We start from the raw sequence: 228,258 nt of genomic DNA, 5'->3' as shown, positions 1-228,258 counted from the left end.
TCTGGAACATCAACCACTGGAGAACACGTGAACGAGCTTTGGTTTCTTGAGGCAGGAATTTCCCTGTCTTCTCTGCGAGATAGAGCAGAATCGCGCCAGACTCAAATACAGCGAAATCCTCATTCTCTCGATCGACGATCGCTGGAATACGTCCGTTCGGATTGATCGCCGTAAAAGCAGGCTGTTTTTGCTCATTGCTGGAAAGATTTAGCGCATGAGTTGTGTATTCCAACCCCATCTCTTCAAGAGCAATGGCAATTTTATGGCCATTCGGCGTTGCAGCAGTATAAAAGTCAATCATATAAAGATTCCTTATTGAAATGCTGGTCGTTGTGCAATCTGCTCATACCAGCGGGTGATGTGCGGATAGTGTTCAGCCACAGGCAATTCCAACGCCTTTTCGGCAAAGCCAATGAAAATGTAGGCGGTAATATCAACAATAGTGAAACGATCGCTAGCAATAAAAGTAGACTGCGCTAAACGCTGTTCGAGTTGAGGTAAAAATTCTGCCACACGAGCTTTGCTCTCTTCACCCCAAGCATAGACACAATTTTCACGATCTTTGTAAATACCACTCAAATTACGGAATGCTTGAAAACCAGCATACAACCCTTGGAATTCAACCACACGATGCCACATCTCAACTTGAGCTTTCTCTAAAGCCGTATTGCCAAATAGATGGTGTGAATTTGGGTATGCCTGATCAAAATAACGGCAAATCGCAACGCTCTCACAAAGTGTTGTACCATCTTCAAGCTCTAGCAATGGCACCTTGCCGTTTAGGCTTTTGCTTTTAAATGCATCGGATAAATTCTCTCCGCCTCGAACATCAACCTGTACACGCTCAACATCCAATCCTAATTCCTTAAGAAAGATCGAGACTCTGCGGCTGCTTGGGGTCATGGCGGTTTCATATAATTTCATTCTAATTTCCTTAATTTTCTTTTTCTGAACGATCGTTCTGGATATACTCTACTCAGTTTCTGAACGTTCAGTCAAGAATATATTTACCGCAGAGTTTCCGATGGCAAGAAAATCCAATTTTGATCGAGAAGAGAAATTGCGTGAGGCAATGGCACTGTTTTGGCAGAAAGGCTATGCCAATACGGCGATTTCAGATCTGGTCGATCACTTAAAAATCAACCGCTTCAGCCTGTACAATGCGTTTGGTGATAAACAAAAACTCTATTATGAAGCGCTGGATCGTTATCTCACATTGATCAGCTTCCCTGCTCTCACCGATTTAGAAGATGAGCAAGCTAGCTGGCCTGAGCTGAAGGCTTTTTTAGAAGATTTTGCCGTTTTGCAAAGAGAGGCAAAGAGTGGCTGCTTTATTCAAAATGCACTCGTCGAACATGCCGATACGGATAGCGAAGTACTCGCCAAAGGCCATGCATTGTTTGACCTGCTGCTGAATTTAATTACTCGCGCACTCAACAACGCCATGCAACAAGGTCAAATTCCATCTCGAGTTCCTGCTGATTTACTGGCTAAATTGGTGCTCACTCAAATGCAAGGAATGCGAGTGTTGGGCAAAGCTCAGCGCCATGCAGATCTTGAGCAAGGCTTAATCGCTTTAACGGGTTTAATTGAAGGGCAAGCATGATCAAACTGATTGCGGTGCGCTTAACTCAAGGTGACGATTTAAAACAACGGATTGCGCAGTTAGTTCAAAAGCATGAGATTCATGCGGGGTCGATTGCCTCATGTGTCGGTTGTCTGTCACAGCTCAACATCCGTCTTGCCGATAGTGTTTCGACCCTGCAAGTGGCGGCGCCGTTTGAAATTCTCTCTCTCAGCGGTACATTAACTAACGAACATTGTCATCTGCATATTGCGGTGGCAGATGCACAAGGCCAAGTTTGGGGCGGTCATTTGCTGGATGGCAACCTTATCAACACAACGGCTGAACTCATGATTCATCACTACCCACAACATCATTTCACTCGTCAGTATGATCCGAATACCGGATATAGCGAACTCATCGTGAAACCGTAGTGTTGTCTCAGTCACGAGACTAACAGTTAAACTAATGAATTAGGATTGACACATGTGACTGGGAAATAGAAAATCGCGCCCGTTTAATTTGTCGCCAGTCTCAGTTCCCACACTGCACTTGTCAGTGTCGCCTACCTCGATATCCGGGCTCTACCAAGCGGAACACGGAAGTTGTCTGCGATGAATGTAAACACATTCACGTTCTTGTGTGATCTTGGCATCCTATCGAGAGGATTTTGCATTGCATCCTTTAAAATCTGTTGTTCGTACTTTAAGTCTTACTTTGTGCTGTTCAAGCCTACTACTCGCCCCTGCTATTCAAGCTCAATCAGCTGATCAATGGTGGTTTGAGCGCAGCGATTTACAGCTTCCTCGCCAAACCTCTGCAGGGGTATTGGAAAATGGCTTGCACTACGTGCTTTTACCTATGCCGAATACACAACATAACGTTGCCATACGCATGGTAATGGGTGGCGGGCTTCTTCAGGAACAAGGCGGTCAATCTGGCAGTGCAATGTACACCGCCGCACAAATGCTGGGTCAACTCACTGTTCCAGCTCAAGCGCAGTTAGATCTCAACCAGACTGTGGTTAGCCTACACACCACAACGCAAGAGCAAATGTCCCAAGCATTCAGTGAGTTGTCGAATGCTCTGCGTAACGATGCCCTACCTGCACCAGATATGTTGAACAAATCTGTAGAACAGATTGCGGTTGATGGACGTTTGCTTGCTCCTGCTCTGAACTATGCCCAGCAGCAACAGGTTCAGCGTAGCTTTGATGCGCTACAGAGCCGATTGAGTCAAATCAATGGTGCGCAAGCGATGGAATTTAAACAGCGCTTTTATGCACCAAAAAACATGACATTGATTGTGGTTGGCGATTTTAACAAACGCCATTTAGAGCAGTTAATTGATCAGCAGTTTAGCGATTGGCACAAAAACTCTGCCACTCTTCAAAGCGCGATGGTGATACCAAACTTGCAAGCTCAAATGCAAGATGTGGCAAAACAGAACATCAGCTTGAACACTCTTGTACCGTCCCCTGTTAGCAATGATAGTAAGCAACAACGCCGCCAAACCATGTTGGTTCAAGTGGCGAACATTGCGTTGCAAAACCGGATCAACCAAGTCCTTCAGCCGTATAATTTGTCCGCTCAAACTCAAGTTGAGTGGATGATGAACCGCTCACTTTGGTCGAACCTTACCATTCCAGGCGTCTCACAAGAGGAGAGCCAGAAAGTTCAGCAACAAGTGAAAGCGGAAATTGAACGCGCTTTATCAAATGGCTTTAGCAAAGCAGAATTTGAGCTGGCGGTTGCTACTCAGCGCGCTCATTTACAAGCACAAACAGAACTAAACCAAGCTGACGACATTCGCAATCAGGCAGATCGTTTGGTTGCTGCTATGGCGCAGCGCAAAGTCTACGTTACGCCATCTTCCGAATTAGCACTGTTTGATCTCTTTATGGCACATGCTTATGAAGGCGATTTGACACCAGCGTTAAAACAGAGCTGGTCAAATACGCCAACACTGTATGTTACGCCATCAGCATCTTAAGCTGGTCAGTGCAGCCGCCCTCAACAAGAGGGCGGTTTGCTATCTGCAACATCGATTAACTCAGACGTATCAAATCAGTGATAGTCGGACCAACTCCTGTGTATAGGGGTGAGTTGGATTTTCAAACAGAGCCTGAGTTTCTCCTTGCTCCACGATCTCGCCGGCTTTCATGACGATGGTGTGATGACACAAAGCACGGATCACTGCCAAATCGTGGCTGATAAACAGATAAGTTAAGTGATATTTCTGCTGTAGATCTTTCAGTAAGTCCAAAACTTGTGCCTGAACAGTACGATCTAAAGAAGATGTCGGCTCATCCAACAAAATAAACTCGGGTTTTAGAACCAAAGCGCGCGCAATCGCGATACGTTGCCTTTGTCCACCGGAAAATTCATTGGGATAACGATGCCGCGTCGTGATATCCAACCCCACCTCTTCCATCACTTCACAAATCGCCTGATCAATTTGTTCATCATCCATTTGGCTATACACTCGTAACCCCTCACCGATAACTTGAGCAACGGACATTCGAGGATTGAGCGCAGAATAAGGATCTTGGAAGACCACTTGCATTTTGCTTCGGTATGGCAGCATGTCATGTCGTTTGAGCGTTTGCAGATCTTGCCCAGAGAAACGAATCACACCCTGCGAAGCTAAAAGCTTTAGAATCGCCATGCCAGTGGTGGATTTACCAGAACCACTCTCACCCACAAGGCCCAGTGACTGACCTTTAGCGAGACTGAAATTCATATCCGTTACAGCCTTGATATAGGCTTGAGTACGGCGAAATAGCCCGCCCTTGATAGGAAACCAGACCTTCAAATTTTCCGTTTGCAACAGAGTTGGAGCATTGGCCTCAATCGGCACAGGCAAACCGCGCGGATCGGCATTGATCAACTGTTGAGTGTAAGGATGTTGTGGTGCATTAAACAAAGCTTGGCATTCATTGGTTTCCACCAACCGCCCACGTTGCATCACGGCCACTCGGTCAGCAATTCGGCGTACTATGCTCAAATCATGAGTAATAAACAGCATGGTCATACCCAACTCTTGTTGCAGTGATTTGAGTAAATCGAGAATTTGTGCCTGAACGGACACATCCAGAGCCGTAGTAGGCTCATCGGCAATCAATAATTCGGGTTCATTCATCAATGCCATGGCAATCATTACCCTCTGGCGTTCACCACCAGAAAGTTCATGTGGATACGCGTTGATCTTCATTTCCGGATGGCGGATTCCGACTTTGCCTAGCCACTCTATGGCTTTCTGTTCTGCGACCGTTGAACGCAAACCACGGTGGATGGCCAAAGCCTCCACCAACTGTTTACCAATTTTATGGAGTGGGTTGAGCGACACCATCGGTTCTTGAAAAATCATCCCAATCCGTCCGCCTCGAATGCCACGTAACGCACGTTCCGAACAGCGCAGCGTATCTAAACCTGAAAATTGGATACTGCCATTCAAATAGTACGAAGAACCTTTAGGTAGCAGGCGTAAAATCGCATTGGCCGTCACCGATTTGCCCGAACCACTTTCCCCCACCAAGGCTAACGTTTCTCCTCGCGCTATTTGCAAGCTGACATCTTCAGTCACCGCCTGCGCACTTCCATTTACACCAAACCCGACGGATAGGTTATCTATCTTTAATACCCAATCGCTCATGAGCTTCTCCGTTGCAGATGAGGATCAAACGCATCACGAACTGCTTCACCAATAAACACCAACAAGGTCAACATGACCGAAAGCACCACAAAAGCTGAAATACCCAGCCAAGGAGCCTGTAAATTGGCTTTACCTTGCGCCAATAGTTCACCAAGTGAAGGTGACCCAGCAGGCAAACCAAACCCAAGAAAATCCAATGAGGTGAGAGTGGTGACTGAGCCAGAGAGGATGAATGGCATCATAGTTAACGAAGCGACCATGGCATTGGGCAGCATATGGCGGAGCATGATTCGCATATCACTGACCCCCATCGCCTGCGCCGCACGCACATAATCAAAATTTCGGCAGCGTAGAAACTCGGCGCGCACGACTCCCACCAAACTCATCCAGCTAAAGAGCACCATAATGCCAAGCAACCACCAAAAGTTAGGCTCAACAAAGCTAGAGAGAATGATCAGTAAGAACAATGTCGGCATTCCAGACCAAACTTCGATAAAACGCTGACCAAAGAGATCGAGCCAACCACCGTAGTAGCCTTGAGTTGCGCCCACCAGCACACCAATCAATGATGAGATTAGCGTTAACACAAACCCAAATAGCACTGAAATCCGAAAGCCATAGATAATCCGTGCAAGAACATCACGACCTTTATCATCCGTACCCAACCAATTCACTGAATCCGGTGGCGATGGCACACTGCCTGTTATACTGAAATTGATGGTGTCGTAATGAAAACGGATTAGCGGCCAGATAATCTGCCCTTTCTCTTCAATCAACCCGACAACGTACGGGTCGGTATAATCAGCTTCCGTATCAAATTCACCACCAAATTGTGTTTCGCTGTATCGCTGCACAATCGGCGTATACCAATTACCGTCATAGTGAATGAGTAGCGGTTTATCATTAGCAATCAGTTCTGCAAACAAACTGATCACAAACAGCAGTAGAAAAATCCAGAGTGACCAGAAGCCACGACGATTGGCTTTAAATCTTACCCAACGCGCCTCAGTTAAAGGATTCGGCGCGCGTTTTGTTCTTTGCAACAGCTTCATCAGCGAGCCTCAAAATCAATGCGGGGATCAACCCACATATAAGTCAAATCCGACACAATGCTCAGTAACAATCCCAATAACGTCATGATGTAGAGTGAACTAAAAACCAACGGATAATCGCGCTGGATCGTTGCTTCAAAGCCGAGTAGTCCTATCCCCTCCAATGAGAACATCACTTCAATCAGCATTGCTCCTGTGAAGAAGATACTGATAAAGGCGCTCGGGAATCCGGCAATGATGATCAACATGGCGTTTCGAAATACGTGTTTGTAGAGGATTCGACGCTCATCCAACCCTTTGGCACGCGCGGTAACGACATACTGTTTATTGATCTCGTCCAGAAACGAGTTTTTCGTCAACATACTTAATGTGGCGAATCCACCAATCACCATCGCTAGTGTTGGCAAAGTGAGATGCCAAAAGTAATCAAGAACTTGCTCATACCAAGGCAACGCTGAAAAGTTATCTGAAACCAGACCACGCAACGGGAACCAACTGAAATAGTTACCGCTGGCAAATAGGATGATCAAAATTATCGCAAACAAAAATCCGGGAATCGCATAACCGATAATGACTACCGCACTCGACCACACATCAAATCTCGAACCATGATGAATGGCTTTACTGATGCCTAATGGGATGGAAATCAGGTAAATCAGCAACGTGCTCCATAACCCAAGTGAAATGGAAACAGGTAACCGTTCGACAATCAGATCGATCACATTACCGCCGCGAAACAGGCTTTCACCAAAATTAAAGGTGGCGTAGTCTTTAAGCATTTGAAAATAACGCTCATGCAATGGCTTATCAAAACCAAAGCGACGAGTGATCTCTTCTACCACTTGAGGATCAAGCCCACGGGAACCTTTGTAGCCTGAGGTTGGCGCTTCCGTCGGTGCTGCAACTTCTTGACCACCACCAGAAAAACGCTCCATAAGTCCAGAAGTGTTGCCTTCCAGTTGCGCTATGGCCTGTTCAACCGGGCCACCCGGTGCAATCTGAATAATGAAAAAGTTAATGGTAATAATGGCCCACAAAGTGGGCACCACCAGTAACAAACGGCGCAAAATATAACTGAGCATTGCAACTCCTAACGCCGTTTTTCAGGGAGCCGAGCAGCTTTATCTTTGTCTACCCACCAAGTGTCTAATCCGAGAGAGTATTTAGGTAATACACTTGGGCGGCTGAATTTATCCCACATCGCAACGCGGTACATACTCAAATGCCATTGCGGAATGATGTAGAAATTCCATTGCAGTACACGATCTAACGCGCGGCCAAGAGCTTGTAGCTTTTCAGTATCCTGCTGGCTTTTGGCAATCTGCTCGGTAAGCGCATCAATAACAGGATCATTCGCCCCTGCGGAGTTGTACGTAGAATCCATATAGTGCGAATTCCACACAATTAACAGATTAGGGCTAGGATAAGGGTTTGCACTGTAACCGTGCGAAATCATATCAAAATCACGATCTCGCAGCCGTTTGGTGTATTGCGTGGTATCCACGGTACGGATCTTCATTTCAATCCCCATCAACTGCAGATTTTTTTGCAATGGAATAGCAATACGCTCCGTGGTTGGACTGTAGATCAAGAATTCAAAGCTGAACGACTCACCCGTTTTAACGTTGGTCATCACTTTATTCTTGAGCTCCCAGCCCGCCGCTTTCAATAAGGCAAAAGCTTCACGCATTTGGTTACGAATGCGCCCACTGCCATCGGTTACTGAAGGCTGATAAGACTCAGTGAAAACACGCTCTGGCAATTGGTCTTTGAATGGCGATAGCACCGCAAGTTCAGCAGCATCGGGCAACCCTTGTGCTTCATATTCGGTATTTTGAAAATAGCTGCGAGTACGCTTGTATTGATCGTAAAACAGGTTCTTATTCATCCATTCAAAATCCAGCGCATAGTTCAATGCCTCGCGTACACGGACATCCTGAAACACGGGACGTTGAGTATTAAAGATGAAACCTTGAGTCGTGGCAGGAGCCTGATGAGCAATCTCTTCTTTCTTAATAAAACCCTGATCAAAATTGCTGCCGGTGTAAGACGTCGCCCAGAATTTGGCTTGGTTCTCTTGGCGAATATCAAACTCCCCGGCTTTAAATGCCTCAAGCATGACGGTGTCATCCCGATAGTAATCGTATTGAACTTGCACAAAGTTATTTCGTCCGACGTTTACGGGTAAATCTTTGGCCCAGTAATCGGCATTCAATTTGTAAGTAACACTTTGACCGGGTTTAAAATCCGTAATCTGGTAAGCGCTGCTGCCAACAGGAGGTTGACTGAGTGGCTCTGCAAGGTTTTTGTCTTGCCAAAAGTGTTTAGGCAAAACTCGAGTTGACTGCGCGAGGCTAAACAATTGTTCACGATTAGGCTGTTTCATCTCGATACGCACAGTCAGATCAGAAATTGCTTTAACCGAACCTACATCTTTGTAGTAGACCCGATATTGCGGTACACCTTCTGCCATGAACTTGCCAAAAGTAAATTCAACATCGTGCGCGGTGATCGGCTTACCATCGTGAAAACGTGCTTTAGGATTGAGATCGATTTCAAGCCAAGTGTAGTCATCTGAATAACGGACTTTACTGGCAATCAACGGATAGTAGGAATCGATTTCATCGGCAGGTGAGAACATCAACGAGTCATAAAGTTCTTCTGTATTCGCTGCTGAAACGCCACGTGAAGCAAAGCGGTTAAAGTTGTCGTAAGTACCTAGTTCACCAAAAGTGACTTTTCCATATTTGGGGGCTTGAGGATTCACATAATCAAAATGGGTAAAGTTTTCCGGGTATTTAGCTTCGCCAAACCCGACTAAACGGGTAGTTTCAATTACGGCCCCCCAGCTTACCTGACTCGATAAAGCGAGCGTGATCCCCAATGCGATAGGCTTCCATCTGCGCATAGTTCTCTCCATTACTATTCTTACCATCAATGGTTTAACGCGTTAATCATTCCCCCTTTCTTGGGATGATGATCGAACAACACAAACTATTAGTAATTCAGTTACTTGGATAAGTATAGGTAAATTTGGAAAGTAGGGAGATTAGGGGAAGTAACTTCCCCCAAAGACGTGATCAATGAAGGGTTTTAGCGATTAAACGTAGCAAATAAGTTTCACGCTCAATGCTCATTCCTTTGCATGAATCATCACGTAGCGTTTGTTCGTTATGGGCAATAGCTTCATGAATATTGACCCAAACCGGTTTCATGCCATTACGCTGTTCATAACTTTCGAGTTGAGTTTGACCAAGCTGATCATCAACTTCACAGCGATAACAGTAGGAAACCATGTGGATCACATCGGCTTCCTGCTGTTTATGCCAAGGACGAAATTCTTGGTACAAACCAAACGGCTCAATATTGCGAATATTTTGCGCCCCAGTCTCTTCTTGAAGCTCACGGATCATGCCCATCAAGACATCTTCATTGGCTTCAAGTCCGCCACCAGGCAGTGAATAGTCATGGTAACGTTCGGTATAGAGCAGCAAAATACGCTCACCACGCATAGCAATCGCTCGTGCGGCTTTACGTTGCACAATACGCTGCTGATTCAATGGTTTAATATCAGGGTGTACAGCAATATGTAGAGGTTTCATCGGCTCTCCTTTTCCAACGGTTTTGGGCGATACTAACACATCAGAAAATAGAAGACCCTGATAAATCAGGGTCTATTTGCTCTGAATCAATTTTAACCATCTGCGGTGATCTGCGTGATCAATTCTTTTTCAACGCGATCCGCGTCTTCAACAGCAATCTGACAAGTCCCTGCAGCCGCATGGCCACCACCGCCATATTTGAGCATCAACTCACCAATATTGGTTTGAGAACTGCGATCAAAAATCGATTTTCCGGTTGCGAACACAATGTTCTGTTTTTGAAAGCCCCACATTTTATGAATGGAAATATTGCACTGCGGATAGAGCGCGTAAATGATAAAGCGATTACCCGCATAGATGATCTCTTCTTCCGTAAGATCGAGCAAAACCAAATTGTCATACACTTTGCCGCAACGTTGAATCTGTTCTTTGAACAGGGTTTCATGCTCACGGTACAGTTCTACCCGCTCTTTCACATCAGGGAGTTGTAAAATCTCGTCAATCGAAGCATGGCTGCAATGATCAATGAGCGCCATCATCAAGTTGTAATTGGAAATCCGGAAATTACGAAAACGCCCTAGCCCTGTACGGGCGTCCATTAAAAAATTCAGCAAGTTCCAGCCTGTAGAATCGAGTACTTCATCACGGCTAAATTGGGCCGCATCTCCTTTATCTACCGCCGCCATCATTTCTAGCCACTCGGAAGGAAATGTTTTTGCACCGCCATAATATTCCCACACCACCCGAGCTGCAGAAGGTGCATTGGGGTCAATGATATGGTTAGGACGTTCGCCTTTGTTTCTTAGTGTTTCTGATAGGTGATGGTCAAACACAAGGTGGGCATTCGCAACATAGGGCAAGTTGGTAACTATGTCGCGATCAGTAATCGGTATTTTGCCATCTTGCATGTCTTTAGGATGGACAAACTGAATGTCATCAATCAGCTCGATACTTTTGAGCAAGATCGCACACACCAAACCGTCAAAATCACTGCGTGTCACTAATCGATACTTAACTGATGACATGCTATCCCCCTTAACAGGCCAGACCCTAAAACTAGAAACAGACGAATATGTCGTTATTTGAGCATTTTCTTAATTGTAGACAGCATCAATCTTTTGACAAATCTGACATATACCAAAAAACAAATTTTGTAGAATACTGATATGCAACCCGTAACAAAAAATGGAGAGAGCATGAATAAAACAACCCTATTCCTCGCAAGCGCAGTTGGTGCAGTGATTCTCACTGGATGTGCTCGTCAAGAAAATGAGTACACCGTGAAGGAATACACTTCTATGGCTAACCCGGCATCGGTTTACTGTGTTGAACAAGGCGGTGAGTTGGAAATGGTGACGGAAGATGCGCAGCGTGTAACTTACTGTGTGACCAAACAAGGCGATAAAATTGAGCAGTGGGAATATTTTCGCCAAAACCACGATACTCAACAGTAATAGAGAAAGGCAGCTTAGCTGCCTTTCTGATTTCTATATGATTAACGCTTCCACCAACGACCCGTTCGCTCCAATTCAGGGTCACACAATCGATTGAGTAACGTAAGCTGAGTATCGAGTATCGCCAACTCTTCACGCACTTTTTCTTCATATTTCAGATAAGCCGACGACTCTACAATCGCTTCAATCAAGGCCAACATAGAGAGCATGACCGAATCTTGGTGCATGAGTTGGCGGAGTTGCGTCAGTGCGGTTTTCGCAATGTGATAAGGCTGATAGTGAACGTCCGGTAAAGGCCTTTGAAAAGTTCCTGCCACCACACCTTCCAAGAAAACTCGATAAGTAGTCAGCTCATCCACCCATAAAAATCGCATCCCTTGCTCGCAGCTATACGGGTATGACACACAAACATGAGCATTGAGATCGCGTGAAATGTCCAACTTTACACCGACTTGTAGAAAACGCTCATCGAGAGTACGCAAAAGGCCTTGTTCATCCATCAAATCTTGGATTTCAAAAATCCGTTTGAGGTGATAATCACTAGAAACTAAGGTCAGAGTGAGTATTTCACCGGCATGAAGTCGCTGACTAGCGAGTAAGACATGTGCTAGGTGCTCAATATTCTCTACCGTGCTGGTGGATTGTTGCTCCAACAAAACATCTACGTGTTGTAACACCAAACCTTTTTGCTGAACTTGCTGCTGAAAATATTCATGCATTCGCTGCGCTTCAGAAACTGTTTGTCCAGCCGTAACGCCACCACAGAAAACAATCAATGCTGATGAATTTTCATGACACTGTAACGCCGAAAGTAACCCATCGACTCGGCTTTTGCCTTCTACAGTGAGCGCATCGCTATTTAAACGTTTACCAAGTACAACCCATATCGGGCAAGCTGCTGACATCACACAATCCTCTTCATCCATCTCTAAGAGACTAACTCAAACAGAATTCCATACTTTTGAATGAGATGTAAAGCGAGCCTGAATTATGCACACATAGATTTTCTTCATGCAGGCAGAAAATGAGTGCATCGTTGGTTTTTTCTGCCATAATCGCGCCCTTATTTTATTAGATGCTGCTGCATTAGAAATATCTAGATATATGCACTAGCGATAAACACGATAGCAGACCGATATGTGGAATAAACTCAACAAATCAATGATGTTCTGCCAAATGATGTTTGGCCTTTCTTTCTACGGTGTCATGGTAATCCTGACCCGCTTCTTCCTTGAAGATCTTAATTACAGCGAAGCGGATACCATGATGGTCGTCGGCGCATTCTCTTCGATTGGCCCTCTCTTTGCTATTGCCGGGGGCTTTATTGCTGATAAATTTCTCGGTGCGTACCGTTCACTGGCAATTTCCTACCTGACGTTTGCCGTGGGCTATCTGCTGCTCGTGCTCGGTGCTTCATCCACTAACGTTCCTTTGAGCTTGGTTGGCATTGCACTGGCTAGCTACGCACGTGGTTTGATGTCTCCATCCTATCCAAGTCTGTACAAGCGTACTTTCGCCAGTGAAGAAGACTTTAATAATGGCTATCCGGTCAACTATTCGGTCAACAACGTAGGCGCACTTTTGGGGCAATATTTGTTCCCAATGCTGGTGTTACTTCTGGGTTTTCATGGCAGCTTTGCGCTTTCCGCATTAATGGCAACACTAGCTACGATCACCATAGTGGTAATGCGTCGTCCGTTGGTTGAAGTGGCGAGTCATAAAGATCAACAACCTGTCAGCGTAGGGAATTGGGTAGCGTTCGCTTTGCTTTCAATGGCGATGGTGGGACTGGTTTTCTTCATGTTCTCCAACATGGCAATTGGTCAAAACATTGTGTACGCCATTGGTTTGGCAGCGATTTTCTACTTCATCAGCTTGATGTTTAAAGCCAGCCGCGCGGAAGCGTTGAAGATGGGCACGATCTTAATTGTGACTGTGCTAACAACCTGTTTCTTTGTGTATTACGGGCAAATGATGACCTCGATGACCATGGTCACCATCAACACCATGCGCGGCGATCTCTTCGGCATCATCCCGATTGCACCAGAAGCTTCAATGGCAATGAACCCGCTGTGGTGTATTGTGGCTGGCCCAGCCATTTCTTACCTGTTTTCGAACTTGGAAAAGCGTGGCATTACCTTCTCTACTGCGACCAAAATTGCATTTGCGTTTGTACTGACCGCGATTTCATTCGGCATTCTGACGTTTGCGGTTTCGACTGTCGGTGAAGATGCGATTATCCGCCCTGAAGTATTCTTGGTGATCCACTTCTTCCAAGCCTTTGCTGAGGTTGTGGTGGGTAGCTTAGTGGTCGCGTTTATTTTGTCTGTCGCGCCAAAACAGATCGAGAACTTCTCAGTGAGTCTGTTCTATATTGCGATGGCGCTGAGTGGCATCATCGGTGCGGTATTCTCAACTTCAATCGCGTTGGAAAAAGGCCAAGCTATCACGCAACAAATTGTGCAGATCGTTTATGGCGATTACTTCAAACTGTTGACCATTCTGGCCGTCGTAATGGTTGGTGTGGCGTTATTCGCTTCCGTCGTGATCCGCAAAATGCTGGATGCGGCAGAGCAAAATACGCCAGTAGCGATGGAATCCAACGCTTAAACAGCATTCAATACCTTTATGAGAGATGGCCTACGGGCCATTTTTTATGCTTGGAGGAAACTAAGCAAACGCCACAATAAGTCCTGCGATAATCGCGCTAATCCCTAAAAGACGAGTGACATACCAGCGCTCTCCCAGAAAAGCGATGCCCATAAACAGCCCAAATACGATGCTAGTTTGGCGTAGCGCCACAATAAAGCTCACATTTTCCGTCAAAGTCATCGCATACAGCACCAAACTGTAGGTGCCTCCCATCATCAGGCCCGCAAGGATCGCGGTATAACGGATTCGCCACGCCTCAATGAAAGGGGCGCGTTGCCCAGTCAATAAGTACCAAATGGTCAGCGGCAAACACATCGCCCAAAACTGAATCCCTAAATAAAGTACGGCAGAGTAACTGGCTGGCATCAGTAAGCCCACGGTCTGTTCAATGATCGCAAGTGCTTCTTTATCTATGATGGAATACCCAGCGGTGCCCACCGCAGCCACTAACGCCCATACAATCCCGATGTTGGCATAATCCGTAAAGCGAAATTGGCGGAATTTTTGGAGCGGGATCATCAAGCAGCCAAGTGTGATCAATCCAAATCCCAGCCATTGATTAAGGTGCAAATCGTAGCCCAGCAATACCGTACCTGCCCCCACTAACAGCACGGGTAGCCCACGTGCTAAAGGATAAGCAATCCCGATATCCACTTTGCTGTAAGCAAGAGCGAGCCCAAGCATGTACACCATCTGGCTAATCCCACTGATGATCAGCAGCACCCAAAACTGGGTTGGCAATGTTGACCAGCCAATTTGCGCGAAGTACCACAAGATGTAAGGTGTGAGAAGCAATGATGTGGCTGCCGTCGCCGCCAAGAAGAAAGATGCCCCCGAGCTTTGGTAGCGTTTGCCGATGATGTTCCAACCGGCGTGCAGCAATGCAGAAAATAAGACGATGATGATAGGCACAAAAGACATACGACAACCTTGTCAAAAAGCCCTGTCATTCCGACAGGGCAAGCAATCTGCCTCTTTCGTGAGGAAGGGTTAACGTTTTAACTCTGCGATGGATTCAATGGTAATGGCATCGTGACGCCAGTATTCAATGTCACAATCAATCAGCTCGCCTTCTTGATTGTAATTAACTCGCTCTACCACCATAGCCGGCGTACCCGATGTAGCGCGTAACGCTTGTGCCATTTCACCCAGTAACGAGCTGGTTGAAATACGGTAGTGGATCGTCTGGTATTGTGTCGAATAATGCTCGCGATACAGATCGGTCAACGATTGCGACAAATCAAAATTGAGCAGGTTCGGAAACAGCTCTGGGCGAACGTAGTTGGTGACATACACCACAGGTCGATTGTCCAGATAACGCACGCGATCCACTCGGTAAACATCGGAAAACGGTTTGAGCTTGAGCAGACGTGTGGCCTGTTTGTTGGCGATCACCGCCTTGGCTGCAATCAGTTCCGTTTTTGGTTGGCGATTTTGTGACAGCGCCATATTGGTGAAATTGAGTGTTTGAGTGGGGTCATAGCGCAAAGGTGCCGGCGAAATAAACCAACCGCGGCGATCTTCGCGATAAATCTTCCCTTCCGCTTCAAGCAGTGAAAGCGCCTCACGCAAGGTGACTCGCGTAGTATCAAATGATTCGGCTAATTTGCGCTCCGCAGGCAGCTTTTGACGTGGCATCAGCATACCCGCATCAATCTGCTCTACGATGGCATCTTTAATTTTTACGTATTGCATTGCTATCCTATTGCTTCTTTCCACTAACGCTTGCGCCATGCTTGCATGCGACCAAACAATCCAAATTCCAACCCGACATGCAGCAGCTTCATCAAACCAGCCGTGAGCATAATCATCACAGCCATCGCCGCGGCCGAACCTGTCTGACCTGCGTCATCCATATTCAGTACCGCAACCGATGCGGGAATGGTATCCGTTGAGTAGAGGAATACTACCGCAGAAGTGGTGGTTAATGCATTAATAAACAGATAGCTAGCGATGTCTAATACCGCAGGCAAGGATACGGGTAATGTCACTTTCCACAGTAAGCGATATTGCGGCAGCTTGATGGAGGCCGCAGTGGCTTCCAGCTCAGGCGGTAACTGCTTGAGTGCGGTAACTGCTGTCATATGCCCTACAGTGTAGTAATGCACTACGGTGTTGATCACCAAAAGCAGCATGCCGCCATATAGGCCATTGAGCGGATTACTGGCGTGGTTGAAAAAGAAGATATACCCCAACCCCAGTACCAATCCCGGCACTGCCATCGGAATCATGCTCAGCATCTGCATCACCTGACGCAGCGGGGCTAAAATTCGCCCTTTTTCGATACTGTAAGCACCAAGGAAGATCAGCACAGTGCCACACAACGCCGTTAAGCTAGCCAAAGTCAATGAATTGAAATATGGACTCCAACCGTAAGTGCTGGTTTCAGCAAACTGATAGTTTTTGAGTGTCAGTGCCGTATTCCACGGCCAAAAAGTGACGAGCGAGCCATACACCGCCGTTGCCAATACTGCGATTATTGCCACGCAAACCAGTACACAGTAAAGCAAACACAGCCCATCACGCAGTTTATGCGGAGTGGGTTGGTAAACCACGGAACGGGTATCAAACAAGCTTTGCTGCTTTTTCTGCACCCAGCGATCCGCAACAAAGGCCAGTACCGCAGGCAGTAAAAGTACAATACTGGTCACCGCCCCCATGGCAAAGTTTTGCTGCCCAACCACTTGTTTGAAAATGTCGGTTGCTAACACGTTATAGCTGCCACCAATCACTTTCGGCACCCCGAAATCACACACCACCAAAGTAAATACAACGATCAAGGCGCTGATCAATCCGTACTTTGCGGCGGGAAGTGTCACGATAAAGAAGGTTTTGATTGGGGAAGTTTTCAGCGCCCTCGCCGCTTCATACAAACGAGCATCCGAAGTGCTGAGCGAGATGGTGAGAATCATCAACGCATGTGGGAACGTCCAAAAAACCAAACCCAGAGCAATGCCTAATCCTCCATAAATGGACTCTCCGCCTAACCACGTTTTGAGCATGCCTTGATTACCAAACAAAAAGATAAGACTGATAGCAGGTAACAGCGAAGGCGCCAAAATCGGTGCACTTCCTAGCACTCGGAACAAACTTTTCCCCGGCATGCAGGAACGCGTTAACGCATAGGCGTAACCAAAAGCCAGTAAACCAACCACAGCGGTCACACCGATGCCCAACACCAAGGTATTACGCATCGATTGCCAGAGCGCAGTGGAAGCAAAATATTGAGCGAAGTAAGTCAGCCCGACAAATTCACCCTGCGCGTTTTGCACGCTTTTCGCCAACATAGCGACTAAAGGCGCGACAATAAACACCAACATCAGCGATAACAGCACCAGCAAAGTGGCAAACAGAATCAGGCTATCACGGCTCCAGCGTGGCAACATTCGCACCGGAAGAGTACGGGTGAGATTCAGCATGTTCCTCTCCTTACGCGGCATACGCGCATGCTGTTGTGATAGCTTGCGTCGTAGACATGACCTTGCGACGGTACGCACGAAGCTGCCCTTCACGCAGTGCCAAATATCGAACATCGCCTGCTTTTAAATTCATGGCTTGCACCTGCGTGATCGGTAAATCGACATAAACGGGAGGAGCCAAACGCTCGTCTTGAAACACACATTCGACTCGATAAAACGCGCCAAGAAACTCCAAATGGCGAATGACGACTGGAATAGCATCGTTGTAGCGCGTGACCAGTTCTAGATTTTCTGGGCGAACGGCCAGATCAAATTGCTCACCTTGAGTAGGCGTCAAGTTTTCTATCTTAGGCAGCGCAATCAGTGATTCTGCAATGCGCAACTGATGGGAGGTTGCCATAGATACGGGAATGAAATTCATGGTGCCGACAAACTCCGCCACAAAACGACTCGCGGGTTTTTGGTAAATGTCTTGGGGCGTGCCGACTTGCTCAATGACGCCGTGATTCATGACCACGATACGATCCGCCATGGTCAATGCTTCTTCCTGATCGTGGGTCACCATGATGGTGGTTATTCCCAACTTACGCTGCAATTGGCAAATCTCATCACGCAAGTGAGTTCGCACTTTGGCATCCAATGCTGACAGTGGCTCATCAAGCAGCAATAGCCCAGGAGATAACGCCAAAGCGCGCGCTAATGCCACCCGCTGCTGTTGGCCGCCTGAAAGCTGGCTTGGGTATTTTTGTGCCGAAGTGGCGAGACCAATGAGTTCCAACCACTGTTCAACTTTTTCTAAGGCATCACGTACTGACATGCCTTGATTCCGCAGACCGATGGCGATGTTTTCTTCCACCGTTAAATTAGGAAATAGAGCATAGGATTGGAAAACAATGCCGAAATCGCGTTTCTCCGGCGGCAGAAAAGTAATGGCCTGTTGGTTTTGATGAATGGTGCCAGAGGTGGGCAGATCTAACCCCGCAATGGCGCGCAATAAAGTGGTTTTACCGCAACCCGACGGGCCAAGAAAGCAGACAAATTCGCCTTGTTCGATCGACAAGCTGATCTCTTTCAAAGCGGTAAATGCGCCAAACTGTTTCACGACATGACGAATATCTAGGTAGCTTTTCTCTGGAAACTGATGTCCAAGGTGTTGTTTTTCAGGGTATTGGGCTTCAAGGTTTTTCTGTTCACGAGGGTTCTGCGTGGTCATAAAAGTCATCCTTAAATTTGGTATAGTCCAAAAATAACGAAACTTTATTGCAGAGCAGTGACAGTTTTATCGCTAAAGTGTGACCATCTGATGACAGATGAGATACCTATAACAATGGTTGGCGGTGTAAGGGATGCTGAATTCAGAGGATGAATAAAAACAAAGGAGGCCGCCGCCTCCTCAGATGATTTGCTCTTAAGATTTCGGTTCAGATTTTGAATCAAACTTCTCAGACCACGCTTTCAACACACGGGCACGATCACTGCCCATCTGGTTGAAATCCATCTTCGCCATCACTTTTTCCACATTCGGATAGTTGGCGACTTGTTTGCTGACATCTTGATGGCCAACCACAGGATAGCTTTCAATGTAAAGTTCATTGGCGGCTTTAGAGACAGACCAATCCACCACGCGTTTCGCGGCGTCACTCTCTTTCACTAAACCCACAGCATCCGATTCCCAACCAATGCCATTAGGCACAATCACATCCAAAGGTGCGCCTTGGGTTTTGAGTTTAGCACCGCGAGTGGCCATAGAGATCCCAATCGCCACCTCTCCCATGCCCGCTTGTACACAAGGTTTCGAGCCGGAATGGGTATAGTGCGCCATGTTTTGATCAAGGCGCTGCATATAATCCCACGCTTGCTCTTCCCCCATATTTTGCAACCATGCGGAAACTTGCATGTAGCCAGTACCTGAAGAAGCAGGGTTTGGCATGGCAATATGCCCCTTATAAATCGGCTTGGTTAAATCTTCCCAGCTTTGGGGTTTGGGCAAGTTCAGCTGTTTGGCTACCGCTTCATTAAAACAGAGCGCATTAAAGAAGGCATAGTTACCATACCAAGCCGGTTGCGATTGCGGATCTTTCATATTGCTGCGTAGTTCATCGGCACCTTTAGGCGTATAGGGTTTGAGAATACCTTGCTCTTTAAGAAGCGCCATGGATGAACCGGCTAGCCCCCACACCACTTCTGCGCGTGGGTTATTCTTTTCGGCTAACAGCTTCGCCGTCATGATCCCCGTTGAGTCACGTACCCATTTGATCTCAATATCTGGGTTAGCTTTTTCAAATACGTTTTTGTATTTCGCCAACAGATCGGTTTCTAGTGCGGTATAAACCGTGACTTCCTGCGCAGCAAACGCATGAGTCGCCATCAACGTTGCGATTAGGGTAAGTGTTCCTTTCAACATGCCTTTGTTCATCATCATCTCCAATTTAGTTAATTTGGTATGTACCAGAATTATTATTTACCCTAGCGATCCTGTATGACGTTTCGATGAACAAAAATTGGCAATTTGACTAAGTTTGATTCCCTTCTATTACCTATTTTCTGCACGGCTAAGTTATGAAACTTTTGTGAAATTACTCGATGGAGGGTTTACCCGTGGCTTTTCTCGTTGTTAGATAATATCAATTTATTGGTATAGTCCAAATGGAGTAATAAATGAAGAACGCGTATCTGTTGCTTACCCCGGGTCCCCTTTCTACGTCTGAGTCGGTACGTGAAGCCATGCTGAAGGATTGGTGCACTTGGGATGATGATTACAATCTCGAAATTGTCGAAGTGATTCGCCGCAAACTCGTAACTCTTGCCACAACACAATCCGGATACACCTCAGTATTGATGCAAGGCAGCGGCACCGCTTCCGTAGAAGCAACGATTGGAACCGTGATGTTGCCGACGGATAAGCTGCTCGTGATCGATAATGGTGCTTATGGGGCGCGTATTGCGCAAATCGCGGAATATCTCAACATTGCTTGCCATGTCATTTCCCCCGGAGAAACCGCGCAGCCCAATCTTGAAGAGATCGCTCAAGTTCTAACCTCAGATTCCGCAATCACACACGTTGCCGTGGTGCACTGTGAAACCACCACCGGCATGCTCAATCCGATTGCGGAAATCGCCAAACTGGCTAAACAGCATGGTAAACGGGTGATTCTCGATGCCATGTCGAGCTTTGGCGGTATTCCGATGGATATTGGTGAAATGGACATCGATTTTATGATCAGCTCGGCCAACAAATGCATTCAAGGTGTGCCCGGCTTTGGCTTTGTGATTGCCAAACGTTCTGAACTTGAGCAATGCCAAGGTCGAGCACGCTCACTCACGCTTGATCTCTATGACCAATGGCAGTGTATGGAAAAAAATCGTGGCAAGTGGCGTTTTACCTCCCCAACCCATACGGTTCGTGCTTTCTACCAAGCCTTGTTGGAGTTGGAGAGCGAAGGTGGCATCGCGGCGCGCTATCAGCGTTATCACACCAATCAGCAAAAATTGGTTAACGGTATGCGCACACTCGGCTTTACTCCGCTGCTACCGGAACATCTGCACTCTCCCGTCATCACTTCTTTTTATTCACCCACGGATTCTGATTATCAGTTTGGTGAGTTTTATCAGCGCTTAAAACAGCAAGGCTTTGTGATTTATCCCGGCAAAGTAAGCAACGCAGACTGCTTTCGCATTGGCAACATTGGCGAAGTGTATCCGCAAGATATTGATCGCCTACTCAGCGCGATGCAGCAAGCCATGTACTGGAATCCAGCGTAACGGATCAGGAAAACGTAATGAAACCACTCGATAATCCGTCACCACACAACCCCACGCACTGGCGCAGTGAAGGCGATATCAACACTACCGAAGCACGACAAGCATGGTTGGCACAATTGGATGATGAAGCGACACAAAAGTTGTTACAACGTGACGCTGAAATATTCCTTCATCAAGCCATGTCCACACCTTGCCTAGATGCGTTAGTCAGTGCGGAAGGCTGTTATTTGCAAGATGTGTCAGGACAACGCTACCTCGATTTTCATGGCAATAATGTGCATCAACTCGGTCATGGTCATCCGCAGGTTATCGAAAAAATCACCGAACAAATGCAGATGCTACCTTTCGCACCGCGCCGCTTTACCCATGAAACCGCGGTTCGCTGCGCGGAGAAACTCACAGACATTGCCGGTGGCGAACTCAAACGCGTACTGTTTGCTCCCGGCGGTACTTCCGTCATTGGTATGGCGCTCAAATTAGCGCGCCATGTGACGCAGAATTTTAAAGTGGTCAGTCTGTGGGATGCCTTTCATGGCGCGTCTTTGGATGCCATTTCTGTCGGTGGCGAAGCCTGCTTTCGACAAGGAATGGGGCCACTTATGGCAGGCGTGGAGCGTATTCCTCCAGCCATTACCTACCGCGGTGCATTTCCCCGTGAAGACGGCAGCGATGTGCACTACGCCGATTACTTGGAGTACGTGATCGAAAAAGAAGGCGGTATCGGCGCATTCATCGCAGAAGCGGTCCGCAATACCGATGTACAAGTACCTAGCCGCACCTATTGGCAACGCGTAAGGGAAATCTGCGATAAACACAATGTGCTGTTGATTATTGATGACATTCCCAACGGCATGGGGCGCAGCGGCGAGTGGTTTACTCACCAAGCGTTTGGCATAGAGCCTGATATTTTGTGTATCGGCAAAGGTTTGGGGGCTGGACTTATCCCCATCGCGGCCCTCCTCACCAAAGAAAAATACAACACTGCCGCGCAGGTTTCTTTGGGTCACTACACCCATGAAAAAAGTCCACTCGGCTGCGCTGCGGCATTAGCCAGCATTGAAGTGATTGAGCAGCAAAATTTACTCGCCAAAGTTCAGGCAGATAGCGTTTATATGCGCCAACGTCTCAATCAAATGCAGCAGCAATTTTCACTGATTGGCGATGTACGCGGTATCGGTTTGCTTTGGGGGATCGAACTAGTAACCGATCGCCACACAAAACAGCGCGCTCACGATGAAGCCGAAGCTGTGCTCTACCACTGTTTACGTCATGGGCTGAGCTTTAAAGTCTCACAAGGCAATGTGATTCAACTCAGTCCGTCTCTAATTATTTCGCGCCAAGAACTGGATCAAGCACTCGATATTTTGCACTCCGCTTTGCTCGCCATCAGCCAGCAAATGGGTTACTCACATTAAGGAAAAGTTATGAATTCACCGATTCAAGCCGTTATTTTTGATTGGGCTGGCACCATTGTTGATTTTGGATCGTTCGCGCCGACCTCTATTTTTGTCGAAGCTTTCAAGCAAGGTTTTGATTTTGATATCAGTCTTGCCGAGGCTCGCGAGCCGATGGGACTGGGCAAATGGCAACACATTGAAGCCGTAGGTAAGCTTCCCAGTGTAGCGCAGCGTTGGCAGAAGCAATTTGGACGCCCGATGAAAGCCAGCGATATCGATGCGATTTACGCCGCCTTTATGCCGCTGCAAATCGCCAAAGTGGCCGATCACGCTGAGCCTATTCCACATGCGCTTGAAGTGGTTGAACAGATCCGTTCGCGCGGGATCAAAATCGGATCTTGCTCTGGTTATCCACGACAAGTCATGGATGTTTTGATCGCTGCTGCTGCAGATTACGGTTATCGTCCTGATTATGTGGTTGCTACTGATGATTTACCGAAAGGGGGTCGTCCAGCCCCATTTATGGCACTCAAAAATGTAATTGAACTTGGTGTGACCAATGTACGTGCTTGCGTGAAAGTGGATGACGCGCTTCCCGGTATCGAAGAAGGCCACAATGCCGGCATGTGGACGGTCGGTTTACTGCTGTCTGGCAACGAAGCGGGCTTAACGCTCGAAGAGTATCAGAATGCTGATGCAGCAACGCTACAAGCCGCACGCGAACACGCACAAGCCAAACTGCAACAGGGAAAACCACACTATTTGATCGATACAATTGCCGATCTCCCTGCTGTTCTGGCTGATATTGAGCATCGACTGTTAGCGGGTGAAAAGCCTTAACTGACTGATCCTTCATTCATTAGCGCTCGAGCACAAAACGAAAATCTGGCTGTACTATGGGGGTTGAAATCCGCTGCAGTGCAAGCTATGGTAAGGCCGACAATTTAACAAAACTGATTGATACCGCCCTGTTTTCAGGGCGGTATTTATTTTGGAGAAATATGATGTCTGAACTCAATACTATCGTGGTTTCAACACTCGATATGGACAGAATCAGCCAGTTGATGGATAACCTAGCCACCTTGTCGCCAGAGTTAGAAAAACTGGAAGAAGAATTGGATCGCGCGACTGTGCTCGAACCTGAAGAGATGCCAGAGAATGTTGTCACCATGAATTCTACGGTGCGCTTTAAATTCTCAGGCAGCGATGAAGTGATGGAAAAAACGTTGGTTTACCCAAACGATGTGAAAAGCAGCGCTGACGTATCGATTTTTGCCCCTGTGGGTAGCGCGTTACTTGGCCTTGCAGTGGGTCAACAACTGGCTTGGCCTATGCCGGGCGGCACATTGAAAACCCTCGAAATCATCGACATAGTCTATCAACCTGAACGCGCTGGCGAATTCCACCGTTAATCAGGTATCCGGTGCAAAGTGATTCACTTTGCACCAGGAGCGCCTTGCCTTCCTTCTCATGGCATTACGCCAATAAGATCTCTCTCAGCTCATGCAGTGAAGCCACTTCATAATGTGGAATGATCCCTTCAGGTTGCGGATGCTGATGTACGTTTAACCAGCAAGTCTCAATTCCAAAGTTCAAGCCACCTAAAATATCGGAATGTGGATTATCACCTACCATCAGTACTCGGCTCTTTGTCGGGTTCCCCATTCGCTCCAATGCATGGGCAAAAATGCCAGCATCAGGTTTAGCAATCCCGACTTCCTCGGAAATCACAATGTGATCAAAAAAGTCTGTCATGCCTGTTTTGGCCAATCTTACATCTTGTAGCTCAGTAAAACCGTTAGTGATAATGCCCAAGCGCGCTTTACCGTGTAGCGCCTGCATCAGCTCCATTGCTCCCGGTAGCAAGGTGCAAATATCCGCCATGGCTTGCAAAAATGCACTGTTGAGCTCTGCCGTTGTGGTATCCAGCTTTTCTGCCCAACCAGCAAAGCGCGTATGCTTCAACTGCGCGGCGGTAATATCGCCGTTTTGGTAATCCACCCACAGCGGTTTATTCACTTCTTGGTATTGGTGAAAATCTTGTTCGGTAAACTCCACGCCTTTGCGCGCGAACATCAGCTGCATCCCTTTAAAAGCATCGAAATGAAACAAGGTCTCGTCAGCGTCAAATAAGATCCAATCGTACTTCATGATGATCTCCTTAAAATCAGGCTGATAGTGTAGATTGTTTTTCAATTGATGATAATCTCCAGCCATGGAAACTTTTTGTTTATCTTGATTCAACAATACTGATGCTGACTACTTTTCCTTCTATTCCTGTGTTTGTTGCCGTTGTCGAATGTGGCAGCTTTTCGCTTGCTGCCAAGAAACTCAAGATCACTAAGTCCGCAGTCAGTAAACGGCTTTCTCAGCTTGAAGATGATTTAGGCATTCGATTGATCAACCGAACAACACGGAAACTAAGCTTAACGGAAGCAGGTGAACGTTATTACTACCATGTGTCACAAGCACTTAGTTATGCTCAACAAGGGATGGATGCAGTCACCGAATTACAAGGTGAACCGCAAGGCAAATTAAAAATTACCGCGCCTATGTCTTTTGGGGTGCTGCATATTGCGCCCATCATTGCCGATTTCATTTCTATTTACCCTAAAGTCGAGATTGATTTGCAACTAGAAGACCAAATGGTCGATCTGATTGAAGGTGGCTTTGATCTTGCCATTCGGATAGGACACCTCCCAACATCCAACCTTGTTGCGAAACGCCTTGTAACTTGCCAGAGCGTCCTTTGTGCTTCACCGGAATATCTAACCCGTCACGGAGAACCTGAGAAACCTGCGGATCTTCTTGAACACAACTGCCTTGTCTATTCCTATTTTCGCGGTGGCAGCGAATGGACCTTTCACAATCAACAACAAGAGGTCAAAGTCATCCCGAAAGGTAACCTGACGGTCAACAACAGTGAAGCGATTCGCCGAGCCTTGCTCGCTGGATTGGGTATCGCTCAACTGCCTACCTTTCTCGTCAGTAAAGATCTGGCTCGCGGAACGCTGAAATCGGTAATGACGCAATATTCTTTACCAGTCCACGCTGTCTATGCTGTTTTTCCAGAACGCAAACACCTGCCCTATAAAGTTCGAGCTTTCATCGATTTCTTGCAGCAGAAGTTAGGGAATGACCAACCGTATTGGGATCGCTTTGTGTGATGCTGAAGCCAAAATACCAAACTCGAACTATAAATAGATTGATTCGGTGACTTAGCGCAAAAAGTAATCCGACATTTCTTTTTATAAAGGGCCGTGAAGCGATACATTGAACGGCACAAGGAGTGGTTATGAAGCGTTTTTTTCCGTCGTCAGTCATGTTGATCCCATTTGTGGTAAAGCATTATCCCGATCAGGAAGAGTTTTCTTCTGATGAAGTGAAGGTTTCATCTCACGCTCAATCGCCGATGGTGCAAAACCATCTAACCGACACGCCGAAGGCGCAAGAGAAATCTGTGGAGGGATAACGTCATGAAAAAAGTCGCGGTCATTCTCAGTGGCTGTGGAGTATTCGATGGAGCAGAAATCCATGAATCGATACTCGCACTGCATGCCATTGAGAAACAAGGCGCAAGCTGGCACTGCTTTGCACCGAATGTGGAACAGATGCATGTGATTAACCACCTAACGGGTGAAGAGATGCCAGAAACACGTAATGTGTTGGTGGAATCCGCCCGCATTGCGCGCGGTAAAATCCAAGATGTCGCCACACTCGACGTAAATGAATTTGATGCTCTCCTATTACCGGGCGGTTTTGGCGCAGCGAAAAATCTCACCGACTTTGCGGTTAAAGGCGCCCAATGCAGTATCAACCCCGATGTCGAAGCTGCCTGTCTCGCTTTTGCCGATGCCCATAAGCCTGCCGGTTATATCTGTATTGCGCCCGCCATCATCCCCATGATTTATGGTGAAGCCGCTCAAGGCACGATTGGTAATGATCACCACACGGCGGCGGCATTTAATCAGCTTGGCGGACAGCATGTGGATTGCCCAGTGGAAGGCATCGTATTTGATGAAAGGCACAAAGTACTTTCCACCCCCGCCTACATGCTGGCGGAGAATATTTCCCAAGCCGCTTGCGGAATAGAAAAACTCGTTGAACGTCTGCTACAACTGGCTTAGCGTTTTGCTAATTCAATCGACAACAATGCCCACTTTAAGTGGGCATTTGTCTTTTCATCAGACCATGTTTTAGAAAACAGTGGGTTTATCGATTGCCTTCAAAAAACCAAAACCTTTCAATATTAATCAGTTACGTATTCGATGAATGAATTTGTTTGAGATTATGCACAGATTCAAAAACATAATCAACGTGCTTCAGTGAAGGTTGTTCTATATCAATATATGTGATTATTTTTTCCATCACCTTAATTGCGTTAAAACAATAACTCATGGAGTAAATTCAATGACGAGTGCATTTTTCATCCCTACTGTAAACCTAATGGGTGCTGGCTGCCTAAAGGACGCTGCCGATGCCATTCAATCCAAAGGATTTAAAAGAGGTCTCATCGTTACCGATGTCATCCTTAATAAAATTGGCGTGGTGAAAAAGGTTCAAACTCTGTTGAATCAAAGATCTGTCGAATCAGTCGTTTTTGATGGTACAAAACCCAATCCAACCATTCGCAATGTCAATGATGGTCTTGCATTACTGAAAGAACATGACTGTGACTTTGTGATCTCACTGGGTGGTGGCTCTCCTCACGATTGCGCGAAGGGCATTGCACTACTGGCCACCAACGGCGGTACAATTTCTGATTATGAAGGCGTTGATCGCTCAGCCAAATCTATGCTGCCACTGGTCGCGATTAACACTACGGCGGGTACCGCTTCTGAAATGACGCGTTTTTGCATCATCACTGATGAAGAACGTCATATCAAAATGGCGATTGTGGATAAACACACCACCCCACTCATTTCGGTCAATGACCCTGAACTGATGCTGGCCAAACCTGCTTCACTGACAGCTGCAACGGGAATGGATGCACTGACACACGCGGTTGAAGCTTATGTTTCCATTGCTGCAACACCAATTACTGATGCAGTGGCAATCAAAGCGATCGAGCTGATCCAAGCAAACTTACGCACTGCGGTCAGTAATGGCGATGATATTCACGCCCGTGAACAAATGGCCTACGCACAATTTATGGCGGGCATGGCGTTTAACAACGCCTCATTGGGTTATGTACACGCGATGGCTCACCAGCTCGGCGGTTTTTATGATCTGCCACACGGCGTATGTAATGCTGTGCTGCTGCCACATGTACAACGCTACAACGCACAAGTGTGCCCAGAGCGTTTACGCGATGTCGCTAAAGCGATGGGCGTGGATGTGTCAGCAATGACAGCGGAACAAGGCGCAGCGGCAGCCATTGAAGCGATTCAGCAACTCTCTAAAGATGTGGGTATTCCTGCTGGCTTACGTGAACTTGGCGCACAAGAGCAAGATATCCCAACACTGGCAGACAACGCTCTGAAAGATGCTTGTGGATTCACTAACCCGAAACAAGCAACACACGCTGAAATTTCTGCAATTTTTGCTGAAGCGATGTAGTTCACTCGTTAAGTAGCCATAGGCGCTCGATTGAGCGCCTTTTTCAATCATAACCAGCCAAATTTCCGCGTTCTTTATCCCCTTACTACTTGTAGCTGCAGCGGTATGGGCTGCAACTCCAAGGGGTATAGCGATTTGTCCAATAAATGAAACGGCCGCATCAATAATGCTAGGTATATAAAATTTCTGGATGACGAGATTGCGAACAACCAAACAGCGCTATACCCTTGGTAACGTAATCGGTAGCAGAAAACCGTTAGCTTCTCCTGATACCGCTGTCACCTTCAATTCAACAATTTATTCAGTTTGGAGAAAACCCAATGAGCTTACTCAAAGAGTTCAAGGCTTTTGCATCTCGTGGCAATGTGATCGACATGGCAGTCGGTATCATCATTGGTGCGGCGTTTGGCAAAATAGTGTCGTCATTTGTGGCCGATATCATTATGCCGCCAATCGGTATTATTTTAGGCGGTGTGAATTTTAGCGATCTGAGTTTCGTATTACTTGCAGCGCAAGGTGATGCCCCTGCCGTAGTGATTGCCTACGGTAAATTTATCCAAACCGTGGTCGATTTTATGATTATCGCATTCGCCATTTTCATGGGTTTAAAAGCGATCAATAGCTTAAAACGCAAGGAAGAAGAAGCGCCTAAAGCCCCACCTGCGCCAACCAAAGATCAAGAACTGCTTTCTGAAATCCGTGATTTGTTAAAAGCACAACAAGATAAATAACTCTGGATTATTCACCCTTCTAAGGCGCTCAAGTGAGCGCCTTTTTCAATCACAACGAGTCAAAATGCTGTGAAAACAGCGTGCTTCAATTGATCAAAATCAGCAATCCGCTAAAATTCCAATCGCTCGCAGAATTCACTCCATAAGAATCTTTACAAGCCACAATTTATCGCTATGATTTGCGCGCAAACGTTTGCCTCACCATTTTAACCACTTCCGATGAGGGTTTTATGCTGCCAGATATTGAAATTTGCCGCGCTACATCACTAGCGCCTATCGATGCCATTGCTCAGAAAGCAGGATTACACGCTGACGAGTATGAAAGCCACGGCCTGCATAAAGCCAAAGTGTCACTGCATTGCCTAGAGAGATTGGCCAGTAAGCCTAAAGGCAAATTCATTCTTGTCACCGCAATTACTCCAACACCACTGGGCGAAGGAAAAACCGTCACCACTATTGGCTTAGCGCAAGGATTAGCCAAACTTAATCACTCGGTCATGGCGTGTATTCGCCAGCCCTCTATGGGGCCTATTTTTGGTGTAAAAGGCGGCGCTGCAGGTGGTGGTTATTCGCAGGTCGCACCAATGGAAGAACTCAACCTGCATTTAACCGGTGATATTCATGCCGTCACTGCGGCGCATAACCTTGCTGCGGCAGCGATTGATGCGCGGATTTATCACGAACAACGCCTCGGATATGACGATTTTGAGCGCCGCACTGGCATGCAAGCGCTGCGCATTGACCCCAAACAGGTCGTTTGGAAACGAGTGATGGATCATAACGATCGCGCGCTGCGCATGGTGACTGTCGGCCGCAATGAACCCGGAAAAAATATTAATGGTTATGAGCGCGAAGATGGTTTTGATATCTCTGCCGCATCCGAATTGATGGCCATTCTTGCTCTCGCCTCAGATCTGCGTGATTTGCGTCGCCGCATCGGTAATGTGGTGCTGGCTTATGATTTGGACGGTAATCCGGTCACTACAGAAGATCTGAAAGTGGCAGGTGCAATGGCCGTGAGCATGAAGGAAGCGATTGAACCGACCTTGATGCAAACCTTGGAAGGCGTACCAACGCTGATTCATGCTGGTCCGTTTGCAAATATCGCGCACGGTAACTCATCGATTATTGCCGATGAAATCGCCACCCGTTTGGCTGACTACACCGTTACCGAAGGCGGTTTTGGCTCCGATATGGGGTTTGAGAAAGCCTGTAACATCAAAGCGAAAGCTTCTGGTAAAACGCCAGATTGTGCCGTGATTGTCGCAACCTTACGTGGCTTGAAAGCCAATTCCGGGCTTTATGATTTGCGCCCCGGTCAAGCCGTACCGGATGCCCTCTTCGCTCCTGACAGCGCCGCCTTGCAAGCCGGTTTTGAAAACCTGAAATGGCATATTGATAACGTAAACCAGTATGGTGTGCCTGCTGTGGTAGCGATCAACCGCTTCCCACAAGATTGCACCGAAGAGCTGGATCAACTGGTTAAGCTGATTGAATCCCTCCCCAACCGTGTATCCGTGGCAATTTCTGAAGGCTTTGCACAAGGTGGCGAAGGCACAAAATTGCTTGCAGAAAAAGTCGTTAAGCAGTGCCAAAACCATTCTCAGTTTACACCGCTCTACCATTCAGACATGCCATTGGATGAAAAACTCAAAGCGGTGGCCATGAAAGGCTATGGCGCGGCAGAGATTTCCCTGAGTGATAAAGCCGCGCAACAATTGGCAAAACTGCAAGCTCAAGGCTTTGATCATCTTGCAGTCTGTTTGGCCAAAACACCGCTTTCTATTTCCACCGATCCTGCGATTAAAGGGGCTCCACGAGATTTTATCGTACCGATCCGTGAACTGCGTTTATGTGCAGGTGCAGAATTTGTCTACGCCTTGTGTGGCAGCGTAATGACCATGCCAGGACTGCCTGAAAAGCCTTCTTTTATGTCACTCGATATCGATCAAGACGGCAATATTGTCGGCCTAAGTTAACCACGTTTGTTATCTACGCCGTGTTGTCACTTGATGCACGGCATTATCCTCAAGATAAAAAGTCCCCTCCAACGCTGAAATTTCTGATCCTGTTTGCCGTTCTTTTTCTATAACTTTGTAAAGAACCAAAAGGAAATGCTCATGAAACGACTCTTTGCTTGGGGAGCTCCACTATTCGCTTTGGTTGCGCTTACCCTCTCTCTGTTTAGTCAAGCCGATACAAAACCAGGTGCGATGCCACCAACTACAGACGGTTATCAACAAGCCACACTCGCTGGTGGCTGCTTCTGGTGTACAGAATCCGATATGGAGAAGCTGCCCGGTGTAGTGGACGTGGTTTCTGGCTACGCGGGTGGACACGTGGATAACCCTACTTACAAGCAAGTCTCTTCTGGTAAAACGGGACACATTGAAGTGATCCAAGTGACTTTTGACCCGAAGATCGTCAGTTATGAACAAGTGCTGGATCAGTTTTTCCGTCATATTGACCCAACCGATGACCAAGGCTCGTTTGTCGATCGCGGTTCACAATATCGCCCCGCTATTTTCTATCACAACGCAGAGCAACTTGACGTGGCTAAGCGCTTTATGATGGAAATTGACCAACTCGGTATTTTCAAGAAACCACTCAAAACTGAATTAATCGAGTTCAAAAAATTCTGGCCTGCCGAAGATTACCATCAGGACTATTACAAAAAGAGCAAAGTTCGCTACAACTACTATCGCTATGCTTCTGGCCGCGATCAGTATTTGGATGAAATTTTCGGTGCCGACCGAAATGAAAAACCGAAAACCCTTCGCCAGTTGATTGATGAAAAAAATGGGCAAGCTAACGTCAAAACTTATGTGCGTCCATCAGATGATCAGATCCGCGCTAAACTGACCAGCTTACAATACAAGGTGACTCAGCACGAAGGCACAGAACGTCCATTCGATAATGAATATTGGGACAATAAAGAAGAAGGCATTTACGTTGATATTGTGTCGGGTGAACCGCTGTTTTCTTCTACCGACAAATACAAATCAGGAACCGGTTGGCCGAGTTTCACCAAGCCAATCGATTCAAGTTACATTGTCACCAAAGATGACACTAAACTCTTTTACACCCGCACAGAAGTCCGTAGCCGCTTCGCCGATTCACACCTTGGACATGTGTTTGATGATGGCCCTGCCCCAACTGGCTTACGTTACTGCATGAACTCCGCCGCGATGCGTTTCATCCCTAAACAAGAGATGGCAGCGCAAGGCTACGGCGAATATCTAGCACTGTTCAAATAACGTCTTAATTAGTCCTATCCCCGAAAAGCAATCAGCCCTCAAATTGAGGGCTGATTAATATTCACTTTTAAGATAATGAATTAACGCAAACCATGTAGGAATTCGGCACGCGTCGCTGGGTTAGATTTGAAAATACCCCCCAACGCCGTTGTTGTGGTCACGCTAGTTGCATCCATCACACCGCGGGATTTTACGCAGTAATGCGTAGCATCAATCGTTACCGCCACATCATCGGACTCAAGCAGCGCTTGTAGCGCGACTAAGATTTGTTGCGTCATACGCTCTTGCACCTGCGGGCGTTGCGCAAAAAAGCGCACAATGCGGTTAATTTTCGATAAGCCGATAATTTTGCCGCGTGGAATATAGGCCACGGCGGCTGTCCCATCGATGGTGACTAAGTGGTGCTCACAAGTACTGGTCAGCGTGATGTCTTTGACTTTGACCATCTCGCTCACTTTCATTTTGTTTTCGATAACAGTGATCTTGGGGAAGTTGGCGTAATCCAATCCCGAGAAAATCTCATCCACATACATTTTTGCAATGCGTTGTGGTGTCTCTTCCAAACTGTCATCAGTAAGGTCCAGTCCGAGCAGGTTGAGGATCTCACGCATGTGATGTTCGATTTTATCCTTTTTCTCTGCTGGGCTCGCCAAGCTAGGTTGCATTGGAGTTTCCAACCCACGGCGCTCTAGCGCATCTTTCACCAACTTCGCGGATTCGCTAAGACCTGACATTCCTCTACCTCTTAAATACCCCTTTCGGATGGCTGACAAGAATACTCGGATTTAGCGACAATTACACCCCAAAATTCACGTGGATTCTGCATCGCAGAAGGATTCTGTGCTACAGTTTGCCGCAAAAGAACAACAACATAGGACATTCCCGATGGGCTGTTGCGATGCTCCCGGCTTAATGCCGATTGAAGATGCGCTTGAGAAAATGCTGTCACGTATTCAACCCGTGCAAACCACTTTACGTTTGCCTCTGCCTGAGGCGCTCGGCTATGTGCTCGCCGAGGCGATCTTATCGCCCATTCATGTGCCACCGTTTGATAACTCAGCGATGGATGGTTATGCCGTACGACGCGCAGAATTGGCACAACAAAAACCGCTGCCCGTAGCGGGAAAATCTTTTGCGGGTCAGCCTTTTGACGCTGAATGGCCACCGATGACTTGCGTGCGCATCATGACTGGGGCACAAATTCCCGCCGGTTGTGATGCCGTGATCATGCAAGAGCAAGCGACCATCACTGAAGAGGGTGTGGTGTTCTGCCAGCATGAGGTCAAACTCAATGACAACATCCGCCCGACGGGTGACGACATCCGCCAAAACGATGTGGTGCTGGAACGCGGCGCGCGCTTAACCGCACGTGATATTCCGATGATTGCGACTCTCGCATTAGCCATGTCACCGTCTATCGCAAACCGAAAGTCGCGTTTTTCTCCACCGGAGATGAGCTCAAACCACTCGGTGAACCGCTGCAAGCCGGACAAATTTACGACAGCAACCGCTACGGCATTAAACCGCTGATTGAAAACTTCGGCTGCGAAGCGATTGATCTCGGCATCGTGCCAGATTGCCCTGCAACTCTGAAAGCCACGTTTGAGCAAGCGCAAAGCTTGGCAGATGTGGTGGTCACCTCCGGCGGTGTCAGCGTGGGTGAAGCCGATTACACCAAAGATATTTTGGAAGAGCTGGGTGAAATCGGCTTTTGGAAACTGGCGATCAAACCAGGTAAACCTTTTGCATTTGGTGCATTGCAGGATGCATGGTTTTGCGGTTTACCGGGCAATCCTGTTTCTGCCGTACTGACCATGTACGTGCTCGTGCAACCTATGCTTGCCAAATTAGCGGGACACAGTGCTTGGCAAGCCCCAGAATCTATCCCGGCGATCACGCGCAGCCCCTTTAAAAAAGCACCGGGACGTACTGATTTCCAACGCGGCATTTACCGCATTGAAAATGGCCAATTCGTGGTGGAAAGCACAGGCAACCAAAGCTCTGGCGCATTCCGATCGATGAGCTTGGCTAACTGCTTTGTGGTGCTTGAGCGTGAACGTGGGCGCGTGGAAGTCGGCGAAACAGTTCAAATCCAACTGTTTAACCCAACCCTGTACTAGGAGTGATGGTGGATATTCTCAGCGATGCAGAAATGCTGCGTTACAACCGACAGATCATTCTCAAAGCGTTTGATTTTGAAGGACAAGAGAAGCTAAAGCAGAGCTCAATACTGATCCTCGGTGCGGGTGGTTTAGGCTGTGCGAGTAGCCAATACCTAGCAACGGCGGGTGTCGGTCACATCACTTTAATTGATGATGATGTGGTTGAACTCTCTAACCTCCAGCGTCAAGTGCTACACCATGATGCGGATATTGGCCGCGCGAAAGTCGATTCGGCCGCCGATTCGCTACATCTACTCAATCCGCATCTGCAGGTTGAAACGATCCAAGCACGTTTGAGTGATGACGAATTGGACGCGCTGATTGCACGCCACGATCTGGTGCTGGATGCTTGCGATAATGTCGACACACGCAATCAGCTCAATCGCCTCTGCTTTAAGCACAAAACACCGCTGGTTTCCGGTGCAGCAATTCGCATGGAAGGCCAAGTGAGCGTGTTTATGTATCAAGATCCCGCGCAGCCTTGCTATCAATGCTTAAGCGCCCTATTCGGCTCATCGGCACTCAGTTGCGTTGAAGCGGGTGTGATGGCTCCGGTGGTAGGCATTATTGGTGCAGTTCAAGCAATGGAAGCCATTAAGGTGCTGACTGAATTAGGTACACCTAAGCAAGGTAAGATCTTGATCCTTGATGCGATGAGCATGACATGGCGAGAAATGAACCTGATGAAACTTCCTCAGTGTCCTGTCTGTCATACATCAGAGTGACCGAGCTAAATGTTTGAGAACAGATAGAGTGTGGCAACACTCCAATTTTGGGGTGTTGCCATTCTTCTGCCGCCAAAACTGTGGGTGGCTCGCTGGTTCAGCATCATAAAGGTCGCTACAGTTACCTCAGTTGATGTGTTAAGGAGAGTCGCTATGCCCAATCTCGATGTGCTTGAAATCAAATCCTTTGTTCCTGCTCAGGACTTTACTGCCTCCAAACAGTTTTACTTATCCCTCGGTTTTGAACTGATTTCAGAATTTGGCGATGTGGCTTATTTGCGTTTAGGTCAATGCGCTTTTTTGCTGCAAAACACCCATCAGCGCCCACATCAAGGGAATACTATGATGCATCTGTTAGTGGAAGATGCGCAAAGCTGGTTCGATCACGTCAAAACTTTGCAACTCGAAGAGCGTTTTGAAAGCAAAGTGACCAATTTAGTCACTCAACCTTGGGGCATGCTGGAGTTTTGTTTGGTTGACCCGAGTGATGTTCTGTGGCGTATTGGTCAACGTATTGTGTAATCACAAAAATAAGGAATAACAATGACTTCCCCACTCGTCACGGCGCAATGGCTGCAACAACATCTGCACGACCCCAATTTGGTGATCCTCGATAGCAGCATCGAGTTTCAAATTCCAACCGAGTCTGAAAAAGATTGGGTCAACAAGATCCCTAATGCGCAGCGCTTTGATTACGACAAAGTCTTTTGCGACCCTGATTCGCCCTTGCCGCACATGATGCCTTCTGAGGAGCGCTTTAACACTCTCGCTCGCGAACTGGGTATCAACCAAGATTCCTTTATTGTGGTGTACGACAACAGCGGCACGTTTGCCTCTCCCCGAGCATGGTGGATGTTCAAAGCCATGGGACATCACAAGGTGTATATCCTCAATGGCGGATTAACCGAATGGAAGGCTCAGAGTTACAACGTCACTCAAAACTATCGTGAACCCACAACAAAAGGGAACTTTGACGGCAAACTCAACCCACAAGCCTTTGTTGATGCGAGTTATGTTCTCAAACAGATCGATAATCCACATAGCCAAACCATTGATGCTCGCGGATTAGCGCGCTTTTTCGGTGAAGTGCCAGAACCTCGCCCCGGCGTGCGCAGTGGGCATATTCCCGGCTCATCCTGCTTGCCTTTTGCAGAACTCATCACTGGTCACAAGCTAAAAGAGCAAGCCGAGCTACGCCCGCTACTGACTCATATGTTGCCCGACACCGCCCAAGAATATCTGTTTAGCTGTGGCTCAGGCGTGACCGCATGTATTGTGCTGCTCGCGGCGTATGTGTGCGGCTATCAAAACCTCTCGGTTTACGATGGTTCGTGGACAGAATGGGGACAACGGCAAGATCTGCCGATTGAGTAATGTCTAAACATACAAACATTAGAAATAATATACCCAAACTACTTGGAGTTGCAGGTAGGCGGCAAGTGAGTGACTCCCCATGAGCATAGACAAACTATGTGATTGGGGTGAGTGAACGCAGCCAACACCGCTGCAGCTTTAAGTAGGAAGGAGATAAAGGCCACTGAAGTGGCCTTTGTTTTGTGTACCCAACAATATTATTTGATCGATTCAAACATGGTTTGAGTCAGCTTGCCAGATGGATCGCCAGAGAGTTCCCAAGTGAAAATACCACCGAGCTTTTGCTCTTTCGCCCATTTGGCTTTCGCGGCTACCGAGCGTTCATCTTCAAAACTGATGAAGACTTTCTTCTCAGGGTTCCACAAGTACGGTGCGTGTGAGGCTTCGTCATAATGATATTGATAGCCTTGCTGCGCCGTGTAGTTATTCATCAAATCCCAATACATGAAGTAACCATTTTCGGTCGTGCCAAACTGCGCACCCTGCTCGGAGCTTAGCTCCGCAGTGGGCAAACCACCGTCATACTCTTTGGTACCTTGCCAGCCACGACCGTAATAAGCCGCACCAATCACCAATTTTTCACGTGGGATGCCCAGCTCGATCATCTGATTAATAAACACATCCGAGCCCATTCCCCACCAACTACGTTCGGTGGCGTGCAAATTAGTAACGTGACCCGTTTGTGGCCCCCATCCGCCAAGGTAATCGTAAGTCATGGCAAACATGTTGGTTAAATAAGGCGCTGCGGCTGGCCAATCAATTTGCGCCGCTTTTGCGCCAACACCGACCGCAGTGGAAAGCTCATATTCACGCTGTTTAGTTTTGCCTAACGCATCCAATTCCGCACGCAGAGTTTTCACTAAGTGGGTGAATGCGGCTTTTTCTGTGGCCATTTGCTCATCGCTAAGCTTGGTTTCAGGGTTCCAAGGTGAGGTGGTTAAGCCGCCGCCACCGGGGTATTCCCAATCGAGATCCACACCATCAAAGAAATCGTACTGCGCGATTAACTGAGCTGCCGTTTTGGCAAACTGCTCGATCGATTTAGGATCTTTCGCCATTGCGTGGAATGGCTCTGACATGGTCCAGCCACCAAAGGAAGGCAAAATTTTCAGTTGTGGATGATCCGCTTTCAACTGTGCTAACTGAGCAAAGTGGCCTTTGTAAGGAACATTCACTTTGACTGCGCCAAAGTCTTTCTCCAACGCCGCTTCTGTATCCACCACAATGGCGGTGAAATCTGGCTTGCCTTTACACTGCTCAGCGACCAGTTTTTGTACCGTTTCATTCGCGCCTTTGTGCGGGCCACACATGCTCAAAAACGCGTAGATCACATGAGTCAGGTTCTCGGCAGGAATATCTTTTACAACGTAGGGATTGGCTGAATTGGCGTATTGCCAATCGGCAAAATACCCCGCGACCACAGGTTGATTAGCGAGCACCGCATGGCTGCACAATGCAGTAAATAACGCGGTAGCAATGACTGTTTTTTTCATATTTAGAGCCTCCGTTTCACTGCCTCCAATACAGCAAATTTACGTAGACTTGACTAAAAAACATGCAGAACATGCGAGCCAGTGTTAAAAACTGACTCGCTTTTTCATCGATTTCATTCAACCTTATGAACTTAATGCCGTTTGCATCTGCTCATCTAAGTTGAGCACGGTCAAAGCGTTACTCACACTGGTCGCGATCACATCAATCGCACCGGTGCGCAGTGCGCCCAAAAGAGCAAGCGGTTTACTGTTTTCCGCCGCAATCGCGATCACTTCGGCAATTGGGCGGAACTCATCAATCCCCAAACCAATCACACGGTCATTCATCACGGTATTCGCGATGCGTCCGTGCACATCAAAAAAGTCATGCCCTGCGAAATCACCGACCACACCTTGACTTAAGCGTGATTGCACCACTTCTTCCGGCGTAAACCAGCCAAGGTCAACCATGTAGCTGTTTTCACTCATATCCCCAATCCCGACCAATGCAATGTCCGCTTTACGAGCAAGATCGAGCGTTTGCTTCACCGTGCTATTTTGCATGAACACCCGTTTCTGCTCCGGGTTTTCTGCGTAGGCCGGCGCGTACAAGGTTTCCGAACTGCCGCCGTATTTTTTGGCTAGCTGGCGGCAAATATGGTCGGCGTTAAACATGCCGCCGCGTGGGTGAATCCCCCCGATGCTGCACACAAATTTGCAATCTCGTGGAGTGATCACCCCAACATGGTGTGCTACGGCCGACACATTACGCCCCTGCCCAACGGTCACCACCATGCCGTTTTTTAGCGTACTGGTGAGATAGTTGGACACCAAACCCGCTACTTGTTGGCGCTGCGCTTCATCATTTGGCTGATCAAGCGCAATCAGGGCGCGGCGCACACCAAAACGCTCAATCAAACGTTGCTCGATTTTGGCGCTAAACACCGGATGGTACTTCACGGTAATTTCGACTATCCCTTCATCACGGGCTTGTTTGAGTAAACGACCCACTTTGGCCCGCGAGATCGCGTACTTTTTGGAAATCTCTTCCTGTGTTGCGCCATCTTGATAGTAAGAGACGGCGATTTCAGTCAGCAGATCGGTACTTTCAACCGAAATCTCTGGAATTTGACTCATGGTGCTATCCTTTCTGTAGCAGCGACTTTTTATCCGTCCCACAAACATGGTTTATAAACCAGCGTTGCGTTCTAAACACAGTTCGTGTTCAAAACAAGAATGCGCGCTATGTTACTCATCTTTCAGAAGTGAGCAAATGATCTTAGTCATAACATTTTCTCACTCAAGATAAGCAACCAAGATCGAGGTACTTCCGTTCACCTCAAATTTGAGCAAACGATTTAATGACAATAAGGGCTTCGCAGGGCGAAAAAAACTCCGTTCAACGCGTCATAAACTGGGTTGTTGAATTGACTTTCCCCACAGATAAGATAAATATGGCTCCATCATTTACTCAGCGAACGAGCAAATGTTCAGAGCAAAAGTTCGGGCGCTGAAAATTTTGCATTTACTGACTCGCACTCTTCTTCAATAGAGATATTGAGTCATTCAACTGCTTGCCCTATCTGACCTTCATCGGCAGATAAGCCCAACGAAATAGGACAATCGAAATGAGCAATAAATTAGCGCAACTTCGTAAACTGACCACAGTAGTGGCTGACACTGGTGAAATTGATGCAATCAAAAAATACCAGCCAGAAGACGCAACAACTAACCCTTCTCTGATTCTTAAAGCTGCGCAGATTGCTGAATACGCACCTCTGATTGATCAAGCTATCGCCTACGCAAAAACTCAAAGCAACGACAAAGCACAACAAGTACAAGACACTTGTGACATGCTGGCGGTTAACATCGGTAAAGAAATCCTAAAAACCATTCCGGGCCGTATCTCTACTGAAGTTGACGCACGTCTTTCTTACGATATGGAACGCAGCGTTGCTAAAGCACGTCAGCTAGTAAAAATGTACAACGATGCTGGCATCACCAACGATCGTATCCTGATCAAACTGGCTTCAACTTGGGAAGGCATCCGCGCTGCGGAAATTCTTGAGAAAGAAGGCATCAACTGTAACCTGACTCTGCTGTTCTCTTTCGCACAAGCGCGTGCGTGTGCTGAAGCAGGCGTGTTCCTGATCTCTCCTTTCGTTGGCCGCATCATGGACTGGTACAAAGCCAAAGAAGGCCGTGATTTCGCAGCAAATGAAGACCCAGGTGTGCTGTCAGTAACCAAGATCTACAACTACTACAAAGAGCATGGCTACAAAACTGTCGTAATGGGTGCAAGCTTCCGTAACATCGGCGAGATCCTAGAACTGGCTGGTTGTGACCGCCTGACTATCGCGCCTTCTCTACTGGCTGAACTTGAAGCCGCTGAAGGTGAAGTAGTTGAGAAACTGGTTGATTCACAAGGCACGAAAGCTCGCCCTGCGCCAATGACGCACAGCGAATTCCTGTGGGAACACAACCTAGACGCTATGGCCGTTGAGAAGCTGGCTGAAGGCATCCGTAACTTCGCGGTTGACCAAGGCAAACTGGAAGCGATGATCGCTGCTAAGCTGTAATCCTGATTTTGAAGCGAGCTCCGGCTCGCTTCTTTCTGCTTTTTATTTTTGTTGAACGCACTCTGTTCAACCTCCTTTATTGAAATGAGTAACACTATGAATCGCAAACAACTTGCCAATGCTATCCGTGCCCTGAGCATGGACGGCGTTCAAAAAGCTAACTCTGGCCACCCGGGAGCCCCAATGGGCATGGCGGATATCGCCGAAGTGCTGTGGCGTTCACACTTAAACCACAACCCACAAAACCCAAATTGGGCTGACCGCGACCGTTTCGTACTGTCTAACGGCCACGGCTCAATGCTGATTTACTCGCTGCTGCACCTGAGCGGCTACGAGCTGTCGATTGACGATTTGAAAAACTTCCGTCAACTGCACTCAAAAACGCCGGGTCACCCAGAATACGGTTATGCACCAGGCATCGAGACTACTACTGGCCCACTGGGTCAAGGCATCACCAATGCCGTAGGTATGGCGATTGCAGAGAAAGCACTGGCAGCGCAGTTCAACAAACCGGGTCACGACATCGTTGACCACTTCACTTATGTATTCATGGGTGACGGCTGTTTGATGGAAGGCATTTCGCATGAAGCCTGTTCACTGGCGGGTACGCTGGGTCTGGGCAAACTGATTGCGTTCTGGGATGACAACGGTATCTCTATCGACGGTCACGTGGAAGGCTGGTTCTCAGACGACACGCCAAAACGTTTTGAAGCCTACGGTTGGCATGTGATCCCTGCGGTTGACGGCCACGATGCAGATGCAATTAACGCTGCGATTGAAGCGGCGAAAGCAGAAACGTCTCGCCCAACGCTGATTTGTACCAAAACCATCATCGGTTTCGGCTCTCCAAACAAAGCGGGCTCGCACGATTGTCACGGTGCGCCTCTGGGCAACGATGAAATCAAAGCCGCCCGTGAATTCTTGGGTTGGGAATACGCTCCGTTTGAAATCCCGGCTGACATCTACGCCGAGTGGGATGCCAAAACAGCAGGTGCAAGCAAAGAAGCGGCTTGGGATGAGAAATTCGCGGCTTACGCGAAAGCTTACCCAGCCGAAGCTGCGGAATACAAGCGCCGTGTAGCCGGTGAACTGCCAGCCAACTGGGAAGCAGCCACCAGCGCAATCATCGCTGAACTGCAAGCCAACCCAGCCAACATCGCATCACGTAAAGCATCACAAAATGCGTTGGAAGCGTTCGGCAAATTGCTACCAGAATTTATGGGCGGTTCAGCCGACCTAGCGCCTTCTAACCTCACCATGTGGTCGGGTTCTAAGTCGTTAGAAGCAAGCGACTTCTCTGGTAACTACATCCACTACGGTGTGCGTGAGTTTGGTATGACCGCCATCATCAACGGTATCGCGCTGCACGGTGGTTTTGTGCCTTACGGTGCGACCTTCCTGATGTTCATGGAATACGCGCGTAACGCCATGCGTATGGCGGCACTGATGAAAGTGCAAAACATCCAAGTGTACACCCATGACTCGATTGGTCTGGGTGAAGATGGTCCAACCCACCAACCAGTTGAGCAAATCGCTTCCCTGCGTATGACGCCAAACATGAGCACATGGCGTCCATGTGACCAAGTAGAATCGGCAGTGGCTTGGAAACTGGCGATTGAGCGTAAAGACGCGCCATCAGCGCTGATTTTCTCGCGTCAAAACCTCGCGCAGCAACCACGCAGTGCTGAGCAAGTCGCGAACATCGCCAAAGGCGGTTACATCCTGAAAGATTGCGCAGGTCAACCTGAGCTTATCCTGATTGCGACAGGCTCTGAAGTGGAACTCGCGGTTGCCGCTTACGAGCAACTGAGCGCTGAAGGTAAAGCGGTTCGCGTGGTGTCTATGCCATCCACCGATGCATTTGATAAGCAAGATGCCGCTTACCGTGAAGCAGTTCTGCCAGCGGCAGTGACTAAGCGTATCGCGATTGAAGCGGGCATTGCCGACTTCTGGTACAAGTATGTCGGCTTTGGTGGTCGCATCATCGGTATGACCAGCTTTGGTGAATCAGCGCCAGCGGGTGAGCTGTTCAAACTGTTTGGCTTCACTACCGAGAACGTAGTGAAACAAGCCAAAGAACTGCTGGCGTAATTGAAAGGCATTCTTTGTGCAGCAAAGAAAAATAGACGATAAAAAATCCCGCTGCGGCGGGATTTTTTTGTTTTAAGGAACGCCTTATTACTCTCTTTTAAGAGGAGGAAATAGAATTTTACTTGCATTAACAGCCAAATATGAGTTGTGATTCATATTCACACTGAATCACTTATGGACAATTCTGAGTCAGTGACTTTGCTAAATTAGCTATTCAAGGATAACTTTTGGTATCTCAAAACGTAATCAGCCACCGCTTTTTGTGGTGGCTTAGATGCACAGTTTTGAACAATTCTAAGCATATTCGCTCCGTGGTATCAGGTTAATTTGATGCAGAATTTTCGGTAGAGCATTCAAAACACTCTCCCTGAAGCGCTTACGCCCTAAAGTTAGTTTCCAGTAGGAATATCCCCCTGCCGTAACTGAATTTTATTCTTCCCAATTTTACTGATGTGATTCATTCGGGATTAAATATCTTAACTTTGGATTGTGAAGTGCAATACATGGAAGCCTCTACTGCTCTTATAAAAGTTCCGCAGAATCTGTTTGAGAAATTTTAGATATCCCAGCCCCAAAACGTGTCACGCATAGTTACACGCTGTAAAGTATTTATACATCCGCAACTTGTTTCTTGTGTCTATGCGAACACTCCGTTATGTTTCAATACACATAAGGCGCTGATTGCATAGTAAAAGGATGAGAATGTAAATTATGCTGACAGAACTAATAGGAAAGAACATCAAAACATTTAGAGATGAACAAAAGCTGTCTCAAAAAGAACTTGCAGAACAACTTAACGTTGCTAGACCTGTGATATCAAATTGGGAAAACGGGAAAAATGAGCCATCTTCGTCCCAGTTGCTCAAACTATCGAAAATATTCAAAACTTCAACTGATGAGTTAGTCGGCAACACTTCAATCAAGAAGAAGGTTATCGTTGTAGATACTTCTGCATTGATCAAAAGACCCTCGATCATTGACGAACTTGAAGAGTTCTTCGAGGAAGTAGTGATACCAGAAGTAGTCATCTCAGAATTGAACAATTTGAAAGATAGGGGCAACCCTTCTACAAAACAAAAAGCTTGGTTGGTAATGAAATCTATTACTGAGAAGAAAGCCAATTTTCGTATTGAAAAAACCATCAAAACCGATGGAAACAATGATGAGAAGATCGCAGATGTAGCAATCAAGAGATCTAAAGCCTGCCCTTACGATGATGTGTATTTGTTAAGTGATGATATCTATTTTCAGTTCTTGACTAGAGAACCAAGAAATCTAGCAGCAATTACCCCCAATATGTACATAGAGAAGTTCCACACCAGAGACAACGATTATGATGTTGTACGCTCTATTGAGTTCGGCTCTTTAGTGAAAGGAAAGAAACTTCAACAAATTATGGATTTCGATATGCAAGGAGTTGATGTTAATTTTCATAGTCCTGATAGTGGCTTAACACCACTAATTTCTGCTGTACGAAATCGTGATCTCCCAATGATTAAATACCTTCTTACACTAAAAGAAATTAATCTTGATGTTAGGGACAAGCACAAGTACCGATTCTCAGCTATCCACCACGCCACACAGATAAAAAAAATTGAAGTGATAAAGCTATTGGTTGAAAACGGAGCGGATTTTGACTACGGGAGTGGAGGGAAAAATGCAGGTAATACACCATTAATGATTGCTGCATGGAGCGGCTTTCTACAAGCAGCAGATTACTTTTTATCTCACGACTCTTGTACGAACCAACAAGATAATAACGGTTACACTCCTTTAATGAAGGCTTGCATTAAGCACGATTTTAAAATGGTGGAAAAGCTAATTAACAGAACCGACTTAATGATTAGATGTAGAGATAACAAAACTGCAATTGACTATTTAGACGCTAACAATCCAAAAAGTAGTGCGATATTTGAATTATTCAAGGAAAAGTTAAAGTGATTGATCGAGCTTGTATTTCACTAGGAGAGAAATGTAACTTGAAGTGTGCTTACTGTCATTTTCATAATGAAGATAACGGAAAGTTAAGTGGAGTTCCACAGGAATTTACTACTGATGAGTTAATAAAAATAGCTAAAAACCTAAATGACTATGCAGTAATTAACAATCTGAACACGTTCAAAGTTGGGATAGTCGGTTCAGGTGAGCCAATATTACAATATAGAAAGATTGTTGGTCTTATCGAATATGTAAAAAATAACAATCTTGATCGGTTAGCGTTTTATACCATAACAAATGGAACAATATTAACTGATAAGATGATGAGTTTTTTCTTTGAGCACAAGGATTCGATAAAGATGTGCTTTTCATTAGATGGTTATGAAGAGCTTCATAACCTAGGTCGAGAAAAATATAACGTTGTTATTAAAGGTATCAAAAGGTATGAGTCTAAATTTGGTCATAAGCCGCCTATAAACTGTACTGTACATAATAGAACAATCTCAAATAAAACTAAACTTAAACGTTATCTTGAAGAAAATAACTTTAAAGATGTAACGTTCTCACGCCTTTTTGACTCTCACGATGAAACTATGACGGTATCAAAAGACGAATATCAATCATTACTTGAAGAATTTAAAGGTAGTCAGTTCGAGGTGCGCCAACTCGATGAAAATAACAAAAAGAAATATGACTGTACAATGTATGGCACACTATGTGGAGTAGGTCGAACCAATATCTTCGTCACTAAACGTGGTATCTATCCGTGTGGCAGGTTCTATGGGAATGAAGATTATAATTATGGTGCATTTGATATGGCTCTGGAAAATTTAGAGTTTCAAATGGGTAAGATGAAGCCTCTAGAGGACGGTGAATGTTACTACGATAAGTATGTTGAGGTTAAATGATGAAGTTAGCTATCTATGGTGTATCTAGGGCTGGTAAAGACTATTTAATCAAGAACGTAATAGCCCATTTACATGAAACTACTCTGTTGACTGCGATTCATATTGAAGGTTCAAAGACATTGAATGCTCTTGCTCAAGAAATGTTCCAAAAAACCTTTAAAAGTCTCGATGAATCAAACAAAAATACTTTACGAGAAAAATTCACTGAGATTGTGAATAAAAAAAATTCAGAATACGATCTCGTGTTAGTAGATGGCCATTATTCTTTTATAGATGGTGATTATTATAAGGTAGTATTTACTGAACAGGATGAAAATGTTTACGACCACTTTTTCTATTTGGACACGCCATCAGAATTGATTGTAGAATTTTCAAGAAAAAGCACAGGAGAAAAGAGAAACTTAGATATTACTGTAGAACAAGTACGAAATTGGAAAAAGTTTGAGAAATTCGAGTTAGATAAAATCTGCAATAATCACAACAAAGAGCTAGTTATCTTAGATGAAGAAACTGAATCTAGTGTTAAATTTATTTCTTTTTGGTTGGACTCATATTTATCAAAATTTTGTAATCAAACCTCCGCTCTTAGTTTTTATAAAGAAAATAAAGAGCTGCTAAATAAATCAACTCAGATTATCCTTGTTGACTGTGATAAGACCGTTTCAATTAATGATGGGACTTATGACTTTTGTAGGTATTTAGAAATAAAGAAAGAAGAGTTAAAGTCTATATTTAGAAATGATAGGTATACTTCATATCAATTTTTAAAGTTTGGAATCTATACAAAAGTAAAAATCCTATAAAAATAGGAGAATCAGTTACTCAAACTGTACAAAATATAAACCTTAGCCAGAGTGTATTCGACTATTTAATGAATCAGAAAGACTCTATTGTTATCGGTGTTACATCAGGTGTATTCGATATTTGGAATTTAATTAATGAAAAGTATAAAATTTTTGATGTGTTGTTAGGTAACACTTGTAAATCAGAATTTGAATACCTTGTTACTCCATTATTCAAGAAAGAAATAGCGAGTTTACTAAGAGAAAAAGGTAAACACGTAGTAGCGATTGGTGATTCTATGATTGACATTCCAATGTTAGAAGCAGCAGATCAAGGGTATTTGATTGCTCACGAAAAACTAAACAAAGCTGTAGAATCTTATTTAACTGGAGTGGAGTGTACAAATATTAAACAAATATTTGACATTGGGGTGTCTTATAACCTTGAAAATGCGGTGAACTAGAAGAAGTATAATCATGTATATATTAAATGAAAGCTGCCAAACGCATAGTGTTGAACAACTGATTAAGATTTGTAAAAGCAGTTCAATGTCGACGGGCTACAAACTCAGAAATGCACATTATCAATTAGGAGAGATCATTGCAGAGCCAATAGCAAAATCTTCAAATCAACAGCAGAACTATGCTGTATTGATTCTTATGCGAGCAGGTTTGTGTTTTGGTAACGGCATTGCAGACAAGCTTGAACAGCTTGGCTGCAATGTATCAATAATTTTCGTTAATGATGATAAGGTTTCTAGAGAAGATCTAGAACTTGTTCAAGGCAAAGAAATTATCATTGTTGATGCAGTAATAAATTCAGGGAAAAGCGTTTTTGGTCTGATGAAACAACTCCCAGATACTAACCCTGTAAAACTTGTTACAACGGTTATTCCAAGTTCTTCGACAGAATTACTTAAAAGCTACGATTTGTATACTGTACGAATATCAAACAACAAGTATGAGGGAGCTAAGGTTCAGGTCATTTCTGATGGTAAGGGCCCCGATACTGGCGACAGATTGTTTAGTACATACAAATAAGAAAAATTGTCTTGTTAAATGACTAAAGTAAGTAATTATCTCAATTTGTACTGTGACAAGATCTATTCTTGCTTGTCTCACCTTATCCGACATCGACGTTTTAGAGGCGACTTCTGAGACGTTAATTGTCCAGTCGCTAGATTTAGTAACCAGCGAAATTGCATAACAATTCAGACGAAAACTGCCAATTAAGAACGCCGTCTATGGCCACTTTGGGGATTTTCTGAGTACCGCCCCTCAACTGTCAGCTATAAGGAAAAGTACTGCGATTTCAGTGGCACGATCCGCCACTGAGTAAATGAGTTAACAAAGAAAGGGGCAGAAATGAGTCAGGTTGGACTTGTATCAATCTCTACGCTGACCAAACCTACCCTTTGTCATCTTGGTAAAACAGCTCCTATCCCACAAAAGCCCCCATCACCTCCGCCTCAACTCCTCTAACTGCTTTTTCAGCATGGCGGGAAGTGAATAGAGCAACAATAGACGCAGAGCGTGGTTGATCATCACAAACGCGGGCTCCATTCCGAGCAGTAAGGCCACGGCGGTCATGGCCTCTACACTGCCAGGAACCCAAGCGAGCAGTAGAACTACCCATGATTTATCGAGCAGAATGGAAAAGACGCCAGATACGCCAACTGCAACCAAGAGGCCAATCATAGTCACCATGAAACCAGCGCGTGAATACGCCATGGCTTCACGCAATGTGGTATCGGCAATCCGTGAACCAATCAAAATACCTAGCAAAGCGGTGGCGAATAGCACCATCCATTTAGGCAATTGCATTTCAATGCCAGTGGAGAAGCTGTTAAAGCTGGCGGTAACCAGTAGCGCCGCCAACATATAAGGTGCGGGAATGCCGAGTAAAGTGGATGCTTTACCAAGTAATAAGCTAACCAGCGCTAGAGTGAAGAAAATAAGCCAAGCATAAACGGTCAAGCTGCCGTCTACGGATGCGCTATCCGGCGCGCTGTTGGAGATCAACAGTGCCAGTAAAGTGAGGATCATCAAGCGCACAGAATGGGAATAAACCACTTTGGTGGAAGGTTTCTGGCTCGATTCGCTAATCACTAGAATCGCAGCCATCGCGCCCGGTACTGCACCGAGTAGAGATTCAAACGGCGTCCACCCTTCTCTTTTGGTCAGCCATAGATAGCTGCTGATGATCTGCAGCGTTAAACAGCACACCAAGCCAATAATCACTGGCACGGTTAATGTTGTGCCTAATTCGGTCAAACTGATGGTTGCACCGACACTAATACCGAGCACGATTTGCACAAACAGCAGCAGCCACTTGGGTGTATGAATGGTCAGAAAACGTTTTTTGTGCAGCACAATAATCAAACCCGCGGCAATAAACATTTCAGAAAGTGGAATGGAGAGTAGCGTCCCCGCCCCCGCAGCCACTGCGGCGATAATCAAGATTTGAATAAAGAGTGTAAAAGAAGCTCTTTCGAACATCATGCCTTCCTTTCTGGCAAAAAGCGGTACCTAAGGCACCGCTGAGTCGAATACTACGAGCGTATCGAAAATCTCGCTAGGCGAATTATTCAACGATCAAACTAACGTAGTTCGTCACGAATGGAGTGATAACCGCTTCGCCAGCAACATAATAATCACGGCCTGTTTTTTCGGTTTCCATCTTGAAGTAATACTTACCCGCTGCGAGTGAAATATCCTTCCATGAACCATCATCGAAGAAAATCGCTTTATCGACTAACCATCCTTCACTGGTCACTTCAAACAATGAACCTCTACACTCCACTGCACCAATCAGTGGATGAGTACAACTTTGCAGGACAAGCTCCGTTTGCGATTTAGGATTTTTCTCTGTCTTAGTAATAGTGATGGTCCCGTAATCTCGGCTCATTTTTTTAGCCGAACTGGTGTACATAACTTCACGTTCTACTTTGAAGCTCTTGTCATTTTTTACCACATCACCAACGCCTACCGAGCCGAGTACACCACTAATGGCACCATTAACACCATTATTTACCGCATCGCCAATATCATTACTTGCACAACCTGCAATAGCTAAAGAAGAGGCGATAGCCAAGACGATTTTTTTCATTGTTTTTCCCTTATCATTTATCAATGAATTTTCCGTTCCACTGCGGAAACCATAAGTAACAAAACATTAAGGGTGTCATTTATATCGAACTAATCAGAAATATCCATAATCAATGAGCACAAATTAGACATCAATTACAAACATACCATTCACAACTCAAATATGAGTCGAGCTTGCATCTTATTGTTACTTAAGCAACTCAATTTGTTGCGCATAACCAATAACATTCTCAAATGCAGCTTGAAAGTAGATCTCATAGCTGTTTTTCTCGACATAACCGAGATGCGGAGCACATAGCACATTTGGCAAGCTGAGTAATGGCTCATTGCTAGGTAACGCGGGCTCTCTTTCGTACACATCGACCGCGGCTTGGCGCGTTGGGTTAGCTTGCATTACTTGATACAACGCGCCCGACTCCACCAGTTCAGCCCGGCTGGTATTCACAAACAGCGAGTCGGTTTTCATGGAGAGCAGATCTTGCTTGGTCACAATGCCACGGGTGGAGTCATTCAAACGTAAATGCAGTGACAGTACGTCGACTTTAGCAAAAAACTCAGCTTTATCGGCGGCTGCTTGATAACCCAACTCAAGCGCTTTCTGCCGTGAGGCTTCACTACCCCACACCAAGATTTGCATACCAAATACTTGACCAAATTGAGCAATGCGCTGGCCAATTTTACCCAGCCCCCAAATACCCAGCGTACGGCCAGAAAGTGTTCTGCCCAATCCTAATCCACCGTTTTGTTGCCACTCACCCGCTTGCAGTTGTTGTACATAGCTTGGCAGATGGCGAGAAGCCGCAAGGATTAATCCCCAACAAAGCTCCGCCGGGGCGACGGGAGAGCCAATGCCTTCTAACACAGTCACGCCATAACGCTCGCACAGAGGCACATCAATATGGTTACTGACTTTTCCGGTCTGACTGATGAGTTTCAGGTTCGGCAGATTAGCCAAAAGATTTTCGGTGATTTGGGTACGCTCGCGGATCAGCACCAAAGCCTCAAAAGGTTTCAGTCGCTCAATCAATACAGCCTCATCGCTCACGCTGTCATTGAATACCTTAACGTCATGCTCTTGTAAGTATTGGAAGGCGTTTAGACCAATAACCACATTTTGGTAATCATCCAGAACAGCGATTTTCATTGTTTGCTCTCTTGTTTTGCTGTAGTTCAGTGTGCTTTTCAAACTTCAACCAACGGAATGAATGGCGCAGAAACTCTACGGCTTGCTCTTTTATCCATTCACCATGCGCTAGAACAATTTGCTTTGGTTCCCAACTCAGAATGGTCGACATATGTCGACTGGCTTCGGCCTTGTTGAAATAGAAAGTGAGTCGCCAATCGAGCGGAGTTTGTCCGTTTGGAGCCATAACACCGGCCCAACGGGCAATTCTTTGTCGCCAACCCGTAATCGCCGAGGGTGAAAAGTTTTCAATCAGATCGGTCAGGATCAAGGTGTGCGATAGGGGGTGAAAGAAAACGCTCTCTTGCATGACTTTCGAACCCGTAAAGAGTAGATAAGCGATTTCATCTCCCCAAGGGACTGCAAAATCCGAAGTTAACAAGCCATCAAAATGAAGATCTGGCCGTTTGTTTGCCACTTCTTGTGTGCCAAAGGCTTGAGCTTGCGGAAAGGCATCTTGCCAATCTTTGATAAACAGATGATGCAAATGATTTGGAGCGATCAGATAAGCGATGTCTCCCAAGGAATCGACTTCCGCTTTTAAAGTTTCCGTCAGTCGAATCGGGCTGTGTACCCATAACCGCCCATCATGCAGCTTAATAATGGTCATTCGTGTGGTGTACGGCATATTGAAAAATGGCACTGCCTCACCATCAAAAATCCAAATTCGCTCGCCGATCAATTGCATCCTGTCTCTCCTTATTGAGTTGTGAATGCTTCGTTCATTCTTTTAAATCAATCCAGTAACGCGCCAGTAAATTAGGGTAAAAATCCCCAGAGATGATGCTTTCCAACACTCCGCCATTGCGCTCAATAACAAGGCGTGAACCGCGGTTATCTTCATCAGCCACCAGCAGCACACGTTTTAATCCCAAGCGCTTGGCTTCAATCAGCCCTAAGCGCAGCATCTCTGTACCAATCCCTTTTTTACGTGCACTCGGCGTGACATCGTAACCAATGTGTCCCGCTTCTTGGGTGAGAAATGGCGTATCAATGTGGTGGCGTAAGCGAAGCGCACCTAGAATTTTCCCTTGCTCATCGTGATACCAAAGATGGCTGCATGGCACATAGCCACAAGGCAGATTCTGACCATGGGCGGTGTCATCCAGTAGTTGCACATAGTCGGCAAAGTTTTCATCGCCTTGGCGATAAAAATCACAGTTGATCGGATCGTTGCGCTGAAAATCTTGGAAGAACTCGGCAAAGGCCGTTTCATCCTGCAGAGTTAATCGGGTTAACGGCATAGTCTCTCCTTAACGTTTTGGCTGTTCAGCCAACAAGGATTGGGTAGTAATTGCAGTAATCGGTACACCAAAGCTCGACGTATGGCTGAGCGCATAAGTGTGATGGTGTCGGATCAGCTCTCCGCTTGCATAAGGAGTATCGTGCGTGGTGTGCCCATCGCTCACGATCTGAATGGAAAAGCCTTTACCCGCCGCGCTGCGAATGGTGGTATCCACACAAAAGTCAGAGGCGTAACCGGTCACGATTAAATGTTCGATGGCATTTTCTTCTAGCAACGCAGCCAGTTCGGTACGCAAAAAAGAATCGGGGGTGGTTTTGCGAATGAAATGATCACTCGCTGCGACGTTAAGTTGATGCTCGAGTTGCCAATCGGCGCTATCGGCTTCCAATCCAGGTTCTTGATGCTGAATAAACACCACGGGAAGCGAGTGTTGACGCGCCCAATGAGTCAGCAGATTGATATTATTGACCACCTCATCGGCAGCGTACGGTCTAGGTTTTGGAGCAAACAAACCATGTTGCACATCAATCACTAAGAGTGCGGTTTTCTTCATGTTTTCTTCCTTGAAAATACTGATTGGCTGTAAACAGCTGATGGTGCATAACAGCTCACAGCCTGTACTTACCATAACAATGTGCCAGACAATTTGGGCGGCTGACTTGCCAAAATAGTGATCCCCCGCCGAAAGATTCATTTTACGCTTTAAGTGCACCGCTTTGATAAAGACGTTGGAACTCTTGAATCGCGATTTTATCCGCGACAGTTTCCACTGCGCTTGGTGTCATTGGCGTCCAAAAAACTTCGTCAGCTTCATGGCAGACGATCTCACCTTGCCATTCATCCACCACGTAATAATGCAGCAATTGCAACTCTATCTCTGTCGGATGGTAAAGCGAGCAGAGATAAACGCTACTTGTCGCTTCCACACCTAACTCTTCTTGCACTTCACGCTGCAATGCTTGCGCTTGGCTTTCGCCCATTTCGATATGACCACCGGGGATCGCGATGATATTCGGATCGCTCGCTTTCATTACCGAGCGACGTTCGAGCAGGCAAGCACCCTCTTTGATCAGTAAGAAAGAGACACATTCGGCAATCGGCAGCTTTGAGGTTAGCCTGTTTTCTACAGACATAATTTTCTCCTTAAATCCATTTCCAACAATTAGGCCATACTCGGGTGTAAACGCGTCCAACCTATCAGCAAGAGTGCCGCAAACACCAGCCAGACCAAAGTGGCGGAAACCAGAGTCCAAGTCAGGCTAAATCGGTAGCTAAAGTAGTACACCGCCAGCAGATACGCCGCATACGGGATCAGCGAATACAGCCCAAAAAGCGCGGTGGTACGCAAATCTTCCATCGTGCGTTCGGTGCCAACAATGTAATGGGCGATTAAGGCAAAAGTGGGAAACAGCGGCACAAGGCCAGAAATGAAAAAGCTTTTGGTTTTGGATAACAGGGCAATGATCAAGACCGCAAGTGCTCCGAGTAAGCACTTGAAAAACAGAGCCGCCATGACATTTCCTTTTGTCAGAACAGGTTACAGGCAATCACTATAAATCACTCTCCCGTTAAGAAGAACAACTCATTGACTGGTTTGTTATTTTCTCTGCAACATTTTTCCGAACCTGAGTAAAATGACCGCCTCAGTTTTGATTCGGCGGCCGATAGCGGCGGCTTCTTTTAGTTACGGCATGTAGGTACTGCATGAAATTAGGAAAACGGCTGACTCAGTTAGTCCAACACGTAAAGCGCGACTACGACCATATTTGGGATTGCTGCTGCGACCACGGCTTACTCGGTGCGGCGTTACTCAAACAGCACCCTAGCACCACAGTGCATTTTGTCGATATCGTTCCCTCTTTGATTGAGAAGGTCACTCTCGATTTAACACGCTATTTTCCTGCAACGACCAACTCACCGCGCTGGCGCACTTACTGCCTAGATGTGCGCGATTTGCCACTCGAAGCAAACGCAGGATCGCATTTGGTGATCATCGCAGGTGTTGGCGGTGATTTGATGACGGAATTTATTGCTGAGCTCGCCAAGCGCCATCCGGCAACGCCCCTTGACCTGCTGCTCTGCCCTGTTCACCACACTTATACGTTGCGTGAGCAGTTAATCGCGCTTAATGCTGAGCTGAAATGCGAACTTCTAGTGGAAGAAAACCAACGCATTTATGAGCTGCTGCATGTGCAGATCAATCCAAACTCGCCTGCAGTACATGGTCTTTCTTGTGTTGGTGAAGCACTTTGGCATGTGACAAATGAAGATCAACAGAAGATCGCGCAGCGCTATCTACAGCAGTTACAGCAGCACTATCAGCGCAAAGCACAAGGCGGTGATGCTTGCGCACAGCAGCGTTGGCAAGCGTATCAAACAGTGGAGATCATTCAGCACATGGATCCCGCTCTAGAAATAGCTCAATAGGCTAAAAAGATGAAAGCACTCAATGATTTGAATTTGTTTGTCGAAACGGCGCGCAAGGCAGTTTTTCTAAAGCCGCCAACAGCTTATCCCTCACAACTGCCGCCGTGAGCGCCGCCATTCGCCGTTTGGAAGAGCAAGTGCAGTTTCCTCTGTTTGTGCGTTCAACGCGCAATATCCGTTTAACACACGAGGGGGAAATTTTCCTCGCCAAAACCCAAAGCGCGATTGCCACTCTACAAGAAGGTTTAGATCAAATCGCCTGTGCTCGTGGCCAATTAGCGGGTCAGTTGCACATTAGTGCACCTTCTGATTTAGGGCGCAATTTGCTGCTTGATTGGATTGAGGAGTTTATTGCCCTGCACCCAAACGTCACGGTGAAATTGGAGCTTTCCGACAGTTTGACCGACATGTACACCAATCCGGTCGATATCGCGATTCGTTATGGTAAACCTGCAGATTCGAATTTGGTGGCAATGCTGTTGTGTGATTCGAATGAGCGTGTGTTGTGTGCATCGCCAGATTACTTAGCGACTCACCCTCCCATTCTTCATCCCGACGATTTGCAACATCACAATTGCTTGTGCTTCATGATTGCTGATACGCTGCACAACAAGTGGATTTTAAGCCGTGATGGAGAAACACACAGCGTCGTTGTACAAGGCAACCCGACTTGTAATGATAGCGATGTGGTACACCGATTAGCAGTAAAAGGCAAAGGAATCGCCAATAAATCCTTGATGGATATTAGTCAGGACATTATTGACGGAAGATTAGTACGCATTTTACCAGAGTGGGAAAGTGGCCCAGTGCCAATTTACATGGTGTGCGCAGATCGACGTTTGATCACCCCGACCATTCGTGCATTTCAGGAATACATACGTGGCAAAGGCTGCCAGCAACGTCAAACGGTACTGACAGCCATAGAAGCACGAGAGCATTAAGGCCGTATTAGCCAACAAAACTCAGTGGGCGTAGTTGAAGGTATTCCAGCACTTCACGTTCACTGATTTGTTGCTGAAAATGCTGAAAATGTTCACTCTGCTGATGCTTTTGCAAGCTCTCTTCCGAGCACCAGATTTCCTGCATTAAAAACAGCCCTTCGATCGAGTTGTCGCGATACAGCTCGTATTGGCAACAACCCGTTTCGTTTCTGCTCGGTTCGAGTAGAGCCTCAAGCAGCGCTTGTACTTGCTCTACCGAATCGGGGAAAGCTTTGATTTCCGCTAACAGATGAATCATGGCTTACAGCTCGGTAAAGACCGCTTCCGCTGGCCAACGTGATTTTGGCAGTTTGGCATTGAAGTCGTCTTCACTGTGATAGCCCAGTGGAACGATCACGACACTGTTGAAGCCTTTTTCAGTCAAGCCGAACTCTTCGTTCAGAACCTGTGCATCAAAACCTTCAATCGGCACTGCATCAATGCCCATTGCCGAAGCGCCGAGAAGCAGTGTGCCTACGTTCAGGTAAACTTGTTTTTGAATCCAATGTTGTACGTCATTCAGCGCTTCACGGTGTAGACCTACGAAGTAGCTACGCGCACCATGCATGCCGGTTTTGGCTTCTTCGTTCGCGAAACGGCCATCTTTATCTTCACTTTCTAGCAGAGACAGCAAATAAGCTTCATCCATATCGGTTCTCGCGCAGAACACCATTACGTGTGACGCATCCAGAATTTTACGCTCGTTGAATGAGAACTGGCCTTGCGCGGCTTTCGCAATACGCGCTTTGCCTTCATCACTGCCAGCCAGAATAAAATGCCAAGGCTGAGAGTTCACGCTAGAGGCACTCATGCGTACTAGCTCTTTAATATCCGCAACTTGCTGTTCAGACAGCTTGCGGCTTGCGTCAAACGCTTTGGTGGAATAGCGAGACTGAGACGCTTGAACAATATTCATTTTTCACTCCTAAGGATGATGACTTTCGAGATGACGCTAAGATATCTGACTGACTCGAAACAAGAAACCACCCTCTGCTTAATTCATTTTCAAAAATTATTTGATAATGCAGCCTTGAAAATGAGGTTTGAAAACCCTTTAGCACTTTTCAATTGCCGTTTCTGGCTCATTAATCAAAAAAAGAGGCTGACCCTAATGGCCAGCCCCTATCCATAAATTTTCTCGTAACTCTGAGTTAATGTGCCGCGAAGCGTTTACGCATCACCACATAATAGAGTACAGGGATCACCAACAAGGTCAGTACGGTGGAGACGAAAATCCCGAAGATCAAGCTGATCGCCAAACCATTAAAGATAGGATCATCAAGGATGAATACCGCGCCAATCATGGCCGCCAACGCCGTCAGCATAATCGGTTTTGCCCGCACTGCCGCAGATTGAATGACCGCTTCTGAGAACTCAATGCCCTGCTCTACCTGTTGGTTAATAAAGTCCACCAGCAAGATTGAGTTACGCACAATGATCCCCGCCAACGCTATCATCCCAATCATGGAGGTGGCAGTAAATTGCGCCCCCAACAACGCATGGCCGGGCATGACACCAATAATGGTCAGCGGGATCGGAGCCATGATAATCAGCGGTACAAGGTAAGATTTGAACTGCGCAACTACCAACAGATAAATCAGCACCATCCCCACAGCGTAGGCAATGCCCATATCGCGGAAGGTTTCGTAAGTCACCGTCCATTCGCCATCCCATGCCACAGCAACACCGCTTAGGCCGTCCGGTTGATGGATGTAGTACTGATCCAACCCCATTTGCTCATCAAGCGCGAAACCAATCTCAAACATGCCATACAGTGGGCTATCCAAATTGCCGGACATATCACCGACCACCATCACCATAGGCACGAGGTTTTTGTGCACAATGTAATCATCCATACGGGTTTGGCGTACTTCAACCAGATCGGAAAGCGGATAAGCATAACCATTACTGCTACCCACTTTCATATTCAGCACCTGCTCTAAACGCACTTTGGCGGTTTCTGCAGCTTGAATCTGGATCGGAATCGGGTATTTGCTGTGCTCACTGTGCAGATACGTGATGGGTTTACCGCCCACCGCGGTCGCCAGCGCATCGACAATCGAGGCATAAGGCACTTGGAAATGCGCAGCTTTACTGCGATCAATCACCACTTGCCATTTTTCATGCATTTCCGGCAGGTACATGTCCACATCAACAATATCTTTCGTTTCACGGAAAATCTCACGCACTTGGCGTGCCGCTTCGTTACGGATTTCTTGGGTTGGACCATACACTTCCGCCAGAATCGGCGACCAAACTGGCGGCCCCGGCGGCACTTCCACCACTTTCACTTTGCCACCAAAGCGCTGCGCAATTTCATTCAGTTGCGGGCGTAGTTGGCTGGCAATCGTATGACTATCTCTGTCGCGCTCTTTGCGTCCCAGTAAGTTCACTTGAATATCGCCTTGGTTGGCTTGGTTACGCATAAAGTAATGGCGCACTAAGCCGTTGAAGTTAATTGGTGCGGCCGTTCCGGCATAGATTTGGTAATCACGAACCTCAGGAACGTCATTCAGCGCCGCGCCCATCTCAAACAGCACCCGTTGCGTTTTTTCTAGCGAACTGCCTTCGGGCATATCCAGCACAATCTGGAATTCCGATTTGTTATCAAACGGCAGCATTTTCAGCACGACCGCTTGGAACACTGGCAACAACACCGATCCCGCAATCAAAGCCAGAATGATCAGTAGCAAAAACAGTCGGTTACGCCCCTGTTTTGGTGCAGTGACAAAAGGCGACATAATTTTGTGGAAGATGCCATTCGCCGCTTTGCCTTCTTCCTGATGATGTCCCGCTTTAAGGAATTTACCCGCCAGCCAAGGGGAAAGCACAAAGGCCACCGCAAGGGAGATGAGCATCCCCATTGAAGCGTTAATTGGAATTGGGCTCATGTACGGCCCCATCAAACCTGACACGAATGCCATCGGCAGCAAGGCCGCAATAACGGTTAGGGTGGCAAGAATGGTTGGCCCACCGACTTCATCTACCGCAGGAGGGATCAGTTCCGATAACTTGCGTTTGCCCATCGCCATATGCCGATGAATGTTCTCCACCACCACAATGGCATCATCGACCAAGATACCAATGGAGAAAATCAGCGCGAACAGCGACACACGGTTGAGAGTAAAACCCCACGCCCAAGATGCAAATAGAGTAATCATCAGGGTAACGATGATTGCCATACCAACCACAATCGCTTCACGCCAGCCCATGGTCAGCAGCACCAAAATCACCACCGCCGTGGTGGCGAAGGCGAGTTTACCAATCAAGGTATTGCTTTTATCGGCGGCAGTTTGTCCGTAATCGCGAGTAATATCTACATCAATCCCTTGCGGGATCAGTTGGTTTTCAAGGCTGACTAAACGGGCTTCCACCGCTTTAGCCACATCGACCGCGTTTTCACCACCTTTTTTGGCCACCGCAATAGTGACCGCAGGATGAATGCCTTCGCGATCCCCCGTCCATACATTTTGAGTGGGCGTGTTGACACCAAAGGAAACGGTCGCAATATCTTCCAGATAAACGGGCGTGCCATTATGCAGCCCAACCACCAACTGTTTCACCTCTTCCACACGAGTTAAAAACTGACCGACTTGCACCGGAAACTCTTGGTTATCGTGGGTTAAACGCAACATAGGTGAACTTTGATTGGCGGCAGGCAAATGTTGATTCAACTGATCTAACGTAATGCCAAAGCTGTTCATTTTAGCGGGGTCAAGACGCACATCGACAATGGTATTTTGTCCGCCCACCGTGTAGATATCGCGCGTGCCCGGAATGCGTTTGAGCTCGGTTTCTAAACCGTGGGCGACTTGCGTCAGTTGCTGTTGATCGAAGCGATCACTCTTATCCGCCAAAGTAATGGTGACAATCGGCACATCTTCAATCCCTTTCGGTTTGATGATGGGTTCACCCACACCAACGCCTTGTGGCATCCAATCTTTGTTGGAATAGAGCTTGTTGTAGATACGTACTACCGCATCATTACGCGGTACGCCAACTTTGAAAATGGCAACAATCATTGCGCCATCCGGCTGAGAGAAAGAGTAGATCTTATCGATCCCTTCAATTTCGGAAATCACTTGCTCTGCCGGTGAGGTGACCAAACTTTCCACCTCCCGAGGGGAAGCGCCGGGAAACGGAATATAGACATCAGCAAAGGTCACATCAATCTGCGGTTCTTCTTCTTTCGGAGTCACCATGACCGCAAATAACCCCATCAACAAACCGACTAAGGCGAGCAGTGGCGTCATGGCTGAATTTTGAAAGGCCGCAGCGATGCGACCCGAAATACCGAGTCGACTGTCCATATCATTCACCTTTTGCTGTTACTGCCGGCGTTACGACCACGTCACCTTGTTCAAGACCAGAAAGGACTTCGACATAGTCACCATAAACTTGCCCCAAACGTACGGGGTTGAGTGCGCGTTGACCGTTATCGACTCGGTATACGGCGCTCAGTTCCGCACGGCGTAACACGGCGCTGTTGGGCACTACTAATACTTCACGTTGACCGTAATTGAATTCGGTTTTTACCCACATGCCGGGGACAAGTGCAGCCGTTTTTTCAGGCAGCTCAAGGCGAGTTTTGAAGGTATGTGATTGTGGATCGGCATAGCTAAACAAGCTGAATTCGGTCGGTTTGAGCAAAGTACCCTGCGCTGTACGCACAGTAAATTGATCCACTTGAGAAACGAATGGTTGATAGCGTTGCGGAATTTCAGTTTCCACTCGCAGTTCATCGAGCGAAAAACCACTGAGCAGTGGTGTTCCCGGGGCAACGGTTTCACCCAGCTCCACCATGCGCTTGGTAACAATTCCATCATAAGGAGCGGTGATATTGGTATAACCCAAAGACTCTTTGGCTTGTTCCACCGCAGCTTGTGCCGATTTCACTGCAGCATCCGCACTGCGTGCCCGAGCTTCAGCAGAGTCCATTTGATCTTTGGAAATCGCCCCTTTAGGGAAAAGTTGGCGATAGCGGTTTAACTGCGCTTGCGCTTCTCGGTTTTGGGCATTGGCACTCGCCAATTGGGCTTTAGCAGCATCTAGCGAGGCGGATTGTTGAACAGCGCTAATTTCTAGCAGAACTTGGCCCTTTTTGACGTAGTCATTAACATCCACATACAGCCCCACCACTCGCCCCGAGGTTTGTGCCGCCAAAGAACCTTGGTTGACAGGTTGCACAACACCATCCAGTTCGACCACCTGCGAGATCGACTCTTTTTTCACGGTAAACAGCTCGCTACTGTCTTGATTTTGAGCGTAAGCCGAAGAAGCCAAGATCAGTGCGATACTCCAAGTTAATGCTTTCATCATCTTCCCTCGCAGATTCTACCCTTCCCACTTAAGAACACTGCATCGTGAGCATGCCAAACGGGTTGGGTAGCGATTTCCTGAATGTTCGCCTAATACACTAGTTGCATTAGGCGATTTGTGTCTGAGTTTCTTTACGATTTCTAATACGGATCAACAAATTAGTGAGTCCTAAGCCAACCATCATGGCAGGAAAAAACACCCACGCGCCTATGTTGCCTAAAGCAAGGCTAGAGACAATCGGCCCCGGGCAAATCCCCACCTAACCCCAACCCAAACCAAAGATCACAGAGCCAGAGATCAACCGACGATCAATCTTGGTGTTATTTGCCAAGCAGAACACTTTGGCATTCACGGGTTTGGCTTGTGATTTGATCAGTAAAAAATAAGCAGGCATGAACACTGCTAAAGCACCACCCATAACAAACATCAAGCTTGGATCCCAAGCGCCTGCGACATCCAGAAACCCAATCACTTTGGCCGGATCAGCCATGCCTGATACCACCATACCTAAGCCAAATAAGAGGCCAGCGACCAGCGAAGTCGCACGAAACAAAACGTTATTCATACCAAGCCACTTACATCAGATGAAGACGAACGAAAACCGTGATTGCAGCAACCGTCATAAACACGCCTGTTGCCACCATGGAGCGCTTAGATAAGCGGCCAATACCGCAGATCCCGTGTCCACTGGTGCAGCCATTGGCCAATCGTGTACCCACGCCAACCAATAAACCCGCAGCTGCAAGCACAACACTACTCACACCAAAATCGGTAGGTACATGATGGCCAAACACCGTTGCCCCCATTACACCGCCGGCAACCATGCCAACCACAAACAGCAGTCGCCATGCAAAGTCCCGCGATTTTGGGGTCAACAAGCCAGCCAAAATTCCACTGATCCCGGCAATTTTTCCGTTCATTAGCAACATCAATGTCGCTGAAATCCCTAAAAACATTCCTCCAATTAACGAATCCCAAGGAATAGAAAACGTCATACTTTCCTCTACTTAATTATCGACAAAACACATTCTGTAAACTTTCGATCAATGCCGTGATCCGGCTGTCTGCCAAGCGGTAAAAAACCTGTTGCGATTCTTTACGCGCTTGAATAATGCCGTGCTTACGCAGCACTGTGAGATGCTGAGAAAACGCTGATTGACTTAACGTTGAACCTTGCTGTAGCTGCCCCACCCCCATCTCATGATGAGTTAATTGGCACAGCACCATTAGCCGTTCTGGATGAGCCATCACGCGTAATAACTCTGCAACTTCAACGGCATTTTTCTTCATTTCATCAATTTCAATGTTGACGTTGGCTTGTTCAGTCATGGCTTATCCTCTAACTAAAATTTAACGAGATCATACAAATATATTTATATTAGTCAATTCTTATTTAGACAAAATCAATTTAGTTTATTTTAAATTAGACACATCTAATTTATGGGCGTATAGTTTTGAACAAACAACAACGGAGGTTACCAACATGACGATTGAAAACGGTGTAAGAGTATTAGCTGGCAGTATGGTTCTGCTTTCAGTCATTCTCACTTGGTTTGTTCACCCTAATTTTCTGTGGCTAACAGTATTTGTGGGCGTAAACCTGATCCAAAGCGCATTCACGGGCTTTTGTCCTGCCGCATTCTTTCTCAAGAAACTAGGATTACGTTAATGACAACCCAACACTCTGTCTTATCGAGATGGTGTGTTGGGATCTAGCAACTGACTTGGAGTAACTCATGACGAAAATAGTGATTATTGGTGGTGTTGCAGGTGGTGCTTCCGCAGCGGCTCGTGCTCGTCGACTCAGCGAAGATGCTGAAATCATCATGTTTGAACGCGGCCCTTATGTCTCTTTTGCCAACTGTGGCTTGCCATATCACATCGGTGGTGACATCAAAGAGCGCAGCAATTTGCTGCTGCAAACGCCAGAGAGTTTTTTAGCGCGTTTTAATGTGGATGTCCGCACTATGAATGAAGTGTTGCGTATTAATCGTGCGGCAAAAACCATTACGGTACGTAATCTGCTCGACCAATCTGAGTATGATGAAAGCTATGATTTTCTGCTGCTCTCTCCCGGTGCAGGCCCTGTCGTTCCACCGATTCCGGGTATTCAAAACCCACTGACGCATTCACTGCGTAACATTCCAGACATGGATAAGATCATCCAGACTCTGCAAATGAATAAGCCAGAGCATGCCACTGTTGTGGGTGGTGGTTTTATCGGTCTGGAAATGATGGAAGCCTTTCATCAACTCGGTATCAAAACCACGCTGATTGAAATGGCCGATCAGGTGATGACACCAGTCGATCGTGAAATGGCGGGCTTTGCTCATGCTGAAATTCGCGCTAAAGGCATCGATCTACGTTTAGGCGTGGCTCTGAAATCGGTTGAGTTTAAACCGGCTGCAACTCTGCCAAGCACAGAATCTGGTGAATACCTTGAACATAAGCATGTGGAAGGCGAACTGGATTTGGTGCTCAGTAATGGTGAAACACTGACTACTGACATTCTGATCATGGCGATTGGTGTACGCCCAGAAACCAAACTGGCCGCTGAAGCGGGTTTGCAGCTTGGTGAACTCGGCGGCATTTGGGTCAACGAGCAGATGCAAACCAGCGATCCATCGATTTACGCGGTCGGTGATGCGGTTGAAGAGAAAGACTTTATCACAGGTAAACAAACGCTGGTTCCACTGGCAGGTCCTGCCAACCGTCAAGGTCGTATGGCTGCGGATAACATGCTTGGTCGCAACGAAAGCTACCAAGGCACACAAGGTACCGCGATTTGTAAGATCTTCGATTTGGCTGTAGCTTCGACCGGTAAAAACGAGAAGCAGCTAAAACGTGAAGGCATTGCTTACGAAAAAGTTTATGTGCACACCGCAAGCCATGCGAGCTATTACCCGGGCGCTGAAGTGGTTTCCTTCAAGATGCTGTTTGATCCGCAGACGGGTAAAATCTTCGGCGCACAAGCCGTGGGTAAAGATGGCATCGATAAACGTATCGACGTGATGGCGGTTGCACAACGTGCAGGCATGACGGTTGAGCAGTTACAGCACCTTGAACTGACCTACGCTCCACCGTTTGGTAGCGCGAAAGATGTGATTAACCAAGCGGCATTCGTGGCCACCAACCTAATCAAAGGCGATGCGAAAGCGATTCACTTTGATGAGATCGATAACCTCACTGCGGATCAAGTGTTACTCGATGTACGTAACCCAATGGAGCTACAAAACGTAGGCTACCTGCCCGGCGCAATCAACATTCCTGTTGACCAGTTGCGTCAGCGTATGAATGAGCTGCCGAAAGGCAAAGAGATCGTAATTTATTGTCAAGTTGGGTTACGCGGTAACGTAGCATATCGTCAGCTGGTCAATAACGGCTTTAAAGCGCGCAATCTGATTGGCGGTTATCGCACTTATAAGTTTGCTAAGGCATAACTGCTGTTGGTAGTAGTGAGCTCTTCAGCAATAAAATTGAAGAGTTAAGGTGAGAAACCCCGCCCACTACTGGCGGGGTGATCGCTAGGAAGATTTCGTAACCACTGGACTGATAGGAACAAGATTGAGGATCACCGTCGCAATAATTATTGCCACCAAAATCGAAGCTAATCGTGTTAGCTCAGCCATCAAAGCTTCACTACCTAGATATGAGATAATTTGGCTAACCAAAACAATAAAATTGATAAACAGTAGTTGATAAATACTCCGCCGACACTGCTTACGAATCGCATAACACGCCAATTGAAGCCCCAAAAAGCAGGTAATGCCCAACGTTGCCCACATCGGGAACCCGCCAGTGTGAACCAACATGATAGGTATGGTGCTCAAAATACCGACCGTTGTAGAAATTAACCGATTATTTCGGAAAATTCGCTGATCTCGAGAGATAGGAATTTTAATCATACTGCCGATCGTGATTACAATAAGGAGTGTTTGTGAACTGCCCGTCCCAATAAGCGCCATCAAGCTTACAAATAAAATCGTGGTTTTGAATGCGATCAACCCAAAATGAAGTTCTGCCCCTTGCATATCTTGCTCATCCGGCAAAATATCTTTCTCATCTCCAGGAAACAACAAGAAACTGATGTAGGTAACGGCCAAAGCTGTAACAAAAGTCTCCAACAACACCAAAGGGAGACTCGAGATGGATACCCCAAACTGTAGATTGATCACACTTGTGATAACCACAAACAGTAACAAAAAAGTAGCAAAAATATCTTTGGGATCTTTATGGCTTCGATAAAAGCTCCAAAACAGGGCAACCCAACAAAACAATCCAAAACCTGTCGGTGAATCAATTAGTACTTCACCGACAGCGATAATACCAACACCGACCAACAGCAAGACGACCAGCAATTTTAGCATCATGGACAAAGGTGGCCTTGATGACATGATCGTAAGAAAAATCACCACAAACATCGGAGCAAGCACTGGCATAAAAGCTCCCTGAACTGTTAAATAAAATAGCAGTAAAGTCGGAGCAAAAACCAAGCGAATTATGGGGTTAGCAGCGCTATGAAACATAAGTCCAAATACTCAAGATTCTCATCCAAAGACTCGCTAACCATTCACCTACCGAACTTTGTTCAGTAAAAAATGCGACTGTAGCTTGTGAACCATAGCGGATATTCGTGAGTTCATCTGTATTATCAAAAACAATGTTTATTGGATAGCGTTGTGGCGTGAAGCCTGTTGAACCTGCGTTAATAAATCCGGTAGTAGGATCAACATCATTACTGCCACCGGTTCCCCAACCAATGCTCTCAACGGTTCCTGTCAATACTCGGCCTGGCAGCGCATCTAATACAATTTTCACCTTCTGACCCGGTCGGATAAACTCTATTGAGTTTTCTCTCGCCAATGCAGAAATCCACACATTACGAGGGTCAATAAATGTCATTACTGGTGTACCAACAGTGGCTAATTGCCCAACAGTTAACTGCATGTTAGTAACAATTCCACGAGATGGGGATAAAACCTCTGTCTTCTTTAGATCGAGTTGAGCTTTCTCTAAATTAGCCATGGCAGCCAATATTTGTGGATTATTTGCTCCCGTTGGTCCCAGATTTTGTTTTGCCTGAACTAGAGAGGCTTGTGCCACTTCTAATCCGGCTTGAGTTCTGTCCTTCAACTCGATTGCATTGTCTAGATCTGCTTTGCTTGAAACTCCACGAGCAACCAAAGTCGCCGTTCGATTGGCTTGCTCTCTAGCATTATCACGAGCTGCAAGAGCATCAACCACACGCGCCTGAGCCACCTCAACTGCTGCAGTATTCGCACCAATGCTTTGTCCCGCAATAGCAAGATTTGCCTGAGCAACATCAACTGCAATCTTATAATTTCTCGGATCAATCTTAAAAAGAGGCTCACCCGCATCAACAATTTGATTATCTATCACACCGACTTCAACAATATTTCCGGAGACTTCTGGTGCAACTCTTACTAAATAGCTATGTACTTTTGCGTTACTGGTAATCGGTGTAACCCGATCAGACCATAGGCTATAAATCCATACGGCCAATATGGTAGCAAGAATATACACACTCAGTTTCCTAGACGTTTTTTCTGCTTCAGACATATTTGCTCACCGAACAATAATTTGACACATCTTATCAACGTTATACGTGCCGCTCTATATTTTCATCGTCTATCTAAATTTAGCATTAGTCATTGCAAACAGTGATGAATGGCGAGTTTATAAGCTCGCCATGATTTAAGGAATTAATATACAAGAGTGCACAAAACTACATCATCGAATGCAGACCAAACATATTGCCTTCGGTATCCACCGCTAAAGTAATGAAGCCAAATTGGCCGATCGACATTTTCGGCGTGTGGACTTGTCCTCCTGCGGCGACAATTCGCTCTTGTTCAACAGCACAATCATCACATGAGAAATAAATCAGTGTTCCGCCTCCACCAGCGCAAATGCCTTCCATTTTGACCAACGCGCCAGATGCGCCATATTTTTCCATATTGGCAGGGAAACTGAACATTTGTATAGGCATCGATGTTGGATTAGGCAGTTCTTCTAGGGAAACCTTCAAGACGGTTTCATAAAATTTCTTTGCGCGTTCCATATCATTGACATAAATTTCAAACCAACCGACTGGGTTATTTTGCATGGTGTCACCTCTGTTTGTTATGCCCCATACCACCAGAAATCTGTCACAGGTGAATCTATGGGGCTTGAATTACATCCTCAATCACCATAGTCAATCCCTGTCGGTTGTGCTGTCTTATGTTTGCTACTTAGCCTCGCCAAGGTAATTTTGCGCCGCTTCTTTACCCATGTATTTAGCCAACGTTTTCAGTGGTACTTGCTTCAAATTCACCACAATCAAGCCATCTAACGCATCGTTAAAAGCAGGATCAACATTAAAACAGACTAACTTGCCATTCATGCCGAGATACTGGCGCAATAACACAGGCAGCCCATTGCCCTGCTCCATACGTGCAACCACTTTAGAGAGCAAAGAGACACTGGCAAGTGCGGATAAAAGGCTTTTTTGCCAGAACACTTCTGCTCCGGCTCGCAAAGGGGTTGATGGACTGACCAACGCCGCTTTATTTCTGTCATAGTGATGGATGGATAAAGTCGCCGCCATCAGCTGTCGAGCGGCCGGACTGTAATCATTACTGATACTGACCGGGCCAAACAAATGGGTATAACGTGGGTTCAATTCCACGAAACGAGCAATGCCTTTCCAGAGCAAAAGCAACGAGTTGAGATTACGTTGATACTGCTCAGCCACCACCGAGCGCCCAAGCTCAATCGCATTATCCAAGGTTGCCAAGAAAGCTTGATCGTAATGAAACAGGCTACGGGAATAGAGACCTTGCAGCCCCTTTTCCGCCACAATCTTATCTACTAAGCCCATGCGATAAGCGCCAACCAGCTCGCTCTTTTCTCGATTCCAAACGAACAGTTGCCAATAATGCTGATCATACGCATCCACATCACAAGCATGACCACTGCCTTCGCCGACCGCACGGAAACTGATTTCACGCACGCGTCCAATCTCCTGCATCATGAGCGGGATTTGGGTTGAAGGTACGCAATACACTGTGAACTCGCCTTGCTCGAGCAAAGTCGCTTGCTTATCCAACTGCGCAAGCTCCGCGATTAACTCTGCTTTGGATAATGGGTCAATCACCGGAGTGGCAAAAGAAATTTTCGCAGGTTCTACTTGCCCATTAGGACTCATCAAATAGGTGTTGAGCCGCAAATAATTCACCACATCTTCATCTTGAGCGAATTCTTTTAATTCTGCATAAGGGATAGGCTGACCAATACAGAGTGAAATAGTGCTCGCACTCTTATTCAGCAGCTCTCTGCCTAACATGGCAGTACGCAGAAGTGGATGAATTCGCCCCGCGCGATAAAACCAAGAGCTGTTGCGACCGTTAATATAAATCGGCACACAGGTCGCCTGACTACGCTGAATAAACTTGGCGACTGACTGGCTCCAGTCGATATCGCTCAGCTGTCCGGTTTCTTTCTGCGGTGTTGATACTTCTCCGGCAGGAAACACGATCAATACACCACCTTCAGAAAGGTGACGATGTGCTTCACGGATCCCTCGAGCATTGGTTTTACTCGCTTGTGCGCTATTAAACACATCTACACCAATAAACAGCGGTTCGATTTCAGGTAAGCGTTTGAGCAGTTGATTGGCGAGCACTTTTACATCTTTGCGAACTTGCCCAACCAGATCCGCCAAAATCACCCCCTTCGATGGCACCAAGTGGATGATTAGCAACAATCACCACTGGCCCTTGTGCTGGGATCTGTTCAATGTTGCCCCTATCCACTTGGTAATGCACATTCAGCGCATCAAGGGTGTAACGCATAAATTCAAAACCATCGTGTGTAGCAGGTCGTTGCTGATAGTAACGCTCAAGTTTGCTTAGCCCAGTGGCTAGCTCCACTCCTTTTTCTATCACTCCAAACGGGGTATAGCGCGGTAAACGAAATGGGTGTGTTTGCATCATCAAACTCCTTTTGCGCCGAGCATTTTGTGTAAGCTGCTGTCCATTGAGCGCCAATCACGGATAGTTAAAAACGCCCCGCTGAGCCAAACCAAACAAGCCATGACGAATAACAATCCACCATCATTACCCACCATTTCGCCGACTTCGTTAAATTCCGGCATAACTACGCCCAACGGAGTAAAGAGGTGGAAAAAGATTGCACCACTCATAATGCCTACCGCCATCAGCGCACCTAAACCATGCCAACGCGTAAACAGAAGAATCGAAGCAACCAACTCAGCACTGCCAATCCAGTATGCTCCCCAATCGCCAAACCAAGTGAAACCAGACCATCCACCTAGCGTTTTAAAAATAAACTGGGTTTCGTAGGATCCGGAAAATTTGTAAAACAACGATTGTACAAACACAAAGGCAATAAATGCCGCTGGTAACGTTTTGCTGAGTTGGAATTTCATCGCTTATTCCTTACCGATCAACGTCGGCCAATTTTTGTCAGCTTGTTCGATATGATGAACTCGCTCTTTATCCCACAAACCTTTGACTTTCTTATCGTAGTTCAGGTAGAGCTTACCGTCTTCGATTGCCCAATATTGTGGATCTCCGGGCGCAAAATCATTCTTCTCAGAGATAGCCCAGGCACAGTAGCCACCGTATTGTGGTGCGTATTTTTCAGGGTCAGCCACAAACGTATCGAGGTTTTGCTGAGAAGCAAAAAACCACTCTGCGCCTTTGTATTCCGTTTTAAACAGTGGCAAACCTTTTACTGGTTTGTTTTCGGTGAAATAAGCCACAGTATCGTAACCATCGAGCGCTTTATTACTAAAGATCCCTGTATAAATCTGATCTTGAGCGACACTCAAAGCACTGAAAAACAACATGATTAAGCCAAACCAATATTTCATTACGAACTCCTTACGATACAAGTGAAATAAGTTGAGGGAATTGATATTGCGGATGCTGCAACATCTGTTCTGTCAGTTGAGTCGGTCTGCCGGGGAGGTAACTCATTACCTGCTGATCTCCACTGACGTTGATATGAGTAAAACTCACGGTATGTGCATCTTCGCGCTGCATAGCGACGGAAAGATGCGAAAACTGCGGATGTTGATGACAATGGAAAGCCAAGAGCTTTTCAGGTGTCACCCCATCGGCCGTTATCTGGTGATAAATCTCTGTGCGGTAGCGCTGTACTTGTGCCAACTCAACCCCAGAAGAAAAAAGTGGTGATGAGGTGGGCGCACAGTTGAACGTTTCACCGTCCCATGCATAAGCCAGTACATCTCCGTGGTGTTGTGTTAACCGAGGATCAAAAGCCAGCAGAGTGAAAGGTGCAAAGCGAGCTAAGTTTAGTTGCTCGAAAGCTAAGGTCACTTGCTCAACATCCGTCAATCCCGCCAAGGATTTCAGCAATAAACCGCGACTGATCAAGTGACCAGCAGGCACTTTGCCCTGATAGTTATTGAGCAAACACAGTGACAACCCTTGCTCATTCATGCTGATCCAACTGCCCTGCCCTTGGGGATCAATCGGCATTAATACCGATGTACCTTGCAGCTCAATAAGCTTTGGCGGTAATGCCAAAGCTCGGCTTTTTTGTTCATCTCGATTGAAAAACACTTGATAACCCGTGTCATTCAAATACCAAGTGACTGAACACATTAAGCATTTCCTCGTAAGAAGGTAGCTGTTGCGGGAGCAATACCAAATGCACTCGACGTTTCTACGTCTAGCAAACTGGTGACAACTTTCGCCATCGCAAAATGGTGATTAGCGTGCAGCGCGGCAAACGCCAATTCACGTTCTAGGGTTGAGTTAAATGTGCAAATTTCGGCTTGCGATAGAGAAACCTCCGTCACCACTTCAATCTCGTCTTTAGGAGCTAGGTCATCGGCCTCTAACCATTCGATCAAACTCTCGATTTCATTGAGTGCGACTTGGCGAGATGATTCGACCGGATGACCGCGGCGGCGCTGGTTATAATCCACCGTTTGTGGTGCCGCGCGCAGCGCATGAAAAATATCCAGCCAATGGCGGAAATGCTGGCCAATGCTGCTACTGACATAAGGTTCAGCAATGTAAGTGTAGTGTTCATCTTCAATGCCGCTTAAAAACTCGCGGCCTTGCTCTAATGTTTCTAAACAACCATGTATGGCTGCTGAGTATTGGTATGGACGTGATAAAGGGGTAACAGCAAGCATAAAATGTCCTCAAATAAAGTTCAGTTCGTCTGGGCTTAATCGACTCCTGACTGAATCCTCTGCGGGTCTAGTCAGTTTCTGGGTAGTGACCAATCAATTGTTTTTCCTCTTTCCAAGCTCGCAAAAGTGAGCGCAAGCTTGGCGGTTTGTGGCCTCTTTTTTTCTGCTCTGCACCAATTGCATACAAAATGCGGTATTGCTTAAGCAGCATGGAGAAAATCTCACCAAGCGGAGTATCACGATCCCAAATATGCGCAGCTTCACTGCTCGCGCCATTCACTTCCAAGATAGTGAATTCTTCACCACGCATCAGCGCATCAATATTGCTGAACTTCACATCCAGTCGTCCGTAGTGAAAACCGGGAAAATCATCAAAGATCGCATCAAGTCGGTGGACTAAAGCTTGTGTGATGTAGCGATTGCCATTTCGGAAAATGGAACCTCGGCTATGACTACCTGCAAACGCCAATTGGAATTCCTCCCCCGCTGGCACTACCCAATCTAATTTGTCGGGATGTCTTGGCAGGTAAAGGTGGGCAAGTTGCCCCGCACGCGGACAAGCGTGGATTAATTCACGCAATGTACGTACCCCATCACCGACGACACTCGGTGCGTATTTCAGGGTCATAGAGATGATGCGACCATGGGCTTCACCGGGGAAACGCACATAAAAAATCCCTGCTTCCGCTCGATAAGGTGCTTTTTTCTGCAGAAGAAAGCGGGCTTGCGGCGGAAAGCGATGCAGATAATCGCTCAGCTGTTCACGGTTATGGATGAGTTTGACCCCGACACCTCGGCAACCTAAATCTGGTTTCGCCACCAAGGGGAAAGTCAAATCGGCTTGTGATAAGCGTTGTAGAACCATCTCAACTTGTACATCAAGATCATGGCTAGTGACTGTCCAAGTAATGAAAGGAGAAATCCAGTGGCGAGCATGTTCTCCTGCAAGGCTGAGAATGTCGTGTTTCGACTCCCCTACCATGCCGCTCAAACGAATGGTTGGGTTAGCAACTAAAGGTAAACGCCAATCACGGTAATAAAGACCAAGTGCCAAACTTTGCAGTACGACGGGGGTATAAAAAAACCAACTCGGCAAAAACTCGAAAGGTGAAATGGCGCGGTGAGTATCCACCTCCAGCAAAGGCATTCCTGCATTGACTTTATTGTCTGCGATATAAGCGACAGAAGAGAGAACCGTCATGCTATTTCCTTAATAACTTTGGCACTGAACAAACGATTAAAACCGAGTAAAAACACAACCAACAGACTCAACCACCACCAACGATATTCACTGGCTTGAAACCAAGCCTGACTGCCTAATTGATAGATGGCGAAGAAAACCAGCACCGTCCACAGCGCTGTAGCAATCAACACAGTGCTCATAAACAGCCGAAGCGGCAAAGCCACATAACCACTTAACGTAAAGCCCACCGTGCGCAGTCCTGGGATAAAACGAATAATAAAGAGATTGAGAAACGGTCTTTCTAATAAACGAAGGCGAACCATTCGAAAATACGAATTGGTAAGTAACCGGTAGCGCACACCACGAAAGTAGCGGCAGTAACGCCCAAGGTAATAGAGTGCGATATCCCCAGTCGCAATGCCGACAAACACCGCGAATAAAGCAAGTGGCAGAGAAGTAATGTGTTGACTGGCTAACCCAGCGGCCGTCACTATCGCCACGTCTTCTAGCAGATAAGAAAGTAAGACGATGCCGATAAACACCCATAGTGATGAGCTGCTGTGTGCCATAATCCATTCGCTTAACGCCAAATCCATTAATTAATCCGTGATTGATATTCACCATACTTATTACTCTAGACCGTATCGGCCTATTTAAAATTTCGCACGGTAAGAAAATTCGACGTAAAAAAATCTGTAAAAAATAAGAAATAGACAAAGGAAAAATGGTGAGGAATTGGTGGTAAAAGAAGCGTTAAACGTGCACAGAACAGCAATTTATCGCTGTTGTATTGACATTTTGGGATAAGTTTTTAGCATGGCGTTTTTCACTCTAATGAGAATTTTCCATGTCTGAGACAAACCAAACCGAAACACCAAAAGTGGACCTAGAATCCATCTCTCCTGAACTGCGTCAAGTTCTAGAGTTTGATCAGGTGCCTGAAGCGATGTTCCATATGGTGACTTCGATCCATGAAGTCTCTGAAGAAGTGGTTCGTGAGGCATGGGATGCACTGCCAGCCAGTGCGCAAAACATCTTGGATAACTTTGAACAGTTCCATGCGCTGATCTCCGTAAGCCAAGCTTTTGCTGGCCTGAATGTGATGGAAGAGTTCCCAACGCTGAACCTTCCTAAAGACATGAGCGAAGAAGATAAAGACGCGTACCGCGCTCAACTTCTCGACCAAGTACTGAGCAACTGTGTCAAAGACATGGTTAAGCAGATCAAAAAAGCACGCCGCGACCCAATCTTGAAGCGTGACTTCAAAGACGTGTTTGCGAAATAAACCACGGCTTCGCACTTTATCTCCAAGCCCGCCTTTCAATGGTGGGCTTTTTATTACCTGCAATTTCATTACCTATAATTCGCCTATCACACTTTTCCTTTAGAACTTCTGTCTCAAAAGGAAAAATCCGCTTTCATTTATGATTGAGATCAAATTTTACACAGTAAGTATTGCTCTATTGACCGCTTTAATGGTTTCATACGAACATTAAAGAACAAAAACGAAAAACAATTAAGCGCGGAGATAGAAAATGAACGCTCGCTCAACACATTTTACCCAAGATGAAGTGCTCGATTTGATTATTGTTGGTGGCGGTATCAACGGTGCAGGTATTGCGGCTGACGCTTCTGGCCGTGGCCTAAAAGTTGGCCTGTACGATGCCAAAGACTTTGCTAGTGCTACTTCCTCTGCCAGCTCCAAGCTCGTGCATGGTGGTTTACGTTATTTAGAACATTACGAATTTCGTTTGGTGAGTGAAGCACTTGCCGAACGTGAAGTGCTACTGAAAAAAGCACCACACATTGTCACCCCAATGCGCTTTCGTTTGCCACATCGTCCTTTCTTGCGTCCTGCATGGATGATCCGTGCCGGTCTATTTCTTTACGACAATCTGGGTAAGCGCACTTCCCTTCCTGCGAGCCATAAAGTCACTTTGAAAGCAGGCGCAGTGACCAAGCCTGAAATGCAAATTGGCTTTGAATATTCTGACTGCTGGGTGGATGATGCGCGTTTGGTGATCCTCAACGCAATGCAAGCTCAAGAACAAGGTGCGGAAGTGTTGAACTATTGCACTGTCGAAAAAGCGCAACGTGTGGGCGATTTGTGGCATGTCACCCTGCTGGATGAACACTCTCAGCAGCGTTTTGAGCGTCGCAGCCATGCGTTAGTGAATGCGGCAGGCCCTTGGGTGAAACAATTTTTGAATGACAACGCACAGGTGAGCTCACCTTATGGCATTCGCCTTATTCAAGGCTCACACATTATCGTGCCGCGCATTCATGATGAGCCACAAGCCTATATCCTGCAGAATGAAGATAAACGGATTGTGTTTGTCATCCCTTACCTCGATAAGTATTCGATGATCGGCACAACGGATGTGGAATACAAAGGCGATCCGAGAAAGGTGATGATCACCGATACCGAGCGCGATTACCTGATCTCTGTCGTTAATAAACATTTTATGCGCGAAATTGCTCGTTCAGACATTGTTGCCGAGTTCAGTGGTGTACGCCCATTATGTGATGATGAATCCAACTCGCCGCAGGCCATCACTCGTGATTACACCTTATCAATGGATCAGCAGGCTGATGAAGCACCGCTACTGTCCATTTTCGGTGGCAAGCTGACGACTTACCGCAAGCTGGGCGAAGCTGCCATGAAGCACCTCGCGCCTTTCTTCCCGCATATGAAAGCGCCATGGACAGCGAATGCTCCACTACCCGGCGGAGAAAGTTTCGATCACGCGGCGCTGAAAAACCAGTTGATCACGGCTTTCCCTTTCATTGCCGAATCTTTGATTGAACGGTGGCTACGCAGTTATGGCAGCCGCACTCAACAACTGCTTGCCGGTGTCACTGGAATTGAAGATTTAGGTATCGCCTTCAGTGGCGATCTTTACCAAAAAGAGATCGATTATCTGTGGGATAAAGAGTTTGCTCGTCATGCACAAGATATTTTCTGGCGTAGAACCAAGCTTGGTTTGAGCCATGACACGAGTGTGATAGAAGAAGTTGAAGCCTATCTACAGCAAAAAATGCACGCTACCCAGCCGTTGCAAGCTGCGGTTTAAAGCAACAATCCACCTGTATCCATCGCAGGTGAATTAAGGATAGAAAAGAGAAATGGCCACATCATGTGGCCATTTTACTGTCAGAACAACGTCATCAAACTCAGTTTATTTCTCTGCAAACTGCCTTGAAAGCGCGCTAAATTCCGTCACTTTTCCGCTCATCGCTACCGCTAATTCTTCAACGGTATGTGTGGCAGCCAAGTTCTGAGTCGCGGCACTCGCGATAGAATGAATATGCTGATTCACATCAGCAGTTAATTCACGTTGATGTTTGGCGGCACTCGCCACTTCACCAACCACGCGTTGCATTTCTCCCATCACACTCTCAACGTCACGCAGTTGTTGCAACGTCGTGTTGGCATCTTTCGCACATTGCTCGGTTTGATCGCGGCTTGCGGTAATGTCACTTCGCCACGCATCAATGGTGCCCAACATGGCATCAATGCTGGTTTGTATCTGCTGCGTTGCACGTTGCGTGCGCCCAGACAGCGCACGAACTTCATCCGCCACCACAGCAAAACCGCGGCCTTGCTCACCTGCTCGAGCAGCCTCAATAGCCGCGTTGAGTGCTAACAAGTTGGTTTGTTCAGCAATACCACCGATTTCACTCATCAATTGCCCAACTTGCTGCGCTTGTTCACTCAGCTTAACGGTTGTCAACGTTGCATGCTCAGCCTGTTGTACCAATCGCTCTAAGTTCTGATGAGTCGTTTCAATGCTCTGTTTAGTGTCATCACAATGAGTCTGTACTTGATTGATCAACTGGTGTGCAGATTGTGTATGACTAGACACTCGTTCCGCCGCATTTTCAACTTCATCCGTTGCTTGAGTCACGGCGCGAATATTGCCATCTTGCAGTGCAAGTGCTTGATGTACTTCCTGAGTGGTCGAATTCAATTGATTGGCGAGATCGCCTAACGGGCGTGCTGAATCCATCATTCTGCCTAAAATCGTACGAATACGTGCTGAAGCCATTTTCAAGTGGTAATCCGCGACAGAAAACGGGTGCGCACCGGAATAGATAAGGCGGCTGACACTGTCATATTCGTTTTGTAACTGCTTCAACTGACGTGGTGTATGCAGTAACTCTTGGCGGAACAATAAAGCTAAAGCACCAACGGGCATTAAATTCGCCAGCCATTGCCACCCTTCACTGGCGCTAAATCCGTGCGCCAATGCAGGAGACATTAATGCCCCCAGCAGAAGCGCATAACGAACAGAAGTATTGAGCTTGAGTTGAAACTGCTTGCCTGCTTTCTCCGCCGCAAGCAAAGCTTGATAAGCTTTATTCGCAATATCGACCCATTGCCTTTGTGCTTTCACCCGAACAGATTGATAACCCGCAATTTTGCCTTGTTCATAAATAGGTGTGACATACGCATCGACCCAGTAATAGCTTCCGGTTTTCGTGCGATTTTTTACAATACCACGCCACGCGTGTCCCTGTTTTAGGTGATGCCACATATCGGCGAAAGCCGCTTTAGGCATGGAGGAATGTCGAACAATATTGTGGTTTTGTCCTAAAAGTTCATCGGATTTGAACCCTGCAATACGGCAAAACGTATCGTTACAGTAGGTGATGACCCCTTTTAAGTCGGTGGTTGACACCAATTGTTCATGATCACCAACGAGGACTTCTTGTTGAGCTGAGGCTGAATGAGCTGACATTTTTGCTTATTGTTCTGAGTTATAGTTTATGAACGAAAATGTATACACACTTGTTAATTAAAACTCAACCGATAAACCATATGGAATACGCAAACGTGAATTACATCAAAATTTATAGGGTTAATGTTTGAAGAATGCAAAAAAGACAGGGAAACGCACTGCATACACCTGCCCTTTTAGTGCTTCTGCTTGTTATGAGTGACGTCTCATTTTTAAGCTTAAAATGAAATCAATGTCCGATCAGTTTGAGGAAAGAATGAGGCGAACTTCCACTCGACGGTTACAAGCCCGTCCACTTTTAGTTTTGTTGGTGCAAGCTGGAACATGCTCACCATAGCCACGAGTGTAAATGACATTCTGAGCGACTTGACGTTGTACTAAAGCGGTCTTTACTGAGGATGCGCGTTTTTCAGATAAAGTGTCATTAAACTTTTGAGTACCGGTATTATCTGTGTGGCCTTCAAGCACAATATCAATACCAGATTCGCTAGCCAAGAACTGCGCGACTCGGTCTAACCACTGTTTGGATGGCGATGAAACTTTGGCGGATCCAGTATCAAACTTAATGGTGTTTTTCAGCTTAATCATCGGGTAATCACCGGGCATGATTTCATGATCAATACCGTTACTGAGAAGAAACTGGCGTAATGCTTCATAGCTTGACGTGCGAACTTGTTTTAAAGGCCCCTGCACTCCAGCCGTGTTGAGCTGTGGAGCCATACCCCATTCCGGATAGCGCACATCGAAATCCCCCTTCGGAGCGACATCAAGTAGATTGTCATTAAACATGCGATCAGTGGCCAGTGAACCACAGCCTGTCAGCAAAAATGCAACACACAAAACCCAGAATTTCATTTCAAACACTCAGCCGTTGAACTCCTTTATTTTATCGGCACATTTTCAAAAACTTTATCTGTCATCAACAACAATTTACAAATGTGTTGCTTGCCATCACATAATCCATAGTTAGAATGTCACCCATTCTTTTTCCTCTCGTGGCTGTATGCCCTAACAACGTAAGGTTGTAGGTGTTCTTCAAGCGAGAAAGGTGTCGTTGTTAAAGGACGTTAAACGCTCTATGTCTAAAATTATTATTCCCTTAGTTGTATTTATGCTCGCTGGCTTCATGATTTATCGCACTTGGACAAATCATAAAGCTGCCGATGCAAACTTTTCTGCTGGACAGCAGTTTTTGGCCGAGAATGGGCAACGCGAAAACATCATCACCACAGACAGCGGCTTGCAATACGAAGTGCTGCAAGCGGGTACAGGTACTGAACACCCAGGGCCAAAAAGCCGTGTGAAAGTGCATTACCATGGTGAGCTTCTGGATGGTACCGTCTTTGATAGCTCGGTTGAGCGTGGTGAGCCTATCAGTTTCGGGCTGAATCAAGTGATCAAAGGTTGGCAGGAAGGTGTTCAACTGATGGTGGTTGGTGAGAAGACTCGCTTCTATGTCCCAAGTAATCTAGGTTATGGAAAAAATGGCGCTGGCCCAATTCCACCGTCAGCCGTACTGATTTTTGACGTAGAGCTACTGGCGATCGAATAACGTCACGTATAGGCGAAGAGTTACCAAACAAACTCTTCGCTAAACCATTCCACAAAAAAGCTGCCTAGGCAGTTTTTTTTTACGCCGGTAGTGGATAAAACACCAAACCTTGTTCCGTCACCAACATACAATCCATTCCGCCCGCATGAGCCGCCTGCAACCCTAATTGTGTATCTTCAAAAACTAGACACTGCTTAGGTTGCAAACTCATCAGCTCACAAGCTATTAAAAAGGTTTCTGGGTGCGGTTTATGTTCCGTAACATCCGTGGCAGTGACTATCGCATCAAACTTATCCAGCACTTGTGCTGAGCTTAACAAGCGTAGCGCACTGTCTCGCTGGCTCCCCGTCCCTATCGCCATTTTTTTCTTACCATGCCACTGACAAAGTAATTCATAGGTTGGCGGAATCAACTCGGCTTGTAAGCCCATGCTGGCAAATACATCCATTTTGTATCCAGCCACTTGTTCTGGGTCGAGCGATAAACCCAGTTTTTCATTGATACGCATTGCAATTTTGGCACTAGGCATACCACCTAAACCGTAAAGCCATTGAGGATCAAAAGGAAAATCGAAATGTTCTGCTGTCGCTTTCCAAGCTGCTAAATGTGCAGGCATGGTATCGAGCAAGGTTCCATCCATATCAAATATGAATCCATCATAAAAGCTTAAATTGACTCCGAACACATTTTCACCAATCATTTGTAATAAAATTGTCATTAATATTTCATATAAAGCAGAGACTGATGAACAACACTAGTATTGATAGTTTAATTATTCTCAGTACACTGCTGCACAGTTTGCACTCAGACACCTATTTATATTTATAGATTGTCTGCTGAAGTAATAATAATAAATAGGTAACGCCATGAATATTCGCAATAAACTTTATACTTTGGGCATCATAGCCGTTTTAGGGGCCATCGCTATCTTCTTTACTACCTCGCAATTTGCCCACACCAACGATGAACTCAACCGAGCCATCAATCAAGTCGACAAACTGGAAGTAAGATTACTCAACTTACGACGTAACGAAAAAGACTTTTTACTGCGTAGCGATGCGAAATATCTCGATACTTTTCAAAAAAATAGCGACCTATTCCTAAGCCTGCAAACTGAACTTGATGCCATCATGCACAAATATGAACTCGGTGACTCAAGTGCATTACGTACAGACTTACTTGAATACAAGCAAGGGTTTGAGCAGTTGGTCAAGGCTTATCAGACCCTTGGATTGGATCCAGAAAGTGGCCTTTGGAAAAACTATTACCAAGCGATGGACCAAGCGAAACATCAAGCTTCTGCTGAAGAATTATTAGCTCTGGCCGATTTTCATCAGCAGGTTTTAACAGGTTCAGTGAACGCAGCAGCGCTTAGCCAATATTCAGATCTGATCAAAGCAGCTCAAGCCGTTGTGGTTCAGGAAAAAGTGATTGGCCTAAAATATAACGAAGGGCTACAAGGCAATACACGCGCACAATCGCATGATGTGGAAGAGATGTTTAAATCCTTCTCAAAAACACTCACTCAAGCCGTCGATGAAAAACAGCAAACCATGGGCACAATCAAGTTAACCGTTACGGTGAGTGTGGTACTTGTGATCTTGCTGGGTATTTTCCAAATCAGCCGCTCGATCAACATGCGAGTGACTCAATTGCTGTTGGTAATTCAGAAAATTGCAGAATCTAACGACGTTTCTCTACGTGCCGAACTCAAAGGCCAAGATGAAATCACGTCAGTGGCACGTTACTTCAACGGATTGTTGGATAAATTTGAGCAATTGATCAGCGGTTCGCAAACCAAATCTCATCAGCTATACACCAGCACTTCGAGCATGCATAACGAGTTGGAGCAAGTGATTGAACAGTTCAACGTGCAATCGGATCACATGGGGCTAATGGCCACTTCCGTACAGCAAATGGTGTCTACCATCAGTGAAATCTCTGAAAGTACCAATGTGGCGGTAGAAGGGGTTAACCAAGCGGCGCGCAATGCAGAACATGGTCGTGGCGTTGTGGTGACGACTGTAAAGAACATCGATCTACTCTCTTCTACCTTGCAAAAGAGCCAGCATTCGATTGCGTCGCTTAACGCTTTTGTCGAAAAAATTGGTGGTGCAGTCAGTATTATCCAAGGCATTGCGGAACAAACTAACTTGCTGGCACTCAACGCGGCGATTGAAGCAGCTCGCGCCGGTGAGCAAGGGCGTGGGTTTGCGGTAGTTGCCGATGAAGTTCGTTCACTCGCCACACGCACTCATCAGTCCACCGAAGAGATTACTCGCGTGGTGACAAACATTCAGTCGCAAATGAGCCAAGTGGTTGACGATATTGATCTCTGTAACGATCAAGGCCAAGAAACACTTCACGCCTCGCGCCAACTGGATGAAAGCTTGCAGCAAATCCTGCGCGATATGAACACGATCCAAGATAACTCACAGCGCATCGCTGCAGCCATTGAAGAGCAAGGCAGCGTGATGAATCACGTGAGTGAGTCGATTTCAGAACTCAATACTATCTCTGAAAACAATATGCGTTCAGCTCAGCAATGTCTCATCGAAGTTGACACCGTTTCTAGCCAAGCGCATGCGATGGATGAAGCGGTAGCGGAATTCCGTACAACTCGAAGCCGCTAACGCGATCCCGCTTCCGATTTATGATAAGGCCCCAACCGGGGCCTTATATATTTTAGAATTCTCTACTACGATTTGATTAAGTTTCACCACCCAATATCTCGCGTCACCGCAAAACCACCCATTAGCAGAATAAAAATCCAACAAATACACTTATCGCATGATTTAGACGTCAATAATTAGCCGTTATTAAGAATTATTCACCAATAATAATTGATAATTTTATTGCTTTAGATCATGCAAAGTGCAAGTTGAACTCGTGCTACAAATTAATTTTCAGTAAATTCCTGACATACATTTTACAGTTTGAAATAAACGGACATTTTTGGAGATTGCTATGCTTGAGCTTCTGATTGGCTTAGTCGTGACCTTTGCGGTCGGCTATTTCATCGTTAAAGGCTATAAGCCTGCGGGTATCCTACTCACCGCAGGGATTTTGCTATTGATTTTGACGGGTATCTTGGGTCACAAGGTACTGCCCGGAAAGATGGTTACAACGGGCAACCTTTTAACCGATGCGATGGAGTATGTGAAATACATGCTGCAAAACCGTGGCGGCGGCTTAGGTATGCAAATTATGTTGCTGTGCGGTTTTGCTTCTTACATGACCCACATCGGTGCCAATAACGTGGTGGTAAAACAGTTTTCTAAACCGCTTTCGTTTATCAAATCACCTTACATCTTGTTGGTCGCGGCATACATTGTTGCCTGTTTAATGTCTCTCGCGGTGAGCTCAGCAACCGGTCTTGGCGTTCTGTTAATGGCGACCCTGTTCCCAATGATGACCGCAATGGGTATTTCTCGCCCTGCGGCAGTAGCTGTGTGTGCTTCTCCAGCTGCGATCATTTTGTCTCCAACCTCAGGTGACGTTGTCATTGCAGCTGAAAAATCGGGCTTACCACTGCACGTATTCGCGGTTGAAACGGTATTGCCGGTTTCTATCTGCGCCATCATTGTGATGGCAGCAGCGGCATACTTCTGGAACAAATACCTAGACCAGAAAGACAATACGCCAATGGAGAAAGTGGATCTTTCTGAGATGGAAGTGAAAGCACCGGCGTATTACGCAATTCTGCCTTTCTTACCTATTATCGGTGTGTTCGTTTTCAACGGTGAAACTCTGCCTGGTATTACTCTAGACATCTACACCATCGTTGTTCTGTCTATCTTTATCGGCGTGGTAGTGGACTACATTACTAAGCGCTTTAAAGGCAAAGAAACACTGGAAGATCTGGAAGCCTGTTACGCTGGTATGGCCGATGCCTTTAAAGGCGTGGTGATGCTGTTAGTCGCGGCGGGTGTTTTTGCACAAGGTTTGATGTCTATCGGCGCGATTGACAACCTACTGCACTTAGCAGAAGTGGCGGGCGCTGGTGGTATTGCGCTGATGCTGATCCTCACTGGTTTAACCGTAGCAGCCGCTATTGCTACCGGTTCTGGTAACGCGCCTTTCTATGCATTTGTAGAGCTCGCGCCAGCATTGGCTGCGAAAATGGGTCTGAGCCCAGCGTTCTTGATCATCCCAATGCTGCAAGCATCTAACCTTGGCCGTACCATTTCTCCGGTTTCAGGCGTGGTGGTTGCAACGGCAGGTATGGGTAAAATCAGCCCATTCGAAGTAGTAAAACGTACTTCTGTTCCAGTTTTACTGGGTCTTGTGACCGTTATCATCGGCACTATGGTTCTGGTACCTATGCACGCTTAATTACCCGTGTCATGACCAAAATTCAAAAGGGCGTGAAATCACGCCCTTTTCTTTTTGAGTCACATAAGCAACTCGTAAAAAACATATCCGATTCTGGATTATTCACAAGGTGGCGCAAGATGAATAAGCGCCAGCCCACCTAATGACGTTTCGCGGTATTTCTTATTCATGTCTTTTCCGGTTTGGTACATGGTTTCAATCACCTTATCGAGTGAAATCAGACATTTGCTGGTACGCTTTAACGCCATACGCGATGCATTAATCGCTTTCACCGCACCCATCGCATTACGCTCAATGCAAGGAACTTGCACTAACCCGCCAATGGGATCGCACGTCATACCCAATGAGTGTTCCATGGCAATTTCCGCCGCCATGCAGATTTGCTCATTACTGCCGCCACGCAAAGCGGTCAAGCCCGCCGCCGCCATGGACGAAGAGACACCCACTTCCCCCTGACACCCCACTTCAGCGCCCGAAATCGACGCATTGGTTTTGTACAAAATGCCTATTGCACCAGACACCGCAAGGAAATCCTTGAGTTGTTTGGTATCTAACGCCTTAATGAAACGATGGTAGTACATCAAAACAGCGGGAATTACACCAGCAGCGCCGTTGGTTGGCGATGTCACCACTTGCCCACCGGCTGCATTTTCTTCACTGACGGCAAAGGCAAACAGGTTTATCCAATCCATCACTTCCATCGGATCGTTTTCAATCGCTGCATTGGCTTCCAGTTTTTTGAGCAAACTGGGCGCACGGCGAGTCACATTCAGCCCACCTTCTAAAATCCCTTCGGTCGCAAAACCGCGTTCCATACATTGGCTCATCACTTGCCAGATTTGGTCAGCTTTGGCATCAATGGTCGCCATATCTTGAAAAGCAAGTTCATTACGCAGGATCATCCCCCCTATGCTCAGGCCATGTTTTTCTGCTTGGCGCAGCATTTGATCGGCGCTGGTAAAGGGGTAAGTCACAGCAACATTTGCCGTGGAGGTGCCTTGCTGTAACTGCTCCGCCGTGGCAACAAAACCTCCGCCGACCGAATAGTAAGTCTCAAAATCAATCTGATCGCCCTGTGCATCAAAAGCGCTCAGGATCATGCCATTTTCATGCAGTGGAAGATTATCTTGATGGAAGAGCAGATCGTTACTTTCATCAAACGGGATGTCATGCTCACCATTCAGGCAAAGCTTTCCGGTTTGTAACGCCTCACGTAGTACTTGATTAGCTTCACTGATATTGATGGTTGCGGGCTGGTTCCCCATCAAACCAAGCAAGGTCGCTCGGTCAGTATGGTGCCCTTTACCCGTCAGAGATAATGAGCCGTAAAGATCCACTTGTATTCGGGCGACCTTGTTTAACTGCGGCAATAGCTGTTGAACAAAGCGATAGCCCGCGATCATCGGCCCATTGGTATGAGAGCTGGATGGACCAACGCCAATTTTGAAGATATCAAAGATTGAGAGCATAACTTTCCCCTGTTGAATCAAGAGTTCGAGTCATCTTTACAATCAGTATACTCAAACCACTTGAAGTTGCAGGTGAAGAAACACAACCAGCAGCGCTGCAACTTCAAGTGAGGAAGGCGTATATACCCTCTAACCTGAATAGAGAGTGGCAAAAAGCCGTTGATTAATTAGCGTAACGCTCTAAATAAAGAATCGTTGCGGCGGTGCGCGAAGGCACATCAAGCTTTTTCAGTAAGCTTTTCATATGCACTTTCACGGTAGATTCCGAAATAAACAGACGATCAGCGATTTGTCGATTGCGATACCCTTTCGCCACTTCCGACATAATCTGCATTTCACGTTCAGTCAGTGCTTCAAACGGGTTACTTTCCTCGTCACGGTTTAAAAGATAGCGTTCCACCGATTCGCTGAAGGCCTTCTCACCTTGCATCGCTTGTTTCAAAAGCGTAACCAATTGATCCGGCTCGGTATCTTTAAGCAGATAACCATCAGCCCCCGCTTTCACTAACGCTTCAATATCCGCCGCGCTATCCGAAACCGTCAGGATCACCACATAAGCATCACACTCATCGGTGCGTAGCGCCGTCAGCGTATCCAATCCCGACATACCTTTCATATTGAGATCGAGCAGAATCAAGTCCGGTTGCAGATCATGTGCCAGAGCTATGGCCTCTGCCCCATTGCCAGCTTCGGCAACGACTTCAAATTCCTCTTCAAAACTCAACAGTTGATTAATACCACGGCGCATCAGCGGGTGATCATCCACCAGAAGGACTCTACAACTCATTCTTATTTTTCTCCTCGCCCTGTTGGTAAGTGAGCACAACTTTGCAGCCTTTACCCGGTGCGGATTCAACCTTTAATTCGCCGCGCAAGCGGGCGGCACGTTCTTGCATAATGCTCATACCATAATGGTTGAGCTTGTGATCTTGTGGGTCGAAACCGACCCCGTCATCTTCAATCGTTACTCTAACGGTTCCCTGCTGCTCAAGGCAATTGACCATTATCTTAGTAGCCTGAGCATGCTTGATCGCGTTGATCGTTGCCTCACGAATCAACTGCACCAAATGCACTTGTTGATGAGCATCAAGCACAATCGATGAAAGTGCGTTATTGAGCTCAATTTTAGCTTCAGTTTGACTTGAGAGTTGAGTCAACATTCCCAGTAATGACTGGCCAAAACTGCCCTCACTCAACGTGAGGCGAAATGTGGTCAGCAGCTCACGCAACTGAGTGTAAGCATCCGATAAACCTTTATCGATCTCACTGATGATGTTTTCCGTCTTACTCAAATCACCACAAGGTTTTAACGGAATAACTGAGCGTTTCAGCAGGGTTAATTGAATTTTCAAATAAGAGAGCGACTGCGCCAACGAATCATGCAACTCGCGCGCTATGGTTGCCCGCTCCTCCATTAAAAGCAGTTGTTCGGCTTGGCGCTGCGACTGATTGTAGTAAATGGCACGCGATAAAATCATCGCAAAGTTATCAATCAAAGCGCGATCTGGCCCCGGCGTAGTGGCATCCCAGTAGAGATAGCCAAGATGGCGACCATCAAGCGTCAACGGGGTTTGTAGCATAGTCTCACCGCTCGGATTGCCTTCTTGTAAAATCAGCGATTTTCCTGCTTCTTCTTCAATTTCTAAACGCAGGGCGTTGATCCCTTCTACCGCAACCCAATGACGTAATATGGTTTGAAAGTTACTCGCCGTGATCCGAGACGCCGTCAATTCTTGCGAAGAGTTATACAGAACTTGCAATGATTGGTTGGCTGTTTGCAGCTTATGCGTTTTCTCATTTACCGCATGTTCTAGTCCGCGATACAACTTGCCAAGATCCCCCGCCATGCTGTTAAAGGTGCGGGTCAAAATACCCATTTCTGTGCTGCTGGTTTCATCCAGCGAGACTTCAAAAATACGGTTTTTAATCTTCTCACTGGCGGCCACCATCGCATTTAAAGGCCGCACCACTTCCTCACGGATGTAATAAACCACAAACAGCGAGACGGCAAAAATGCCGCCCAAACCGAAGCTGCCGACCGCCGCCAGAGCAATTAATTTACGCTCAGAGAATCGCTGCAGCTTGAGCACAAAACTATCCACTAAGCCGACAAATGGCGCAACTTCGTGGAGATAATCAGCATTTTGGTCGCTATTGAGCACCTTTTTTAATTGATGCCAACGTTCGATCAACTGGTAGTAATCGTGTTGGATGTCACCCGGCACTGTCCAATCCAGCAGCGCCAACATGGAAGGTGAATAGAGCGAATTTTCGAACAGATAAATGTGCGCTTTGTAATCTTTCGATTGAGCCTGAATGTCATACGCCAGTCGATAGCTTTGCATACGCATTGAGCCAGAAACGTTAACTGCCTCCGCGTCATTAAGTGAAGAAGCCAGCGTCACAATCGCAACCCCTGTCGTCAGCGCGGATAAAAATAAAATCAGCAACATGCTTTCGCCATCGTGCGAGTTAATGACTTGCGTACCGGACTAGACAACGCGGTTTCTCTCTCATTGGTAACCAAGGTTCCACCTCTTTAGGGCTACACTATCCGAAACGAGCAGGTTAATTTATTGATCCAAAACAATCCACCACCCCAATTACCCCCTAAGAGGTATTTATACAAATATGTCAAAAACTACAATTTGTGTATGGAAATGTGGCAGGTTGTGAACAGACGCGGAGAAAAATATGGTTGATTTAACCAAACGACGTTGGTTTGCCCTTGGCCGTCAGCAAAACCAAAGCCAAGTTCGACTGCCTTGGATTGCACGTCCACAAGCATTTATTGATGAGTGCACACGTTGCGGAAAATGCGTTGAAGCGTGTGAAACCCACATCATCGAAAAGGGTGATGGTGGTTTCCCCACCGTCAACTTTTCGATTGATGAGTGCACGTTTTGTTACCAGTGCGCGCAGAGCTGTCCGGAACCGATTTTTCTGCCGCAAAGTGAAGAGCCTTGGCAAGCGTCAGTTGAAATTGCCAGCCAGTGCTTGGCACATAACCAAGTTGAGTGCCGGTCTTGTCAGGATGCTTGCCCAGAAGAGGCCATCCATTTTGCTTTGCAAATTGGCCGTACCGCGAGCCCGCAAGTGAACTCGCAAAACTGTTCTGGTTGCGGTGCCTGTGTTTCAGTTTGTCCAAGCAATGCAATGACTGTTCACTATACTCATAACATCGCTTAGACGGCGTGGATAAATTGGAGAGCAATATGTCACAACCTTTAGCTTCACTGCATGAAGTACACATCTCCAGCTTGGTGGTTCACACCTTGCCAGAGCATCTACTCACCGTAAAACAGCAAGTGAGCGAACTGCGTGACGTGGAAATTTACGGCGAAGATCCGCAAGGCAAACTCGTCGTGGTGATTGAAACCGATCGTCAAGGCTTCATCACCGAAACGATTGAACACATAAATAATCTTCCCAATGTGCTTAACGCTTTTTTGGTTTTCCATCAGGTAGAGACTGCAACGGAAGAAGAACTATAGCCAAACTGCTGAGATTGCCTGTCGCCTATATCGTGACGGCATCCTGTAGGAAGGAAATATTACACACTGGAAATACCTTTTCTGAACTCGAGGGTAATGTATGAAAATGACCAGACGTGCGTTTGTGAAAGCAAACGCAGCCGCCTCAGCTGCGGCGGTTGCAGGGATCACCCTCCCCGCTTCTGCCACCAACTTGATCGCTAGCTCCGATCAAACCGCTATTCATTGGGACAAAGCGCCTTGTCGTTTTTGTGGTACAGGTTGCTCTGTGCTGGTCGGTACCCAAGATGGTCGCGTTGTCGCAACTCAAGGTGACCCTGAAGCACCAGTGAACAAAGGCCTTAACTGTATTAAGGGCTACTTCCTCTCAAAAATCATGTACGGCCAAGATCGCTTAAAAACGCCTCTGCTGCGCATGAAAGATGGTCAATACCACAAAGACGGTGAATTCACCCCTGTCTCTTGGGATACCGCATTTGATGTGATGGCTGAAAAATGGAAAGCCTCGCTTAAAGCCAAAGGCCCAACCAGCGTGGGTATGTTCGGTTCTGGTCAGTGGACAGTAATGGAAGGTTACGCCGCTGTGAAACTGATGAAAGCCGGTTTCCGTTCAAACAACATTGACCCGAACGCGCGCCACTGTATGGCTTCTGCGGTAGTGGGCTTCATGCGTACCTTCGGTATCGATGAACCTATGGGCTGTTATGACGACTTTGAACACGCCGATGCTTTTGTGCTTTGGGGTTCAAACATGGCGGAAATGCACCCAGTACTCTGGACTCGCATCACTGACCGTCGCCTAAGTCATCCTCACGTTAAAGTGAATGTACTCTCCACTTACTACCACCGTTCTTTTGAATTGGCAGATCACGGCTACATTTTCCATCCACAGTCTGACTTAGCGATTGCCAACTTCATCGCCAACTACATCATTCAAAACGATGCGGTGAACTGGGACTTTGTGAACAAACACACCCACTTCAAGCAAGCGGTAACGGATATCGGTTACGGTCTGCGTGACGATGACCCACTGCAGAAAAAGGCGAAAAATCCCAACTCTGGTGATGTCAGCGATATTTCGTTTGAAGAGTACAAAAAATCGGTTGCGCCATACACGGTTGAGAAAGCCTCTGAAATTTCAGGTGTGGCACCGGATAAACTGATCACACTGGCGAAGCAGTATGCTGATCCAAACACCAAAGTGATGTCGCTATGGACCATGGGTATGAACCAGCATACTCGCGGTGTATGGATGCAAAGTTTGGTGTACAACCTGCACCTGCTTACTGGCAAAATCGCCACCCCAGGTAACAGCCCATTCTCACTGACGGGTCAACCATCAGCGTGTGGTACTGCTCGTGAAGTAGGTACCTTTGCACACCGTCTGCCAGCAGACATGGTGGTTGCTAACCCTAAACATCGTGCGATTGCAGAAAAAGTGTGGAAACTGCCTGAAGGCACTATCCCACCTAAACCGGGCTTCCACGCGGTACAGCAAGACCGCATGCTCAAAGATGGTGTACTGAACTGTTACTGGGTGCAATGTAATAACAACATGCAAGCGGGTCCAAACATCAATACTGAGCGTCTACCGGGCTACCGTAACCCTGAAAACTTCATCGTAGTGTCTGATGCTTACCCAACCGTAACCGCGCAAGCGGCTGACCTTGTTCTGCCAACCGCAATGTGGGTAGAAAAAGAAGGTGCTTACGGTAACGCTGAGCGTCGTACCCAAGTGTGGTACCAACAAGTGAAGACCGTGGGTGAATCTCACTCAGATTCATGGCAAGTCATTGAGTTTTCAAAACGCTTCAAAGTCGAAGAAGTGTGGCCGGAAGAGTTACTGGCGAAAGCACCGCAATACCGTGGCAAAACACTGTATGACGTGTTGTTCAAAAATGGTCAGGTGGACAAGTTCCCAGTTAGCGAAGCTCGTGAACTCAACGATGATGCACACCACTTTGGTTTCTACATCCAGAAAGGTCTGTTTGAAGAGTATGCCGAGTTCGGTCGCGGCCATGGTCACGATTTAGCGCCTTACGATGTTTACCACCAAGTTCGCGGCCTGCGTTGGCCAGTTGTCGATGGTAAAGAGACTAAGTGGCGCTTTAAAGAAGGCTCTGACCCTTATGCGAAAGCAGGTTCAGGTTGGGACTTTTACGGCAAACCAGATGGTAAAGCGTGGATCATCTCCTCTCCTTACGAAGCACCACCAGAAGTACCGAATGCTGAATATGACTTGTGGCTCTGTACAGGTCGTGTGCTGGAACACTGGCATACCGGCACCATGACGCGTCGTGTCCCTGAGCTGTATAAAGCGGTGCCAGATGCACTGTGCTTTATGCACCATGAAGATGCGCAAGCACGCGGTTTACGCCGTGGCGATGAAGTGCTGATCTCCAACTCGCGTGGTGAAGTTCGAGTTCGTGTGGAAACTCGCGGTCGTAATAAGCCGCCAAAAGGCTTGGTGTTCGTGCCTTTCTTTGATGCTCGCATTCTGATCAACAAGTTGATCCTCGATGCGACCGACCCACTCTCGAAGCAAACTGACTTCAAGAAGTGTCCGGTTAAGATCACCAAAGTCGCGTAACCCTGATTGAACTGGGCTGCCCGTCAGCCCAGACTAAGTATTAAGCCGCAAGGCGGAGAATTTACGATGAAAAAACAACTCATTGCCTTACTTTCAGTGTTTACTGTGCTGGTCGGTGTCGCTCATGCTGAGTTAGACAACCCAGGCGGTATCGGTGGCCTAGAATCACTGCGCGGAGCAACTGAAATTGAAGCGACTCGCGCCGCTGACCCAATGAAAAAATACCCACGTGAACAAGCGCTGGAAAGTGACTTCGTGTACCAACCGCCACTGATCCCGCACAACATTCGCAACTATGAAGTGTCGTTGAACGCCAACAAGTGCCTTGCTTGCCACAGTTGGAAAAACGCAAAAGAAATGGGTGCAACCAAGATCAGTGTGACTCACTTTGTGAACCGTGAAGATGCGGTACTTTCGGATGTTTCTCCACGCCGCTACTTCTGTTTGCAGTGTCACGTACCTCAAGCGGATGCAAAACCGCTTGTCGAGAACGATTTCGAACGCGTTGATTCACTTCGTTAACCGAGAAGAGGCCATTTATGAAATTTCTGAAAGCGTTTTGGCTTCGTTTGTCTCGTCCAAGTAAAGCCGCCGTTGGTGTGGTTTTGCTGATGGGCTTTGTGGGCGGCCTGCTATTTTGGGGCGCCTTCAACACCGGAATGGAAGCGACAAACAGCGAAGAGTTTTGCTCAGGCTGTCACGCGCCGATTGTGGCCGAAATCCAAGAGACGATTCACTATTCAAACCGTTCTGGGGTTCGCGCCATCTGTTCAGACTGCCATGTACCTCACGAATGGACGGATAAAATTGTGCGTAAAGTGCAAGCTTCCAAAGAATTGGTGGCACACTTTATCGGTACTATCGATACTCCAGAGAAGTTCCAAGCACGCCGCGCACACTTAGCGGAACGTGAGTGGGATCGGTTGAAAAAGAACGATTCGTTGGAATGTCGAAACTGTCACCAGTTCAACTATATGGATTTTTCAGAGCAAAGTAGCCGTGCGGTACAACAGCACTCTACGGCACTGGCTTCTGGCGAGAAAACCTGTGTTGACTGCCATAAAGGTATCGCGCATAACCTACCCGACATGCATGGTGTTGAAGGCTGGCAATAAGGAGAGCCACTATGAGTACTCTTGAATCGATTTTTTGGCACGTGCTGGGCTACAGCGCAATGCCGGTAATCATTCTGGCCGGTTTCCTTGGTGTTGCCGTCGTCTCGATTGGCTTACTGGCCATGACCAAAGACAAGTAGAAAAGACAAAGAGAAAAATAAATCCGGTGCTTTGCACCGGATTTATTCATTGACGTTAAGTCCCTTCCCTTCTAACTAATCTTCCATATCAAAGGCTCACTTAGAAGGTGGCTACCACCTAAATCATCAATTCTCAGCCACCCAAGTATTCGCACTCTTCTCAATTGAGAGCTCATAATACTCTTCAGCATTTCTTGCGATCAGTTCAAACACCCTGCTATCTAGTCGCCCGCAACTAACTTCATGCGTCATGATGTTCATCACCTCAGGCAAGGACATTCTGCCGCGATAAGGCCGGGCTTGAGTTAACGCCTGAAAAACATCGGCAACAGCAATGATGCGTGATGGCAAATCAATTTCCGAACCTTGCAATCCTCGGGGATAGCCAGAACCATCTAACCGCTCATGGTGATTCCCTGCCCATTCACCCAATATCGACTTACCGAATACCATTTGTAGCGTGTATCTCGAATCCGTGGAGTGGCGCTGAACGCAGAGATACTCGCTCTCATTCAATTTATCGGGTTTATGCAAAATCTTTTCTGGCGTGTGCAGCTTACCAATATCGTGCACTAAGCCCGTGAGATAGAGCGCTTTTTGCATTTCAGCATCTAATCCCAATTCTTTGGCTAAGCGTTGGCAAATCTCCGCCACTTTTTGCGAATGGTAAAAAGTGAATTGGCTTTTCGCGTCAACTACATTGGCCATCAGCATCGCCATTGACATCACATCATCCACACTCAGTTTTTGCTCAAAGAATGGTGTGGGCGGCAAGTTATGACCCAGTGCTTCAATATGGTGAGCTTCCATGGAAAACCAGATGAACTCTTTACTCAGTAAGTTCTGCATTTCACGAACCAAATCGCGTTCAAACAAGCTTCCACTTAATCGGCCAATTTCTAAACAGACTTGGTTACGTGCTTCCTGAGTCACGTTGCCGTATTCATCTCTTGAATAGAGCTCTTTAAGGTAATCAACCCGGTCAGCCAGAAAGATCAGGGCAGCAAATCGTTTATCTCTGTCCGCAAGCGGAATATTTTTCAGCTCTTGCCACGGGGTATGGTGGTACAAAATGGGAGTGGCAAAAAGTGCCAGTGGTGGACAATGAGAGAGAAGTTCATAACCACGTAGGCAGTGTTGTTGAACGTTTTCGGGCTGCATGTTTTCGAGCAAATGGTAGAAATCACGCTTTTGGGCAACACCACAATCATGGATAAGCCCAAGGGAGAAAACTAACTGGCACTCCTCTTCATTCCACTCCATCGCTTTGGCACAGGAATACGCCATGTATCCAACTCTATGACCATGATTGATATCGTCAATCCCGATCGAATCTAACGCTCTCGCTATGCAGAAAAATGCTTGCCTTAAATTCACTTGCCATTCGATTTTTACAGATTTCATCATATGCCACTCATTTCTAACCATTTGGTTGATTTCAACAACCTCAATAAAAATGTAGTAGACCGTTACCCCATTTGCTAAACAAAAGTTTTAGCCACTTTTATCTACCGTGATACACCAAACACGTTGATGTAACAGACAATACAAAATGAACTTCATACTTATGTGTGAGAGAGAAAAATGAAAGGCAAAGAGGTGTTGTTTTCTCTATCAACAAATAACTCTTCGTGCGGTAAGTCTCAGCCATCGCTCAGCAAAAACATTACACTTTTGTGAATTTTAATTTACTCAGCGACTGCCACCATGATTACGATTGCACTTATTGATGACCATACCATTGTTCGTTCGGGCTTCGCTCAGTTACTCAATCTTGAACAAGACATGGCCGTGCACGGTGAATACGAGAGTGCAAAAGAGGCCTTTCATGCCCTAACCCACTCTCCAGTCGATGTGGCCATCATTGATATTTCGATGCCGGATGAAAATGGGCTGAGCCTGCTAGAGCGGTTGCGTCAGCATAATCCCAATTTCAAAGCGATCATCCTCAGCATTTATGATTCGGCTTCATTTGTGAAAAAAGCCTTAGACGCTGGGGCACAAGGTTACCTTTCAAAACGTTGCGGCCCAAGTGAGCTAGTGAGTGCCATTCGTACCGTTGCCTCTGGCAGACGTTATTTGTGCGCCGATGCTTTGGTCAACTTGAGTAATCCCGATATCAATAATGTGCTCGTGGATCTCACCAAGCGTGAAGTGGAAGTGTTTGATTTGTTAGTGCAAGGCCAAGATGTTAAAGACATAGCGCAAGCGCTGTTTCTTAGCCACAAAACCGTTCACGTTCATCGAGCCAACATTCTTAGCAAGTTAAACCTAACCAATAACGTTGATTTGATCCGCTTTGCTCTGCAGCACCATCTGCTCGTGGAAGGTTAACTATGGCGAAGCTGTTTCCACTGATTTTTGCTTTTGTTCTCTACAGTATTAGTCAATTTAGCCTGTGGAACATCAGCCAATATTTGAGCCACAATCCACTACAAGCCTATCTGCTTTTTCCCACCGGCTTACGCTTGGCGGTCTATTTATTAGCGCGCCCAACTCATACTTGGGTTTGGTTACTCAGTGACATGCTCTTGGCTGGCGCGATCTTGGTGTTGCTCCCAGAACAGTCCAGCCCTTTGATGCTGCTCATGCCTTGGGTGGTTTGGCTGGCTGCGGCTATTGCCCGCCAGCATTGGCAGAAATTGAACCTGTATTGGCAAAAGCTGCTGCTGATCGTTGCACTGGTGCTGCTGCACACCATTTTGGTTGGCCTGACTTTTACCTTGTTGGCGAAACCGCTACAAATGGGGGCGGATACGTTAATTGCCGTGAGCATCGCTTCGCTCACGGGAGGCATTGTGCTGACGCCATTTTTGTATCTGGTGGCCGACTATCTTCGTCACCAAACGTGGAATCCCCTCTCTCCGCAACTGATTCACCACGATGTGAAACTTAAGCCGAAAATGCTGGTGTGGAGCTTAGTGTTTTTCAGCTTAGGGCTGCTGGCTGAGCTGACGTTGCTTGAACAGATGAAACCCTTTGCCCTATTGATCATCTTGCTACCGACGATTTTTCTTGCCTATCGCTATGGTTGGCAAGGTGGCGTGTTAGCGAGCAGCTTAAACTGCATTCTGCTTGCTACTGCACGCCAGTTCAGTGGTTCATTCTCTTCGGATCAAGAGCTGCTGATTTTTATGTCGAGCCAAGCGTTTGTGGGGCTTGGGCTGGGCATCGCCATTAGCCGCCAGCACCAGCTTTCTTTATTGCTGCACAAAATGAACACCCGTTTAGCCAAAGAGTTACGTGAGAAGCAAGATCTCGCGCGCCAGCTCGTCTCAGTGGAAGAACAAATCCGTAAATCGGTGGCCCGTGAACTGCATGATGAGATCGGTCAAAATATTACCGCGATTCAAATTCAATCCATGCTCGCTGAACGTTTAGCCAGTAATGATCAAGCCAAACAAGCGGCTTCCAGCGTTCAGTCGCTCGCCATGCGTATTCATCAATCCACTCGACAACTTTTAAAGCAGTTGCGCCCGCACATTCTGGATGAACTCGGTTTAGAACATGCGATTCGTCAGCTCGTGCAAGAAATGCGGTTTGCCGAACAAGGCATTACGGTTCGCCTCAATATGGGGGTGAATCCCCAAAAGCTGGACGATACCACACGAGTAACTCTGTATCGGATTGTGCAGGAATTGCTGAACAATATCTCCAAGCATGCCAAGGCGAGCCACGTACACATTAGCCTGTTTCCGGGTAGTGAAATGGTTTTGGAAGTCAAAGATGATGGCATTGGTTTACCTCCTGACTGGCGTGTGCGCGGACAAGGCTTAAAGGGGCTGAGTGAGCGAGTCTCGGCGCTGGGCGGCCAATTAATGATGACGTCGCCCAGTTTCCAAACTGGCACGCGAATAATTGTTAACTTACCCACAAAACCGTTAACAAATGCCTAAAAACTAGGAAAATTTCCTAGATGAATACAACTCCTTCCCATGTTTTTCCGACCTTGCTTGATTAGGATAAAACTCAATAAGGACATGCAGTATGAAGATTGTACCCAAGGTACAACCCGTAGGAACGATGGAAATCGATCAGGCTTACCGCCACTGGCGCATTCATTTGATGATTTCCATGTATGTGGGTTATGGCGTGTTCTATCTCACACGTAAAAGCTTCAATTTTGCGATGCCGCAAATGCTCAGTGAGTTAGGGCTCGATTACTCAGATTTAGGCTTTTTCGGTACGCTGTTCTACCTCACTTACGGAGTGTCAAAATTTGTTTCGGGTTTGATGATTGACCGCTCCCGCTCTCCCTATTTCATGGGATTGGGGTTGATAGCCACGGGCATCATCAACATGGTTTTTGGTTTAAGTTCGTCCTTGTTGGCTTTTACTTTGTTATGGACGGCGAATGCCTTTTTTCAAGGCTGGGGCTGGCCAGCCTGTGCCAAGGTGCTCACACACTGGTATTCGCGTAGCGAACGGGGCTTTTGGTGGTCAATTTGGAATACTTGCCACAACTTAAGTGGCGCATTGATCCCCATCGTGATTGGTTTTATCAGCTTAACCTTTGGCTGGCGTTACGGATTCTTGTTTGCAGGCGGGATTGCGATTTTTGTTGGGCTTTGGCTCTGTTATCGCATTCAAGAGAAACCGACCGAAATGGGGCTGCCTTCTGTCGGTGAATGGCGCGGTGATGCACTTGAACTGGAACACGAAAAAGAAGGCCAAGGACTCGCCTTCCGCGTTGCGGTTTATCGCTACGTACTAACTAATCGCTACATTTGGCTGTTGTGTGGAGCTTACTTGCTGGTGTACGTGGTCAGAATTGGCATTAACGACTGGGGATCGCTCTATCTGATTGAGCGGCATGCGTACAACATTCTCAGTGCCAATAGCGCTGTAGCCATGTTTGAAGTCGGCGGATTTTTGGGCTCGTTGCTTGGTGGCTGGGGTTCCGACTACTACTTTCGCGGCAACCGCGCCCCGATGAATTTGATTTTTGCGTTAGGCATTTTTGCCTCCGTTGCGGCCTTATGGCTAACACCTATCGATCATTTATGGTTTTTGGCTGGCTGCTTCTTCTGTATCGGATTTTTTGTATTCGGCCCGCAAATGATGATTGGTATGGCAGCCGCAGAATGCGCAAGGAAAGATTTGGCAGGCACCGCGACCGGATTTGTTGGGCTATTTAGCTATCTCGGTGCAGCTTTAGCCAGCTACCCCATGTCACTGGCTATTGAAGCATGGGGCTGGGAAGGCTTCTTCTGCCTAATTACTGCGGCAGCAGCCGTGATCAGTTTACAACTGCTGCCCTTTATAAAAGCTCAGCAACCGGTGACGGAAGATGAGTGATAAACATAACCAATCTTTACCATCCAATATCGTAACTGTGCTCCACTTTATGACCTGACGCAGTACAGATCTGACAAGGACACAAGGGAGCATCAACAAGAGGGAAAACCCAATGATTGTTAATGCAAAACGCACGCTGCTGGCACTCAGTGTTCTTGGTTCGATGATGACAGCACCACTGGTTCATGCTGAAGGCCGTTTAGTGGTTTACTGCAGTGCAACCAATGCTATGTGTGAAGCAGGTACCAAAGCGTTCGCTGAAAAATACAATGTGAACACCTCCTTTGTACGCAACGGTTCAGGCAGTACACTCGCAAAAATTGATGCAGAGAAAAACAACCCACGCGCAGATGTTTGGTACGGCGGCACGCTTGACCCACAATCACAAGCGGGTGAAATGGACTTACTCCAAGCTTACCAATCCCCAGAACTGGCCAACATCATGGAAGCGTTCCGTGATCCAGCCAAACGCAAAGGTAACTACTCTTCTGCGGTTTACATGGGCATTTTGGGCTTTGGTGTGAACACCGAACGCTTGGCACAGAAAGGTATTCCTATTCCTCGTTGCTGGGCGGATTTGACCAAGCCGGAATACAAAGGCGAAATTCAAATCTCCGACCCACAAAGCTCTGGCACGGCTTATACAGCTCTCGCAACCTTCATTCAGTTGTGGGATGAACCCACCGCATTTGAGTACTTCAAAAAGCTCGACAAGAACGTTTCTCAGTACACCAAGTCTGGAGTGACACCGTCACGCAACTCTGCACGTGGTGAAGTGGCGATTGGTATTGGATTCCTGCACGACTACTCGCTGGAGCAAGCCAAAGGTGCGCCACTCGAACTCATCTCTCCTTGTGAAGGTACTGGGTACGAAATCGGTGGAGTCAGCATTATCAAAGGTGCACGTAACCTTGATAACGCCAAACTGTTCGTTGACTGGGTATTGTCGAAAGAAGGCCAAGAAGTGGCATGGAAACAAGGTGAGTCCTACCAAATCTTGACTAATACTCAAGCGGAACAATCACCCAATGCGCTTGACCCGAAAGCACTCAAACTGATCAACTACGATATGGAAACCTACGGCTCTTCTGATGAGCGTAAGCGTTTGATCACCAAGTGGGTTAACGAGATCAAAATGGGTAACTAACCCGAAATCGTAGTCGTACCGCCACTCGGTGGCGGTATTTCTCCCCTGACACTTAGCCTGCTCACTGCTTGCGGGCAGGTTAAGTGCGACTCAATATTAAGGTCTTACCATGCATGAGCCTTCTCAAGCGCTGAAACTGACACTCCACCAGCCAGTCAAAACCGATCCGGTTTTTTACTGGCTGGCTGCGGTGCTGTTTAGCTTTATTCTTCTGCCATCGTTTGCTCTGGATTATGGCTGTTTGAATCCACTCCAGATGAATTCTACGCCGCTATGGGTTGGAGTGAGCCAAACATTTCCTGGTTCTGGTTTAGTTTGCCTTTATTGCTTGTCTTTCGGCCTCGGCAAGCTCAGGGGCGTCAGCACACAACTCGCCACTATGTCGATATTGCGTATTCTGGCTTCTGCATGTTGGCCATTTTGCTCAGTGCATGGCTAAGCGGTAAAGGGTTGGGTTATTCCAGCATCATTCTGTTCACTGCCCTTGGCGCTATTATGACGCTCGCCTTCGCCCGCTTGGAATACCTCGGTGGCGACCACTTTGTCATTGGCTCGCTGATCAGCATCATTCTGCTGATTGTGATTTTTATTGTTTATCCGAGCATCGCCATTTTCCTGCCGATGTTTAAAGATGACATGGGCAACTGGACGGCATGGCAGTTCATGACGATCCTGTCCCAGTCTCATACGCTCACCGTCATTTACAACTCGATTGCACTCGGCATTGCGGTAGGCGTTGGCGCAACCTTCTTCGGGCTGATTTTTGCCATTTACACCACACGTATTGCCAAACGCTCCGCCTTTATCGCGCGCGTGTTTTCTATTTTACCGATCGTGACACCGCCCTTTATTGTCGGGTTAGGCGTGACTTTAATGTTGGGTCGTTCGGGTTATATCACTGAGTTGATGGTCGATGGGTTTGGTTTACAGAAAACCAACTGGTTGTATGGCTTCACGGGCATTTGGCTCGCACAGGTGCTGGCGTTTGCGCCTATGTCATTCATGATTTTGGATGGCGCACTCAAGTCACTGCATCCTTCGTTGGAAGAGGCTTCCTACACCCTCAAAGCCAACCGTTATCAAACCTTCTTTGGCATTATCATGCCGCTGCTTAAACCTGCGTTAGCCAACTCATTTTTGATCATATTCGTGCAATCATTGGCAGACTTCAGTAACCCCTTGGTACTAGGCGGCAGCTTTGATGTGCTCGCGACGCAAATCTATTTCTATATTGCAGGGGCGCAACTGGATTACGCTTCAGCCAGTACGCTCGGCTCGGTTCTGCTACTGTTCTCACTCGCCATTTTTGTGGTGCAGTATCTGTGGATTGGCCAGCGCTCCTACGTCACCATTTCTGGTAAAGCTTACCGCGGCGATGTGCAAGAGATGCCAGCCTCTCTGAAATTGGGCGTCACTGTAACTTTGTATGCGTGGATGATCTTTAACGTTCTGCTCTACGGCAGCATCTTCTTCGGCAGCTTTACGGTGAACTGGGGCGTCGATTACACCCTGACCTTCAAAAACTACCTCAATCTGTTTGGGAATGGCATGTCTGATGGCGCTTGGCCTTCACTGATCACCACCATGATTTATGCGGGTGTGGCGGCTCCGATTACTGCCCTGTTCGGCTTATTGATTGCTTATGTGGTGGTGAGACAGCAGTTCTACGGCAAAAAAGTGATCGAGTTTTCCACCATGCTCTGCTTCGCTGTACCCGGTACAGTGGCAGGCGTTTCCTACATCTTGGCGTTTAACGATGCGCCGATTTATTTAACCGGCACCGCCGCAATTGTGGTGATCTCGATGGTGATGCGTAATGTGCCCGTGGGGATCCGCTCAGGTATTGCAGGACTCGGACAGCTCGATAAATCTCTGGATGAAGCTTCACTCAGCTTACGTGCCAGCTCATTACAAACCATTCGCTACATTATTTTGCCACTGTTACGCCCCGCGATTCTCTCCACGCTGGTGTACAGCTTTGTGCGGGCGATGACCACGGTCAGTGCGATCATCTTTCTGGTTACTCCAGAAACCCGCGTTGCAACGTCCTACATTCTGAACCGAGTAGAAGATGGCGAGTACGGCATCGCTATCGCCTACGGTTCCGTGCTGATTGTCGTGATGTTAGCCATCATTTTGTTGTTCGATTTACTGGTCGGTGAAGCTCGCGTTTCTCGTTCCAAAGCCACCAATCAAGATTCTTAGGAGACATCACCGTGGAAAAACAAAACTTTGTTGTACTCAAAAACATCTGCAAACGCTTTGGTAGCAATACCGTGATTGGCAACTTGGATCTTGAGATCAAAAAAGGCAGCTTGGTTACGTTACTTGGCCCTTCCGGTTGCGGTAAAACCACCGTTTTGCGTTTGGTTGCCGGCTTAGAGAAACCGACCAGCGGGCAGATTTTCATTGATGGTGAAGATGTCACCGAACGTTCCATCCAACAACGCGATATCTGTATGGTGTTTCAGTCTTACGCACTGTTCCCGCACATGTCTCTGTACGAAAACGTGGCTTATGGCTTGAAAATGCTCAAATTGCCGAGTGAAGAAGTGCGTCAGCGAGTTGATGAGGCACTCAAAATTGTTGATCTCGAAGGGATGGGTGAACGCTATGTCGACCAGATTTCCGGCGGTCAGCAGCAGCGAGTTGCCCTCGCCCGCGCTTTGGTGCTCAAACCTAAAGTGCTGCTGTTTGATGAGCCGTTGAGTAACTTAGATGCGAACTTGCGCCGCAGCATGCGTGAAACAATTCGCGAACTACAGCAGCGCTTTGATATTACTTCACTCTACGTGACTCACGATCAGGCAGAAGCCTTCGCGGTATCAGATACTGTTATCGTGATGAAACAAGGCGATATTATGCAAATTGGCACGCCACAAGAGTTGTATAAAGCGCCTAAGTCGATGTTTATGGCGAACTTTATGGGTGAGGCCAATATGTTCCAAGGCCATTTTGACGGGCAGCAGATTCATATTCATGGCTACGCAATTGATGCCGATCCAGATGTGACGCGGGATAAGCCTACTGGTGAATACCAAATTGGTGTGCGCCCGGAAGCGATTACCCTCCACACGCAAGGCAGCGAGAGCCAAGCCTGCCAAATCCTCAAATCAGCGTATATGGGTTCAATGTATGAAGTGACCGTAAAATGGCACGATCAAGAACTGCTGTTACAGCTCAATTCCGCGCAGTTTAATCACGCGTTAACTCAGCACGCTTATTTGGTCTTTAACCCTCGCGGCTTATTTTTACTGCCGTTCGAAAACCAATAGGTACTGCATTCACCTCTCACATTGTGAGAGGTGAATTTCCTTTCTTACTGTGGCTGAATCGTCAGTACCACTCGGCGGTTACAGCCTGTTTGCGCATTTTCCTGTACGGTACAGACTGGTGCTGATTCACCAAACCCTTTCTCTACAATCCGGTTACCCAGTTTTAGCGTGTCGCGCAGATAACGCGTCACCGCACCAGCCCTACGTTCTGACAGTGCTTGATTGTATTTAGGGTTGCCCGTTTGATCAGCATGCCCTTCCACCACAATCTTATATTGGCTATCCACCATACTGACGTAGGTTTGCAATATTTCCTGATGTGGCCCTGAAAGCTGGTACTTATTAAATGGGTAATGCAGCAAGAGAGACTGGCTCTGTTCATCATAAGTACACAAGTCGCTTCTATGTTTAACTTCAACCTGCTGCTTGGACTCGTTCAGGATCTGGTTGGTATGCTGAACCTGAGTTTCACTCAATCGCCCACGAACTTGTGTCGTAATAAGATGCGTTGAGACATGTTTTTTGATCTGAACTTGCTCTGAACTGCCATTAAAGCAATTCGCCATGGCAGGAAAAGAGAGCAGTAAGCTCAATGAAATAAGGCTTTTTTTTCATAGTATTAATCTTTCAATCGACCAGTTTCTTCATTAATCAAATTGAGGATGTACTTGTACACGTCCTCCCCCTGCGTAGCGTGGTATATATTCTCTCTGCCAACACAATCACCAAACCCGTCATTAGGGTTAACTTGGTAGTTCACACCAATCACGCCCATGGTCACTTTGGTTTTCTCATTCTCAGTCGGCGTTGAGCTCTGGAAGCGATTCGGTTTTTGACGAATGCGTTGCTTCAGATCGCGGCAAAGTCCACCGTCTACAAGCTTTTTCAAATAATTTGTTGTTGTATATGTTCGCCCCCGATTATCTTGGCGTTGCCACGGACAATCAGCGCCGTCGGAAAGGATAATAAAGACCTGCTCGGGGTTAATATCTGTGACTTTATCTGCGGCTTGAGCAGCGGCAATAATTCCCTGCCATGATTCGGTACATGCTCTTTCCGGAGGGTAGAAATTACGATCATTCATGATTTGTAGAAATGAGCTGTAATTCTGGGTCAGGTCAATATCTCGATGACTAAATAACGCAGAGTAGCTAGGAGTGACTCGCTTAGGCGGAAGAAACATATTGCTGACCGTCTGTTGTGGTGTGTTGTACAACGCATAGTCATAGGCCTCTAACGAACGGCCACCTTGTTTGATATTGAAATTGTGGTATCCCAGCAAGGCAACGCGGCTTTTTACTTCAGTATCAAAGTCCTTCAAATCATTGACCACCCGCGTAATAACTCCTTTCACCTCATCAATCTGCGACTTTCCGTTTTGCCATGTACTCCTCATTGAAGCACTCATATCGACGATAAAATACACATCGACCGGTTGTGGTAAAAATTTACGCGTTATTGAACTGCCTTTCACCGTAAACTCCGGTTTTAGCGAGATATTTTCATAAGAGATCCAAGACTTATGTTTTGCTGTGGCCGCTACCGTAAAATCCGTAAACGGAGCAACTTCACCACTGCGTTTTACACAGCCATCTTTGTACTCACAGCGCTTATTCGTCACGGTTACTTTGATGTCATCGATATTATCCACAACATATCGGTCCACCACTTTTCGCGCATACGCAACGTTATTTTCTTCATCACCTTTCGGGCTGGCAATCAGTGCTAAACTTGCCACCTCAGAAGCTTCGGACAAACGGGCATGAGCCAAAAACTGCTGAGAAAGCTGCATAGTAAACGCGAGAATCATCATCATCGCTGGCAACATTAAGATGTAGATAATCCCAGCCACTCCTTGCTGTTTCTTGATTGATTTCACGATTAAACCCTCGCAAATGAATAAGAGGTAGCCACGATGTGAGTGACATCGCCACTGCCGATACCCAGAATGTTGAATGGCGTTGAGTAACACACAGAGACTTGATACAGCGGCAAACGACGTTTGCGTGAAGTGATGGGCAACAAATCAATCGCCTCTTGCTTACTCATGCTTTGCGCATTGCCCATGGCACACTTCGCAACATTGCCTTTTTCTAACTTGTCGTAACGTTTTTTATAATTGACCTTGCCACCCGGTAGATCTTCAACATCAATCGAGACTTGCTCGATCCGCAAACCAAATTGGCTCTCATCGAAAGTCGGTAACATGCGGCGCATGGAAGAGGCGGCTAAGGCGTAAAGATCATTGATCTTTCGGTCACAATCACTGGTGCCGTAATTGCACACATTGAATTGGCTGCCAAACAGCTGTTTGCGCTCAGCCAGAATCGTGGTTAATGAGTAAGCAACCCGATCGAGCTGACCTTTCTTGTTAATGGCAATCGAATAGTTAATCAAAATCGCGAACAGAGCAGAAAACACCACCATGACTAAAGCTAGTTCAACCATGAATGCTCCCCGCTGGCGCTTAGGTGAAACGTTAACTTGCACAACCCGCTCCTTGTCCGACTTTAAAGGTACAGCGCTCATATTCCTGAACAGAAAGAACTTCACGGCGGATCTGCATCTTAGGTAATAGGTAATTGAACATGGGCTGGTACTCGTACCTCAATTCATACACTGCAATCGCCATGTTTTTAGGTTGCTCTTCTGCTGTAGGGCACTCTTCCACGTTTTCCGAACCGCTATAACTGCAATTGAGCAAGTCATCGTAATTGCGGAAATAACGGATCTTGGCCGTAATGCTTTCTGGCTTCACCACGTTGTTCCACAATGCACCGCCGGAACGTTTGAGCTGCTCTTGGAGCATACGATCGTAATCAATCGTTTTAGAGTTACTGGCATCCCCAAGCTTTTTCACGCGCATCACACCCGTGGTGAGCGCGTGATCAGTCACGGTCAATGAATAGGTAAAAACGCACAACTCAATCCATGTAAAAATCGCCATCATTAAAATGGGTAAACCAATTGCGACTTCTACGGTGAGTGAACCTTTCTGGTGTTTGCGCATCATAGTTCTACGTATCTTTTCTTCGTGTAATCAACAACAAATGCCCCTTTAATATCCAAACTTTCTAGGAACATTTTGGCCTCTTCTAAGTCATTAAATTCACCAATGCAGTAGCGCTTCCACAGACCGTGCGTGTAGGAATACACCTTGCCGTAGTTAGTACGCAGGTAGTTGAGATAATCCGACGGGATCACTTGGTAAGTCGCGAGCACTTGAATACGGTAAATGGACGGCGCACCCGGTTTTAAACTGTTCGGATCCAATTTAGAGCTTGGTGTAACGGTTGCTCGGGCGGTTATTGGTGTCGTCATCACAGGAGCTGCGACCGCAGGTGTTTTAACAGCAACAGGCTTTGGCTGTACCACGACAGGTGTACTGGTTTCAGCCGCACGAACAGGTTGCGTCGGTTTAACAACGGGGGTCGGTTGAGCGGCTGGCTTGTTCGCCAACATCATTTCACTTCCTTTGTTTTTGGGTTTACTGGATTTCATCAACACCGCGAGTTGTTTACGCGCTTGTTCTTCCGTTGAGTTGTATTTCAATACTTCCAAAGCCACATCGGGTCGTGAAGCATTCACCGCAGCAACGATCAAATTTGAGCGGATTTTTTCATCTTGCGGCGTCTCCGAATAAAGCCGATACAGAATGTCCATCGCTTCCGCATCGTTACCTTGAATCAAATGCACTACCGCGATGTTGTTCAACGCATCTCGATCTGATGCCCCTTGCTTTCGGCTCTCTTCAAAATGTTCAATAGCGGCTGAATATTTTTTCTGTTGTGCGAATATTTTTCCCATCATCAGATGGTATTCATGATTATCGCCACCCTCTTGACGGAACTGTTCAAGTAATGCTGAACTCTTATCAAATGATCCTTTCTCATAATTTAATCGAGCCAAAGAAAGAATATATTGCGGCTCATTCAAATCACTTGAATTATAAGTATTGGTGTACAATTCGGCAGATTTAGTATCTTTCGCATCCAGATAAGCATTGACTAGCTTTACTTTATATTCAGGCACATCCTTTATATTGGCCTTATAGAATTCAATCAGTTGTTGGCTTTCACCTGAATTGACTAATAGTTCTTCCTTTGTTCTTAATTCATTACTTACAGAAGAACAGGCAGTTAATAAAATAACGCCAATAAATACAAACCATTGTTTAACCATGACTGAACATCCTCATAATTCCTGGTGCTGCGATAAGAATAATTATTGGGACCATGATAAATGCGATCAGTGGTATCGACATTTTGGCACCCATCTTGCCTATTTTTTCCTCCAAATCCATCATGTTCATTTCTCGAATATCGGATGCTAATGTGGCTAACACTGGCCCGATGGATGAGCCATATTTCAAACTTTGCGTCATGGTCATCACAAAACTTAGTGCCTCTGCAGTCGGCACTAAGTCATAAAATTCGTTAAGCGCTTTCTCTAGCCCAACCAGTTTTGAGCGTTTCAACCGTTTTTTTCACAACATAGGCAAGATGGTGATCAACCGTACGCAGCTCAAAGGCGAGGTATTCTAAGCAAGCCTCTATCGTCATCCCGGTGTGTACACACACGTTCATCAGATCAAGCAAAAATGGCAACCGGCTACTGATTTTCTTGGTGACCTTTTTTCCTCGCGCAGCAATGTACATGTCTGGCCCTAGCAAAAAGACGATCGCACCGATCGCAAGAGAGACCACCAACATGGTTTCATCGGTTTTACCACTCAAAAAAGCCAAAATGGAAAAAAATGCGCATAAACCGAAAGGAATGATTTTGAATAGATAATAACTTCTGGCAATGAATTGATTATATATTCCGGCTTTTACTAATTTCTTTTTCGTTTCATCCTGATTAAAACTCACCATGTTGAGCAGACTATATACGAATTCGAAGCGATTTTTCTCTTCACGCGTAGATCCGATAATTTTTCGTGTTGAAATCGTGGCTTTTGTTCTATCCCATGAACGCAGAGCAAAATGAGTAATCACGAGTGAGATTATCGAAGCTACGATAATAAAGACCAAGGTTCCATGCCAAGACATATTAATCGACTCCTCTTAAAATCATCCAAATACAAAAAAAACCGATAAGCTCACTGATGACCACGTAATAAAATATGGGCTTTCCACCTTCTTCAAACATCACAAAATTATAATTTTCCGGGCTAGTGAATTTCAGAATAAGCAGAAATATTACCGGTAGTGCGGCAATAATTTTTGCTGATGAACGCGCTTCCGAAGTTAAAGCATTTTTCTTTTTATCAACGGCCCGTGCATCAAACATGATCCGGTTAATACGGTTGATCACTTCTTTTAATTGACCACCACGGCTTAAATTGATGCGAATGGTTGAGGCAAAAAAGAAATATTCCACATAAGGAAAACTGGCGGCACTGCGGGCTAACACTTCATCCGGATCTTCACCAATCAGTAAACGTTCTGCCATAAACTTGAATTCATAGCCGACGTCGTTATCCAACTGCTTCCCTACATATTCGAAGGCATGCACAATACTCTGCCCTGCGGACAATGCACCAGAGAGAATATTGAGTGCATCCGGAAAGTTACTTTGGAATTTCGCCGTTTTGTGGGCTCTGAGTTTGACGATAAACACCACAAACAGCAGCGGTTGTAAAAACAGCAAGACTTTCCAGTAGGTCTGTTGCAAGAAAAAGTCATTGATGAAGTAGACAGCAATCGCGGAGATCAAAAAAAACATCAACAGTTTCAGTGCCGGATTCGGATTCAACAGTTGCGTGAATTCACGCGCCACACGTTTGATGCGAACATGTAAGCTCTCTTCAAACCGCTCCGCATCAATCACTGCTTTCACACCTTTTACGCCTTCGAAACTGCCGACGTTTTCAATAAGACGAGTGATCTCTTGATTGGTTTTTCGCTTACTCAGTAAGAAATACACCAGCAAAGCCAGCCATGAAAGAAGCATCCAAGTCATTGGAAAATCTCCCTTAGCGTTGTGTCCAAACCAAAGAACTTGGCTCGTTCATAAATAACGGAGCGCGTAGAAAGCCCAGGAGAACGAAATTGCCCCTGAATTTTTCCATCTTGAAACTCGCCGTTATTTTCAAAGCGGAAAATGTCTTCCATCACCACGCTATCACCTTCAAGACCAATGATTTCGCTGATGAACATCACTTTACGACTACCATCGTGCAGGCGTTTTACCTGTACGATCAGATCCACCGCGCTCACTATGGTTCGACGAATCGCTTGAATCGGCAGGCTGGCTGTTGCCATCATCACCATACTTTCCACACGCGCTATCGCATCTCGTGGGGTGTTGGCGTGCAGTGTGGACATGGAACCATCGTGGCCCGTGTTCATCGCCTGCAACATTTCAAAGGCTTCACCACCACGACACTCACCGACAATGATGCGATCTGGTCGCATACGCAGGGCGTTAATCACCAGATCTCGCGCTGTAACTTCCCCGGTACCCTCCACGCTGGCTTGGCGCGTTTCCAAGCGCACAATATGGGGCTGTTGTAGCTGCAACTCAGCCGCATCTTCAATGGTGACAATACGCTCGGTATTGCCGATAAATCCGGATAACGCGTTGAGCAGTGTGGTTTTGCCCGAACCTGTACCACCAGAAATCAGAATGTTGCATTTGCAGTGACTCGCAATGGAAAGCAACTTGGCCATTTCCACCGATAAGGCACCAAACTCTACCAAGTTTTCCAACTTGATTTTTTGCTCTTTAAATTTACGAATCGAGATGGAAGTGCCGTCGATCGCCAGTGGCGGAATAACGATGTTTACCCGGCTGCCATCTGCCAAACGGGCATCACACAAGGGTTTGGATTCATCAATCCGACGTCCAACCGCTGACGCAATACGTTTGGCAATGGTGTTAAGTTGCTTCTCGTTGACGAATTGGATAGGTGACTTCTGCACCTTGCCACCGATTTCAATAAAGATGTCGGAGGGGCCATTGATCATGATGTCCGAAATATCGTCATTTTCTAACAGGGCTTGTAGCGGCCCCAAGCCTTTCAGCTCGTCCAAGAGTGCTTTAACGATTTCGATGCGCTTGATGCTACTGACTTGTAGATGCTTTTTATCAATCAATAAGTTGACGGTTTCTTTCAACTGCGATTCCAGCTCGCTATGGCTGGTTTCAACCAAAGTTGCCGCATCTAACGCATCAAAGATTTCGTCGCGAAGTTCGATGTAAATAGTTTTGAGTTGATTCATTTTTTAAACAGACGGAAACGTGAGACAGGTTTAGCCTTTTTGCCGGTAAGCGCAGTGACAATTTCGCCGACAGGTTGGCCATAACGCCCTTTCAAAAGACTACTCAGACCTTGCTGAATAACGGTTTTTTCCAGTGCCGATTCATAGGGGAGATCGATACTCGCTCGGCACTTAATGCGCTCTTTGGCAGTGGTGAGATCCACCATGTAGTCTTTCGAGTTGCGAGTTTGGCTAAAGACAACACTGTGCTCGGTTTTACCCATTTTCTTCTTCAAGCTGTTGTAAGAGCGCAGTGAAGACACCGAGGGTTCGCACAACACATAAACACGGTGATATTTCTCACTCAATTCACGGTCATGGATCTCTTCAAATGAGTTAAACGGCACAGCATCAATAATAAAGTTGTACCCGCCGACAAGTTCGGATGAGAGGTTAAACAGCATGGCAGCATGATCATGCAAACATGCCGTGCTTTTCTCGAGGATCAGGTAATCAAGTTTGTCAGCCACTTTATTGATGTAGGTAGCCGCAATCGCTTCATCGATTTCTGTCTGGTTCAAATCGATCGAGTTTTGCTTGGCACGTAAGCCCTTCACCCCCAGATAAATGTCGCTATTAAGTGCGCCAGAATCGTGATCCACCAACAGCACTTTCAGGTTGGCTTGCTCAACCAAAGCATGGGACAAAGCGGCCGCCAAAGTAGAAAGCCCAATTCCCCCTTTGGAACCAAGCAACAAAATGCGCTTAGCTACCCGTGTTTTGCTTTGTGTATTCACCTCTTGTGGCGTTTGCTGGCGAAGTGCCGCCAACAGACCATCCAGTTCTTCATCCCACAGCACATAAGTTGCACCAAGGCTGCGGACTTTGTCGCGAATACGAATGGAATCAATTTGGCTCACCACAATCAGCGAGATCGACACATCCAGCAATGATGCCAACGCTGAAACATCTGCCAGCAAGTCATCACTTTTACGCAGATCCAAGATGACGTGTTTGAGCTTGAGATCTTTCTGACCGAGTTGAGCTTCCAAATCAAAGTCAATTTGATGGAGTGGCGTAGTGAAACCTTCAATAGCGTACAGTTCCAGTGCGGATTCAATAAAATCCGCACTGTCCGACACAATCAGATCACGCGCACTACTTCCACCTGCCAGCTTACTGGGCGATGTTTTAAATAGGTTGTTGAGATCGACCACGCTATCACTCACTCTTCCAATGGATTAACTAAACTGATGCCGCGGTTATGCTCAACCGAACAGCCAAAGGGGTAATAGTCCGCATTGTGAAAGGTGAGCGTGCCGCAATCCTGACTCGTGATTTGGATGTAGGTCGCTAAAATGGATACAGCCTTGCTCTGTGTCTCAGGAGCGGCTTCCAACTTATAACGATATTTAGCGATGCCTTTGGCTTTCATGCGCAGCACGAACTGATCAATAAACTCACCCTGTTCAGGTCGATACATCACAATGTATTTGGTTTTCGGTTCACGCAAATTCACATCAAGAACAAAATCCATCGCCCGTCTAAGCATGATTTCGCTATCCTGAATATCGAATTCAAAGGACTCTTCAAACTTATTGAGTGCACGTGTGTTGGTTGTCGACGGCGTTGTACATCCGACTAAAAAGCAAGCCACTAGGCTCAGTATTAACATTCGCATCAGTTGAATCCTCCAGCGTTAATGGTGCGTTGCAATTCAGGTTCATCCACTCCGCTTAAGTCGATTCTGAGTAGGCGTTCTAAATCGCTGGTTTTCTTAAAGGCTGGCAGTTTCACTTGCTCCGTTTTCACTGGATCAACCAAGTTCACTGTGGCGACAATAATCAGCTCGGTCTTTTTACGATCGGACTTGGTACTGCTAAACAACGCACCTAAGATCGGAATATCTCCAAGAATGGGGATTTTACGTAATGACTCACGTTCTTCCGTGGTCAGTAGCCCTGCTAACACAAAGCTTTGTCCATCTTTCAGTTGTACTGTGGTTTGTGCTTTACGCGTTTTCAGTGAAGGGAAGTTATAAGACGAGTTGTCCGAACGGTTGACACTATCTAGCGAGCTGACTTCTGGTAGCAGTGAAAGGCGGATATTTTCCGAATCCGTGACTTTTGCCACCATCGACAACTTGATGCCGTATTCCTTGTAGTGAATGGTGTAGGTATCGTCCTCTTTAATTGCGAGTGGAATTTCTCCCCCCACCAAAAAGCTGGCCGTTTCACCTGAAATCACCGACAAGTTCGGCTCTGCGAGAACTTGACCAATATCGTCGTTACCGCTCGCTGCAATGATGGCGACAATATCCTGTGCCGTGAAATCGAGCAGTTTGTTGTAAAACTTACCCACATCACCGCCACCAATATCTCCATAGGAAACCCCCAACTCACTTAAGAATGAGCTGGAAACTTCAGCAATCGTCAACTTAACGTTGATCTGCTCAGTGGTCAGAACTTTTAGGTTATTGATCACACCGTCATACACGTAAGTGGCCGTATATTGCAGTGTTTCTTCGCGATTATTTTCCCCTGTTTCAATGACGTGATTGTTCACTTTGCTGACGTTTTTCTTCAGCATTTCGCCCACTAAGCGATAAATTTTGTACTTAACTTCCTCACTGCTGACTGTGCCATCTAAAACCACCTGATCACCCACATTGGATACTGAGATGGATTCATCAGGAAAACGGGCGATCAAGGTTTGCTTTAGTAAGCGTAAGCTTTGGTTAACCACCACCTCACTGTTGTAAATCTCATTACCACCGCGGTCATACACAATGACAGAAGTCGCGCCTTGACCAACACCGTAAACCACCACTTTGTTTTGATCGACAATACGATAATCCGCCACCGTATTATCGGCGACAAATACCGTATCAATTTGGCGTTTTAAATTGATAGTTTTGGCTGCGCTTGATCTAAATTCATTAGCTCAGCACACCACGCAGTCGAGCTTAATAAAATAAGTGATAATAGCGAATAAGAGCATTGTTGCATTTTCATTATTGTTCCTTACCTCTTAATTCCCGAATACCAAATTGATGTTCAAGAATATCGCTACTTCTAATCGACAAATAACGATTCACTAAACCTGATGGAATAATACTGACATCACCAATCTTTTGAGCCATTTCTAAACGAAGTACATCTTGTACTTTGAGAGCAATGACCAAACTGTGTTTAATATCATCATTCGCTTCTTTTCCTTCAATAAGATCACCTTTAATAACTTGAATAATGCGTGCATTACTGATGATCACTTTACTGGTTAAATTACCTACATCTTGGTAACCCGTTTGCAGTAAGTTCGATTCTGAAGAAGTCGTAGAAACAAAGCTCACTAAATCACCCGGTTGTAACGGTATCGATTCTAATATTCCACTGCTTTTCACCTCATAATAATAAGGAACTTCATCTTGATGAATTGAAAGCAGTAGAAAATCACTGTCACCGACATTACTGATATGGGAATTCTTTAGCGGTTGCCCGTTGAGCAAGTTTTCACGATAGCGCGCACCAGGACGAATGATAATATCCTCTCTGCGCTCATCACCACTTTCATTAAATGTAGACTCATTGATTTCAACCACTTCAAAATCTTTTTTATCAATGAGTTGCGATTTTTGCTTATCACTGGACAGAACCAGTATCTGAACCTTTTTCTCTTCTACTATCTGTGGAGCTTGTGTCTCAGGTTCTGATGAAAAAAGCTGATCTTGTAAATAGTACAGAGTGGAAAAAATAGTCACAGCAACAAGCAGAAATATTATATTTCTGTTCATTTTCTACCTTGAAAATTAGGAGGTCCAAAGACCTCCGTAACGTTTATAGCGACTAGTTAGATTTGTTTGCATCGCCAATGTTAGTTTTCACACTCTCAACTGCGCTATTAAGTGCTTCTTTAAATCCACCGGTTTTAAATACCACTAGAATGATTGCTGACATAGCAACGGCGATAATAGCGTATTCAACTGCAGTTACACCGCGTTGATCGTTAAACATATCTTGAGCTTTCATTTTAAACTCATACGCTTTAGCAAGAACTTTGTAAAACATGTTATTTCCTTGTTATTGACAGAAGGGATTGTTGAAACATGAATCATATTATTTCTTACCTAATATCATGACAAATCATTATTTTTTATTGATGGATAATACAAATTTATAACCGATAATAACGATTTTTTATCGACGTATTATTTTTAATGATTTGAGGTGTTGGAAAATAATTTTTAGAGTGCAATCATGATGACGATACTTTTACTTCAATGGATATTAATTGCAGTGTTGTTTTATTTATCACTGGCAGTTTGTTATTCCGATAATCAAAACCGAAAAATACCTAATACCTTGGTATGGCAAATCGGCCTGTGCAGTGTGCTGTTAGGCATACTGGGTGGCTACATTTTTACTGCTTCAGCACATGCACTCGCGGTGCTGCTGTTAGGCTTTTTGACTTGGCTTTCGGGAAAAATTGGCGGCGGAGATATTAAGCTGAGCTTTGTGTTTTTATTCGGCATTGATCCCCAATGGCTGATCCTATGTGCGCCATTACTGGTTTGTTTAACAACTCTACAGCTAGTCGTTATGGGGTTGTATGCTCAACTCTCTGATGCACCCGCCTATAAAAAAGGTATTCCACTTGGAATACCTTTAGCATTAACAGGTTGGACTGGCTGCGTGCTCTCTGTGATCACTCAATAAAGGATCACTCAATAAAGGATCACTCAACAAAGTCATGCAATATCCAGATGGCGAAAACCATGCATGACTTTCCGAGTATCCACACAGTAACTTTCATTACTCAGTGCCATACAAATTTTTCTTCTCAGCGCATGCTGATCCAACTCAAGCACAATTTCATCATTACACCAGACATACATATTCGCTTGCTGTCGCAATGTAATCGTTCGGCAATTTGCTCCATGAATAGACCAACGTGGGCAAATAACCACAGTACCTAACGTGTTGAGCTCACTTTTCATAAGCCGAGATGAGCTGGTTGTCATCCAACTTTTTACTCGACATAAATCAATCCCCTGCTGTGTCAACATCTCCTGTACAAAGGTTTTATTTAAAGTATGGCAGTAGACGATACGCTCGGGATAACACTCTCTCGGATCAATACAACTATTATGCGCCACTACATAATTGGCGGTATTAAGTTGATAGGATTTCCCATTTTCATCACTTAAACGGCTAAAGCTGAAAATAAGATCATAATCCTGAAGATTTGGAGGAGCATCTGAACTGAATCCCGAAATGGAGAGATCGGTATTATTTAACAAACGGAATTCACTAATGACTCTTTCTACTAATACTTGACTAAAAGAATCAGCAATGGCGATGTTAACTTGTTCCTTTATATCAACTCGTTCTAAATCCTCAAATAATTTTTCATACATACTCATGGTTTGATCAGCATACTCCAATAGCACTTTGCCATGCTTAGTCAAACCAAAACCATCTTTCCTGTCGAAAATACTTGCACCAATGACACTCTCAATTTTTTTAATATGTTGAGATACCGCAGGTTGTGTCATAAAAAGAGACTCAGCAGCAGCAGTGAAACTTTTATGTTTTGCAACTTGCGAAAATGTTCTTAAATATTTTACGTCAATGGTCCTATTTATTGTTTTCATTTCAGCAACGTACCTCGATGTCACCTATTACCATTATTATACTTATTGAGTTTCCTTAATTACTTTTAAAAGTATCAATATTAGCTGACTCTTACAAAACAAGATTATTTATAACCACATAATAAATAGTTATAAGCCAATAAATATCTATTGTAATGCGTCAAAAAAACAGCTCTAAACATCCTCACTGAGGCAGTTTAGAGCTAAAACACTATACGTGACGCGATTCTCTTTTGCTTGGTTTGTTTCTTTACACTTGCATTAATTGGGTGATTAGAGTCACATTTAAAATTGAAAAGCTATTGAAAAATAGAATCATAGCTTTCGCTTGTAAAAATGATCAAATGACACAAGTTGCAATAAATTGAGCAGCATATTATTTAAACTGCCTATCTGTCTCACCACCACCAAGAATAAGAAAACAAATAAGCTTATAAATTCCATTGATCCACCACCAGAATCTGATTCTGTATTTTTAGCCAATGTGCTTTTATTCCTTGCCGATATAGTGTAGTTCGACTCCCATTCATTGCCAGACTGGTCAACCACTTTGAATTTAACTGATTCTGTAATCGGTAAATCACTAGAATTAGGTGCTTCATATATCAACTTCATACCTTGAATATAAGCTTTACCTTTTATTGGATATTGTAGAATTTCAATTCTACTGACATTATCGGGATCTAATCCTTTTATTAAATCCAGCGTGACGCTCTGCCCAAATTCAATCGAGACATCTCCTCCACTAAGATTAATAACTTGACTTTTCGCAACGATAGTAATGTCTTTTTCTGTTTTGGCACCTTCATTATCTGAAATAGTGGCACGGAATATAATATTTTGATCTACCGCAATATTTTCTCGTAATTCAATATTAATCGAATACGTATCTACACTATTCCACTGAGTTGCTGGACCACTTAGCTGACGCCAATTTATTGTCACTCTCGAAGAGTCCACATCATTCACTCTGACTGCACTTAAGCGAATTTTGGAACCCATCTCTAATGTCGGCTGATTTAATTCAAGGTCAAACGTCGGTGCATCATTTATGGGTAAGATATTTACCGTTACCTCTGCATAATTGGAAACTTCACCTTGTGTTCCGACAATACGATAAGTGAAGCGATCACGTCCCGTCGCATTCAAATTCGGCACATAGCGGTTATTACTCCAGCTCCCTAAACGCGGCTTTTCTCCCAATTCAATGCGATAGCGTTCCGGCACAGCGATATCATTACTCACCAGGTTCATTGCAGCGGCCGTATCCTCCATGATTTGGAACTGATCATTCTGTGCATTTAATGCAGGATTCAGCACAACATCTTCTAGCAAAGCAGCGAATGGATATTGCTTACCACCCGTACCTCTTAAACCAGATGTTAAGTAGTCACTGACACTCCCTTCAAACTGTGGTTTTCGCCCGGAGTTCGTCAAATAAGAATCCATAAAGCTGTAGGTGAATTCTGGCTGTCCATTATTCAGCTCCAAGACTAATAATGATGAGCCGGCAGGCAGTGTATGAGGTTGAGCCAACATCACTCGACCACCGTCCATAGGTAATTGCCCGCGCCCAAGTTCATTTCGCGCGGCAACGTCCACACTCACGCCACGCCAAGTCGTTCTGTATGGGTAACGGTAGAGAACATAATCGACCGAATTTGCGACGGCTGTTTGCCCTGCATAAAAATGAAAACCCATTAGCCGTTTTTCTTGTGGTCCAACATCAACCCCAAATCCAATGGCATTATTTGCGGTTTCAAAATAGCGGTTATCCCTTCCTAATGTGGTGATCCAAGCGGATTTACCTTGGGCTACTGGCTTATTAAAAAGGAAGCTGCCACTTTGTAGGGTACTTTGAATATTTGAGATACTCGCGCCGGTTGCTCTTCCGGATGTGACAAGGCGCAACGATAGATCGGTATCATCCGATAAAGTGCTGATATTTCGACTCCCAGGGAAGACATCACCACGATCACTACCTCGACCTGAAGCTAAGTCATCCTGACCATCTGCTTGTAATATTTGTACCTGCATTGGGCCAGCACTGTTGAATGGGTTGTCGATGTTTACCGACGTCATCAATAAGCCTTCACCGAGGATCGAACGATCGTAGCCCTGCTTTCGGCGGTTTTCCACATACAATCTTGGGCCTTGGCGTTTCAGGTAATCATCGAGATAAATGACTCCGCCATCGTTTTCAGTGTTGATCGTGACGGCTTGCTCTCCATCAATGACTCTCGGTTCGATGAAGCCCGAAAACTCTTTACTCCAAGTCAGCATATTGACGGGTGTTTCACCTGCGTAGAGATCCCCAGCTTTTCGTCCCCCAGCTTCCGCCGCCCATCAATCCCCAATGCCCAACGGAACCATCACCTTCATAGGCATACAGGTCAGGAAGTCCTAACATCAAATGCCCGAGTTCATGAGCAATAACACCCATCGTGGATTGGTGATCACCTTGTTTATCAGCAAACAGGCAATAATCGGTGATGGTTTTACCGTCTAACGTTACTGCGCTATGTGCCCAACGATGAGGCCAAATATATGGGGTATTACCATCACCAAATGAGCGATCAAATCCTGCAAAAACGAACATGACTGACAATTCTGAAGGTTTGATTGAACCATTACCGTCAGTGTCATAAGGGGCGAGATCAAACTGGTTATCCAGCGCTTGATAGGCGGCTGCAATTGTGTCGTGAAGTCTTCGACCACAGGTTGGATCCGTCTTTGAGTGGCAGTTGGGGTGATTACGCGGTAGAACAATATCAATTACACCGTCATTCTCCACTCCGGAAGTCTCTCTCGCGGGCACGACAGTGTAAAGATCATTACTGTTCTTCAAAAAATAATCCCGAACACTTTGTTGGTTTTGCCCGAAGATGCGCTGAGCGAAGTTATTTTCCATCGCAACATCAGTGAAACTTACCTGAACCACTAATAATGGCTGATTACGCCGTGTAGGCACAAATTCAGGAGAAAATTGGTTTCGTTCATAGAGTGAACGTGTATTAAAAGAAGCACTTTCAGGTTCGAAAGCGCGTTGTGCAGGTAATATTACTGGATGGGAAACCACGTTAGACTGTTCCGGTGCGATAACACCAGCACCTAATTTAACTCCCGTGGAAATAATTTCACCACGTTGCTCTTGTTGTTGATATTGACCAAAGTACCATTCACCATCATCGCCTTGAATAATGATGTTTCCATCACGATTTTGGTACCAATGTAGCTCCGAATTTCCCATCAACCTCAGTTCTACCATACTGCCATCATCTAGCTCAAAGGTATGCCAGTTGGGGGCAGGTAAGGTGGTTGCCACTGCTGCGTTCGCAAAAAGTAGCGCCGCACCAATACTCCGTTTGAGTGTTTTCATTATTTATCTCTGTGTTTATTATTTATTGATAATTAAGCACTTAAATTTGTGCTTTATTATTTAGCCTTAATAAAAACGGAAGCTCCAATAAATAATAAGCATGAGTAAATAAGCCAAACTAATAGCCATATAAGGAAAATTATTGAAAAAATAAATATAGTTAGTGAGGAAAATAAAGAAACGCCACCGAATGGTGGCGCTAAATCATGATTCTTGAACAGGAAGAACTTGTTTTACATATTCTCCCGGTGCTGCATAAAGCACGGGATATTCTGCATTACCGAATGGGTATGGTTCAACTTTGATCTCTTCGGCAAAGCCGTTTAACCATTCGTTCCAATGTACCCACCATGAGCCTTCGCGATGCTGAGCGGTTTCTAGCCAATCTTCAGCAGAGTCATCCAGTGTGTCATTTAACCAGTAGCCATATTTACGTTTCTCAGGGTGATTGACTATCCCTGCAATATGACCAGATTCACCCAGCACAAAGGTTTTGTTCCCACCGGTACGCAAAGCGCCACGGTAAGTCCCTTGCCAAAGTGCAATGTGATCTTCCTTCGTCGAAATGAAATAACTAGGGACTTTGATTTTATCTAGATCAATCCATACCCCGCCGACTTTCACTCCCTTCTCCTGAACAAGTTTGTTCTCAAGATAGAGTTCACGTAGCAAGAAGTTATGGCAAGCGCCCGCCACGTTAGTGCTGTCGCTATTCCAGTACAAGAGATCAAAATCAACCGGGCTCTGCCCTTTCAGGTAGTTGTCCACATAGTAATTCCAGTACAAGCTATTTTCACGCAGTAGGCTGAATGTCACGCTGAGTGAGCGTCCATCCATGTACCCTTTAGCATTATTTTGTGCCTCAATAGCACGGATGATCGTGTCATTAATGTAGGCACCCACTTCTCCCGGCTGAGAGAAATCAAGCAAGGTGGTAAAGAAGCTCGCCGTTTTAATGCGTTTTTTCATGCGTTTAGCAGCATAATAAGCAATGGTTGTCGCCAATACTGTGCCACCGATGCAATAGCCTGCCGCGTTGATCTGCTCTTGTCCCGTGATCGATTCAATCGCATTTACCGCTTTCACTACCCCTTCAAGCACATAATCTTCAAAACTGACTTGCGCTTGTGCAGCTCCCGGATTACGCCATGAGATCATAAATACGCTGTGTCCTTGCTCTAACAGCCAGCGCACCATGGAATTTTTCTCACGCAAATCGAGAATGTAGTATTTGTTGATGAAAGGAGGAACGATCAGAAGCGGGGTCACAGCAACCTGCTCCGTCAACGGTTTGTACTGAATAAGCTCAAACAGCTCATTTTTAAACACCACTTCGCCGGGCGTATTCGCCACATCTTCCCCTAGACGGAAGGCGTTATTGTTGGTCATGCGTATTTTGAGAATGTCCGCACTTGAAGCGACATCCTCTTTCAATTGCTCAAGGCCAGCAATCAGGTTCTCACCATTCTTTTCTAAAGTCAGACGCAATAACTCCGGATTTGTCGCAATAAAATTGCTCGGTGAAAGTGCATTGATCATCTGACGTGAGAAAAATAGGATCCGCTCTTTGGCTTTTTCATCTAGGCCTTCGATAGCGTTTATCGTATCTAGATAGGTTTTGCTGAACAGCAGATAGGATTGCTTGATGAAGTTGAAGAAGGGATCTTGTTGCCACGCTTCATGATTAAAACGCTTATCGCCTTTTCCGCTTCCATAATCGATTGAACTTTGGATTCAAGAACCACCTTTTGCCAAATTTGCAATTGCTGTTCCCACCACTGGGTTTGCAATTTTAACAAGGCAGCAGGCTGATTAGCGGCTTGCTCAAAGAATTTGAGCGAGTCTTCCAGATTCACTTCTTGCATCGCTTTGTTTAATGGGGAATTCACGGCTGCTTTGCTCTGTTCAACCTCTTTCCACCAACGCTGGTTCACTTGTTGTAGCTGGACAAGGTAGTCCGTAAAGGCATGTTGGAACATACACTTACTCCTTAAAACAGAAAAAAGCGCCGCCCGAAGGCGGCGCGAAATACAGTGTTACGCAGGGGTCACTGTCTTAAGGTTTTCAGAGGCAAGTTTTTCAACATCATCTTTAAACTCTTTCGCGATGTTTTGCAGTTTTTTGCTGTCATCCATCATTTGCTGAGAGAGTTTGTTCAGTACGCCCAACTGTTGTGAGTTGAAAGCGGTTAAAGAAGTCACATCCTTGATCTCGCTGGCTGCTTTCATTTGCGCCAGACCTAGTTCACTGTAGGTGCGAATCGCATTGAGTTGCAGCTCAGTCAACACTTCAACATTCTTTGTCACCAACTTGTTGAACTTGATATACGGTTCGAAGTTCTTCTCAGTTTGGTCGCTGAATGTTTTAAAAAATTCCGTGTACATACGTTATCTCCTAGTGAATGAATTTCAAATTAAACAGTTTTAATCACGATCGCGGTGCCCATACCACCACCGACGCAAAGAGAAGCGACGCCATATTCTTTATGGCTACGCTGTAATTCATGAAGCAAAGAAACCAGAATGCGGTTACCAGACGCACCTAACGGATGCCCTAACGCAATAGCACCGCCATTCACGTTAGCTTTTTCCAGTATCGTTTCTGGTTTGACAGAGTGTTGCTCGGCAAGCCCGTACACCACACCAAGGGCTTGTGCAGCAAAGGCTTCGTTGAGTTCAAAGAGATCAATATTGTCGATAGGCAATTCTGCCTTCGTTAATGCTTGAGTTACTGCACTCACAGGCCCTAAACCCATGACTTTTGGATCTAATCCGGTTTGTGCGTAACTGATGATTTCTGCAATTGGCGTTAAACCGAGTTTTTGCACAGCACTCTCACTGGCAACAATCACAGCGCTTGCGCCATCATTAATGCCAGAAGCATTACCAGCCGTTACAGTGCCTTGTGGATCAAAAGCAGCTCTCAAACCTTGCAATGCCGCCAAAGTCGTTGTGGGTTTGGGGTATTCGTCTGTATCAAACACCACTGTTTCACGGCGCTTTTTCACCGCAACAGGCACGATTTCTTGTTTAAAATGTCCCGCCTCGATAGCGGCAGTCGCCTTCATTTGGCTAGCAAGAGCAAATTCATCCTGTGTTTGACGAGAGATCTCGAATTGCTTAGCAATGTTTTCGGCAGTTACGCCCATGTGGTATTGGTTAAACACATCGGTCAAACCATCGTTAATGAGCAGATCTTTGAGTTCAAATGAGCCCATTCTCTGTCCATCACGTAGGCTTGCTGGGGTTGCAAATGGGATTTGCGACATAACTTCAACGCCTGCCGCAACAACCACAGAGGCATCACCAGCTTTGATGTGTGCAGCTGCATCCATCACAGATTTCATGCCACTGCCGCAGACCATATTAATGCTGTAAGCCGGTACGGTTTGTGGTAAACCCGCTGCCAATGCAGCTTGTCGACCAACCCCCATACCTTGGCCAGCACTGACCACATTGCCGACAATCACTTCATCCACAGATTCCGGTTTAAGTTTCGCAGACTCTAGTGCAGCTTGGATCACTTGACCTGCAAGTGCACCTGCTGCGCAATCTTTTAATGAACCACCAAAAGCACCGATCGCTGAACGCTTCGCGCCCACAATATAGATTTTTTCCATATATCCCCCAGACATTAACGCATGTATAAGCCGCCGTTTACCGACAAGGTTTCCCCTGTGATATAAGCGGCTGCATCACTGGCTAAATAACTAACGGCGTTAGCAATCTCTTCCGGCTTAGCTAAGCGTTTCATCGGAACTAGATCGACTATCGATTGCAATACGTCGGCACGCATCTGCTCAACCATAGGAGTGAGGGTATATCCGGGAGCAATAACATTCACCGTTACTCCGTAGCGTGCGCCTTCTGCGGCGAGTGCTTTAGAGAAACCGATCATGCCCGCTTTAGCAGCGGAATAGTTGGTTTGGCCAAATTGACCTTTTAAACCGTTAACTGACGAGATATTGATAATTCGACCGAAACCTTTTTCGCACATAGCCGCGAAGAGAGGCTGGGTTACATTGAATACACTGTTGAGGTTGGTATCGATTACCTCTTTCCACGCTTGATACGACATTTTTTTTAAACACACTGTCACGCGTGATACCTGCGTTATTAACCACCACATCAATGGTGCCTTCCTCTTCGAGCAGTTTGCCCAAACGCTCAGCGCACTCTTCTGTATTGGTCACATCCAATTCCAAAAGCCGCACTTGATCTTCAGTGAATTGCTTTTCATTGAACCAATCTAGCGCACATTGATAATTGCCTGTGTAGTAAGTAGCTATGACTCTATACCCTTCACTGACCAACTGGGTTGAAATCGCAGAACCAATTCCGCCTTTAGATCCTGTGATCAAAGCGATTTTTCTCATTCAAGACTCCATTCTCAACAGCAATACTGACTCATGCCTTTTCAACTAAAGCAGCAGATAAATGAATTAACTACATCATCAATAGTTGAAAGCATATTACGCTCAAAATTAAAAACTAATGTTTAATAACAAGGTTTAATAACAAGTCTTCGCCTTCTTTAAATTATTTATTAAACAATCAATTAGATAGGCTAATTCAATTTACTTGTTATCTTTAAACCTAATCCAGGTTTATGACATTTCAAATTCAGTTTTGTGTATTTTTTAAAAAGTTGATCTGAATCTACATTTCAATGAAATAGTAATAAATACTAAAGTAAATACATAGCTATGAAAGTAAAGGGATTTTAATTAATGACATTGTTATACTTAATGAAATACATAACATTTTCAGTAAGATAGAAAAGTTAATCGTTTCTCAAAAATTTTTATTAGCAACAAGATTGAGATCAAAAATAAATATCAAAACTATCGATTACATGATTCAGAATTCAAATAAGCATTTTTAATGCAGAATCTACTTAACTAAATAATTCCATAAGTTCTATATAATACAAAACTTATAATTTCCCATCTATGAAACTACCTTTTCTACGTTTAATAGAATAAAAAACAAAGCCAGCTTAGGGGGAACTAAGCTGGCTATTCCTACACGCAATAACGCTTATTGAGGAATGTATTCAGTTCGACTACTTCGACCAGAAGCAGTTACCGACCGAACTTGCACTTTCGCGGCATAGTTGACATCGACAGGTCCATAGTAAGGAATCCATGTTTGTCCATCATCCAATGAATACTGCGTAGTTAAACCAGGGAAACGGTTATTGATTTTCAGTTTACCTTGTTCAATCACAGCACCAGGTAGAGGAACACGGTAATTCACACCATGTGTGTTCGGAACTTGATTATAAATATCAACAACTTGGATGTATTCGAGTTTATCCAACGCATATTGTCCAAGCGTATTAGAGAACGTATCCCACGCTCGATCCATAGACGTTTTGCCTGTCGCATCCGGTGTATCTTCAATCGGCATATCTGTCACCCAAGCACGCTCTGCAACACCAAGCAGTTTAGGGAATGTCAGATATTCCATGATTTCTGGCGATTTCAAGTTCTCACCAAAAAGTTGCCCTTGGAGGCCCACAACATTTTTCTTGCCTTCCTCGGTGAGATGAACCCAATCAGGGTTCCACGCCACTGGGTTGCCTAACTTATCGGTTTTGCCGTTGGCATAGATATTAAATGGTCTGTATTCGAAAGCCTTTTTCGTATCTGTATATCCCGCCCAGTGGTACCCGACTTCGTCAGGGTGTTTGGTGTAAGCAAGATCGAAGTAAAGGTTGGTTGCATGTGAAAGAACAACTTTATAGCCTTTATTGGCGAACACATAAGATTGGTGTTCATTCCCCCAACCCCAAACGTTATTCCAGAATAATGGGAATAGTTCACCATAGTTAGCGTTACCCGTGCCGTTGTGGGTTAACACATCACCCCAGCTTGCGACTTGGAAACCATTTTGACGAATAATGGATGCCCAACGTGTGAAGAAATAGTCGAACAACTCGGCATCGGATTTACCCGCTGTCACTGGGTTTTGCTGCACTAATGGAGATTTCGCCCACCATTCATTTGGCCCTAAGTGCGGTAGCTCATCACCACCACCGTGTAAACGTGTCACTTGAGCCTCAGGCACGGAATCGTACATCTTCTTGGTTTCACTAATGACTTTTTCCAAGAAAGTGAATGTGCTTTCAAGAGCCGGGTTCACCATATTGTCGGTGTAAAATTGTGGTGTGTAATAACGTGATTCGTTCAATGGGTCGATCAAACGATAGCGATTAGCTTCCACAGGATCGGTATCTTTATATTTGTTGTATCTGTACTCCATGGCTTTGATTGCAGCTCGCGCATGTGCCGGAAAATCATATTCAAGGATAATATCAATATGGCGATCCGCCGCGTATTTCAGGATTTCTTTAAAGTCTTGAACCGTGTAATAGCCCCAGCCTTCTCCTAAAAAGTTTTGCTGAGCTACTTCAAACCCTTGATATTTTGGTGGAACACCTTTATTTGCAACCGTCACATTTTCAGGTTTACCTTGAATGCCATCACCGAGTGCAAAACCGTTACTTGCGCCCATGAAGGTGTGCAGCATCTGCTTTTCTTCAAGGTCATAGCCACGCTTCGCCCCAAACTCCGTTAATTCAGGAATCCCTGGAATTTCCAGTCGCCAGCCTTCATCATTCGCAACGTTTAATTCAAATTTATTGATTTTATAGTAGGCCAAGAGATCAATTAGTTTGAAAATGGTCTCTTTACTCTGGAAGTTTCTTGATACATCCAACATCATGCCGCGATATTCGAAACGAGGGGCATCTTTTGCACTAAACGCAGATAACACCGCATTTTTTTCTTTATAAGCCGTAGTGGAGTTTTTATATACATCCGATGGGATCAACTGACGTAACGTTTGAATCCCATAGAAAACCCCGGCTTCATCTTTCCCTTCAATAGTAATGCCATTGAATGGATCTATGGTGAGTTTATAACCTTCATTATCAGCACTTCCGTCGCCATCCGTATCGAGGTTAGGATTTAGCTTCAAAGTAATCTGTTGAGCTGGATACTGATTCTCAGTGTTAATCTGAAAGTCACCTTGAATTAGGTCTTTCAGTGCACTTTGTAAGTACAGTGCTTCATTTCTCAAGTTATCTGGAGCATTAATTGTGGCCAACCAGCCTAGGAGGTTCAAGAATGCCCCATCTGTCGGTTCTACAGATTGCAACTGTGGTACAACTTGATTTTTAATTGAAATTGCTTGCTTGGTCGAGGTGTTTTCTGCAAAGCGTAGTGCTGCTGTTTCAACAGGCTTAATGTCATGGATACTTTGTCGCGTATGCTTTGGATTTGAGGGATCCATGAACACATCCACCATCACCGCTTGAGGAGCAGTACCGTTGAATGAAATATGGAAACCAGACGGCGAATCATTTTTCAGCATTTGCCAATATTGTGCTGTGATCATTATTTCGCGAGATTCACCTGGATAAATAGGTGCGAAACCTCTCGTTGGTTCAAGAACGAAATAATCTCCGCTTTTGGCGACATCTGCATTACGAATAGAAACATGTTGGGATGCTAATTGTTGTCGCGCGTTGACCCCATTAGGATCACTATCAGGTAGCACAGAGGCTGGTGGTCGAACTGAGTTAAAATACAAAGACCAACCCTGATCACTCAACGCTTCCGTCCCGTTATTAGTAATGGTTAGACTTCCAAGAAATATATTCTCGCCAATATCATGATCGACGACTTTCCAGAGCAAATCTAATTTATCAGCTTGAGGATGCGGCGTTGTAGCATAAGCAAGTGAAGAGAAAGAAAATTGGGAAACCAATGCTAGTGTTAATAATTTAAGTGGAAACTTAACTTTATTCATAAATATAAATCCTATCGTAAATCACATAGAAGAATCCCTCGCGATCTAAACTACAGATACGAGAATCATAAAAATATGAATGTTGACGGATAAGTGTCTCCACATTATCCGTCAATAGTTACATGAGATTGAATGAATTAACGTCTGTTAGCCATGCGCTTATATTGATGGCGACGACCACGTAAAGTAATACCAAGTTTCATGATATTTTCTGGGGGGGCAATACCGCTGTAACCACCATCACCGATATGAACAATATCGGCACCAGCAGCTTTTGCAGCCAAAGCAACTTGCTGAATGTAAGACTCATCAGCACCTTCCTGTGAAGTACCAATGGCGAGCATTCCAAGCATTCCGGCATTGTGTACGGCTTGAATCATTTCACGCGCTAGAGTTGGGTCAACACCGGGAGTGGTGTATGGTGCTGGGAACATCATGATGTCAGCACCAGCTTCAGCAAAGGCAGGCACTATGCTCAAGTTGTAGTCATTACCTACACCACCAGCATGCATTTTCCCAGCGACAATGATGATATCTTGCGACACACTGCGTACCAGTGAAATAGCTTCTAGAATGGTTTCCTGAGTAACGCAGTTACCAGGATTACCTGTCAACATAAGATAATCCAGACCTAGTTCGATAGCTCGCTCGACCGTTTCTTTCGTCACCGTTCGACCAACATCAACGTGATTAACGTTATCAGGAATCGGTTCTAGGTTGCATCCAATTAGACGCCCCGTTGCCAATTTAATCTCAGCAATTGACATCACTTCTTCAGGATCATTGGTGAGCACTTTTATCGCGGGATTCATTACGTCTAAGCAGTTCAACGTAATCATATCAGCCCCGAAAGCGGCAGCTATTTCCGCGCCGGACACAACATCAATTGGCGGAGTAATAGCAACAACGTTTTCCACCATGATAGTTCGACCTTCAGAATTTCGAATACTCTCAACGATCTGTGTGCGAGAAGCATTTCGAAAATCCTCGGAGGTATAATCAAATATGCGCTTTTTCATACTGAACGACCTTTTCTAACTTTTTGTGAATAGCAATGACTTCTTCTGCCATTTCCCTGCATAACATGGTTGTCATGATGTGATCCTGAATATGAGTCAGAATCAACGTCATTGGAACTTTACCAGCTCCCTCATCAAAGGAAATAAGGGAAGTTTGTGACTTATGCACAGCAATCAGAGCTTTATCAGCAACACCTAACATTTCCTGCGCTTGAGCAAACTGTTCTTTGCGAGCTAAGGCCATCGCTTCCATACAAGAAAAGCGTGCTTCACCGACCTGACATAACAGCATCATTAGAAATTCTTCTGTTATATCCTGTGGGCTATTAATTTCGACATTCATCTAATTTCCCCTTGGCTTTATCAGAATTTGCAGCTGCAGCTTCACTGAGTGCATTTTCCTCTTTCAGTAGTTGTCGTTCATGAATTTTAAGGAATGGGTAGAAGACTAAAGCACTGACAATCACACTACTTAGTACGACTAATGCGGCAGTTCCTGAGTTCGTTGCAATAATTGCTCCGATTGGCGCTGGCATTGTCCATGGTGGAATAGCGATGATTTTTGCAACAAATCCTGTTTTAAATGCAAGCCATACAATGGTTGTATTAATTGTTGGTGCCAGTAACCATGGGATGAAATAAATTGGGTTCATCACGATTGGCGTACCGAAAATAACAGGTTCGTTGATATTAAATGTTCCGGGGACAATCGACATTTTACCGATTGTTTTAAGCTGAGTAGCTTTAGAGCGCATCATTAGTACAACCAGCCCCCAAGTACCACCTGCACCACCAACAAAAATAAAGAAGTCCATAACAGGGTTAATAAATATTGCTGGCAGAGGCTCACCTGCAGCAAGTGCCGATTGGTTAAGACCTAGGTTGATCAGGAGCATTGGACCGATGATACCGCCCACAACCGAACCACCGTGAATACCACTAAACCACAGGATCTGAACAATCAGTACTGCAATTAAACAAGCAATATAACTATCCGATGCCATCACTAAAGGTTGGAATAACTGCATAATTGCTGATGGAATTTTGAGGTTATATTGGGCCAAGAATACGTTGATTGACATAATAATGATCGAGATAAACACAATCGGAATTAATAGGTCAAATGACGCAGAAATTTTTGGTGGTACCGCATCTGGCATCTTGATACGGATATTGTATTTGATCAGTAAGCGTTGCATTTCAGGAACTAAAAGACCACAAAGAATTGCAGTAAAAGCACCTGTGCCGCCAAGGAATGCCCCCGGTAATACTCCACCAATTTCGACGTTAACCATAGGGGCCACAGCAAGTAAAAATGCGAAGATGGCTAACATACCAGTGTTCATCGCGCGCAGTTTGTAAGATTCAGCCAAGCTGAATGCAATACCAAACGTTGCATAAAGTGCGAAGATACCCATGCTTAATTGAAACGGTGCCATGATGTTATCTTTTCCGATAACGTCAATGAGTCCATGCCAGCCGTCAAAGAAAAAATTACCTTCAGAAGGAGGGAAAGCAAGTACAAGCAATAGCGACCCCACAATCAAAAATGGCATTGTTGATACAAAGCCATCCTTAATCGCATTGATGTGTCTTTGTGCAGATATTTTACCTGCTATAGGTGCCACTACTTCTTCTATAAATTTTAAAATTTTGTCGAAAAATGCCATGACTTAGATCTCCGCTGTAATACGTTGTGCATTAAAAAGTGCTATCGCTTGCTCAAGTACTGCTTCACCATTCAATAAGCCATAGTTCATCATATCTATAAGCCCGCAGCCTTTGCCCTGCTCATTCGCTGCGCGCTTAAATTCTTCATATTTAAATCTCACCTGTGGAGCGACTAAACAGACATCACTCCATTGCAAGCAGTCCTCAAACTCCGCAATAGAATGTGCAGAAATCTCACAATCGATCCCTTTTTCTTTTGCTGAGAGCTCCATCTTACTGACGAGCATGCTTGTCGACATGCCAGCTGCACAACATAAAAATATTTTCATACTGTTAACCCCTATACACATCACCAAAAACAATACAGACAACTAAATAATCAATAACACTTATACTCCAATCGAACGTAAACGGGTGATATGAATATGAAATCTGTTACACAAGTCTACTTTTTAACCAGTGTGAATTAAGTCGAGAATTGGAACATTTACCTTTTGATAAATTGGTAAATAATGAATTTTTGTGAATGAAAAACGCATAAAACCCTTATCCCATGTACGATTTTTTGAGGGCTTTTGCTTTATTAGGTAGGATTTGAGATCACTTTTTTATTGAAACGAAACATCCCCCATTTACAGAGCATTCATTCTGTAAATGGGGGATGTTTTTATTACGATTTCGTGATTTGAAAGGGGTTATTGAGAACTCTAAGGAGCTGCATCTAACTCGACGGGAAGGTAATGTTTAGGCTCTAGCCCTAACCATTCTGGTAATACAGTACCGATCGAAATAGATGACCAAGTCCCTGAAATTACGCCAATAAACATAGCAATAGCAAAACCTTGTAGCGGAGCGCCCCCCATCAGCCATAACGCTGAAATGGTCATTAAGGTTGTTCCCGAAGTCACCATGGTACGCGAAAACGTTGCAATAACGGCTTGGTCATTGATATCTGCGGTTGGGGTTTTCTGCTTAGCCAGTAATAGCTCACGAATACGGTCAGCGATAATGATCGAATCGTTTAGCGAGTATCCCAGTACTGCAAGCACTGCCGCAAATACAGTCAAGTTAAACTCCATTTGCGTGATAGCAAAGAAACCAAGCACGAGAATGACATCGTGCAGCAACGCCAACAAAGCTCCACTCGCTAAACGCCATTCAAAACGAAAGCTCAGGTAACCAAGAATAGAAAGCAGACAAATCAGTAGCGCTAAACCACCTTGATCAACCAGCTCCTGCCCAACTTGAGATCCCACCATGCTATTGCTGACAATCTGTACATGCTCAGAGATATGATGAAGAGTGCTAGCCATATCAACCGGAGCAGTACCTTCCGCGGCTAGTGGGTAGCGAATCACCCAGCGGCCTTCTTCTCCAGAAGGAGTTACTGTGACTGACTCACCCAATACAGGCTGTAATTGATCAATTAATTGAACCTTGCTGACGGAACTATCGATGACCGCTTCGGTAACCATACCGCCCGTAAAATCCAGCCCCATGTTGAGACCTTTTATCGCAAAAGCCGCGAGTGAAATCACCATCAACAAGATTGAAATCATGCCCGTAATATAACGAATCGGACGAATTCGTGATTTTAAATATTCAATCATGGCCTATACCCTCACATCACGACGTGTATCACGTCCCCAAACCAAATTAATTAATGCTCGTGAAGCAAATACCCCACTAAACATACTGGTGAGCAAACCTAACCCCAAAGTCAATGCAAAACCTTGAATAGGTCCGTTACCGATTGAATAGAGAATGACGACGGTGATCATGGTGGTGATGTTCGCATCCAAAATGGTACTGAATGCGCTATCAAAACCTGTATCAATGGCCTGTGCGAAATTGCGACCTTCACTCAGTTTGTCGCGAATACGCTCAAAAATCAGTACGTTGGTATCCACCGCCATACCAACTGTTAAAACCAAACCGGCAATACCCGGCAAGGTCAGCACTGCTCCTGGCAATAGTGCAATCAGTCCGAGCAGACAGGCCATGTTTATCAATAAGGCAACATTAGCGACCCAGCCAAGGCGACGATACCAAAGTGCCATGAATGTCAGAGTCATTGCCAAACCTAAAGCGAGTGCCGCAAAGCCGTTTGCAATGTTCTCCTCACCTAAAGAAGCACCGATGGTTCTTTCTTCCACGATGGTGACAGGAGCTGTCAGTGAGCCAGCACGCAGTAATAATGCCAGTTGCTGTGCCTCTTCCATCGAACCTGCTCCGGTGATACGGAATTGACTACCCAATTGAGACTGAATTGTTGCAACGCTGATCACCCGTTCACTTCGAACCGTTTCACCGCGGGCATTGGTCTTATATTCGCGATAAACCGTCGCCATAGGTTTCCCGATGTGCTTACCAGAAAAATCACTCATGATTTTTCCGCCAGCATGGTCAAGTGAGATGTTTACTTCTGACATGCCCATGTTATCTACACCAGCACGAGCATTGACGATATGTTCACCACTCAGCACAGGACGTTTGGCCAAAATCACCGGACGCCCATTGCCATCTTCGAGGATTAAGTCATCGAAACTGCGTGCATCGGTGGGGGATTTGGCTTCATAGAACGCTAAACTTGCAGTCGCACCAATAACGTTTTTTGCTTGAGATGGATCTTGAACTCCCGGCAGTTCAATTCGAATCGCGTGTTCGCCCTGACGCTGAACCAGAGCTTCAGTAATACCCAGCTCCTCAATTCGATCACGCATGATTTTCAAGTTTTGCTGGATAGTAGCGGTTTGAAACTCCGACTTATTTTGCTGTGACGGTTGCACTTGCAAATGATCGGAGCCTTGACGGATATCCCAACCTCGGTAGTTTTCTTGCAGGTATTGGCGAACATGATTAAGTGCTTGCGGCTGCTGGGTTTTCACATCAAACGCATCATTGCCAACGGCCTGAACCGAAACTCCACGTAAACGCTCTGCACGCAGAGAATCTTTCACGGCATCAATCATGCTGTCTCGCTGCTCTTGGAATGCTTTATCTACATCAACATTAAGCAAAAACTGCACACCGCCACGCAAATCCAGCCCCAATTTGATCGGCGAAAAACCAAGTTCATCTAGCCACTTTGGGGCAACCGACACATAAGAATAGGTGATGGTGTCCCCTTCTTTAACCAGCGAATCTAGCGCGTTTCGGGCGAGTGATTGCTGATTTTCGTTGGCAAAAACCAAGGTCGTTTTATCACCTTGCTGAGTAATTCCATCTGCTTGAATATTTTGTTTGCTAAGCAGATGGGCAAGTTCAGGCACATTAAGTAGAACGCTTGCGGCATCCTTACTTTGCAATTGGATAGATGGTTGTTCGCCATACCAGGTTGGAATAGCACTTAATGTGAGGATGATGATCGTTGTTATTAAAACCACGTATTTCCACGCAGAATAGTGGTTGATCAGGCGCTTTGCAGCCTGCTTTTGTTCTCTTTTTTTCATAGTTTCCCTCTCAGCCTAACACTGAGTTATTCAACAAGTGACGATGTCACACTAAATTTTGACTGTGGAAACCTGATACTGACTATTGAGCGCAACATACATAGCGTTGCTCTCTTTCCAGCCCGCTAAGCGGTGAGTAGAAGTGAAAAAATCGTAGTTTCGATTGGAATAGCTGACCCTAACCAATTGTGGTCGACTGACCGAGCCCAGTTTAGGTTCATCAGAATTAAAATCGAAAGGAACATCTGAGCCACAACCCGCCATAACACGTGAATTTGTTACATTGCGTGAGTGGTTTAATATGGCGTATGAGCTATGAGTATCGTGAGACTGCGAACTCGGTATAGCAGGCTGCGGCACCGATTCAAACAGCTTGTCGTGATCAATGGTTAGAGTTTGTGGGGTGATTGAATCAAAACTGTCAGCAGCGTGATCATTTTGCAGTGCATGAGCCATCACTTGCGAAGGCAATACCACCGCAAGCAGAGCAACCCAACACTGTACAAACACACGCCAGAACATGACTTAAGCTCTAACTAACATCAACAAGCAAGCAGTGTAGGCCGATGTTTGCTTTAGCTCAAGCGAAATAATGGACATTAACGGTAGATAATTTTGCCCGTTTCCATATTCAGGTAGATCTTATTCGCCTGACTTAATCCCCCACAGTAAATAAAGTAAACTGGTTCTTTGCCAAAAGTGACAGAACGCACCCAACCGCTCAGTTCTTCAAAATCTTTCGGTGAACAGATACCTTCTTTAAGTAAAGTATCGGTCGTGGTGAGAAATTTTTCTTTATACGTTAGAAAATCATCAGAGCCTTCAATATACCCTGTCAGTGTTTTTGTACGCTCTTCTTGGGTGATTACAGGAGCTTCGACGATCAAACCATCTAAAGGTATCCATTCCGCTACTTCAGGACCTCCATCTTCATAAACGTAGTAATCTGAAATTCGTCCCCACCCTGCTTTTTTTTCTAACAAGTGAACTTTGTCCCCTCGATAGAGCTTTTTATCGACATCGGGATAAGCATTAAGATCAGGTTGTTCACGTATTCCTAACGTTACCGCATCCACATAAAAATCCATAATTTCGGGTTTGGCTTCAGCTGCTGATGTGGGAGATTGAGGCTCAGTTTGCGCGGTGGCATCCCCTGCCGAATTGGCTTTGGCGGCTTCAGCATCCATTTGCGGTTTGAGATAAAACAGGTAATACCCAGCACCAGCTCCTCCTAACCCAAGCAATAACACGAGTATCATCAGTATCTTTTTCATTTACCCCTCACTCGTAAAATTCTAATTACGCAACTTCATCATCAAAAAATGCGACAAATTTTGCGTTTATTATCAATATAGCGGGATATCTGGATAAAGCTTGACCGGAAATCACAAGGACAAAGACTATTTTTGAAGGAATGACACATTTAAATGTCTAAATCATCAATAATAGGATGTAATTTAAGAATTTTTAGCCAATTAGCCGGAGAAATTCATCAACTAATTTACAATGTAAATATTGAGCGAATCTTATTTGCTCGGTTATTGAGCATTTGCACATTTTAATTGTGGGAATCATGATCGAGTGCACGAAGTATAATTTTGGAAGCGAAATCTCATTTAAATCCAGTTATAGTGCACGCTTAACGACTTATATACTGAATTATGTACTCATCTGCCCGTAAGTATTTCATCCAATTCTCAATTGTTGCCTTCGTGCTTGGTTTTATCCCAGCACTGTACTTCATTGATGAAGCAAGCCAATTGGAAACGCAAGCCGTCAGCAGTGTAGAAAAGCAAACCCGCTTACAACTGGAATTTAGCCAACATGACTTATTGCAGATGCTACAAAAGGCTTATCAGTCGACCCAAGTTTTGGCTAAGAGTGACACTTTACTCGCGGCATCTAAAGCTCTCAATACCACCACCCTTCAGCAGTTAGAGACCTTGTGGGACGTTACCCTTCGCTCTCAATCTATTTTCTCTTCATTTAAATTGCTTGATCGCGATGGTAGAGAGCAGCTCAAAGCCATTTATGATGGTGATCGGGTTGTATTTATTGAATCCGCACAAACCATTGACGATTTCAGCCAAGAAATTATTGCTAAATACAACCAGCTACCCAATAAACAAGTTTGGGCAAGTGAATTAGCATTGAATCACAAAGATCCCTTGGGCACTTTACCGACTTTTCGATTTGTCACTGGCATTGGTAGACAAGACAATACTGATGGATACCTTGTTGTAACCGTAAAATTACAATCACTCTATCAACGACTCTCTTTTGTTTATGACCAATTCGATTCTCCCGATGTTCTGAACCTTGCGGGTGATTTACTGCTCGGTGAGCCCTCGCAACCCAATGAGAGTGATGGTTCTCCGGCTCCTCGTTTTTCCGAACAACATCCAGAACTTTGGCAACGAATTCTGATCAAACCACAAGGGTTTGCTCTCTCAAACCAAACTTGGTTTAGCTATGTACAAGTTGACCTGAGTTCAGTTTTACCCGATTCAGATCCACTCGTTCTCGTACTTCGAGTCAATAAAGAGGAAATCGATAAAACCTACGCAACCGCGCGTTGGTCACTCATGAGTCAAGCCGCCACAGTATTATCACTACTGACTATCATTGCTGCTGGATTTGCAGCATGGAATATCAATCACTTGAAAAATAGCCTCGACAGCAAATTGGCAAGGGCGGCAATGGATGGGATGTCGGCAGTAGTAATCACAGATCGCCGCAATAGAATCATTAAGGTGAATAATGAGTTTACTCGCCTCAGTGGCTTTACTTTTGATGAAGTGAAAGGAAAGCAGCCCTCTATTTTCGCCTCTGGCTTACATAAAACAGAGTTCTACATACAAATGTGGAAGGCTCTACAAGATATTGGTTTTTGGGAAGGCGAAGTCATCAATAAGCGCAAAGACGGCCAGAATATTACGGAGATTTTGCGCATCCAGAGTATTCGAGACGAGAACCATATTATTCAATTCTATGTGGCCTCTTTTGTTGATATTTCCCACCGTAAAGCACTGGAAAATCGCCTACGCGAATTAAGTGAAAAAGACGCGTTAACTGATTTATGGAACCGTCGTAAATTTGATCAAGCCATTCATCTTGAATGTGCCAAAGTGCGCCGCTATCCAAACTTAGCGCAAACTTGTCTCGCGATTGTCGATATCGACCACTTTAAACGGATTAATGATAAATTTGGCCATAGCGAGGGAGATCGTATACTGCGAGGTGTGGCCAATAGCATTCAAGAACAACTTAGAGAATCCGATTTCATCGCAAGAATCGGCGGTGAAGAGTTTGCCATCATCTTCCCATACACCTTGATTGAAGAAGCAGAGCGCGTGCTTAACCGCGTACGCCTCTATATTGCCAGCACTCAGCCTCACGACGTCACCATCAGTGGTGGTGTGACTGACCTCTGCTCTATTCCGGATCAGAGCTACAAACGAGCGGATCTTGCGCTCTATGAGTCCAAATCATCTGGGCGAAATCAGATCTCGATTTTAACTAAAGCTGAAATGCATCACTTTGCATGATGTAAAGTATCCAGCTCAACTTGGGTAACTAAGAGCGAAATCACAGCTTATAGAGGTTCCTATTCAGGCTTTGTCATTGTATTGCAATCCATTCATCTAACTCGCCCATCTTGTACTACGCTTGATAGATCCGCATATCACACATTTTGCACATGCCTAACACGCAATCTTGTGTAAAAACATGCACTTTAGGGAGATAAATTATGCAGGACACCTTGGCCGTGATTTTGGCTGGAGGCATGGGCTCACGGCTCTCACCTCTCACGGACGACAGAGCCAAACCCGCGGTTCCTTTTGGCGGGAAATATCGGATCATTGATTTCACCTTAACCAATTGCCTGCATTCTGGGTTACGTCGAATCTTGGTGTTAACTCAGTATAAGTCGCACTCCCTACACAAACATTTACGTAATGGTTGGTCTATTTTTAACCCTGAATTGGGTGAATTCATTACCGTTGTTCCTCCTCAAATGCGTAAGGGAGGGAAATGGTATGAAGGGACAGCAGATGCGTTATTTCATAACATGTGGCTGCTGGCGCGCAGTGATGCGAAATACGTAGTTATTTTGTCGGGCGATCATATTTATCGTATGGATTACGCCGCTATGCTTGAAGAGCATATTGAGAAAAATGCAACGTTAACCATCGCTTGTATGGAAGTGCCTCGGCATGAAGCCAACGCCTTTGGGGTAATGGCCATTGATGAAGAGTCTCGGATTACTTGTTTTGTGGAAAAACCGAGTGACCCACCCTGCATTCCTCATAAGCCTGATCGCAGCTTGGCATCTATGGGCATTTATATTTTCAACATTGATGTATTGAAAACAGCGTTACAAAGTGATGCCGACCTTGAACATTCCAGCCACGATTTTGGAAATGATGTAATACCTAAATTGATTGAGACTGGCAGCGTATATGCCTACGCTTTCTGCTCTGGGAAAGGTCGAGTCGCACGTGATTGTTATTGGCGAGATGTAGGTACCATCGATTCCTTCTATGACGCGAATATGGATTTATTGCAACCGGTCCCCCCCATGAACCTGTACCAAAAAAACTGGGCAATCCGAACTTATGAACCGCAGTATCCGCCTGCAAGAACCGTTTCATCCGCCACGGGCAATGAAGGCATTTTCATTAATTCAATTATTGCCAATGGGGTGATTAACTCTGGTGGTTCCGTGCAACATTCAATCATTTCCTCGAATGTACGCATTAATGACTCGGCACTGATTGTTGACAGTATTTTGTTTGATGATGTGGAAGTGGGTGAAGGTTGTAAACTTATGCACTGTATTATCGATAAGCACGTAAAAATCCCACCTTATACCGAAATTGGCCTCAACCCTATCGAAGACAGTAAGCGATTCCATATCTCTGAACGGGGTGTTGTCGTCGTACCAGAAAGCTACCAGTTTTAAATTCAAAACCCGCTCACCAATCTGCCTGTGGTGAGCTTTACTTGCGCAGAGTGAAGAAAAAAGCCTTAGTCTTTCGACTAAGGCTTTTAAGTTTAGAGCTTTACGATATCAACTCAATCCTAAGGACAAGTGACTTCTTTCCAGAACCAGTTAGTTTGTGTTGGTGTTTCCCACGAACCAGGAGGGTTTTGAGCAACGAAGCATTTACCGTTGTAAGTGACTGTATCACCTACTTTTACTGCTGTCGAACCTGGAACCCATTGAATCACCGTGCCCGTTGAACCACCACCTGTGTTGCCACCTGTATTTCCTCCGGTGTTACCACCAGTAGAAAGATTAGCCACTGGCAAATCAGGTTGCTCGAAGGTAAAAGCATATTCAACGTTGTTGATCTTCACTGAGTAGTTAGCTGGACCTGAAATTGGCAGGTAGTACACCATATCCAATTCATAGGTTGCACCCGCAGGAAGTGACTTCCACGCTGGTAGTGAGAACGCAACACGGTGCATTGTGCCATCTAAACCACCGATGTTGTTGGCACGAGAGTGACCAGAAGCAATCACTTTCAAGCCGCCACCAGATTGATCCTTCGCGTTATCCGGAGCAGAAACAGGAATATCGAACTGGAATTCTGTGCCTCCAGGGATATCAACACCTGTGTTGTTCGTGAAGGTAATCTTCGGATTGATTGGGTAGTTTTGGTCGCCCACTTTGAAGCCACCCACTTTCACTGCAATATTCACAGCTTCAGTTGGGATTGCACCCGTTGCGACTTTGTTACCATACGGTGTTGCGACTTTGAACTTGTCATAGATCGCTTTGGTCATGGTGTTACCCATGTGGTACTCACCTTTACCCGTCGCACACGCTTGCTCAGTTGGATCTACTGAAGTACGTTTGCCGTTGGCATCAAGGTTGTAACAGCTATAGTCACCCGCCAATTCCCAGAACATGATACCGCCAATCTCTTTGTTGATAACGTAATCCGCTTTCACATCAATTGACTGTTTATCTTCTGTAGACAAGAACACTTTCTTATCCGCGTTCCACAACCAAGGAGCAACTGCAACGCTGTCGTAATTGCGTACATAAGTACCAATCAGTGGTGTTGTGGTTGGGTCTAGCTTGTAAGCCGCTGCGTATGAACCCCAAATACCTTTTTCTAGGTTCTTCGCATGCCACATTGGGTTAGAACCTGCGCCCATTTCGTCACCAGCGGCGTTAACATCATGCCACATGTTGTCGATACCGGTTGCACCGTAACCACAGTTGTTCTTCTCACCTTCACCAGTTCCTGGTGCACAGAGATTTTGGTTAGGCAGTGCTGCACGGCCCCATAGGCCATTTTCACCACCTGTTACACCTTGCCAACCACGGGTGTAGTAAGGAACACCAATGTTGATACGTCCTGCTGGCATTGAACCACGGAAGTAGTGGTATGCCCAATCAGTGTTCAGGTAACCGATACCACCGTATTGCGCTGTGCCATAAACGTTCCATTGTGCCAACTCAGAGTCTTTACCAGTGTCGAACAGAGCCGCGTTATGACCAACGTGATCGTTCCACGCGCCATGCAAGTCGTAAGACATGATGTTGACGTAGTCAAGATACTTGGTGACATCAAAGGTTTCCATACCACGTAGCAGGTAACCAGAAGATGGTGCTGCGATAGTCAGCATGTAGTGGTGACCATCTTGTGCTGAAGCGCGGTCCAGTTTGTCACGTAGAACACGCATCAACTCTTGGTAAGAAGCCCACAGGTAAGCACGACGTGGCTCCATAAAACCTTTGTCATCTGGGTTTCCTGCACCAGCCATTGAGGTTGGGTATTCATAATCGATATCCACACCATCAAACTTGTACTTACGGATCATCTCTACCGCAGATGTCGCGAATTTTTCAATTGCGGCATGGTTGATTGAACCGTCTGCGTTAGTTGTCATTGTATAGAAACCACCGTCAGCAACGCGGTTGCCGTTAGCGTCAAAGTGACCGCCGGTTTCAGCCCATCCACCGATAGAAATCAGGGTTTTCACGCCGTATTTCTGTTTGTAAGTAGCTAGAGCACCAAAGTGACCTTTAAAGCCTAGCGTTGGGTCAATTTCAACACCCGGCCATTCTTTACCAACGGCTGCGTTGTTTGGATCGTTCACATTACCGATGTTTACGTTGCCATCAGAACCAATGCTGACGAACGCGTAGTTAATGTGAGTCAGTTGTTCCCAAGGAATATCTTTTACAAGGTAAGCGGCTTGTGGGTCATCACCTGCGCGCCAGCTGGTGAAGTAACCGATCACACGACGTGGGTGATCCACACCCATCTTCTCACGGCCTTCTTCATCGTAAACGGTACAGTATGGAACTTGTACGCCTTCGGTTTGATACAGGCCATCAGGACGGCAGCTTGCCACAGGAGCAACACCATTAACGACCAAAGTTGCCAATGCAGAATCTGTGGTTGCACCTAAATTGTCAGTTGCACGAGCATAAACAGCCAGAGAACCGGCTTTCGTTGTCGTGTAGTTAAGGGTATAGGGTGCTTGAGCCGATGTTCCTACCAGAGCACCGCCCACATAGAAATCGACTTTATCCACTGAACCATCAGCATCTGCGGCATCCGCAGTCAACGTCACCACAGCGCCAACATCCACAGTTGCTGCTGACAGAGCAACAGAAACGCTTGGAGCTTGGTTCACAGGGCCATCACCAGCAACGGTCAGTGTTACTGCATTCTTGGTGCTGACTGCGCCTTTATCATCAAAAGCAACAGCGCTGAATTCATGCGCACCTGCAGTGGCTGTCCAGCTTGCGGTATAAGGCGCTTGAGTGGCTTGACCAACCAGTACGCCATCAACTGAAAACTCAACGCGAGCCACTGTACCATCGGTATCAGAAGCATTGGCAGCCAGAGTCACCACATCACCCACTTTCACCTGCGCAGTAGCAAGAGGCGATGTCAGAGTAACGCTAGGGACTTGGTTAGTACCACCCGATGTGGTGCAAGAATCCAGTAATTGCCACTGAGCATAGTTGCCAGAGAATTTTTCAGGATCGTTGTTTTGAGTCCAGTAGTTGGCTTGATAAGCATTGCCTTTGTACTGCACCTTAGCACCGCTGTTATAAACTGCTGACGATTGCCATTCAGGTAACGCCGAGCAATCCATAGCTGCATAGCTACTGAATGCCATTAAACACGAAGCAGTTAAAGTGCTAAGTGTAAATACACTCTTCACCGCTTTTCCTTCAAGTAAACGCATTTTGTTCTTCCCTTAAGTTATTGTTTAAATAATTAAATAAAACCACGTAGACATGGATTCACTTAAATTCTTGCGTAAAACAACTTTAGAATAGCGGGATAATTTGGCACTCAGAAAAGTGTGAATTTTAATAATGACTCGCAAACGAGTGTCTGTTTTATGCAACTGATACAGAGTTATTTTGCATCAATAACTAATAATCCATTAATTTTTAGTCATAAAAAAAAGCCCCGTTTTTCAGAACAAAATACGGGGTTCAACAAATTTTATGTGACAATTTTTCCTAAGAGGGAGCGCTAGCCTACAACTATGCTTAATGTTACAAAAGAGTAAAAAACGCTCAAACTCTCTTCCTCTTTTAAGAAAATCACCTTTTGAGTTGTGATTTTACCGTACAAGGCACAAAAACTTTTCGTTAAATCCTCTATTTTGCATACCAGATACGTAAGAGCATTAATACCGTGCTGCAAGTTCTAGCAACATGGGGATTAATCCATCACAAATGAGGTGAGCAACATGCAATTCAGTTACGTAAACCCAACCAAAATTCATTTTGGACAAGGTCAAATCGCGAGCGTTCGCCGAGAAATTCCTAAAGATAATAAGGTGTTGGTGCTTTACGGTGGCGGTTCGATCAAACGTAATGGCGCTTATGATCAAGTCGTTCAAGCATTGAGCGAACATGAGTGGGTCGAGTTTTCAGGCGTTGAGCCTAATCCAACGAAAGAAACATTGGATAAAGCGGTAGAAATGGTTAAGAGCCAGCAGATCGATTTTATTCTTGCCGTAGGCGGTGGCTCAGTGATCGATGGCTCCAAATATGTAGCGGCAGCCGCGTTTTATGAAGGTGACGGTTGGGATATTTTGACTGGGCAACATACTGTGCATCAAGCCACACCTATCGGTGCTATTCTCACACTGCCAGCAACGGGTTCGGAATCCAATACTGGTGCGGTGATCACCAAAGCTGAAACGCAAGATAAGCTAGCCTTTTTGTCTCCAGCCGTGCAGCCACGATTTGCAGTTCTTGATCCCGATGTGATGAAAACCTTGCCTGAGCGCCAATTAGTCAACGGCTTGGTCGATGCTTGGGTACACGTTTGTGAACAATATTTGACTCTGCCTACTCAAGCCATGGTGCAAGAAGCTATGCCGAAGTTTTACTGCGAAATCTACTGATTTTAGGCGGAGATTTCGCCAACCGTGACACGGATGCATGGCGTGCTAACCTGATGTGGACGGCAAACCAAGCTTTAAATGGTCTGATCGGAACGGGGGTTCCACAAGATTGGGCAACGCACATGATCGGCCATGAGTTAACTGCGTTATGGCATGTTGACCACGCCCGATCTCTGGCCATTGTGCAACCTTGGCTGCTACGCAATCAGCTTGAACATAAAAAAGCCAAACTTGAACAGATGGGTAAAAATGTGTTTGGTTTACCGCAAACTGATGATCTCGCGAGCAAAACCATTGCAGCCATTGAAGATTTTTATCACCAATTAGGCGTTGCAACACAATTCGCTGAACACGGTATGGAGAAAAATGCCGCCGTAGAAGCCGTAATGCAGCAACTGACCGCACACGGCATGCTGAAACTTGGCGAACAAGGAACAATCACTTTAGACGAGTCTCGCAAGATCCTTGAGCAAGCTTTGTGCTAAATCTGAGGCACACGGTGCTATTCTGTAGCCTGTAAATCCTGTTACACTCTCGCAGCACGCCACCCTACTGGGTATGGCGTGCTCATTATTGCTTGTCTTGTTTCGGGAACCTTTATGTGGCTGTTGATTGTCGCTTTCTGTGTAGTTCAATTAATCACGATTGATCGCGGTCCGCGCTGGCTATTTTATCTCTCTAAGCCCACCCCGATTTTGTTGATGGCGCTGACGATTATTGCGTCAACGGATCCTATGCCGGTGTTTGCATGGTGGATAGTGGCAGGGCTGCTGCTTTCCGCACTTGGTGACATTTTGTTGATGCATCCCAAAGATAAATTTATTTCCGGTTTGCTGGTGTTTTTATTGGCCCATATCGCCTACACCATAGGCTTTAGCACCACCATTACGGCTTTCACATGGTGGCCACCTGCCATCTGGTCCGCGATGGGAATTCTTGCTTTTCTGCTCTTACTGCCCAACCTTGGCAGAATAGCATTGCCAGTGGCAGGTTATATCGCCGTCATTGTTTTGATGGCTTCCGCTGCAACTGAATATTGGCTTGGCTACAACAGCCATGCATCCCGACTTGCGCTGATGGGCGCTGCGATGTTCATCTTGTCGGATCTGGTGTTAGCCATTGACCGATTCCGTTCTTCATCGCAGTTTTCTCGCCATGTGGTGATGTTCACCTATTACAGCGCGCAAAGCTTACTCACACTCTCGGTGATCCGCTAACCGCGCGCTTTAAAGGTATCTTTTTCCAAGCCGTGTTTTTTCATTCTCAGGTAGAGTTTTTTACGCGGCACTTGCAGGTAGTTCGCTGCATCTGCCACTCGGCCTGAGAACAGAAACAGTGCATCCTCAATCACTTGCTTTTCGTAATCATCCACCAACTCATCCAGTGGCGACAACATTTCTTCCTGATTGTAGATACGTTCTTTGCCCGCCAGTTTGACAATCCCGATCGCATAGAGCTCAGCTACGTTACGCAATTCGCGCACATTGCCCGGCCATTGGTGAGCACGCAGTAAAGCCAAGTAATGTGGTTCTACATTCGGCATAGGCTTGCCCAGCTTGTAGCAACTCTGTTTTAGGAAATAGTGAAACAGCGCCGCGATATCATCCGGTCTTTGACGCAACAAAGGCACATCGATTTGCCCTTGATTCAGTAGATAGTAAAGCTCTGGTAACAACTGATTTTGTGCAATCAATTGTTCCGGCTGTTGGTCAATCACCGCAATCACTCGAGTTCTTGGGCGATTCAATCGCTCTTGGTTAAGGAGGCTTTGTACCAGATTGCGCTGTACTTCTTCAGACAGCAATTCAATATGGTCAATCAGCAAGGTTCCCCCTGCACTTTCCTGTACCTTAGGTTCAACCGTACTCCACTCTGTTTTTGCCGAGGCCACTAACTCAACCAAGGGTAAATTACCGTTATTCATGGTCAGTTGATGGATAAGGTACGCGATGGTATGTCGACCACATCCCGACTCCCCAACAATCACCACATGGCGATTAAGCAGTGCATATTGTGCAACATGGGAGCGAATTTGCTCCATTTGGGCAGATTTGCCTACTAATTCACGTTTTACTGAGCGTGACAGTAAAAGTTTTTGCTCAATGAAGGAACGGCGCAATTCAAGGTGTTGCTTAATCAGCGTCAGCAGTTGAGGCGGATTGATCGGCTTTTCAAGGAAATCACACGCGCCCATTTTGACGGCTTCCACCGCCATAGGAATATCACCATGGCCTGTGATCACAATCACCGGGATTTTGTCGTCAACGGCTTTGATCTGCTTGAGTAGCTCCATACCATGCAGTTGTGGCATATACATATCCAGCAATACAACACCATTCCAGTCTGGCTGAATCTGGCTCATCGCTTGAGTCGGATCGATCACCGCTTTGGCTGCTAATCCCGCAATCGACATCAAATGTAGATAGGAATCCAAAACGTCCTGATCGTCATCAATCAGCAGTACAGTACTTTTCATCTTGCAATAACTCCAAAATCACCATCGCACCTTTTTCCAGATCGGAGGCCAGTGCGATACGGCCTTGCATTTTTTCAACTAATGATTGGCAAATGCTCAATCCCAGCCCCAACCCCACTTCCTTGGTGGTCGTGAACGGGGTAAATAATTTATCGACAACATCGTGTTCAAAGCCTTGACCGCTATCGACTACCGCAATCCGCTGTATCCCTTGGCTTGCTTCTAACGCAATCAATTTTACCCAAGGTTGCGGGCTGGTTGTTGAAGCATCACAGCCGTTAACAATCAAATTGATCAGCACTTGCTCAAGGCTCAATGCATCAGCCATCACCATCAAATCATCTGGTAGTTCATTGATGAGCCGGATCTGTTGTCGCTTGGCTTTGGCTTGCACCAGTACCAAAGCCTGCTCCACCACGTTCTTCAAGCGAATGGGTTGTAATGATTCATCACTGCTGTTTTTGCGGGCAAAGTGGCGCAAGCTATTGACGATTTTCCCCATTCGCTCGGTGAGACTTTCAATATGATCTAATGACTGCGCAAGTTGAGGTTGCGGAGCTTGCTCAAGTGCCAGTTTTGCGGAGAAAAGATAAGTCGACATCGCGCTTAGCGGCTGATTGAGTTCATGCGCCAAACTCGTCATCGTCTGACCGACCACTGCCATTTTCGCCGCTTGGATAAGCTCACCTTGCGTTTTTTTCAGGTGTGCTTCTGCGCGTTGACGCTCTTCCACTTCAGCTTGTAACTCACGGTTTTTTTCACGCAGCGACTGGGTTTTCTCTTTCACTCGTTGTTCCAAAAGTCGATTCGCGTGTTCTTGATCCGTCACGTCGGTGATCGTCACAATGATTTTGTCATGCAGGCCTTGGTTGTAGCGACGTAGATACAAACGTAAGTAATACGGCTTTTCCGGATTACCAAGCGACAAAGTTAAACTGTCAGCCCCTTTGCGAACTAACTGCCCCTGCTCATCAAATAGGTGGCTCACCTTAGATTGCACACGCTCAGAGAAGCAGCTCCATAAAGTGAGAGGTTTAACAATCGACTCCAGCCGCAAAGTCGCCATAGCGCTGGGGTTGGCAGATTCAATTTGTCCGTGTAAATCACAAGTGATCAAGCTTGCCTGAGTGTTGTTGATCAGACTTAAGGCGTTGGTGCGCTCCATCTCTTCCACTTTTTTGCCATACATGATCAGTTGTTCACTCAATATGCCGATTTCATCTTTACCATCGACGGTGATCGGGTGAGACAGATCATTATGAATAATGGCATCTAGGCTTTCACTTAAGCGATTCAAACGTCCAACAATGCGTCGTTGCACAAAGTAGTACATCAACATCAGGCTTAATCCGATGGAAAGCCCGAAACAAACCAGCAGAACTCGGTTGCCTTCTTGCACCAGTTGAGCCGTTTGTCCCTTCACTTGCACAAACAGAGCATCGGCATTCGCCACCAGATCCGCAATTGCGTTATGTTGTTGATCCAACTGAGTCTGTAGCTGCTCACTCATGCTTTGTAGTTGCTGAGTGAGCTCTACCATGTCACGTAAGCTGTGGTGAAACTCACCTTCAAGTTGCAACACTTCACGCCACTCTTCTAAGAGTTGCTGATAAGCAATCGAAGAAGGTTGAGAGAAAAGCGGCTGACTGAGTCGAGTGAGTTCATCAAGCCGATATTGCAATACACGCATGCCGTTATCGACTTGCGTCAGATGTCTCGCGGTCAGCAGTTCATTCACAAACAAGAAGGCTTGTGTCTCACCATCCAAAATGGCTTGGATAAGGTTGATGGTTTGAAACATGATCTGAGCTTGTGGCTGTGGCGCCCCGCCGCGTTCAAGTTGCCATTGCAGCTCTTGACGCATAGGTGACAGCTCCATCCCAATATCTTGGTGGAGCCAATCAAGCTGTTCAGCAAACAGAGCTAGGCGACGATTCACATCAATACGAGCTGATACCAGTTCGTTGATCCGCTGCGTAATTTGTTGCAACTCAGCATAACCTTGCTGTAATGCGGCTTGCTCCTCGGTTTGCTGCAAACTCGACAAGGCTGAATTGATCGCCGTTAGATCATCTTGCAAGCGTTGATGTTGCTGATTAAGGAGCACTTTACTGGTCGCGCTGACAATCAATTGGATGCGGCGGCGAATCTCCGCGCTGCGCGTTTCCAAGACATAACTGGTGTTGTATTTCGGTACGCTCTGGTTAAGCAATTCCTCAACTTGGTAATCCAATCGGCTCCACGTACCCCACGCGACCAAACTCACAATCGTCAGTAGCGAGGTGCTAAAGGCGAAGGCAAGCAGCAACCGAGCGCCTATCGTATGTCGAGTACGAAAACTCATTGCGCTTCCTCAGCCAACAAGATTTTCAATTGCTGATTGGCCTGATCTAACTGCTTCTCCAAACGAACTTTCCATTCATGCGCTTTTTCCGCCAGCAACATGCTCTGTTCAGCTTGCTTCTCTTCAGATTCTGTTGCCGGAGATAACTGCTCGGCTAAAGCGTTCACTTCTTCCTCGGATATCGGCATGGCAAACACCGACACTTCAATCTGCTCGATCTTCGCCAAGATAGACGGACGGCGAGCAAACTGTGCTTTAGCATCCAGTAACGCCAGCAAAGTATCTTTTAATTGAGGCAATTGCTTGGTGATAGAAAGATCAAACAGGGTATTGATGCACTCTTCTCGGAGGATAATCTTGTGCATAGATAATTGAGTGAAACGCTCATTAAACAATGATTTATCTTGAGTGCTGTGCTTGGCGAAATCGTTACTCTCCATATTGGTCTGTACCGAAGTCGACATCAAAAGCTCAATAAACGCTTTCGCGTATTCGTCGTTGTGATTCTGTCTGACTTGTGCCACATACGTCGGCATTAAGGTGAAACTCTCATCGTACACAAACTGCACGTAGTCGAGTTTACGGCCAAGAATCAAGGCATAGCTGTCTATGGTTGGGCCAACACCAAACTGACCGTTGGCAATATAGTCACTAACGCCGAAACTTCTGGCCGACGCAGTCGCGAGATTTGCGCCCACACGCAGCAAAATGCCCCACCCTTCTTGCCAGCCATATTTGCCCAGAATGCTCTCCACCATCATTTGCGTGGTACCAGAGCGTGCAGGCGTACTCATGGTGACATGACCAAAATAGATAGGCTTCGCTAAATCAACAAACTCTTTAGGCTGCGGTAGCTGATGCGTTTTCAGATAATCTTGGTTCCAGACCAAACCCGCACCGGAGTAACCAATCGTGGCGACTTGTTCAGAGCTAGGCAAAGCATAAGGCTTCAACCAATCTGGCGTTTGCATTCGCTCCGGTAAAGTGACGAGCTTTCCGCTTTGCGCCAAATGCTGCATAAGATAAGGCGATGAGCTAAGCACCAGATCAATGTTCTGGATGTAACTCTTATTCAGCAGTTGAACGCTGGACTGAGCGCGTCGGTGAATAATTTGCACTTCCACGCCCTCGTAGCGACGGCTGAACTCTTCAACCAAAGGCAATAAAGGCTCACGCGAAAAAGTAGTGAGGATCACCAACTCTCTTTCTGCGGCCTGAGTCACACTCGGCAACACACCAAAACTCAGCAAGAGGCTGGGTAAAATAAAAGCAAAAATCCGTCGCTGCATTGGGTAAATCCCTAGGTTTTGTGCGTTCACTCAAATCTCTATCAATTGTTCAAAAAAAGTCATCTGCGTGTTTGGGTCAACTCTGACCTCTCTTGCCATTAATATTATCAGCAATTGCTTATCAACTGAGGTCAAAATTCCCAGTTTTGACACGTTCATAGCGTGTAGTTGAGTCATTTCTGTCCCAAAAAAGCGACTTTGAGCCCAAATTTGCTTTGCCTGATGATGCTTCACGACAAACAGCCCGTTTGATCTTGTGAACTAGGGAGAGCAGTTATGCTTAATTTCTTTAAAACCCGCCCAGATCTGCCTTTAATGAGCAGCTCAAAAGCGGAAATGTTAAAACGCTACAAAAGTTATCAGTGGCAAGTCTTTATTGGCCTGATTTTCGGTTACGCCATGTTCTACGTGGTACGTATGGCGCTCGGCGTAGTGAAAAAGCCGATGCTGGATGCGGGTATCGTAACCCTCGAAGAACTCGGTATCATGGGTTCGGCATTCTTCTTTACTTACGCATTTGGTAAGTTCCTGAACGGCTTCCTGTCTGACTATGCCAACATTGGCCGCTTTATGTCGTTCTCACTGCTGCTGTCGGGTATCGCCTCTATTTTCATGGGGATGAACACCGTCGCTTTCTTCTTCGTTCTGCTATGGGGCTTGAACGGTTGGTTCCAGTCAGTAGGTTCTGCGCCATCTTGCGTATCTATCTACCAATGGTTCTCTCCAAAGCAACGTGGTAGCCGTTACTCAATCTGGGGTGGCTCACGTAACATCGGTGAAGGTATCACTTGGATCCTAACGGCAACCTTGGTGAGCTACTTCGGCTGGCGTGCAGGTTTCATCGGTGCAGGTATCGCAGGTATCGTTGCTTCTCTCATCATGTTTAAACTTTTGAAAGACCGTCCACAAACTTACGGTATGCCAGATCCAGGCACAGCGTTTGACGAAGGTACTGAAATCAAAAAATCGAACGACCCAAAAGAAACTCGTCGTGCGCAAATGTTCATCCTGAAGCAACCAGTTGTATGGCTAATCGCTCTGGCTTGTGCGGCGATGTACATCTCTCGCTACGCGATGTCTTCATGGGCAGTTCTGTTCCTGCAAGAACAAAAAGGCTACTCACTGATTGACGCTGGTTTTGCGATGTCTATGTACCCAACTGCGGGTCTGGCTGGTGCGATTCTGTCGGGTATCTTGTCTGACAAAGTGTTCAAAGGTAACCGTAACATCCCTAACCTGCTGTACGGATTGACCAACATCGCTGGTATGTGTCTGATGTTCTTCGGCCCAGATAACCGTATCGTTGATGCTGTCGCACTGAGCATGATCGGCTTCTCAATCGGTGGTCTAGTAGTATTCCTAGCAGGTCTGATCGCTTGTGACCTGATGCCGAAAAACGCAGTAGGTGCAGTTAAAGGTCTGATCGGTCTATGTTCTTACATCGCCGCTTCTGCTCAAGAACTTATCTCTGCATCGCTGATCACTGTAACTGAAGTAGAAGGCGTAAAACACTACGACTTCGGTAACGCTCAGTACTTCTGGCTGGCAGCGGGTGTGGTTTCAGTACTGCTCGCACTGACAGTGTGGAATGCGAAGAAAGTCGTCGATATCGACGAAGCTGAAGGCAAACCTCTGAAAACTCAAGAAGCCTCTTAATCTACGCCAAGCAGGAGCCTAGCTCCTGCTTACTTTCTCCTTTTTTATTTTCTTGTTGAGCGTCGTTATAGGAATTGCAATATGTGTAAAACCAAAATTGTGGCCACTTTAGGCCCTGCTAGTCAAACTCGTGAAACCCTTACTCAACTCATCCAAGCTGGCGTGAACGTTGTTCGCCTTAACTTTTCTCACGGCAGCGCTGAAGAACACATTGCTCGCGCCGAAATGGTTCGTGAAATCGCCCAAGAGCTGAATGTGAGCGTTGGCGTACTGGTTGACCTGCAAGGTCCTAAAATTCGTATCGCTTGCTTTGAAGAAGGCGCGATTCAACTCGCCGCAGGCGACACCTTTATTCTTGATGGCAATTTAGATCGTCAAGCAGGTACTCAAGAGCGCGTGGGTTTAGATTATCCAGAACTGATTGATGATCTGAAAGTGGGCAATATCCTGCTCCTTGATGATGGCCGTATTCAACTTGAAGTGACCGCGGTAGATGCCCAAACTCGCATCGCTCACACTGTAGCACTCAATAGCGGCAAACTTTCAAACCGTAAAGGCATTAACCTGCTGGGCGGTGGTCTTTCAGCGCCTGCACTGACTGAAAAAGACAAAATCGACATCATTACTGCAGCTGAGCTGCAAGCAGACTTCTTAGCCGTTTCTTTCCCACGTAATGCAGAAGACATTGAATACGCACGTCAATTAGCCGTACAAGCGGGTTGTCATGCACACATTGTTGCCAAAGTTGAGCGTGCTGAAGTGGTTGCCAATGAAGCGGCAATGGACAGCGTGATCCGCGCATCAGATGTGATCATGGTTGCTCGTGGTGACTTAGGCGTAGAAATTGGTGATGCTCGCCTACCAAGCGTACAAAAAGCGCTGATCGCTCGTTCTAAGCACTTAGGTAAGCCAGTGATCACTGCCACTCAAATGATGGAGTCCATGATCGAAAACCCACTGCCAACGCGTGCAGAAGTGTTAGACGTGGCAAACGCTGTTATTGATGGTACTGACGCGATCATGCTTTCAGCAGAGTCAGCAGCGGGACGTTACCCAGTTGAAGCCGTGCAAGCTATGGTGCGTATCGCACAAGGTGTTGAGCATGAAACTCACTGCGCACAAGATTGCTGGGATGCACTACAACATCTTTGCAGCGATGCGGGCAAAAGCTTCGCTCTGTCTTCAATGATTTCAGCATCAAAAGTGAATAAAGATCTTGGTGTTGCGATTGTGACTGAGCAAGGCGAAACGCCACTGTTGATGTCACGCTGCCAAAGCCAAGCCACCATTTGGGCGGTTTCTGATAAGCCTGCTCTACTGCGTAAGCTTTCCATTCTACGTGGTGTAACACCGACTTATTTCCAGCATTTAGACAAGCAAGGTGATGTTGCTACTCAACTGATTCACTTGCTGCGTAAACCTGCACAAGATAAGCAAATTTCATCCATCCTAGTGACTCAACTTGAGTCAGTAGAAGGTGTTGGTCACATTAACGTGTGCCGACTACTGAATTTGGCGCAACAGGAAGAACTGGTCGCCTAACCCAATTAGTGACGCGGGAAGTAGGGTTCAGCGTCACTAATATCCCCCAAAACTTTGTAATCATACTCTCCCAAATGCTCCACATAGGGATTTGACCTGCGCTTGTCGCAGGTCTTTTTTTATCCATTTTTCAAATTAGCTCAGTGCTTGATACAAAGCTTGTTTCGCTTGCTCAACAGCTTGAACTAATGGGGTTGATAGATAAACTTCAGCAGGGGAAGCGGCTTTCTCAATCCGTTGACAAAGCTGATATAACGCCGTTAACCACAATGCTCCTGCAGAGCCTTTCAATTTATGAGCTTGGCTTTTGATCACTGCATCGTTGTCTTTCTGCTCTTCACAAATAGCGAAGAACTCTGCACATCCTTGTTCAAAATAGCCGACAATTTCGCGCATTTTATCGACCCCAAGGATCTGCAAATCCTGCTCAAACTTGCTCATATCCAGCACAGCAACGGCTTCCTTCTCCGCTTGTTCCGTGACTGTGGAAGCAGGCGTCTCTGATTGAGGTTTCATTGTTTCACCATCGCTGACAGCATACGTTACATGTCCCGCCAACTGCTGACGCAGCATGGAGGCTAATTGTTCTTTGACCAGAGGTTTAGGCAGATAGCCATCAAAACCGGCAGCTAAGTACCCCGCCACGTCCTCATTAAACACATGAGCAGAAACCGCGACAAAAGGGATCACCGCGTTGTGCGCTCTGTCTTCCATTTGCCGCAGGTCGCGCAACAAATCAACCCCATTTCCATCCGGCAAATGAATATCAAGTAATGCAATATCAAAGCGTTGCTGTTGGAAGCACAGCTTCGCTTCCTGCACGCTTTTCGCTATGGTGACACGGTGACCTAAGCTGGTTAAAAAACCTTGTGCCACCAAACAGTTGACTTCGTTATCTTCCACCACCAACACATCCGCTACTGGTACTTCATCCAAGGTACGGGCCGGTGTGTCTACGGGTTGGCCTGGTTGTAAAGGCAATATGAAGCTAAAGCAACTGCCTTGCCCTAATTGGGATGATAACTGTAACTCTCCGCCCATCGCTTGCACTAACTTGCGGCTGATCGCTAAACCTAGCCCGGTCCCTTGTTTGCGACGCCCTGCTTCCGCTTGCGTAAAGGCATCAAACAGTGATGCTTGATCTTGCTCCGCGATACCAATTCCCGAATCTTCCACCGCAAAGCGAATGCCTTGCCCTTCCGGATCTTGGCTAATTCGGATACACACATGCCCTTGTTCGGTAAATTTGATCCCGTTGCCGACCAAATTATTCAGCACTTGTCCGATGCGTATTTCATCGCCTTGCCAGTATTGCGTTACATCATCTTCAAATTGGTAAGACAGTGTAATGCCTTTCTCCAAAGCACGGCTTTGCATCAGCTCATGGGTTTCACGCACTAAACGGTACAAATCAAAATGGGCTTGATGAATTTCCAAATGCCCCGCTTCGATCTTGGAATAATCCAACACATCGTTAAGGATCGCGAGCAGCGATCGTCCACTACGGTTAATCACTTGCACGTAGTGTTGCTGGGTTGAAGTAAGAGAGGTTTCCTGCAACAGACGCGCCGTACCCAACACCCCATTCATTGGAGTACGAATTTCATGGCTCATGGTAGCCAAGAACGCCGATTTAGCACGGCTTGCCTGTTCAGCTTGGTAACGAGCTTTGGCGTGATTAAGCACTTCTTGGTTGAGTTTATGGTTCATTTCACTCAATTGATGGGTACGCTGCTCCACCAACTCTTCCAAATGCTCTTTGTGTTGTTGCAGTTCGCGCTTCGCCAACACCTCACTTTCTGCCACCACCTTAAGTGCTTTGGCGGTATCACGCGCATGGGCAATCGCTTGCCCCATCTGCGCTAATTCATCTTTGCCTTGGGTAAAAACTTCCACCTCAAGTTGCCCTTTGGCCACCGAAAGCAGCGCGGTAGTGTGTTTATCCAGCCGTTGGATGACCGAGCGATACACCACTTTCCACACAATCCACACCACAATCACCAAACCAAGCAAACCGAGTATGGTAAGAATGAGCTGAGCGTAGTAAAGCGTATCGGAAAGCTTTCCTACTGCATCCGTCGTCACCTGATTTGAGGTATCGACTAGCTGGTTAACGGTTTTGTTGAGGCTCGCAAATTGAGTCAAACTGTCTTGCAGTAATTGTTGGGCAGCTTGTTCATTGTCGTAACGCTGTTTAAGCAGATCAAACACCACGCGACGCTTTTCCAACTCACGCAGCAAACTCACCATCTGCTTGGAACGTGTCGGGTCTTCAACCGCCTGCACGCGGCGCTGCATAATGCTCAGGTTTTCAACAAATTCAGTATTGAGGGCAAGTATACGTTCTAGGTCGGTGACCGTTTGTGTCTCTTCAATCTCATTCAGCACTTTAAACGCCAGCAGATGCAGTTCATGTAAGCGCTCTGCCAGATCCAAATCCACTTCAACCAGATTATCTAAAGCTTGATAGACCTGTGCCTGTTGCTGTTTTTGCAGCAAATCATAAATATGGGTGACGTTTGCCACTGCGATCGTGCTGGTATTGAGCACTTGAGTGCGCGTCAGTTGTTCAAGCTCTTGCGCCAGTTTGCGCATCTCTTTCACTATGGCACTCAGCTGGTTTTCTAATGAAAGACGATCTTCCACCCGACGCCCTAGCTGTGCGAGCGTATCAATGACGTTCTGTACATCTTGCTCTAACCTATCCAGCAATACGCCATCAAAGGCATCTTCCCCAAGCTGCTGAATATGGGTTAACAAGGTTTCTAGCTGCGAGAAAACTTTCTGCCCTGCGGTTTGATGTTCTTGTTCATTTTTTGCGTTAGAGAGTGTCTGGACAGTGGCAATGATTTGATGGCTCAACTCGGCAACTTGCCGGGCTTCGATCATAGATGGTATGGCATTATTCACCACATCACGTTCCGTTTTTGCAACGAAAGAGAAACCTAACACACCAATCAAAGCGGAGAGCAACACCAGCAACGCCATCGCGCTGAAAGAGAATAAGAGCTTACGACCAATACTGGCTTTAGCGAGACGCATGGGGAAAACCTTCTTGTTGACTTCTTCTGCGTGACGGATTGGGCTATATTGTGCAGTGTTTACTCTGGTTCGCCAACGAATAACCTCATGCTAAATCTGCGTTTGTACTCATTTTCTCTGATTTCTGTACTTTTACTGCTCTCTGCTTACCCCGCAGTAGCGGCGGAAAAAGTCTGTGCTCTCTATCCTCATCTCAAAGATTCTTACTGGCTGTCGGTAAATTACGGCATGGTGGAAGAAGCTCGTAAGCTCAATCTCAACTTACGAGTTATGGAAGCCGGTGGTTACCCTAACCATGCCAAACAACAGCAACAGATTGCGCTGTGTGTACGCTGGGGAGCGGATGCGATCCTACTTGGTACTGTGGCACCTGAGCTGTACCAACACGATTTAACAAAATACACGCGCTCCGTACCGGTGTTTGCCACCGTCAATCAGTTGCTATTGGATGACAAACAACAGAGCCATTTAAAAGGCGAAGTGGGGGTAGATTGGTACTGGATGGGGTTTTACGCCGGTGAATATTTAGCGCAAAAACACCCGAAAGGCAGTGGTTTAGTGAATATTGTGGTACTTCCCGGCCCCATCTCGAGCGGCGGCACTCAACCTGTGTTGCAAGGACTGAATGATGCGATACGTGAAAGCGATGTGCGCATAACGCAAACCTTGTGGGCTGATAACGATAAAGAATTACAACGCAACCTGATTCAACAAGTGTTGGAACAACCGAATGTGCGTTATCTGGTCGGCAGCGCTGTAGCGATTGAAGCGGCGATCAGTGAACTGCGTACACTCAACAAGAGTGAACAAATCGGCCTTATTGCGACCTATTTGAGTCATGGCGTTTATCGTGGATTACTGCGCGGGCGCGTTGAATTCGCCCCAACCGATAAAATGGTGGAACAAGGGCGGCTTTCGGTACGCCAAGCAGCCGCATTTTTACGCGATGAACCTTACGCCAAACAACAAGCACCGAAGATTGAAGCATTGACCCCACAACGCTTGGAGAAAAAGATCATTGCAGATTCGTTATCTCCATCCGAATACAGGCCTGTATTTCAGGTAAAAGCGGTTGAATAAACGCAGATTTTTGGTTATCAAGCATCTAGTCAAAAAACATTAGGAAATATACCAATGAAAAAAACTACCCGCACCATGGCAGCGCATAAACACGTTGCTCTTGTGGCTCACGATAACTGCAAAGGTGAACTGCTGCGTTGGGTACAGGAAAACAAGGAAAAATTACAGCGCCATTTTCTGTATGCGACGGGCACAACAGGCCACATGCTGAGCAAAGAAACTGGCCTTGCCATCAAAAGCATGATCAGTGGCCCAATGGGAGGCGATCAACAGCTTGGCGCGTTAATTTCTGAAGGGAAAATTGATGTACTGATTTTCTTTTGGGATCCACTGAATGCTGTTCCGCATGACCCTGATGTGAAAGCCCTACTACGTATCGCCAGCGTGTGGAATATTCCTGTCGCAACGAACCGTGCCAGTGCCAAATTTTTGTTTACTTCCGCACTCATGGAGCAAGAAGTAAATATTGAGATCCCTGATTACCAAGCATATCTCGCCGAACGCACTTAATAGTTTTCGCTATTGGCTATCCCTGACTAGACTCATCAATGACTAGAAATGGATAGCCATATTCCACGATTTAACGGTTAAGTAATTGTTGTGAAGTGATCAAGTGGCAACCTGCTGCCTGCATCTCCTGCCATGCTCTACCACAGTCACCGGGGTTAAGTTCTACTCCACGGCACGCATCCTGAACGACCCATGTATTAAAACAGAGTGAGCACGCATCTAACGCGGTGAATTTCACACAGTAGTCAGTTGCCAATCCAACGATGTAAAGATCCGAAATGCCATGACTGCTCAAATATTCAGCCAGGCCTGTGGCATGAAAACGTTGGTTGTCAAAAAAACCACTGTAACTATCAACATCGGGATGTGTCCCTTTAGTCACAATGTGAGTAATCCGGCTGAGATCCAACCCTGCGATAAATTCTGCACCAAGGGTATTTTGCACACAGTGATCAGGCCACATCACTTGTGGAATACCACAGAGATCAATCAGCTCACCCGGCGTTTTCCCTTGTACAGATGCAAAACTGGCGTGTTTGGCTGGATGCCAATCTTTTGTCGCAATCACATGCTCAAATAGGGGAATAAGTTGATTCACCACCGGTACAATCAAATCCCCTTCAGGAACGGGTAAAGCGCCACTGGGCGAAAAATCATTTTGGATATCAACGAGGAGAAGTGCTTTAGTCATTCATTTCGGCCTATGAATCATAAAAGAAATAATATTTGGGACATAGGATAACACTCCTTTCACTTTCAATCATTAGGCCGAATAACACCGCGTAATATCAAAAAGACAAGCTCGCATAAATACCAGTTTCATCACCATCAAAATAAGGAATAAGCACCAAATTAGTAGCGGAAATGCCCCCTACTGTAATCGCATATTGAATACCCGTGGCTAGTGCCATGCCCGCCGCCACATCTCGCCAGTAGTGTTTGTTGGCTTCGACACGCGAGTAACCCACAACTGCAGCGGCAGCGTAAGCAGGTATGCCATAGACAGAGCCATAACGAAATTGTAAGTAAGCGGCCCCCTGACTTGCCGCAGAGGTATGTCCAGAAGGGAAGCTTTGCGTACCGCCGTTAGGACGCTGCGCATCAACCGACACCTTAAGAATTTCGGTTGTCGCCGCAGTCCAAAATGCGCCTTCTGCAAGCTGCATCATGCCTTCGCCATCCATATGAATCGCCGTAATCAAACCCGCCGTGAGAGGAATTCCGTATTGAGCGATATCTCCGTAAACTTCCAATTTACTTTTTGCTGCGTACGACATAGGAGAGGTAAAACTGAATATTGATATAGTCAACAGCAGACGAAACTTCATGACAAAATCCTTTTATTTGTTGTTTAAATGATATTCTTCTCATTCAATCAATGAATATTTAAAATTAAAACCACCTAATTAATTTGCTTACTAATAAATAGTATAAAAACACTTAATTCATTATTGTCACCAAGTACTAAAACCACCACGAAAATAAGTAAACATTTGCAATTGGTTACAAACTATCAATAGCAATCATTTTATAGTAAGCAAGTTTCACGCCTAACTTTACAAATAATCACAAGGGACCTCAAAAAATCAAAAGGATTTAATAACATGATTAAAACTTAGCAAGAATGGGACAATATCAACTCTCCATGAAACACCTCAGTTGATACAAATTCTTAATTAATACTTAAGAAAAAAAGATTACATGGAAAATTTTTTTATTAGTTGGCAGAACAGTGTAAATCTTTATAATCCATATCCATTGAAAACAAACACAACACAACAGAAATCTATGAAACATTCACGCACAGGTATTGCCCGTATATTCTATGCTACTGGTTACTCCATGAAAGGTTTTGCCGCCGCATGGAAAAATGAAGCCGCATTTCGTCAAGAAGTTGCCTTAACTTTGCCACTCACTATTCTGACGTTTTTCTTACCCGTCACAAACGTGGAACAAGTATTACTCGTTGGCTGTTTAGTGCTTATTGTCATTACTGAACTGCTAAATTCAGCGGTTGAAGCGGTGGTAGATCGCATTGGTGCGGAACATCATGAATTGAGTGGACGAGCTAAAGATATCGGCTCTGCGGCTGTTTTTGTCTCCCTCTGTTTTGCAGCCTTTACTTGGGCTTGGATCCTGCTTTAAAAACTCATCCACACTATTTTAAAGGTTTGCGAAAGCAAACCTTTTTTATTGCACTAAGCTTAGTGAGTTCAATTCTGAACGCATTCTAACCACTCTCTTAAGTATTCATTAAGGTTGAATCCGTAAGATGAGATCAATGCATAACGTAAAGGAGCGCATTATGTCACTACTATCAGTTTCTCGTTTGTTTGCTATCACTTCTCTTGGCTTAGTTTCAGCAGCGGCATTTGCTGACCCAACTTGCACTAAAGAGCCAGAAAGTAGTTGGATTCCTTTTGAACAAGCACAGCAACAAGTCGAAGAGATGGGTTACAAAATTAAAGTCTTTAAAGTCACCAAAACGGGTTGTTACGAGCTTTATGGACACGATAAAGACAACAAACGCGTCGAAATTTATTTCAATCCAACCAATATGGAAAAGGTGAAAGAGGAAAAAGATGGCTAAACCACACACTTGGGATCTTTTTGTTCGAGCTACACATTGGTTGGTTGCCGCACTTTTCTTAGCGAATTTTTTTGCTCTCGAAGAAGGTAGTGAGCCACACGAATGGGTTGGTTATATTGTGATGGCGGCTGTAGGGCTACGTTTAGTATGGGGATTGTTCACTCACTCCCCAGCTCGTCTCAGTGCGTTTGTACCATCAATACCCAAAGCAATAGAGCACCTTAAAGAGGTGCTGAAAACCAAACAAGATAATCACACTGGGCATAACCCTGCTGGTGCCATTATGATCTGGGCAATGTGGGCTTTGCTACTTACCACTGGCCTCTCTGGCTGGATGAGTCAATGGGATATGTTTTGGGGGGAAGATTGGATTAAAGAAGTCCATGGTACTTTGGCTGATCTCACCATGATTGCCGTTGCTGTACATGTCTCCGCAGTGATTATCATGTCAAAACTCACGGGTCATCCCTACGTGCATGGCATGTTGATGGGACATAAACCACCTCACGATGTGTAAACCTAATCAACAACATTGATTAACGATAAGACCCAGCGCTTTGCTGGGTCTTGTTGTTTACATGGTAACTGTTTACACAGCAATTCATAACTCAGCATCTGCTGATTTCAATCACACTCGTTAATTCTGATGAACAAAGACCCTGCCGTGGCCGTCGATATCACATCGGCCACCCAATATGCACGAGCAAGAAAACGAAAACCGGCGATTTCTTGCCCTTTAACATACCATCCAACACTAAAGACTTAACTGAACAAATCTTATTTATATCCACTTATGAATTAAAGAGCTGACTGCATGAGCCATCTTACCTCTGATATCGAGATAGCTTCTTAGACTCATTGAGTTAAAAAAGAACCCCACCGTAAGGTTGGGTTCATTGGGAATATGATCTAACAAGTTGGTGATACCTTTTCGGCAGTTCTTCTCAACTCGCTTGTTGACCTTTATTTCTGCCGGATCACCGGATAGTCATCATTCAGCAGCTCTTGCACAAAACCAGATCCATTGCCGTTGTATGTAACCCACACCTTCTCCTTGGCTCGTGTCAACGCCACGTAGAATAAGCGTCGCTCTTCAGCATAAGGAAAATCGTCGTCACCTTGACTTAGCGCTCCATCCAGATGCAGAGCTTTGACTCTTGCTGGGAATTGACCTTCATCCACCGCCAGAATAATCACGTAATCGGCTTCTTTGCCTTTACTGGCATGGCAGGTCATAAAATCAATTTTGAGTGACAGATAGCGGTTCTGCCAATCTTTCAAAAACTCCGGCTTGTGATAGTGATTACGACCAAGTAGCAACACGGTTTTTAGCTTATTGGTCGCACGATTGACTTCATCCAGTATTTTTTCAACCGAATTATTTGACGCTAGCACAACCGCTTTCTGCTTCTGCGTTTTAAAGCTGTTGAGCGTTTTGGGCAGTTGATTCGGATTTTGCTGGATAAAGCGATTCGCCACTGTGCCTATTTGGTCGTTAAAACGATACGTCGTATCAAGATAATGCACGGTTGATTGTGCAAAGCGCGCGGCAAAACCCGTCGTCAAATCAACATCTGAACCTGCAAATTGGTAAATAGATTGCCAGTCATCGCCCACAGCAAACAGGTTACATTGTCCTTGATTTTGCTCACATAGCGCTTGAAGCAGGCGCAAACGCTGCGGCGAAATATCCTGATACTCATCCACCATGATAAATTTCCATGGCGAACGGAACTTGCCTTTTTCAACATACTCCATAGCTCGGGTGATCATAATGTTGAAATCAATATGATTCTGCTCTTTAAGCATTTGCTGCCACGCTTGGTAGCATGGCCAACATAGGGAAAGCTCGCTATTTAAGCGTGGAAAATCATCGTGATCGACCAAGCGCTCTTGCAGTTCTTTTTTCGTGAGGCTGAGTTGTGCGAGTTGATCGAGTTGCTTTTCAAGCCAAGCAATCAACTTAGGGTTTTCAACATGACTGCCGAGTTCATCATCACCCGCCAGATACGCAATTGGCCATTTGGCGAGATGTTTTTGCCAACGTTTAAAGTTGGTAGGCGTCATCCAATGGCGCTTTAACCAATCAATACACCATGCCTGCTTAAGCTTACTGTCATTCGCCAGAGGCGACATGATCACGGTTCGGCCTTCAACACGGTTGAGAATACGCAGCCCCAACTGGTGGAAGGTATTCACATGCAATCTTTCAGCTTCCAGACCTATCTTATTTTTCAGTCGTTCAGCCATTTCTTCCGCGGCATCCCTCGCAAATGCGACCATCAAAATTTGCTCCGGTTTGGCAAGATGGCTTTGCAGCAAGTAGGCAACGCGAGCCGTTAACACGCTCGTTTTGCCTGAGCCTGCTCCGGCTAATACTAAGTTATGATCGTCATTGAGCAGTACCGCGTATTGTTGCGATACATTCAAAGGTGAGGATTCGAGCTGAGAAAACAGCACAGTCCAGTTAGCGCGTTCTACCTCTAGCCAAGCTTGGTTGCGCTCATGCAAAGTCGCTGAAGTATCCAAAAGCCAAGGCAATAAAGAGTCAAACACGGTGGGCAGGTGTTTCTGCGCTTCATGCAAGGTCATATCCATCCGTTTTAAATCGGCATAGACCTGCGCAACCCAAGCTTCTATCGCGGAATGAGACAAGAAAGAAGGTAAACGCTTTAGGCGCGACAGCTCTTGCTGCCAACGAGGGAAATAGAGGCTAAGTTGTTCGCACTGACGGTTGTGCCATGCCTGATAATGAGCAACCAGTTGATGCCCAAACTCTCGACATTGCGGCCAAGGCAGACCTTGCACCAACCAAGTCCGTTGCACGCCCTCTTCTGGGTGAGCAAAGAATTGCAAAGAACCCCATACCAACCCTCTTCGGATCTGCACTTCACCATTCCAAACATGGAATGGGATACGCTCTTCGCTACTGAGCGAAGTGAGAACCAACCACTCTTTTTCAAGTTGGACTTGGTAATATTCATTGGCAATAAAAAACTGTGCAGTCTTATTCGCGTTCAGCTGCATTGATAAAAGCCCACTAACAAAGTTGTCGGCAATAATAACTCAATCCCTCTCGCCGATGAAAAGATAATGTCAATATTCTTAATGATTAATGAGCACTTAACTCTTTCTCACCAACCACAACCCATGACCTTGCTCCATCCAGCCGAAAGAGGAGATTTCTTTATCTTGATCAGAATCTTATTCTCTCAATCTGCTACACTCCGGACTTTCAACACTGACTTGCGTGCTGAGCTGTGCCAAAAACCAATCAACTGCGCCTGTATTGGGCAAATAAAACTGTTAACTACAGTGTCTTGATATTACTCACTCTGCTTGGTGTGGTGATCCCTGCTTGGCATTATCAACTGAACACTTGGATTACGCCCTTGATTTTGGGGGTTATTGCCGCCGCACTGGCTGATCGCGATGACCGCTTCAGTGGCCGGTTGAAATCCATCACGCTGACCTTGATCTGCTTTGCCATCGCAGCCTTTTCGATTGAAATTCTGTTTCGCACACCGTGGTTATTTGCCATCGGCCTTTTCACTTCGACGTTTGGCTTTATTATGCTCGGCGCAATGGGAGCCCGTTACGCCAGTATCGCTTTTGCATCACTCTTGATTGCCGTTTACACCATGTTGGGCGCACACCAAAGCACCAATGTCTGGTTCCAGCCATTACTGTTGCTCAGTGGCAGTGCTTGGTATTACCTGATGTCTATGCTCTGGCATGCTTTCTGGCCAATGCAACCTGTGCAACAAAATCTGGCCAACGTATTTTTGCAACTGGCGAATTACCTAGAAGCGAAATCTACCCTGTTTCATCCGGTTTCCAATATGGTCCCACAACCCTATCGGATCATTGAAGCAAACCTCAATGCCGCTACGGTCAACTCCCTCAATCAATGTAAAGCCATTTTTCTCACCCGCTCCAAACGGGGACATGTCGATAGTGCCAGCGACCGCTTTTTAAACATCTATTTTCTGGCGCAAGATATTCACGAACGGGTAAGTTCCAGCCACTACCGTTATCAAGAACTGGCCGATCATTTTGGTCGCTCAGACATTCTGTTCCGCTTTAAATACTTGCTGGAAACGCAGGCAAAAGCATGCCGAGATATTGCGCAGTCCATTCGCCTTGGTCACAGCTACCAACACGATTCCGCCTCGATTGTGGCACTTGATGAGCTGCAACTGTCGCTGAGTTATTTACGACAACAAGAGCGCCGAGACTGGAAGAGCTTACTCGGCCAGTTGGGGTATCTGTTCAATAACCTCGCCACCGTGGAGAAACAGCTCAATAACGTCAGTAACCCAGATGCAGCCAAACCCGATGAAGGTGTGTTGGATGATACCGAGGCACACACTTTAAGCAGCATGTGGCAGCGTCTACGTGCCAATCTAAGTAAAGATTCGCTGTTGTTTCGCCATGCGCTGCGTATGTCTATCGCACTTACGGCTGGTTACGGCATTATTCAAGGATTGGGTATTGAACGCGGTTACTGGATTTTGCTCACCACGCTCTTTGTTTGCCAGCCTAACTACGCTGCCACCAAGCAAAAACTCACAGCGCGGATTATTGGCACGTTAGCCGGACTTTTAATCGGAGTGCCTTTGCTCACCGTTTTCCCATCGCAAGAAAGCCAGTTAGTGTTTATTGTGCTCTCTGGGGTGATGTTCTTTGCTTTCCGCTTAAACAACTACAGTTATGCCACTGGCTTTATTACCTTGCTGGTTCTGTTTTGTTTCAACCAATTAGGTGAAGGTTATGCCGTTGTGTTACCAAGACTGGCGGATACCTTAATTGGTTGTGCATTAGCGGTTGCCGCCGTGATGTGGATTCTGCCTGACTGGCAATCCAAGCGTCTGCACAAAGTGATGGCAGAAGCTGTGGAAGCTAATAAGCAGTATCTGGCACAAATCATCGGTCAGTATCGGATTGGCAAAAAAGACAGCTTGAGTTACCGGATTGCTCGGCGTCATGCACACAATCAAGATGCAGCCCTCTCCGCGGCGGTTACCAATATGCTGGCAGAGCCGGGGCGTTATCGTTCTGCTGCAGATGAAAGCTTTCGCTTTTTAACACTTAACCATGCCCTGCTCAGTTACATCTCAGCACTCGGAGCACACCGCACTCGGCTTGATGATGAAACAGTACATCAATTGGTATTAGATTCGCATCGAGTGATCCACCAACATCTCGACCTCTTGTATCAACAATTGTTCCACCACTATGGAGAGTGTGATACCAGCAGCATTGACAGCTCCGGGCTAGAAAAACGCCTTGCTGAATGGCGTGAAGATGACGAAGGATCCGCGCGAATGGTGCTGCAACAGTTGCACTTGATTTATCGTATGTTGCCAGAGCTCCACTCTCTCGCCAGTAAATTTGCCGTACGTGTCAACACAACCACAGAAAAATAGAGCTTAAGCCAGTCCCACAATGACTGGCTTTATCTTTTGTCACTTAAAGGTGTGTTCCACATTTCCTAAATTTGAACCCACATCTCTTCTATTAAGACTTTTCTAAACTAATCACCACATCTTTTGAAAACACTGACACTTTTCGGACAAAAAACCACCAGCGCAGCGCTAGTTTTTGCTTATTACAACACGGCAACATGGAGCGTTCAGTATGAGCACCGATTGTCGAAAACGTCTGAACAACGACCTATTTTTATTACTACCGGAACACGCAATGAATCATCAACAATTTGAACGCTGGAAAGCCCAATTGAGCCAGTTAAGCCCGCAGCAACTTCGCGCCCTACAGGGAGAGATTGATCGTTCACTACACCAAGGTGAAACTTCTCTGCTGACCGACGAAGAACTGGACGCGATTGCACATCTGTTTTCTTAACTTGAGTAACCCAAGCGGTACGGCTAAACTTTAAGCACAAAGGTGAGGTAAGTACTATGCCCGTATCAGCAGTTCCCAATGGCTCTTCAATGCTCATGCAATCTTCCAAAATGATGGAAGACGCCGCGCGTGACATTCAACAAACTAGCCTCCCTGTTGAATCATCGAGCACCAAAAATGTCGATCCAAGCCTGCAACCCGCTCCTCCGGCAATCAAAAAACAGTATGCCGATCATATTGATGCCTTAAATGCTCTCAATCAGGCATCACACTACAGCCGCATCGGTACAAACATCATTCAGCGCGATCAAGACATGCTCGGCACCATGTTGGATGTGCGTGTTTAAAACAAACTGTAAGCTTTTTTATCCTCGCGTTGAAATTCACCTCTTTCGCTTTACAATGCCCAGCAAACTCAATACCAAGAACTGTTATGCCTAAGTTTGCTCTGCTGCCCCCTTATTCGCCGGATATGGCGACTCTTGATAACGATATGCTGACTGAGCAACTCGCTCCGCGCTTTCACAGGCCAAATTTACGCCTAACACCAAGCCCCGCACTCAATGAACAACAAGTGATGAAGCGCTGGCAAAAACTGGATGCACCCCAAGCTCAAGCGATACTGCTCGATGAACATACCGAACAGACCATGCTGGCTTACCAGAAAAACATCGAATATTTCATTGGCACAGTGAAGTTACCTGTCGGAATTGCCGGGCCGCTGCGCGTCAATGGGTCGCATGCCCAAGGGGATTATCTGGTTCCGCTTGCCACCACGGAAGCGGCGTTGGTTGCTTCATATCATCGCGGTAGCCAACTCATCACTGCGGCAGGTGGCGCAAGTGCACTATTGATCAATGAAGGGGTGACTCGAACGCCTGTCTTTGCCTTTCTCTCTTTAGCGCAAGCCGGAGAATTTGTCGGTTGGGTCACCAGCCAGTTTGAACAGATGAAAGAGATTGCTCAATCCACCACCGCGCACGGTAAGCTCAAAGATATTCAAGTCAATATTGAGGGCAATCACGTCTATCTGGTGTTTGAATACACCACAGGCGATGCGAGTGGGCAGAACATGGTGACCATTGCTACGCACGCGGTATTTGAGTTTATTTTGAGCCACTCTCCGGTCACACCGACTCAAGCTTTTTTGGACGGTAACCTCTCCGGTGATAAAAAGGCCAACAGCTACACGCTACGCAGTGTACGCGGCAAGAAAGTAACCGCAGAAGTTCATCTATCCACAGAGTTAGTGAAAAAATATCTGCACACCACACCCGAAAAAATGGTGCAGTTTGGTCAAATGACCACAGTGGGTGGAGCACTCAGTGGCGCAATCGGAGTCAACGCGCATTACGCGAACGCCCTAGCGGCACTCTACATTGCTTGCGGACAAGATGCCGCGTGTGTGGCGGAATCCGCGATTGGGATGACGCGTATGGAAATCCACCCGAAAGGCGGTTTGTATGCCAGCGTAACGTTACCCAATTTGATGGTGGGAACCGTCGGTGGTGGCACCAGCCTACCCAGCCAACAGGCCTGCTTATCCTTAATGGGGTTAGCGGGGCAAGGCCACGCAAGAGCCTTAGCGGAAGTGGCCGCCGCACTTTGTCTTGCTGGTGAGTTATCGATTGTCGGGGCGTTTTGTGCCGGACATTTTTCACGTGCTCACCATAAGCTCGCGCGCTGATCACTCAGCGCACAAAACCGATCTCCCAGCAAACTAATGCCAGTGTAAATAAGGCAAGACTAAGGCTAATGGGTCAGGATCACATCGCGTTGTGACACGCTGACCCCTTTAATTTGCGCGAATACTGACATGCCCACTTCTAACGCCAACTCCGCGTAAGCCCATTCAGTAACCACCGCCCACAAATAGCATTTCGGTGCTAATTCCAGTTTCAGCGAAACGCTTTTTTTGCTCGGTTGCTGGTGTTCAATCGCCACAATGCGTGCTGGCAAAATATTCCGAATAGAACTCGTGGTAGGTTTATCTAGCGCTATCGACACATCATTGGCACGCACTTGCATGCGCACACTGCTGCCGATCTCAGCATCCACTTGTTGTACCCAAAGTAGAACCTCATCCGCCAAGCGGACTTGGGTCAAACCGTATTCTTGGTGATGTTTGGCCACCATCGCGGAAAAGAGCGTGCTTTGTTCACTGAATGATTGCCAAGGTCGCATCGCTTTAGATGACCAGACTTGTTCAATAGGCCCCGAACTCAAAACTTTACCCTGATCCAACACCACCAGATGATCGGCCAAGCGCAAAATTTCCTGCATGCTGTGTGAGACATAAAGAATCGGCAGCTGAAAATGCTGCGCAAGGTTTTCCAGAAATGGCATCACCTCTTTCTTGCGTGGCATATCGAGCGAGGCCAGAGGCTCATCCATCAGCAACAAATCCGGTTTAGACAGCAGCGCACGGCCAATCGCTACACGCTGCTTTTCTCCACCGGAGAGATCGCGTGGATGGCGATCTAATAACGGCTCTAATGCCAATAAGCGAGCGACGCTGGCAAAGTAATCAGGATCGGCTTGGGTAACCCCATAATTGAGGTTACCACGCACCGTGTAGTGCGGAAAAAGCCGTGCATCTTGGAACACATAACCGATCTTGCGCCGTTCAATTGGCAGGTTAATGCACTGTGATGAACTAAACAGAGTCCGTCCGGCAAGGTGAATTTCACCGTGCTCAGGCGTGGTTAATCCACTGATCAGGTTGATTAACGAGGTTTTCCCCGCTCCAGAACGGCCAAAAATGGCGCAAATCCCTGATGCAGGCAGTCGTAAATCCACATCGAGGTGAGTTTCCCCTAATTGCTTTTGGATTTGTAAAATCACCTCGTTCATTACTGCACTCCTAGGCGATGCTTCATGCGGCGACTTAACCATTCCGAAGTAAACAGTGAACCTAATGCAATAACGATGGAGATCACACACAGCCGAGCGGCTTCCATTTCCGAACCCGGTGTTTCTAAAAAGGTGAACATGGCCAGCGGGATGGTTTGTGTTTCCCCTGGGATGTTAGAAACAAAACTGATGGTGGCGCCAAACTCGCCAAGGCTACGCGCAAAAGCCAACATCACCCCAGTCAAAATTCCCGGCAAAGTTAACGGCAATGTAATGGTGAAAAAGACTCGCAGTGGTGATGCGCCTAAAGTGCGAGCTGCTTGTTCGAGTTTTTGATCAACGCTTTCCAGACTGAGACGAATCGAGCGCACCATTAAAGGCAGCGCAATCACCATACAAGCCAACACCGCACCACGCCAACTGAAGCTGAAACTCAGCCCAAACACTTGATAAAGCCATTGGCCGATAAAACCTTGCCGACCCATGCTGATCAGCAGCAAATAGCCAATCACCACCGGCGGCAAAACCAGTGGCAAGTGTACTAAACTATCAATCAGCCCTTTGCCGACAAAAGAAGTACGCGCCAACACCCACGCCAGCACTATGCCGATCGGCAGCAGCCATAACGTGGCGTAACCCGCCACTTTCAAACTCAGCACCAGTGCTGCCCATTCGTAATCGGTCAACACAACTCATTACTCGCTGGCAGATTCAAAGCCAAAGCCTTGCAAAATTTGTTGTGCTTGAGCTGAGCGGAAATACTTCACCAACTCAGCACTTGCGGCTTTATCGTTAAGTTGTGCCAGTGGATAACGAATCGCTTGATGTGACTGCGCCGAGAAAGTCATCACGATCGTGACTTTGTCACTGAGCATCGCATCGGTTTTATAGACAATCCCAAGGGGAGATTCACCACGCTCCACCAACGCCAGAGCCAAACGCACGTTATTGGTTTGCGCAAGGCGTGATTCGAGTTGCGACCACACTCCGGCATATTGCAAAGCTTGCTTGGCATAAATACCCGCAGGTACAGCATCGACTTGTGCCACCGCCAATCGTGAGTCTGCTAATGCTGCTTGCCATGCCGATACATTTTGCACATCAAATGCTTCAATAGGCTGCGTAGAAGGACGGATCAAGACCAAACTGTTTGCCGCAAGCGTTGTGACGTTTTGTGCCTTGACCAGAGACTTCTCAACCAAGTAATTCGCCCACTCTTCATTAGCGGAAATAAACAGATCGGCTGGCGCGCCCGCCTCAATTTGGCGTGCCAGAGAAGAAGAACCACCGTACACCGTCACCAACTTAACATCATGCTGCTGTTGATAGGCTGCGACCAAGGCATTGACCGCATTGGTCATCGACGATGCCGCATAGATTTGCAGCGTCTCTTTTGCACTCACAACCTGCACGTTAAAAGCGATACACAGCAGCAACAAAATTCGTTTGAACATGTGAATTTTCCTTATAAGTCTGGCCACAAGAGTTTGAGATCTAGGTGCTGTTCAATCGCATCTGCGATGCGGTCAATCGCCCGCTCTTGTACTGCTCTGTGGTTATACTGTTCAATTTCCGCAGCGCCTGCCCATTGGCAAACACGCAGCGCGGTTTCAGGGCGGTCAAAAATACCATGTAAATAGGTACCAAAGAGTTGATTGCAGTCACTGACTAACCCATCGACACAACCATCACTGAGCAAAATCGGACTTTTTTGATCTTCAGTCCAAGTCGAACGCCCAGCATGGATCTCATAACCTTGCGCGATAACTTCTTGTCCGTCTAACGTCAATGTACCTTGCACATTGGTAAGGCGCTTTTCGGTGGTGAGCTCAGTTTCCATCGCAAATAGACCCAGCCCTTCGCTGCTTCCCGCTTCACCTTCAATACCTAATGGGTCATGTACCCATTTCCCAAGCATTTGAAAGCCGCCACAAATCCCCATCACTTTACCACCCAAGCGCATGTGACGAAGGATCTCTTTATCCCATTCTTGAGAGCGTAAATAAGCGAGATCAGCTCGCGTGGATTTAGTACCGGGGAGAATGATCAGATCCGCTCCCGAAAGTGATTCGCCCTGCCCGACATAACGAAAATCGATATTGGGATTAAGCCGCAGCGGGTCAAAATCCGTGTGATTACTGATCAGCGTAAACACAGGTACCGCAACACGCAGTTGGCGATCCGCTGAAAGTGTTTGATGTGCTGAAATCGCATCTTCCGCTTCCAGATCAAACCCGTGCAGGTAAGGCAATACGCCAATCACAGGCTTCCCCGTTTTCTGCTCTAACCAGTCTAGTCCAGATTGCAGCAGCGCAATATCACCGCGAAAACGGTTAATCACAAAGCCTTTGACTCGTGCCTGCTCTGACTCTGAAAGCAGCGCCAACGTGCCGTATAAGTGGGCAAACACGCCACCGCGATCAATATCCGCCACAATAATCACCGGAACATCAGCCTTTTCAGCAAAGCCCATATTGGCGATGTCATTGGCACGTAAGTTGATTTCGGCCGGGCTACCCGCCCCTTCAATCATTACCGCTTCGTAGTCGTTTTGCAGACGCTGGAAGGAATCCATCACGGTATCCATCGCGACTTTTTTATAGTCGTGGTATGCGTTGGCTTCCATGTTGGATAAAGCACGCCCCTGCAAAATCACTTGTGCACCCGTATCGGAATTGGGCTTCAGCAATACAGGATTCATGTGCACACTTGGTGCAATACCGCATGCCTGTGCTTGTACGGCTTGTGCGCGGCCAATCTCACCACCATCGGGGGTTACCGCGCTGTTCAACGCCATATTCTGCGGCTTAAAAGGGGCTACCTTGATGCCTCGGCGAGCCAATACACGGCACAGCCCCGCAACCAAAACACTTTTGCCAGCATCTGAGGTGGTGCCTTGCACCATTAAGGCTTTTGATGTCGGAATCATTTCAACTTAACTCTCTGAATTTGGCGACATAATAAGTGCTGAACCCTGCTCACTCAACAAAATGAACCGAATATTAATCGTCACCTCAGTATTCGTTCAAATCCGATAGCGTTTAATAGCCACATCAAGACAACAAAGAGTCTCGTGAAGAGGCAAAATGATTAAAAAAGGAAAAACTATGAAACGTACTATTATCGCTCTGACTTCTGCTCTGATTCTGGCTCCTGCAGTAACCCTAGCTGCTGACAATTCTCAGCACATCAAATTTGTTGACGATAACCAAGCACAAACGGGTGTGCAATTCCAAGGCCCTGTAGATGTGGTGAAAGTGCAGTCTCTGCTTGATTCATCAAACCCTTTTATGGAGAAAAAAGTGGTAGTGGAAGGCAACTTGGTTCGTCAACTGCGTAAGGACACTTATATGTTTTCTGATGGTAGCAACGAAATTCAGGTCGAACTGGATGATGACATTCGCCTGAACGCAACCCTGACTCCAGAAACCAAAGTGCGCCTATTCGGTGAATTTGAAAACGGCCGCACACCAGAGATTGAAGTGGATCATATTGAACTGCTGTAATATCTCCGCCTAATTATTCACACAGCGATGCCTTCTGGCATCGCTGCTACTTTTCGCTTCAACCCCTTTCTTTTCTTCTTTCATTCCCTCTCCGATCAATTTTTCTGATGCAGAATCATTCAACAAATGACGATTTGGCATAAATGGCCTGTAATTTGCTTTCTATTACGGTATCTTTGCCACTTATTTGATTGCTTGCGGACAACGTCATTATGCTTAATAAAACGCACCTATCCCTGCTGCTTGGCCTGACACTCTCTACACCAGCTTTGGCTAACAACTTTAATTACAACTTTCTTGAGTTCAGAACCGCAATGAGCCCGGAATCAGGCGGCGTTGAGTTCAGCACCTACTTTACCGATAACTCACACTTTATCGCGCGCATCGACTCTCAATTAGACAGCGACTGGGATATTGCAGGCGGCATCGGCTTTAATGGCCCTGTAAGCCAGTTTGCTGATGTGTATGGACAGATGTTGGTACACAGCATTCGCATGCCAAAAGAAAATGGCGGTGAAAGAGATACAGAACTCGAATTCAACATTGGTGGCCGCGTTTGGTTGACTAACCAAGTGGAAGGCCACGCACGGATTGGCCGTTTGGGTGATCACTCTGTCTTTATCGCGGGTGTACGTTTTCATTCCACGGAGCAGCTTTCATTGACAGCAGAAACACGTAATGCCGGCGTTTGGGGACCACAAATTGGAATGGGTGTGCGTTTCCAGTTTTAACGACTATTCTCACTCAGAGACGCCAAGTTGAGTCGACACTCGCTTGGCGTAGTATCAATACGTCAACTTAATGCAAGAATGGCGAGATGAGTGTGGCAAAAAAACCGTTTTAAGGTGTATAACTTTGCCAATTATTAACGAGGTGTTACTTATTTGGCATGGCTATCGGTTCAACTGATCTAAACAAACTGGCCTTACTTTTAAAACCCGGCATGAAAATGTCGGCTGAAATTCAATTTGGCCCAGAAGATTCCTACGCTTTCCACACAACGCTCATCGGCCACAAGATAGAACAACACATCATTTTGGATCTACCGCTCAAAGCACATGAGGCTTTAGTGATGCGCAAGGTCAATAATGTGCAGATCGTGCTAAGAGGCATGTGTGATACAGAGTTGGGTCATATTCTGGCGTTTAAAACGTCGATTTTACAAGCCAGCACCAAGCCTTTTTGTATGCTGTTTTTGCGCCCTCCCAAGCACTTTGCAACCAAAGCCATTCGCAGCCATGAGCGCTACAAAATAGCTATCCCAGCCGAACTCAACGAAGACAACAAAAGCTACTCAGGGACTTTAGTGGACTTTTCCGTGTCAGGCTGTGGAGTGTTTATCAAAGGCGAGAATGAGTTAAATAAGGGATCAAAAGTGCGCATTAACAGCGAACTCGATCCCTTCTTACCGAAACTGATTAAAAGCCAGATCGTCAATATTCGCCGTCAAGCTAACGGCCATTTGATCGGAATTCAGTTTGAACAACCCATCGCTCTCACCGAACCATTGAAAAAACAAGTGCTAGAACAAGCTTTTCTTGCTGGCTCAATTTGAGCGATCATTGTTATTGAGATACTGGTTTTTATAGTGCTCTAATGCTTTATGCAGTGTCTGCTCTTTGAGTGGTTTAACGAGTACGTACTCTGCACCTGCATGGAAGAAGGCTTGGCGTGTTTCTTCCAGACCATCTGCCGTACAGGCATACACCACAACAGGCAAATGCAGAACCTGTTTGATGGTTTTCGTCGTTTCTACGCCATCAAGATAAGGTAACTGGTTATCCATCAACACCAAGTCATAAGTGTGGAGCTTGAGCTCCTCAATCGCCTGTAACCCATCGGTGACCCAGCTAACATCAAGACCATATTTACGACAAAACGCTTGAGCAATGAACGCATTAGTATGGTTATCCTCAACAAGCAGCACACGTAGCGGTTTTTCAAATAATCGATACGGCTCTTGCGGTGGAGCAAGCTGTTGAGGCGTCGCGGTCATTTCCACCAACTCTATCGGCAGCTGAATCTCAAAGCGTGTGCCGTGACCATATTCTGAACTCACATGCAATTGCCCACTGAGCATCTCAACTAAGCTATGAACTATGGTCAACCCCAAACCACTGCCGCCGTATTCACGAGTTGTCGTCGATTCCGCCTGCATAAATGGCTCAAAAATTACGGTCAGATCTTCTTCCCGAATCCCAATCCCGGTATCCATCACCTGAATCACCAACTGCGCTAAAGGATCACCTTCAATCAATTCCAGAGCGACTCGAATGGAACCTTGGTGAGTAAATTTGATCGCGTTATTGAGCAAATTAAACAGAATCTGATTAATACGGATCTGATCACTGCGTACCAAGGTCGCACTCGTGATGTTTGATTCCACCACCAGCTCTATCCCTTTGTCGTTACACAATGGACGATAGATTCGATCAATCGCGCAGACTAATTCCTTAAGACGGAATTCACTCTTTTGAATGCGGAATTTACCTTGTTCCAGACGAGAGAAATCCAGAATATCATTCAGCACCGCCAGCAGATGCTCCCCACTGCTACACAGTACCGCCACATGCTCACGCTGCTCATCCGTGAGTGGAGTACGTTTAAGCAATTGAGAAACGCCTAACACACCATTGAGCGGCGTACGCAGCTCGTGGCTCATCTTGGCCAAAAATTCCGCCCTCACGCGCGCAGACTCTTCGGCTTCACGTCTGGCTACTTGGCTCTGCTTTTCTGCCTCAGCAATTGATGTGACATCCTGACCTTGGGTAATAATCGAGATAATCTGCCCTTCCACCATGATTGGTGAAAGGTTCCAGCGATACACTCGCCCATCCACTTCTGTCGTCACTTCACTAGGGTTTTTACCTTGTGCCGCATAGGTGATCATCGGCAATAATTGACGTTCAAGAATCTCAAATAAGAAATGATTCTGCGCATCTTCACGCAAGAACTGAATTTGTGCCGAAGGGTTCATACGGATCAGTCGACCAGCCGTATTCCATAACATGGTGGGTGACAAAGCAAAGTTGAAGAGATCTTCAAACTGCTTCTCTTTGTTGGCCAAACGGCGGAATGACTGCTCGAGAGTTCGCCCAAAATAGTCAAATTCATAGATTTTCGACCCCGCGAACTGACTTTTCGTATCTAACTCCATCAGCTTGTGGGTGTAACTCATTAAGGTTTCGATTTCAGACTGAATACGTTTTTGCAACCACCAGCGTGATGCAATTGATACTGCAATCATGCTTACGAGCGCAAAGGCCATCCAGAAATAAAAATTATCACGTAAGGTCAGAACATTTTTGTTGGGCTGAATCGAGTAAACACAAAGGTAGGTTGGCACACCTTCCACATCTAAAAAGGTCTGCCCCACAATAAAGCTGTCGTTCATTGCGTCGTTGGCACTGTTCATCACGTAATCCAACGTGTAAGGCTCGTTACCTTTCAGTGTAGAAACCAGCAGATTAGAATCCACCGCCAACACGAGGTTTTCAGAGTTACTGCCACTGCGTATGGTTTCGACTAAAGCAAAGTTGTCGTTAAGTACGATGCCAACATAGAGGTAGCCCATCACTTGGCCAGTGCCGGATTCAATCAGTGACGAGCGACGTACTAAAAGGTGGATCGATTTACCATCACTGGGGGTTTGCACCAGATGCCAGTTGCCACTGATCGCCACTTTGCGAATCAACTTATTCTGTTCAGACACTGAGATCCCATAAAAAGAGGCGTTGCCGTCATCCCATAGGATTTTATCGTTACTCGAAATGAAACGCAGATCGGGCGCATTAGCGAGCTCAAGCTCATCAACACTGGAAAAGAACTCATCCAACCGACCAGACTGTCTACTGGCCAATGCACTAATTAAACTGACATTTTTTGCCGTACTGTCTTGGTGAATTTTGAGTGCCGCTAGACGAAAATCGAACAAGCTTTGTATCAGGCTTGAGGTTTGAACCGAGGTTCGTTGCCCTTCTTGTGCCATCAAGCGGCTACTGATCTGATAGCTTTGGAATAAAACACTCAGGATCAACACACCCAAGGTCGCGACCACCGCATGAGTAATAAATGAAGCGATACGCTGTTTATGCTTGATCTGGCTAGGTCGAATGTTCAAACACTTAGTCCTCTTTCCCTTAACGATCCGAATAACGGAAAGCGCGGGCTTTCAGTGCTTCAACATATTTTGATGAATCTTGTTGGGTCACGATTTCAAAATCACCAGAATAGACGAGTGGTACGACTTTCTCTTCCAAATCCCACTTAATGGCTTCCGCCATTGCCACGCCTGTATCATCATTCATTCGCATGATAGTGAGATTCAGTTCGCCTTTGGCCAAAGCATCCAATTCAGCTGAACCGCCACCCCAGCCATTCAGTAAAATGTCTTGTCGGCCAAGTTCTTTTAATGCTTGAGCGGCTCCCAAAGCAATATCCGTTGCACAGGCATAAATGAAACCAATCTCTGGATTATTTTTGACTATGTTCAATGTCGCCTCGTAACCACTTTGTTCGGTCGCTTTAGTGTAATACGAAGAAGCCAATTGAAAACGGTGTTCTTCATTCATCTGCTGAATGAAAGTATCGCCCCGTGCTTCACTGATGTAACCTTCAGAAAAATAGAGAACGGAGTATGGTTTTTGTTTAGGGGCAATTTTTTGGTACTGCTGCGCGAGCTGCAAAGCCCCTAGCTCGTGATCAAAGCCGATGTACATCATAGGTTGACGGCCTTGCCAATCTTTTACGGGGGTCGTGATGTTTTGCAAAATCAGCTTGGTTTCAGAAGAGTGCAACACATGCTCAATAAACTTACGGTGACGCGTGGTATCTAAAGTGAAAATCAGATAATCGCTCTTGTTTTTGAGTGCTTCCATCAAGGAGACACTTTGCTGGCGAGTATCGAGATTAGGACGAGTAAAAACTTGATTAATTTGATAACGGATACCGAGTTCATCCATCCGTTTCTCGAAAGCCTTGATATTACGAACCCAATAATCGGAGATCTGTTGTCCGGGATACACGACCGAAATCACGACGGGTTGCCGCTGTTTAACACTGAGTGGTATAGGCTTATCGCGTACTGTTTTTGCTAGCTGATCGGTCAGATTCTGCTGCTCGGGGAATTCCATCAGGAACTCATCATAATGCCAATACCCTTTCAAAGAATCAGCATCGGTTGCTGAAGTGAAGAGCATTGCAGTCAGAAGCAGCGACAGCAGTATATTTCTTTTCATAGTTTCCTCACGAGGATCAACCAAGGATTTACGGTACCAGTCTCGGTTAGCACCATAAAGTAGAAGATGAACTCTTTTTGCCCTGAGAGGGAAATCGTTGTCACTGATTATTAAGCATGATTAGGTTAATTCATAGTGCAGGTGTGGGAAAAAAGGTTTCTCACACCTGCGACTGCCTACTTATTCAGCAAAATATGCTTAGAAGGTAAACGCAAGGTTAGCAGCAACACCAAACTGACTGTCGCCAGCATAAGATCCTGCGATATCGAGACTGACAAAATCCCCTGGACTGATGCCCAGACCTAAAGAAACCGAATCATCTAAAGAACTTTGCAAATCAACCTCATAACCCGCTCTTAGCTGCGCCCAATTCCAAGCATTACCTTCAACCCCGAAACGGAGGAACTGTATATCGTCTTTATCCCCGTTGAAACGGCGCTGCTTGGTTAAATCGAGATCGACAGCTGCGACAAAATAATCAGTAACATAGCTTCCGGACACCGTAAGTTGAGTATCCAGCTTGTAGGTATTGTTTTTATTGAAGGTTTCAATGTCTTTTGCAAACAGATCCTTAGCAACCACACCAACACGATACTGATCCAACAACCACACCGCCCCCATATCAAGATTAAAGGCATTATCTTTCACTTCACTCTTATCGTAGTTATCCAACTCGAATGATTTGATTGAAATGTTGTCTTGATACGTCCTCAACTGCTGTATTTTAGGAGTCACACCCAAAGCCACGGTTTGCCCAGCAAGCATCACTTGCTTCGCAACTGCAAGACCTACTTCGGTATAGCTAAAGGCGATCAAATCTACATCTGAATTTTGATAACGATTTTGTACATCGATAGCGGTGTCACCCGTCTTGGCCGCAACGTTGGATTTAGCGATCACTTCAGCATAACCTCGGGTAAAAAAGTTAACTGATACGGTATTAAACGGTAAAGCCACAGCTAAACCAAGCCCCGCCGTAACTGCCAATGGTTTGTCATCCGATAATTGATCCAGATAACCGTTCAGCTGGTTGATGTTGTCTTGCGTTGCTGCCCCTGCGCCTAAACGCTCAAACTGCTCAATAGAATCTTGCAGATCATCGATCGTCGTTAGTGACTCATCCGTGTCTTCTGCTCTCAGACCTATGCTGGGGAGCAAGACACCAAAGGAATCCTTTTGACGATAAACCGCGGTGAGCGCTGGATTGTAATAAGGAGCGAGGAGATAGTCTGCTGTCGAGACGCCTGTATTGCCCATCCCTGCACCACGGGCATCAACAACGATATTTGCCGCCAATACAGAGGAAGAGAAGGCCATAGTGATGGCCACTGCTAAAGTACTTTTTGTTTGTATATTCATTCCGTTACCAACCTATGTTTGGTTATCCCATAATCAAGGTTAATACAAGAATGACATTTTCCCAGTGAGAAAGGTGATCAAAATCACCAATCTGGAACGATCAACTGAAAATAACCTCACTGTGTTCAATATGAGCGCCGCCTGCGACTAGCGCTTCTTTTTGGGCTTTAGAGAGCGCTTTAATGCGACACTCCAATTTCAGTGCCGCACTTTTGTCGTCTGAGACTGGATGTGACCAAGCCAACTCTAATGGGCCTTTGCCACGCAGTGCTTTAGCGCCACTGCCCTTTTGGTGCTGAGCAAAGCGGCGCTGGACGTCCGTGGTAATGCCACAATAAAGGGCATTACGCGCCGTTCGGACTAAGTAAACAGACCAAAGCGGAGAGGCTGGCGCTTCCATTAACCTAAATGCTGCTCAATCAAAGCCCGCAACTCTGCCACTTCTTCACGCAACGCAGCGACTTCTTGTTCCAACTCCGCCAGTTGTGACGATGTCGCCCCCTCGTTTTCAGCACCTGCAGCAAAAGCGGTCATATCCACTTCACCGCAAAACAGATGATGGTAACGAGACTCTCGCTTACCCGGCTCACGTGGCAGCTTAACGACTAAAGCACCTGACTCACGGTTAGCTAAACGGTCAAGCACCGCTTCAGTTTCTTTAACGTCACTGAAATTACACAAACGGTTGGTACGTGTACGCAGTTCACCCGGGGTTTGCGCACCACGCAATAGTAAACAGCAAATCAGCCCTAACTCCTGTTCATTCAGCTTCAGATCACCAAATTCTGTGTTGCAGAAACGGTGCTGATATTTGCTGGTACGGCTGTTAAAGCTGCTTTCATCACTCACGAGGCGGCGAGCAATGAGCGCTTCCACCGTATCTTGTACTTCCGCTTCACTCAGGTTGAGTACAGGTTCACGATTGCTCTTTTGGTTACAGGCAGTCGTCAAGCTGTTGAGTGTCAGTGGGTAGTGATCGGGCGTGGTGACTTCTTTTTCAATCAAACAGCCAATTACGCGGGCTTCGAGTGGGGAGAGTTGAATATTCATCGTGCTGTCCTTCTGCTAGCGGGCGAACCCGAAGTCGGTATTTTAGTGTTCGGTTAACAGAGGTAACCGAATCATCTTGCCATTCTCATCAATCATAACGATTTTGGCGCGGTTTAATTCAATTTCGGTCAATTCGAGTTGCTGACGCGCGTTGACATAAGCCTCTCGCAGCCTAGTGGCAGCTTCGTCAGGCTCAATTTGCGTCAGTGTTGGGGGAACCAAAATTTCAGAATTACGCATGGTTACTCATCATGTCTTCATGAATGGCGCCCATGATATAGCGCATTTTTTCCTATGTACAATCGGCTGCCTAACTGAGTGGTGATAAATTGGTCAAGTTAAGCCGCATATTGATCTTAAGTCTGTTATGAAGTGAGTTGTTGTGTTTTAATCTTCGCAGTTGCATTAAAAGGTAGGAAAAGGAACCTATGAACAGCGTATTTGAAATTGTGAGCTTGGCTCGCCGCAAAAATAAACTTCAACGCGAACTCGATGATAACGAGAAAAAAGTTCGTGATAACCGTAAGCGTGTTGAACTGCTTGTGAATCTGTTGGACTACATCAAACCAAACATGAGCCACGAAGAGATTCTGGGCATCATCAAAAACATGAAGTCTGACTATGAAGATCGTGTGGATGACCACATCATCAAAAGCGCTGAAATTTCTAAAGAGCGCCGTGACCTCAGCCGCCGTATCAAAGACCTGACTGAACACGATAAGCAAATGACTCAAGCAAAAAAGCCTAATTCATTCAGACCCACCGAAAGGTGGGTTTTCTTTTTCTCTCTTTTCTTCCTCTGCGAATCTCCCCCCCATCGGCGTTAACTTATCTATCAATGATTCAGTGCAGAAAACTGAACGTGATCGACATTAAACGTTTGCGTAATCGCTAACCTTCACCGAACAAAATTACGAGCCTTTCATCACATATTTTCCGTTGCTATAGTGTTGGCAGTGAATCAACTGGATGTACCGACAAGCGCAAGTTTGACTAAAATAGCGATATAGCGGCATCTTTTCTTGGTGGTTTGGCAATACTCAACCCATGGTCAAATCAACCGAGAGAACCATTCGAGGCATGGAGCTTCCTCACTACTCTCAAGATGAGAAGATTGGTACGACACTGACACTGTCCACACTATTACCGAGGGTCAAATTAATGGATATGAGTATGGTTGAAATTTTAGGTTACGCGGCATCGATCATGGTGGCGGTATCTCTGACAATGAAAGACATCGTGAAACTGCGCGTTCTAAACTTTATTGGCTGTGCGCTGTTCACTGCCTACGGCTTAATGATTGATGCCTGGCCAGTAGTAATGACCAACGGTTTTATCGCCTGCGTGAACGTCTACTTCTTGGTGAAAATGCAGCAGGAAAAAAAGCCTGACGCGTCTTCGAACGCGGCTTAATCCCCCAGATGAAAAAATAATGCCCGGTTTACCCGGGCATTATTTTTATCGGGAAGACAATGTCTAATCTTCTTCGTTGTGCAGCTCAGCCCATGCTTGAGCACATTTCACTGCACGCTTCCAACCTTTATAACGGCGTTGACGTTTCTCTTCATCATGATGTGGAGCGAAACTGCGATCAATTTCCGCTTTACCTTGCAGCTCTTCCAGACCATCCCAGAAACCAACTGCCAGACCAGCAAGATAAGCCGCACCCAAAGCCGTCACTTCAGTGACTTTCGGACGATGCACTTCGGTATCCAACACATCGGCTTGGAACTGCATTAAGAAGTTGTTCGCTACCGCACCACCATCCACACGCAGTGCTGAAAGCTTGATGCCAGAGTCCGCTTGCATGGCATCCAACACATCACGCGTTTGGTAGGCAATACTTTCCAGTGTTGCGCGAATAATGTGGTTAGAGTTCACGCCACGCGTTAAACCAACAATTGTGCCGCGCGCATACGCATCCCAATAGGGTGCACCTAAACCAGTAAACGCAGGCACAACGTACACACCATTGGAGGTATCCACTTTAGTGGCGAAATATTCAGAATCACGCGCATCAGAGATAAGTTTCAGTTCATCTCGCAACCATTGAATGGATGCGCCGCCCATAAATACAGCGCCTTCCAACGCATAAGCGGGTTCACCACGTGGTCCACAGGCAAGCGTAGTCAACAAGCCATTGTGTGAGGTAACTTTTTCCTGTCCGGTGTTCATCAGCAGGAAGCAGCCTGTACCGTAAGTGTTCTTCGCTTGTCCTGCCTGTACACACATTTGGCCATACAGCGCAGCTTGTTGGTCACCAGCAATACCTGCGATAGGAATACGCGTACCCCCTTTACCACCTATGTTGGTTTGACCATACACTTCGGATGACTTTTTCACTTCTGGCATCATGGACAACGGAATATTGAATTCCGCTAGAATTTTCTCGTCCCATTGCAAGGTGTTGATATTGAACAGCATGGTACGCGAGGCATTGGTGTAGTCAGTAACATGCACACGGCCTTGGGTCATTTTCCAAACCAGCCAAGTATCGACTGTACCAAACAACAGTTCACCCGCCTCGGCTTGCTCACGTGCACCTTCAACGTTATCCAGAATCCATTTGATTTTGGTGCCAGAGAAATAAGGGTCAAGCACTAAGCCCGTATTATCACGAATGTAGCTTTCTAAACCGCGTGCTTTCAACTCTTCACAAATCGGTGCAGTACGCCGGCACTGCCACACAATCGCGTTATACACGGGTTTACCCGTTTCTTTATTCCAAACAACGGTCGTCTCACGTTGGTTAGTGATACCGATCGCCGCTACTTGATCACTACGGATGCCCGCCTTGCCTAAAGCTTCAACCAGCGTTGAGCTCTGGGTTGCGTAGATTTCTAAAGGATCGTGTTCCACCCACCCTGCTTCCGGGTAGATTTGAGTAAATTCACGCTGAGAAACGCTCACGATATTCGCATCATGGTCTAACACCACGGCACGAGAGCTGGTAGTACCTTGATCGAGAGCGACGATGTATTTTTGCTCAGTCATGTTCTATTCCTTATGGTTTCACGTTCTTGTCTTACTCTTCTTACTTGATGTTGTAACAAGGTCGATAACAACACCAAGTCATTTGAGTATTCATATTCTTACTTTTGATGTTTGATTCGTTAAGTTTATACCGGCTATGCGCGGGCTTCTTCGTTCTCTTCTGCGGTGTCGCATTGATTTGGAATGGTGCAACCCGTTCCCGTTTTTGGCAGATAAGCGGCGATAAATTTCGGGTATGCCCACGCACCAAAGCAAGCACCGAGAATTGGCGCAACAATCGGTACGATGAAGTAAGGGATCTCTTTCGCGCCAGTCAATGCCTGCTCCCATCCCGCTAGGTAAGCAAACAGCTTAGGACCAAAGTCACGCGCAGGGTTCATTGCAAAGCCAGTCAATGGACCTAATGAGCCGCCGATGACTGCAATCAAAATACCGATCAACAGCGGGTTCATCGCATTGCGGTGCGCGCCATTGTTCTCATCACCTAAGGCTAAAATTGCGAACATCAATACCGCAGTAATAGTGAACTCCACCGCCATTGCGCCCATAAAGGAAATCGAAGCATGTGGATAGGTTGAGAAAATCCCTGCCGTTGCTAATGCTTCTTGGCTGCTACGTACAAAATTGTGGGCGATTTCATAATCGATAAAGAGATTACTGTACAAGCTGTAAACCAGAGCAGCAGAGCAAAACGCGCCTGCCAGTTGCGAAATGATGTAAGGAAGCACTTTTGCTTTATCAAACCCATGGAAAGCCGCCAGTGCGATGGTCACCGCCGGGTTAATGTGCGCACCAGAAACCCCAGCCGTACAGTAGATAGCAATAGATACACCGAAGCCCCAGACGATACTGATTTCCCATTGTCCGAATTGAGCCCCCGCTAAAACAAGCGCTGCCACACAGCCTACGCCAAAGAAAATCAGTAATCCCGTACCGATAAACTCGGCGATACACTGCCCGAGCAGAGTATGTTGCTTTGTTTGGTTCATAGTCAGAGTCCTTTTTTGTTATGTCACGACCAGAGCCGTATATCCGCTAGTCACACCATTTCCACTCAGATTTGCAGCAGTGTTTGCTGAAATTCTTAGTGTTTATGGTATATACTGCGATTACTGCCTACACCCGTCGGCTCTGATAGCAAGAATTAATTGTCGTTATTGGATGAACAACTTAACTGTTCGCGGTGAATCTGGCACAAAAAACTCACCACGAAAATAAACGACCGCAATTAATGAGTGTTCGAGCACAATTTTGTTACTAACAAATTCGTTTTTTGTTAAACAACGCATTCTTTTCACCGCCTCATATAAGACTCGATACAGAGCAATTTCTTTCATTAAGCAAACACTAAATAGCCAGCACATCCCTTATTTAACGTACGCTAGCACTTAAACATCTGCTTTTTCGAGCCGCTTCTTTTAAAGCACAATCGCTCAAACGAACTCGGCATGTATACGAATTGTTGCAAATCATGTTAATCATCAATAATTAATTCACTTAAAATCTAAACAATGTGGTGAATAACAGTGCAACGAAAACATTTAAATGCTCGTTCGCGCTTTTGTGAGCAAAATACCGAACATGAAATGAAAATAATGACACACTATTCGTACGTATTTTGATTGCATAAGGTTGAGCTCATGACGACTTATCAAAGAATGGAAACCGACGTCGTCATTATTGGCGGCGGCGCAACCGGAACGGGCATATTACGTGACTGCGCTCTGCGTGGGTTACGTTGCATCTTAGTCGAAAAAGATGACATCGCTGCGGGTACCACAGGCCGTAACCACGGTTTACTTCATTCCGGCGCTCGTTACGCGGTCACTGATTCTGAATCAGCACGCGAGTGTATTCGAGAAAATAGAATCCTTAAGTCAATTGCACGCCACTGCGTGGAAGCAACCGATGGTTTGTTTATCACCCTGCCAGAAGATGACTTAGGTTTTCAGGAATCGTTTATTCATGCCTGCAGTGACGCAGGGATTGAAACGCAGCGCTTAACACCTAAAGAAGCCTTGCTACTTGAGCCGAATGTCAACCCTGCCTTGATTGGCGCGGTGAAAGTGCCTGACGGCACGCTCGATCCTTTTCGCCTGTGTGCGGCCAATGTGCTGGATGCCAAAGAATATGGCGCGCGAATTTTCAATCGCACTATCGTCACACAACTGATCCGTGAAGGGGATACCGTGCTCGGCGTGCACTGCCAGCATTTAGGCAATGGCGCCAAGTTCGATATTTTCGCGCAGCAAGTGATTAATGCCGCGGGCATTTGGGGACAGAATATCTGCGAATACGCCGATCTCAATATCAAGATGTTCCCTGCTAAAGGCTCGCTGCTGATCTTGGATTACCGCATCAACAATCTGGTGATCAACCGCTGCCGTAGGCCATCCGATGCGGACATTTTGGTTCCCGGCGATACCATTTCGCTGATTGGCACCACTTCCGAGCACATTGATTATGACCAGATCGATAATCTGCATGTCACCGAACGTGAAGTGGATATTCTGCTCGAAGAAGGAGCCAAGCTCGCTCCTATCATGGCCAATACTCGTGTACTACGGGCTTATGCGGGCGTTCGCCCACTGGTTGCAGTGAATGACGATGGCAGTGGCCGCAATATCAGTCGCGGTATTGTGCTGCTGGATCATGAACAGCGTGACGGTTTGAAAGGCTTAACCACCATTACTGGCGGTAAACTGATGACTTATCGTTTGATGGCCGAATGGGCAACCGATCTGGTGGCAAAAAAATTGGGCAATACCGAAATCTGCCAAACCCACTTACGCCCTTTACCGGGCTCTCAAGAAGCGCCAAAAACGCTCAAAAAAACCGCCAGTATTGCCAAACCAGTTTATGAGTCAGCCATTTACCGTCACGGTGAACGCGCGACTCGCTTTCTATCGGACGATGCCAAAAGCCAAGCTGTCATTTGTGAGTGTGAAATGGTCACCGCCGGTGAAATTGAGTACGCCATCAAGCAGCTTGATGTGAATAATTTAGTCGACCTACGTCGCCGCACTCGTTTGGGAATGGGGCCTTGTCAGGGCGAGCTGTGCAGCTATCGCGCGGCCAGTCTGTTTAGTGAATACGCGCAAGTTTCCGGTTGCCAGTCTAGTCACCTGCTGGTTGATTTTCTGGAAGAGCGCTGGAAAGGCATCAAGCCAATTTTCTGGGGCGATGCCCTGCGTGAAGCGGAATTTAGCTATTGGATTTATGAAGGCTTGCTCGGCGCAAGCGATTTACCTTCCCTCGACTCAGCCACGGAGAAACAACAATGATGCACTATGATGTGGCCGTCATCGGTGGCGGAATTGCCGGATACAGTGCTGCTCTGCGCGCACTGCAAGCTGGAACAAAAGTGGTGTTAATCAACCAAGGGCAAAGTGCGCTGCATTTTTCTTCTGGCTCCATTGATGTACTCGGTCGCTTGCCAGATGGCACCTCAGTGAATCAGCCTCTTGAGGCGTTCTCTACCCTGCAAGAACAAGCGCCAGAACATCCCTACAGCAAAGTGGGACGCAAAAACAGCGAGAAAGGTTTGATGTGGTTCAAACGCACTTTAGACAGTGCCCATGTGCCTTTGCATCATGAGCCTGATGGCGCAAACCACTGGCGAATTACCCCTATTGGTACGCTCAAGAATACTTGGTTATCACAGCCTTTTGTTTACCCTTATCGCGGCCATGCCGACTTCTCTCGTATCGTCATCATTGCTATTGACGGCTATCGTGATTTTCAGCCCACCATGCTGCGTGACAACCTCGCTCAGCGCCCAGAATTAGCGCATATCCCTATGCTTTCGGCTAGTGTATCGATCCCCGGTTTTGAGGGATTCAGACGCAACCCGAATGAGCTGCGCTCGATTGATATTGCTCGCTTACTGCGCCAAGAACCGGCGTGGAATGCTTTATGCGATCAACTGATGCGCGTCGCTCGCCCTGAAGATTTGGTGATCATGCCGGCCATCATGGGCAACGGTGATGGTTTGCATTTGATGACCAAGCTCCAGCAAGTGACTCAACTACGCTTTCATGAAGTGCCGACCATGCCCCCATCTCTGCTCGGGATCCGCATTGAAGAAGCACTGCATCGCAGCTTTATTCAAGGGGGAGGTGTGCAACTCAAGGGTGACAAAGTCATCGGTGGCGATTTTGCAGGCACTCGCCTTACCGCAATTCATACCCAAAATCTGCGCGATTTCCCAATCAGTGCCGAACACTATGTAATGGCGACAGGCAGTTACTTCAGCCAAGGTTTGCAAGCCTCACAACACGCCATTCAAGAGCCAATATTTGGGCTGGACGTGCAACAAAACCCTGACCGTGCTCAGTGGCGACATGCCCAATTTATCGCGGCGCAATCTCACCCGTTTATGACTTTCGGCGTCACTACGGATGCCAATCTACATCCTTCACGGCAAGGAAAAACCATTGAAAATCTCTGGTGTTGTGGTGCCATGTTAAGTGGTTATGACCCGGTATTTGAAGGCTGTGGAGGTGGTGTTGCCATTGCAACCGCTTATCACTGCGTAGAACACATTCTGGCAACTCATGTACAAACACAACAACAGGAGGTGCTGCTATGAATCATGCTTTTGTTCGCTCTGCGCCCCAAAACACCACCTTTGACCAATGCATCAAATGCACGGTGTGCACTGTTTATTGCCCTGTAGCTAAAGCCAATCCCAACTATCCGGGACCAAAACAGTGTGGCCCAGATGGTGAACGCTTACGCATTAAAAGTGCGGAATACTATGATGATGCACTCAAGCTTTGTACCAACTGCAAACGCTGTGAAACCGCCTGCCCTTCAGGAGTAAAAATTGGCGATATGATCGCTGTCGCGCGTGGTAAATATGGTAAGAAACCGCTCAACCCTAAATTGGTGCGCGATTTTGTGCTCAGCCATACCGATCTGTTTGGCTCGCTCGCCACGCCCTTCGCACCTTTAGTCAACGCCGCAACCTCGTTGCCGTTGGTGAAGAAACTGATGCACAAAACCATTGGCGTGCACGACCATAAAACCTTGCCCAAATATTCCCACGGCACCTTCCGTCGCTGGTTTAAACAAAACTGTACCAGCCAGCCGCTATACCAAAGACAAGTCGCTTATTTCCATGGTTGCTACGTGAACTACAACCATCCGCAACTGGGCAAAGACTTTGTCCGAGTGATGAATGCGATGAACATTGGCGTGCGTTTGCTCGATAGCGAAAAGTGTTGTGGTGTGCCGTTGATCGCCAATGGTTTTCATAACAAAGCACGTAACAATGCTCTGCACAACGTCAAACACCTCGAGGTAATGGTGAATGATTACCACGCACCGGTACTTTCCACCTCTTCCACCTGTTCATTCACGTTGCAGCAAGAATACCCGCATGTGCTGGGAGTGGATAACAGCCAAGTGGTGGATCAAATTCATTACGTTACTCGTTTTCTGCTCAAAGAATTTATGAGTGGCAACGCACCGAAAATGCAGCCAGTTCGTAAAAAAGTGGTTTACCACACGCCTTGCCACTTAGAACGCAGTGGTAATGTGATGTTTACGATTGAACTGTTGAAAATGATCCCCGGATTAGAGCTAGTGGTGCTCGACAGTGAATGCTGCGGACTAGCAGGAACCTACGGGTTCAAAGAAGAAAACTACGACGTTTCCAAAAAAATTGGCTCACATCTGTTTGATGCGATTCAAACCTCAGATGCTGATTATGCAGTGACGGATTGCGAAACCTGTAAGTGGCAAATTGAAGAGAATGCGCATTTAGAAACCATTCACCCGATAAGCCTACTGGCAATGGCACTGACGGAGTAATACTTGCCTCACATCAGGCATAAAAAACAAAGCCCCTCTATCAATTGAGGGGCTTTTTACTTCTGAGTTCTGGATTCCGATGGCTTAGAACTTCACTTCCACCGTCATCCCTTCTATCCAGCGGTTTTGTCCTACTTCCTCGTCAAATGCGAGAGTCACTTTCATATACGCCGGCTGACCTTCAAAAGGTTTAGTGAGCTGAGTGGGTAATTTACTTACTATCTCCACCGCTTGCGAAACGGTAGCTGAGTAAGTTTTTCCATCGGGGAACTTTACCTTTGCCTTATTCCCAAACTGCGCAATATCCAAGTATTTAGGGTTGAGATAAGCCGTAACGTGAGGCATAACATTTTTTGCAATCACTATGACTGGATCACCTTTTTCGACCTGCTGTCCCTCGACCACAGGAATATCAACGACACGTCCATCGTAAGGACTTCGAACATTCAATTGATCCAGTTGTGTCTGTTTAACCACCAGTTCTTTCATTAGCGATCTTCTTGCCTGGCTAATCGGGCCTGCAAGTCGACGTTCTTGGTAGTTGTTTTGGGCATCATTAAGAGCGATATGCCGACTATTTAGCTCATTCTGTGCACTGTAAGCAAGGTTAATTATTGCCGCGTAGTCCACATCAGAAACTTGCCCTTTCGCTTTATAAAACTCATAACGTTTACGGATCTGCTGAATTTGATCCGCATTTTTCTGCGCATTTTCGATCGTCAACGTGTGGTAATCAAAACTCTCCTCTTGATTCACATTCAATTGAGCAATTTCCTGACGGATGAAATCTAACTCACCACTTAACGCATCGTTGACTATCTCAAACAGAGCTTGCTGTTCAGTGACGGACTGGCCAGTTACCAGATTAAGTGACCCGACAATGCCCTCCTCTGCAGCTTTAATCACCACGGGATCCGATGTCACAATCGCTGGTGCAATCACCAAAACTTTATCTCGGTAGAGGTAATAACCCATCGCGAGCAATGGGCTAATCACTAACGCCAGAATCAGATACCAGCGCAGTCGATATCCGCCACGTTTGGCCTGACCATACATCACTTTCATGCCACGCTCTGATTGTGGCTGATGCTGTTTATCCAGATGAAATTTCACTTTCATAATTAAAAACGTTTTCCTCGTTTTAGCACCCACCAAGGAGCCATACTGGATTCCTCATGACTGCGGCGCACAACCTCGTTCACCATAGAGAACGCTGTAATTAAGCGCATAAAAAACTGATAGATGGGGTAAAGCGGAAGCCAAACCGCCATGCGAAGATCTTCCTTCGCGCGTTCAGAAACCAAGCCGATGTAGACAATAAAAAATAGTACAACGATAAAGAGATAGATGCCGTACAGCAGCATCATTAGCGAGCTGACGAAAACCCATGGATAACTCCACACCAAAAAGGTCATGAAGATAATCACCATCAATGGCAGTAAGACATTCTGCAATACACCGTAAGTCAGGGTGAAAATGAAGTTCCCCCAACCAAGCAGTTTCGGAGTTAACCCTTGGCGGTGCTTACGCAAAAACAGAAATAGCAAGTCGCCATCCCAGCGTAAACGCTGCATGATCAAGCCCTTAAGAGTATCCGGCACATCGGTATGCCCAACAGCGTGTGGGGCAAACGCAAGCCGAGTGTTTTTATAGCGCCGCTTGTACTGTTTTAAGCGCATGGTCAAATCCAAATCTTCTGCCGTATGGGTGTCCCAACCGCCGACCTGTTTCAAAATAGGCTTACGGAATGCCCCAAATGCACCCGATATATTGTTTAACACACCCCACTTAGCCATGCCGGTTTTACCTGCCTGCATGGAGAGCATGTATTCCAAAGCTTGCATTCGAGTGAGCAAGTTGGTGCTCCAGTTACGTACCCGTAAAGCGCCACCACTGGCAATCACATTCGGGTCAGTAAACTGCTGCATCATGCGCATTGCCATGTCGTTATCGAAAGAAGTGTCACCATCGACGTTAATCACAAACTCCCCTTTCGCTTCAGAAAGTCCAGCATTCAAGGTAGAAACCCGCCCACCTCGCTGCCATTTCGGGATCACACGTACAGTCCGGTTCGGCTTCCCTTGGTGCTTACGCATCCCTTTCATTGCCGCCTGATAGGTGTCGGCGTTTTGTTTCGCCCCATCCACCACGGCCAGAATTTCAATCTGTCCCGGATAAATCTGTTCTGCCAAGGTATCTATGGTGATCTCAATGGCATCCCCTTCGCCGTAGCAAGTAATCACAAAGCTGATTGAAGGGTAATGTGGCAACCCTTCTGGCTCTTGGTAGTACGCCCAGCGAAAAATTCCCGTCAAAACCAACAGGTAGAGCGGCAGTTCGATCGCAATCATCATTGGGAAAACGACTAACCAAAGTTCCTGATTGCGAGCTAACGACAGCACCAGTTGATCAAGTACGTAGAAACTATCCGGCCACATAGATATTGCTAACCTGTTGCTGAATCCACTCGCTACCATCCTCAGTCAAACTAGGATCCGGCAGCATCCACGCAAAAACATCCAGCGTAAACTGATCACTTTCCACCAAACGGCTCATATCCTCAATTTTGCCTTTCAACACATCCAGATGTTCCAAACTGGCTTTCGGCATCAGCACTAAAATCAGATCATGATGGTACTGGCAGCAGACATCTGTCTCACGGAACATGCCGTTGAGACGTTCCGTTAGCTGTTCAGTCAGGGAAAAGGTTTTCGCCTCGCCAAACGTTTTAAGGTATTCCTCAAACGTTGGAATATGCAGCGCCAAAATCAAATGCTGTTCATCATGGCGTTGTGCCAATTTGTTCAACCACACCAAAAGACTCATAAAATACGATTTGTCGACTTTTCCATTGAGCGACAGCTCAGGAGCTGCCAATTGACGACCAAATCTCAACACCTCTTCCCCTTGTTCACCAAGGGTGTAGGTTAAAATTTTACGGATAACTAACTGCTCAACTTGGCTGGATGCTTCACAAGAAAGACAATTCACCCCCGTTTCTGCTTCCACAAACGCGTGGTGACAATGGTTACATTCATGTGTTTCCAACGGGCGATCGTAATCCACGCCAATATGGCGCAACTGAGTCAAACATTTGGGACACTGTAATCGTCCACCACGGGTAAAATGGTGTTGTTCACCGACATGACCGCAGGTGAAACAGTGCAGTGACACTTTTTCTCGAATATCGATATGCCGACAAGAGGGACATACTTCGACATAGTTTAAGTGCCCACTATGGCAACTTGGGCACAACCGAATACGATCCACAAGCTGTTCAGTACTCAGCAAACCGCGATTCGCTTCAGCGGCCAAAAAACGTGTGGGGGAATCTAATTCTGGGAGAATGGCGTCTAGCAGTGGGTAGCGATAGAGGTTAGGATCGCGACTATCACGCAGTGGGATCAATTTTCGATTTGGCATTAACCCCAACCAACCGAGTAAAGGGTCGCAATCATTCGGTTCATGGAAAAGCGCTAACCGACGCTGCAATTCATGCCACTCACTGAGTGAGGTTTCCTCTTCCCATACACCATCGCTGAGTAAGCCGCTTAACGGGCTCTCTTCTTCAACTTTAATTAACCATGACCAATATTGACGAGTGTGGTGTAGAGCTTGTAAGAGTTCATCTTGATCCGGGGAGCTCGCAATGATCAGTAGCCCTCCGTACGTAGATGGCAGCGATTCAATGTGCTCGATAACTCGATATGAAGCATCCTTACTCAGTAGCAACACCTCTTTCCCGAGGCACAAGATTTGATTTTGTAATTGCAAGGTTATTCCCCGTTTCTATTCAGAACTCAAATAAAACTAATGGGTGATATCACTGATTCACTTTGCAATCATAGTTCAAGAATTAAGTGAGAAATATTGGGAAGTGTCCCAAATTAAAGACAAGCGCATTAAGAGAGCAAAAATAAATCAAACGGGGTTGTCATTTTGTAAAAAATAAAAAGGAGGCAAAATACCTCCCTAATTGTTATTGATATCAGTTATTTTATTGCACTTGCTGATGCTTCTTGCAGTGCTCAATCGCATCTTTCAATAAATCCAGTGCCGTTTGATCACAAGCAGGAAGAGTGGCATCACTGGTTTCTTTCGGAGTTACACGTTCCCCCCAACGAATGTGCCCAGCCCCCCAAGTCAAACCTGCTCCAAATGCCGCGACTAAAAGCTCATCATTGGGTTTAACTCTGCCCTGCTCCAACGCTTCGCACAAAGCGATCGGCACTGTCGCGGCAGAAGTGTTGCCGTAACGATGAATGTTTACAAAGGCTTTGTCTTGCGCGATGCCCGCCAAATCACACAGCGTTTGAATAATACGAATATTGGCCTGATGCGGGATCACCACATCGATTTCCTCCGTCGATAAACCACTGCGTGCTAACACTTGCTGAGCCGCTGCGCCCATGCCACGCACCGCACGTTTGAAAATCTCTTTACCGACAAAATCAAATGCCCAGTAACCATTGTCCGCATCGAAGCGATCCATTGCTGTGCCAAACTTAGGCACGGCTAGAATATCTCGGCCTTGAGCGTCACAACCAATTTGCGCATCTTGCAGGCCTACTTTCTGCTGAGTTTTACTCAGCACCACCGCACCAGCACCATCGCCAAACAACACGGCAGTGTCTCGCTTCGTCCAGTCAAGATAGAAAGATAGGCGCTCAGCACCAATCACCAAAGCATGACGATAATGGCTCGCTTGCATCAAACGGGTGGCGGTTTCCAGACCATAGAGAAAACCAGTACATGCGGCATTAAGATCAAAGGCTGCCGCAGAAGGAATCGCTAAATTTTGTTGCACTTTTGAAGCAATATTGGGAATTAACGAATCGGGTGAACACGTTGCCACAATAATCAGGTCTATATCTTCGGCACTCACGCCAGCACAAGCGATAGCATGCTTGGCTGCCACGGTAGCGAGATCAGAGGTATTCACATGGCTGATCCGACGCTGTTCAATCCCGGTACGGGACTGAATCCATTCATCAGAAGTATCAAGAAAGGTGCTCAAATCGTGATTGGAGAGCGTGGCAGGTGGCAGGCATTTACCCCACCCGGTAATTTCGGCATAACATTGAGTCATAAAAATTCCGTCTATGCTGCTTATTGTAATTTGGCTGAGCGCCCCAAAATCTTGAGTAACGCTTGTCACCATTGTCGGCAATGCGCTGAAGTATACGCCGATTTTCGAACCATGGTTAACCATTGAGCTTAAACTGGTGACGAAAACGCAAAATAAAAAGAGAGGAAGTCATGTCAACATTCAATACCCGCTGCCCATCCTGTCACAGCCTCAACCGTGTGCCAGTTGAACGCATTACGGAAAGCCCCAATTGTGGCAAATGCCAAAGTTCTTTACTTGATGGCGCACCTATTGAAGGTACCGAAGCCAATTTTTCCGCTTTACTGCAAAGCGACAAACCTGTCGTTGTTGATTTTTGGGCACCTTGGTGTAATCCGTGTGTTGGCTTCGCTCCTGTTTTTAGCGATGTGGCAACTGAGCGCAAAGGGCGAGTTCGCTTCATTAAGATTGATACGGAAGCACAACAAAACCTCGCTGCACATTTCCAAATTCGCAGCATTCCAACCATTATGGTGTTCAAAAATGGTCAACGTATCGACATGATCAATGGGGCGCTACCAAAATCTCAATTTGACCAATGGTTAAACCAGGCTCTGACTAAATAGTCATAGCATTAATCTAACAATTAAGTTGGCATTTTTAGCCAAATTATGCCAACTTAACTGCCACTTTCTCCACGCTCATCCTCAACAACTAAAGTTTATCGTCAGGAACGTTTTTTTTCGTTTTACTCTGAACACTTTTCATCCCATATTCGCGCCAACTGTTCCTTCTGTTGTTCCGAGGCCTGCTGTGGAAATCCATCCTTCTGCACCAAACCGCATTGCGGTGCCTGTTATTGCTTTAACTCTTTATGCTGTGGCGTCTGGCTATCTCATGAGCTTAGTGCCGTTAATGTTGCCTCATTACCAATTAGAATCTGGCTTAGCCAGCTGGTTGGCGAGCATTTTTTATGCGGGCTTATTAGCAGGTGCGGTGGTAGCAGAACCTTTCGTTAATCGTTTGGGTCACCGTAAAGCCTTTATTTGGTGCTTGAGCTTATTGCAACTGTCTATCGTTGTGATGCCTATGATGCCTTATGCCAGCGTTTGGCTGTTGGCTCGTCTAGTGGCAGGTGTTGCTGTTGCTGGCATTTTTGTTGTGGTGGAGTCTTGGTTGCTGCATGGTGATGAACAAGGCCGCGCAAAACGCCTTGGCATTTACATGGTGGCGCTCTACGGCGGCACAGCTCTGGGACAAATGGCGATTGGTCAACTTGGCGTGGCGGGTGCAGTACCTTTTATTGCAATTACCACTTTGCTGTTGATTGCTTCCATCGTGTTGATTTACGTGGATTCCGATCAGCCGTCAACACAACAATCGAGTTCTCTTTCACTACGCCAAATCACGCAACTTAGCAAAGCTGCGATGATTGGTTGCCTGGTTTCTGGGCTGACCTTGGGTGCTATTTATGGCTTGATGCCTGTTGAATTAGCTAATCGAGGCATTGGTCATACTGATCTTGGTAACTTAATGGCACTGGTGATTTTAGGTGGCATGGCAGTCCAACCACTCGTGCCCTGGCTGTCGAAATTCCTCGGCCGTACTTTGCTAATGGCACTCTTTTGTTTGCTTGGCACGGCAGCAATCGCACTGACTGTTTTAGACAGCTCACTGTTGGTATTAGGCACAAGCTTATTTGTGCTCGGCATGGCGACTTTCGCACTCTACCCGATTGCGATTAATTTGGGCTGCGACAAACTTGATACCAGCTACATTGTTTCCGCCACTCAAGTCATGCTGCTCAGCTACAGTGTCGGTTCAGTGATTGGTCCCGTACTTGCCGATTGGTTTATGCAAGATCGCCACGGTTTAATGGCTTACTTGTTTGCCATCCTGCTCGCGACCTGTCTGTATATGCTGATCAAAAGCGTCAAAACCAAACGTCAATGGGTGGCGGGAGAATAGTATTCTTCACGACTCTTTGGTTTCACTTTTCATGGCTTTTAACCGTTGATGACGGTTAGAAGCCTCTGCTTTTGGTTTCTCCGGAATGGCTTTTCTTTCATGCCATAAATGGCGAAGCGACAAAATGGGATGTGGCAACAACATCCTTGGCCCTGCATAACGCATTACTTCTTTCATCATCGCTTTCTGCTCTGGTTTGTAGCAATGAATTGGACAACGATTACACGTCGGCTTTTCTTCCCCATAGGGGCAGCGATCTAGGCGTGTTTCAGCATACTCCATCAACGCCAAGCACTCGGCACATAGTCCTGTTTTCTGATGATGATCACGACAGTAAATCGCAATCATCGCTTGCACAGTGCGAAATTCAGTCAGCAAAGCACCAGATAAAAATGAAGAAGTTGGTTGTGGCACAAGTTGTACTCCCCAAAATAGCTGTCGCCACCATAACAAAATCTACATCGCAGAGAATTGACTGAGATTAAAAGCACGTTATCTCCTTGCGCACAGCCAAAAGGGATTTCACCCACACTTCTTTGCTGTTTCATCTAAGCTTCATAATCAACACATACAGTCATCGTAAACCGCAAACTCGATGACATCGTGAAGCCACTCAAACGCTATCAATATGAACGCTACGCCGTTTTGTGCAACCTCGCCTATCCGCGCATTTTTAAACAGACTCGCTATGGCTTTGACCCTAACGGGCAACGCGTAATCACCAATCAGTTCGGTAAAATCATGATTCGAGTGCTATGGAGTAAAGCCAGCGATGAAGTTGTGGTAGTGATCAAAGGTTCACACAGCATGACCGACTGGCTACTGAATTTCGCACTTTGGACACGAAGTTGTCACCATCTTGGGCTGAAATATCGTATTCATGCTGGCTTCTACCATTTATTGCATCAAGAGAGCCAACCAAGCCGTAACGCAGATACGTTAGGGATGTCGGTCATCGATAAACTAGAACAAACCTTGTTGCCTTTAATTGAACAGGGCAAACGGATTGCGATTACGGGGCATTCTTCTGGAGGAGCGATCGGTTGTGTATTTGCCGACTATTTTGAACGTAAATATCCACGCACCATCAAACGTGTCGTGACGTTTGGTCAACCCGCGATCGGGGATTGGCGATTCCCGAAGCATTATGGCTTGACCCACAAAACTTATCGGATTTGCTGCGATTTAGACATTGTCACTTTCATGCCTCCTGTGCCTTTTCTTTACTGGCACGCAGGGAAACTACTTTGGTTGTATAACGGACGAATTTACGAAAATACACCGACTTGGGAGCGCTTGGGGCGTTCGATCATCAGCTGGTTGATCCGGCCTTTTTCTTACCATTTGATGAGTAAGTACATCCGCAACAAAGATTTTTTTGATGAACGTTAGATAGGTAAAAACAGAGAAAGAAATGGAGGCGCGTCCCGGAGTCGAACCGAGGTTCACGGATTTGCAATCCGCTGCATGGCCACTCTGCCAACGCGCCTAACTGAGATGTCTTAATTCAAGAGAGATGGTGCCCCGGGCCGGACTTGAACCGGCACGACTCGAAAGTCGAGGGATTTTAAATCCCTTGTGTCTACCGATTTCACCACCAGGGCAACGCATACTGCGATGGAAGACACCATCTGTTCTAACGAGCTTTGCCGTGAGAACGAGGCGTACTTTAACGGATTGAGATTTCTGGTCAACTATAAATTTACTTGAATTGATTCAGATGCTTAAAAAGCACTCTCGACAGAATAGATAACAACCATCACGATCAATTTATAGACGAAACGTCTGCCTCACACTTCGACTTTCTCCTTAAAAAGGCCGACGACTTTCATGTGAGAAGCAAGAGTTTGCGATTTTCTAGTGATTGACCCCGAATCATTTCAGGGTCAGTTCAGTGAAAGCCAACACAGTTATAACACGATTGCTGGGATTAGGATGGTGGGTTTGGCTTTTTCGAGCTTAATTGCAACAAACTTCGAGGTGGGTGTGAAAGTACGCTCTCCATAACTGTCGAGTGGCACCAGAGGATTGGTTTCCGGATAATATGCTGCTGCCTGCCCTGCTGGCACATCATAAGCGATCAGTTCAAAACCATTCACGCGACGCTCAAGTCCATCGTCCCATAATGTCACCAGATTCACTCTGTCACCCGGTTCAAAACCCAAGCGCCGAATATCTTCTTCGTTAGCAAACACAACATCGCGTCGACCAAACACGCCACGGTAGCGGTCATCAAGTCCATATAAGGTGGTGTTGTATTGATCATGGGAACGAAGGGTTTGCAAAATCAGATCTGGCTTATCACCTCGTTGGGTAACATTTTCATTCACCAATTGCTCCGGCAATGTGGTAGCAGAAAACTGCGCTTTACCGCTAGCTGTGTTCCATTCACGGCGAGCGGCACTATTGCCAAGATAAAAGCCTCCCGGGTTTTGCACTCGCTGATTGAAGTTTTGGAAACCTGGAATGGTGTCGGCAATCAAATCACGGATATGCCTGTAATCAGCAATCGCCCAATCCCAATCGATCGGGAAATTACCCAATGTCGCTTTGGCGATTCCCGCCAGAATGGCGGCCTCTGAACGTAGATGTGGCGAGCGAGCTTTTAGTTGACCATAGGAGAGATGAACCATACTGAACGTATCTTCCACCGTCACGCCTTGTGGCCCATTGGCTTGCATATCGATTTCAGTACGCCCAAGACACGGTAAGATCAACGCATCACGACCAGTCACCAGATGTGAACGATTGAGTTTTGTCGCTATGTGTACGGTTAATTGACAATTACGCATTGCCGCGTGAGTACGCGGCGTATCAGGTGTTGCTTGTGCAAAGTTACCACCAAGACCGACGAACACTTTGGCGCGTTTTTCTTCCATTGCTTTGATGGCTAATACCGCATTGTGGCCATGAGTTCGTGGCACTTTGAATTGAAAGCGTTTTTCCAAGGCATCCAGCAGAAACTGAGGTGGCTTCTCATTGATCCCCATTGTACGGTCACCCTGTACATTACTGTGCCCACGTACGGGTGACAAACCAGCGCCCGGTTTACCTACGTTTCCGCGCAACAACTGCAAGTTAACCACTTCTTGAATGGTGAATACCGAGTGACGATGCTGAGTCAGCCCCATAGCCCAGCACATCACTACTCGTTCGGCACGTCGGTACATGCGCGCCAATACTTCTATTTCTTCTAGCTCAAGCCCGATTGCTGGGTAATGTGTTCCCATGATGTTTGCTCAACCGCACTCAGATATTCCTCAATACCATTTGTGTGTTCACGAATAAAATCATGGTCAAGCACGGGAGCATCACCCTGTGCCTGAGCTTGGCGATCCCATTGCAGAAGAAACTTAGCCATGCCGCGAAATACCGCCATGTCTCCGCCAAGTGCAGGACGGAAATAAGCGCTACTTGTGGGTTCGGAGCCATTACTCAGCATTTCAATGGGATGCTGCGGGTTTTGAAAACGTTCAAGGCCACGCTCTTTCAGAGGATTCAAGCAGATAACCTGCGCACCACGCTTGACCGCTTCACGCAGCGGTTCCAACATTCGCGGGTGGTTTGTTCCCGGGTTTTGACCAATAACAAAAATCGCATCGGCTAGTTCGAGATCTTTAAATACAACAGTACCTTTACCAACACCAATCGTGTCAAACATGCCTATCGCACTGGCTTCGTGACACATGTTTGAACAATCTGGGAAGTTATTGGTACCAAAAGCCCGAACGAATAATTGATAAAGGAAGGCGGCTTCATTGCTGGCGCGTCCAGATGTGTAAAATTCTGCTTCATCAGGTGATTGCAACGCATTAAGGTGCTTACCGACTAAATCAAAGGCATCTTCCCACGAGATCTCAACATAATGATCCGTTTGTGCGTCATAACGCATCGGATGACTCAAACGTCCTTGATATTCTAGCCAGTAATCCGTCTGTTTACTCAGCTCCGACACACTATATTGAGCGAAAAACTCAGGATCGACAAGGCGACTTGTCGCTTCCCAGTTCACCGCTTTCGCACCATTTTCACAGAAGTTAACCATGCCATTTTCTGGTGATTCCCCCCAAGCGCATCCCGGGCAGTCAAATCCACCATTCTGGTTTGTTTTCAGCATCGCACGCAGGTTTCTAAACCCGTTTTCACTGCCTAACCAGCTTTTTGTTACCGCTTTAAGTGCTCCCCAGCCCGCAGCAGGTCCGGGATACTCTTTAATTTCTTCCTTTTGGTTCATCTCGACACTCCTCTTTTGGCATTGTTGTAAGCTCGCTTTTATTCACTGATGAGTGTCGATAAATATTCACCTTTGAAACAGATATATATCTTCACATTAGAGTAATAAATAAGCTTTCATTATTTTTATTTAGACTGAGACAAGTTTAACAAAGCTATTATTTAATAAAATGGTAGATATTAATAACATTAACGTCTAATTGAACTTATTTAACTCATCATTGATGTTATCTATCACAAGATAAAAATCACAATAACCATATTAAATGTAGATAATTTCATCATGGGCTTTAGTTTGTACCTTTTTTCTTTGCAGCCAAAAAACTGTTCTCCTTGAGTTTCTATTTTGATTACTGTCTAGCCAGAAAGCGCCAACAAACCAATAGAGAATATCTATCATGTAATAGAAACAACCAATTTGACCTTGTGCATTTCAAGCCATATTCTTGATTCAGATCAATTGAACTGCAAATTTTTAATTAAATTGGCTTGTTTTTATAGCCATTTTTCATGCCTATTATTGATAAAATAGAGTTCTGCATCAATTTTGTTTTTAATTTAAACTCATGAAAAGAACACATACAAAATATAACAATCAGCAAGTTTAGATTAAATTAGAATTAATAATTTCAGTAAGATTAAAATAACCATTTATCAAAGATATTAAACGGAAGATAAACAAAATTTAATTAACCTTTTCATTCGTCAGTCAATATATACTTATAATTAAAGTGACTAATGGATTCTTCTTACCTTGTGAAGGTGTTATTTATTTTCTTGCGTATTTTCTCTGTCCATTTTCATTAAATTTAGCAACAATACAGATGCATACCTTGGTGGTAATAATCTCGAACATAACGCTCCATCATCACTCAAATGTGTTTATGTGTTCGAAGTAACGAGATTCAAACATTGTAGGAGTCATCGCCACCGACTTAGGCTAGGCATTACCATCTCTACACAATAAAAATAAGTATCAAGTGACCAGAAGAACGAACTACGAGCGCAACGAACTATGAGCACATTGTGCGCCAATAAGAATTTCTGGCGCTTAAGGAAGCACTATGGACATTAAGCAATTGAAATTCCTCGTTGCTCTCGACGAAACCCAACATTTTGGGCAAGCCGCAGCAATGTGTCACATCACTCAACCTACGTTGTCGATGCGAATTCGTAATCTGGAAGATGAGCTGCAACTCACCTTGATTAATCGTGGACAACGTTTTGAAGGTTTTACCGAAGCGGGAGAACGCATTTTAGCTTGGGCGCGAAGTGTGCTTGTAGCACATGATGGCTTACAAGCTGAAGCGGCTAACTGCCGTGGTCAACTGGTGGGCAGCCTACGTTTTGGCATGGTACCACTTGCCAGCTTGAACCCAATGGAGCTGCTAGAGCCAATTGCCAAATGCTACCCAGAATTACGCTACCAGCTCTGTTCGATCACGTCTAAACAAGTAGTGGATGGCTTAAATCGAAACCAACTTGATCTTGGGCTTTGTTATCTTGATCAAGTGGATATTTCTCATTTTGAAGTACTGGAACTCTCTGCCACCAGCCTTGGTTTACTACACGATGCTCGCCATTTCACCTTTTCTGATCCACAACTGGACTGGGAACATTTAACTCAAATGCCCCTAGGCCTACTCACTAAAGGGATGCATTACCGTAAATCCATTGATTTAAGCTTTAGTAGTAAAGGCATCACACCGAATATTCTGCTGGAAAGTGACTCCACGTTTCAGCTACTTCAAGCTGTTAATGCTGGGTTGTGCTGCGCCATCATGCCATTAAACAGTGGTATGGAAACCATGAATGAACACCTGCGTATGATCCCGATTGCAGGAGCGGAAGTTCATTCACGTATTGGTTTATTGATGCGTAAAGCGGAACCTCGCTCAGCGCTGGCAGAACGCTGCTTTGCTAAAGCACAGGAACTGTTTACTACCGATAATTTGCTAACCCAATAGCTGAGGAAATTTGCATGTCGTGTACCGTTGCTCAGTTCATTGAATTGGCTGAACCGAATTTTTCGCCACCAGCACCAGAGCAGTACGAATATGTTGCAATGAATGCGGAGCAAACAACAGGCACATCGGCCCTCGCCAGTGAAACTGCGCTATCAATCAGCTATAACGGTATCAGCTATGCCGTCATGATGGTGACACCGGGCAATCTCGAAGACTTCGTCAAAGGTTTCAGTCTCAGCAGTGGCATTGTGGAATCAGCCAGCGCAATACACGATGTGCAATTGAGTGTGAATCAAGAATCCCACCATGCAGCTGTGGAAATTACCAACCGCGCATTTTGGTCACTCAAAACACAGCGCCGTCAGTTAGCAGGTACCAGTGGTTGCGGCATCTGTGGTGTCGAGGCTCTGGAACAAGCACTGCCCACGCTCACGCCTCTTACCCAAGTCTCACCACCTTGCCCCACCCTATTTGACGGTTTGCGTGAACGTATTCAACAAGCCCAAGTGCTCGCACGCTACAGTGGAGCACTGCATGCCGCGCTTTATGTTAACGAAGCTGGAAATGTAGCACTTTGTCGTGAAGATATTGGCCGCCACAACGCGTTAGATAAACTGATTGGTGCGATCATTGGCGCGAAAATCGATCCACGACGAGGGTTTGTTGTCATGACCAGCCGCTGTAGCTTGGAATTGATTCATAAAGCGGTACGCGCAAAAATCGCAACCTTGGTTACACTCTCCGCTCCCACTGCATTAACCGTGCAGTGGGCTCGTCGCCACCATTTAAATCTCATTCACTTACCAAAAGAAGGCGCACCACGTCTTTATAGCCCAGCACAAATGAACAGCAATATTGTCAATCTGTACTCTTCATTGTAACGATGCATCATTGCCTGAAAGAGAAAGCGCTTAATAAGCTTCAAACGCTAAAGCTTTTTTCTCAATCTGGCGGAAGAGTAATGTCAGTACACCGTTAACGGCGAGATAGAAGGCACCCGCGACCCCAAATACCGTTAATGTATCGTAGGTTTGGGCGTTGATCCGCTGAGCGTATCCCATCAAGTCCATAATGGTGATCGTGCTAGCAAGAGAAGTGCCTTTGAACACCAGAATCACTTCGTTGGAATAAGCAGGCACAGCTCGGCGTAATGCATAAGGCAGCAACACGCGCAACGTAGCGATTTTGTTCATGCCTAACGCGCGGCACGCTTGCCATTGCCCACTTGGAATAGCGTTGAAAGCCCCTTTAAATAGCTGGGTGCTATAAGCCGCAGTATTGAGTGCCAAAGCAAACATAGCGCAGAACCAAGGTTGACTCAGCCATACCCAAAGTACACTTTCACGGATCCACTCAAACTGCCCCGGGCCGTAGTAGACCAAGAAAATCTGCACCAGAAGCGGTGTCCCCGTAAACAGCGTAATCAAAGCACGACTAAACCAATGCACAATGGGCGTGCGCATGACTAAGCTGATGGTCATCAATAACGATAGAATACATCCCACCAGCAGCGAAGCGGCGGTAAGTTGTAAGCTGGTACCTAAGCCTTCAAGCAGTTGCCATAGATGTTGCTCTTTCATGCGCTGGCTCCTTGGCTAAGGCTCATTCCTTGTACAGAAAACTTATTATCAATCACTTTTACGGCGCGTTGAGTGATCAAAGTGATCACTAGATATACAGCAGCGGCCGTGGCGTACCACGTAAAGGCCTCATGGGTTGCAGCGGAAGTAAGCTGCGCTTGTTTCAGCAGATCCGTCACACCAATCAAAGAAACTAACGCGGTATCTTTAAGTAGCACCAGCCATTGGTTCATTAAACCGGGTAAAGCGTGACGGACGGCTTGCGGGAGAACTATGCGAAAAAACGCATGAGCAGGAGGAATTCCTAACGCACTTGCTGCTTCGCGCTGACCTCGGCCTACTGCTTTTAATGCACCGCGCAGTGTCTGCGAGGCGTAGGAGGCAAAAATCAGTGATAAGGCAATCACACCAGAGATAAACGGGCTGATCTCAATAAATTCACCAGTGATCAAAAACAGCACTTGGGTCGAACCGAAGTAGATAAACAACACCACTAAAAGCTCAGGCAAACCTCGGATCACAGTGACCAACAAGGTGGTTGGCCATTTAATCAGTTTGAGTTTTGCCATTTCACCGCTGGCAAATACAAGTGCCAACAGTAAACCAACCAGCAAGCTGGCAAACGCAATTTGCAGCGTCATCCAGCTTGCTTGTACCAGTGATAAAGAGTAGCCCGTTAACACCATCTTAGTTTCCGAAATACTTATTAAAGATCGCTGCGTATTCGCCGTTCTCTTTCACTGCTTCCAAAGCGGCGTTGAGCTGATCGACTAGTGCTTGGTTATCTTTATTCACCGCAATACCAAAACCGTTACCGAAGTACTGCGCGTTCGTGACACGCTCACCGACATAAGTCAGGTTGTTATCGCCTTTGAACCATTCAGCAACAACGGCAGTATCACCAAATACTGAGTCAATACGGCCATTCTTCATATCAATGAACGCATCTTGGTAGCTTGAGTAAGGTACCGCAACCACATCAGGCAATTGCTCTAACAGAAAGCTTTGGTGGGTTGAACCATTTTGTACGCCCACACGCTTACCTTTCAGTGCCGCTTGATCAGCTACTTTACCCGCCAGTGAAACAAACGCTGCCGAGTTGTCATAGTAAGGATTAGAGAAGCTTACTTGCTCCAAACGCGCTTCAGTAATGTCCATTGCAGAGATTGCCGCGTCATAACGCTTGAATTTCAGCGCAGGGATCAAACTGTCAAAAGCTTGGTTGTGGAAACTGCATTTCGCTTCAAGCTGCTTACACAGGGCATTCGCCAAATCGACGTCGAAGCCTTGGATCTGGTTGTTCTCATCCATGTATTCAAATGGCGCGTAAGTCGCTTCCATCACAAACTTGATTTCTTGCTGCGCAGCAGCGCTAGCCGATACTAAACCGATCAAAGACGCTAATAGGATCTTTTTCATTGCAATACTCCATGTGTTCTGCGAAATCTGGCCGCATCAATGGCCAGAATCTGTGGGCTAAAGTCAGATAACTTATGTTTTCAAGCTGTTGTATTAAAGCTCGTGTTCTAAACCTAATGTTTTAAATAATCAGCAAACTGTGGTGTCTGCGGATGAATAAAGGCGTCGTGAGTGCCATGCTCAATAATGCGGCCCTTCTCAAGGTAAAGCACATGACTAGCAATTTTCTTGGCAAAATCCACTTCATGGGTGACGACGACTTGGGTAATACCCGTTCCACTTAACTCTCTGATGATTTTCACGACTTGGTTCGTGATTTCAGGATCAAGCGCAGCAGTCGGCTCATCAAACAACAACACGTCAGGTTTCATCATCAACGCACGAGCGATCGCCACGCGTTGCTGCTGGCCACCAGAAAGTTGCAACGGCCACGCATCCGCTTTATCAGCCAATTGTAAGGTGGTTAGAATTTCCATCGCTTGTTGCTTAGCTTGTGTTTTGGCAACACCAGAGACTTTCACTGGCGCTTCAATCAAGTTGTCCAATACTGTCATGTGCGGCCATAGGTGGTATTGCTGAAATACCATGCCAACTTTACGGCGTAGCGCTAAGCTTGTTGCTCGGAAGGGGTTTGAGAAAAATCAAAATCTTGATGGGCGATATGCAGTTGGCCGTGATCGGCAGTCTCTAATAGATTGAGCACACGCAGCAAAGAACTTTTGCCTGCACCACTTGGGCCAAGCAATACCAAGGTTTCACCGTTAGCACATTCAAAACTGATATCGTGCAGCACCTTTGTGGTGCCATAAGACTTGTTAATTCCGTTAACTCGAATACTCATGCTGACATACTGCATTAATTATCATCTGCCGTTCATACTACTACGAACGGATTTTTATGCAATAAAAATGTATAAAATCAAAAACAACTGACTATTTGTATAAAAAAACGCCATAAGAATAGCAAGAATGACTGGTTAAACCACAAAACTATGCATAAATCGTGATAGGGGGAGTAAAAAGTCAGGTATGGAGAGGTTGAGTAACGGAAGCTGCCTCAATGGCAGAAAACAGACGTAAAAAAACCAGCTCATGGCTGGCTTAGTTTCTGACTTCATAAAAGAATGGAGGCGCGTCCCGGAGTCGAACCGAGGTCCACGGATTTGCAATCCGCTGCATGGCCACTCTGCCAACGCGCCTCTGAAGTCAAACAAGGTGGTCTCCCTTGCTGCTTTCGCTGCGTACTTTACGGATTATGCGAGCTGAGTCAAACAAAAAAACGAAATCATGGTTCATTTGCTGAGAATTACAACGATTTGTTTAACTAACATGCGTAATGCAGCGGAACACCACAGATTACTCCCGGTTACCACTTCTTCATTAAGCGTCCTACCAAGCTTGGGTGATAGCTCCAGCAGTGATCAAACATACTCATCAACTGTGGGTTGCCATATTTCGATAAACTAATGGCATGAAAACGGTTTTTGCGCGCTTTGAGTTCTTCCACTTTCGCAAGTAGCTCATCACTCTGCTTTGGTGCGATAAAGTCCGACATCACAACCAAATCACCGTTGCGGTATTTATCGCTACTCATTAATTCAATCGATTTGAGGATCACCGGCTCAAAGTCCGTACCACCGTGGAAGGAGTAGCTGAGAAAATCGCTCGCTTCGCGCAATCCATCTTGGCGAGTTAATTCATAGGTAATGAACTCGGAAGAGAAAAGCATAACGTAGCAATCGCGATCCTCTGCGAGTGCAATTTGCATCAGTGCATAAGCCATGGCTTTGGCTGATTGCTCAGGAAAACCACTCATTGACCCAGAGGCATCCACACAAATCACGAATGGCCCTTTTTCAATGTCGATCTGCTTGTTGTCAGGACGATGCGCCCGAACTTTACGCAGCGTGCGTGATTTACCTTGCATGCGGTAGTTCATTAAGCGCTTGTCGACCAGATGCTTATAGAACACCACTTCAAGTTCCGGATAAGCCAAAAACATGGTTTCGTTAGGCAAGAGTTTATTCAGATCGTCGCTTTCATGAATACCAACAATATCATCGGTCGCTTCATCAGAGCGCTCTTCGACCATTTGCAACTCTTCTGCAGGAGCGCGGTTAAGGTCAGGATCATTGACTTGCCCTGCCATGCGACCAAGCTGCTCGGCGATCTCCTGCATCCCTTTGTGTTTTTTAAGGAACTCGGCATAACGTTTCATCACCGTGAGATCATTGCGGCTTAGCTTTGCTGCCGCCATATCCCATAAGCGCCCAACAATGGCTTCATCACCCGCTTCCGTCACTTTATCCATATTGCGCATGGTTTCCATACGTTGATAAAGATCAGCAAGCATGCGCTCTTTGTTGGCCGTTAGCTCCAACAATTGTGCTTTACGAATGGCATCAGAAAGCGATTTATACCATTGGTCACAAAAGAAATGGGGAAACATGGGATTATGGTGCAGCTTTTCTTTTTCGAGCAGTCGGCGAGCTTCCAAGTAAAATGCCGAATCCCATTCGAGCTTTTTCACGACTTCAGGAACTTGTTCAAAGAAGGTCGCTTCATCCCAGTGGATCACTTCTTGATAGAGCGCGAGTTCACGTTGAAAACGCTCGGTTTCGCACACCTTGGTCATGCGACGTCGCACATTGCTGCGCCATTTTAGAAGATGGTTTTTTACCGAGGTTCCTACACCTCGGTTTTCAGCCATCATCATCACCTGCGATCGCGCCACCAAATCGTTGACAGCCGTATCAATCAGACCCGATTCAGCAATACTTATCACCAGATTGAGAGCGTCAGCTCCTAACATAAAAATCCTTAGGCGAAAAATTGGTTGAGATTGCGAATACGCATCACGCTACGCACACATTCAATTTGGGAAGATTCCAAATGCTGCTGCAGTGTGTGCAATGTTGCTTCCATCGCGGTTGGAAGCTCTGGATCAATAAAGCTGTGTGGCAAAGCATCATGGAATTTCAGTCGCACTTTACGCAAATGATGCTCAGCGTGAGTCAGTTGCGCCATCGCCTGATTCGCTTTCGTCACCCAATTTTGATAAAGCGTTTCCTCTAAACCTTGTTTGGTCACCATAGCCACCAATACAGATCGGTTGGCGATGTCTTTAATCACAAGATTATTGCTGGCATCGAGATCAAAACGCAGACGACATAGGTTGGTGTTTTGGTTCACGTAGCCATAGGCTTCACCATGACCTTCTTTAATCACGCGTTCCAACTCACTTTTTTGTACATAGATCCAACGGCTATCGCCCTTTTCGCCTTCAGAAACCGACATATTGCTTTGCAGCAACACCAGTTTGATCAGATCTGGGGTCATTCCCACCTTGTAGATTTTGGCATCGGATAGATCATACTGATGATGAACCTGTTTTTTGATTAAGCCATTGGACGTTTCAAGTGACAGAACCATAGCGAACTCAGATTCCAACTCTTCCTGAATTTGGGCAAGTTCAAGTCGGCACACATCTAACTGCTGTTCTACTTCAGCTTGATCAAACGCGTAGCGTAATGCAAATTCGCGAATCACCTCATGCACCACTTCGTGTGACTCCGGCGTATTCCACAGACAGTTTTGCAACAGCAGCAGATCAAGAGGGTTTATCTCATCACGGCCGTTAAAGAATGCGCTGGCTTTCAATAGTTTGGCAGCCTTTTTCCAACGACGGTCAGAGACGTACATCTCTAAGTCGGAGCCTGCACTCTCTTTTGAGCGCTCCTCAACCATGGTTTTCAACTGGTAAAGTTTTTCAAACACATCATCGGTTAACTCAAGCTTGTCGAGTTGCTTCTGCCACTGATGATACTCTTCATCGGTAATTGCCAGCCCAGCAGGAATTTGGGCTTCTTGCGCGGTGCCAACGGTCAACATGGATTTGAAATTTTGCTTGTTCTGAATTCGGTTAACGAATATGCGCACCAACATACGGTCATAAAGTGCTTCAAGTCCGCTATCCTCATCTGGTAATTCGTTGGAAGCCGTCACCAGCAAACGCATCGGAACAGCTTCAATCTCACTGCCGTTTTTGAAGGTTTTTTCGTTCACGACCGTCAATAAGGTATTCAGAATTGCAGGGCCCGCTTTCCAAATTTCATCTAAGAAAACCACTTGTGCAGTTGGCAAGTAGCCTTTGGTTAAGCGCACATATCGGCCGTTATCTTTCAACTCTTGAATGCTCAGAGGCCCGAAGACTTCTTCAGGCGTTGAAAAGCGAGTCATCAGATATTCAAAGTAGCTGCTGTTGTCGAATGCTTGGATTAAACGTTTCGCGATTAAACTTTTGGCGATCCCCGGAGGGCCAAGCAAGAACACGCTCTCGCCCGCTAACGCCGTTAGCAAACAGAGTTTGATGGTATTTTCTCGCTCATACACACCATCAGAGAGCGCTCTGGCCAGCTTATTAATTCGCTCTGAAAGCAGAGCTTTTTGCGCGTGAGAGCCAGTGGTCGGTTGCAGCATCTCTTCATTCCTCGGACAAGAATCCCTGTGGGGCAAAATGGGGTTAAATTGATTTAACAAACAGTTACTTTATACAGTTGTTGTTGAATTGTTACAAAGTGTATTTTTTGTTTTGCGCACCCTTATAACAGATCTCATTTCACTGAAACAATCGGTAATCATTGATTGCACATTTCGTGGCTCAACTTCTCACCAACTCCACACAATACCGCTCAAAAAGTGTAATTTATTCTTGGGGATGCCGCTTAACGTGAGTTAAGGTAACTCCTTCATGACTACCCTTCGGTTTACAAGAAACATCCCATGAGCAAAATCATCCATCAATGGAAAAGCATCGCGCTGGTCGAGGAAGAGGTTTTGCTTCCTAACGGCCACTCAGTTACCCATACCACCATCGCTCATCCCGGCGCAGCCGTTATTCTGCCACTCACTGAACAAGGTGAAATTGTGGTTATTCGCCAATTTCGACCTTCACTCAAAAAATGGTTGATTGAGTTGCCCGCTGGCACCATAGAACACGATGAACCCCCTTTAGCTTGCGCGCAGCGTGAGTTGGAAGAAGAAACCGGGTTCAGTGCCAACCAATTTTTTGATTTAGGCCAAGTGACTCCTTTAGCTGGATTCTGTGATGAAATTCAATACCTTTTTGTGGCTAAGGATCTGAGCAAAACTGCCCGCTATTCTTGCGATGAGGACGAAGTGATAGAAGTCCTGTTTCTTACCTCACAAGAATTGGAACGCAAAATTGTCGAAGGCGAAATCACCGATTCCAAGACCATTGCTTGTTTAAGTAAAGCCAAACTTTGCGGATATTTGTAGGAGAAAAAATGGACTTTCGATCTGATACAGTGACTCAACCCACCGAAGCTATGCGCCTTGCGATGGCGCAAGCCTCTGTCGGCGATGATGTGTATGGTGATGACCCAACCGTTAATGAGTTAGAGCAATGGGCAGCCGAACGCCACGGCTTTGAAGCCGCCTTATTTACCACCTCGGGCACTCAAGCCAACTTATTGGGCTTGCTCGCGCATTGTGAGCGTGGCGATGAATATTTGTGTGGTCAGCAAGCGCACAACTATCGTTATGAAGCTGGTGGCGCGGCGGTATTGGGTTCAATCCAGCCTCAGCCCATTGAAAACGAGCCGGATGGCACACTGGATTTCGCTAAACTCAAAGCGGCTATCAAACCTGACGACGCGCATTTTGCTCGCACCAAACTGCTTAGCTTAGAAAACACCATTAATGGCAAAGTGCTCCCTCTCAGCTATTTGGCGGAGGCGCGTGAATTCGTCAACCAACATGGATTGCAACTGCACCTCGACGGCGCTCGTGTTTACAACGCGGCAGTCGCGCTGGATGTGGATATCAAAGAGATCGCGCAATACTTTGATTCAATGACCGTTTGCTTGTCCAAAGGCTTGGCGGCTCCTGTCGGCTCACTGTTACTCGGTTCAAATGCATTTATTGCAAGAGCAAGACGTTGGCGCAAAATGGTCGGCGGTGGTATGCGTCAAGCTGGCATTCTGGCAGCAGCCGGTAAACTAGCGCTGACAGAACAAGTGGCTCAACTCAAAATCGATCATGAAAATGCTCGTTACCTAGCTCAAGGCCTGAATGAATTACCCGGATTCTCCGTCAATACCGAGTGGGTACAAACCAATATTGTGTTTGCCAAGCTGGACAGTCATGTGGATATCACCGCGATTGCAGCACGTTTACGTCAAGAAGGCATTATTATCACTCAGGGGAATCCATTGCGCTTAGTTACGCACAAAGACATTACGCGTGAGAATATTGATACCCTCTTGTCAAAACTCCAAGCTCTACTGGCCTAATTCGCCCCCTCAGCTAATCGACTTACAAATAATAGGCTCGCAAAAGTGCGAGCCTATTATAATTCTTATCGTTGAGCTTCCCCTTAGGGAAAGCTTTATACTGCGTTCAACTTACAACAGCTTGGAACCAGACAATGCGTCACTATTTCTCTTTGCTTTGCTTATCTCTCTTATCCATCAATGCCTTTGCCAGTGGCGATCCCGTGCTCGGACAGCAAAAAGCGCCAAGCTGCGTGTTTTGCCATGGCAGCGACGGCATAGCGACGCAACCCAGCTATCCTAATCTCAATGGCTTAAGTGCAGAGTATTTGTTTAAGTCGATGAAAGCTTATCAGAATGGTGAAAGAACCGGCCCAATGGCAGAAATGATGAAGGCACAGCTACAACGGTTGAATGACCAAGATTTGCGCGACGTTGCTGCTTTTTACGCCTCCAAACCTTGAATTTTCTTCGCTGAAGTTGCTTTTGTGCGAAATGGCGATGAAAAATCGCTGCAGATCTGGTAAATACTGGGGCGTTTCAGTGGCTGCTAAACATTAGGTTGACATGATTGAAAAAAAACAAGGGCGCCGCAGTGCACATGACGCCCAAAAAACGCGTTACCACATCATCACAATAGCTGCAGAGTTATTCTGTGAGCTGGGGTATTCCCGCGTGTCTCTTCGCCATATCAGTGAAAAAGCTGGGGTATCACATAGTCTGATCCGCCACCATTTCGGCAGCAAAGAAAAAATTTGGCACAGCATCAGCGATGGCTTACATGCTTACATCATTCGCTATATGCAGACGGTACTGGAGGCGATTCCTGCAGAAACTCCCGTCAACGTAAAACTGTATTACTTTGTTATGCGCCTTTTGGCGCATGGCTTGATCATTAAGCAGCCCATTCAGTTGATTGCTGATGCGGTGCGACAAGAAGATGCACTGTTTGACTATTTTCTTGATACATCAGGGGAAGTAGAAACGTTCGTGGAATCGCTTGCCAACGAATATAACCGTCAGCATCCGGAATCGCCGATCCATCTGTGGGAAATCAAATGGCAATTGATCATGTACACCCATGGTGCAGCCAGCTTAACGCCTTTTATGCGTGCGACTTGGGCACCAGAGGTCGAAGATTTAGCTACGTGTTTACTCAATCATTGGCGGCTGTTTAACTCACTGATGATTGAAAAATTCCACGTTGCCAAGCCATACATCATGCAACCCTCTTCTGTCGATGAACTGGTGTATACACTCAATTGTGACTGGCGAGATTTCTATAAAGAAACTGACGAATGGGATTAAAAAGAAAGGCGCGATGCCCTTCCAACCTCGAAGTTAAGGTTGGGAGGATACCGCGCCTTCTATTTTATTGTTCTAACGTGCTTTTTTACCGCGCTGCGCATGGATTTTCAATTGCGCTTTCATCTTGCGTTTTTCTGCTGAGCGGCCACTAGAACGACGTGGTGAATTTTCCTCACGCACTACCGGGCTTGGTTCAAAACCTGTCAACCATTCTTGAGGAAGACGCGTATTTAGCAAGCGCTCAATCGCTTCGAGTTGCGGCTCTTCATCATGTGACAGTAGAGAAACGGCTAAGCCGGCTAAACCTGCACGGCCAGTACGCCCGATACGGTGCACATAATCTTCCGCTTTAAACGGCATGTCAAAGTTCACCACTTGCTCAAGCTGGGCAATGTCTAACCCACGCGCCGCCACATCGGTGGCAATCAAAGCACGTACTTTACCCGCTTTGAAGTCATCCAGTGCTTTTTGGCGTGCACCTTGGCTTTTATCGCCGTTAATCGAAACCGCTTTGATGCCATCCAGCTTGAGTTCTTCAGCAAGCGCATCGCTGCCTTGACGAGTTTTAGTAAACACCAAGACTTGCTGCCAGTTTTTAGAGCCAATCAAATAAGACAACAGTTCGCGCTTACGCTTTTTATCCACCGGATAAACCATCTGTTGAACCGTTTCTGCCGTGGAATTCGATGGCGTCACTTGCACTTCGACCGGATCACGCATAATGCGATAAGCCACGGCTTTGATTTTGCTATCGAAAGTTGCGGAGAAAAACAGCGTTTGGCGCAGTGGCGATAAACGACGCAATACACGCTGGAGATCTGGCATAAAGCCCATGTCGAGCATGCGATCCGCTTCATCAAGCACCAAAACTTCAACTTTGCCCAAAAATAGAGATTTCACATGGGCGTGATCGAGCAAACGCCCCGGTGTCGCAATCAAAATATCCACACCACCACGCAAATGATTAAGCTGAACCTTCATACTCGTGCCACCATAAACGGCCACGATCTTAAGCTCAGTCCCCTTTGCATAGGCTTGCATGCTATCCAACACTTGCTGGGCTAACTCACGAGTTGGCACTAGCACTAACGCGCGGATCTCTTTGCTGTTCTCTTCCCGCACCCAAGGCTGTTCAATAAATCGCTGGATCAAGGGCAGACCAAATGCTGCCGTTTTTCCCGTTCCGGTTTGCGCACCTGCCAACACATCTTTTCCTTGCAAGACATGCGGAATTGCTTGTTGTTGGATCAGTGTGGGATTGACGATACCCAGATCGCTCAACGTATTCAGCAAATGAGGATCTAAGCCGAGTTGCGAAAAAGTGATGGGGGTTTCTGACATGTCGCGTACCTAATGAACTTTTGGGGCGCGGATTGTATCAAAGTGTACGGCGTTTGGCTTTCTCTAAAACATCAGGATAAAGCGCATCAAACAGCGCTTGTAACTCAGTGTAATTTTCCTCAAGTGCCGCTGCGCTACGAGCCAACGGCTGCATCCGCTCACTGCGCTGAGCCATTCGGCTAAGCGCATAACGAATATTGGCAAACTCTGCATAAGACTCAAGCCATTCACCTTGCCACATGGCTTGGTTAACGCGTACAAAACGTTCAGGTAGCGCCTGTGTGCTTTCTGCGGTAATGTCCTGTTGTGCGTGACTCAGAAATTGTGCTAGAGACTCAGCATGCCATCTCGACCAAGTATTGACTAAGCAGTGATCCCAAAACAGATCCAAAGCAATCGGAGCAAAGCGTTGCTGTGGTGAAGGAAATAAGTGTTTAGCGGTTTTCATCACTGAGTGGCTATCGGTGTATGCATCAACCCAGCGATGTAAACGGATACCTTGCACCAAATTCTGCGGATACTGATTTGTCGGATCACCTTTGACAAAATCACCCAGCAAATTGCCTAACAGGCTACTTTGGCAGTGATGGGCTATATGCAGATGGGCAAGAAAATTCATGTGAAATGTGACATTCAGCGTTTATACCGAAATGGGATGATTAGGCAGGTGAAACGTCTGACGACTCTTGTTCTTCAGCTTGGTAATCGCTCAGCGTAAAACCAATCTCCATCGCATCAAGTAGCTCTAGACATTCATCATTATGACTGTGGTCACTCATGGTTGACCTCCTTAGTTAACTCTTTTCTTTATCCTTTTAACCGTTCCTGATGAACTAATTATGACAAGCCCTTTCAGAAACGCCATTAAGGTTTACCACAGCTCGCCTCAAAGTAACAAGATTTCTTTCTATTGATATTTCAGAGCCCCAACGCATGTAAATTATTAATTACACTTTCGGATTTAAATTTTTACAAACAGATTGACGCAAATCGAAACGTTCTACAGAATAGCCAAAATCTAGCGAAACAAGATTAATTGCTGATTAAATTTCGCACAAACCACTAAACGCAACATCACATAACGTAAAAAAGAGTTTACACAATGGCACAATCAAAGCTTTTAGGCAGTACTTTGATTATCGCGGGCACCACGATTGGTGCAGGAATGCTAGCTCTGCCTCTAGCTTCCGCAGGTATCGGTTTCTCTACATCGCTGATCATTATGCTGGGCTTGTGGATGCTGATGGCATTTACCGCGCTGCTGATGGTGGAAATTCACCAGTACGCAGAGAAAGAAGCCACATTGCACACACTTGCTAAACAAATCTTAGGTGATAAAGGCAAGTGGGTTGCCAGCTTTGCCATGTTATTCCTGTTTTACTCATTATGTGCGGCCTACATTGCGGGTGGTGGTGCGCAATTTACCCAACGTATTTCTGATTTCACTGGCGTTGCTGTAGAAAGCTCTAGCGGTACTCTGCTGTTTACCCTGATTGTCGCCTTAGTCGTTACCATTGGTACTGGCACCGTGGATCGCGTAAACCGCGTTTTGTTTGCAGGAAAAATGATTGCGATGGTAGCAGTGCTGTTCTTCCTCGCTCCTAATGTTTCCCACTCTTACCTGCTGAGTATGCCGATTGAGCAAGGTTTGGTGGTTGCGGCAATTCCGGTTATTTTCACGTCGTTTGGTTTCCACGGCAGCATTCCTGCCATTGTGAATTACTTGGATGGCGATACCCCTGCCCTGCGCAAAGCAATTCTCATTGGTTCTGCGATTCCACTCGTGATCTACATTTTCTGGCAACTGGTGACACTCGGTGTGGTAAGCCAATCAGCCTTACTCGACAACATGGGTTTAACCGCGCTGATCGGTGTGCTATCAACCACAGTTCATCAATCCAACCTAAGTAACATCATTGGAGTGTTCGCGGATCTGGCTCTGCTGACTTCCTTTTTAGGCGTAAGCTTGGGTTTGTTTGAATTTATGGGTGATTCTCTACGTAACAAGCAAGGCAAAATGAACCGCCCACTGGCTTCTGTAGTGACCTTTTTACCACCGCTGATTTTTGCGCTGTTCTACCCACAAGGTTTTATTATGGCGCTGGGTTACGCGGCGATTGCCCTTGCGATTCTGGCCATCTTTTTACCTTTGGTGATGGTAGTTAAAGTACGTACTCAAGCCACCAACCAACATTACCAAGTGATGGGTGGTAATATCGCACTAATGGTGACTGGATTGATTGGATTTTTGATCATCGGTGCACAAATCTTTATTACCTTAGGTGTGCTACCTGCACTGGGTTAATTGAAAAATCCGAACCTCTTTAACAGGGCGAATAGTGATTTATTCGCCCTGTTTTTATGCAATAAAATTACTTGATTGAAGTCTCAATATTTAAATTACCAGACATACATTTATCATTTTTACTCGACTGAAATCTCGTTTTTATAAGTTAAATAAGATTAACTTGTGCCTGCAAATTTTGTCATGCAGGAACCACCATGAAAGAAGTTCAATTCAGGACGATTGACCGAGTCTTTATCCGCATGTCGATCAACGACAAAATGTGGGTGATTTTTTTACTGTTTTTAACCGCTATCACCGCTATTGCTGGAGCGCGTTATTGGCATACTCTAGCCAGTATTGAGCAACAATCCCGATTAGCGGTGGAATACAAATTACAGGGGTTACTCAACCATCCCGATCCAACTCAACTTTCGATGTTAAAAGCACAAAACCGTTTGAGTGAGACAACCTATGCTCAGGGGATGGTCACTGCCAGCGCGACCAGTCCAAACGGCCAAATTTACGCCTATAGTGAACCAATGAAGCAATATGAGCAGCCCGCTCGCGAACAAGCGTTATCCTCCTTTTTACTGACTTACCTTTGGGCGATTCCTTTTGCGATTTTTACTTATTGGGTTGCAACTTTCATCGGCGGCGCACTTTGGGTGCTCTACACCACTACACAGAAAATTGCTGAAGGCGATCTGACTTCACGACTTGGCTTTCATCCGGGACGTGATGAGTTTGGCACCATTGGTTGCGCTCTGGATAAGGCGATGGATACACTGTCAGAACTCATTGTGGCAGTAAAACAAAACAGTGCGACGCTAAGTGATACGGCCAATACTTTTGCTCACGAAGTGAAAGAATCCGAAATTCAGATCCAGAATCAATACAGTTCTCTCGATTCCGTTGCTACCGCGATGGAGCAGATGACAGCCTCTTCGGCAGAGGTTTCAAGCACCTCGCAACGTGCGACCGATCAAACCGAACAAGACACTCAACAAGTTGAACGCAGCCAGCAGCGCGTGAAGAAAGCCATTCAGGATATTGAGCAGTTATCACGCTATATTGCGCAGGCGTCATCCTCCGTTGAAACTCTCAATACCAATGCTACGCAAATCAATGCGGTGATCACCACCATTAATGCGATTTCGGAACAGACCAACTTGTTAGCGCTCAACGCCGCAATTGAAGCCGCTCGAGCGGGCGAACAAGGCCGAGGCTTCGCCGTGGTTGCTGATGAAGTGCGCACTTTGGCAAGCCGTACGCAAGCCGCAACGGTAGAAATTCAGGCGATGATCGAAAAGCTGCAGGTGGAAAGCCAAAACATTGCCAAACTGACTGAGCAAACTGTCAGCCAAGCACACACCAGCAGCCAATTAGTGAGTGAAGTGGGTAACGATGTACAAGCCATCGCTCATTCTGCGCAGTTGATTAACGATCTCAGCGTGCAAATTTCCACCTCAGCGAGCGAACAAAGCTCAGTAGCCAGCGGAATTTCTTCGGAGCTGAGTGATATTCGTAGCCAATCCAACACCCTACGCCGTGTCGCGCAACAAACCTCTCAAGGAGTGAGTGAGATCACTCAAGCAACACGTAACTTAGGCGATATTTTGTCTCGTTACCGCACTTAACTGTTCATCCGTGTTGGAGCATCGGCTCTAAGGAATGAAAGTTATAAAAAAGCAAACGCCCATCGGAATGATGGGCGTTTTCGTATCAAATATCGATTTGATGAACAATCTTAGGCGCTTACGCTTCAGGATAACCTTGCGGGTTATTTGACTGCCAACGCCAAGTATCTTGAGTCATCTCATCTAGAGTACGAGTTGCTTTCCAGCCAAGATCTTGTGCAGCTTTACTTGGGTCTGCCCAGCACTCAGCAATGTCACCAGGGCGACGATCTACAATACGGTAAGGCACTTCACAGCCAGAGGCAGCTTCAAACGCTTTCACCATTTCTAAAACGCTGTAACCATTACCTGTACCTAGGTTGTAAATATGCAAACCTGCTTGTGAACCTACCTTTTCCAGCGCAGCGATATGGCCATCAGCCAGATCCATCACATGGATATAATCACGCACACCCGTACCATCTTTGGTTGGGTAATCACTACCAAACACCGATAGAAACTCACGGCGACCCACTGCCACTTGTGAGACAAACGGCATCAGGTTATTTGGGATGCCTTGTGGATCTTCGCCAAGCTCGCCTGATGGGTGAGAGCCAACTGGGTTAAAGTAACGCAGTAGCGTAATACTCCAATCTGGATTGGCTTTTTGGAAGTCGGTTAAACACTCTTCTACCATCAACTTGCTGCGGCCGTATGGGTTAGTCGCACTGGTTGGGAAGGATTCAGTAATTGGCACCGATGCAGGATCGCCATACACAGTCGCCGATGAACTGAACACCAGCGATTTCACGCCGGCTTCACGCATTGCGGCCACCAGTACTAAAGTACCGTTGACGTTGTTGTCATAATACTCGAGTGGTTTTTGTACCGATTCACCCACCGCCTTCAAGCCAGCAAAATGTACAACTGCTTCAATTTGGTGTTGTTTCATCAGCTCAACCAGCAAAGCTTGATCACGAATATCGCCCTGCACAAACAGAGGACGAACACCGGCCACTTTTTCAATCCGTCCAAGAACGGTGGATTTGCTGTTATACAAATTATCTAGGATCACTGGGGTCATACCCGCTTGGATCATCTGAATACAGGTGTGACTACCTATATATCCCATGCCACCTGTAACTAATACTTTCATTCCTAGCCTCCTTGATGTTTTCGGCGATTGTAACGGCTTTTTAGCGTTCGCCAAAGCATTGATGCTTCTGGATTTACAGAATAGCTCGCACTATACCTTAATAAATTGCGTCGAATCTGAGATCCAGACTTCAGTTTCTAGAAACATCGTTTCATTTTTAAAATAACTTGTCATGCCATGTATCGTTCAAAAAAGAAACCAATGCTATTTTCCGTTCTCACTGGATGACATTCACACACGCAAATTTAGTCACTCAAAAGCAAATTCGGCTGACGAATTCGTGCTTTTTCGCTACCTTAACGAACAGAATTGACAAAAGGATGTACGACAGTGAGCAAACGGACGATTCAACTCAATTGCGATATGGGTGAAAGCTTCGGAATTTGGACTATGGGAGCCGATGAGGACGTGATGCCTTGGATTGACATGGCCAATATCGCTTGCGGTTTTCACGCCTCTGATCCCCATGTCATGAGTCGTACCATAGATCTCGCGCTTGAACACCAAGTCATGATTGGTGCTCATCCTAGCTACCCTGATTTGCAAGGTTTTGGTCGTCGGTCGCTGGCAATGAGCGAACAAGAAATCAGTGAAATCATTCTTTATCAGGTTGGGGCACTGAAAGCACTGTGTGAAAGTAAAAATGGTCATTTGAGTTATGTGAAACCTCATGGTGCGCTGTATAACGACATGATGAGCGATCCCAGTATCTTTCGTGCGGTGGTCGATGCGGTTTCCTGTTTTAATTTGCCCTTGATGGTACTCGCCTCTGCCAACAACCAAGACTATCTCGATATTGCTGACCGCTTTGATGTACCGCTGCTGTTTGAAGCCTTTGCCGATCGTACTTATCTCGCGAATGGAAAACTGACACCACGCTCGCAGCCCAATGCTGTTCTAACGACTGATGAAGATATTTTGAGCCAGGTCCGGCAAATCGCTCGCTACGGTAAAGTCACCAGTTCCGATGGTTTTGTGATTCCGATTGAAGCCGATACCTTATGTGTACACGGAGATAATCCAAACTCGATTGCTTTGATCGCGCGAATTCGTGCTGCCTTGGATGAATAAAGCATGTCCATCACATTTGAGATTGAACCGATTGCCGAAGGCAGTTTGCTGGTGCGCTTTCAACACCCGGCCAATGCAACTTTAGCGATTCATATCGGCGAATGTGCTCGTGACATCATGCAGTGTTTTGCGCATGGACTGATGAATGTCACGCCTTCCTACACCACTTTGCTGATTGACTACCTTCCCTATCGTTTAGCACAAAACGATCTGATGGTTCAGTTGACTTCCCTGCTAAACCAACCTCGCCAGGCAAATCAAACCAACGCAAATATCATTGAGTTGCCCGTTTACTACCATCCCGATGTGGGGCCAGATCTCATTCGCTATCAAGAGCAAGGGCTTTCGTTACAAGAGGTGATTCAATTACATACTTCTGTGAATTACACCGTATGCGCGATTGGTTTTGCGCCGGGTTTTCCCTTTATGACTGAAGTGGCTGAACCACTACGCCGACCTAGACGCGCCACGCCACGCCTGATGTTGCCTAAAGGCAGCGTTGGGATTGCCGAGAACCAGACCGCGATTTACCCCAATGCCTCACCGGGAGGTTGGAATATTATCGGTAACTGTCCGGTGAATTTGTTTAACCCTAACCAAACACCAATGTCACCGTGGCAAATTGGTTCTCAAGTGCAGTTTCGTTCTATTGAACGAGAGGAGTTTGTTCAGTTAGGCGGCGTCATTCAGCCACAACGTTTTCAGTAAGGAAGAAAGATGCAAGGGATGCTAAAAGTGCTCAAAGCTGGGCCAATGACCCTACTTCACGACTTGGGGCGTTATGGCTTCAGCCATTTGGGCATTAGCCCGTCAGGCCCCTTGGATGAATACGCTTACAGTTGGGCTAACCACTTGCTTGGCAATCAGGCCAATCAAGCGGCGTTGGAGATCACTTTAGGCCCCGCTGAATTTCGTTTACAGCACGATGCGCAGCTCGCAATCACAGGTGGCGATCTCAACGCGACTCTTGATGGTGTTCCCATTCCGAATTGGAGTCGCTTTTATGCACAGAAGGGGAAAATTCTGCGCTTTGGTTTGCCACGCAACGGACTCCGCGCTTATCTCGCGGTTCAGGGGGGATTTGCGATAACGCCGCAGCTTGGCTCAGTCTCGACTCACATTCGACAAGGTTTAGGCGGTTTGCACCAACAAGGGCAAGCGTTACGGCAAGGTGATGAGTTGGCCTTTGACTCCTTACAAATCGCCCTAAAATCAGCACAAATGACATTTCGTTTCCGCCCTGATTACAACTTACCTTTGCGGCTAAGAGTGATTGAGAGTTACCAACATAGTCAGTTTTCCCAATCGGCAATAGAGTGTTTTTATCACAACAAGTTTGTGGTGACGCCAAACAGTGATCGCATGGGTTACCGCTTGCAAGGTGAAAGCGTGACACCGCCAGAAAAGCCTATTTTGTCGGAAGGGATTGCCTTAGGTGCCATTCAAATTCCACCCAACGGACAACCGATCATTTTGCTTAATGATCGACAAACAATTGGTGGCTATCCCAAATTCGGTTGTGTGGCGAGAATTGATTTACCCCGTTTAGCTCAAGCTAAACCGGGGCATCCCGTACAGTTTGTCGCTGGCGATCTCGCAGGACTACAAGCGGTATGGTGTCGATGGGCGCGTTTTTTCGGTTACTGAGCTTGAGGTTACTGAACCTTTCTGATTACCGTTTTATAGCCCGTACACTTTGGCTAGTGCTGTGGGGTAACCACGCTCTTGGGTTAGTGTGATGGCATGCTGTTCAACCTGATCTGCCGTTAACGCCATGCTCAGCGGATGTTCGTTTTCGATGGAGAACGCCGTTTGAGTTGGCCTCAGTTGCCACACTTCCACCAACTGCCGAGCCGCACGCAATGCAGAAGATCCCTTCACCACTTCCAATCTCGCGTAGTGGTTAGCTTCAAAGCTGACATCAGCCGCGCGCAACGTCACATCATCACCGGGAATTTGCTGCGCCCCAAACAGTGGCGTTCCTGCGTATTCTGCATTGCCAAACGCAGGCACAAACCGGCTCATGTGTTCTATTGCCCGTTGGGTACGATCTTGTTGAGCGGCCATCGGCCAACCGCGCTCAATTTTATGCTGTAGGTAGCTCGGCAATTGAGGCTGCGCTGAATCAGCACTGGATGCCACTAGGCCATCAGAAAACAGTGTGATCGCCTCTGTCATTCCGTGCAATTGGAACGTTCCGTCCGCATAAGGCGTTAACTGCGCCATGCCATCGTCACTGCCACGTGGTCCATGGAAGATCACTTCTGGCCACCACTGATGGCAAGCGGGCCAATGGGTCACATATGCAGCCTTAAACTCCACCAAGCGTTGTCTGTGGTGGCTTGCCATATCGTCCACTTGTCCGGTTTCAAAGCCACAAGCATTGACCAGATAATCTACGGTCTGTGTATGGCGCTCACCTTGCGCATCCTGATAGGTTAACTGCCATTGGTTCTCTTGATACTGCGCATCAATAAGCTCAGTGCGTAGCATCACTTCACAATTTGGCAGTGCGGCAAGCGTGAGATCCACACTAGCAGCGAGACGAAATACACTCCAACCATACTCTTGCACCAACACTACTGGATATTTGAGTTGGTCTAAATCCGCATTTTGTGCAAAAGGAATGACCCAATCATCATCACTGCGTGGCGGGTTAGGCTGCACCGCTTGCGCAAGACGCTCTAAGTCTTCACGTTGATAAAGGCGGTAATAGTTTTCAACTTCACCCAATACTTTATTAGCCGGATCCTGTTCTACCATCTGCTGGTAAGCATTTTGAATGGTTGCCAATCGCGGCAAAATATCTTGTGGTTCACCCGGATCCGATTTTGGAATGGTGATAAGGGTTGGACGCACATTCAAGGTGTGTGGATAAAGACGAACGGTTTCAATCGATTGTTCAAGCAAATCAATACACTGCTGCTCAGAGATTTCTCGATAGGAGATTTCCCCCCGCATGCAAATGACAAATGGGTGGCCCATTGACTAAACCCGCGCCTTTTTCCATTAATAGCACATTCAGTCCAAGCTCACCCAAGTGAACGGCCGCGGTTGCACCAGCAATACCGCCACCTATGATAGCAATTCGGGGATCTTGAGATCTCAATGTCATATTTTACCTACAGTTACATCAAGGCGAAGAAAAGTGGCTGCTATTCTAAAGGGTATGAAACGTTAATAAAATCACATTTTTTACGCGGACTTATCCTTTGCGGATCACTCAATCTTGCCCAAACAGATCGCGGGTATAAATTTTTTCCTGCACATCGTCGAGTTCGGCCACCAGACGATTGGTCACAATCACCTCAGCCATCACTTTGAACTGCGCTAAATCAGTAATGACGGGAGAGCCGTAGAACGTCGATTCGCTGAGCACTGGCTCGTAAATCACAACGTCGATACCTCGGGCTTTGATGCGTTTCATAATCCCCAGAATTGACGAAGCGCGATAATTGTCAGAGCCCGCTTTCATGATCAACCGATAAATCCCCACCACTTTAGGGTTTCGATTCAATATTGAAAACGCAATATGGTCTTTGCGTGTGGTATTGGCATCGACAATGGCACGAATTAAGTTATTCGGTACATCTTCAAAATTACGCAGCAACTGGCGGGTATCTTTCGGTAAACAGTAACCACCATAACCAAAGGAAGGGTTGTTGTAGTGGTTCCCAATACGAGGATCAAGCCCGACGCCTTCAATAATCTGTTGGGTATCTAAACCATGAGTTTCCGCGTAAGTATCCAACTCGTTAAAGAAAGAGACACGCATTGCAAGATAAGTATTGGAGAAAAGTTTGACCGCTTCAGCTTCGGTTGAATGGGTAAGTAAAATAGGGATGTTGGTTTTCTTTGCGCCTTGAGCCAGTAACTCGGCAAAGGCCTGTGCGCGCTCTGATTTTTCACCCACGATGATCCTCGATGGGTATAAGTTGTCATACAAGGCGCGGCCTTCACGTAAAAACTCCGGGGAAAACACAATATTGTTACAGCACAGGCGCTGCTTGATGCGTTTCGTGTAACCAACCGGTACTGTCGATTTGATCACCATAATGGCATTTGGGTTGATTGCTAATACATCATCAATCACCGCCTCCACCGTTCGGGTGTCAAAGTAGTTAGTATCCGGGTTGTAATCGGTCGGTGTGGCAATCACGACATACTGGGCATCTTGATACGCTTCCTGCTTATCGCAAGTGGCTCTAAAATCAATGGGTTGATGTTGCAGAAAATCTTCGATTTCCGGATCAGCGATGGGGGAAATCTTATCGTTTAACTGCTGAACCCGACTCGGCACAATATCCAGTGCAACCACTTGATTGTGCTGAGCGAGTAGCACCCCGTTTGATAGACCAACATATCCAGTCCCCGCAATCGCAATCTTCATGCTTGATCCTTTTACTTGCTGCCTAAAAGGCGCTTCAAGTTTTCACCATGCCATAGAAAATTGACGATTTAGTGACTGCAAATTGTTTGCCTTAACTGACCTTCCAAGACAAAAAATGGCCTGTAACATAAGGATTTTTGGCCAATAGCTCTCATGGCTCACAAAGCCAAGTTATAACCTGAAAAAAAACAAAAAATCGCTTGACTCAAATTTGCCATTATTCAGATTTCACCGCTTTGTGAATAACCCAATCTCGCAAACCTCGGCCACTACGGGGCTGGCACGAAGCTCCTCTTAAACAGCGGTTTTACTTATCCCAAAAGTTATCCACTGTTTTTGTGGATAACTAACCCATTTACTCAACTGTTCAATCGCTGAACGCTTTATTCACGGGGGCTAACAGCCGTTTGAGCAGGCTGCTCACAACCGCAGCTAATGTGCAAAAAGTCAGCGCGGGTAAAGCAAACCACAGTGCCATATGCAAGCTTGGCGTTAAGCTAAAGCCCCATTTCATCACAGCAGCAACGACAATATCGGCGCTCAAACTCGCCACTAAACCGCCCACGAGCGCCATCACCCCATATTCCGCCCAAATAGTGTGCATGACTCGACGACGACTCGCCCCTAGAGTGCGGTATAAACGAATTTCCTGCTGACGTTGGCTGAGGCTCAAACGCAGTAAAGTGAAGATCAGCAGGATTCCTGCCAAGACTCCGAGTGCCGCCAGAACCGTCACAGACCAAACAATCTGCGTCAGTAAAGCTTGGATTTTTGCTCCCATAGTGCGGATATCCATCAGGCTCACCGTGGGATGCTGACGTGATAACTGGCTCAAAAGTGCATCATGTTCAGGCAATAGCCGGAAACTTATCAGATAACTCACAGGCAGGTTTTGCATCACATCAGGGCTAAAAATGAAGTAGAAATTGGGCTTCATTTCTCGCCACTCGACATGACGAATTGAGTTAACTTGCGCAGTTACTGGCTGGCTGTTAATGACAAATGTCAAAGTATCGCCAAGCTTAAGCCCGAGATCGCGCGCCACCTCTTGTTCCACCGATACCCCATTTTTGCTTTGCCACTGACCTTTAAGGATCGGGTTGTAGTCAGGTAGTTGCTCAGCCCACGTAAGGTTCAGTTCGCGCCGCAATGCATCAGAGCTCTCTTCCCCATTGCGGGCATATTGTTTGGCTTCTTGCCCATTAATCTGCGTTAAACGCCCACGCATAATGGGGTAAGCAACTGAACGTTCAATCTTGGCTGCGTCCAAAGCGGCGAGATAACTCGCTTTCTCCGACTCACTGATATTGAGTGCGAACGCATTCGGCGCATTTTCTGGCAGCGTGCGTTGCCAATCCGAAAGTAAATCGGTGCGTACCAGCCAAATGATTGCCAGCAGCATCAAAGAGAGGGCTAATGCACCAAATTGTAAGCCGCTGGCTGCGCCAGAACGGTTGATTCGGCTTAATGCCAATGCCATCGGCGGGTTTAACGGTAGCTTGGCTAATAGCCGTGTAACAAACACGCTCACCAGAGCCAACACCACAAACAGCGCGACGATGCCAATCAGCACAATCCAAATCAATTGGTTTTGCCAATACACCAGCAGCAGGGGCACCACTGGCACCATGATCAGCAGCAGATTACGTTGCCAGCGTACTTCGTTTTGCACTGGCTGCATCACCGCCACCGCGCTCACCGAAAGTAAACGGCCAAGCGGAATCCCCAGCGCGGGAACTGCAATCAATAAACTACTGGCCAGTGCAATCCACAAAGGACGCAGACCATAACTAGGCAAGGGATCAGGCAGGAGATCTTGCAGCGGCAAGCGCAATAAAGACTCCAAACCTACACCAATCACACTTCCGAGCAATACCGCAAACACCAACAACAGAGCCACTTGCAGTGCTAACCAGCGGCGTAGCCACTGACGGCTTGCTCCGAGGCTCTTGAGCATCGCGATGGTGTGGAGACGAGTCGAAACATAGTGCTGGCAGGTCAAGACCAAGGTTGTAGCGGCCATCAAGATCACGATTGCCACGGTCAAAGAGAGATATTGCTGAGTGCGCTCAAACACTTCATTGGTGCGGCTAGCACTCTCTTGATCACGCCAGCGATCACTCGGCGTTAAGGTAACCTCTTGCTTAATCGCCTTAATCGTCGAGTCATCACCAGTAATAAACAAACTAAATTGCACGCGGCTGCCGGGCTGAATCGCACCTGTTTTATCGATATCCGAAGCATGAATGTACACGGCGGGCATTTGCTGGAAGGGATTAAAGCTTAGCCCCGGCTCTTCGAGCACTTCACCACTGACCACAAAATCTGCATCACCTATTGTGACATTGTCACCAATGGCCACACCTAACTGGTCTTTTACTCTGGGTTCTAACCAAAGCTGATTAGCACTGACATGGTTCACCACTTGCTGCCCATCACTCAAGCGCATTTCCCCACGCAGTGGGTAAGCGCCATCCACGGCTTTGACCGTCACCAACTGCATGCCTTGATCACTGAACGCCATAGTGGCAAAACGGGTCATTTGCGAAGTGTGCGCAGCTTGCTTGGCCGTTAGAGTGAGTAATGTGTCAGGCAGTGGGTTTGCAGAAACAAACACCGTATCAGCCGTCAGTGCATCACGCCCTTGCTTAACAATCACCTGCTCCATACGTTGCGCCAGTGCAGTTAACGCAAAAATCGAAGCAATGATCAAAGTCAGAGCGACCGTCACAGGCCACAATTGGCCGTGGCGTATTTCACTCAAACTCCAACGCAATAAACGGCGGTTGAGCGCCGTAGAGGGCAAAGCCTTCATACTCGCTCCTCCAATTCACCCGCCTGCATAAAGAAACGGCGCTGGCAGCGCTGCGCCAGTTTCGGGTCATGAGTCACCAACACCAAGGTGGTACCGTGCTCACGGTTGAGTTCAAACAGCAAGTCGATCACTTTCGCGGCCGTTTCTTGGTCAAGGTTTCCTGTCGGTTCATCGGCAAACAGCACTTGCGGACGAATCATAAACGCCCGAGCAATCGCCACACGTTGTTGCTCACCACCGGATAATTGAGCGGGAGAATGGTGCATACGATGTTCCAACCCGACCGATTTAAGTAGCATCTGTGCACGATCGCGATCTTCTGCCTCGCCTTTAAGCAAACAAGGCAAGGTCACATTTTCCAAAGCAGAAAGACTTGGGATCAGCAGAAAACTTTGAAATACAAACCCGACCGATTCACTCCGCAGCGCCGCACGCGCTTCATCATCCAACTTCGACAGGGGCTTACCGAGTAGGTACACCTCCCCTTCACTGGGCGTATCTAAGCCCGCCAGCAGAGTCATTAACGTTGATTTACCAGCACCCGAGGCTCCGACAATCGCTACGCTCTCTCCGGCCTGAATCGAGAGATTCACCTGCTTAAGGATTGTTAAATGTTCCTGATTGGTGGAGACTAGTTTGGATAATGATTGCGCTGAAATGATGGATGTTTGCATGACTCGACTACTTTCCTTTTTGTTTGTTGTTGTCTTTTCTGCTGCGGTAAGCAGTAAAACCTTGTTGATCCTGGGTGATAGTTTGAGCGCGGGATACGAGATGCCCATCGAACAAGCTTGGCCTAGTTTACTGGCAGAATCTCTGGCTGAAAAAGGCAAAACTGTATCTGTTATTAACGGCAGCATTTCTGGTGATACCACAGGTAACGGATTAGATCGCCTGCCCTCACTGCTCACTCAACATCAGCCCGATGTAGTACTGATTGAATTGGGTGCAAATGATGGCTTGCGTGGCTTCCCACCACAAACCGTAAGTAAAAATCTCACGGCCATGATCGAGCAAGTTCAAGCGCAAAATGCTTCCGTGGTACTCATGCAAATTCGTATTCCGCCTAACTACGGCAAACGCTACAGCGACGCGTTTTATCAGCTCTATCCCAACTTAGCACAACAGTTTTCTATCCCACTTATCCCATTTTTCCTTGAACAGGTGATCCTAAAACCTGATTGGATGATGGCAGATGGTTTACACCCTAAACCAGAAGCACAGCCTTGGATTGCCGGATTTGTAGCCGAAAACCTCGTCGCTCATTTGTGACACCATCCACCGATTTACTGGTTTAGCTCAATAAAATTTACTCAGCTTTACGCTATTTTTGAATCCTTAACCACACAATAGGTGACCCCATGCACATCAAGCCACTCATTCAGGGCGTTGTTGCACGCAGTGCCCACCCTTATGGCTGCGAGCAGGCTGTTCTACAACAGATTCAGTACGTGAAGCAGGCTAATTCGATCAAATCTGGGCCGAAACGCGTGTTGATCTTAGGTGCTTCATCCGGTTTTGGGTTGGCAGCACGCATTGCTCTCACTTTTGGTGGTGCTAAAGCGGACACAATTGGTGTCTCTTTTGAACGCGCGCCCAGTGAAACTCAAACTGGCAGTGCTGGCTACTATAACAACCTATTTTTTAAACAGTATGCGGAGCAAGAAGGCCGTATTGCCATCAATTTAGAAGGTGATGTGTTTTCTTCGGAAATGCGTGAGCAGGTAATCGAAGCGATTGAAACCTACTTTGAAGGAGAAGTGGATTTGGTTATCTACAGTATTGCGAGCGGCATGCGCCGCAAGCCAGATGGCGAATTTTGGCGCTCTGCCATTAAACCCATTGGTGAAGCGGTCTCAGGCGCATCCATCATGTTAGACAACGATACTTGGACTGACACCACTTTAGAGCCAGCTACAGAAGAGGAAATTGAAGGAACGCTACGTGTGATGGGCGGCGATGATTGGGAAAATTGGATCGATACCTTGATCAATGCCGAGTCACTTGCCGAAGGTTGTAAAACCATTGCTTTTTCTTACATGGGCCCAGAAGTGACGCATCCTATTTACCTGGATGGCACCTTGGGACGAGCAAAAATCGATCTTCACCAAACCAGCCATTCACTTAATCTCAAACTCGCCAACTTCGATGGCGGTGCATATGCGGTGGTTTGTAAAGCCCTCGTCACCAAAGCCAGCGTGTTCATCCCCGGCTTAAGCCCCTACCTCATTGCGCTCTACCAAGTGATGAAAAGCAAAGGCACTCATGAAGGCTGTATTGAACAAATGCAACGTCTGTTTAGCGACAAGCTGTATGGTCGATCTCGTATCCCGCTCGACAGTGAGCGCTTAATCCGCATGGACGATTGGGAAATGAATCCCGATACACAGGCAAAAGTGGCTGAATGTTTACGCCAAATGAATGCCGACAACTTCCAACAGCTAGGTGATTATTCCGGTTTTAAACAAGAGTTTATGCAACTCAATGGCTTTGGATTTGAGAGCGTTGACTATAGCCAATCTGTTGATATGCATAAGTTTATTAATAAAAAATGATACCAAAAGTTGTGTTAGATTTGAGAATCCAGCCAAGCTAGCACAATTCGCTCTGCCATTCTGATCCGCTTTTGTTAGAGTGATTAACCACTGAGACAACATGATTCAGCCTCAGTGGTTTTTGTCATTCGTGCAATACCCGAGATTCGTTGCCACAATATTATTTGGAAGAAGATATCTGTCGCATGTAGGCATTGTTTTACCAGCCAAACTCAAGGAACCAGTAATGGCACCAATCCTTCCACAATCAACCCCTATACCTTCGACTATGCTGGCAAGTTGGCAAAATATGCTCAACTTACTTGCAGAGATCCTCAAGGTTCCTGCCACTATGATCATGCGGTTGCATCATCACGAGTTTGATGTGTACTGCACAAACACGAGCAACGAGAATCCCTATCGAATTGGTATGACCGAGCAACTCGGTAAAGGGCTGTATTGTGAAACGGTGGTCAATACCCGACAGATTTTGATCGTCACCAATGCCGAAACTGACCCTTTATGGAAAGACAACCCGAGCATGGAATTCGGGATGCGCGCTTACTGTGGCATTCCACTGCAATGGCCCAATGGTGACTTGTTCGGGACACTCTGCGCAACTGATCGTCGAGAACACCATTTCCATGCCACAGACCAACAGTTAATCCGCGCTTTTCGCGAATCGATTGAAGCACAACTTAAAACACTCTATCAACGCGAAACCTTGCTGCAAATGAACCAAGATTTGCACTTCAAAGTTCGCAACAAAATGCAAAGTATTGCCTCTCTTAACCAATCTCTTCATCAAGAAATCGACAAGCGTCGCGCTGCTGAACAGCAAATTGAATACCAACGCAGTCACGATGTCGGCACGGGTTTTCTTAACCGCAGCGCACTAGAGCATCAACTGGACGAACTCTTAACTCAGTTGGGTGACACCTGTGAGCTGGCAGTACTTCATATTGGTTTTGCGAATGTGCGCCAGCTACAGGCTCGACTGGGTTATCACTTGTGGGATGACGTATTAAAACAACTGCGTGAGCGAATTGGTCCGATTATCGATGCCGAGCTGATCACCGCGCGCCCAACGTCCACAAACCTTACTTTAGTTCTGAAAAGCACCCAGCTTGACGCCCATCTCAACCTGCTTTGTCACAAACTTATCCATGTAGGGCAAGCTCCGTTTCAAATCGAGGGAGTGACGGTTCATCTCAACCCATATATTGGTGTGGCGCTCTCGCGAGAAACTCACGACCCTCAGCAGCTTTTGAGCCATGCAGTCAGCAGCATGATTGCCTGCAAGGATTCCGGTTATAAAGTTTTTTTCCACTCACCCGCCATTGCGGATAACCACGCACGGCAAAATCAGTTGGAAAACTATCTGTTGCATGCCGTGCGCAATAACGACTTGATGCTCTATTTCCAACCGAAAGTGAGTGTTAAAACACAGCATTGGGTTGGTGCTGAAGCGTT

193 protein-coding genes, 3 tRNA genes and 14 pseudogenes (1 of these 210 cut by a window edge) are annotated in these 228,258 nt (G+C 46.3%); 89 read left to right on the top strand and 121 right to left on the bottom strand.

The features are described from left to right. Together D908_RS05110 and D908_RS05115 are read right to left on the bottom strand one after the other, a co-directional pair. Positions 1 to 301: glutathione S-transferase N-terminal domain-containing protein (locus D908_RS05110; protein WP_005525956.1), on the bottom strand; the 301-nt coding region annotated here is incomplete at its 3' end. 11 nt (positions 302 to 312) lie between these two features. Continuing rightward, positions 313 to 924, bottom strand: coding sequence for a glutathione S-transferase (locus tag D908_RS05115; protein ID WP_005525954.1), 612 nt, complete (start codon positions 922 to 924; stop codon positions 313 to 315). 100 nt (positions 925 to 1,024) lie between these two features. On the opposite strand from D908_RS05115, the gene D908_RS05120 reads away from it, so the two are divergent. The 3 genes from D908_RS05120 to D908_RS05130 all read left to right on the top strand — a co-directional run bounded on the left by D908_RS05120 (position 1,025) and on the right by D908_RS05130 (position 3,556). Then, the gene (locus D908_RS05120) at positions 1,025 to 1,606 is read left to right on the top strand and encodes a TetR/AcrR family transcriptional regulator (protein WP_005525952.1); all 582 of its coding nucleotides are present in this window, start codon (positions 1,025 to 1,027) and stop codon (positions 1,604 to 1,606) included. Beyond that, positions 1,603 to 1,998: a PPC domain-containing DNA-binding protein gene (locus tag D908_RS05125; protein ID WP_005525950.1), complete on the top strand. Its 396-nt coding sequence runs from the start codon at positions 1,603 to 1,605 to the stop codon at positions 1,996 to 1,998. Before D908_RS05120 ends, D908_RS05125 begins: the two co-directional genes overlap by 4 nt. Before the next feature lie 241 nt (positions 1,999 to 2,239). Further along, positions 2,240 to 3,556 (top strand): insulinase family protein, encoded by a 1,317-nt coding sequence (locus tag D908_RS05130; RefSeq protein WP_005525948.1) that lies wholly within the window; start codon positions 2,240 to 2,242, stop codon positions 3,554 to 3,556. A gap of 69 nt (positions 3,557 to 3,625) precedes the next feature. Here the strand turns inward: D908_RS05130 and D908_RS05135 are convergent, their stop codons facing one another. From D908_RS05135 to D908_RS05160, 6 genes are all read right to left on the bottom strand, one after another. After that, entirely contained in the window at positions 3,626 to 5,218 is a 1,593-nt protein-coding gene (locus D908_RS05135; RefSeq protein ID WP_005525945.1) for an ABC transporter ATP-binding protein, read from the bottom strand. Then, positions 5,215 to 6,270: an ABC transporter permease gene (locus tag D908_RS05140; protein WP_005525942.1), complete on the bottom strand. Its 1,056-nt coding sequence runs from the start codon at positions 6,268 to 6,270 to the stop codon at positions 5,215 to 5,217. Before D908_RS05140 ends, D908_RS05135 begins: the two co-directional genes overlap by 4 nt. Further along, positions 6,270 to 7,352 carry a microcin C ABC transporter permease YejB gene (locus D908_RS05145; protein ID WP_000954177.1) on the bottom strand — a complete coding sequence of 361 codons (1,083 nt, stop codon included), beginning with the start codon at positions 7,350 to 7,352 and terminating at the stop codon, positions 6,270 to 6,272. The genes D908_RS05140 and D908_RS05145 overlap by 1 nt, the downstream gene beginning before the upstream one ends. An 8-nt stretch (positions 7,353 to 7,360) precedes the next feature. Further along, complete coding sequence (locus D908_RS05150; protein WP_005525940.1) at positions 7,361 to 9,178, bottom strand: extracellular solute-binding protein; 1,818 nt, start codon at positions 9,176 to 9,178, stop codon at positions 7,361 to 7,363. A gap of 172 nt (positions 9,179 to 9,350) precedes the next feature. After that, complete coding sequence (locus D908_RS05155) at positions 9,351 to 9,872, bottom strand: NUDIX hydrolase (protein WP_000803129.1); 522 nt, start codon at positions 9,870 to 9,872, stop codon at positions 9,351 to 9,353. Between the two features lie 92 nt (positions 9,873 to 9,964). Then, positions 9,965 to 10,897: a hypothetical protein gene (locus D908_RS05160; protein ID WP_005525938.1), complete on the bottom strand. Its 933-nt coding sequence runs from the start codon at positions 10,895 to 10,897 to the stop codon at positions 9,965 to 9,967. A 171-nt stretch (positions 10,898 to 11,068) separates the two neighbouring features. Here D908_RS05160 and D908_RS05165 point away from each other — a divergent pair, with 171 nt between their 5' ends. Then, positions 11,069 to 11,326 (top strand): putative hemolysin, encoded by a 258-nt coding sequence (locus tag D908_RS05165; protein WP_001044643.1) that lies wholly within the window; start codon positions 11,069 to 11,071, stop codon positions 11,324 to 11,326. 41 nt (positions 11,327 to 11,367) lie between these two features. On the opposite strand, the gene D908_RS05170 is transcribed toward D908_RS05165, so the two are convergent. After that, entirely contained in the window at positions 11,368 to 12,231 is an 864-nt protein-coding gene (locus D908_RS05170; RefSeq protein WP_005525936.1) for a YdcF family protein, read from the bottom strand. A gap of 232 nt (positions 12,232 to 12,463) precedes the next feature. Here D908_RS05170 and D908_RS05175 point away from each other — a divergent pair, with 232 nt between their 5' ends. Continuing rightward, positions 12,464 to 13,936, top strand: coding sequence for a peptide MFS transporter (locus D908_RS05175; RefSeq protein ID WP_005525933.1), 1,473 nt, complete (start codon positions 12,464 to 12,466; stop codon positions 13,934 to 13,936). Positions 13,937 to 13,996: 60 nt separating this feature from the next. Here D908_RS05175 and D908_RS05180 read toward each other — a convergent pair whose 3' ends face one another. The 5 genes from D908_RS05180 to D908_RS05200 form a co-directional block, all read right to left on the bottom strand. Further along, entirely contained in the window at positions 13,997 to 14,899 is a 903-nt protein-coding gene (locus tag D908_RS05180; protein WP_005525930.1) for a DMT family transporter, read from the bottom strand. A gap of 69 nt (positions 14,900 to 14,968) precedes the next feature. Beyond that, a complete protein-coding gene (gene phnR, locus D908_RS05185; RefSeq protein ID WP_001200479.1) occupies positions 14,969 to 15,673 on the bottom strand; it encodes a phosphonate utilization transcriptional regulator PhnR in 705 nt (234 codons plus the stop codon). A 23-nt stretch (positions 15,674 to 15,696) separates the two neighbouring features. Beyond that, entirely contained in the window at positions 15,697 to 17,397 is a 1,701-nt protein-coding gene (locus D908_RS05190) for a putative 2-aminoethylphosphonate ABC transporter permease subunit (protein ID WP_005525929.1), read from the bottom strand. A gap of 10 nt (positions 17,398 to 17,407) precedes the next feature. After that, positions 17,408 to 18,610 carry a putative 2-aminoethylphosphonate ABC transporter ATP-binding protein gene (locus D908_RS05195; RefSeq protein WP_005525927.1) on the bottom strand — a complete coding sequence of 401 codons (1,203 nt, stop codon included), beginning with the start codon at positions 18,608 to 18,610 and terminating at the stop codon, positions 17,408 to 17,410. A 195-nt stretch (positions 18,611 to 18,805) separates the two neighbouring features. Continuing rightward, on the bottom strand, positions 18,806 to 19,816 hold the full coding sequence (locus tag D908_RS05200) for a putative 2-aminoethylphosphonate ABC transporter substrate-binding protein (RefSeq protein WP_005525925.1): 1,011 nt from the start codon (positions 19,814 to 19,816) through the stop codon (positions 18,806 to 18,808). 239 nt (positions 19,817 to 20,055) lie between these two features. On the opposite strand from D908_RS05200, the gene phnW reads away from it, so the two are divergent. From phnW to rnk, 4 genes are all read left to right on the top strand, one after another. Further along, positions 20,056 to 21,159 carry a 2-aminoethylphosphonate--pyruvate transaminase gene (gene phnW / locus D908_RS05205; protein ID WP_005525923.1) on the top strand — a complete coding sequence of 368 codons (1,104 nt, stop codon included), beginning with the start codon at positions 20,056 to 20,058 and terminating at the stop codon, positions 21,157 to 21,159. 17 nt (positions 21,160 to 21,176) lie between these two features. Continuing rightward, positions 21,177 to 22,574, top strand: coding sequence for an aspartate aminotransferase family protein (locus tag D908_RS05210; protein WP_005525920.1), 1,398 nt, complete (start codon positions 21,177 to 21,179; stop codon positions 22,572 to 22,574). Between the two features lie 9 nt (positions 22,575 to 22,583). Continuing rightward, positions 22,584 to 23,396 carry a phosphonoacetaldehyde hydrolase gene (gene phnX, locus D908_RS05215; protein ID WP_005525919.1) on the top strand — a complete coding sequence of 271 codons (813 nt, stop codon included), beginning with the start codon at positions 22,584 to 22,586 and terminating at the stop codon, positions 23,394 to 23,396. 164 nt (positions 23,397 to 23,560) lie between these two features. Beyond that, complete coding sequence (gene rnk / locus D908_RS05220) at positions 23,561 to 23,968, top strand: nucleoside diphosphate kinase regulator (protein WP_001292882.1); 408 nt, start codon at positions 23,561 to 23,563, stop codon at positions 23,966 to 23,968. A gap of 64 nt (positions 23,969 to 24,032) precedes the next feature. On the opposite strand, the gene yjjG is transcribed toward rnk, so the two are convergent. Next, positions 24,033 to 24,707, bottom strand: coding sequence for a pyrimidine 5'-nucleotidase (gene yjjG, locus D908_RS05225; RefSeq protein WP_005525916.1), 675 nt, complete (start codon positions 24,705 to 24,707; stop codon positions 24,033 to 24,035). Between the two features lie 101 nt (positions 24,708 to 24,808). Here yjjG and D908_RS05230 point away from each other — a divergent pair, with 101 nt between their 5' ends. From D908_RS05230 to msrB, 7 genes are all read left to right on the top strand, one after another. Further along, positions 24,809 to 25,723 (top strand): LysR family transcriptional regulator, encoded by a 915-nt coding sequence (locus D908_RS05230; RefSeq protein ID WP_005525915.1) that lies wholly within the window; start codon positions 24,809 to 24,811, stop codon positions 25,721 to 25,723. 128 nt (positions 25,724 to 25,851) lie between these two features. Beyond that, positions 25,852 to 26,028 carry a hypothetical protein gene (locus D908_RS22320; protein ID WP_000819272.1) on the top strand — a complete coding sequence of 59 codons (177 nt, stop codon included), beginning with the start codon at positions 25,852 to 25,854 and terminating at the stop codon, positions 26,026 to 26,028. A gap of 4 nt (positions 26,029 to 26,032) precedes the next feature. Next, the gene (gene elbB / locus D908_RS05240; protein ID WP_000754771.1) at positions 26,033 to 26,683 is read left to right on the top strand and encodes an isoprenoid biosynthesis glyoxalase ElbB; all 651 of its coding nucleotides are present in this window, start codon (positions 26,033 to 26,035) and stop codon (positions 26,681 to 26,683) included. Positions 26,684 to 26,966: 283 nt separating this feature from the next. Beyond that, positions 26,967 to 28,115 (top strand): L-threonine dehydrogenase, encoded by a 1,149-nt coding sequence (yiaY, locus tag D908_RS05245; RefSeq protein WP_000199488.1) that lies wholly within the window; start codon positions 26,967 to 26,969, stop codon positions 28,113 to 28,115. 320 nt (positions 28,116 to 28,435) lie between these two features. After that, a complete protein-coding gene (gene mscL, locus D908_RS05250) occupies positions 28,436 to 28,846 on the top strand; it encodes a large-conductance mechanosensitive channel protein MscL (protein WP_000054761.1) in 411 nt (136 codons plus the stop codon). Positions 28,847 to 29,076: 230 nt separating this feature from the next. Next, on the top strand, positions 29,077 to 30,825 hold the full coding sequence (locus D908_RS05255) for a formate--tetrahydrofolate ligase (RefSeq protein WP_005525912.1): 1,749 nt from the start codon (positions 29,077 to 29,079) through the stop codon (positions 30,823 to 30,825). 141 nt (positions 30,826 to 30,966) lie between these two features. Then, the gene (gene msrB, locus D908_RS05260; RefSeq protein ID WP_005525910.1) at positions 30,967 to 32,103 is read left to right on the top strand and encodes a peptide-methionine (R)-S-oxide reductase MsrB; all 1,137 of its coding nucleotides are present in this window, start codon (positions 30,967 to 30,969) and stop codon (positions 32,101 to 32,103) included. Between the two features lie 80 nt (positions 32,104 to 32,183). On the opposite strand, the gene folE is transcribed toward msrB, so the two are convergent. Then, positions 32,184 to 32,837 carry a GTP cyclohydrolase I FolE gene (folE, locus tag D908_RS05265; protein WP_000016196.1) on the bottom strand — a complete coding sequence of 218 codons (654 nt, stop codon included), beginning with the start codon at positions 32,835 to 32,837 and terminating at the stop codon, positions 32,184 to 32,186. Positions 32,838 to 32,988: 151 nt separating this feature from the next. On the opposite strand from folE, the pseudogene moeA reads away from it, so the two are divergent. The 4 genes and pseudogenes from moeA to sseA all read left to right on the top strand — a co-directional run bounded on the left by moeA (position 32,989) and on the right by sseA (position 36,364). Beyond that, positions 32,989 to 34,223: pseudogene (gene moeA / locus D908_RS0119715) on the top strand (molybdopterin molybdotransferase MoeA). An 8-nt stretch (positions 34,224 to 34,231) separates the two neighbouring features. Continuing rightward, positions 34,232 to 34,990: a molybdopterin-synthase adenylyltransferase MoeB gene (moeB, locus tag D908_RS05270; RefSeq protein WP_032467682.1), complete on the top strand. Its 759-nt coding sequence runs from the start codon at positions 34,232 to 34,234 to the stop codon at positions 34,988 to 34,990. 153 nt (positions 34,991 to 35,143) lie between these two features. Continuing rightward, the gene (locus D908_RS05275; RefSeq protein WP_005525904.1) at positions 35,144 to 35,512 is read left to right on the top strand and encodes a VOC family protein; all 369 of its coding nucleotides are present in this window, start codon (positions 35,144 to 35,146) and stop codon (positions 35,510 to 35,512) included. 21 nt (positions 35,513 to 35,533) lie between these two features. Further along, positions 35,534 to 36,364 carry a 3-mercaptopyruvate sulfurtransferase gene (gene sseA, locus D908_RS05280; protein WP_005525901.1) on the top strand — a complete coding sequence of 277 codons (831 nt, stop codon included), beginning with the start codon at positions 35,534 to 35,536 and terminating at the stop codon, positions 36,362 to 36,364. 197 nt (positions 36,365 to 36,561) lie between these two features. Here the strand turns inward: sseA and D908_RS05285 are convergent, their stop codons facing one another. Continuing rightward, positions 36,562 to 37,857: a glycoside hydrolase family 18 protein gene (locus D908_RS05285; RefSeq protein WP_005525898.1), complete on the bottom strand. Its 1,296-nt coding sequence runs from the start codon at positions 37,855 to 37,857 to the stop codon at positions 36,562 to 36,564. A gap of 123 nt (positions 37,858 to 37,980) precedes the next feature. Next, the gene (locus D908_RS05290) at positions 37,981 to 38,973 is read right to left on the bottom strand and encodes a sugar-binding transcriptional regulator (RefSeq protein ID WP_000078371.1); all 993 of its coding nucleotides are present in this window, start codon (positions 38,971 to 38,973) and stop codon (positions 37,981 to 37,983) included. Positions 38,974 to 39,464: 491 nt separating this feature from the next. Here D908_RS05290 and tal point away from each other — a divergent pair, with 491 nt between their 5' ends. The 7 genes from tal to D908_RS05325 all read left to right on the top strand — a co-directional run bounded on the left by tal (position 39,465) and on the right by D908_RS05325 (position 47,175). After that, the gene (gene tal / locus D908_RS05295; RefSeq protein WP_005525893.1) at positions 39,465 to 40,415 is read left to right on the top strand and encodes a transaldolase; all 951 of its coding nucleotides are present in this window, start codon (positions 39,465 to 39,467) and stop codon (positions 40,413 to 40,415) included. A 96-nt stretch (positions 40,416 to 40,511) separates the two neighbouring features. Continuing rightward, a complete protein-coding gene (gene tkt, locus D908_RS05300) occupies positions 40,512 to 42,506 on the top strand; it encodes a transketolase (RefSeq protein WP_005525892.1) in 1,995 nt (664 codons plus the stop codon). Positions 42,507 to 43,217: 711 nt separating this feature from the next. After that, positions 43,218 to 44,447, top strand: a complete 1,230-nt coding sequence (locus D908_RS05305) for an ankyrin repeat domain-containing protein (protein WP_005525890.1) — start codon at positions 43,218 to 43,220, stop codon at positions 44,445 to 44,447. Next, positions 44,444 to 45,352, top strand: coding sequence for a radical SAM protein (locus tag D908_RS05310; protein WP_005525887.1), 909 nt, complete (start codon positions 44,444 to 44,446; stop codon positions 45,350 to 45,352). Before D908_RS05305 ends, D908_RS05310 begins: the two co-directional genes overlap by 4 nt. After that, positions 45,349 to 46,155 carry an AAA family ATPase gene (locus D908_RS05315; protein ID WP_032467667.1) on the top strand — a complete coding sequence of 269 codons (807 nt, stop codon included), beginning with the start codon at positions 45,349 to 45,351 and terminating at the stop codon, positions 46,153 to 46,155. The genes D908_RS05310 and D908_RS05315 overlap by 4 nt, the downstream gene beginning before the upstream one ends. Before the next feature lie 68 nt (positions 46,156 to 46,223). After that, a complete protein-coding gene (locus tag D908_RS05320; RefSeq protein WP_005525884.1) occupies positions 46,224 to 46,598 on the top strand; it encodes an HAD hydrolase family protein in 375 nt (124 codons plus the stop codon). 13 nt (positions 46,599 to 46,611) lie between these two features. Continuing rightward, positions 46,612 to 47,175 carry a phosphoribosyltransferase gene (locus tag D908_RS05325; RefSeq protein ID WP_005525882.1) on the top strand — a complete coding sequence of 188 codons (564 nt, stop codon included), beginning with the start codon at positions 46,612 to 46,614 and terminating at the stop codon, positions 47,173 to 47,175. A 417-nt stretch (positions 47,176 to 47,592) separates the two neighbouring features. Here the strand turns inward: D908_RS05325 and D908_RS05330 are convergent, their stop codons facing one another. The 8 genes from D908_RS05330 to D908_RS05360 form a co-directional block, all read right to left on the bottom strand. Further along, positions 47,593 to 48,633: an AbrB family transcriptional regulator gene (locus tag D908_RS05330; RefSeq protein ID WP_005525880.1), complete on the bottom strand. Its 1,041-nt coding sequence runs from the start codon at positions 48,631 to 48,633 to the stop codon at positions 47,593 to 47,595. An 85-nt stretch (positions 48,634 to 48,718) separates the two neighbouring features. Then, positions 48,719 to 49,243 carry a hypothetical protein gene (locus tag D908_RS05335; RefSeq protein WP_005525878.1) on the bottom strand — a complete coding sequence of 175 codons (525 nt, stop codon included), beginning with the start codon at positions 49,241 to 49,243 and terminating at the stop codon, positions 48,719 to 48,721. A 186-nt stretch (positions 49,244 to 49,429) separates the two neighbouring features. Continuing rightward, positions 49,430 to 50,386 carry a D-2-hydroxyacid dehydrogenase family protein gene (locus D908_RS05340; protein ID WP_005525876.1) on the bottom strand — a complete coding sequence of 319 codons (957 nt, stop codon included), beginning with the start codon at positions 50,384 to 50,386 and terminating at the stop codon, positions 49,430 to 49,432. Then, entirely contained in the window at positions 50,364 to 51,113 is a 750-nt protein-coding gene (locus D908_RS05345) for a DUF4336 domain-containing protein (protein ID WP_005525874.1), read from the bottom strand. Before D908_RS05345 ends, D908_RS05340 begins: the two co-directional genes overlap by 23 nt. A 34-nt stretch (positions 51,114 to 51,147) precedes the next feature. Continuing rightward, positions 51,148 to 51,669 carry a GNAT family N-acetyltransferase gene (locus D908_RS05350; protein WP_005525872.1) on the bottom strand — a complete coding sequence of 174 codons (522 nt, stop codon included), beginning with the start codon at positions 51,667 to 51,669 and terminating at the stop codon, positions 51,148 to 51,150. 9 nt (positions 51,670 to 51,678) lie between these two features. Further along, positions 51,679 to 52,224, bottom strand: coding sequence for an isochorismatase family protein (locus D908_RS0119710; RefSeq protein ID WP_032467681.1), 546 nt, complete (start codon positions 52,222 to 52,224; stop codon positions 51,679 to 51,681). Positions 52,225 to 52,366: 142 nt separating this feature from the next. Next, the gene (locus D908_RS05355) at positions 52,367 to 52,804 is read right to left on the bottom strand and encodes an NUDIX domain-containing protein (protein WP_005525868.1); all 438 of its coding nucleotides are present in this window, start codon (positions 52,802 to 52,804) and stop codon (positions 52,367 to 52,369) included. Between the two features lie 29 nt (positions 52,805 to 52,833). After that, a complete protein-coding gene (locus tag D908_RS05360) occupies positions 52,834 to 53,184 on the bottom strand; it encodes a GlpM family protein (protein ID WP_005525865.1) in 351 nt (116 codons plus the stop codon). 191 nt (positions 53,185 to 53,375) lie between these two features. Between D908_RS05360 and D908_RS05365 the strand changes: the two genes are divergently transcribed. Both D908_RS05365 and D908_RS05370 read left to right on the top strand, forming a co-directional pair. Further along, positions 53,376 to 54,098, top strand: a complete 723-nt coding sequence (locus D908_RS05365; protein ID WP_005525864.1) for a tRNA (adenine(22)-N(1))-methyltransferase — start codon at positions 53,376 to 53,378, stop codon at positions 54,096 to 54,098. Positions 54,099 to 54,107: 9 nt separating this feature from the next. Then, a pseudogene (locus D908_RS05370) lies at positions 54,108 to 55,039 on the top strand (LysR family transcriptional regulator). A 7-nt stretch (positions 55,040 to 55,046) separates the two neighbouring features. On the opposite strand, the gene D908_RS05375 reads toward D908_RS05370, so the two are convergent. The 7 genes and pseudogenes from D908_RS05375 to D908_RS05405 form a co-directional block, all read right to left on the bottom strand. Then, positions 55,047 to 55,337, bottom strand: a complete 291-nt coding sequence (locus tag D908_RS05375) for a putative quinol monooxygenase (protein WP_000581568.1) — start codon at positions 55,335 to 55,337, stop codon at positions 55,047 to 55,049. A 3-nt stretch (positions 55,338 to 55,340) separates the two neighbouring features. After that, on the bottom strand, positions 55,341 to 55,994 hold the full coding sequence (gene nfsB / locus D908_RS05380) for an oxygen-insensitive NAD(P)H nitroreductase (RefSeq protein ID WP_001028476.1): 654 nt from the start codon (positions 55,992 to 55,994) through the stop codon (positions 55,341 to 55,343). Positions 55,995 to 56,229: 235 nt separating this feature from the next. Beyond that, positions 56,230 to 59,388 (bottom strand): efflux RND transporter permease subunit, encoded by a 3,159-nt coding sequence (locus D908_RS05390; protein ID WP_005525858.1) that lies wholly within the window; start codon positions 59,386 to 59,388, stop codon positions 56,230 to 56,232. 1 nt (position 59,389) lies between these two features. Next, on the bottom strand, positions 59,390 to 60,394 hold the full coding sequence (locus tag D908_RS05395; RefSeq protein WP_005525856.1) for an efflux RND transporter periplasmic adaptor subunit: 1,005 nt from the start codon (positions 60,392 to 60,394) through the stop codon (positions 59,390 to 59,392). A gap of 109 nt (positions 60,395 to 60,503) precedes the next feature. Then, positions 60,504 to 60,962: pseudogene (locus D908_RS0119705) on the bottom strand (DUF6691 family protein). A 10-nt stretch (positions 60,963 to 60,972) separates the two neighbouring features. After that, positions 60,973 to 61,392 (bottom strand): YeeE/YedE family protein, encoded by a 420-nt coding sequence (locus D908_RS05400; RefSeq protein ID WP_005525852.1) that lies wholly within the window; start codon positions 61,390 to 61,392, stop codon positions 60,973 to 60,975. A gap of 16 nt (positions 61,393 to 61,408) precedes the next feature. Further along, positions 61,409 to 61,726 (bottom strand): ArsR/SmtB family transcription factor, encoded by a 318-nt coding sequence (locus D908_RS05405; RefSeq protein ID WP_000138827.1) that lies wholly within the window; start codon positions 61,724 to 61,726, stop codon positions 61,409 to 61,411. 154 nt (positions 61,727 to 61,880) lie between these two features. Here D908_RS05405 and D908_RS05410 point away from each other — a divergent pair, with 154 nt between their 5' ends. After that, the gene (locus D908_RS05410; RefSeq protein WP_000151363.1) at positions 61,881 to 62,066 is read left to right on the top strand and encodes a YgaP family membrane protein; all 186 of its coding nucleotides are present in this window, start codon (positions 61,881 to 61,883) and stop codon (positions 62,064 to 62,066) included. Positions 62,067 to 62,133: 67 nt separating this feature from the next. Then, a complete protein-coding gene (locus D908_RS05415; protein ID WP_005525851.1) occupies positions 62,134 to 63,837 on the top strand; it encodes an FAD-dependent oxidoreductase in 1,704 nt (567 codons plus the stop codon). Between the two features lie 84 nt (positions 63,838 to 63,921). On the opposite strand, the gene D908_RS05420 is transcribed toward D908_RS05415, so the two are convergent. From D908_RS05420 to D908_RS05460, 10 genes and pseudogenes are all read right to left on the bottom strand, one after another. Beyond that, positions 63,922 to 64,923, bottom strand: a complete 1,002-nt coding sequence (locus D908_RS05420) for a DUF2955 domain-containing protein (protein WP_032467666.1) — start codon at positions 64,921 to 64,923, stop codon at positions 63,922 to 63,924. Further along, positions 64,913 to 65,977, bottom strand: coding sequence for an HlyD family secretion protein (locus D908_RS05425; RefSeq protein ID WP_005525846.1), 1,065 nt, complete (start codon positions 65,975 to 65,977; stop codon positions 64,913 to 64,915). Before D908_RS05425 ends, D908_RS05420 begins: the two co-directional genes overlap by 11 nt. Before the next feature lie 166 nt (positions 65,978 to 66,143). Continuing rightward, the gene (locus D908_RS05430) at positions 66,144 to 66,524 is read right to left on the bottom strand and encodes a VOC family protein (protein WP_001180701.1); all 381 of its coding nucleotides are present in this window, start codon (positions 66,522 to 66,524) and stop codon (positions 66,144 to 66,146) included. Positions 66,525 to 66,647: 123 nt separating this feature from the next. Then, a pseudogene (locus D908_RS0119700) lies at positions 66,648 to 68,391 on the bottom strand (lysophospholipid acyltransferase family protein). A 2-nt stretch (positions 68,392 to 68,393) separates the two neighbouring features. Further along, on the bottom strand, positions 68,394 to 68,849 hold the full coding sequence (locus D908_RS05435) for a hypothetical protein (RefSeq protein ID WP_005525844.1): 456 nt from the start codon (positions 68,847 to 68,849) through the stop codon (positions 68,394 to 68,396). A gap of 3 nt (positions 68,850 to 68,852) precedes the next feature. Further along, positions 68,853 to 69,296 (bottom strand): YHS domain-containing (seleno)protein, encoded by a 444-nt coding sequence (locus tag D908_RS05440; protein ID WP_000878542.1) that lies wholly within the window; start codon positions 69,294 to 69,296, stop codon positions 68,853 to 68,855. 10 nt (positions 69,297 to 69,306) lie between these two features. Then, the gene (locus tag D908_RS05445; protein WP_005525842.1) at positions 69,307 to 70,053 is read right to left on the bottom strand and encodes an NRDE family protein; all 747 of its coding nucleotides are present in this window, start codon (positions 70,051 to 70,053) and stop codon (positions 69,307 to 69,309) included. Continuing rightward, a complete protein-coding gene (locus D908_RS05450) occupies positions 70,053 to 70,592 on the bottom strand; it encodes a hypothetical protein (protein WP_000881780.1) in 540 nt (179 codons plus the stop codon). The genes D908_RS05445 and D908_RS05450 overlap by 1 nt, the downstream gene beginning before the upstream one ends. A gap of 67 nt (positions 70,593 to 70,659) precedes the next feature. Further along, on the bottom strand, positions 70,660 to 71,793 hold the full coding sequence (locus D908_RS05455; protein WP_005525840.1) for an ATP-grasp domain-containing protein: 1,134 nt from the start codon (positions 71,791 to 71,793) through the stop codon (positions 70,660 to 70,662). Further along, positions 71,790 to 72,371 carry a DedA family protein gene (locus D908_RS05460; protein ID WP_000362304.1) on the bottom strand — a complete coding sequence of 194 codons (582 nt, stop codon included), beginning with the start codon at positions 72,369 to 72,371 and terminating at the stop codon, positions 71,790 to 71,792. Before D908_RS05460 ends, D908_RS05455 begins: the two co-directional genes overlap by 4 nt. A gap of 251 nt (positions 72,372 to 72,622) precedes the next feature. Between D908_RS05460 and D908_RS05465 the strand changes: the two genes are divergently transcribed. Together D908_RS05465 and glpD are read left to right on the top strand one after the other, a co-directional pair. Next, the gene (locus D908_RS05465) at positions 72,623 to 73,060 is read left to right on the top strand and encodes a DUF3069 domain-containing protein (RefSeq protein ID WP_000005277.1); all 438 of its coding nucleotides are present in this window, start codon (positions 72,623 to 72,625) and stop codon (positions 73,058 to 73,060) included. Between the two features lie 250 nt (positions 73,061 to 73,310). Beyond that, on the top strand, positions 73,311 to 74,849 hold the full coding sequence (gene glpD, locus D908_RS05470; RefSeq protein ID WP_005525837.1) for a glycerol-3-phosphate dehydrogenase: 1,539 nt from the start codon (positions 73,311 to 73,313) through the stop codon (positions 74,847 to 74,849). Between the two features lie 105 nt (positions 74,850 to 74,954). On the opposite strand, the gene D908_RS05475 is transcribed toward glpD, so the two are convergent. Both D908_RS05475 and D908_RS05480 read right to left on the bottom strand, forming a co-directional pair. Next, positions 74,955 to 76,517: a methyl-accepting chemotaxis protein gene (locus D908_RS05475; RefSeq protein ID WP_005525835.1), complete on the bottom strand. Its 1,563-nt coding sequence runs from the start codon at positions 76,515 to 76,517 to the stop codon at positions 74,955 to 74,957. A 240-nt stretch (positions 76,518 to 76,757) separates the two neighbouring features. After that, positions 76,758 to 77,372 (bottom strand): OmpA family protein, encoded by a 615-nt coding sequence (locus D908_RS05480; RefSeq protein WP_032467680.1) that lies wholly within the window; start codon positions 77,370 to 77,372, stop codon positions 76,758 to 76,760. A gap of 223 nt (positions 77,373 to 77,595) precedes the next feature. On the opposite strand from D908_RS05480, the gene D908_RS05485 reads away from it, so the two are divergent. Beyond that, on the top strand, positions 77,596 to 78,069 hold the full coding sequence (locus tag D908_RS05485; RefSeq protein ID WP_005525832.1) for a BamJ family beta-barrel-assembly machinery protein: 474 nt from the start codon (positions 77,596 to 77,598) through the stop codon (positions 78,067 to 78,069). Positions 78,070 to 78,148: 79 nt separating this feature from the next. On the opposite strand, the gene D908_RS05490 is transcribed toward D908_RS05485, so the two are convergent. Then, the gene (locus D908_RS05490) at positions 78,149 to 78,787 is read right to left on the bottom strand and encodes a beta-phosphoglucomutase family hydrolase (RefSeq protein WP_005525830.1); all 639 of its coding nucleotides are present in this window, start codon (positions 78,785 to 78,787) and stop codon (positions 78,149 to 78,151) included. A 148-nt stretch (positions 78,788 to 78,935) separates the two neighbouring features. Between D908_RS05490 and D908_RS05495 the strand changes: the two genes are divergently transcribed. Together D908_RS05495 and dcuC are read left to right on the top strand one after the other, a co-directional pair. After that, complete coding sequence (locus D908_RS05495; RefSeq protein WP_005525827.1) at positions 78,936 to 80,702, top strand: methyl-accepting chemotaxis protein; 1,767 nt, start codon at positions 78,936 to 78,938, stop codon at positions 80,700 to 80,702. A gap of 334 nt (positions 80,703 to 81,036) precedes the next feature. After that, complete coding sequence (dcuC, locus tag D908_RS05500; protein ID WP_000891421.1) at positions 81,037 to 82,404, top strand: anaerobic C4-dicarboxylate transporter DcuC; 1,368 nt, start codon at positions 81,037 to 81,039, stop codon at positions 82,402 to 82,404. A 98-nt stretch (positions 82,405 to 82,502) separates the two neighbouring features. Here the strand turns inward: dcuC and D908_RS05505 are convergent, their stop codons facing one another. The 3 genes from D908_RS05505 to narQ all read right to left on the bottom strand — a co-directional run bounded on the left by D908_RS05505 (position 82,503) and on the right by narQ (position 86,326). Further along, positions 82,503 to 83,873, bottom strand: a complete 1,371-nt coding sequence (locus D908_RS05505) for an L-serine ammonia-lyase (RefSeq protein WP_005525823.1) — start codon at positions 83,871 to 83,873, stop codon at positions 82,503 to 82,505. Positions 83,874 to 84,036: 163 nt separating this feature from the next. Next, the gene (locus D908_RS05510; RefSeq protein WP_001277851.1) at positions 84,037 to 84,660 is read right to left on the bottom strand and encodes a response regulator; all 624 of its coding nucleotides are present in this window, start codon (positions 84,658 to 84,660) and stop codon (positions 84,037 to 84,039) included. Continuing rightward, the gene (narQ, locus tag D908_RS05515) at positions 84,650 to 86,326 is read right to left on the bottom strand and encodes a nitrate/nitrite two-component system sensor histidine kinase NarQ (RefSeq protein WP_005525818.1); all 1,677 of its coding nucleotides are present in this window, start codon (positions 86,324 to 86,326) and stop codon (positions 84,650 to 84,652) included. Before narQ ends, D908_RS05510 begins: the two co-directional genes overlap by 11 nt. A 241-nt stretch (positions 86,327 to 86,567) precedes the next feature. On the opposite strand from narQ, the gene napF reads away from it, so the two are divergent. From napF to D908_RS05545, 6 genes are all read left to right on the top strand, one after another. Then, positions 86,568 to 87,062 (top strand): ferredoxin-type protein NapF, encoded by a 495-nt coding sequence (gene napF, locus D908_RS05520; RefSeq protein WP_000228084.1) that lies wholly within the window; start codon positions 86,568 to 86,570, stop codon positions 87,060 to 87,062. Between the two features lie 26 nt (positions 87,063 to 87,088). Continuing rightward, positions 87,089 to 87,367 carry a chaperone NapD gene (locus tag D908_RS05525; protein WP_005508366.1) on the top strand — a complete coding sequence of 93 codons (279 nt, stop codon included), beginning with the start codon at positions 87,089 to 87,091 and terminating at the stop codon, positions 87,365 to 87,367. A 100-nt stretch (positions 87,368 to 87,467) separates the two neighbouring features. After that, positions 87,468 to 89,957 (top strand): periplasmic nitrate reductase subunit alpha, encoded by a 2,490-nt coding sequence (napA, locus tag D908_RS05530; RefSeq protein WP_000784566.1) that lies wholly within the window; start codon positions 87,468 to 87,470, stop codon positions 89,955 to 89,957. 66 nt (positions 89,958 to 90,023) lie between these two features. After that, entirely contained in the window at positions 90,024 to 90,479 is a 456-nt protein-coding gene (locus D908_RS05535; RefSeq protein WP_000744361.1) for a nitrate reductase cytochrome c-type subunit, read from the top strand. Between the two features lie 17 nt (positions 90,480 to 90,496). Then, positions 90,497 to 91,072, top strand: a complete 576-nt coding sequence (locus D908_RS05540) for a NapC/NirT family cytochrome c (protein ID WP_005525813.1) — start codon at positions 90,497 to 90,499, stop codon at positions 91,070 to 91,072. Positions 91,073 to 91,083: 11 nt separating this feature from the next. Next, the gene (locus D908_RS05545) at positions 91,084 to 91,212 is read left to right on the top strand and encodes a TIGR02808 family protein (RefSeq protein ID WP_000105479.1); all 129 of its coding nucleotides are present in this window, start codon (positions 91,084 to 91,086) and stop codon (positions 91,210 to 91,212) included. A 126-nt stretch (positions 91,213 to 91,338) separates the two neighbouring features. Here the strand turns inward: D908_RS05545 and D908_RS05550 are convergent, their stop codons facing one another. After that, complete coding sequence (locus tag D908_RS05550; RefSeq protein WP_032467678.1) at positions 91,339 to 92,616, bottom strand: HD-GYP domain-containing protein; 1,278 nt, start codon at positions 92,614 to 92,616, stop codon at positions 91,339 to 91,341. Between the two features lie 303 nt (positions 92,617 to 92,919). Between D908_RS05550 and D908_RS05555 the strand changes: the two genes are divergently transcribed. From D908_RS05555 to fbpC, 6 genes and pseudogenes are all read left to right on the top strand, one after another. Next, positions 92,920 to 93,546, top strand: coding sequence for a response regulator transcription factor (locus tag D908_RS05555; RefSeq protein WP_005525808.1), 627 nt, complete (start codon positions 92,920 to 92,922; stop codon positions 93,544 to 93,546). A 2-nt stretch (positions 93,547 to 93,548) separates the two neighbouring features. Next, a complete protein-coding gene (gene uhpB / locus D908_RS05560; RefSeq protein ID WP_005525806.1) occupies positions 93,549 to 95,108 on the top strand; it encodes a signal transduction histidine-protein kinase/phosphatase UhpB in 1,560 nt (519 codons plus the stop codon). Between the two features lie 91 nt (positions 95,109 to 95,199). Next, the gene (uhpC, locus tag D908_RS05565; protein ID WP_005525804.1) at positions 95,200 to 96,510 is read left to right on the top strand and encodes an MFS transporter family glucose-6-phosphate receptor UhpC; all 1,311 of its coding nucleotides are present in this window, start codon (positions 95,200 to 95,202) and stop codon (positions 96,508 to 96,510) included. Between the two features lie 112 nt (positions 96,511 to 96,622). Further along, positions 96,623 to 97,657, top strand: coding sequence for an ABC transporter substrate-binding protein (locus D908_RS05570; protein ID WP_000636725.1), 1,035 nt, complete (start codon positions 96,623 to 96,625; stop codon positions 97,655 to 97,657). 109 nt (positions 97,658 to 97,766) lie between these two features. Then, positions 97,767 to 99,862 (top strand): annotated as a pseudogene (locus D908_RS0119695) (ABC transporter permease). Between the two features lie 11 nt (positions 99,863 to 99,873). Next, a complete protein-coding gene (fbpC, locus tag D908_RS05575; protein ID WP_005525802.1) occupies positions 99,874 to 100,932 on the top strand; it encodes a ferric ABC transporter ATP-binding protein in 1,059 nt (352 codons plus the stop codon). Between the two features lie 44 nt (positions 100,933 to 100,976). Here fbpC and D908_RS05580 read toward each other — a convergent pair whose 3' ends face one another. The 13 genes and pseudogenes from D908_RS05580 to D908_RS05635 all read right to left on the bottom strand — a co-directional run bounded on the left by D908_RS05580 (position 100,977) and on the right by D908_RS05635 (position 112,204). Next, complete coding sequence (locus D908_RS05580; protein WP_005525801.1) at positions 100,977 to 101,525, bottom strand: OmpA family protein; 549 nt, start codon at positions 101,523 to 101,525, stop codon at positions 100,977 to 100,979. A 26-nt stretch (positions 101,526 to 101,551) separates the two neighbouring features. Further along, positions 101,552 to 102,811, bottom strand: a complete 1,260-nt coding sequence (locus D908_RS05585; protein ID WP_005525799.1) for a TadE/TadG family type IV pilus assembly protein — start codon at positions 102,809 to 102,811, stop codon at positions 101,552 to 101,554. 2 nt (positions 102,812 to 102,813) lie between these two features. Beyond that, the gene (gene tadF, locus D908_RS05590; protein ID WP_261799641.1) at positions 102,814 to 103,461 is read right to left on the bottom strand and encodes a tight adherence pilus pseudopilin TadF; all 648 of its coding nucleotides are present in this window, start codon (positions 103,459 to 103,461) and stop codon (positions 102,814 to 102,816) included. Beyond that, on the bottom strand, positions 103,412 to 103,945 hold the full coding sequence (locus D908_RS05595) for a TadE/TadG family type IV pilus assembly protein (protein WP_000984698.1): 534 nt from the start codon (positions 103,943 to 103,945) through the stop codon (positions 103,412 to 103,414). The genes tadF and D908_RS05595 overlap by 50 nt, the downstream gene beginning before the upstream one ends. Continuing rightward, positions 103,942 to 105,114, bottom strand: a complete 1,173-nt coding sequence (locus D908_RS05600; RefSeq protein ID WP_005525796.1) for a tetratricopeptide repeat protein — start codon at positions 105,112 to 105,114, stop codon at positions 103,942 to 103,944. The genes D908_RS05595 and D908_RS05600 overlap by 4 nt, the downstream gene beginning before the upstream one ends. Then, positions 105,107 to 105,983 (bottom strand): annotated as a pseudogene (locus D908_RS0119690) (type II secretion system F family protein). Before D908_RS0119690 ends, D908_RS05600 begins: the two are co-directional and overlap by 8 nt. A gap of 1 nt (position 105,984) precedes the next feature. Next, positions 105,985 to 106,896, bottom strand: a complete 912-nt coding sequence (locus D908_RS05605) for a type II secretion system F family protein (RefSeq protein WP_000220082.1) — start codon at positions 106,894 to 106,896, stop codon at positions 105,985 to 105,987. Then, positions 106,893 to 108,158, bottom strand: coding sequence for a TadA family conjugal transfer-associated ATPase (locus D908_RS05610; protein ID WP_001072652.1), 1,266 nt, complete (start codon positions 108,156 to 108,158; stop codon positions 106,893 to 106,895). Before D908_RS05610 ends, D908_RS05605 begins: the two co-directional genes overlap by 4 nt. Further along, positions 108,155 to 109,354: a CpaE/TadZ family protein gene (locus D908_RS05615; RefSeq protein ID WP_032467675.1), complete on the bottom strand. Its 1,200-nt coding sequence runs from the start codon at positions 109,352 to 109,354 to the stop codon at positions 108,155 to 108,157. The genes D908_RS05610 and D908_RS05615 overlap by 4 nt, the downstream gene beginning before the upstream one ends. Before the next feature lie 8 nt (positions 109,355 to 109,362). Further along, positions 109,363 to 109,818: a hypothetical protein gene (locus tag D908_RS05620; RefSeq protein ID WP_001242527.1), complete on the bottom strand. Its 456-nt coding sequence runs from the start codon at positions 109,816 to 109,818 to the stop codon at positions 109,363 to 109,365. After that, positions 109,818 to 111,151: pseudogene (locus D908_RS05625) on the bottom strand (type II and III secretion system protein family protein). Before D908_RS05625 ends, D908_RS05620 begins: the two are co-directional and overlap by 1 nt. Beyond that, positions 111,151 to 111,930, bottom strand: coding sequence for a flp pilus assembly protein RcpC/CpaB (locus D908_RS05630; protein WP_005525791.1), 780 nt, complete (start codon positions 111,928 to 111,930; stop codon positions 111,151 to 111,153). The pseudogene D908_RS05625 and the gene D908_RS05630 overlap by 1 nt, the downstream one beginning before the upstream one ends. Positions 111,931 to 111,982: 52 nt before the next feature. Beyond that, positions 111,983 to 112,204 carry a Flp family type IVb pilin gene (locus D908_RS05635; RefSeq protein ID WP_000499511.1) on the bottom strand — a complete coding sequence of 74 codons (222 nt, stop codon included), beginning with the start codon at positions 112,202 to 112,204 and terminating at the stop codon, positions 111,983 to 111,985. A 189-nt stretch (positions 112,205 to 112,393) separates the two neighbouring features. On the opposite strand from D908_RS05635, the gene D908_RS05640 reads away from it, so the two are divergent. After that, entirely contained in the window at positions 112,394 to 112,852 is a 459-nt protein-coding gene (locus D908_RS05640; RefSeq protein WP_032467664.1) for a prepilin peptidase, read from the top strand. A gap of 32 nt (positions 112,853 to 112,884) precedes the next feature. Here D908_RS05640 and D908_RS05645 read toward each other — a convergent pair whose 3' ends face one another. The 16 genes and pseudogenes from D908_RS05645 to D908_RS05700 form a co-directional block, all read right to left on the bottom strand. Then, positions 112,885 to 113,790, bottom strand: a complete 906-nt coding sequence (locus tag D908_RS05645) for a LysR family transcriptional regulator (protein ID WP_005517925.1) — start codon at positions 113,788 to 113,790, stop codon at positions 112,885 to 112,887. A gap of 315 nt (positions 113,791 to 114,105) precedes the next feature. Continuing rightward, entirely contained in the window at positions 114,106 to 116,073 is a 1,968-nt protein-coding gene (locus D908_RS22585) for an Ig-like domain-containing protein (protein WP_235047368.1), read from the bottom strand. A gap of 13 nt (positions 116,074 to 116,086) precedes the next feature. Then, positions 116,087 to 117,169, bottom strand: coding sequence for a M6 family metalloprotease domain-containing protein (locus tag D908_RS22580; protein WP_235047367.1), 1,083 nt, complete (start codon positions 117,167 to 117,169; stop codon positions 116,087 to 116,089). A gap of 204 nt (positions 117,170 to 117,373) precedes the next feature. After that, a pseudogene (locus D908_RS0119680) lies at positions 117,374 to 119,148 on the bottom strand (class I poly(R)-hydroxyalkanoic acid synthase). A gap of 57 nt (positions 119,149 to 119,205) precedes the next feature. Beyond that, complete coding sequence (locus D908_RS05650) at positions 119,206 to 119,553, bottom strand: phasin family protein (RefSeq protein ID WP_000287820.1); 348 nt, start codon at positions 119,551 to 119,553, stop codon at positions 119,206 to 119,208. Between the two features lie 29 nt (positions 119,554 to 119,582). Continuing rightward, entirely contained in the window at positions 119,583 to 120,788 is a 1,206-nt protein-coding gene (locus tag D908_RS05655; RefSeq protein WP_005525786.1) for an acetyl-CoA C-acetyltransferase, read from the bottom strand. A gap of 14 nt (positions 120,789 to 120,802) precedes the next feature. Further along, positions 120,803 to 121,544 (bottom strand): annotated as a pseudogene (locus D908_RS0119675) (SDR family oxidoreductase). Positions 121,545 to 122,208: 664 nt separating this feature from the next. Beyond that, positions 122,209 to 124,986, bottom strand: a complete 2,778-nt coding sequence (locus tag D908_RS05660; protein WP_005525785.1) for a family 20 glycosylhydrolase — start codon at positions 124,984 to 124,986, stop codon at positions 122,209 to 122,211. A 137-nt stretch (positions 124,987 to 125,123) separates the two neighbouring features. Further along, positions 125,124 to 126,005, bottom strand: a complete 882-nt coding sequence (locus tag D908_RS05665) for a DUF7916 family protein (protein ID WP_005525783.1) — start codon at positions 126,003 to 126,005, stop codon at positions 125,124 to 125,126. After that, positions 125,986 to 126,348, bottom strand: a complete 363-nt coding sequence (locus D908_RS05670) for a PTS lactose/cellobiose transporter subunit IIA (RefSeq protein WP_005525782.1) — start codon at positions 126,346 to 126,348, stop codon at positions 125,986 to 125,988. Before D908_RS05670 ends, D908_RS05665 begins: the two co-directional genes overlap by 20 nt. After that, entirely contained in the window at positions 126,332 to 127,675 is a 1,344-nt protein-coding gene (locus tag D908_RS05675; RefSeq protein WP_005525780.1) for a PTS sugar transporter subunit IIC, read from the bottom strand. The genes D908_RS05670 and D908_RS05675 overlap by 17 nt, the downstream gene beginning before the upstream one ends. Before the next feature lie 3 nt (positions 127,676 to 127,678). Further along, positions 127,679 to 128,005 carry a PTS sugar transporter subunit IIB gene (locus tag D908_RS05680; RefSeq protein ID WP_005507415.1) on the bottom strand — a complete coding sequence of 109 codons (327 nt, stop codon included), beginning with the start codon at positions 128,003 to 128,005 and terminating at the stop codon, positions 127,679 to 127,681. A gap of 378 nt (positions 128,006 to 128,383) precedes the next feature. Further along, the gene (gene secF / locus D908_RS05685) at positions 128,384 to 129,286 is read right to left on the bottom strand and encodes a protein translocase subunit SecF (RefSeq protein ID WP_000575269.1); all 903 of its coding nucleotides are present in this window, start codon (positions 129,284 to 129,286) and stop codon (positions 128,384 to 128,386) included. 3 nt (positions 129,287 to 129,289) lie between these two features. Further along, on the bottom strand, positions 129,290 to 131,128 hold the full coding sequence (gene secD, locus D908_RS05690) for a protein translocase subunit SecD (RefSeq protein ID WP_005525778.1): 1,839 nt from the start codon (positions 131,126 to 131,128) through the stop codon (positions 129,290 to 129,292). A gap of 51 nt (positions 131,129 to 131,179) precedes the next feature. Next, on the bottom strand, positions 131,180 to 131,650 hold the full coding sequence (locus D908_RS05695) for a hypothetical protein (protein ID WP_005525775.1): 471 nt from the start codon (positions 131,648 to 131,650) through the stop codon (positions 131,180 to 131,182). 77 nt (positions 131,651 to 131,727) lie between these two features. Beyond that, positions 131,728 to 132,387: an SH3 domain-containing protein gene (locus D908_RS05700; RefSeq protein WP_172462087.1), complete on the bottom strand. Its 660-nt coding sequence runs from the start codon at positions 132,385 to 132,387 to the stop codon at positions 131,728 to 131,730. Positions 132,388 to 132,789: 402 nt separating this feature from the next. Here D908_RS05700 and D908_RS05705 point away from each other — a divergent pair, with 402 nt between their 5' ends. Further along, a complete protein-coding gene (locus D908_RS05705; protein WP_005525771.1) occupies positions 132,790 to 134,676 on the top strand; it encodes a sensor domain-containing diguanylate cyclase in 1,887 nt (628 codons plus the stop codon). A gap of 203 nt (positions 134,677 to 134,879) precedes the next feature. Continuing rightward, positions 134,880 to 136,094: a glucose-1-phosphate adenylyltransferase gene (gene glgC, locus D908_RS05710; RefSeq protein WP_001154330.1), complete on the top strand. Its 1,215-nt coding sequence runs from the start codon at positions 134,880 to 134,882 to the stop codon at positions 136,092 to 136,094. Between the two features lie 119 nt (positions 136,095 to 136,213). On the opposite strand, the gene D908_RS05715 is transcribed toward glgC, so the two are convergent. Further along, on the bottom strand, positions 136,214 to 139,351 hold the full coding sequence (locus D908_RS05715) for a chitinase C-terminal domain-containing protein (RefSeq protein ID WP_005525769.1): 3,138 nt from the start codon (positions 139,349 to 139,351) through the stop codon (positions 136,214 to 136,216). Positions 139,352 to 139,867: 516 nt separating this feature from the next. Here D908_RS05715 and D908_RS0119670 point away from each other — a divergent pair. Together D908_RS0119670 and D908_RS05720 are read left to right on the top strand one after the other, a co-directional pair. After that, positions 139,868 to 141,015 (top strand): annotated as a pseudogene (locus D908_RS0119670) (iron-containing alcohol dehydrogenase). Between the two features lie 114 nt (positions 141,016 to 141,129). Further along, positions 141,130 to 141,747: a lysoplasmalogenase gene (locus D908_RS05720; RefSeq protein ID WP_005525766.1), complete on the top strand. Its 618-nt coding sequence runs from the start codon at positions 141,130 to 141,132 to the stop codon at positions 141,745 to 141,747. On the opposite strand, the gene D908_RS05725 is transcribed toward D908_RS05720, so the two are convergent. The 3 genes from D908_RS05725 to D908_RS05735 are packed head-to-tail and all read right to left on the bottom strand — an operon-like array spanning position 141,744 to position 146,639. Further along, the gene (locus D908_RS05725) at positions 141,744 to 143,006 is read right to left on the bottom strand and encodes a sigma-54-dependent transcriptional regulator (protein WP_000843509.1); all 1,263 of its coding nucleotides are present in this window, start codon (positions 143,004 to 143,006) and stop codon (positions 141,744 to 141,746) included. The two genes, D908_RS05720 and D908_RS05725, sit on opposite strands and share 4 nt — an antisense overlap. Further along, the gene (locus D908_RS05730; protein ID WP_000010068.1) at positions 142,981 to 145,350 is read right to left on the bottom strand and encodes an ATP-binding protein; all 2,370 of its coding nucleotides are present in this window, start codon (positions 145,348 to 145,350) and stop codon (positions 142,981 to 142,983) included. Before D908_RS05730 ends, D908_RS05725 begins: the two co-directional genes overlap by 26 nt. Beyond that, positions 145,347 to 146,639 carry an ABC transporter substrate-binding protein gene (locus D908_RS05735; RefSeq protein WP_005525763.1) on the bottom strand — a complete coding sequence of 431 codons (1,293 nt, stop codon included), beginning with the start codon at positions 146,637 to 146,639 and terminating at the stop codon, positions 145,347 to 145,349. The genes D908_RS05730 and D908_RS05735 overlap by 4 nt, the downstream gene beginning before the upstream one ends. Positions 146,640 to 146,915: 276 nt before the next feature. Here D908_RS05735 and D908_RS05745 point away from each other — a divergent pair, with 276 nt between their 5' ends. Together D908_RS05745 and pyk are read left to right on the top strand one after the other, a co-directional pair. After that, positions 146,916 to 148,295 (top strand): MFS transporter, encoded by a 1,380-nt coding sequence (locus tag D908_RS05745; RefSeq protein ID WP_000931491.1) that lies wholly within the window; start codon positions 146,916 to 146,918, stop codon positions 148,293 to 148,295. Positions 148,296 to 148,376: 81 nt separating this feature from the next. Further along, a complete protein-coding gene (pyk, locus tag D908_RS05750; RefSeq protein WP_005525757.1) occupies positions 148,377 to 149,837 on the top strand; it encodes a pyruvate kinase in 1,461 nt (486 codons plus the stop codon). Positions 149,838 to 149,972: 135 nt separating this feature from the next. Here the strand turns inward: pyk and torS are convergent, their stop codons facing one another. Then, a complete protein-coding gene (gene torS / locus D908_RS05755) occupies positions 149,973 to 152,879 on the bottom strand; it encodes a TMAO reductase system sensor histidine kinase/response regulator TorS (protein ID WP_005525754.1) in 2,907 nt (968 codons plus the stop codon). 87 nt (positions 152,880 to 152,966) lie between these two features. Between torS and torT the strand changes: the two genes are divergently transcribed. Both torT and D908_RS05765 read left to right on the top strand, forming a co-directional pair. Further along, a complete protein-coding gene (torT, locus tag D908_RS05760) occupies positions 152,967 to 153,959 on the top strand; it encodes a TMAO reductase system periplasmic protein TorT (protein ID WP_005525752.1) in 993 nt (330 codons plus the stop codon). Between the two features lie 54 nt (positions 153,960 to 154,013). Further along, positions 154,014 to 154,469 (top strand): methylglyoxal synthase, encoded by a 456-nt coding sequence (locus tag D908_RS05765; RefSeq protein ID WP_005525749.1) that lies wholly within the window; start codon positions 154,014 to 154,016, stop codon positions 154,467 to 154,469. A gap of 70 nt (positions 154,470 to 154,539) precedes the next feature. On the opposite strand, the gene pncA is transcribed toward D908_RS05765, so the two are convergent. Next, positions 154,540 to 155,160: a bifunctional nicotinamidase/pyrazinamidase gene (pncA, locus tag D908_RS05770; RefSeq protein ID WP_005525747.1), complete on the bottom strand. Its 621-nt coding sequence runs from the start codon at positions 155,158 to 155,160 to the stop codon at positions 154,540 to 154,542. Positions 155,161 to 155,257: 97 nt separating this feature from the next. Next, entirely contained in the window at positions 155,258 to 155,797 is a 540-nt protein-coding gene (locus tag D908_RS05775) for a phosphatase PAP2 family protein (RefSeq protein ID WP_005525745.1), read from the bottom strand. A gap of 460 nt (positions 155,798 to 156,257) precedes the next feature. Here D908_RS05775 and D908_RS05780 point away from each other — a divergent pair, with 460 nt between their 5' ends. The 3 genes from D908_RS05780 (at position 156,258) to D908_RS05790 (ending at position 157,576) form a co-directional block, all read left to right on the top strand. After that, positions 156,258 to 156,614 carry a diacylglycerol kinase gene (locus D908_RS05780; RefSeq protein WP_000682925.1) on the top strand — a complete coding sequence of 119 codons (357 nt, stop codon included), beginning with the start codon at positions 156,258 to 156,260 and terminating at the stop codon, positions 156,612 to 156,614. A gap of 160 nt (positions 156,615 to 156,774) precedes the next feature. Next, the gene (locus D908_RS05785) at positions 156,775 to 157,059 is read left to right on the top strand and encodes a PepSY domain-containing protein (RefSeq protein ID WP_000055364.1); all 285 of its coding nucleotides are present in this window, start codon (positions 156,775 to 156,777) and stop codon (positions 157,057 to 157,059) included. Continuing rightward, complete coding sequence (locus D908_RS05790; RefSeq protein ID WP_005525743.1) at positions 157,052 to 157,576, top strand: cytochrome b/b6 domain-containing protein; 525 nt, start codon at positions 157,052 to 157,054, stop codon at positions 157,574 to 157,576. Before D908_RS05785 ends, D908_RS05790 begins: the two co-directional genes overlap by 8 nt. A gap of 446 nt (positions 157,577 to 158,022) precedes the next feature. Here D908_RS05790 and helD read toward each other — a convergent pair whose 3' ends face one another. After that, positions 158,023 to 160,086 carry a DNA helicase IV gene (gene helD, locus D908_RS05795; protein ID WP_005525741.1) on the bottom strand — a complete coding sequence of 688 codons (2,064 nt, stop codon included), beginning with the start codon at positions 160,084 to 160,086 and terminating at the stop codon, positions 158,023 to 158,025. Positions 160,087 to 160,319: 233 nt separating this feature from the next. On the opposite strand from helD, the gene yccS reads away from it, so the two are divergent. From yccS to D908_RS05810, 4 genes are all read left to right on the top strand, one after another. After that, positions 160,320 to 162,488, top strand: a complete 2,169-nt coding sequence (gene yccS, locus D908_RS05800) for a YccS family putative transporter (protein ID WP_005525739.1) — start codon at positions 160,320 to 160,322, stop codon at positions 162,486 to 162,488. 211 nt (positions 162,489 to 162,699) lie between these two features. After that, on the top strand, positions 162,700 to 162,924 hold the full coding sequence (locus tag D908_RS0119665) for a hypothetical protein (RefSeq protein ID WP_000102087.1): 225 nt from the start codon (positions 162,700 to 162,702) through the stop codon (positions 162,922 to 162,924). A 56-nt stretch (positions 162,925 to 162,980) separates the two neighbouring features. Next, entirely contained in the window at positions 162,981 to 163,271 is a 291-nt protein-coding gene (locus D908_RS05805; RefSeq protein ID WP_005525737.1) for a hypothetical protein, read from the top strand. An 86-nt stretch (positions 163,272 to 163,357) separates the two neighbouring features. Beyond that, the gene (locus tag D908_RS05810) at positions 163,358 to 164,611 is read left to right on the top strand and encodes a hydroxymethylglutaryl-CoA reductase (RefSeq protein ID WP_005525735.1); all 1,254 of its coding nucleotides are present in this window, start codon (positions 163,358 to 163,360) and stop codon (positions 164,609 to 164,611) included. A gap of 65 nt (positions 164,612 to 164,676) precedes the next feature. On the opposite strand, the gene modC is transcribed toward D908_RS05810, so the two are convergent. From modC to D908_RS05830, 4 genes are read right to left on the bottom strand one after another with little or no spacing between them, the layout of a single operon-like run. Further along, complete coding sequence (modC, locus tag D908_RS05815) at positions 164,677 to 165,777, bottom strand: molybdenum ABC transporter ATP-binding protein ModC (RefSeq protein WP_005525733.1); 1,101 nt, start codon at positions 165,775 to 165,777, stop codon at positions 164,677 to 164,679. Continuing rightward, entirely contained in the window at positions 165,777 to 166,466 is a 690-nt protein-coding gene (gene modB, locus D908_RS05820) for a molybdate ABC transporter permease subunit (protein WP_005507434.1), read from the bottom strand. Before modB ends, modC begins: the two co-directional genes overlap by 1 nt. 6 nt (positions 166,467 to 166,472) lie before the next feature. Continuing rightward, positions 166,473 to 167,231: a molybdate ABC transporter substrate-binding protein gene (gene modA / locus D908_RS05825; protein ID WP_005525731.1), complete on the bottom strand. Its 759-nt coding sequence runs from the start codon at positions 167,229 to 167,231 to the stop codon at positions 166,473 to 166,475. 11 nt (positions 167,232 to 167,242) lie between these two features. Next, a complete protein-coding gene (locus D908_RS05830) occupies positions 167,243 to 168,706 on the bottom strand; it encodes a cobyric acid synthase (RefSeq protein ID WP_005525729.1) in 1,464 nt (487 codons plus the stop codon). Positions 168,707 to 168,884: 178 nt separating this feature from the next. On the opposite strand from D908_RS05830, the gene D908_RS05835 reads away from it, so the two are divergent. The 3 genes from D908_RS05835 to D908_RS05845 all read left to right on the top strand — a co-directional run bounded on the left by D908_RS05835 (position 168,885) and on the right by D908_RS05845 (position 170,838). Beyond that, on the top strand, positions 168,885 to 169,283 hold the full coding sequence (locus D908_RS05835) for a YgiW/YdeI family stress tolerance OB fold protein (RefSeq protein WP_005525727.1): 399 nt from the start codon (positions 168,885 to 168,887) through the stop codon (positions 169,281 to 169,283). Between the two features lie 212 nt (positions 169,284 to 169,495). Then, on the top strand, positions 169,496 to 170,014 hold the full coding sequence (locus D908_RS05840; RefSeq protein WP_005525725.1) for a hypothetical protein: 519 nt from the start codon (positions 169,496 to 169,498) through the stop codon (positions 170,012 to 170,014). Between the two features lie 158 nt (positions 170,015 to 170,172). Further along, the gene (locus D908_RS05845; RefSeq protein WP_000974291.1) at positions 170,173 to 170,838 is read left to right on the top strand and encodes a PilZ domain-containing protein; all 666 of its coding nucleotides are present in this window, start codon (positions 170,173 to 170,175) and stop codon (positions 170,836 to 170,838) included. Here the strand turns inward: D908_RS05845 and luxQ are convergent. The 6 genes from luxQ to D908_RS05875 all read right to left on the bottom strand — a co-directional run bounded on the left by luxQ (position 170,830) and on the right by D908_RS05875 (position 177,169). Further along, positions 170,830 to 173,403: a quorum-sensing autoinducer 2 sensor kinase/phosphatase LuxQ gene (gene luxQ, locus D908_RS05850; RefSeq protein ID WP_005525723.1), complete on the bottom strand. Its 2,574-nt coding sequence runs from the start codon at positions 173,401 to 173,403 to the stop codon at positions 170,830 to 170,832. The two genes, D908_RS05845 and luxQ, sit on opposite strands and share 9 nt — an antisense overlap. 19 nt (positions 173,404 to 173,422) lie before the next feature. Beyond that, positions 173,423 to 174,520 (bottom strand): autoinducer 2-binding periplasmic protein LuxP, encoded by a 1,098-nt coding sequence (locus D908_RS05855; protein WP_005525720.1) that lies wholly within the window; start codon positions 174,518 to 174,520, stop codon positions 173,423 to 173,425. Positions 174,521 to 174,718: 198 nt separating this feature from the next. Continuing rightward, entirely contained in the window at positions 174,719 to 175,879 is a 1,161-nt protein-coding gene (locus tag D908_RS05860) for a conjugal transfer protein TraF (RefSeq protein ID WP_005525718.1), read from the bottom strand. Positions 175,880 to 175,979: 100 nt separating this feature from the next. Next, positions 175,980 to 176,279, bottom strand: coding sequence for a GIY-YIG nuclease family protein (locus tag D908_RS05865; protein WP_000387992.1), 300 nt, complete (start codon positions 176,277 to 176,279; stop codon positions 175,980 to 175,982). Beyond that, the gene (locus tag D908_RS05870) at positions 176,279 to 176,929 is read right to left on the bottom strand and encodes a YceH family protein (RefSeq protein ID WP_005525716.1); all 651 of its coding nucleotides are present in this window, start codon (positions 176,927 to 176,929) and stop codon (positions 176,279 to 176,281) included. The genes D908_RS05865 and D908_RS05870 overlap by 1 nt, the downstream gene beginning before the upstream one ends. 42 nt (positions 176,930 to 176,971) lie before the next feature. Further along, on the bottom strand, positions 176,972 to 177,169 hold the full coding sequence (locus D908_RS05875) for a hypothetical protein (RefSeq protein WP_005525715.1): 198 nt from the start codon (positions 177,167 to 177,169) through the stop codon (positions 176,972 to 176,974). Between the two features lie 188 nt (positions 177,170 to 177,357). Here D908_RS05875 and D908_RS0119660 point away from each other — a divergent pair. Continuing rightward, positions 177,358 to 177,672: pseudogene (locus D908_RS0119660) on the top strand (DUF496 family protein); the annotation flags it as partial. 418 nt (positions 177,673 to 178,090) lie between these two features. Then, positions 178,091 to 178,342, top strand: coding sequence for a YgjV family protein (locus D908_RS05880; protein ID WP_005520676.1), 252 nt, complete (start codon positions 178,091 to 178,093; stop codon positions 178,340 to 178,342). 63 nt (positions 178,343 to 178,405) lie between these two features. Here D908_RS05880 and glpK read toward each other — a convergent pair whose 3' ends face one another. Together glpK and D908_RS05890 are read right to left on the bottom strand one after the other, a co-directional pair. Next, entirely contained in the window at positions 178,406 to 179,923 is a 1,518-nt protein-coding gene (gene glpK, locus D908_RS05885; protein WP_005525710.1) for a glycerol kinase GlpK, read from the bottom strand. Positions 179,924 to 180,057: 134 nt separating this feature from the next. Continuing rightward, positions 180,058 to 180,912 carry an MIP/aquaporin family protein gene (locus D908_RS05890; RefSeq protein WP_005525708.1) on the bottom strand — a complete coding sequence of 285 codons (855 nt, stop codon included), beginning with the start codon at positions 180,910 to 180,912 and terminating at the stop codon, positions 180,058 to 180,060. Positions 180,913 to 181,563: 651 nt separating this feature from the next. Between D908_RS05890 and glpA the strand changes: the two genes are divergently transcribed. From glpA to glpC, 3 genes are read left to right on the top strand one after another with little or no spacing between them, the layout of a single operon-like run. Next, positions 181,564 to 183,207, top strand: a complete 1,644-nt coding sequence (gene glpA / locus D908_RS05895) for an anaerobic glycerol-3-phosphate dehydrogenase subunit A (protein WP_005525706.1) — start codon at positions 181,564 to 181,566, stop codon at positions 183,205 to 183,207. Further along, on the top strand, positions 183,204 to 184,514 hold the full coding sequence (gene glpB, locus D908_RS05900) for a glycerol-3-phosphate dehydrogenase subunit GlpB (protein WP_005525704.1): 1,311 nt from the start codon (positions 183,204 to 183,206) through the stop codon (positions 184,512 to 184,514). Before glpA ends, glpB begins: the two co-directional genes overlap by 4 nt. Beyond that, a complete protein-coding gene (gene glpC, locus D908_RS05905; protein ID WP_005525702.1) occupies positions 184,511 to 185,740 on the top strand; it encodes an anaerobic glycerol-3-phosphate dehydrogenase subunit GlpC in 1,230 nt (409 codons plus the stop codon). Before glpB ends, glpC begins: the two co-directional genes overlap by 4 nt. 84 nt (positions 185,741 to 185,824) lie before the next feature. On the opposite strand, the gene D908_RS05910 is transcribed toward glpC, so the two are convergent. The 4 genes from D908_RS05910 to D908_RS05925 form a co-directional block, all read right to left on the bottom strand. Further along, positions 185,825 to 186,859, bottom strand: a complete 1,035-nt coding sequence (locus tag D908_RS05910) for an HlyD family secretion protein (RefSeq protein ID WP_005525700.1) — start codon at positions 186,857 to 186,859, stop codon at positions 185,825 to 185,827. Positions 186,860 to 186,861: 2 nt separating this feature from the next. Next, a complete protein-coding gene (locus tag D908_RS05915; protein WP_005525698.1) occupies positions 186,862 to 188,178 on the bottom strand; it encodes a glycosyltransferase family 2 protein in 1,317 nt (438 codons plus the stop codon). Further along, on the bottom strand, positions 188,165 to 189,514 hold the full coding sequence (locus D908_RS05920) for a TackOD1 domain-containing metal-binding protein (RefSeq protein ID WP_005525695.1): 1,350 nt from the start codon (positions 189,512 to 189,514) through the stop codon (positions 188,165 to 188,167). The genes D908_RS05915 and D908_RS05920 overlap by 14 nt, the downstream gene beginning before the upstream one ends. 223 nt (positions 189,515 to 189,737) lie before the next feature. Beyond that, positions 189,738 to 190,829, bottom strand: coding sequence for a ketoacyl-ACP synthase III (locus tag D908_RS05925; RefSeq protein ID WP_005525693.1), 1,092 nt, complete (start codon positions 190,827 to 190,829; stop codon positions 189,738 to 189,740). A gap of 170 nt (positions 190,830 to 190,999) precedes the next feature. On the opposite strand from D908_RS05925, the gene trxC reads away from it, so the two are divergent. Next, entirely contained in the window at positions 191,000 to 191,434 is a 435-nt protein-coding gene (trxC, locus tag D908_RS05930) for a thioredoxin TrxC (protein WP_005525691.1), read from the top strand. Between the two features lie 187 nt (positions 191,435 to 191,621). Then, positions 191,622 to 192,776: an MFS transporter gene (locus D908_RS05935; RefSeq protein WP_000402435.1), complete on the top strand. Its 1,155-nt coding sequence runs from the start codon at positions 191,622 to 191,624 to the stop codon at positions 192,774 to 192,776. A 6-nt stretch (positions 192,777 to 192,782) separates the two neighbouring features. On the opposite strand, the gene D908_RS05940 is transcribed toward D908_RS05935, so the two are convergent. Continuing rightward, positions 192,783 to 193,190 (bottom strand): nitrous oxide-stimulated promoter family protein, encoded by a 408-nt coding sequence (locus D908_RS05940; protein WP_001136174.1) that lies wholly within the window; start codon positions 193,188 to 193,190, stop codon positions 192,783 to 192,785. A gap of 189 nt (positions 193,191 to 193,379) precedes the next feature. Here D908_RS05940 and D908_RS05945 point away from each other — a divergent pair, with 189 nt between their 5' ends. Beyond that, a complete protein-coding gene (locus tag D908_RS05945; RefSeq protein WP_005525685.1) occupies positions 193,380 to 194,168 on the top strand; it encodes a lipase family protein in 789 nt (262 codons plus the stop codon). Positions 194,169 to 194,191: 23 nt separating this feature from the next. Here D908_RS05945 and D908_RS05950 read toward each other — a convergent pair. From D908_RS05950 to D908_RS0119650, 3 genes and pseudogenes are all read right to left on the bottom strand, one after another. Next, a tRNA-Cys gene (locus D908_RS05950) sits at positions 194,192 to 194,265 on the bottom strand. 28 nt (positions 194,266 to 194,293) lie between these two features. Further along, positions 194,294 to 194,380 (bottom strand) — tRNA-Leu (locus tag D908_RS05955). Positions 194,381 to 194,686: 306 nt separating this feature from the next. After that, positions 194,687 to 197,010, bottom strand: a pseudogene (locus D908_RS0119650) (FdhF/YdeP family oxidoreductase). A gap of 1,063 nt (positions 197,011 to 198,073) precedes the next feature. Between D908_RS0119650 and D908_RS05960 the strand changes: the two are divergent. Then, positions 198,074 to 198,976 (top strand): LysR family transcriptional regulator, encoded by a 903-nt coding sequence (locus D908_RS05960; protein ID WP_005525678.1) that lies wholly within the window; start codon positions 198,074 to 198,076, stop codon positions 198,974 to 198,976. Positions 198,977 to 198,990: 14 nt separating this feature from the next. Continuing rightward, positions 198,991 to 199,857 (top strand): formate dehydrogenase accessory sulfurtransferase FdhD, encoded by an 867-nt coding sequence (gene fdhD, locus D908_RS05965; RefSeq protein WP_005525675.1) that lies wholly within the window; start codon positions 198,991 to 198,993, stop codon positions 199,855 to 199,857. A 30-nt stretch (positions 199,858 to 199,887) separates the two neighbouring features. Here fdhD and artM read toward each other — a convergent pair whose 3' ends face one another. The 7 genes and pseudogenes from artM to D908_RS05995 form a co-directional block, all read right to left on the bottom strand. Next, positions 199,888 to 200,556, bottom strand: a complete 669-nt coding sequence (gene artM / locus D908_RS05970; RefSeq protein WP_005525673.1) for an arginine ABC transporter permease ArtM — start codon at positions 200,554 to 200,556, stop codon at positions 199,888 to 199,890. After that, the gene (gene artQ / locus D908_RS05975; RefSeq protein WP_000244564.1) at positions 200,553 to 201,242 is read right to left on the bottom strand and encodes an arginine ABC transporter permease ArtQ; all 690 of its coding nucleotides are present in this window, start codon (positions 201,240 to 201,242) and stop codon (positions 200,553 to 200,555) included. The genes artM and artQ overlap by 4 nt, the downstream gene beginning before the upstream one ends. A 1-nt stretch (position 201,243) precedes the next feature. Next, positions 201,244 to 201,975 carry an arginine ABC transporter substrate-binding protein gene (locus D908_RS05980; RefSeq protein ID WP_000722152.1) on the bottom strand — a complete coding sequence of 244 codons (732 nt, stop codon included), beginning with the start codon at positions 201,973 to 201,975 and terminating at the stop codon, positions 201,244 to 201,246. Between the two features lie 113 nt (positions 201,976 to 202,088). Then, positions 202,089 to 202,816 (bottom strand): annotated as a pseudogene (gene artP, locus D908_RS0119645) (arginine ABC transporter ATP-binding protein ArtP). Between the two features lie 283 nt (positions 202,817 to 203,099). After that, positions 203,100 to 203,173, bottom strand: a tRNA-Cys gene (locus D908_RS05985). A 167-nt stretch (positions 203,174 to 203,340) separates the two neighbouring features. Then, a complete protein-coding gene (viaA, locus tag D908_RS05990; RefSeq protein WP_005525670.1) occupies positions 203,341 to 204,786 on the bottom strand; it encodes an ATPase RavA stimulator ViaA in 1,446 nt (481 codons plus the stop codon). Positions 204,787 to 204,794: 8 nt separating this feature from the next. Beyond that, positions 204,795 to 206,453: an ATPase RavA domain-containing protein gene (locus D908_RS05995; RefSeq protein ID WP_005525667.1), complete on the bottom strand. Its 1,659-nt coding sequence runs from the start codon at positions 206,451 to 206,453 to the stop codon at positions 204,795 to 204,797. A gap of 303 nt (positions 206,454 to 206,756) precedes the next feature. Here D908_RS05995 and D908_RS06000 point away from each other — a divergent pair, with 303 nt between their 5' ends. From D908_RS06000 to D908_RS06015, 4 genes are all read left to right on the top strand, one after another. Then, positions 206,757 to 207,272: an NUDIX hydrolase gene (locus D908_RS06000; protein ID WP_000034747.1), complete on the top strand. Its 516-nt coding sequence runs from the start codon at positions 206,757 to 206,759 to the stop codon at positions 207,270 to 207,272. A gap of 8 nt (positions 207,273 to 207,280) precedes the next feature. After that, positions 207,281 to 208,288: a low-specificity L-threonine aldolase gene (ltaE, locus tag D908_RS06005; protein WP_005525665.1), complete on the top strand. Its 1,008-nt coding sequence runs from the start codon at positions 207,281 to 207,283 to the stop codon at positions 208,286 to 208,288. A 134-nt stretch (positions 208,289 to 208,422) separates the two neighbouring features. Next, positions 208,423 to 208,731 (top strand): c-type cytochrome, encoded by a 309-nt coding sequence (locus tag D908_RS06010; protein ID WP_005525663.1) that lies wholly within the window; start codon positions 208,423 to 208,425, stop codon positions 208,729 to 208,731. A 103-nt stretch (positions 208,732 to 208,834) separates the two neighbouring features. Continuing rightward, a complete protein-coding gene (locus D908_RS06015) occupies positions 208,835 to 209,575 on the top strand; it encodes a TetR/AcrR family transcriptional regulator (RefSeq protein ID WP_005525662.1) in 741 nt (246 codons plus the stop codon). Between the two features lie 72 nt (positions 209,576 to 209,647). Here D908_RS06015 and D908_RS06020 read toward each other — a convergent pair whose 3' ends face one another. Continuing rightward, positions 209,648 to 210,916 (bottom strand): DEAD/DEAH box helicase, encoded by a 1,269-nt coding sequence (locus tag D908_RS06020; RefSeq protein WP_005525660.1) that lies wholly within the window; start codon positions 210,914 to 210,916, stop codon positions 209,648 to 209,650. Positions 210,917 to 210,953: 37 nt separating this feature from the next. Next, complete coding sequence (locus D908_RS06025) at positions 210,954 to 211,535, bottom strand: acyl carrier protein phosphodiesterase (protein WP_005525658.1); 582 nt, start codon at positions 211,533 to 211,535, stop codon at positions 210,954 to 210,956. Positions 211,536 to 212,018: 483 nt separating this feature from the next. Between D908_RS06025 and D908_RS06035 the strand changes: the two genes are divergently transcribed. Together D908_RS06035 and D908_RS06040 are read left to right on the top strand one after the other, a co-directional pair. Next, positions 212,019 to 213,221, top strand: coding sequence for an aromatic amino acid transport family protein (locus D908_RS06035; RefSeq protein ID WP_005525655.1), 1,203 nt, complete (start codon positions 212,019 to 212,021; stop codon positions 213,219 to 213,221). 197 nt (positions 213,222 to 213,418) lie between these two features. After that, positions 213,419 to 214,840, top strand: coding sequence for a methyl-accepting chemotaxis protein (locus D908_RS06040; protein WP_005525653.1), 1,422 nt, complete (start codon positions 213,419 to 213,421; stop codon positions 214,838 to 214,840). 118 nt (positions 214,841 to 214,958) lie between these two features. Here D908_RS06040 and galE read toward each other — a convergent pair whose 3' ends face one another. Next, positions 214,959 to 215,975 (bottom strand): UDP-glucose 4-epimerase GalE, encoded by a 1,017-nt coding sequence (galE, locus tag D908_RS06045; protein ID WP_000866943.1) that lies wholly within the window; start codon positions 215,973 to 215,975, stop codon positions 214,959 to 214,961. Positions 215,976 to 216,305: 330 nt separating this feature from the next. Here galE and D908_RS06050 point away from each other — a divergent pair, with 330 nt between their 5' ends. Genes D908_RS06050 through D908_RS06060 form a run of 3 tightly spaced genes read left to right on the top strand, consistent with a single transcriptional unit; the run spans position 216,306 to position 218,693 of the window. Beyond that, complete coding sequence (locus tag D908_RS06050) at positions 216,306 to 217,046, top strand: 5-oxoprolinase subunit PxpA (protein ID WP_000044782.1); 741 nt, start codon at positions 216,306 to 216,308, stop codon at positions 217,044 to 217,046. Positions 217,047 to 217,049: 3 nt separating this feature from the next. After that, positions 217,050 to 217,754 (top strand): 5-oxoprolinase subunit PxpB, encoded by a 705-nt coding sequence (gene pxpB, locus D908_RS06055; protein ID WP_005525650.1) that lies wholly within the window; start codon positions 217,050 to 217,052, stop codon positions 217,752 to 217,754. Between the two features lie 9 nt (positions 217,755 to 217,763). Continuing rightward, positions 217,764 to 218,693, top strand: a complete 930-nt coding sequence (locus tag D908_RS06060) for a 5-oxoprolinase subunit C family protein (RefSeq protein WP_005525648.1) — start codon at positions 217,764 to 217,766, stop codon at positions 218,691 to 218,693. 33 nt (positions 218,694 to 218,726) lie between these two features. Here D908_RS06060 and D908_RS06065 read toward each other — a convergent pair. From D908_RS06065 to D908_RS06080, 4 genes and pseudogenes are all read right to left on the bottom strand, one after another. Continuing rightward, a pseudogene (locus tag D908_RS06065) lies at positions 218,727 to 220,161 on the bottom strand (FAD-dependent oxidoreductase). A gap of 108 nt (positions 220,162 to 220,269) precedes the next feature. Beyond that, positions 220,270 to 221,436 (bottom strand): nucleotide sugar dehydrogenase, encoded by a 1,167-nt coding sequence (locus D908_RS06070; RefSeq protein WP_005525644.1) that lies wholly within the window; start codon positions 221,434 to 221,436, stop codon positions 220,270 to 220,272. A gap of 367 nt (positions 221,437 to 221,803) precedes the next feature. Next, positions 221,804 to 224,251 (bottom strand): ABC transporter permease, encoded by a 2,448-nt coding sequence (locus D908_RS06075; RefSeq protein WP_005525642.1) that lies wholly within the window; start codon positions 224,249 to 224,251, stop codon positions 221,804 to 221,806. Further along, complete coding sequence (locus tag D908_RS06080; RefSeq protein WP_001194963.1) at positions 224,248 to 224,925, bottom strand: ABC transporter ATP-binding protein; 678 nt, start codon at positions 224,923 to 224,925, stop codon at positions 224,248 to 224,250. The genes D908_RS06075 and D908_RS06080 overlap by 4 nt, the downstream gene beginning before the upstream one ends. Between D908_RS06080 and tesA the strand changes: the two genes are divergently transcribed. The 3 genes from tesA to D908_RS06095 form a co-directional block, all read left to right on the top strand. Next, positions 224,924 to 225,523 (top strand): multifunctional acyl-CoA thioesterase I/protease I/lysophospholipase L1, encoded by a 600-nt coding sequence (gene tesA, locus D908_RS06085; RefSeq protein ID WP_005525639.1) that lies wholly within the window; start codon positions 224,924 to 224,926, stop codon positions 225,521 to 225,523. The genes D908_RS06080 and tesA overlap by 2 nt on opposite strands. 89 nt (positions 225,524 to 225,612) lie before the next feature. Then, entirely contained in the window at positions 225,613 to 226,806 is a 1,194-nt protein-coding gene (fabV, locus tag D908_RS06090; RefSeq protein ID WP_005525637.1) for an enoyl-ACP reductase FabV, read from the top strand. A gap of 226 nt (positions 226,807 to 227,032) precedes the next feature. Further along, positions 227,033 to 228,258 carry the 5' portion of a sensor domain-containing phosphodiesterase gene (locus D908_RS06095; RefSeq protein ID WP_005525635.1) on the top strand. It continues 673 nt past the right edge of the window, so 1,226 of the gene's 1,899 nt are visible here — the first part of the coding sequence; it begins with the start codon at positions 227,033 to 227,035; its stop codon lies off the right edge, out of view.

The sequence above is a fragment of the Vibrio mimicus CAIM 602 genome (genome assembly GCF_000338875.1).
GTDB lineage: Bacteria > Pseudomonadota > Gammaproteobacteria > Enterobacterales > Vibrionaceae > Vibrio > Vibrio mimicus.
This window is presented reverse-complemented; position numbering and strand designations above follow the sequence as displayed.

What these genes read in the sequence shown, in the direction of transcription:
- msrB (WP_005525910.1), top strand. Translation starts at nt 30,967, where the DNA reads ATGAAACGACTCTTTGCTTGGGGAGCTCCACTATTCGCTTTGGTTGCG.
- D908_RS05620 (WP_001242527.1), bottom strand. Translation starts at nt 109,818, where the DNA reads ATGCGAATGTTAATACTGAGCCTAGTGGCTTGCTTTTTAGTCGGATGT.
- D908_RS05320 (WP_005525884.1), top strand. Translation starts at nt 46,224, where the DNA reads ATGAATCAGAAAGACTCTATTGTTATCGGTGTTACATCAGGTGTATTC.
- D908_RS05365 (WP_005525864.1), top strand. Translation starts at nt 53,376, where the DNA reads ATGAAATTAGGAAAACGGCTGACTCAGTTAGTCCAACACGTAAAGCGC.
- D908_RS05375 (WP_000581568.1), bottom strand. Translation starts at nt 55,337, where the DNA reads ATGATTCATCTGTTAGCGGAAATCAAAGCTTTCCCCGATTCGGTAGAG.
- D908_RS05715 (WP_005525769.1), bottom strand. Translation starts at nt 139,351, where the DNA reads ATGCGTTTACTTGAAGGAAAAGCGGTGAAGAGTGTATTTACACTTAGC.
- phnX (WP_005525919.1), top strand. Translation starts at nt 22,584, where the DNA reads ATGAATTCACCGATTCAAGCCGTTATTTTTGATTGGGCTGGCACCATT.
- glgC (WP_001154330.1), top strand. Translation starts at nt 134,880, where the DNA reads ATGCAGGACACCTTGGCCGTGATTTTGGCTGGAGGCATGGGCTCACGG.
- D908_RS05175 (WP_005525933.1), top strand. Translation starts at nt 12,464, where the DNA reads ATGTGGAATAAACTCAACAAATCAATGATGTTCTGCCAAATGATGTTT.
- modC (WP_005525733.1), bottom strand. Translation starts at nt 165,777, where the DNA reads ATGAACGAGGTGATTTTACAAATCCAAAAGCAATTAGGGGAAACTCAC.
- D908_RS05440 (WP_000878542.1), bottom strand. Translation starts at nt 69,296, where the DNA reads ATGAAATATTGGTTTGGCTTAATCATGTTGTTTTTCAGTGCTTTGAGT.
- glpC (WP_005525702.1), top strand. Translation starts at nt 184,511, where the DNA reads ATGAATCATGCTTTTGTTCGCTCTGCGCCCCAAAACACCACCTTTGAC.
- D908_RS05525 (WP_005508366.1), top strand. Translation starts at nt 87,089, where the DNA reads ATGTCACAACCTTTAGCTTCACTGCATGAAGTACACATCTCCAGCTTG.
- D908_RS05335 (WP_005525878.1), bottom strand. Translation starts at nt 49,243, where the DNA reads ATGAAAAAAATCGTCTTGGCTATCGCCTCTTCTTTAGCTATTGCAGGT.
- viaA (WP_005525670.1), bottom strand. Translation starts at nt 204,786, where the DNA reads ATGTTAGGAGCTGACGCTCTCAATCTGGTGATAAGTATTGCTGAATCG.
- D908_RS06060 (WP_005525648.1), top strand. Translation starts at nt 217,764, where the DNA reads ATGCAAGGGATGCTAAAAGTGCTCAAAGCTGGGCCAATGACCCTACTT.
- D908_RS05390 (WP_005525858.1), bottom strand. Translation starts at nt 59,388, where the DNA reads ATGGACAGTCGACTCGGTATTTCGGGTCGCATCGCTGCGGCCTTTCAA.
- D908_RS05545 (WP_000105479.1), top strand. Translation starts at nt 91,084, where the DNA reads ATGAGTACTCTTGAATCGATTTTTTGGCACGTGCTGGGCTACAGCGCA.
- artQ (WP_000244564.1), bottom strand. Translation starts at nt 201,242, where the DNA reads ATGGTGTTAACGGGCTACTCTTTATCACTGGTACAAGCAAGCTGGATG.
- pyk (WP_005525757.1), top strand. Translation starts at nt 148,377, where the DNA reads ATGTGTAAAACCAAAATTGTGGCCACTTTAGGCCCTGCTAGTCAAACT.
- rnk (WP_001292882.1), top strand. Translation starts at nt 23,561, where the DNA reads ATGTCTGAACTCAATACTATCGTGGTTTCAACACTCGATATGGACAGA.
- D908_RS05210 (WP_005525920.1), top strand. Translation starts at nt 21,177, where the DNA reads ATGAAACCACTCGATAATCCGTCACCACACAACCCCACGCACTGGCGC.
- D908_RS06000 (WP_000034747.1), top strand. Translation starts at nt 206,757, where the DNA reads ATGAGCAAAATCATCCATCAATGGAAAAGCATCGCGCTGGTCGAGGAA.
- D908_RS05785 (WP_000055364.1), top strand. Translation starts at nt 156,775, where the DNA reads ATGTCACTACTATCAGTTTCTCGTTTGTTTGCTATCACTTCTCTTGGC.
- D908_RS05190 (WP_005525929.1), bottom strand. Translation starts at nt 17,397, where the DNA reads ATGCTGAATCTCACCCGTACTCTTCCGGTGCGAATGTTGCCACGCTGG.
- D908_RS05350 (WP_005525872.1), bottom strand. Translation starts at nt 51,669, where the DNA reads ATGCCGTTAACCCGATTAACTCTGCAGGATGAAACGGCCTTTGCCGAG.
- ltaE (WP_005525665.1), top strand. Translation starts at nt 207,281, where the DNA reads ATGGACTTTCGATCTGATACAGTGACTCAACCCACCGAAGCTATGCGC.
- tkt (WP_005525892.1), top strand. Translation starts at nt 40,512, where the DNA reads ATGAATCGCAAACAACTTGCCAATGCTATCCGTGCCCTGAGCATGGAC.
- D908_RS05655 (WP_005525786.1), bottom strand. Translation starts at nt 120,788, where the DNA reads ATGGAAAAAATCTATATTGTGGGCGCGAAGCGTTCAGCGATCGGTGCT.
- D908_RS05410 (WP_000151363.1), top strand. Translation starts at nt 61,881, where the DNA reads ATGACGATTGAAAACGGTGTAAGAGTATTAGCTGGCAGTATGGTTCTG.
- elbB (WP_000754771.1), top strand. Translation starts at nt 26,033, where the DNA reads ATGAAAAAAGTCGCGGTCATTCTCAGTGGCTGTGGAGTATTCGATGGA.
- D908_RS05705 (WP_005525771.1), top strand. Translation starts at nt 132,790, where the DNA reads ATGTACTCATCTGCCCGTAAGTATTTCATCCAATTCTCAATTGTTGCC.
- D908_RS05720 (WP_005525766.1), top strand. Translation starts at nt 141,130, where the DNA reads ATGTGGCTGTTGATTGTCGCTTTCTGTGTAGTTCAATTAATCACGATT.
- yjjG (WP_005525916.1), bottom strand. Translation starts at nt 24,707, where the DNA reads ATGAAGTACGATTGGATCTTATTTGACGCTGACGAGACCTTGTTTCAT.
- sseA (WP_005525901.1), top strand. Translation starts at nt 35,534, where the DNA reads ATGACTTCCCCACTCGTCACGGCGCAATGGCTGCAACAACATCTGCAC.
- D908_RS05650 (WP_000287820.1), bottom strand. Translation starts at nt 119,553, where the DNA reads ATGTACACGGAATTTTTTAAAACATTCAGCGACCAAACTGAGAAGAAC.
- D908_RS06010 (WP_005525663.1), top strand. Translation starts at nt 208,423, where the DNA reads ATGCGTCACTATTTCTCTTTGCTTTGCTTATCTCTCTTATCCATCAAT.
- D908_RS05810 (WP_005525735.1), top strand. Translation starts at nt 163,358, where the DNA reads ATGCCTAAGTTTGCTCTGCTGCCCCCTTATTCGCCGGATATGGCGACT.
- D908_RS05420 (WP_032467666.1), bottom strand. Translation starts at nt 64,923, where the DNA reads ATGTTTCATAGCGCTGCTAACCCCATAATTCGCTTGGTTTTTGCTCCG.
- modA (WP_005525731.1), bottom strand. Translation starts at nt 167,231, where the DNA reads ATGTTCAAACGAATTTTGTTGCTGCTGTGTATCGCTTTTAACGTGCAG.
- D908_RS05360 (WP_005525865.1), bottom strand. Translation starts at nt 53,184, where the DNA reads ATGGCGGCTCTGTTTTTCAAGTGCTTACTCGGAGCACTTGCGGTCTTG.
- D908_RS05150 (WP_005525940.1), bottom strand. Translation starts at nt 9,178, where the DNA reads ATGCGCAGATGGAAGCCTATCGCATTGGGGATCACGCTCGCTTTATCG.
- glpK (WP_005525710.1), bottom strand. Translation starts at nt 179,923, where the DNA reads ATGACTGAGCAAAAATACATCGTCGCTCTCGATCAAGGTACTACCAGC.
- D908_RS06015 (WP_005525662.1), top strand. Translation starts at nt 208,835, where the DNA reads ATGATTGAAAAAAAACAAGGGCGCCGCAGTGCACATGACGCCCAAAAA.
- D908_RS05135 (WP_005525945.1), bottom strand. Translation starts at nt 5,218, where the DNA reads ATGAGCGATTGGGTATTAAAGATAGATAACCTATCCGTCGGGTTTGGT.
- D908_RS05695 (WP_005525775.1), bottom strand. Translation starts at nt 131,650, where the DNA reads ATGTTCTGGCGTGTGTTTGTACAGTGTTGGGTTGCTCTGCTTGCGGTG.
- D908_RS05980 (WP_000722152.1), bottom strand. Translation starts at nt 201,975, where the DNA reads ATGAAAAAGATCCTATTAGCGTCTTTGATCGGTTTAGTATCGGCTAGC.
- D908_RS05445 (WP_005525842.1), bottom strand. Translation starts at nt 70,053, where the DNA reads ATGTGTTCAGTCACTTGGTATTTGAATGACACGGGTTATCAAGTGTTT.
- helD (WP_005525741.1), bottom strand. Translation starts at nt 160,086, where the DNA reads ATGCAGCTGAACGCGAATAAGACTGCACAGTTTTTTATTGCCAATGAA.
- D908_RS05315 (WP_032467667.1), top strand. Translation starts at nt 45,349, where the DNA reads ATGATGAAGTTAGCTATCTATGGTGTATCTAGGGCTGGTAAAGACTAT.
- D908_RS05340 (WP_005525876.1), bottom strand. Translation starts at nt 50,386, where the DNA reads ATGAAAATCGCTGTTCTGGATGATTACCAAAATGTGGTTATTGGTCTA.
- narQ (WP_005525818.1), bottom strand. Translation starts at nt 86,326, where the DNA reads ATGTTGCTGATTTTATTTTTATCCGCGCTGACGACAGGGGTTGCGATT.
- nfsB (WP_001028476.1), bottom strand. Translation starts at nt 55,994, where the DNA reads ATGAATATTGTTCAAGCGTCTCAGTCTCGCTATTCCACCAAAGCGTTT.
- D908_RS05145 (WP_000954177.1), bottom strand. Translation starts at nt 7,352, where the DNA reads ATGCTCAGTTATATTTTGCGCCGTTTGTTACTGGTGGTGCCCACTTTG.
- D908_RS05355 (WP_005525868.1), bottom strand. Translation starts at nt 52,804, where the DNA reads ATGTCTGTAGAAAACAGGCTAACCTCAAAGCTGCCGATTGCCGAATGT.
- D908_RS05155 (WP_000803129.1), bottom strand. Translation starts at nt 9,872, where the DNA reads ATGAAACCTCTACATATTGCTGTACACCCTGATATTAAACCATTGAAT.
- D908_RS05775 (WP_005525745.1), bottom strand. Translation starts at nt 155,797, where the DNA reads ATGAAGTTTCGTCTGCTGTTGACTATATCAATATTCAGTTTTACCTCT.
- D908_RS05460 (WP_000362304.1), bottom strand. Translation starts at nt 72,371, where the DNA reads ATGGATTTGGCGTTAAGCGAATGGATTATGGCACACAGCAGCTCATCA.
- D908_RS06040 (WP_005525653.1), top strand. Translation starts at nt 213,419, where the DNA reads ATGAAAGAAGTTCAATTCAGGACGATTGACCGAGTCTTTATCCGCATG.
- D908_RS05115 (WP_005525954.1), bottom strand. Translation starts at nt 924, where the DNA reads ATGAAATTATATGAAACCGCCATGACCCCAAGCAGCCGCAGAGTCTCG.
- D908_RS05860 (WP_005525718.1), bottom strand. Translation starts at nt 175,879, where the DNA reads ATGAATATACAAACAAAAAGTACTTTAGCAGTGGCCATCACTATGGCC.
- fdhD (WP_005525675.1), top strand. Translation starts at nt 198,991, where the DNA reads ATGTCGTGTACCGTTGCTCAGTTCATTGAATTGGCTGAACCGAATTTT.
- D908_RS05635 (WP_000499511.1), bottom strand. Translation starts at nt 112,204, where the DNA reads ATGTTTTACAAAGTTCTTGCTAAAGCGTATGAGTTTAAAATGAAAGCT.
- D908_RS05200 (WP_005525925.1), bottom strand. Translation starts at nt 19,816, where the DNA reads ATGATGAACAAAGGCATGTTGAAAGGAACACTTACCCTAATCGCAACG.
- D908_RS05510 (WP_001277851.1), bottom strand. Translation starts at nt 84,660, where the DNA reads ATGAGTTGTAGAGTCCTTCTGGTGGATGATCACCCGCTGATGCGCCGT.
- D908_RS05430 (WP_001180701.1), bottom strand. Translation starts at nt 66,524, where the DNA reads ATGCAAAATAACCCAGTCGGTTGGTTTGAAATTTATGTCAATGATATG.
- D908_RS22585 (WP_235047368.1), bottom strand. Translation starts at nt 116,073, where the DNA reads ATGCTGACTTGGAGTAAAGAGTTTTCGGGCTTCATCGAACCGAGAGTC.
- D908_RS05700 (WP_172462087.1), bottom strand. Translation starts at nt 132,387, where the DNA reads ATGATACTCGTGTTATTGCTTGGGTTAGGAGGAGCTGGTGCTGGGTAT.
- D908_RS22580 (WP_235047367.1), bottom strand. Translation starts at nt 117,169, where the DNA reads ATGAAAACACTCAAACGGAGTATTGGTGCGGCGCTACTTTTTGCGAAC.
- phnR (WP_001200479.1), bottom strand. Translation starts at nt 15,673, where the DNA reads ATGCAATACGTAAAAATTAAAGATGCCATCGTAGAGCAGATTGATGCG.
- D908_RS06020 (WP_005525660.1), bottom strand. Translation starts at nt 210,916, where the DNA reads ATGTCAGAAACCCCCATCACTTTTTCGCAACTCGGCTTAGATCCTCAT.
- D908_RS05450 (WP_000881780.1), bottom strand. Translation starts at nt 70,592, where the DNA reads ATGCTTGCTGTTACCCCTTTATCACGTCCATACCAATACTCAGCAGCC.
- tesA (WP_005525639.1), top strand. Translation starts at nt 224,924, where the DNA reads ATGACTCGACTACTTTCCTTTTTGTTTGTTGTTGTCTTTTCTGCTGCG.
- D908_RS05730 (WP_000010068.1), bottom strand. Translation starts at nt 145,350, where the DNA reads ATGAGTTTTCGTACTCGACATACGATAGGCGCTCGGTTGCTGCTTGCC.
- tadF (WP_261799641.1), bottom strand. Translation starts at nt 103,461, where the DNA reads ATGAGCGCTGTACCTTTAAAGTCGGACAAGGAGCGGGTTGTGCAAGTT.
- D908_RS05765 (WP_005525749.1), top strand. Translation starts at nt 154,014, where the DNA reads ATGAAAAAAACTACCCGCACCATGGCAGCGCATAAACACGTTGCTCTT.
- D908_RS05345 (WP_005525874.1), bottom strand. Translation starts at nt 51,113, where the DNA reads ATGCAATTGATCGGCGAGCGAATTTGGATTTTTGATGGTGAGGCAGTG.
- D908_RS0119710 (WP_032467681.1), bottom strand. Translation starts at nt 52,224, where the DNA reads ATGAAGAAAACCGCACTCTTAGTGATTGATGTGCAACATGGTTTGTTT.
- D908_RS05845 (WP_000974291.1), top strand. Translation starts at nt 170,173, where the DNA reads ATGGCTATCGGTTCAACTGATCTAAACAAACTGGCCTTACTTTTAAAA.
- D908_RS05610 (WP_001072652.1), bottom strand. Translation starts at nt 108,158, where the DNA reads ATGAATCAACTCAAAACTATTTACATCGAACTTCGCGACGAAATCTTT.
- D908_RS05475 (WP_005525835.1), bottom strand. Translation starts at nt 76,517, where the DNA reads ATGTCAGCTCATTCAGCCTCAGCTCAACAAGAAGTCCTCGTTGGTGAT.
- glpD (WP_005525837.1), top strand. Translation starts at nt 73,311, where the DNA reads ATGAACGCTCGCTCAACACATTTTACCCAAGATGAAGTGCTCGATTTG.
- D908_RS05595 (WP_000984698.1), bottom strand. Translation starts at nt 103,945, where the DNA reads ATGATGCGCAAACACCAGAAAGGTTCACTCACCGTAGAAGTCGCAATT.
- D908_RS05125 (WP_005525950.1), top strand. Translation starts at nt 1,603, where the DNA reads ATGATCAAACTGATTGCGGTGCGCTTAACTCAAGGTGACGATTTAAAA.
- phnW (WP_005525923.1), top strand. Translation starts at nt 20,056, where the DNA reads ATGAAGAACGCGTATCTGTTGCTTACCCCGGGTCCCCTTTCTACGTCT.
- D908_RS05275 (WP_005525904.1), top strand. Translation starts at nt 35,144, where the DNA reads ATGCCCAATCTCGATGTGCTTGAAATCAAATCCTTTGTTCCTGCTCAG.
- D908_RS05855 (WP_005525720.1), bottom strand. Translation starts at nt 174,520, where the DNA reads ATGAAAAGAAATATACTGCTGTCGCTGCTTCTGACTGCAATGCTCTTC.
- trxC (WP_005525691.1), top strand. Translation starts at nt 191,000, where the DNA reads ATGTCAACATTCAATACCCGCTGCCCATCCTGTCACAGCCTCAACCGT.
- D908_RS05535 (WP_000744361.1), top strand. Translation starts at nt 90,024, where the DNA reads ATGAAAAAACAACTCATTGCCTTACTTTCAGTGTTTACTGTGCTGGTC.
- D908_RS05835 (WP_005525727.1), top strand. Translation starts at nt 168,885, where the DNA reads ATGAAACGTACTATTATCGCTCTGACTTCTGCTCTGATTCTGGCTCCT.
- D908_RS05305 (WP_005525890.1), top strand. Translation starts at nt 43,218, where the DNA reads ATGCTGACAGAACTAATAGGAAAGAACATCAAAACATTTAGAGATGAA.
- D908_RS05495 (WP_005525827.1), top strand. Translation starts at nt 78,936, where the DNA reads ATGAATATTCGCAATAAACTTTATACTTTGGGCATCATAGCCGTTTTA.
- D908_RS05290 (WP_000078371.1), bottom strand. Translation starts at nt 38,973, where the DNA reads ATGAGTCAAATTCCAGAGATTTCGGTTGAAAGTACCGATCTGCTGACT.
- D908_RS05605 (WP_000220082.1), bottom strand. Translation starts at nt 106,896, where the DNA reads ATGACTTGGATGCTTCTTTCATGGCTGGCTTTGCTGGTGTATTTCTTA.
- D908_RS05395 (WP_005525856.1), bottom strand. Translation starts at nt 60,394, where the DNA reads ATGAAAGCATTAACTTGGAGTATCGCACTGATCTTGGCTTCTTCGGCT.
- D908_RS05725 (WP_000843509.1), bottom strand. Translation starts at nt 143,006, where the DNA reads ATGAAAAGTACTGTACTGCTGATTGATGACGATCAGGACGTTTTGGAT.
- D908_RS06025 (WP_005525658.1), bottom strand. Translation starts at nt 211,535, where the DNA reads ATGAATTTTCTTGCCCATCTGCATATAGCCCATCACTGCCAAAGTAGC.
- D908_RS05490 (WP_005525830.1), bottom strand. Translation starts at nt 78,787, where the DNA reads ATGACAATTTTATTACAAATGATTGGTGAAAATGTGTTCGGAGTCAAT.
- D908_RS05680 (WP_005507415.1), bottom strand. Translation starts at nt 128,005, where the DNA reads ATGAAAATATTTTTATGTTGTGCAGCTGGCATGTCGACAAGCATGCTC.
- D908_RS05870 (WP_005525716.1), bottom strand. Translation starts at nt 176,929, where the DNA reads ATGAATATTCAACTCTCCCCACTCGAAGCCCGCGTAATTGGCTGTTTG.
- napF (WP_000228084.1), top strand. Translation starts at nt 86,568, where the DNA reads ATGGTTGATTTAACCAAACGACGTTGGTTTGCCCTTGGCCGTCAGCAA.
- uhpB (WP_005525806.1), top strand. Translation starts at nt 93,549, where the DNA reads ATGGCGAAGCTGTTTCCACTGATTTTTGCTTTTGTTCTCTACAGTATT.
- D908_RS05400 (WP_005525852.1), bottom strand. Translation starts at nt 61,392, where the DNA reads ATGACGTTTTCTATTCCTTGGGATTCGTTAATTGGAGGAATGTTTTTA.
- D908_RS05995 (WP_005525667.1), bottom strand. Translation starts at nt 206,453, where the DNA reads ATGCTGCAACCGACCACTGGCTCTCACGCGCAAAAAGCTCTGCTTTCA.
- D908_RS05325 (WP_005525882.1), top strand. Translation starts at nt 46,612, where the DNA reads ATGTATATATTAAATGAAAGCTGCCAAACGCATAGTGTTGAACAACTG.
- D908_RS05255 (WP_005525912.1), top strand. Translation starts at nt 29,077, where the DNA reads ATGCTGCCAGATATTGAAATTTGCCGCGCTACATCACTAGCGCCTATC.
- uhpC (WP_005525804.1), top strand. Translation starts at nt 95,200, where the DNA reads ATGAAGATTGTACCCAAGGTACAACCCGTAGGAACGATGGAAATCGAT.
- pxpB (WP_005525650.1), top strand. Translation starts at nt 217,050, where the DNA reads ATGTCCATCACATTTGAGATTGAACCGATTGCCGAAGGCAGTTTGCTG.
- D908_RS05670 (WP_005525782.1), bottom strand. Translation starts at nt 126,348, where the DNA reads ATGAATGTCGAAATTAATAGCCCACAGGATATAACAGAAGAATTTCTA.
- D908_RS05600 (WP_005525796.1), bottom strand. Translation starts at nt 105,114, where the DNA reads ATGGTTAAACAATGGTTTGTATTTATTGGCGTTATTTTATTAACTGCC.
- D908_RS05745 (WP_000931491.1), top strand. Translation starts at nt 146,916, where the DNA reads ATGCTTAATTTCTTTAAAACCCGCCCAGATCTGCCTTTAATGAGCAGC.
- D908_RS06035 (WP_005525655.1), top strand. Translation starts at nt 212,019, where the DNA reads ATGGCACAATCAAAGCTTTTAGGCAGTACTTTGATTATCGCGGGCACC.
- tal (WP_005525893.1), top strand. Translation starts at nt 39,465, where the DNA reads ATGAGCAATAAATTAGCGCAACTTCGTAAACTGACCACAGTAGTGGCT.
- D908_RS05455 (WP_005525840.1), bottom strand. Translation starts at nt 71,793, where the DNA reads ATGACGGTTCTCTCTTCTGTCGCTTATATCGCAGACAATAAAGTCAAT.
- D908_RS05165 (WP_001044643.1), top strand. Translation starts at nt 11,069, where the DNA reads ATGAATAAAACAACCCTATTCCTCGCAAGCGCAGTTGGTGCAGTGATT.
- D908_RS05925 (WP_005525693.1), bottom strand. Translation starts at nt 190,829, where the DNA reads ATGACTCAATGTTATGCCGAAATTACCGGGTGGGGTAAATGCCTGCCA.
- D908_RS05675 (WP_005525780.1), bottom strand. Translation starts at nt 127,675, where the DNA reads ATGGCATTTTTCGACAAAATTTTAAAATTTATAGAAGAAGTAGTGGCA.
- D908_RS05425 (WP_005525846.1), bottom strand. Translation starts at nt 65,977, where the DNA reads ATGTCTGAAGCAGAAAAAACGTCTAGGAAACTGAGTGTGTATATTCTT.
- mscL (WP_000054761.1), top strand. Translation starts at nt 28,436, where the DNA reads ATGAGCTTACTCAAAGAGTTCAAGGCTTTTGCATCTCGTGGCAATGTG.
- D908_RS05555 (WP_005525808.1), top strand. Translation starts at nt 92,920, where the DNA reads ATGATTACGATTGCACTTATTGATGACCATACCATTGTTCGTTCGGGC.
- D908_RS05780 (WP_000682925.1), top strand. Translation starts at nt 156,258, where the DNA reads ATGAAACATTCACGCACAGGTATTGCCCGTATATTCTATGCTACTGGT.
- D908_RS05790 (WP_005525743.1), top strand. Translation starts at nt 157,052, where the DNA reads ATGGCTAAACCACACACTTGGGATCTTTTTGTTCGAGCTACACATTGG.
- fabV (WP_005525637.1), top strand. Translation starts at nt 225,613, where the DNA reads ATGCACATCAAGCCACTCATTCAGGGCGTTGTTGCACGCAGTGCCCAC.
- secF (WP_000575269.1), bottom strand. Translation starts at nt 129,286, where the DNA reads ATGATTGAATATTTAAAATCACGAATTCGTCCGATTCGTTATATTACG.
- D908_RS05480 (WP_032467680.1), bottom strand. Translation starts at nt 77,372, where the DNA reads ATGAAATTCTGGGTTTTGTGTGTTGCATTTTTGCTGACAGGCTGTGGT.
- D908_RS05195 (WP_005525927.1), bottom strand. Translation starts at nt 18,610, where the DNA reads ATGACCACGCAGAACCCTCGTGAACAGAAAAACCTTGAAGCCCAATAC.
- galE (WP_000866943.1), bottom strand. Translation starts at nt 215,975, where the DNA reads ATGAAAGTATTAGTTACAGGTGGCATGGGATATATAGGTAGTCACACC.
- D908_RS06070 (WP_005525644.1), bottom strand. Translation starts at nt 221,436, where the DNA reads ATGAAGATTGCGATTGCGGGGACTGGATATGTTGGTCTATCAAACGGG.
- D908_RS05415 (WP_005525851.1), top strand. Translation starts at nt 62,134, where the DNA reads ATGACGAAAATAGTGATTATTGGTGGTGTTGCAGGTGGTGCTTCCGCA.
- D908_RS05405 (WP_000138827.1), bottom strand. Translation starts at nt 61,726, where the DNA reads ATGACTGAACAAGCCAACGTCAACATTGAAATTGATGAAATGAAGAAA.
- D908_RS05570 (WP_000636725.1), top strand. Translation starts at nt 96,623, where the DNA reads ATGATTGTTAATGCAAAACGCACGCTGCTGGCACTCAGTGTTCTTGGT.
- D908_RS22320 (WP_000819272.1), top strand. Translation starts at nt 25,852, where the DNA reads ATGAAGCGTTTTTTTCCGTCGTCAGTCATGTTGATCCCATTTGTGGTA.
- napA (WP_000784566.1), top strand. Translation starts at nt 87,468, where the DNA reads ATGAAAATGACCAGACGTGCGTTTGTGAAAGCAAACGCAGCCGCCTCA.
- D908_RS05160 (WP_005525938.1), bottom strand. Translation starts at nt 10,897, where the DNA reads ATGTCATCAGTTAAGTATCGATTAGTGACACGCAGTGATTTTGACGGT.
- D908_RS05550 (WP_032467678.1), bottom strand. Translation starts at nt 92,616, where the DNA reads ATGAAATCTGTAAAAATCGAATGGCAAGTGAATTTAAGGCAAGCATTT.
- D908_RS05465 (WP_000005277.1), top strand. Translation starts at nt 72,623, where the DNA reads ATGTCTGAGACAAACCAAACCGAAACACCAAAAGTGGACCTAGAATCC.
- D908_RS05640 (WP_032467664.1), top strand. Translation starts at nt 112,394, where the DNA reads ATGATGACGATACTTTTACTTCAATGGATATTAATTGCAGTGTTGTTT.
- D908_RS05960 (WP_005525678.1), top strand. Translation starts at nt 198,074, where the DNA reads ATGGACATTAAGCAATTGAAATTCCTCGTTGCTCTCGACGAAACCCAA.
- D908_RS05285 (WP_005525898.1), bottom strand. Translation starts at nt 37,857, where the DNA reads ATGAAAAAAACAGTCATTGCTACCGCGTTATTTACTGCATTGTGCAGC.
- D908_RS05330 (WP_005525880.1), bottom strand. Translation starts at nt 48,633, where the DNA reads ATGTTCGAAAGAGCTTCTTTTACACTCTTTATTCAAATCTTGATTATC.
- D908_RS05230 (WP_005525915.1), top strand. Translation starts at nt 24,809, where the DNA reads ATGCTGACTACTTTTCCTTCTATTCCTGTGTTTGTTGCCGTTGTCGAA.
- glpA (WP_005525706.1), top strand. Translation starts at nt 181,564, where the DNA reads ATGACGACTTATCAAAGAATGGAAACCGACGTCGTCATTATTGGCGGC.
- D908_RS05485 (WP_005525832.1), top strand. Translation starts at nt 77,596, where the DNA reads ATGTCTAAAATTATTATTCCCTTAGTTGTATTTATGCTCGCTGGCTTC.
- torS (WP_005525754.1), bottom strand. Translation starts at nt 152,879, where the DNA reads ATGCGTCTCGCTAAAGCCAGTATTGGTCGTAAGCTCTTATTCTCTTTC.
- glpB (WP_005525704.1), top strand. Translation starts at nt 183,204, where the DNA reads ATGATGCACTATGATGTGGCCGTCATCGGTGGCGGAATTGCCGGATAC.
- D908_RS05840 (WP_005525725.1), top strand. Translation starts at nt 169,496, where the DNA reads ATGCTTAATAAAACGCACCTATCCCTGCTGCTTGGCCTGACACTCTCT.
- D908_RS05910 (WP_005525700.1), bottom strand. Translation starts at nt 186,859, where the DNA reads ATGAAAGTGAAATTTCATCTGGATAAACAGCATCAGCCACAATCAGAG.
- D908_RS06075 (WP_005525642.1), bottom strand. Translation starts at nt 224,251, where the DNA reads ATGAAGGCTTTGCCCTCTACGGCGCTCAACCGCCGTTTATTGCGTTGG.
- D908_RS05505 (WP_005525823.1), bottom strand. Translation starts at nt 83,873, where the DNA reads ATGCTCTCAATCTTTGATATCTTCAAAATTGGCGTTGGTCCATCCAGC.
- torT (WP_005525752.1), top strand. Translation starts at nt 152,967, where the DNA reads ATGCTAAATCTGCGTTTGTACTCATTTTCTCTGATTTCTGTACTTTTA.
- D908_RS05865 (WP_000387992.1), bottom strand. Translation starts at nt 176,279, where the DNA reads ATGGAAGCGCCAGCCTCTCCGCTTTGGTCTGTTTACTTAGTCCGAACG.
- D908_RS06080 (WP_001194963.1), bottom strand. Translation starts at nt 224,925, where the DNA reads ATGCAAACATCCATCATTTCAGCGCAATCATTATCCAAACTAGTCTCC.
- artM (WP_005525673.1), bottom strand. Translation starts at nt 200,556, where the DNA reads ATGAAAGAGCAACATCTATGGCAACTGCTTGAAGGCTTAGGTACCAGC.
- D908_RS05170 (WP_005525936.1), bottom strand. Translation starts at nt 12,231, where the DNA reads ATGTCAGCAGCTTGCCCGATATGGGTTGTACTTGGTAAACGTTTAAAT.
- D908_RS05140 (WP_005525942.1), bottom strand. Translation starts at nt 6,270, where the DNA reads ATGAAGCTGTTGCAAAGAACAAAACGCGCGCCGAATCCTTTAACTGAG.
- yiaY (WP_000199488.1), top strand. Translation starts at nt 26,967, where the DNA reads ATGACGAGTGCATTTTTCATCCCTACTGTAAACCTAATGGGTGCTGGC.
- secD (WP_005525778.1), bottom strand. Translation starts at nt 131,128, where the DNA reads ATGAAAAAAAGAGAACAAAAGCAGGCTGCAAAGCGCCTGATCAACCAC.
- D908_RS05630 (WP_005525791.1), bottom strand. Translation starts at nt 111,930, where the DNA reads ATGAACAGAAATATAATATTTCTGCTTGTTGCTGTGACTATTTTTTCC.
- D908_RS05880 (WP_005520676.1), top strand. Translation starts at nt 178,091, where the DNA reads ATGGATATGAGTATGGTTGAAATTTTAGGTTACGCGGCATCGATCATG.
- D908_RS05180 (WP_005525930.1), bottom strand. Translation starts at nt 14,899, where the DNA reads ATGTCTTTTGTGCCTATCATCATCGTCTTATTTTCTGCATTGCTGCAC.
- D908_RS05805 (WP_005525737.1), top strand. Translation starts at nt 162,981, where the DNA reads ATGCCCGTATCAGCAGTTCCCAATGGCTCTTCAATGCTCATGCAATCT.
- folE (WP_000016196.1), bottom strand. Translation starts at nt 32,837, where the DNA reads ATGTCAGGTCTTAGCGAATCCGCGAAGTTGGTGAAAGATGCGCTAGAG.
- D908_RS05645 (WP_005517925.1), bottom strand. Translation starts at nt 113,790, where the DNA reads ATGAAAACAATAAATAGGACCATTGACGTAAAATATTTAAGAACATTT.
- D908_RS0119665 (WP_000102087.1), top strand. Translation starts at nt 162,700, where the DNA reads ATGAGCACCGATTGTCGAAAACGTCTGAACAACGACCTATTTTTATTA.
- D908_RS05120 (WP_005525952.1), top strand. Translation starts at nt 1,025, where the DNA reads ATGGCAAGAAAATCCAATTTTGATCGAGAAGAGAAATTGCGTGAGGCA.
- dcuC (WP_000891421.1), top strand. Translation starts at nt 81,037, where the DNA reads ATGCTTGAGCTTCTGATTGGCTTAGTCGTGACCTTTGCGGTCGGCTAT.
- D908_RS05435 (WP_005525844.1), bottom strand. Translation starts at nt 68,849, where the DNA reads ATGAAATTCCAACTCAGCAAAACGTTACCAGCGGCATTTATTGCCTTT.
- D908_RS05890 (WP_005525708.1), bottom strand. Translation starts at nt 180,912, where the DNA reads ATGAACCAAACAAAGCAACATACTCTGCTCGGGCAGTGTATCGCCGAG.
- D908_RS05875 (WP_005525715.1), bottom strand. Translation starts at nt 177,169, where the DNA reads ATGCGTAATTCTGAAATTTTGGTTCCCCCAACACTGACGCAAATTGAG.
- D908_RS05665 (WP_005525783.1), bottom strand. Translation starts at nt 126,005, where the DNA reads ATGAAAAAGCGCATATTTGATTATACCTCCGAGGATTTTCGAAATGCT.
- D908_RS05830 (WP_005525729.1), bottom strand. Translation starts at nt 168,706, where the DNA reads ATGATTCCGACATCAAAAGCCTTAATGGTGCAAGGCACCACCTCAGAT.
- D908_RS05660 (WP_005525785.1), bottom strand. Translation starts at nt 124,986, where the DNA reads ATGAATAAAGTTAAGTTTCCACTTAAATTATTAACACTAGCATTGGTT.
- D908_RS05540 (WP_005525813.1), top strand. Translation starts at nt 90,497, where the DNA reads ATGAAATTTCTGAAAGCGTTTTGGCTTCGTTTGTCTCGTCCAAGTAAA.
- D908_RS05735 (WP_005525763.1), bottom strand. Translation starts at nt 146,639, where the DNA reads ATGCAGCGACGGATTTTTGCTTTTATTTTACCCAGCCTCTTGCTGAGT.
- D908_RS05915 (WP_005525698.1), bottom strand. Translation starts at nt 188,178, where the DNA reads ATGTGGCCGGATAGTTTCTACGTACTTGATCAACTGGTGCTGTCGTTA.
- pncA (WP_005525747.1), bottom strand. Translation starts at nt 155,160, where the DNA reads ATGACTAAAGCACTTCTCCTCGTTGATATCCAAAATGATTTTTCGCCC.